171 protein-coding genes, 2 tRNA genes, 3 rRNA genes and 1 pseudogene (2 of these 177 only partly in view) are annotated in these 230,686 nt (G+C 69.8%); 87 read left to right on the top strand and 90 right to left on the bottom strand.

Translation table 11 applies throughout. The features are described from left to right. The 3 genes from KGD87_RS03965 to KGD87_RS03955 form a co-directional block, all read left to right on the top strand. Positions 1-648, top strand: partial view of an efflux RND transporter permease subunit gene (locus tag KGD87_RS03965; protein WP_284666217.1) — the end only. The gene continues 2,493 nt to the left of window position 1, outside the view; the window shows 648 of its 3,141 coding nt (coding positions 2,494-3,141); its start codon lies off the left edge, out of view; it ends in the stop codon at positions 646-648. Continuing rightward, positions 648-1,247 carry a MarR family winged helix-turn-helix transcriptional regulator gene (locus KGD87_RS03960; protein ID WP_284666216.1) on the top strand — a complete coding sequence of 200 codons (600 nt, stop codon included), beginning with the start codon at positions 648-650 and terminating at the stop codon, positions 1,245-1,247. The genes KGD87_RS03965 and KGD87_RS03960 overlap by 1 nt, the downstream gene beginning before the upstream one ends. Positions 1,248-1,353: 106 nt before the next feature. Next, positions 1,354-2,511: a hypothetical protein gene (locus tag KGD87_RS03955; protein WP_284666215.1), complete on the top strand. Its 1,158-nt coding sequence runs from the start codon at positions 1,354-1,356 to the stop codon at positions 2,509-2,511. Here KGD87_RS03955 and KGD87_RS03950 read toward each other — a convergent pair. The 3 genes from KGD87_RS03950 to KGD87_RS03940 form a co-directional block, all read right to left on the bottom strand. Beyond that, positions 2,477-3,649, bottom strand: coding sequence for a CaiB/BaiF CoA transferase family protein (locus KGD87_RS03950; protein ID WP_284666214.1), 1,173 nt, complete (start codon positions 3,647-3,649; stop codon positions 2,477-2,479). The two genes, KGD87_RS03955 and KGD87_RS03950, sit on opposite strands and share 35 nt — an antisense overlap. Before the next feature lie 105 nt (positions 3,650-3,754). Then, a complete protein-coding gene (locus KGD87_RS03945; RefSeq protein ID WP_176419016.1) occupies positions 3,755-4,078 on the bottom strand; it encodes an SCP2 sterol-binding domain-containing protein in 324 nt (107 codons plus the stop codon). Positions 4,079-4,175: 97 nt separating this feature from the next. Continuing rightward, entirely contained in the window at positions 4,176-4,553 is a 378-nt protein-coding gene (locus KGD87_RS03940) for a response regulator (protein WP_176419015.1), read from the bottom strand. A gap of 183 nt (positions 4,554-4,736) precedes the next feature. On the opposite strand from KGD87_RS03940, the gene KGD87_RS03935 reads away from it, so the two are divergent. Then, positions 4,737-5,765, top strand: coding sequence for a sensor histidine kinase (locus tag KGD87_RS03935; protein WP_284666213.1), 1,029 nt, complete (start codon positions 4,737-4,739; stop codon positions 5,763-5,765). A gap of 42 nt (positions 5,766-5,807) precedes the next feature. Continuing rightward, the gene (gene tatA / locus KGD87_RS03930; RefSeq protein WP_350101412.1) at positions 5,808-6,089 is read left to right on the top strand and encodes a twin-arginine translocase TatA/TatE family subunit; all 282 of its coding nucleotides are present in this window, start codon (positions 5,808-5,810) and stop codon (positions 6,087-6,089) included. A gap of 130 nt (positions 6,090-6,219) precedes the next feature. On the opposite strand, the gene KGD87_RS03925 is transcribed toward tatA, so the two are convergent. The 6 genes from KGD87_RS03925 to KGD87_RS03900 all read right to left on the bottom strand — a co-directional run bounded on the left by KGD87_RS03925 (position 6,220) and on the right by KGD87_RS03900 (position 12,313). Further along, complete coding sequence (locus tag KGD87_RS03925; protein WP_284666212.1) at positions 6,220-8,082, bottom strand: AMP-dependent synthetase/ligase; 1,863 nt, start codon at positions 8,080-8,082, stop codon at positions 6,220-6,222. Beyond that, positions 8,079-8,876 carry a tetratricopeptide repeat protein gene (locus KGD87_RS03920; RefSeq protein WP_284666211.1) on the bottom strand — a complete coding sequence of 266 codons (798 nt, stop codon included), beginning with the start codon at positions 8,874-8,876 and terminating at the stop codon, positions 8,079-8,081. Before KGD87_RS03920 ends, KGD87_RS03925 begins: the two co-directional genes overlap by 4 nt. A gap of 97 nt (positions 8,877-8,973) precedes the next feature. Beyond that, entirely contained in the window at positions 8,974-9,723 is a 750-nt protein-coding gene (locus KGD87_RS03915) for a sigma-70 family RNA polymerase sigma factor (RefSeq protein WP_163785022.1), read from the bottom strand. A gap of 200 nt (positions 9,724-9,923) precedes the next feature. Then, positions 9,924-11,348 (bottom strand): FAD-binding oxidoreductase, encoded by a 1,425-nt coding sequence (locus KGD87_RS03910; protein ID WP_284666210.1) that lies wholly within the window; start codon positions 11,346-11,348, stop codon positions 9,924-9,926. Further along, positions 11,345-11,902, bottom strand: a complete 558-nt coding sequence (folE, locus tag KGD87_RS03905) for a GTP cyclohydrolase I (RefSeq protein WP_284666209.1) — start codon at positions 11,900-11,902, stop codon at positions 11,345-11,347. The genes KGD87_RS03910 and folE overlap by 4 nt, the downstream gene beginning before the upstream one ends. Before the next feature lie 102 nt (positions 11,903-12,004). Further along, the gene (locus KGD87_RS03900) at positions 12,005-12,313 is read right to left on the bottom strand and encodes a Rieske (2Fe-2S) protein (protein ID WP_284666208.1); all 309 of its coding nucleotides are present in this window, start codon (positions 12,311-12,313) and stop codon (positions 12,005-12,007) included. Between the two features lie 157 nt (positions 12,314-12,470). On the opposite strand from KGD87_RS03900, the gene KGD87_RS03895 reads away from it, so the two are divergent. The 6 genes from KGD87_RS03895 to KGD87_RS03870 all read left to right on the top strand — a co-directional run bounded on the left by KGD87_RS03895 (position 12,471) and on the right by KGD87_RS03870 (position 17,783). Next, positions 12,471-12,896 (top strand): hypothetical protein, encoded by a 426-nt coding sequence (locus KGD87_RS03895; protein WP_284666207.1) that lies wholly within the window; start codon positions 12,471-12,473, stop codon positions 12,894-12,896. Between the two features lie 77 nt (positions 12,897-12,973). Continuing rightward, a complete protein-coding gene (locus tag KGD87_RS03890) occupies positions 12,974-14,332 on the top strand; it encodes a zinc-regulated TonB-dependent outer membrane receptor (protein ID WP_284666206.1) in 1,359 nt (452 codons plus the stop codon). Positions 14,333-14,349: 17 nt separating this feature from the next. Then, positions 14,350-15,279: a metal ABC transporter substrate-binding protein gene (locus KGD87_RS03885; RefSeq protein WP_284666205.1), complete on the top strand. Its 930-nt coding sequence runs from the start codon at positions 14,350-14,352 to the stop codon at positions 15,277-15,279. A gap of 3 nt (positions 15,280-15,282) precedes the next feature. Beyond that, positions 15,283-16,131: a hypothetical protein gene (locus KGD87_RS03880; protein WP_284666204.1), complete on the top strand. Its 849-nt coding sequence runs from the start codon at positions 15,283-15,285 to the stop codon at positions 16,129-16,131. Next, entirely contained in the window at positions 16,118-16,930 is an 813-nt protein-coding gene (locus tag KGD87_RS03875; protein ID WP_284666203.1) for a metal ABC transporter ATP-binding protein, read from the top strand. Before KGD87_RS03880 ends, KGD87_RS03875 begins: the two co-directional genes overlap by 14 nt. After that, on the top strand, positions 16,911-17,783 hold the full coding sequence (locus tag KGD87_RS03870) for a metal ABC transporter permease (RefSeq protein ID WP_284666202.1): 873 nt from the start codon (positions 16,911-16,913) through the stop codon (positions 17,781-17,783). Before KGD87_RS03875 ends, KGD87_RS03870 begins: the two co-directional genes overlap by 20 nt. Positions 17,784-17,786: 3 nt before the next feature. On the opposite strand, the gene KGD87_RS03865 is transcribed toward KGD87_RS03870, so the two are convergent. Both KGD87_RS03865 and KGD87_RS03860 read right to left on the bottom strand, forming a co-directional pair. Continuing rightward, the gene (locus KGD87_RS03865) at positions 17,787-18,338 is read right to left on the bottom strand and encodes an isochorismatase family protein (RefSeq protein ID WP_284666201.1); all 552 of its coding nucleotides are present in this window, start codon (positions 18,336-18,338) and stop codon (positions 17,787-17,789) included. Between the two features lie 99 nt (positions 18,339-18,437). Continuing rightward, positions 18,438-19,196 (bottom strand): NAD(P)-dependent oxidoreductase, encoded by a 759-nt coding sequence (locus tag KGD87_RS03860; protein ID WP_284666200.1) that lies wholly within the window; start codon positions 19,194-19,196, stop codon positions 18,438-18,440. Positions 19,197-19,293: 97 nt separating this feature from the next. Between KGD87_RS03860 and KGD87_RS03855 the strand changes: the two genes are divergently transcribed. After that, positions 19,294-19,968: a TetR/AcrR family transcriptional regulator gene (locus tag KGD87_RS03855; protein ID WP_284666199.1), complete on the top strand. Its 675-nt coding sequence runs from the start codon at positions 19,294-19,296 to the stop codon at positions 19,966-19,968. Positions 19,969-20,000: 32 nt separating this feature from the next. Here KGD87_RS03855 and KGD87_RS03850 read toward each other — a convergent pair whose 3' ends face one another. From KGD87_RS03850 to KGD87_RS03830, 5 genes are all read right to left on the bottom strand, one after another. Next, positions 20,001-21,734, bottom strand: a complete 1,734-nt coding sequence (locus KGD87_RS03850) for a UDP-N-acetylglucosamine--peptide N-acetylglucosaminyltransferase SPINDLY family protein (protein WP_284666198.1) — start codon at positions 21,732-21,734, stop codon at positions 20,001-20,003. Between the two features lie 10 nt (positions 21,735-21,744). Further along, positions 21,745-22,347: a hypothetical protein gene (locus KGD87_RS03845; RefSeq protein ID WP_284666197.1), complete on the bottom strand. Its 603-nt coding sequence runs from the start codon at positions 22,345-22,347 to the stop codon at positions 21,745-21,747. Positions 22,348-22,362: 15 nt separating this feature from the next. Continuing rightward, positions 22,363-22,746, bottom strand: coding sequence for a hypothetical protein (locus KGD87_RS03840; protein ID WP_163781550.1), 384 nt, complete (start codon positions 22,744-22,746; stop codon positions 22,363-22,365). A gap of 85 nt (positions 22,747-22,831) precedes the next feature. After that, on the bottom strand, positions 22,832-23,329 hold the full coding sequence (locus KGD87_RS03835) for a hypothetical protein (protein ID WP_284666196.1): 498 nt from the start codon (positions 23,327-23,329) through the stop codon (positions 22,832-22,834). 275 nt (positions 23,330-23,604) lie between these two features. Further along, positions 23,605-24,039 carry a hypothetical protein gene (locus tag KGD87_RS03830; RefSeq protein ID WP_284666195.1) on the bottom strand — a complete coding sequence of 145 codons (435 nt, stop codon included), beginning with the start codon at positions 24,037-24,039 and terminating at the stop codon, positions 23,605-23,607. A 337-nt stretch (positions 24,040-24,376) separates the two neighbouring features. Between KGD87_RS03830 and KGD87_RS03825 the strand changes: the two genes are divergently transcribed. The 3 genes from KGD87_RS03825 (at position 24,377) to KGD87_RS03815 (ending at position 28,691) form a co-directional block, all read left to right on the top strand. Beyond that, positions 24,377-25,849: a hypothetical protein gene (locus KGD87_RS03825; protein WP_284666194.1), complete on the top strand. Its 1,473-nt coding sequence runs from the start codon at positions 24,377-24,379 to the stop codon at positions 25,847-25,849. Positions 25,850-25,906: 57 nt separating this feature from the next. Then, the gene (locus tag KGD87_RS03820) at positions 25,907-27,061 is read left to right on the top strand and encodes a lytic polysaccharide monooxygenase auxiliary activity family 9 protein (protein ID WP_284666193.1); all 1,155 of its coding nucleotides are present in this window, start codon (positions 25,907-25,909) and stop codon (positions 27,059-27,061) included. A gap of 139 nt (positions 27,062-27,200) precedes the next feature. Beyond that, positions 27,201-28,691 (top strand): hypothetical protein, encoded by a 1,491-nt coding sequence (locus KGD87_RS03815; RefSeq protein WP_284666192.1) that lies wholly within the window; start codon positions 27,201-27,203, stop codon positions 28,689-28,691. A 119-nt stretch (positions 28,692-28,810) separates the two neighbouring features. On the opposite strand, the gene KGD87_RS03810 is transcribed toward KGD87_RS03815, so the two are convergent. From KGD87_RS03810 to KGD87_RS03780, 7 genes are all read right to left on the bottom strand, one after another. Beyond that, entirely contained in the window at positions 28,811-30,082 is a 1,272-nt protein-coding gene (locus KGD87_RS03810) for a hypothetical protein (protein ID WP_284666191.1), read from the bottom strand. 207 nt (positions 30,083-30,289) lie between these two features. Beyond that, entirely contained in the window at positions 30,290-31,507 is a 1,218-nt protein-coding gene (locus KGD87_RS03805; protein ID WP_284666190.1) for a DUF7305 domain-containing protein, read from the bottom strand. Beyond that, positions 31,504-32,376 carry a tetratricopeptide repeat protein gene (locus tag KGD87_RS03800; protein ID WP_284666189.1) on the bottom strand — a complete coding sequence of 291 codons (873 nt, stop codon included), beginning with the start codon at positions 32,374-32,376 and terminating at the stop codon, positions 31,504-31,506. Before KGD87_RS03800 ends, KGD87_RS03805 begins: the two co-directional genes overlap by 4 nt. Continuing rightward, positions 32,373-32,861 carry an RNA polymerase sigma factor gene (locus KGD87_RS03795; protein ID WP_350101398.1) on the bottom strand — a complete coding sequence of 163 codons (489 nt, stop codon included), beginning with the start codon at positions 32,859-32,861 and terminating at the stop codon, positions 32,373-32,375. Before KGD87_RS03795 ends, KGD87_RS03800 begins: the two co-directional genes overlap by 4 nt. A 149-nt stretch (positions 32,862-33,010) precedes the next feature. Continuing rightward, positions 33,011-34,210, bottom strand: coding sequence for a hypothetical protein (locus KGD87_RS03790; protein WP_284666188.1), 1,200 nt, complete (start codon positions 34,208-34,210; stop codon positions 33,011-33,013). 86 nt (positions 34,211-34,296) lie between these two features. Beyond that, a complete protein-coding gene (locus KGD87_RS03785; protein WP_284666187.1) occupies positions 34,297-36,096 on the bottom strand; it encodes a glycosyl hydrolase family 18 protein in 1,800 nt (599 codons plus the stop codon). 155 nt (positions 36,097-36,251) lie between these two features. Further along, entirely contained in the window at positions 36,252-36,593 is a 342-nt protein-coding gene (locus tag KGD87_RS03780) for a (2Fe-2S) ferredoxin domain-containing protein (protein WP_284666186.1), read from the bottom strand. A 605-nt stretch (positions 36,594-37,198) separates the two neighbouring features. Here KGD87_RS03780 and KGD87_RS03775 point away from each other — a divergent pair. Next, positions 37,199-39,979: a vitamin B12-dependent ribonucleotide reductase gene (locus KGD87_RS03775; RefSeq protein WP_284666185.1), complete on the top strand. Its 2,781-nt coding sequence runs from the start codon at positions 37,199-37,201 to the stop codon at positions 39,977-39,979. Positions 39,980-40,066: 87 nt separating this feature from the next. Here KGD87_RS03775 and KGD87_RS03770 read toward each other — a convergent pair whose 3' ends face one another. Beyond that, entirely contained in the window at positions 40,067-41,236 is a 1,170-nt protein-coding gene (locus KGD87_RS03770; protein WP_284666184.1) for a general secretion pathway protein GspE, read from the bottom strand. A gap of 735 nt (positions 41,237-41,971) precedes the next feature. On the opposite strand from KGD87_RS03770, the gene KGD87_RS03765 reads away from it, so the two are divergent. Then, positions 41,972-42,097 (top strand): hypothetical protein, encoded by a 126-nt coding sequence (locus tag KGD87_RS03765; protein WP_284666183.1) that lies wholly within the window; start codon positions 41,972-41,974, stop codon positions 42,095-42,097. 2,443 nt (positions 42,098-44,540) lie between these two features. Then, positions 44,541-45,158, top strand: a complete 618-nt coding sequence (locus tag KGD87_RS03760; protein ID WP_284666182.1) for a hypothetical protein — start codon at positions 44,541-44,543, stop codon at positions 45,156-45,158. 50 nt (positions 45,159-45,208) lie between these two features. Here the strand turns inward: KGD87_RS03760 and KGD87_RS37025 are convergent. After that, positions 45,209-45,574: pseudogene (locus KGD87_RS37025) on the bottom strand (GspE/PulE/PilB domain-containing protein); the annotation flags it as partial. Positions 45,575-45,885: 311 nt separating this feature from the next. Here KGD87_RS37025 and KGD87_RS03755 point away from each other — a divergent pair. Next, on the top strand, positions 45,886-47,814 hold the full coding sequence (locus KGD87_RS03755; RefSeq protein ID WP_284666181.1) for a serine protease: 1,929 nt from the start codon (positions 45,886-45,888) through the stop codon (positions 47,812-47,814). Positions 47,815-47,882: 68 nt separating this feature from the next. On the opposite strand, the gene wbaP is transcribed toward KGD87_RS03755, so the two are convergent. Together wbaP and KGD87_RS03745 are read right to left on the bottom strand one after the other, a co-directional pair. Continuing rightward, complete coding sequence (gene wbaP / locus KGD87_RS03750) at positions 47,883-49,277, bottom strand: undecaprenyl-phosphate galactose phosphotransferase WbaP (protein ID WP_163787169.1); 1,395 nt, start codon at positions 49,275-49,277, stop codon at positions 47,883-47,885. Between the two features lie 218 nt (positions 49,278-49,495). After that, the gene (locus KGD87_RS03745) at positions 49,496-50,641 is read right to left on the bottom strand and encodes a glycosyltransferase (protein ID WP_284666180.1); all 1,146 of its coding nucleotides are present in this window, start codon (positions 50,639-50,641) and stop codon (positions 49,496-49,498) included. Positions 50,642-50,762: 121 nt separating this feature from the next. Between KGD87_RS03745 and KGD87_RS03740 the strand changes: the two genes are divergently transcribed. Then, positions 50,763-51,851 (top strand): glycosyltransferase family 4 protein, encoded by a 1,089-nt coding sequence (locus tag KGD87_RS03740; protein ID WP_502888031.1) that lies wholly within the window; start codon positions 50,763-50,765, stop codon positions 51,849-51,851. Here KGD87_RS03740 and waaL read toward each other — a convergent pair. The 13 genes from waaL to KGD87_RS03675 all read right to left on the bottom strand — a co-directional run bounded on the left by waaL (position 51,791) and on the right by KGD87_RS03675 (position 71,663). Continuing rightward, a complete protein-coding gene (gene waaL, locus KGD87_RS03735) occupies positions 51,791-53,167 on the bottom strand; it encodes an O-antigen ligase WaaL (RefSeq protein WP_284666178.1) in 1,377 nt (458 codons plus the stop codon). The two genes, KGD87_RS03740 and waaL, sit on opposite strands and share 61 nt — an antisense overlap. Position 53,168: 1 nt before the next feature. Beyond that, entirely contained in the window at positions 53,169-54,284 is a 1,116-nt protein-coding gene (locus KGD87_RS03730) for an LptF/LptG family permease (protein WP_284666177.1), read from the bottom strand. Then, a complete protein-coding gene (locus KGD87_RS03725; RefSeq protein WP_284666176.1) occupies positions 54,281-55,393 on the bottom strand; it encodes an LptF/LptG family permease in 1,113 nt (370 codons plus the stop codon). Before KGD87_RS03725 ends, KGD87_RS03730 begins: the two co-directional genes overlap by 4 nt. Further along, complete coding sequence (gene purD / locus KGD87_RS03720) at positions 55,390-56,655, bottom strand: phosphoribosylamine--glycine ligase (RefSeq protein WP_284666175.1); 1,266 nt, start codon at positions 56,653-56,655, stop codon at positions 55,390-55,392. Before purD ends, KGD87_RS03725 begins: the two co-directional genes overlap by 4 nt. A 1-nt stretch (position 56,656) precedes the next feature. Then, positions 56,657-59,515: a tetratricopeptide repeat protein gene (locus tag KGD87_RS03715; RefSeq protein ID WP_284666174.1), complete on the bottom strand. Its 2,859-nt coding sequence runs from the start codon at positions 59,513-59,515 to the stop codon at positions 56,657-56,659. A 3-nt stretch (positions 59,516-59,518) separates the two neighbouring features. After that, complete coding sequence (purH, locus tag KGD87_RS03710; RefSeq protein ID WP_284666173.1) at positions 59,519-61,063, bottom strand: bifunctional phosphoribosylaminoimidazolecarboxamide formyltransferase/IMP cyclohydrolase; 1,545 nt, start codon at positions 61,061-61,063, stop codon at positions 59,519-59,521. Positions 61,064-61,168: 105 nt separating this feature from the next. Then, the gene (locus KGD87_RS03705; RefSeq protein ID WP_002635080.1) at positions 61,169-61,660 is read right to left on the bottom strand and encodes a sigma factor-like helix-turn-helix DNA-binding protein; all 492 of its coding nucleotides are present in this window, start codon (positions 61,658-61,660) and stop codon (positions 61,169-61,171) included. A gap of 42 nt (positions 61,661-61,702) precedes the next feature. After that, positions 61,703-62,227 carry a MerR family transcriptional regulator gene (locus KGD87_RS03700; RefSeq protein WP_163787056.1) on the bottom strand — a complete coding sequence of 175 codons (525 nt, stop codon included), beginning with the start codon at positions 62,225-62,227 and terminating at the stop codon, positions 61,703-61,705. Between the two features lie 301 nt (positions 62,228-62,528). Next, the gene (locus tag KGD87_RS03695) at positions 62,529-64,904 is read right to left on the bottom strand and encodes a serine/threonine-protein kinase (RefSeq protein WP_284666172.1); all 2,376 of its coding nucleotides are present in this window, start codon (positions 64,902-64,904) and stop codon (positions 62,529-62,531) included. Positions 64,905-64,924: 20 nt separating this feature from the next. Then, positions 64,925-67,270 carry a serine/threonine protein kinase gene (locus KGD87_RS03690; protein WP_284666171.1) on the bottom strand — a complete coding sequence of 782 codons (2,346 nt, stop codon included), beginning with the start codon at positions 67,268-67,270 and terminating at the stop codon, positions 64,925-64,927. A 130-nt stretch (positions 67,271-67,400) separates the two neighbouring features. Next, on the bottom strand, positions 67,401-67,787 hold the full coding sequence (locus KGD87_RS03685; protein ID WP_350101385.1) for a hypothetical protein: 387 nt from the start codon (positions 67,785-67,787) through the stop codon (positions 67,401-67,403). Between the two features lie 108 nt (positions 67,788-67,895). Next, the gene (locus tag KGD87_RS03680) at positions 67,896-70,862 is read right to left on the bottom strand and encodes a choice-of-anchor D domain-containing protein (RefSeq protein WP_284666169.1); all 2,967 of its coding nucleotides are present in this window, start codon (positions 70,860-70,862) and stop codon (positions 67,896-67,898) included. Between the two features lie 156 nt (positions 70,863-71,018). Next, a complete protein-coding gene (locus tag KGD87_RS03675; RefSeq protein WP_284666168.1) occupies positions 71,019-71,663 on the bottom strand; it encodes a CDP-alcohol phosphatidyltransferase family protein in 645 nt (214 codons plus the stop codon). A 146-nt stretch (positions 71,664-71,809) separates the two neighbouring features. Here KGD87_RS03675 and KGD87_RS03670 point away from each other — a divergent pair, with 146 nt between their 5' ends. Both KGD87_RS03670 and KGD87_RS03665 read left to right on the top strand, forming a co-directional pair. Then, positions 71,810-74,320 (top strand): penicillin acylase family protein, encoded by a 2,511-nt coding sequence (locus KGD87_RS03670; RefSeq protein WP_502888002.1) that lies wholly within the window; start codon positions 71,810-71,812, stop codon positions 74,318-74,320. A 215-nt stretch (positions 74,321-74,535) separates the two neighbouring features. Beyond that, positions 74,536-74,982 (top strand): DofA protein, encoded by a 447-nt coding sequence (locus KGD87_RS03665; RefSeq protein WP_284666166.1) that lies wholly within the window; start codon positions 74,536-74,538, stop codon positions 74,980-74,982. Here the strand turns inward: KGD87_RS03665 and KGD87_RS03660 are convergent. Then, the gene (locus tag KGD87_RS03660) at positions 74,910-75,770 is read right to left on the bottom strand and encodes a ThiF family adenylyltransferase (RefSeq protein WP_284666165.1); all 861 of its coding nucleotides are present in this window, start codon (positions 75,768-75,770) and stop codon (positions 74,910-74,912) included. The two genes, KGD87_RS03665 and KGD87_RS03660, sit on opposite strands and share 73 nt — an antisense overlap. 270 nt (positions 75,771-76,040) lie before the next feature. On the opposite strand from KGD87_RS03660, the gene KGD87_RS03655 reads away from it, so the two are divergent. Beyond that, on the top strand, positions 76,041-77,654 hold the full coding sequence (locus KGD87_RS03655; RefSeq protein ID WP_350101381.1) for an alpha/beta fold hydrolase: 1,614 nt from the start codon (positions 76,041-76,043) through the stop codon (positions 77,652-77,654). A gap of 10 nt (positions 77,655-77,664) precedes the next feature. Here KGD87_RS03655 and KGD87_RS03650 read toward each other — a convergent pair whose 3' ends face one another. Beyond that, positions 77,665-79,455: a sigma 54-interacting transcriptional regulator gene (locus KGD87_RS03650; RefSeq protein WP_284666163.1), complete on the bottom strand. Its 1,791-nt coding sequence runs from the start codon at positions 79,453-79,455 to the stop codon at positions 77,665-77,667. 211 nt (positions 79,456-79,666) lie between these two features. Here KGD87_RS03650 and KGD87_RS03645 point away from each other — a divergent pair, with 211 nt between their 5' ends. The 11 genes from KGD87_RS03645 to KGD87_RS03595 are packed head-to-tail and all read left to right on the top strand — an operon-like array spanning position 79,667 to position 93,992. Then, positions 79,667-80,275, top strand: a complete 609-nt coding sequence (locus KGD87_RS03645) for a 4Fe-4S single cluster domain-containing protein (protein WP_284666162.1) — start codon at positions 79,667-79,669, stop codon at positions 80,273-80,275. Further along, positions 80,272-81,348, top strand: a complete 1,077-nt coding sequence (locus tag KGD87_RS03640) for a hypothetical protein (RefSeq protein WP_284666161.1) — start codon at positions 80,272-80,274, stop codon at positions 81,346-81,348. The genes KGD87_RS03645 and KGD87_RS03640 overlap by 4 nt, the downstream gene beginning before the upstream one ends. Further along, positions 81,345-81,911, top strand: a complete 567-nt coding sequence (locus KGD87_RS03635; RefSeq protein ID WP_284666160.1) for a hypothetical protein — start codon at positions 81,345-81,347, stop codon at positions 81,909-81,911. Before KGD87_RS03640 ends, KGD87_RS03635 begins: the two co-directional genes overlap by 4 nt. Further along, positions 81,908-84,028 (top strand): AAA family ATPase, encoded by a 2,121-nt coding sequence (locus KGD87_RS03630; protein ID WP_284666159.1) that lies wholly within the window; start codon positions 81,908-81,910, stop codon positions 84,026-84,028. The genes KGD87_RS03635 and KGD87_RS03630 overlap by 4 nt, the downstream gene beginning before the upstream one ends. Further along, the gene (locus KGD87_RS03625) at positions 84,021-84,287 is read left to right on the top strand and encodes a hypothetical protein (RefSeq protein WP_176411811.1); all 267 of its coding nucleotides are present in this window, start codon (positions 84,021-84,023) and stop codon (positions 84,285-84,287) included. The genes KGD87_RS03630 and KGD87_RS03625 overlap by 8 nt, the downstream gene beginning before the upstream one ends. Further along, positions 84,287-87,559, top strand: coding sequence for a DUF8586 domain-containing protein (locus tag KGD87_RS03620; RefSeq protein ID WP_284666158.1), 3,273 nt, complete (start codon positions 84,287-84,289; stop codon positions 87,557-87,559). Before KGD87_RS03625 ends, KGD87_RS03620 begins: the two co-directional genes overlap by 1 nt. Next, the gene (locus tag KGD87_RS03615; RefSeq protein ID WP_284666157.1) at positions 87,556-88,578 is read left to right on the top strand and encodes an AAA family ATPase; all 1,023 of its coding nucleotides are present in this window, start codon (positions 87,556-87,558) and stop codon (positions 88,576-88,578) included. The genes KGD87_RS03620 and KGD87_RS03615 overlap by 4 nt, the downstream gene beginning before the upstream one ends. 7 nt (positions 88,579-88,585) lie before the next feature. Continuing rightward, positions 88,586-90,058, top strand: coding sequence for a hypothetical protein (locus tag KGD87_RS03610; RefSeq protein ID WP_284666156.1), 1,473 nt, complete (start codon positions 88,586-88,588; stop codon positions 90,056-90,058). 50 nt (positions 90,059-90,108) lie between these two features. Then, positions 90,109-91,461: a WGR domain-containing protein gene (locus KGD87_RS03605; RefSeq protein WP_284666155.1), complete on the top strand. Its 1,353-nt coding sequence runs from the start codon at positions 90,109-90,111 to the stop codon at positions 91,459-91,461. Positions 91,462-91,499: 38 nt separating this feature from the next. Then, the gene (locus KGD87_RS03600) at positions 91,500-92,849 is read left to right on the top strand and encodes a TIGR02996 domain-containing protein (RefSeq protein WP_284666154.1); all 1,350 of its coding nucleotides are present in this window, start codon (positions 91,500-91,502) and stop codon (positions 92,847-92,849) included. 6 nt (positions 92,850-92,855) lie between these two features. Beyond that, on the top strand, positions 92,856-93,992 hold the full coding sequence (locus tag KGD87_RS03595) for an STM4014 family protein (protein WP_284666153.1): 1,137 nt from the start codon (positions 92,856-92,858) through the stop codon (positions 93,990-93,992). Here KGD87_RS03595 and KGD87_RS03590 read toward each other — a convergent pair. The 6 genes from KGD87_RS03590 to KGD87_RS03565 form a co-directional block, all read right to left on the bottom strand. Continuing rightward, a complete protein-coding gene (locus tag KGD87_RS03590) occupies positions 93,980-94,909 on the bottom strand; it encodes an STM4011 family radical SAM protein (protein ID WP_284668576.1) in 930 nt (309 codons plus the stop codon). The genes KGD87_RS03595 and KGD87_RS03590 overlap by 13 nt on opposite strands. Next, a complete protein-coding gene (locus KGD87_RS03585) occupies positions 94,906-96,222 on the bottom strand; it encodes an STM4012 family radical SAM protein (RefSeq protein ID WP_284666152.1) in 1,317 nt (438 codons plus the stop codon). Before KGD87_RS03585 ends, KGD87_RS03590 begins: the two co-directional genes overlap by 4 nt. Continuing rightward, entirely contained in the window at positions 96,219-97,028 is an 810-nt protein-coding gene (locus KGD87_RS03580) for an STM4013/SEN3800 family hydrolase (RefSeq protein ID WP_284666151.1), read from the bottom strand. The genes KGD87_RS03585 and KGD87_RS03580 overlap by 4 nt, the downstream gene beginning before the upstream one ends. After that, the gene (locus KGD87_RS03575; protein ID WP_284666150.1) at positions 97,019-97,702 is read right to left on the bottom strand and encodes an HAD family hydrolase; all 684 of its coding nucleotides are present in this window, start codon (positions 97,700-97,702) and stop codon (positions 97,019-97,021) included. The genes KGD87_RS03580 and KGD87_RS03575 overlap by 10 nt, the downstream gene beginning before the upstream one ends. 165 nt (positions 97,703-97,867) lie before the next feature. Further along, complete coding sequence (locus tag KGD87_RS03570; protein ID WP_284666149.1) at positions 97,868-99,013, bottom strand: LOG family protein; 1,146 nt, start codon at positions 99,011-99,013, stop codon at positions 97,868-97,870. Positions 99,014-99,107: 94 nt separating this feature from the next. Further along, complete coding sequence (locus KGD87_RS03565) at positions 99,108-101,294, bottom strand: AAA family ATPase (protein WP_284666148.1); 2,187 nt, start codon at positions 101,292-101,294, stop codon at positions 99,108-99,110. Between the two features lie 577 nt (positions 101,295-101,871). Here KGD87_RS03565 and KGD87_RS03560 point away from each other — a divergent pair. From KGD87_RS03560 to KGD87_RS03550, 3 genes are all read left to right on the top strand, one after another. Continuing rightward, positions 101,872-103,182 (top strand): heparin lyase I family protein, encoded by a 1,311-nt coding sequence (locus KGD87_RS03560; RefSeq protein ID WP_284666147.1) that lies wholly within the window; start codon positions 101,872-101,874, stop codon positions 103,180-103,182. 87 nt (positions 103,183-103,269) lie between these two features. Then, complete coding sequence (locus tag KGD87_RS03555) at positions 103,270-103,587, top strand: antibiotic biosynthesis monooxygenase (protein ID WP_013939462.1); 318 nt, start codon at positions 103,270-103,272, stop codon at positions 103,585-103,587. Beyond that, a complete protein-coding gene (locus KGD87_RS03550; protein ID WP_284668575.1) occupies positions 103,581-104,762 on the top strand; it encodes an iron-containing alcohol dehydrogenase in 1,182 nt (393 codons plus the stop codon). Before KGD87_RS03555 ends, KGD87_RS03550 begins: the two co-directional genes overlap by 7 nt. 153 nt (positions 104,763-104,915) lie before the next feature. On the opposite strand, the gene KGD87_RS03545 is transcribed toward KGD87_RS03550, so the two are convergent. Then, positions 104,916-105,845: a LysR family transcriptional regulator gene (locus KGD87_RS03545; protein WP_284666146.1), complete on the bottom strand. Its 930-nt coding sequence runs from the start codon at positions 105,843-105,845 to the stop codon at positions 104,916-104,918. Positions 105,846-105,893: 48 nt separating this feature from the next. On the opposite strand from KGD87_RS03545, the gene KGD87_RS03540 reads away from it, so the two are divergent. Next, on the top strand, positions 105,894-106,763 hold the full coding sequence (locus KGD87_RS03540) for an aldo/keto reductase family oxidoreductase (RefSeq protein ID WP_284666145.1): 870 nt from the start codon (positions 105,894-105,896) through the stop codon (positions 106,761-106,763). 55 nt (positions 106,764-106,818) lie between these two features. On the opposite strand, the gene KGD87_RS03535 is transcribed toward KGD87_RS03540, so the two are convergent. After that, the gene (locus KGD87_RS03535) at positions 106,819-108,348 is read right to left on the bottom strand and encodes a pyridoxal phosphate-dependent decarboxylase family protein (RefSeq protein WP_284666144.1); all 1,530 of its coding nucleotides are present in this window, start codon (positions 108,346-108,348) and stop codon (positions 106,819-106,821) included. A gap of 18 nt (positions 108,349-108,366) precedes the next feature. After that, entirely contained in the window at positions 108,367-109,974 is a 1,608-nt protein-coding gene (locus KGD87_RS03530) for a xylulokinase (protein WP_284666143.1), read from the bottom strand. Positions 109,975-110,324: 350 nt separating this feature from the next. Here KGD87_RS03530 and KGD87_RS03525 point away from each other — a divergent pair, with 350 nt between their 5' ends. The 3 genes from KGD87_RS03525 to KGD87_RS03515 all read left to right on the top strand — a co-directional run bounded on the left by KGD87_RS03525 (position 110,325) and on the right by KGD87_RS03515 (position 116,119). Continuing rightward, positions 110,325-110,729: a ferritin-like domain-containing protein gene (locus KGD87_RS03525; protein WP_284666142.1), complete on the top strand. Its 405-nt coding sequence runs from the start codon at positions 110,325-110,327 to the stop codon at positions 110,727-110,729. A 63-nt stretch (positions 110,730-110,792) separates the two neighbouring features. Beyond that, positions 110,793-112,295 (top strand): ArnT family glycosyltransferase, encoded by a 1,503-nt coding sequence (locus KGD87_RS03520; protein WP_284666141.1) that lies wholly within the window; start codon positions 110,793-110,795, stop codon positions 112,293-112,295. A gap of 254 nt (positions 112,296-112,549) precedes the next feature. Next, positions 112,550-116,119: a PepSY domain-containing protein gene (locus tag KGD87_RS03515; RefSeq protein ID WP_284666140.1), complete on the top strand. Its 3,570-nt coding sequence runs from the start codon at positions 112,550-112,552 to the stop codon at positions 116,117-116,119. A gap of 86 nt (positions 116,120-116,205) precedes the next feature. Here the strand turns inward: KGD87_RS03515 and KGD87_RS03510 are convergent, their stop codons facing one another. Continuing rightward, on the bottom strand, positions 116,206-117,405 hold the full coding sequence (locus KGD87_RS03510) for an AI-2E family transporter (protein WP_284666139.1): 1,200 nt from the start codon (positions 117,403-117,405) through the stop codon (positions 116,206-116,208). 304 nt (positions 117,406-117,709) lie between these two features. Between KGD87_RS03510 and KGD87_RS03505 the strand changes: the two genes are divergently transcribed. Beyond that, on the top strand, positions 117,710-118,033 hold the full coding sequence (locus tag KGD87_RS03505; protein WP_284666138.1) for a hypothetical protein: 324 nt from the start codon (positions 117,710-117,712) through the stop codon (positions 118,031-118,033). Positions 118,034-118,106: 73 nt separating this feature from the next. Here KGD87_RS03505 and rrf read toward each other — a convergent pair. The 5 genes from rrf to KGD87_RS03480 all read right to left on the bottom strand — a co-directional run bounded on the left by rrf (position 118,107) and on the right by KGD87_RS03480 (position 125,100). Continuing rightward, positions 118,107-118,223, bottom strand: a 5S ribosomal RNA gene (gene rrf / locus KGD87_RS03500). Between the two features lie 159 nt (positions 118,224-118,382). Then, positions 118,383-121,345: ribosomal RNA gene (locus KGD87_RS03495) — 23S ribosomal RNA — on the bottom strand. Positions 121,346-121,673: 328 nt separating this feature from the next. Beyond that, a tRNA-Ile gene (locus KGD87_RS03490) sits at positions 121,674-121,750 on the bottom strand. Positions 121,751-121,967: 217 nt separating this feature from the next. Then, positions 121,968-123,504: ribosomal RNA gene (locus tag KGD87_RS03485) — 16S ribosomal RNA — on the bottom strand. Together the 16S, 23S and 5S rRNA genes with 1 tRNA gene alongside form the textbook arrangement of a ribosomal RNA operon. A gap of 996 nt (positions 123,505-124,500) precedes the next feature. After that, positions 124,501-125,100, bottom strand: coding sequence for a TetR/AcrR family transcriptional regulator (locus tag KGD87_RS03480; RefSeq protein WP_284666137.1), 600 nt, complete (start codon positions 125,098-125,100; stop codon positions 124,501-124,503). A 158-nt stretch (positions 125,101-125,258) separates the two neighbouring features. Between KGD87_RS03480 and KGD87_RS03475 the strand changes: the two genes are divergently transcribed. From KGD87_RS03475 to KGD87_RS03465, 3 genes are all read left to right on the top strand, one after another. Continuing rightward, a complete protein-coding gene (locus KGD87_RS03475; RefSeq protein WP_284666136.1) occupies positions 125,259-126,569 on the top strand; it encodes an alpha/beta hydrolase family protein in 1,311 nt (436 codons plus the stop codon). 9 nt (positions 126,570-126,578) lie between these two features. Next, positions 126,579-127,640, top strand: coding sequence for a BamA/TamA family outer membrane protein (locus KGD87_RS03470; RefSeq protein WP_284666135.1), 1,062 nt, complete (start codon positions 126,579-126,581; stop codon positions 127,638-127,640). A gap of 124 nt (positions 127,641-127,764) precedes the next feature. Further along, positions 127,765-128,898: a hypothetical protein gene (locus tag KGD87_RS03465; protein WP_284666134.1), complete on the top strand. Its 1,134-nt coding sequence runs from the start codon at positions 127,765-127,767 to the stop codon at positions 128,896-128,898. Positions 128,899-128,915: 17 nt separating this feature from the next. Here the strand turns inward: KGD87_RS03465 and KGD87_RS03460 are convergent, their stop codons facing one another. Further along, the gene (locus tag KGD87_RS03460) at positions 128,916-129,872 is read right to left on the bottom strand and encodes a hypothetical protein (RefSeq protein WP_284666133.1); all 957 of its coding nucleotides are present in this window, start codon (positions 129,870-129,872) and stop codon (positions 128,916-128,918) included. A gap of 378 nt (positions 129,873-130,250) precedes the next feature. On the opposite strand from KGD87_RS03460, the gene KGD87_RS03455 reads away from it, so the two are divergent. Continuing rightward, positions 130,251-131,516 (top strand): DmpA family aminopeptidase, encoded by a 1,266-nt coding sequence (locus tag KGD87_RS03455; protein WP_284666132.1) that lies wholly within the window; start codon positions 130,251-130,253, stop codon positions 131,514-131,516. 13 nt (positions 131,517-131,529) lie between these two features. On the opposite strand, the gene KGD87_RS03450 is transcribed toward KGD87_RS03455, so the two are convergent. Both KGD87_RS03450 and KGD87_RS03445 read right to left on the bottom strand, forming a co-directional pair. Next, a complete protein-coding gene (locus tag KGD87_RS03450; protein WP_284666131.1) occupies positions 131,530-133,308 on the bottom strand; it encodes a DUF885 domain-containing protein in 1,779 nt (592 codons plus the stop codon). Positions 133,309-133,346: 38 nt separating this feature from the next. Further along, complete coding sequence (locus KGD87_RS03445; protein WP_284666130.1) at positions 133,347-136,298, bottom strand: DEAD/DEAH box helicase; 2,952 nt, start codon at positions 136,296-136,298, stop codon at positions 133,347-133,349. A gap of 303 nt (positions 136,299-136,601) precedes the next feature. On the opposite strand from KGD87_RS03445, the gene KGD87_RS03440 reads away from it, so the two are divergent. From KGD87_RS03440 to KGD87_RS03415, 6 genes are all read left to right on the top strand, one after another. Next, the gene (locus KGD87_RS03440) at positions 136,602-139,925 is read left to right on the top strand and encodes a type 2 lanthipeptide synthetase LanM family protein (protein ID WP_502888001.1); all 3,324 of its coding nucleotides are present in this window, start codon (positions 136,602-136,604) and stop codon (positions 139,923-139,925) included. Further along, positions 139,922-140,137, top strand: coding sequence for a mersacidin/lichenicidin family type 2 lantibiotic (locus KGD87_RS03435; RefSeq protein ID WP_284666128.1), 216 nt, complete (start codon positions 139,922-139,924; stop codon positions 140,135-140,137). Before KGD87_RS03440 ends, KGD87_RS03435 begins: the two co-directional genes overlap by 4 nt. 29 nt (positions 140,138-140,166) lie before the next feature. Then, positions 140,167-140,376 carry a mersacidin/lichenicidin family type 2 lantibiotic gene (locus KGD87_RS03430; RefSeq protein ID WP_284666127.1) on the top strand — a complete coding sequence of 70 codons (210 nt, stop codon included), beginning with the start codon at positions 140,167-140,169 and terminating at the stop codon, positions 140,374-140,376. Between the two features lie 68 nt (positions 140,377-140,444). Further along, positions 140,445-140,660, top strand: a complete 216-nt coding sequence (locus KGD87_RS03425) for a hypothetical protein (protein WP_284666126.1) — start codon at positions 140,445-140,447, stop codon at positions 140,658-140,660. Continuing rightward, on the top strand, positions 140,657-142,858 hold the full coding sequence (locus KGD87_RS03420; RefSeq protein WP_284666125.1) for a peptidase domain-containing ABC transporter: 2,202 nt from the start codon (positions 140,657-140,659) through the stop codon (positions 142,856-142,858). Before KGD87_RS03425 ends, KGD87_RS03420 begins: the two co-directional genes overlap by 4 nt. 87 nt (positions 142,859-142,945) lie before the next feature. Then, positions 142,946-144,391 (top strand): amidase, encoded by a 1,446-nt coding sequence (locus KGD87_RS03415; RefSeq protein ID WP_284666124.1) that lies wholly within the window; start codon positions 142,946-142,948, stop codon positions 144,389-144,391. Between the two features lie 59 nt (positions 144,392-144,450). On the opposite strand, the gene KGD87_RS03410 is transcribed toward KGD87_RS03415, so the two are convergent. Beyond that, entirely contained in the window at positions 144,451-145,596 is a 1,146-nt protein-coding gene (locus KGD87_RS03410) for a proprotein convertase P-domain-containing protein (RefSeq protein ID WP_284666123.1), read from the bottom strand. Between the two features lie 189 nt (positions 145,597-145,785). On the opposite strand from KGD87_RS03410, the gene KGD87_RS03405 reads away from it, so the two are divergent. Continuing rightward, positions 145,786-147,600: an NUDIX hydrolase gene (locus KGD87_RS03405; RefSeq protein WP_284666122.1), complete on the top strand. Its 1,815-nt coding sequence runs from the start codon at positions 145,786-145,788 to the stop codon at positions 147,598-147,600. A gap of 34 nt (positions 147,601-147,634) precedes the next feature. On the opposite strand, the gene KGD87_RS03400 is transcribed toward KGD87_RS03405, so the two are convergent. Continuing rightward, on the bottom strand, positions 147,635-148,690 hold the full coding sequence (locus KGD87_RS03400; RefSeq protein WP_284666121.1) for a hypothetical protein: 1,056 nt from the start codon (positions 148,688-148,690) through the stop codon (positions 147,635-147,637). 315 nt (positions 148,691-149,005) lie between these two features. Between KGD87_RS03400 and KGD87_RS03395 the strand changes: the two genes are divergently transcribed. Both KGD87_RS03395 and KGD87_RS03390 read left to right on the top strand, forming a co-directional pair. Continuing rightward, complete coding sequence (locus KGD87_RS03395; protein ID WP_284666120.1) at positions 149,006-149,893, top strand: ATP-grasp domain-containing protein; 888 nt, start codon at positions 149,006-149,008, stop codon at positions 149,891-149,893. Between the two features lie 141 nt (positions 149,894-150,034). Next, positions 150,035-150,730: a hypothetical protein gene (locus KGD87_RS03390; protein WP_284666119.1), complete on the top strand. Its 696-nt coding sequence runs from the start codon at positions 150,035-150,037 to the stop codon at positions 150,728-150,730. 87 nt (positions 150,731-150,817) lie between these two features. Here KGD87_RS03390 and KGD87_RS03385 read toward each other — a convergent pair whose 3' ends face one another. From KGD87_RS03385 to KGD87_RS03365, 5 genes are all read right to left on the bottom strand, one after another. Further along, a complete protein-coding gene (locus tag KGD87_RS03385) occupies positions 150,818-151,978 on the bottom strand; it encodes a TIGR03118 family protein (protein ID WP_284666118.1) in 1,161 nt (386 codons plus the stop codon). A 145-nt stretch (positions 151,979-152,123) separates the two neighbouring features. Next, entirely contained in the window at positions 152,124-153,458 is a 1,335-nt protein-coding gene (locus KGD87_RS03380; RefSeq protein WP_284666117.1) for a replication-associated recombination protein A, read from the bottom strand. A gap of 33 nt (positions 153,459-153,491) precedes the next feature. After that, positions 153,492-154,118 (bottom strand): YigZ family protein, encoded by a 627-nt coding sequence (locus KGD87_RS03375; protein ID WP_284666116.1) that lies wholly within the window; start codon positions 154,116-154,118, stop codon positions 153,492-153,494. 368 nt (positions 154,119-154,486) lie between these two features. Continuing rightward, the gene (locus tag KGD87_RS03370; RefSeq protein WP_284666115.1) at positions 154,487-155,920 is read right to left on the bottom strand and encodes an aldehyde dehydrogenase family protein; all 1,434 of its coding nucleotides are present in this window, start codon (positions 155,918-155,920) and stop codon (positions 154,487-154,489) included. Between the two features lie 35 nt (positions 155,921-155,955). Further along, positions 155,956-157,593: an acetolactate synthase large subunit gene (locus KGD87_RS03365; protein WP_284666114.1), complete on the bottom strand. Its 1,638-nt coding sequence runs from the start codon at positions 157,591-157,593 to the stop codon at positions 155,956-155,958. Positions 157,594-157,701: 108 nt separating this feature from the next. Between KGD87_RS03365 and KGD87_RS03360 the strand changes: the two genes are divergently transcribed. Continuing rightward, positions 157,702-158,586 carry a LysR substrate-binding domain-containing protein gene (locus KGD87_RS03360; protein ID WP_163783402.1) on the top strand — a complete coding sequence of 295 codons (885 nt, stop codon included), beginning with the start codon at positions 157,702-157,704 and terminating at the stop codon, positions 158,584-158,586. Between the two features lie 7 nt (positions 158,587-158,593). On the opposite strand, the gene KGD87_RS03355 is transcribed toward KGD87_RS03360, so the two are convergent. Next, positions 158,594-160,138, bottom strand: a complete 1,545-nt coding sequence (locus KGD87_RS03355) for an aldehyde dehydrogenase family protein (RefSeq protein ID WP_284666113.1) — start codon at positions 160,136-160,138, stop codon at positions 158,594-158,596. A 287-nt stretch (positions 160,139-160,425) separates the two neighbouring features. Between KGD87_RS03355 and KGD87_RS03350 the strand changes: the two genes are divergently transcribed. Continuing rightward, a complete protein-coding gene (locus tag KGD87_RS03350) occupies positions 160,426-161,778 on the top strand; it encodes a serine/threonine-protein kinase (protein WP_284666112.1) in 1,353 nt (450 codons plus the stop codon). A 181-nt stretch (positions 161,779-161,959) separates the two neighbouring features. On the opposite strand, the gene istB is transcribed toward KGD87_RS03350, so the two are convergent. Genes istB through istA form a run of 3 tightly spaced genes read right to left on the bottom strand, consistent with a single transcriptional unit; the run spans position 161,960 to position 164,222 of the window. Then, positions 161,960-162,721, bottom strand: a complete 762-nt coding sequence (istB, locus tag KGD87_RS03345) for an IS21-like element helper ATPase IstB (RefSeq protein ID WP_284665360.1) — start codon at positions 162,719-162,721, stop codon at positions 161,960-161,962. Further along, positions 162,718-163,527, bottom strand: coding sequence for a Mu transposase domain-containing protein (locus KGD87_RS03340; protein ID WP_284666111.1), 810 nt, complete (start codon positions 163,525-163,527; stop codon positions 162,718-162,720). Before KGD87_RS03340 ends, istB begins: the two co-directional genes overlap by 4 nt. Beyond that, entirely contained in the window at positions 163,422-164,222 is an 801-nt protein-coding gene (gene istA / locus KGD87_RS03335; protein WP_284666110.1) for an IS21 family transposase, read from the bottom strand. Before istA ends, KGD87_RS03340 begins: the two co-directional genes overlap by 106 nt. Positions 164,223-165,158: 936 nt before the next feature. Here istA and KGD87_RS03330 point away from each other — a divergent pair. Then, positions 165,159-165,764, top strand: a complete 606-nt coding sequence (locus KGD87_RS03330) for a GNAT family N-acetyltransferase (RefSeq protein WP_284666109.1) — start codon at positions 165,159-165,161, stop codon at positions 165,762-165,764. Positions 165,765-166,162: 398 nt separating this feature from the next. After that, positions 166,163-167,182 (top strand): hypothetical protein, encoded by a 1,020-nt coding sequence (locus tag KGD87_RS03325; protein ID WP_284666108.1) that lies wholly within the window; start codon positions 166,163-166,165, stop codon positions 167,180-167,182. Positions 167,183-167,435: 253 nt separating this feature from the next. On the opposite strand, the gene KGD87_RS03320 is transcribed toward KGD87_RS03325, so the two are convergent. The 10 genes from KGD87_RS03320 to KGD87_RS03275 form a co-directional block, all read right to left on the bottom strand. Continuing rightward, entirely contained in the window at positions 167,436-168,188 is a 753-nt protein-coding gene (locus KGD87_RS03320; protein WP_284666107.1) for a hypothetical protein, read from the bottom strand. Positions 168,189-168,567: 379 nt separating this feature from the next. Beyond that, the gene (locus KGD87_RS03315; protein ID WP_284666106.1) at positions 168,568-169,488 is read right to left on the bottom strand and encodes a type VI immunity family protein; all 921 of its coding nucleotides are present in this window, start codon (positions 169,486-169,488) and stop codon (positions 168,568-168,570) included. Next, positions 169,485-170,045, bottom strand: coding sequence for a hypothetical protein (locus KGD87_RS03310; RefSeq protein ID WP_284666105.1), 561 nt, complete (start codon positions 170,043-170,045; stop codon positions 169,485-169,487). Before KGD87_RS03310 ends, KGD87_RS03315 begins: the two co-directional genes overlap by 4 nt. After that, on the bottom strand, positions 170,032-170,490 hold the full coding sequence (locus tag KGD87_RS03305; RefSeq protein ID WP_284666104.1) for a DUF3969 family protein: 459 nt from the start codon (positions 170,488-170,490) through the stop codon (positions 170,032-170,034). The genes KGD87_RS03310 and KGD87_RS03305 overlap by 14 nt, the downstream gene beginning before the upstream one ends. A gap of 71 nt (positions 170,491-170,561) precedes the next feature. Further along, positions 170,562-170,643, bottom strand: a tRNA-Leu gene (locus KGD87_RS03300). A 102-nt stretch (positions 170,644-170,745) separates the two neighbouring features. Continuing rightward, positions 170,746-171,165 carry a preprotein translocase subunit SecG gene (gene secG, locus KGD87_RS03295; protein WP_284666103.1) on the bottom strand — a complete coding sequence of 140 codons (420 nt, stop codon included), beginning with the start codon at positions 171,163-171,165 and terminating at the stop codon, positions 170,746-170,748. Positions 171,166-171,254: 89 nt separating this feature from the next. After that, positions 171,255-172,031 (bottom strand): triose-phosphate isomerase, encoded by a 777-nt coding sequence (gene tpiA, locus KGD87_RS03290; RefSeq protein WP_284666102.1) that lies wholly within the window; start codon positions 172,029-172,031, stop codon positions 171,255-171,257. Between the two features lie 38 nt (positions 172,032-172,069). Then, on the bottom strand, positions 172,070-173,257 hold the full coding sequence (locus tag KGD87_RS03285; protein WP_284666101.1) for a phosphoglycerate kinase: 1,188 nt from the start codon (positions 173,255-173,257) through the stop codon (positions 172,070-172,072). Between the two features lie 40 nt (positions 173,258-173,297). Further along, positions 173,298-174,308 carry a type I glyceraldehyde-3-phosphate dehydrogenase gene (gap, locus tag KGD87_RS03280; RefSeq protein WP_176413046.1) on the bottom strand — a complete coding sequence of 337 codons (1,011 nt, stop codon included), beginning with the start codon at positions 174,306-174,308 and terminating at the stop codon, positions 173,298-173,300. Between the two features lie 94 nt (positions 174,309-174,402). After that, positions 174,403-177,258 (bottom strand): golvesin C-terminal-like domain-containing protein, encoded by a 2,856-nt coding sequence (locus KGD87_RS03275; protein WP_502888000.1) that lies wholly within the window; start codon positions 177,256-177,258, stop codon positions 174,403-174,405. A 78-nt stretch (positions 177,259-177,336) separates the two neighbouring features. Here KGD87_RS03275 and KGD87_RS03270 point away from each other — a divergent pair, with 78 nt between their 5' ends. Continuing rightward, positions 177,337-177,990 carry a diacylglycerol kinase family protein gene (locus KGD87_RS03270; RefSeq protein WP_284666100.1) on the top strand — a complete coding sequence of 218 codons (654 nt, stop codon included), beginning with the start codon at positions 177,337-177,339 and terminating at the stop codon, positions 177,988-177,990. Between the two features lie 10 nt (positions 177,991-178,000). Here KGD87_RS03270 and KGD87_RS03265 read toward each other — a convergent pair whose 3' ends face one another. Further along, on the bottom strand, positions 178,001-178,204 hold the full coding sequence (locus KGD87_RS03265) for a hypothetical protein (RefSeq protein ID WP_284666099.1): 204 nt from the start codon (positions 178,202-178,204) through the stop codon (positions 178,001-178,003). A 299-nt stretch (positions 178,205-178,503) separates the two neighbouring features. On the opposite strand from KGD87_RS03265, the gene KGD87_RS03260 reads away from it, so the two are divergent. From KGD87_RS03260 to KGD87_RS03240, 5 genes are all read left to right on the top strand, one after another. Further along, complete coding sequence (locus KGD87_RS03260; RefSeq protein WP_284666098.1) at positions 178,504-180,099, top strand: NAD(P)/FAD-dependent oxidoreductase; 1,596 nt, start codon at positions 178,504-178,506, stop codon at positions 180,097-180,099. Positions 180,100-180,121: 22 nt separating this feature from the next. Beyond that, positions 180,122-180,490 carry a hypothetical protein gene (locus KGD87_RS03255; RefSeq protein WP_284666097.1) on the top strand — a complete coding sequence of 123 codons (369 nt, stop codon included), beginning with the start codon at positions 180,122-180,124 and terminating at the stop codon, positions 180,488-180,490. A gap of 159 nt (positions 180,491-180,649) precedes the next feature. Beyond that, a complete protein-coding gene (locus KGD87_RS03250; protein WP_284666096.1) occupies positions 180,650-181,789 on the top strand; it encodes a class I SAM-dependent rRNA methyltransferase in 1,140 nt (379 codons plus the stop codon). A gap of 46 nt (positions 181,790-181,835) precedes the next feature. Further along, a complete protein-coding gene (locus KGD87_RS03245) occupies positions 181,836-183,287 on the top strand; it encodes an OB-fold nucleic acid binding domain-containing protein (RefSeq protein WP_284666095.1) in 1,452 nt (483 codons plus the stop codon). 8 nt (positions 183,288-183,295) lie between these two features. Then, on the top strand, positions 183,296-185,278 hold the full coding sequence (locus KGD87_RS03240) for an HD domain-containing phosphohydrolase (RefSeq protein ID WP_284666094.1): 1,983 nt from the start codon (positions 183,296-183,298) through the stop codon (positions 185,276-185,278). On the opposite strand, the gene KGD87_RS03235 is transcribed toward KGD87_RS03240, so the two are convergent. The 3 genes from KGD87_RS03235 to metG are packed head-to-tail and all read right to left on the bottom strand — an operon-like array spanning position 185,265 to position 189,119. Continuing rightward, entirely contained in the window at positions 185,265-186,041 is a 777-nt protein-coding gene (locus KGD87_RS03235) for a TatD family hydrolase (RefSeq protein WP_163779529.1), read from the bottom strand. The two genes, KGD87_RS03240 and KGD87_RS03235, sit on opposite strands and share 14 nt — an antisense overlap. Beyond that, positions 186,038-187,015, bottom strand: a complete 978-nt coding sequence (locus KGD87_RS03230; RefSeq protein WP_284666093.1) for a HEAT repeat domain-containing protein — start codon at positions 187,013-187,015, stop codon at positions 186,038-186,040. The genes KGD87_RS03235 and KGD87_RS03230 overlap by 4 nt, the downstream gene beginning before the upstream one ends. A gap of 1 nt (position 187,016) precedes the next feature. Next, the gene (metG, locus tag KGD87_RS03225) at positions 187,017-189,119 is read right to left on the bottom strand and encodes a methionine--tRNA ligase (protein ID WP_284666092.1); all 2,103 of its coding nucleotides are present in this window, start codon (positions 189,117-189,119) and stop codon (positions 187,017-187,019) included. Between the two features lie 115 nt (positions 189,120-189,234). On the opposite strand from metG, the gene KGD87_RS03220 reads away from it, so the two are divergent. Then, the gene (locus KGD87_RS03220) at positions 189,235-190,026 is read left to right on the top strand and encodes an NRDE family protein (RefSeq protein WP_284666091.1); all 792 of its coding nucleotides are present in this window, start codon (positions 189,235-189,237) and stop codon (positions 190,024-190,026) included. Here KGD87_RS03220 and KGD87_RS03215 read toward each other — a convergent pair. The 3 genes from KGD87_RS03215 to holB are packed head-to-tail and all read right to left on the bottom strand — an operon-like array spanning position 190,004 to position 192,848. After that, complete coding sequence (locus tag KGD87_RS03215; RefSeq protein ID WP_284666090.1) at positions 190,004-190,474, bottom strand: hypothetical protein; 471 nt, start codon at positions 190,472-190,474, stop codon at positions 190,004-190,006. The genes KGD87_RS03220 and KGD87_RS03215 overlap by 23 nt on opposite strands. An 11-nt stretch (positions 190,475-190,485) precedes the next feature. Next, entirely contained in the window at positions 190,486-191,817 is a 1,332-nt protein-coding gene (holA, locus tag KGD87_RS03210) for a DNA polymerase III subunit delta (protein WP_284666089.1), read from the bottom strand. Further along, the gene (holB, locus tag KGD87_RS03205) at positions 191,814-192,848 is read right to left on the bottom strand and encodes a DNA polymerase III subunit delta' (protein ID WP_284666088.1); all 1,035 of its coding nucleotides are present in this window, start codon (positions 192,846-192,848) and stop codon (positions 191,814-191,816) included. The genes holA and holB overlap by 4 nt, the downstream gene beginning before the upstream one ends. Between holB and KGD87_RS03200 the strand changes: the two genes are divergently transcribed. From KGD87_RS03200 to KGD87_RS03180, 5 genes are all read left to right on the top strand, one after another. Beyond that, positions 192,847-194,424: a mechanosensitive ion channel family protein gene (locus tag KGD87_RS03200; RefSeq protein ID WP_284666087.1), complete on the top strand. Its 1,578-nt coding sequence runs from the start codon at positions 192,847-192,849 to the stop codon at positions 194,422-194,424. The two genes, holB and KGD87_RS03200, sit on opposite strands and share 2 nt — an antisense overlap. Positions 194,425-194,551: 127 nt before the next feature. Next, complete coding sequence (locus KGD87_RS03195) at positions 194,552-200,815, top strand: type I polyketide synthase (RefSeq protein WP_284666086.1); 6,264 nt, start codon at positions 194,552-194,554, stop codon at positions 200,813-200,815. Further along, positions 200,797-201,666 (top strand): alpha/beta hydrolase family protein, encoded by an 870-nt coding sequence (locus KGD87_RS03190; protein ID WP_284666085.1) that lies wholly within the window; start codon positions 200,797-200,799, stop codon positions 201,664-201,666. Before KGD87_RS03195 ends, KGD87_RS03190 begins: the two co-directional genes overlap by 19 nt. A 40-nt stretch (positions 201,667-201,706) precedes the next feature. Next, positions 201,707-206,374 carry a MupA/Atu3671 family FMN-dependent luciferase-like monooxygenase gene (locus KGD87_RS03185; protein WP_284666084.1) on the top strand — a complete coding sequence of 1,556 codons (4,668 nt, stop codon included), beginning with the start codon at positions 201,707-201,709 and terminating at the stop codon, positions 206,372-206,374. A gap of 81 nt (positions 206,375-206,455) precedes the next feature. Continuing rightward, the gene (locus KGD87_RS03180; protein WP_284666083.1) at positions 206,456-208,309 is read left to right on the top strand and encodes an RICIN domain-containing protein; all 1,854 of its coding nucleotides are present in this window, start codon (positions 206,456-206,458) and stop codon (positions 208,307-208,309) included. A gap of 69 nt (positions 208,310-208,378) precedes the next feature. On the opposite strand, the gene KGD87_RS03175 is transcribed toward KGD87_RS03180, so the two are convergent. Next, entirely contained in the window at positions 208,379-209,251 is an 873-nt protein-coding gene (locus KGD87_RS03175) for a LysR family transcriptional regulator (RefSeq protein ID WP_284666082.1), read from the bottom strand. 122 nt (positions 209,252-209,373) lie between these two features. Between KGD87_RS03175 and KGD87_RS03170 the strand changes: the two genes are divergently transcribed. Then, positions 209,374-209,997, top strand: coding sequence for a hypothetical protein (locus KGD87_RS03170; protein ID WP_284666081.1), 624 nt, complete (start codon positions 209,374-209,376; stop codon positions 209,995-209,997). A 180-nt stretch (positions 209,998-210,177) separates the two neighbouring features. Further along, on the top strand, positions 210,178-211,653 hold the full coding sequence (locus KGD87_RS03165) for an MAC/perforin domain-containing protein (protein WP_284666080.1): 1,476 nt from the start codon (positions 210,178-210,180) through the stop codon (positions 211,651-211,653). A 59-nt stretch (positions 211,654-211,712) separates the two neighbouring features. Here the strand turns inward: KGD87_RS03165 and KGD87_RS03160 are convergent, their stop codons facing one another. Further along, positions 211,713-213,962: an ATP-binding cassette domain-containing protein gene (locus KGD87_RS03160; RefSeq protein WP_284666079.1), complete on the bottom strand. Its 2,250-nt coding sequence runs from the start codon at positions 213,960-213,962 to the stop codon at positions 211,713-211,715. A gap of 134 nt (positions 213,963-214,096) precedes the next feature. Between KGD87_RS03160 and KGD87_RS03155 the strand changes: the two genes are divergently transcribed. The 14 genes from KGD87_RS03155 to KGD87_RS03090 form a co-directional block, all read left to right on the top strand. Beyond that, complete coding sequence (locus KGD87_RS03155) at positions 214,097-214,876, top strand: TetR/AcrR family transcriptional regulator (RefSeq protein WP_284666078.1); 780 nt, start codon at positions 214,097-214,099, stop codon at positions 214,874-214,876. Between the two features lie 248 nt (positions 214,877-215,124). Then, positions 215,125-215,970 (top strand): HpcH/HpaI aldolase/citrate lyase family protein, encoded by an 846-nt coding sequence (locus KGD87_RS03150; RefSeq protein WP_284666077.1) that lies wholly within the window; start codon positions 215,125-215,127, stop codon positions 215,968-215,970. Between the two features lie 53 nt (positions 215,971-216,023). Further along, the gene (locus tag KGD87_RS03145) at positions 216,024-217,256 is read left to right on the top strand and encodes an aminotransferase class I/II-fold pyridoxal phosphate-dependent enzyme (RefSeq protein WP_284666076.1); all 1,233 of its coding nucleotides are present in this window, start codon (positions 216,024-216,026) and stop codon (positions 217,254-217,256) included. Positions 217,257-217,290: 34 nt separating this feature from the next. After that, positions 217,291-217,821: a MaoC family dehydratase gene (locus KGD87_RS03140; protein WP_284666075.1), complete on the top strand. Its 531-nt coding sequence runs from the start codon at positions 217,291-217,293 to the stop codon at positions 217,819-217,821. A 4-nt stretch (positions 217,822-217,825) separates the two neighbouring features. Next, a complete protein-coding gene (locus KGD87_RS03135; protein WP_284666074.1) occupies positions 217,826-218,824 on the top strand; it encodes an NAD(P)H-quinone oxidoreductase in 999 nt (332 codons plus the stop codon). Beyond that, the gene (gene amcB / locus KGD87_RS03130; RefSeq protein ID WP_284666073.1) at positions 218,817-219,089 is read left to right on the top strand and encodes a cispentacin biosynthesis acyl carrier protein AmcB; all 273 of its coding nucleotides are present in this window, start codon (positions 218,817-218,819) and stop codon (positions 219,087-219,089) included. The genes KGD87_RS03135 and amcB overlap by 8 nt, the downstream gene beginning before the upstream one ends. After that, positions 219,086-220,480 carry an amipurimycin biosynthesis protein AmcC gene (amcC, locus tag KGD87_RS03125; protein ID WP_284666072.1) on the top strand — a complete coding sequence of 465 codons (1,395 nt, stop codon included), beginning with the start codon at positions 219,086-219,088 and terminating at the stop codon, positions 220,478-220,480. The genes amcB and amcC overlap by 4 nt, the downstream gene beginning before the upstream one ends. Further along, a complete protein-coding gene (locus KGD87_RS03120) occupies positions 220,477-220,911 on the top strand; it encodes an acyl-CoA thioesterase (RefSeq protein WP_284666071.1) in 435 nt (144 codons plus the stop codon). Before amcC ends, KGD87_RS03120 begins: the two co-directional genes overlap by 4 nt. Next, the gene (gene amcE / locus KGD87_RS03115; RefSeq protein WP_284666070.1) at positions 220,860-221,390 is read left to right on the top strand and encodes a cispentacin biosynthesis cyclizing decarboxylase AmcE; all 531 of its coding nucleotides are present in this window, start codon (positions 220,860-220,862) and stop codon (positions 221,388-221,390) included. The genes KGD87_RS03120 and amcE overlap by 52 nt, the downstream gene beginning before the upstream one ends. Then, positions 221,384-222,505 (top strand): cispentacin biosynthesis acyltransferase subunit AmcF, encoded by a 1,122-nt coding sequence (amcF, locus tag KGD87_RS03110; protein WP_284666069.1) that lies wholly within the window; start codon positions 221,384-221,386, stop codon positions 222,503-222,505. Before amcE ends, amcF begins: the two co-directional genes overlap by 7 nt. Then, a complete protein-coding gene (gene amcG, locus KGD87_RS03105; RefSeq protein WP_284666068.1) occupies positions 222,502-223,089 on the top strand; it encodes a cispentacin moiety biosynthesis protein AmcG in 588 nt (195 codons plus the stop codon). The genes amcF and amcG overlap by 4 nt, the downstream gene beginning before the upstream one ends. Further along, the gene (gene amcH / locus KGD87_RS03100) at positions 223,082-224,485 is read left to right on the top strand and encodes an adenylate-forming 2-oxoglutaryl-ACP ligase AmcH (protein ID WP_284666067.1); all 1,404 of its coding nucleotides are present in this window, start codon (positions 223,082-223,084) and stop codon (positions 224,483-224,485) included. The genes amcG and amcH overlap by 8 nt, the downstream gene beginning before the upstream one ends. A 37-nt stretch (positions 224,486-224,522) precedes the next feature. Continuing rightward, entirely contained in the window at positions 224,523-229,346 is a 4,824-nt protein-coding gene (locus KGD87_RS03095) for a non-ribosomal peptide synthetase (RefSeq protein WP_284666066.1), read from the top strand. Positions 229,347-229,587: 241 nt separating this feature from the next. Further along, a protein-coding gene (locus KGD87_RS03090; RefSeq protein ID WP_284666065.1) for an AHH domain-containing protein crosses the window boundary here: on the top strand, positions 229,588-230,686 show its 5' portion. 257 nt of this gene lie beyond the right edge of the window; only the first 1,099 of its 1,356 coding nucleotides appear in the window; it begins with the start codon at positions 229,588-229,590; the stop codon falls past the right edge of the window.

Here is a 230,686-nt window from a genome sequence, read left to right as displayed (position 1 = left end):
TACGACTTCGAGGGTAACGCGAAGGAGATGGGCAAGGCCGTGGCGGCCTTCGGCTCCGCCCTGCTGCTGGGCATCATCCTCATCTACATGATTCTCGCGGCGCAGTTCGAGAGCTTCATCCACCCCTTCACCATCATGATGTCGCTGCCCTTCGCCCTCATCGGCGCCATTGGCGGGTTGCTCATCACCGGTCAGTCCATGTCGATGTTCGCCCTCATCGGCATCATCATGCTCATGGGGCTGGTGGTGAAGAACGGCATCCTCCTGGTGGACTTCACGCTGCAGCTGCGTGAGGAAGGAAAGACGGCGACGGAGGCCTTGCTCCAGGCGGCTCCCGTGCGACTGCGTCCCATCCTGATGACGACCATCGCGATGATCGCCGGCATGATTCCGGTGGCGGTCGCCAAGGGTGACGGCGCGGAGACGCGCGCGCCCATGGCCATCACCATCATCGGCGGGCTGGTGACGTCCACGTTCCTCACCCTGGGCGTGGTGCCGGTGGTGTACTCGCTGATGGATCAGCTCACTGAGAAGCTCAAGCGGCGCAAGGGTCCGGACGCGGCCTCTGGCACGCCGCACGCGGTGGGTCCGAAGCACGGCGCCGAATCGCCTTCCGTGGCCGCCGCGGCCCGGGTGGAGACCGCCTGATGCGGCGACCGGAGGACAGGCCGGCCGCGCTCGCGAACCGGCGAGGCGACCCGAGCGCGGAGGGACAGGACCTTCCCGAGGACGGTGGCTCCGAGGAGAGCCACGGTCTGCTGGAGGAAGACGTCGGAGCCTCCACGCCCGAGTCCCGGCGCCTCCACGAGCTGCTGATTGAGTTCAGCCGCTACCGCTCCCTGAAGAACCCGCTGGCGGGCATCTGCGAGGACCTCCAGCTCACGCCCACGCAGATGCATGCGTTGTCGTGGCTGGGCAACGACGGTCCGGTGCAGGTGGGTGTCCTGGCCCTGCGGGTGGGCATCACCCGGAAGACCATCACCGGCGTGGTGGACCGCCTGGAGAGCATGGGCCTGGTGGAGCGGACCCGCGACGTGGAGGACCGGCGCGCTGTCGTCGTGCGCCTCACCGAGCAGGGCGGCAGAGTCTTTTCCCGCATCGACCGGGGCCTGGACGCCAGCCTGCGGCGCGTGCTGAGCCTGATGAGCTCCGATGACCGCGACGCCGTGTTCGGCATCCTGGAGCGGATGCTGGCGCGGCTGACGGCCGAGGCGGAATCGGCCAACCGCGACGCCCAGACGAGCTGAGCGTTTTCCGCTCGCGCGCCGGCCCCTGGTTCGGGCCGGCGCGCGCAAGACGCCGCGGGCGTCGCTGGCGCGACCGTGCGCATGCACTTCCCCGGATGCACACCGCATGACGATGACCGCCATCCTCCTCGTGAGCCTCACCGTGGGACTGGGCGCAGCCGCCCCCGCGCGCGCGGCCTCCCCACCCGACGTGTCCTCGCTGCTGGCCTCCCGGTGCAGGCTGTGGGCGTCCACGCCCGACAACCCCTGGGCGCTGGCCCATGGCCTGGCGCTGGACGGCCGGGACTTCCGCACCCGCGACGGCCAGCCCGCGGCGGACGCCATCATCGCGCGCTACCTGCGCCGGACGCCGCCCCCGTCCACCTCCCCCGCCGCCGCGCAGCGGCTCTACTTCGACACCCGAACCGCCAACGGCACGCCGGTGGAGCCCCACCCCGCCCTGCAGCTCAAGAGCCTGCTGCACGCGGGCTACCCGGTGCGCCACCGCTTCAACGCGTCCTGGGGCCCCGTCATGGTGCAGGCGCTGGTGAAGCAGCTGCAGCTCGACTTCCGCCCATCGCTCGGGGCCAGTCCCGAGGGCGCCTGGGCGCTGGACGCCCTGTCCCTGGCGCTGGAGCCCGGCGCCACGTTCCGCAACAGCGAGGGCAGGACGCTCCACATCGACGCGGTGATGCGGGACGCGCTCGCCACGCTCGAAGCCGCCCAGGCCGAGCTGTCCGTGGCGATGCGCGAGGGGAGACCGCAGGTCCCCAAGCGCAAGCAGGGCATCTACGCCCACCCGTGCGGCGGGCTTCACTACTTCCAGGCCGTGGCGGGCTGGGCCCGGCACGCCGCCGTGCGCAAGGCATGGCGCAAGCGGCTGGACGCGCAGGTGGACGTGCTGCTGTACCGGCTGGACTCGGAAGGAAGGCAGTACGAGGCGGCCCTGGTCAACGCGCCGTTCGCGCACCGGCTGCCCTTGCTGGTGCAGATGTTGAAGTTCCAGGGCCACCTGCTGGAGACGCTCGGGCGCTACCGCGACGACACCGGGTGGCGCCCCACGAAGGCCCAGCAGCAGATGGTGGAGCGGGCGCGCACGGCGCTGGAGCACACCGTGCGCCGGCTGGACGCCGGCGGCGCCTTCGACGGGTGGCAGGCGCTGGCCGAGCGGCAGCCGCAGCTCGCGCTGGATTTGCTGGGCGACACCTGCCACGCCGCGCACGGCGAGGCCCTGTGGCGCACGCCCGCCGTCAGTGCCCCAGCCGCGCGAGGTCCTGCGCGGTGAAGCCCGCCTCCTCCAGAATCTCCCGCGAGTGCTGCCCCAACGCGGGCGGCGTGCGCAGCGGCGTCTCGCCCATGCGCAGCGGCGTCAGCAGGTGCGTCACCTTGCGGCCCAGCACCGCGTCCTCCGCCTCCACGAAGAGGCCTCGCGACTGGAGCTGCGCGTCCTTCAGCACGTCGTCCCCCTCCGCCACCGGCTCGATGCAGAGGTCGGAGCCCGCGAAGCGCGCCTGCCAGTACGCCAGCGGGTGCTCGGCGAACAGGCGCGTCAGCTCCGCCTTCACGCGCGCGCCGGGCTCGCCCGGGGCGTAGACGTCCTCCAGCAGCTCCGGGCGCCCCAGCCGCTCACACACGCCCGAGAAGAACTTGGGCTCCAGCGCGCCCACCGCGAGCCACCGGTCATCCGCCGTGCGGTACAGGCCGTAGCACGCGTAGCCGCCGTTGAGCGCCTCCGTGCCTCGCTGAAGGGCGGCACCCTCCGTCCCCATGTAGAGACGCGACGCCAGGTGCATGTGCAGGAAGGCCAGCGCGCCATCCGTCATGGACACGTCCACGAAGCGCCCCTGCCCCGTGCGCTCGCGCTCGTGCAGCGCCGCCAGGATGCCCACCAGCGCGAAGAGGCTGCCTCCGCCAATGTCGCCCATCTGCACGCCGGGAAAGGCGGGCGCGCCGCCGGACTCACCGCCGTAGCCCAGCAAGCCGGCGCGGGCCGCGTAGTTCAAGTCGTGCCCCGCCTTCAGCCGGTCCGGCCCCGTCTGCCCGTAGCCGGAGATGGCGCAGTAGATGAGCCGGGGGTTCTCCGCGCGCAGCACGGACTCGCCCACGCCCAGCTTGTCCATGACACCGGGCCGGAAGCTCTCCACCAGCACGTCGTAGTGGCGCGCCAGCCGCTTCAGCGCCTCGCGGCCCTCGGGCTGCTTCAGGTTCAGCGTCAGGGAGCGCTTGTTCCGGTTGAGGCCGTAGAACAGGCCGCTGACGTCGTCCCGCAGGGGCGGCATCTGGCGGACAGCGTCCCCGCCCTCCGGCTCCTCCACCTTGTCCACGGTGGCCCCCAGGTCGGCCAGCACCAGGGTGGCGTAGGGGCCGGGCAGCAGGCGCGACAGGTCCAGCACTCTCAGGCCAGTGAGCGGGAGCGACGACATGGGGCATTCCTCGGAAGCTGCGCGTCAGGGGAGTGGAAACGACCGCGGCGCGCCCCTGTGAAGGAGACGCGCCGCGTGCGACGGAAGTCAGCGGGCGGAGTCTGCTCAGAGCAGCTTCGCGAGCTTCATCGCGAGGCCCATGTCCATGGGCTTGAACTTCAGCTTGCCCTGCATGGCCGCCATCTGCGCGTTGAGCTTCTTCTCGCGAATCTTCACGAAGTCGTCGTTGCTCACGGAGATGGTCATCTTCGCGTTGTCGGCCGCACCTTCCGTCACCCAGCCCTCGGACTTGGTGGCGTCCAGCGTCCACTTCCCGCCGCCCTCACCCGACACGTCAAAGACGATGACGGCGTTGAGTTCCTTCGCCAGCTCCGGCTTCGCCTTGAGGGTCTCCGGAATCTGGTTCTCGATGATGTCCTTCGCGCTCACGACACACTCCTTGGCCTGACCGTTGATTTGAAAATCAAAGACAGGGGGACCGTAATGGTGCCCCCCCTGGCAGGTCAAGACACGGATGCGGCATCTGTCACGCGCTGGTGGACGCGGCGGTGGGATTCAGTGAGCGGCGAACCATGTCCAACAAGTCGTTGAGTTCGAACGGCTTCGCCAGATGGCCCACCGCGCCGATGTCGGAGGCCTTGCTGCCGACATTGCGGTCCGCGCTCAGGACGATGAGGGGGATGCGCGCCACCTCGGGCGGCTTCTGCCGCATCCGCTGGGCGAACTCCCAACCGTCCATCACCGGCATCATCAGGTCCAACAGGATGAGGTTGGGCGGTTCGGGTTCGAGCCGGTCCAACGCCTCCTTCCCGTTCCGCGCCCGGCGGATTTCGAAGCCTTCGGCTTCCAGAATCTCTGAAAGGGCTTCCAGGATGTCCGGGTCGTCATCAACGACCAGGACCACCGGGGCCCTCGCATGCTGCGCATTGTGCAAGGTCAGAGCCGTCTCCCGAGGTGCGTCGCTGGGATTCTTCAACCATCCTCCCACACGGCCGCGCAAGAAAATGCGCCCATGCCGCCGGACATGGGCCCACGTTGCAAAACCGACAGTCACTGCCCACCCTTTCCGTGACCTGATGGACTGGGGGTGTGGAACGTGGCGAGCGTGGGGGAGCTGAAGGCAGGCGACATGGCGGCGCCAGGGCTGCTGCTGCTGCTGCCTCGTGGAGGCAGCCCGCGCCTGCTCGGCCGCTCCCTGCTGGAGCAGCTGGGGCTGGAGGCGCTCCCCAGCCGCGTGGGTTCCCTGCCGGAGCTCATGGCGGTGGCGGGCTTCCAGCGGCGCTCCGGAAGCGGGAGCCTCTGGGAGCGGGCCGGCCAGGTGCTGATGGCGGGCGAGGAGACGCTGGAGGACGGCGCGGTGCTGCTATGGACCTCGCCCCTGGCGTGGGACGAGGCCGGGGTGCGCCGGCGGGTGCGCTACCTGTCCATGGCGTCGCACGATTTGCGCGGCTCGCTGGCCAACGTGCGCTCGTACGCGGCCCTGCTGCTCAACGGCCGCGTGCCCCTGGAGGCCAAGGTGCAGCGGGGCCTGGAGACCATCCTCCGCAACGCGGACCGCTCGCTGGCCTTCTCGCAGGACTTCTTCGATGCCAGCCGGGCGGACCTGGGCTCCCTGCCCTGCGAGCAGGAGCGCCAGTCCCTGCTGCCCCTGCTGGACGCGGCGGTGGAGCGGCAGCGCGCCGCGGCCACGGCGGCCCAGGTGGCGCTCGTGTTGGACCTGAATCCGGCGGAGGCGGTGCCCGAGGTCATCGTGGACGGGGCCCGCATCCAGCACGCCGTGGAGTCCTTCATCCAGTACCAGCTGGCCCGCGCCCAGCAGGGTGAGGTCATCCGCCTGGGCCTCCGCGACTTCGCGCCCAGGGTGCGCGTGGAGGTCCGCCGGGACGGGGCGCCCTTGACGGATGAGGACGCCGCCGCCGTCTTCCAGCGCGAGGAGCGCGCCTTCCGGGAGAAGCGGCTGGAGGACCCCTTGCGCGTCTATCTGGCCCGGCAGGAGGTGGAGGCGCACGGTGGCAGCGTGGGCGTCGAGTCGGACCGAGGCGGCAGCACCCTCTTCCTCACCCTGGCCCAGGCCCCCGTCGCGGCGCTCGGTTCTCCAGCAACCATGCAGGCTTGAATCGTCCGCCGGTCTTGCTAGCGGTCGGCGGCGGCCATCGGTATGCTCCTGGCGTCTTCGCGAAGGAGCCAAATGATGGGTTTGAAGGGAATGGAAATCCTGCTGATCATGGGGGTGCTGCTGCTCCTGTTCGGAGCGTCGCGCCTGCCACAGCTGGGCTCTTCGCTGGGAAGTGCGATCCGCAACTTCAAGCGCGGCTTCGGCGGTGAGGGCGAGGACGCGGCGGCGGCCCCTGGGGACAAGAAGGCCTCGGGTTCGCTCTCCAGCGCCTCCGGCGTACAGAACGACGTCGCCAAGAGCCAGACGCCCAGCAGCCACGTCTGAGCCGCCGCCGGGTGGCCGCAGTGCCTCCCGGCAGGACGTGCGCCGTGCCTTGAAACGCGCAACGCCCGAGCCGCCCCCTGGAACAAGGGGTGGGCCGGGCGTTCGCTTTTGGCCGTGTGTGGCGTGAGCCTCAGCCGACCACGGCGGTGCCTTCGTACATCCGGTCGAGCTGCGCCTTGTACTTCTGGGTGCAGACCTTCCGCTTCACGCTGAGCTTGGGCGTCAGCTCCTCCGTCTCCTGGCTGAAGTCGTTCTCCAGCACGGTGAAGCGCTTGAGGGTGGCGTATGGCGGCTGCTGCGTGTTGAGCTGATCCACCGCGGCCTTCACCGCCGCATGGACCTCCGGACGCCGGGCGTTCTCCGCGTAGGTGCCCACCGGGGCGCCCTGGTCCTGCAGGAGCTTGCGCGCGCCCTCCTCCGACACGGTGACGAGCACCACCAGGTACGGCCGCTTGTCGCCGTACACCATGGCCTGGCTGATGATGGCGTGCGTCTTGAGGGCGTTCTCCAGGTTCTGCGGCGCCACGTTCTTCCCGCCCGCGGTGACGATGAGGTCCTTCTTGCGGTCGGTGATGCGCAGGTAGTTGTCCGCGTCCAGCTCGCCAATGTCCCCGGTGTGGAACCAGTTCTCCGCGTCGATGGCCTCCGCCGTGGCGTCGGGGTTCTTGTAGTACCCCTTCATGACGGACGGGCCGCGGATGAGGATTTCACCGTCGGAGGCAATCATCACCTCCATGCCCGGTAGGGGCGAGCCCACGCTGCCAATCTTGATTTTGTGCTCGCGGTTGATGGTGGTGCCGGCGGACGTCTCCGTCAGGCCGTAGCCCTCCAGCACCTTGAGGCCCAGCAGGTCGAAGAAGTAGCCAATCTTCGGGGCCAGGGGCGCGCCGCCGGAGATGAACACGCGCATGTTGCCGCCCAGCTTCTCGCTGATGGCCGCGTGCACCTTGGAGAACACCAGCTTCTTCGCCAGCGCGAAGCCCAGGGTGGCGTACTCGCGGCCCTGGCCGCGCGCCTCGACGTACTCGTCGAACAGCTTGAAGGCCCAGCGGAAGAGCCGGCCCTTGAGGCCCGGGGCCGCCGAGCCGTTGGCCACCACGTTGTTGTAGACCTTCTCGAAGACGCGCGGCACCGACGGCAGCACCGTGGGGCGCGTCTCCACCAGGTTGGCCAGCAGCTTGTCCACCGACTCCGCGACGATGAGCCGGTAGCCCATGCTCAGCCAGCCCGCCTTCACCACCTGCGCGAAGACGTGCGCCAGCGGCAGGAACAACATCACCGAGTCGCTGGGCGTCATCATCCCCACCGACTGGGCGGCCTTGGCCTCGAAGGCCCAGTTCCGGTGCGTGAGGATGACGCCCTTGGGGTCACCCGTGGTGCCGGACGTGTAGATGATGGAGGCGGTGTCCTCCACGCTCACGCCCGCCACCCGCGCGTCGAAGTCGTCGGGACGGGCCGCGTGCTCCGTACGGCCCTGGGCGACGACGTCGGCGAGCGACAGCTCGGTGCCGCCAGCGACGGGGCCCTCGAAGACGACGACGCGGCGGAGCGCCGGACACTCCGCCAGCTTCTGGCGAAGGCGCGTGAGCCGGCCTGCCTGCCGGGCGTCCTTCTCGTCGTTGTCCACGAAGACGAGCGTCGTCTCGGAGTGGTTGAGGATGTACCGGCACTCATCCGGCGTGTTGGACGCGTAGATGGGGACGGTGATGGCCTGCGCGGCGCTGATGGCCACGTCGCAGATGAGCCACTGCAGGCTGGTGTTCGCGAAGATGGCCACCCGGTCCCCGGGTTTCACCCCCTGGGCCACCAGGCCCGCGGAGAGCGCCTTCACCTCGTCCAGGAACTGGGCGAAGGTGACGTCCTGCCAGCGGCCGTCCTTCTTGTGGCATGCGCCCACCGCCGACGCGTTCTTCGCGCGCTGGATGAGCAGTTGGACCAGCGTCGCATCACCCCCCGCGGCAGCGGGAACCGCCACCTGATTCTCTGCCCTCATCTGAGCTCCTTCTCGATATCGGCTTCGACCTTCTTGGACCACTCCTGCACGCGCCGCCCCTCCGCCGGGTCGTACGCGATGCTGCCTTGCTTCACCTTCTGGATGGCCTCGCGCGCCTTCTCCGCCTTGCCGTCCTTGAGGAGCGTCTCCGCCAGGAAGTAGTAGGCGCGCAGCATCCGCGGGTGCTTCGCGATGGCCTTCTCGTAGAGGCTGGCGGACTTCGCCAGGTCGCGCTTGGGCCAGGGCAGCTCGTAGTAGTAGCGGCCCTTGGCCAGCAGCGGCGCGCCCCGGTCATAGTCCGCGTCAAGCTGGATGGCCTTGTCGAGCCGCTCGTTGAACTTGCCCTCGAGCCCCTCGCCCAGCGCCTTCATGATGCCCACGGCCTGCGAGTAGGCGCCGATACCTGTGGCCGCGTAGTAGTGGCCCTCCACCCGGGCGGGGTTGAGCTTCACCGCCTTCTCACCCCAGTCCCACGTCTGGCGACCCAGCACCTTCTTCAGCTTCTCGCTTGCCGCCCCGTCCGCCTGCCACTGGAGGATGCGCGCCTTGCGCCAGACCAGCTCGTAGTCCTCCGGCGCCGCGTCCAGCGCCGTCTTCAACGCCCCCTCATAGGCCTTCTCCCCGCCGGGCTCGCCGCGCTTCGCGTACAGCCCGTCAAGCTCGGACAGCAGGGAGGCCTCAGCCCCCCAGGCAGGCAGGCTCAGGAGGAGGCTCAAAGCAAATGAAATCAGGCGCATAAGCGCCGGGCTTAGCACGCGCTTTTGCCCGCTAGCAAACCATGGCGGGTCAAACATCCGCCAAACGACAAGAGGCGGGAGCGGCCCGGAGTGACCCGGTCCGTCCCGCCCCGATGACGCGCCTTCCCAGGTGGGAAGCGCCCTGGAGGGCCGCTCATGCCGCCGCGTCGGCGGCCAGCTCGCCCAGGTGCTCTTCGTTCTCGTTGAACGCTTGCAGGTAGCGCTCGAGGAAGTTCTTCGTCTTCAGCTCCACCTGACGCACGCGCTCACGCGACACGCCCCACCGCTGGCCCAGCTCCTCCAGCGTCAGCGGCTTGTCCTGCGTCAGCCGCTCCGTGAGGATGTCCCAGCCCAGGTCACCGATGCGCTTGCGCACCTTGGCGAGCGCCTCCTGAATCTCCGTGTCCTGCTCGTGCGACAGGAACACCTGCTGAGGCGACGGGCCGTTGTCCTCCAGCCGGTCGAGGAAGGTCGTCTCGCCGTCCTCGTCGATGGTGGCGTCCAGCGAGAAGTCCACCATGCTGCCGCGCTCGGCCTCACCGCCGCGTACCTGGCTGCGGTTGTCCTTCAGGTACCGGGTGATGTAGGCGCGAATCCACCACACGGCGTAGGTGGCGAAGCGCACGTTCTTCTTTGGATCGAAGTGCTCGATCGACTTCATGAGACCGACGTTGCCCTCCTGGATGAGGTCATCCAGGCGCGCGCCGCGATTGGCGAACTTCTTCGCCACGGCGACAACGAAGGCCAGATTGGAGCTGGCGAGCGTCTGCCGCGCGGACTCGTCACCCTGGCGGGCGCGGCGCGCGAGCTCGTACTCCTGCTCACGCGTCAGCTGCTGGTGCCCGCCCAGGTTCCGAAGGTAGTGCGACAGGCCCTCGGCTGCGTACTTCGTCGAATTGGCCATGATTTCCCGTCCTCCGTTCGATGCCGGACGCGCGCTCCTCCGCCGCCTCGCGTCCACCTGGAACTGAGACGCGCAACGAGCGAAAGGGTTTCTCATTCCAGGTCCGATTCGGCATTTCGAGCGACATTCCCAGCCCTTCCCATGACTTGGACGGTAAGCCGCTCGACGCCGGGACGAAAACGAGCCGCGCCGGTCACGAATCAACAACGCTTGGGCGCGGGGAAGATTTTCGAGGGATTGAGCAACCCTGATGGATCGAAGAAGGCCTTGAGCCTGCGCTGCAAATCGATGAGCGCGGGGGACTGCTCCAGCGAAAGATATTCCCGCTTCGCGTGGCCCACACCGTGCTCGCCTGTGATCGTACCGCCCAGTTCCACGGTCATCACCAGCATGCGCCGCAGGGCTTCCTCCACCAGCGGCCGTTGGTGGGCGCCCTCGTAGAGGATGTTGGCGTGCAGGTTCCCATCTCCCGCGTGGCCATAGGTGGCCACGGTGAGGCCCAGCTCGGCGCCCAGGGCCTTCAGGCGCTCGATGACCTCGGGAATCTTGGAGCGGGGCACGACGATGTCCTCGGAAATCTTGTGAGGCTTGAGGGCCCGGAGGGCTGGGGAAATCGCCCTGCGCGCGGCCCAGAGCTTCTCGCGCTGGGAGGCATCCTGGGCCACCAGCGTCTCGGTGGCCCCCTGAGCGGTACAGAGGTCACCCAATTGAGACAGCTCAGCGAGCAAGCCCTCGCGGCCGTTGCCATCCACCTCCACGATGACGGCGGAGCCCGCGCCCGGGGGGAACTGGAAGCCGCGGCCGTTCACCGCCCGCAGGGCCACGTCATCGATGAGCTCCAGGCAACGCGGGAGGATGCCCGCGGCCAGCACGGCGGACACGGCGCGCGCCGCGTGCAGCACGGACGGAAACACCACCAGGGCCGTCAGCACCTCGCGCGGCAGCGGGATGAGCTGGACGGTGATTTCCGTGGCGACCCCCAGCGTGCCCTCCGAGCCGACGAAGAGGCCCACCAGGTCATACCCCGCCACGCCCTTGATGGTGCGCCGGCCCACCCGCACCACCTCCCCGTCCGGGAGGACCCACTCCAGTCCAATGACGTAGTCCCGGGTGACACCGTATTTGAGCGCGCGAGGCCCGCCGGCGTTCTCCGCCACGTTGCCGCCCAGCGTGCACAGCTCCCAGGAGTTCGGGTCCGGTGGATAGAAGAGCCCCACCGCCTCCACGGCCTTCATCAAGTCACCCGTGATGACGCCGGGCTGCACCACCGCGGTGAGGTCTTCCGGGGAGATGGAGAGGATGCGGTTCATCCGCTCCAGGCTCACCGCCACCCCACCGTGCAAGGGCAGCGAGCCACCACTCTTGCCGCTCCGCGCGCCGCAAGGGGTGAAGGGCACGCCGTGCGCCGCGCACACCTTGAAGACCTCCGACACCTGCCGCGTGTCGGCAGGGAAGACGACGAGGTCGGGCGCATGGACGCCGCTGTCGGACTCATCCCGGGCATAGGCGGCCAGCGAGGCGTCATCTTCGCGCAGCTGCTCTGGGGCCAGGACAGCGGACAGCGCCTCGCGCACGCGGGCCACGCGCTCGGGCGCCACGCGAGGCCCGGGCACGGGCGTGCTCATCGCCGGGCCCCCAACCGGGCCCACAGCTCACGGCGCAGGGGGCCGTCACGCCGCAGGGTGCCTTCATAGGCCTCCGAGTGGGTGACGGCGTCGCGCTGCTTGTCACCGCGCAAGCGCAGGCACGCCTGCTCCGCTTCAATGATGCACGCGGTGGCGGGGCTGCCCAGCACCAGGGCCAGGGAACGCGCCACTTCCCGCGCCAGGTCTTCCTGGAGGATGAGCCGGTGCGCGAAGCAGTCCACCAGTGATGACAGGCGGCCAAAGCCCACCACCCGCTTGCCCGGCACGTAGGCCACGTGGGCCCGTCCGGTGAGCGGCAGCAGGTGGTGCGGACACATGGAGTGGAAGCGCAGGTCCGTCACCACCACCAGCTCGCCGGAGGAGCCCGGCGGCGCGGGGAACGTCTCACCCAGCGCCTGCTCCGGGGTGCGGCTGTAGCCGTCGAGGAACTCGGCCGTCCAGGCCTCGGCCACGCGCTCGGGGGTGTCCGCCAGGTGGATGTCCTGGAGGTCCAGGCCGGCGGCGCGCAGGAAGTCCGCCACGGCACGCGCCATGGCCGAGGTATCCGGGACACCCGCGGGGGCGGCAGCGGAGGGGGCTTTGCGGCGGGCTCGGGACGAAGTCACAGCGGAGTCGCTCCTGGAAGGGACCGGCATTCAGGGGGCCTGGACCCTACCCGATGCGGACACGAGGATGTGCTGCCCCTGCACACGCACCGCATAGGTGCGGACCTGCACTCCGGGGTGCCGCGGGCACAGCCCCGTCCGGACGTCGAACGGCCAGGTGTGCAACGGACAGTGCACCACGTATCCCACCAGGTCACCCTCGGACAGGGGCCCGGCCCGGTGGGGACACGCGTCCGCCACCGCGTGCAGCTCCCCCTCCACGCGAAAGAGGGCCACCGCGACCCCGTCCACCTGGACCACCGCGCGACCCCGCGCGTCGAGCGCGTCCAGCGTCGCCACTGGAATGAATCCTCCGTCCGGCTGTCCGTTCATCCCATTGGTCCCCAACGCCCGACCGGGGCCGACACATCCCCACCCGGACGAATCAGAGCGTGATACCGTCCCTTGACACCCGCCGTGCCGCCTCATTAGAGCACCCGGGCAACCGCCCCTTCCGATGAATCAGCGAGCCCACACCTTCGCCCGCTGCACCGCGACGCTGCTCGTCGCGCTGTGGGTGTGTCAGCCGCTGGGCGCGCTGATACACGCGAGGGACGAGCACGCGCACCGGTTCTGTCCGCAGCATCAGACGTTCGAGGAGACGGCGCTCGGCACGGGCGCGCGGCTGTCCCGGCTCGCGATTGAACAGAGCCCGCAGCTGTCCGCCCTGCCCGAGGCCGTCACCGACTCAACCGCCCTCACCCATGAGGAATGTCCGCTGGTGACGTCCAGCTCCCGCGCGGAGCTCCTGACGCCCCACCGCACGGCCCTGGTGCTGACGCTGCTCGCAGTGAGCCGTCCGGCCACCGCGCCGCCCCGCGTCCAGCCCCCCCTCTCCATCCTCGATACCGCCCCCAAGGCCTCGCCGCCCGCGCGCGCGTGACGTGCGTCGTCTGAGGACTGGCAGGTCATTGGTGGGCGTGGCCGCTTCGCGGGCGCCCCGTTCGAGGAGCATTCCAGGTGGCAACCCGTTCGCGCCGTGCTCACGGCGCTCTCATCGTCGTTTCACTCACGCCCTTCCTCTTCGCCAGCGGCGCCAGCGCCCAGGACGCCTCCGCGCCTCCGGCGGACGCCCCCGTGCAGGAGTCACAGGAAGACGCCGCGCCCGCGCTCACGCCCGAGGAGCTGGAGGAAATCGAGAAGGCGCTTGGCAGCGACGCCGCGGCCGCGCAGCAGAACGCGCCCACCGGCACCGCGGCGCCGCCCGCCTCCAGCCCCGGCGGTGGCTCCGCGCTCTCCATCCCCGGGGTGAACAACCCCAACACGGGCGCGAACTTCCTGGACCTGAGCTTCATCCTGGACGTGGCCGCCGCGGCCTTCACGGACAAGGAGCCCCTGCAGAGCGGCGCGCATGACCCCACGCACAACGGCTTCAACCTGCAGCAGTTGGAGCTGTCCATCGGCTCGGTGGTGGACCCCTACTTCCGCTTCGACGCCAACATCGTCTTCAGCCAGTTCGGCGTGGAAATCGAAGAGGCCTACGGCACCACGCTGACGCTGCCCTACAACCTCCAGGTGCGCGCCGGTCAGTTCCTCACGCGCTTCGGCCGCATCAACCCCACGCACCCGCATTCGTGGGACTTCGTGGACCAGCCCTTCGCCGTGGGCCGCATCTTCGGAGGCGAAGGCAACCGCGGCCTGGGCGCCGAGGTGTCCTGGCTGGCGCCCCTGCCCTGGTACGTGGAGGTGATTGGCAGCACCACCGACGCCACCGGCGAGGCCACCGCGCGCAGCTTCCTGGGCGCCACCAACGAGCGGGTGCAGTCCCCGTTCGATTTGCAGCTCACCGGCGCGGTGAAGCAGTTCTTCCCCCTGTCGGACGACGTGTCCCTCATGTGGGGCCTGTCCACCGCCACCGGGCCCAACCCCACCGGCTACCGCAACCGCACGGACGTGTTCGGCACGGACCTGTACCTGCGCTACCGGCCCATCACCCAGGCCTACAACACCACGCTCATCACGCTCCAGGCGGAGGCCTACTACCGCCGCCGCCAGGTGCCCGGAGACGTGCTGACGGACTTCAACACCTACGCCCAGGCCGCCTGGCGCTTCTCGCCGCGGTGGGCCACCGCGCTGCGCTACGAACTGGGAACCGCGGCGCGCGGCGAAGACGGCGCGCGCGTCATCGACCCGCTGGACCCGGAGTGGACGGAGTCACGCAACCGCGTGTCCGCCAACGTCACCTTCTGGCCCACCGAGTTCTCCCGGCTGCGCCTCCAGGGCGCCCGTGACAGGGCCGGGTGGCGGGATGAACCCGGCTACTCCTTGATGCTCGCGCTCGAGCTGGTGACCGGCGCCCACGGCGCCCACGCCTTCTAACCCCTTTCTCAGGAGCCATGACCATGCGTCTCTCCCGTCTGCTCGCGGCCGTGTGCGCCGCCTTCACCCTCTCCGTCGCCTCCCCCGCCCGGGCGGACCTCAACGTCGTCACCACCCTGCCGGACCTGGCCGCGCTGACGAAGGCCGTGGGCGGCGACCACGTCAAGGTGCAGGCCCTGGCGCTGTCCAGCCAGGATCCGCACTTCGTGGACGCCAAGCCGAACCTCGCCCTGGCGCTCAACCGCGCGGACCTGCTCATCGCCGTGGGTCTGGACCTGGAGATTGGATGGCTGCCCACGCTCCAGGTGGGCGCGCGCAACTCGAAGATCCTCGTGGGCAACCCGGGCTACCTGGTGGCCTCGCAGTTCGTGAAGCTGCTGGAGGTCCCCACGGTGCAGGTGGACCGGGGCCAGGGCGACGTCCACCCGGGCGGCAACCCGCACTTCCTCTATGACCCGCGTCAGGCGCTGTCCGTCGCGCGTGGCATCACCGACCGGCTGGCGCAGTTGGATCCGAAGAACGCGCGGGCCTACCGCGACAACCTGGCCACCTTCACCACCGAGCTGGAGAAGTCGCGCGCGGACTGGGAGAAGCGGCTGGTGTCGCTGCGTGGCCAGCCCGTCATCGCCTACCACCGGACCATGGCGTACCTGGCGGACTGGCTGGGCTTCGACACCATCATCTACCTGGAGCCCAAGCCCGGCATCCCGCCCAACCCGTCCCACGTGGCGAGCGTCCTGGCCCAGGGCCGTCAGCGCAAGGCGCGCATGGTGCTGATGGAGAGCTACTACCCGGACACCACCGCGCGGCTGGTGGCCTCGAAGATTCCCGCGCCGCTGGTCACCCTGCACGGCGGCACGGACTTCAAGGCGAACGAGACGTACCTCCAGCACATCAACGAAATGGTCGAGCGCCTGGAGAAGGGGCTCGCCGGCAAGGGGACCTGAGCCATGCGGACCCGCCTCCTCCTTCCCCTACTCCTCCTGTCCGGCTGCGCGCTGGACTCCGGTGAGAGCTTCGCCGTGCTGGAACCCACCGTCCGCGCGGACTACACGCCGGTGGCCGGGCGCGACGTGGGCAACGGCTTCCAGCGGCTCGCCTCCGACTTCGAGCTCCGCCTGGACGGCGCGGCGCTGGGCGTGGACCACATCGACCTGGTGGCCAGCGGCGGCACCCGCGGCCCCGCGACTTTCGACCCGGCCAACCCGCCGCCGGGCTACGGCAACTGCCACAACGGCCACTGCCACCGCGACGACGGCGCGCTGGTGGACTACGAGGACATCCAGGCGGAGCTGGATGGCGGCGGTGGCGGCGCGGAGGCCACGGTGGCCAGCCTGCATGTGGACGCGGACCTGGACCTGCTGGCGGACCAGACGCTGTCGCCCGGCTGCGAGCCGTCCTGCGAGCTGGACCGCACCCAGGTCAGCCGCTACCAGTGGGACGTGTCGTCGGTGCACCTGGAAGGCGTCGTGCGCGACAGCCGCGCCACGCCGCGCTTCAACGACGAGCGCCGCTTCCGGCTCGCGTTGGCGGCGGCGGCGGAGGCCACGCCGCTGCTGGTGCTGCGTGGCACGGTGGACATCCCCGCGGACCGGGAGAACAAGCCGCGCGTGAAGCTGGCCCTGCGGCTGGCGCTGGCGCCCACGCTGTTCGACTCGCTGGACTGGGCGTCCACCACGCCCGGCCCCGACGGCGTGGTGGACCTGAACGCTCCCGAGAACGTCGCCCTCCGGACCGCGATGGTGGAGGCAATGGCCACCCTGGAGCCACAGGCGGAGGTGCGGCGTGAAGACCGTTGAGCCCTCGGACGGCGCGCACGCGGTACCCACCCCCTTCACCCCGGGTGACGCGCTGCTCACCTGCGAGAAGCTGGTCATCGGTTACGACGGCAAGGCCATCCTGCCGCCCATCGACCTGACCATCCGCCGCGGCCAGTTCGTGGCGGTGGTGGGCCGCAACGGCTCCGGCAAGAGCACCTGGTTCCGGACGCTGCTGGGCATGCAGCCGCCGGTGTCCGGCACCATCTCCCGCGCCTCCGCGCAGGTGCGCAGCGCCTATGTGCCGCAGACGTCCGCCATCGACTCGCTGTTGCCGCTGCGCGCGGGCGAGCTGACGGCGTGGGGACGCCTGCGCGGCTGGAGCTTCCTGTGGCCCTTCGCCCGGAAGGCGGACCGGCAGGCCGTGCAGAGCGCGCTGGAGACGGCCGGCGCCAAGGCCTTCGCGGCGCGGCCCTACCGCGAGCTGTCGGAGGGTCAGAAGCAGCGCACGCTGCTGGCCCGGCTGGTGGCCACCGAGGCGGACCTGGTGCTGCTGGACGAGCCCACCGCCGCCATGGACGCGGTGGCCGAGCGCGAGACGATGCAGCGGCTGTGCACGCTGTCGCGTGAGCGGGGCCTGGGCGTGGTGGTGGTGTGCCACGACCTGGAGGTCGCCGCCGAGCACGCGGACGTGCTCGTCTTCGTGGACCGCGAGACGTCCGCCTTCGTCATGGGCGATGCCCGCACCGTCTTCTGTCACCCCGCCTTCCGCCGCCAGTACGGCGACGAGTACTGCCACCGCGCGCCCCTGGGACCTCACCGTGGAAACGACGCTCGCTGAACCGTCCAAGTGGGAGCAGTTCCACCTGGCGTTCGATTTGTTCAGGGACCCGCTGCTGTGCGCGCTCATCGCCGGCGGCGTGCTGGGCTTCCTGAGCGTGTACGTGGTGCTGCGGCGCATGGTGTTCGTCAGCGCCGCGGTGGCCCAATCCGCGGGCCTGGGCGTAGCGCTGGCCTTCTACGCCGCCATCCACCTGGGCACGCACGTGGAGCCCGTGCTGGGCGCCACCACCCTGGCCCTGCTGGCCACGCTGCTGCTGATGACGGAGCCGGCGAAGCTGCGCCTCACGCGGGAGAGCCTGCTGGGCCTGGCCTACGCGCTGGCGGGCGGCGCGGCGGTGCTCGTGGGAGACCGCATCGCGCAGGAGGCGCACGACATCCAGGGCATCCTCTTCGGCACGGCGGTGCTGGTGACGCCCGAACAGCTCTACACGGTGGCCATCGCGGGCGGGGCCGTCATGTTCATCCAGCTGTGGTGGTACCGGGGCATCACCTTCGCCAGCTTCGACCGGACGGGCGCGCTGGTGCAGGGGCTGCCGGTGCGCCTGCTGGACGGCGTGCTGATGGTCAGCATTGGCGTCATGGTGGGCGTGTGCGCCCGGGCGCTGGGCGCGCTGCCGGTGTTCGCCTTCTCCACGCTGTCCGCCATCGCCGCGCTGATGTTGGAGCTGCGGCTGCCGTGGACCTTCTTCGTCGCCACGCTCTTCGGTGCCATCGCGGGCGTGGGCGGCTATCTCTTCGCCTTCTTCTACGACTTCCCCGTGGGGGGCTCGCAGACGGTGTTCGCCGCGGCCCTGGTGGCCGTGGCGACCGTCCTCCGGATGCTCGTCCACGCGGTGCAGAAGGCGCGCTGAGGGTCAGCGGACCGCGGCGGAGACCTGCTTGAACTCGGGCGTGCCGGCGCGCCCGAGCAGGTCGAACAGCGCGGCCTCCACCGTGACGACGTGCGCGCCCGCGTCACGGCACAGCTGGAGGCCCACCTGCCGGTCCTCCTGCGCGCGGGACAGCACCGCGTCCGCCAGCAGGAACGGGGACAGCCCGCGCTCGGCCAGGTCACGCACCGTCTGGAAGACGCAGATGTGCGCCTCCATGCCCGCCACCAGCACCTGCGTGCGCCCGCCGAGCGAGGCCAGCACGTCCGGAACGGCGGCGCTGAACTCCAGCTTCTCCACCGCCTTGACGTCCTTGAGCGCGCGCATGCGGAGCAGCGAGTGCGTGGGGCCCAGCCCCTTGGGGTACTGCTCGGTCAGGAGAATGGGGAGGCCCAGCGCGCGCGCACCGTCGATGGCGGCGGAGGTGCGGCTGAGCATCCGGTCCAGCGCGTCCCGGTCCATGGCGGCGCACAGGCGCTCCTGGATGTCCACGACGAGCAACGCGGCCTGGTCCTGCTTGAGGCGGAAGGTGGGCATGCCCCCTCCTCGCGCGAACGGCGCGGGCCCGTCAAGCGGCGGGAGCCGCCAGCGCTGATGGTGGACGCCCGCACGGCGAGGACTTCCAGCGGGTGACAGTCAACGGGGCGTGTCTCCCACGGGTGAGGTCGTGTTCCCGGCGGGCTCGGTGAATCGACCACCGCCGGCGTGGGCCAGCGCGCTGGGTGAGCGGCACCCGACAATCGCTGGCGCCTCATGGATGAGCGTGTCGTCGGTGAGCGCCTCCACCATGAACAGCGCGAAGTCCACGCGCCGCGTCAGGTTGCTCGCGAGCACGGGATCGCCGACGTGGCGGCTCCACACGGGCAGGCCCTGGCTCTCGCCCTCCTCGAGGTCGCTGCCACGGACGACGGTCCACCGCCGATCGCTGGCGAAGATTCGGCGGCAGGCCTCCACCTGGTCGTCGATCTCGGCAAGGCGGATGGCGCGGGCCAGCCACGTGAAGATCCGGACGAACGCCTTGAACTTCCCGGAGTACTGGTCCTGTCCGTCCCGGGTGATGTGCCAGCCACAGGAGAAGACCAGACGCGCGTCGGGGACGGCGAAGTCGAGCACCGCCTGCGCCGTGCCCGACGAGTACTGCTGCACGCCCCAGGGAGCCAGCACCGTCAGCACGCCGTCGCATCCGGCGACCGCTTTGCGGATCACCTCCCGGTCGTTCGTCGGCCCGGGGACAATCGTGATCCGGTCCGAGAACGCGGCGAGCTTCGGGACGCTGCGTTCGCGACACACGCCGACGACCTCGTAGCCTCGCTCCAGGGCGTGCCGCACCATGTACTGCCCGAGCTTCCCCGAGGCGCCGATGATGCAGACCTTCCGCTGCTGGTGCGTGCTCATGTTTTTCTCCTGCCTCTCATCCCGGCCTGAACTTACGTTGTAAGCAACACTATACTTACGTCGTAAGCCCGTCAAACGTCAGCGAGAGGGAGCATCCATGCGCAAGCGCAGCACCGGCCAGCACGCGAGCCCGAAGCGGGCGCCGCTCAGTCGGGAGCGGGTGGTCACCGCGGCAATGGCGCTGGCCGACGAGAAGGGTGCGGCCGGGGTCACCATGCGGGCGATCGCCGCCCGGCTGGGCGTCGAGGCGATGTCGCTCTACAACCACGTGGCCAGCAGGGAGGACATCCTCGACGGGATGGTCGACGCGGTGTTCGGAGAGATCGACCTTCCGATAGCGACCATGGGCTGGAAGGAGGCCATGCGCGACCGTGCCGCCTCGTCGCGCACAGTGCTTCGACGCCATCCCTGGGCCGTCGGACTGATGGACTCCCGCAGCCAGCCCGGCCCGTCCACCTTGCGCCACCATGACGCCGTCCTGGGCGCCCTGCGAGCGGGAGGGTTCTCCGTCGCGATGGCCGCGCACGCCTTCTCAGTCATCGACAGCTATCTCTACGGGTTCGTCCTCCAGGAGCTGAGCCTGCCGTTCACGAGCCCCGCCGAACTCGACGAGGTCGCAACCGACATCCTGCGCGACCTGCCAGCCGACGCCTACCCGCACCTCAAGGAGCTCATCACCGAGCACGCGCTCCAGCCGGGCTACCACTACGCCGACGAGTTCGATTTCGGCCTCTCCCTGATCCTCGACGCACTGCACCCCGACGAGGTCTAGCGCGTGTCTCGAGTCGAGCACCGCGACACGGCTCAGCAGGACACCGTCGCCTGCGCGGCCAGCGCCGGCGCTCCAGCCTCCCGCAGGGCGAGGAGCTCCGGCGGGTGCACGAGCCGCAGCAGGCGCCCCCGCCCGGCGATGAAGGCCCGAGCGCGGCGAAGCTCCGGCTGATGCGGGTCCGCGTCCCGCCAGCAGTCGAGGAACGCGGTGAAGTCCTCCACCGCGTTGCTCCAAGCGCCGAGCGCCACCTGAGACTCCGCGGACAGCAGGCGGAGGTGTCCACAGCCGGGTCGCTCCGCCACCAGCGTCTTCGCCAGCTCCACCGCCTTGTCCTCGCGGTGGGTCCGCAGACGCAGCCGGACCAGGGCCTCGCGCGCGGGCCGGGAGAAGGCCGCGGGCCCCGCTGCCCGGAGCCGCCGCTCCAACCGCCACGCACGCGTCAGCGTGGCCTCGGCGCGGCCCACGTCGCCCTTGCGAGCCTCGAGCGCGCCGCGCAGCTCCTGAGCGGCCACCTCCACCACGCGCGCCACATCCCGAGGGCACAGGGACAGGTCCTCCGAGCGGCGAGCCTCCGCCAGCAGCGCATGTCGTGCGTCCAGCGCGTTGCACACCCGCTCCACCTCGCCCAGCCGCGCGGCCTCCAACAGGCTCAGGCCTCGCGTGTACTGGCGCATCCCGTCCCGCAGCGCCCGCTCCGCCGGGCTGGCCGTGTCGGACAGCTCCATGGGCACGTCCGCCGCCGCGCGCCAGAAGCCGAAGCGCAGGTGCGCGGACATCATCGTGGCGGCGGCGAACAGCAGCGCCTGGTCGTCGCCTCCCGCGCCCTCCACCCGCTGCCGCAGGCGACGGGCCCACGCCTGGGCCTCACCGTACTGCCCCACTTCGGCGCAGCCCAGACTGAGCAGCCGCATGGCGGGCTCGGCGCTCGGCGCGTCGGAGGTGGGCAATCCTTCCTCGGCCAGGTACGCATCATCCGCGGCCACCGTGGCCTCCAGCACGCGCTGCGCCTCCGCCATCAGCCCGACCCGCTGAAGCAGGCGCCCCGCGGAGAGCAGCGCGGGACTGGCGCCAGGCGCCAACGTCACCAACCGGCGAGCACTGTCGCGAGCAGCCTCCGGCCGGCCGCTGTTCAACATGGCCTGCACCCACGCATGGTGGACGCCCGCGTGGTCCGGGTGGGAGCGCAGCAGCTCGCGCAGCAGGGCCTGCGCATACGGCTGCCCCTGTCCGGGCCGGCCATCCGGCTCGTAGCCGTCCAGGAGGAAGCCCGCGAGCAGCAGCCGCGCGTCGCCGTCCTCGGGATAGCGGTCGATGAGGCACTCCATGTCGCGCACGAAGGCGTGGCGCCCATTGGCCGGGCCCTTCTCCGCCAGCAGGCTGGCCGCGACGATGTAGCGCTGCTCGCGGTCCGACGTGCCCTCGCTCAGCGCCAGCGCGCGGCCCATGGCCTCCGCGCGGGCGGTGGCGAAGCGGGCGCCAGAGCCTCGCGTGAGGGCGAGCCCCCACCAGGCCATGGCCAGCGACGAATCCTCCCGCGTGGCCTGCGCGAAGGCGCGGCGGGCCTCACCGCCCCAGCCCAGGTGCAACAGCCGCAGGCCCTGGTCGAACCAGGCCTGAGCCTGGGGCCGGGCGGTGGTGACCTCCAGGTGGGCGTTGCCCAGGCCCTCGCGCATGCGCGGCGTGGGGAGCGCGTCATCCGCGACGTCCTCCCACGGCGCGCGGGCATGGACGGAAGGTTCATCGGCTCGGAGCAGTCGCGCCAACATGATGTCCTCCTCAGACCCCGGTGACCGGGGCGGTGCAGACGTTGAATCCAGAATCCAGGGAACGAAGGCGGGAGGCGAAGCGCCGCCACGCCGAGGCCAGTCCGTCCGCGGCGACAGGGGGCGCCTTGCGCCGTGCCTCGAAGCACTCGCGCCGCCAGGACGGCCCCACCTCGGAGGACACCCAATCCTCATGCTCGGCCAGCCACTCCGCCAGCGAGGCCAGCCCCGCGCGCAGCGCCCGCCGCTCGTGCCCCGCGGTCGGCAGGCGCGCCGGGCCCAGCTCCTCCGCGCGAAACGGCAGGCGGCCCGGCACCCCATCCAGCAGGACGGGCGCGAAGCCCGCCCGCGGGACGAAGATGGCTTCGCCGCACTCGCACAGCGCGCCGAAGCCCCACAGCGTCAGGCGCCCGCTGCCCGGAAGGTCCACCGTGTAGGGACTCTGTCCCTCCGCGCCTTCGGGGCGCGCGTGACGCACGAGTCCTCGTCGAACGAGGAGGTTCCCCTCCGGGCAGAGGACATCCCGCCCGAGGCACCACATGGAGACGTCGAACAGCCGGTCTCCATCGCGTCGCAGCTCACAGGGAAGCACGGTGGACATGGCATTGCCGGACATGGGCGCTGTCTCCTCTCAGCTCGCGGACTTCTTCGCCGTGGCGCCACGGCGCACGGGGCTGGCACCAAAGAGCGCGGGCGCATCCACCGGGCTTCCGCCCTGCTTGCCCAGCACCGCGTTGACGGCGCGCACCAGCTTTCCGCGCACGCTGGCCGTCAGCGGCAGGTCTCCCAGCGCGGCCTGGAGCTGCTGCGTGCTGATGCCCCGGCCGCTCTTCGGCTTGCCGATGGACAGCGACTCGTAGCTCTTGCCCTGCGTGTCCTTGTCACGGCGACGGGCGCTCCGCTGCTTCAGCAGGGTGCGTCCCTCGGAGCCGTAGGACTCGAGCTGACGCGACAGGCGGAGGAGCTTCTCGGAGGGGATGTTCTTGTCCGTCAGGAACTGCTGGAAGGAACCCATGGTCATCTCTCTCTTCGGGGAACGAGGGGCCGGCACTGACAGCGCCGGCCCCCGGGTGAACGGGCCAGGGAGCCCGGGGACAGCGTCAGTGCTCGTGGCCGTGGTCGTGCGACTCCTCGACGATGACGGAGACGGTCGCCGTGGACGTGGGGCCGAAGGTCAGGATGTGCGTGCCCACCGCGAGGGGCACCACGTGGCGGCCCTTGATGTCGGTGCAGCCCTCGGAGCTGCTGGTGCTCTCCTCGATTTCCACCGCCTCACCGCTGGCGGTGGTGATGGAGAGGGGCACGTCCGCGTTGGTGTAGATGACGTAGTCGGCGGCCTCGCTCGCGGCGAAGGACACGGCGCCCTGCTTCCCATCCGGGCCGTCCGCCAGGGTGATGTCGTAGCGGCGGTGGTCAGCGCGAATCGCGGGGGCCGCGTCCGTGCCCAGGGTGGCGGTGACGGTGGTGGCGGGCCCTTCCTGGAGGTGCTCGCACGCCTCGGCGTCGACCCCCTCTTCTTCGGGATGGTCGTCGTCGCCGCAGCCGGCGGAGACGAGGGCGGTGGACAGCAGGAACGCGGCAAGGAGCTTCTTCGTCATGGTGCTACTCCACGGGATTGGACTGCGGGTGTGCCACGCCCGCGCGCCAGCGACGGACACCGCCAGGACATGGAGGGGCCGCCACGGGTGCGTGGGAATGGAAGGGGTGTGCGCGAGGCACGAAACACGGGCGCCGTGAGACAGCTCAGCCGGCGTGGACGCAAAGCCGCAATGACTCACAGCCCGCGCGGAGCGGACGAAAGTCTGTCTGGCCTTAGCGGACGGGCAGCCTCACACGGCGCGACAGGCCACATGAGTGAGCAGACTCCCGGGCCTCACGCGCGCGGCGGAGACGCCTTGGGAGCCAGGTGCAGCCGGGCGACGGGCTCCGCGTGGAAGCGGAACACCGCCAGCGCGGGCTCGGAGCGAGCGGGCGCGACCAGGCGGGACGGCGTGTCCTGCTGCGGAGGCGGAGCCTCCCGCCGGAAGAAGGCGTGGACACAGTGGGCGTCGGCGCCGTGGGAGTCCGCCTCCGTGCGCTTGGAGGTGACCCGCACGTCGTCGAAGGAAGCCTCGACGTGACCGGCGCCGTGGGCGTCACCGACCTCCACGTGCATCACCTCGCCATGCTCCAGGCACGTGGCGTGCTGGACCAGGGCGAAGTGCATCACGCTCCCCATGTACGCCAGCACGCACACGAGCGCGAACGGCAGCGCCAGGCGGCGCGACCGGACGGAACTCACGGGCTGGTGATGGGTGGAGCGGCTCACGTCAGGGCTTTCCCGGTCAAACGGCGTCTACGCTTGTAAGCCAGACAGACCGTTCGCGCAAGTCAGACTGTCTCACGTGACCTTCGCCAGTGGACATCCCCCCTGATGAAGCGACAACAGCAACTCAGAAACAAACGCAACACAAGAACCCTTTCCAGCGCCACTGTCCGGGGGGGCCGGGGCGGCCGGCCCTGGCCCGGCGGGCGGCCCCTGGCCCCCGGGGGGGGGCGTCCCGCTCCGACGGGAGCCTCCGGGCCCGTGGACCGGTGGACCCGTCCGGGCGTAGGGTGCGCGCCGCCCGGGGAGAACCCGGGCGCACCACCGAGGTCACGACTTCGTGCAAGAGTTCATCGACGTGCTCCGGAGCCAGGCACGCCACATCGCGCCCGACCTGGCGCGAATCGCCTACCAGCGGGGCCTCGCCGTCACGCGACCGGACGGGACCACCCGCCCCATCCCCATCACCGCCACGCCCGTGGTGCTGGACGCCGCGGAGATTCGCCGCCGCTCGGAGCTGTCCGCCCGCCTGTCCTCCGCCACGGTGAAGATGGCGCAGGCGCAGCTCCAGGGCGCGGACGCGGAGACCCTGCTGGGCGCCCTCTCCCCCGTCGAGCGCGTGCTCGCCGAGCGCACCTGGCGCCAGTCCACCCGCCTGGCCACGACCCGCGTGGATTACTTCGTCGCCGGCGGCACGCCGTGGGCCTTGGAGGTCAACGCCACCATCCCCGCCATGCAGGGGTACTCCGACATCGCGGCCCGCACCTTCATCGAGGTGGTGGGCCGCTACTTCCGCTATCCGGAGAAGGCCCTGCCCGCCCTGCTGGCGCTCAACGGCAGCAACGCGCTGGCGCTGTACCGCGCGCTGCTGGACGGCTACGCGGCCGAGCGCAACGGCAGGATGCCGGACACGGTGGCCCTGCTGTGCCGCCGCAACGACGCCCAAATCACGGAGCTGCGCTGGCTGTGCGAGCGCTTCCGCGACTTCGGCGCGGACGCGGACCTGGTCCATCCGGACGAGGTGTCCGGTGACAACGCCTTCGTGGCCCACGGCAAGAAGTACGACCTGGTGTACCGGCACCTCTTCGTCCGGCGCCTGGAGGAGTCCCCCTCCCCCTGGGTGGAGGACTTCCTGGGCACGGTGCCCGGCAAGAAGGCGGTGTTCCTCAATCCCCCCGCCTCGCAGGTGGAGGTGAAGCTGACGTTCGCGCGCCTGTCGCAGGCCCTGGCCGAGCCCGCCCTGGCGGAGGCCGCGCGGCTCACGGGCGAAGAGCTGGAGGCGGTGCGCGCGTCCGTGCCGTGGACGCGGATGTTCCAGCCCGGACCGACGCAGGGCCCCGACGGAGAGCGCGTGGAGGACCTGGTGGCCCTGGTCGCCGCGACGCCGGCGCGCTTCGTCCTCAAGCGGTCCTGGGACTACGGCGGCCGAGCCGTCTTCCTGGGCCGCTCCACGGGCACCGTCCCCTACACGGAGCGGGTGCAGGCGGCCTATGGCGCGCCGATGACGTGGGCGGAGCTGTGCGCGCGCACGGCGGCGGACACGGCCGGCGGAGGCTTCGTGGTGCAGGAGGCGGTGGACTCGCCGCCCGAGGAGCACCTGCTCTGCGAGCCCAACGGCACCGTGCTGCCCACGTCCTTCTTCGTGGACTACTCCGCCTATGCCTCCGTGGGCCTGGCGCGGCAGCCCGCGTGGGGCGGTGTGTGCCGCGGGTCGATGTCGGAAATCGTCAACATCGTCGGCGGTGGCGGCGTGTTGCCGCTCATCACCTCCGAAGTGGCCTCGAAGCTCCTGATGGCGTGGAAGGCCATCTAGGCCGTTGACCCGATTTCGGCGGCCGCGCCCTCTCTCCTCGCACCACAGGAGGAAGGGATGACCTCAGCAGTGCAGCGGTGTCTCGGCGCGTCGCTCGCCGTCGTCTTCATGTCGTGCGCCAGCGTGGCCCTGGCGCATGGCTCCATGGAAGTACCCCTCAGCCGCGTCTACACCTGCTTCAAGGAAGGGCCGGAGACGCCGAAGTCAGACGCCTGCAAGGCGCTCATCCAGGCCGGCGGCACGCAGGCGCTCTACGACTGGAATGGCGTGCGTCAGGGCAACGCCAATGACAGGCACCGCGAAATCATCCCGGACGGGAAGCTGTGTAGCGCCGCGAATGAAAGCCACCGGGGCCTGGACCTCGCGCGCACGGACTGGCCCTCCACGCTCATCACTCCGGACCCCCAGGGCCGCTTCGAGTTCGTCTTTCACGCGACCGCCGTGCACGCCACCGGCTACTTCCGCCTCTACGTCACGCGCGAGGGCTACAACCCGGCGCTGCCGCTGAAGTGGTCGGACCTGGAAGCAAACCCCTTCTGCTCCATCACCCACGTCTCCGCCCAGAACAACCGATACCGGCTCAACTGCCCCTTCCCTCAAGGGAAGACGGGTGCGCATGTCATCTATGGCATCTGGCAGCGCTCGGACAGCCCGGAGGCCTTCTACGCCTGCACCGACGTGAAGTTCACCAACACCCCGCCGCCGCCCACGGCGTGGAAGGAGTTGGGCCAGGTGCAGGCGCGTGAAGACCTGCCCGCGGGGAGCTCGGTGACGCTGCGCGTGTTCGACGCGCAGGGCGCTGACGCCGAATCCCATGTGCATCCCCTGGCCACGGCCACGCCCGCGGCCCAGTGGATTCACGCGCTGGCGCAGCGGGTGAACGGCGCGTCCAGCCTCGTGCAGGTGGGCGTGCTCCAAACCACGGGGCACGTGAACCCCGTGCAGGACGCGCTGGGCAACCGCGTCTACGCGCGTGAGACGGGCTACACCTTCCAGGTCGACATCGTGAAGCCGCCTCCGGATGGCGGTGGCGAGCCTGTCTACCCGTCTGGGATTGAAGGCTATGCCGCGGGCACCGTGGTGCGGGGCACTGACGGCCTGCGTTATCGCTGCAAGCCCTTCCCCTACTCCGGCTGGTGCAAGGGCGCCGCGCTGCACTACGCGCCGGGCACGGGATTGAACTGGCAGGACGCCTGGGAGCGCATTCCCTGAAGCCTGCCGGTTGACGAAACACATCCCGCTTCGGAGTGAAGGCACCGGGATGCCACAACGCCAGACGCAACATGTTCGCGTCACGGCAGACAATCCCGGTGCCCCCGACATTCAAGCCCTCTCCAAGAAAGGTGTGTGTATGTCCCCCCGAATCGACCGGCGCGCGCTCTCGAAGCTCGGCTCGAAACTCCAGAAGGACGCGGGGCCGGCCCAGGCCCGGACGCCCACGGCGACGGCCTCCGCTGTCAGATACCAGACGCAGCGCAACGCGGATGTCTTCCAAGGTGCTGCTCCGCTTGGACTCGCGCGGGGTGTGCTCGGGGACACCATGGCGGCCCTCAACACGAGCCAGGTGGAGGCCCCGGCGCTGACGCCCGAGCAGCAGGCCTCGGCGGAGGAGGCGCAGGTTGAAGCCACCAACCGGCAGGACCCGTCCTACCTCACGGACTGGCTGAAGGCCCACCCCGACCCGGCGCAGCAGGCGGCCTTCATGGATCGCTTCTTCCAGTACGGCACCGAGGCGGGCCAGCTTCTCGACCAGGTGAGCGAGGAGGATTTGCCGCTGTTCTCCGCCGCCCTCGACGCGGCCTACCGTTCGGGTGCCGTCACGCTCGATGAACTGACGGCGGCCGTCGGCTCGCACCACTCGGGTGCCGTGAACGGCGAGACGCATGAGACGCTGGCGAAGATCATCGCCGGGACGGGCAACCCGGAGCTCATCACCGCCTACGCCCAGCGCGAGCTGGAAGTCATGATGGACAGCTACGCTCCGGACCCGGCGCGCTCGGTGGCCATCGCCACGGCGCTGGCGGGCCTGCCGCCGGACCAGCTCCAGGCGTTCCTGAAGGACAACCCAGACGCCCTGGGCCACGTCTTCAAGAACCTCAACGCCCCCGACGCCGCCGGCACTGAGGCGCTTGGAAGGCTGCTGGACGCGGCCAGCGCCATCCAGCCCGCCACGCCGGAGTCCATCAAGCTGTTCATGGACAGCATCGGTCACCTGGGAGACAACGCCGAGTCCCGCGCGGCGGCGGCGCGCTTCTTCATGCAGCACGCGGACGCGATCCTCGCCGCGGCGAGCGACGCCTCGGGCTCCATTGGCAGCGAAGGCGCGGGCAGGCTGTCCGAGTTCTTCACCCGGACGCTCTTCACCGAGCCCTCCTTCGAGGGCCAGGAGGAGTTCCACGCGTTCATCACCTCGAAGCTGAGTGACATGCAGGCGCAACTGGAGGCGGAGAAGGACGAAAAATCACCGTCACAGGAAACGCAGCGCCTGGCGCGGTCCATGGGCAGCCTGGTGGGAGCCATCGAGGGTGGCTTCCTCCTCTCCGTCGAGGAGCTGAACAAGCGCAACGAGGCCGTCAAGGGAGTGACGGGGCTGCTCTTCAAGCTCAAGGACCTGCTCCCCTCCTCGAGCATCCCGGGGCTGGGGACGCTGCAGGACCTCACCATCGACCAGATCCAGGACTGGGTGACGGACGCGCTCAAGGAGAATCCGGATGATCCGCAGGATGCCATTCCGTTCCACGTGATCTTCGGAGAGAGCATCTCCAACCCCACCCTCCGGGGCCTGTACGACTCCGCTCGGCTGACGTCCCTGGAGAACCGCGAGCTCGGCCTGAGCCCGTGAGCCCGCGCGGCCCGGGCCGGCGGGGATGCGCCGGCCTGGGTCCCCGAGGCGCGCCGCGCAAGCACGCGGCCTGACGGCAGTGGTCCGCGTAGTGGCCAGCCCTGGCGTGCCCGCCCTCGCTACCGCGTGAGCGTCAGGGGGGGAACGTCCTTCACCTGCGCCTGGTGCGTCACCCGCGTGCCCAGGATGTAGTGCGGCTCAGCGGGGTCATAGATGAATTGGGCGGCGTAGGCAGTGAAGAACCTGTCAGCCCCGTAGGCGACGTCCGGCAGGTACTGCTCTGGCAGCTCATCGTAGGAGATGGGGAAGCCCGAGCCGTCCCACACGTCACCTTCCTCGTCCCAACGCGCCCCCCACACGCTGTGAGGACCGTCGCGCGTGTCGTCCCAGACGACCAGGGACTTGTCATTGTGGTGGGCGATGCGCGGCACTGTCTGCGCCCCTGCCGCGGTGGAGATGGGGATGCCGGCGGGGTCCTTCACGGTGCCCTTCGAATTCACGCGCGCGCCGTAGATGTCCGGGTTCCCATTCCGGTCATCGGACCAGACCACCTGGTAGCTCTTGCCCGTCCACTCCACGTCGGGCGTCGACTGGGCGCCCTCCGCCGTGGAGATGGGGAAGCCGTTGCCGTCCAGGATGGTGCCGTCCTCCTTCACCCTGTTGCCGTAGATGTCCGCGTCCTCCGGGCCCTCGCCGTGCTCGTCGGACCAGACAACCAGGAACGTCTTCTTGCTGTTGTTCCAGGTCGACGACGCGTCATACGCGGAGTTGGAGGAGGCGCTGAGCGTCCGGTCGGCCGTTGCGAGGACGACGCCATCCTTCGTCACCCGCGTGAAGTAGATAACCGGAAAGTCACCGAAGATGGTGTACGTCACCAGGCAGATTTTCGGAGAGCAGGCGACGCGCACCGGGCCGAAGGACTCGCCCGTCTGGATGGCGCGGAACACCGGGCCCACCACGGTGCCATCCGGCTTCACGCGCACGCCGTCGACACCGTCCCGGGACTCCCAGACGACGAAGAAGTGCTTTCCGTTGAAGGCGATGGCCGGTCGGACTCCAGGCTCGTCGCTGATGTTGATGCGGAGACCCTCCGTGTCGAGCACAGTGCCGTCTTGCTTCACCCGGGTGCCGTAGATGCCGCCGGTCCGCACGTCGGTCCAGACGGCGAAGTACTTGCCACCACCGTACGCGACCGCCGGGCCGAAGCGCGCCACCGCGGCTGGCGCGGGGTAGCCACGAGGAGCCTCGAGCCCAGCCTCGGTGCTCGCGGACGCCTCCGCCGTCATGTCCTCCACTCCGACCTGCGCTTCCTGTTCCGGCGCCACCCCGCAGCCAGCCACCACGGCCCCGAACAGCAGCCCGGCGATGCCGGCCTTCACTTCCCGCCTCATGTGCAGCCTCCCCTTCGCGAACAGCGGCGCAAAGCTGGGGACCTGCACGCACGTCACCAGCCCCCCGTGGGGTGCAGTCCGGATAAGGCGGTGGACAGGAGCATCAAGCCGCCGCCCCTGCGCGCGCGATGCCGGACTCCGGGGCTCAAGGCCTTTGAACAACCGACGACTGCCTGGCACGGAGACGCAGGGCCAGTGGCGTGTGTCTCAGTCGTCCGAGCACTCGGCGCCCACATCGCGGATGTCTGCGTCATAGTGCAGGCGGAGCGGCCCGGAGGCCTCGACGGAACGGACGAACACGGAACCGAACACCTCCGCGCCCCCGCTCAGGCTGAGTGCGGCACGGGGCGCATAGAGATTGCCCGCGAGCGTGCTGCCCGCGGACAGCGCCAGCACGTTCGAGCCCGCGACGTACACGCGCACGCGTGAAGGCGTGGCGGTGGACCCCAGCGTGAGCGGTCCCGCCACCGCGACGGAGCCCCCCAGGAACAGGTCCAGCGCTCCGGGCGCCTGGACGTCCACCGACAGGCCTCCCCCCAGGTCGACGATGTCCTCCACGAAGAGCGCCGTGCGCGCGCGAATCGTGAGCGTGGCGCGGCCCGTCCCGGTGATGCGCGTCAGGTGGAAGCGGCCACATGGCAACTCCAGCGCACGTTCACCTTCGATGTCCTCCAGCGCCGTGGCGTCAAGGCCGATGGCCGCGTTGTCATTGTCGAACACGTGCCGTGCGATGAGCCCGGAGACATCCACCTGAAACGCCGCATCACACGCACAGGGGATGACTGGGTCCACGGGCTCGCGGCGGACCTCGGCCGCGTCCACCGGCCCCAGGACGTGGCCCGCTGGAACCGTGAGCACGCCACCGACGCTGAAGGCGGGCAACGCGACGTCACCGCGTACGCGGGCGTCCCCCACCACGGTGGCCGAGACGGGGTTGCCGGTAAGCGGCCCCCCGCAGTGCAGCGCCTCGCCCACGCGGAACGTCTGCCCGAGCCGGGCTCCTCCCGCGCCGCCAATACTCAGCGCACCTCCCACCGACACCGCGTCATTGGCCGTCAGCGCGCCATTCACCCCGACGTCGCCCCCCGCGCCTCCTGGCTGATACGTCCCCGCGGTGCCGCGAAAGGCATCCGTTTCGAAGGACGCGCCCAGGGCGAGCCCCTCGCAGGTGCACAGCGCGTGACGGAAGGTTCGTTCCGCCAGACGTCCACTGCACACCTGCGAATCGGTATCGGAATCCCCCACGACGACAGGAGGTCCGCGCCCCGCGCAGTACGTCTCCCAGTCCTCGGGCGGCCCGCCGGCATCCGCCGAGGAGCCCACCTGGCCTGCGTCCGGCGACTGGACCGTGGCCACCAGGTCTCCCCGCGTGCAGCCTCCCATCGAGGCCGCCAACAGCACAGCCAACGTCCATCGCCTGTTCATGGCGCGGTGAGCTCCCGAACGCGCGCACGGGCCGAGGGCACGAGCGGCGAATCCGGATGGATGGAGAGAAAGGACTCCAGCGCGCCGCGCTCCGCGTCCCGGTCGCCGAGTACACGGTACGCTTCGGCGATGCCATGCTGCGCTTCCTGGTCGAGCACACCACGCGGCTGGATGCGAAGCGCCGCCTTGAACTGACGCAGGGCGCCTCGCGCGTCCCCCAGGTGCTCCAGTCGAAGCGAGCCCGAGGCGACGCGCGCGACATAGGACGCGAGCGACGCGGGCTCGGCGCGGATGACGCGCAAGTAGAGCGCCTCGGCCTCCTTCCACCGCCCCTCCGAGCGGAGCCCATTGGCCTTGAGCAAGAGGTCTTCCGGTGCAGCCGACTTCACGGTGGCCGCTGGCGCTCGCGGACGCACCGGCTGGGATGCGACCTTGGCGACAGCGATGGGCGCGGCAGGCACCATTGGCGCTTCGGGCGGAGCCACTTCCGGGACGGCGTCCAACCGCGAGGGTGCCGCGTCCACCACCGCGCTGCCGCTCCGTCGTGACTCCGTGTTCAACCGCGGGGGCCCTGTCAGCGCAGGCGCTTCAGGCCGCGACGTCGACGACTGGCCCGGGCGTGTGAAGCTCCAGACCGCGGCGGCCGCGGCGCCCGCCACGAGGAGCGCGCCGGTCATCAACCACACGGGAGGCCGCTTGCCGCGTGGCCGGGGCGCGGGCCGTGACACCAACGCGCCTGCCTCCAGCGCGGACAGCACCATCTGCGCCGACCGCTCCCGGGAGATGCGAAGGGCCGGCCCCGCGCCTTCGTCCAACGGCAGGACCCGCGCGTTCAGGGCGTCATCTGCCTCTTCCCTGAAGTCACTCATCCGCGCTCCTCCCCTCCGTCACCCTCCGCGGACGCCAGCAAGCGCAGCGCCGTCCGCCCCAAGCGGAGCCGGCTGCGCACCGTCTCGAAGGGAATGCCCAGCTCCGTCGAAATCTCCGGCACGCTCAACTCCAGCACGTGATGCAACACCAGTGCATGCCGCTGCTCATTTGAAAGCCGATCCAGGAGTGTCACCATGTGCCGACGATGAACATACTCGTCCGGTAGGGCCTCCTCGGAGGGAACCGCGACCAGCTCCACCGGCGCGTCCGCGTGCTGGGCCTCCCGGCCTCGGGAGCGCTTCAGCCACGCGAACGTCGTCCGCGCGACCACCCGGTCCGCCCAGGACTGGAAGCGGCCCTCGGCGCGGTAGGAGGGCAGCCCTCGCACCAGGGCGATGAGCGCCTCCTGGGCGATGTCCTCCACGTCCCCATCTCCGCGCACCAGGTAGCGCACCAGGTTGCGAACCCGGGGGAGCAGCTCCATCAACAACGCCCCGGTTGCCTCGCGCTCGCCCTGAATGGCCGCCTGGATGCGAGGGTCTACCGCCGCACGACGTGGGTCTGCTGCGTGTGAGCCCGAGCTCCTCATTGCCGCCATGGAGGACGGCACCGGGCCATTCGGGTCATCCGCGCTCACAGAAAAACCACCATCGCCAACCCCAGCCGTGGGCGGACGGGCCAGCCCGCGCCGCGAGACACGAAGTTTCCGTCGATGGCGTAGCGAAGCTCGGGCCGGCCCAGGAGGACCTCCGCGGCCAGACTCGCCTCCAGGCCAACACGCGCCCCCATCCGCCACCGCGCGCGAAGCTCGGGGCCCATGAGCAGGGCCAGCATCGTGCCCGGTGGCGCCGCCTCCACCTCCTCCGTCAGCGCCTGCGTCCGGCGAGTGAAGACGACCGCCCCCACGCCGAGCCCGGCCTCCACGTCCAGTCGCTCCGACGCCGCCCAGGGAAGCCCCGCCCACACCGACGCCGCGTGCTGCCCCAACGTCAGCTCCGTGCGGGCATCGAGAAGCCGGGCCGGCACGCTGGCCAGGACTTGCGCGCGCAGCCGCCACCGGCCCGGCTGCACGCCAACGCCCAACACCAACCCCTGGTGCCCCATGCGCGTGTACCCATCCAGCGCGGCATGGGCCCCCAACGTGAGCCACAGCGGGCGCGCGGGGTGTGCCTCGACCGAAGCCAACGCCCGTCCCTCGCGAGGTGACGCCACGCCTTCCCGCGCGGAAGCCGAGCTCCCTTCCTCCGCGAGTGCAGCGGCCGCTCCCGGGGACGGGGACGTGGGCGGCCTCAACGTGGCCCCATCACGGGAGGCGGCCTCCCCGCTGCGACGCCCCACCGCGGTGTCGGTCTCCTCGCCGTTCAGGGCCAGTCGCGGCGGCGGCACCTCCACCACGTCACCGAGCGGCGCTCCGGCCTCCACCGCGCGCAGCGCGGAGCGCGCGGCCAGCGCCAGCGCCTCTGCCCCCGTGGACCACTCCAGCGAGCCTGGCGACTGCCCCAGCCGCGCGGCCCGGGTGAACAGACGCCGGCTGTCGAACTCGGCCACCTGGACGCGAACGTCGCTGCCCTCTCGCACGAACCAGAGGACGGCGCGGGCCTGGTGGCGCCCGGCCAGCCGCTCCGCCGCCAGCCATGGGCCCTCGCGAAATCCCCCGAGCGGCGCTCCGGAAGAGACCTCGAGCCGCACGGGCAGGTCGCTGCTCTGCCCCCGCACCCGCCCGAGCAAGGCGGTGTCCTCGTCGGACGCCACCCGGACGACGGCGGTCCACGGCTCGGCGGCCACGGAAGAGCTGGAGAGCGCCACCAGCAGGACGGCTGCCGCGAAGGACATGCGGCAAACCCTAACGCCATCACGCCGGGGAACAGAAGTCCCCCGGCGTATGGCTTCACGACACGCTCACAATGTCTGTCAGGTGCTCAGCGCAGCTTCCGTGCCAGCGCATCGAGCAGCGAGCCGTCATCACCGCTCAACTCCCAGAACATCGCTCCGCCCAGGTTCTTGTCCAGGATGTAGTCCGCCTTGGCGTTCATGCTCTGCACGTCGTCATACCCAATCCAGATGCCCGTGGACGGACTGTAGACGTAGGCCTGCTTCGCCTCCGGATGGAAGAACTTCGTGTAACCGGAACCGGCGCGCTCGTAGTTGGCCTTGATGTCCTTGAAGTCGAACACGCCCGTCAGGCCCGACGAGCCGTCATCCCAGGTGCCGCGCGTGGGCACGCCGCTCTGGAACAGGCCGTTGTTCACGTTGGGCACACCACCCCAGCCCCGGCCGTAGAAGGGCACGCCGACGACAATCTTCGCGGGCGGCACGCCCAACGCCAGCATCTTCCCCACCGAGCCATCCGTATAGAAGCCCGTGGCCGCGCCCGGGTCACCCGTGACGCGATTGAGCGCCGAGTGGAAGTTCACCGTGCTCTCGAAGGCGCCGTGGTAGTCGTAGGACATCACGTTGATCCAATCGAGCACGTCGGACAGCTTCTTCGTCTCCTGCTTGTTCTCCAGCAGGTCCGGCGAGGCGCCCGTGGCGATGGTGAGCAGGTACGGCTTGCCTGTCTGCGTGGTGACGGCGTTGAGCTGGCCGCGGAACTCCTGCATCAGCAGCGTGTAGTTCTGCTTGTCCGCGGGGCTGTTGCTGTTGCCCGGCAGGCCACCGCCCACGGGGTACTCCCAGTCGATGTCGATGCCGTCGAACACGCCCTCGCCGTTGACGGGGTCCACGCCGGGGTACTGGCCGCGGATGTAGAGGTCCACGCAGGACTTCACGAAGGCCGCGCGCGAGGCCGGCGAGGACGCCACGGTGGAGAAGTGCGTGGACCAGGACCAGCCGCCCACGGAGATGAGCAGCTTCAGGTGCGGGTGCTGCCGCTTCAGCTCCTTGAACGCGCGGAAGTTGCCGCGCAGCTGGCCCGGGTCCCACTCCCCCTGCCAGCCGCCGCCCTTGTCGATGTCCGCGTACGGGTCGCCGAGGACGCAGCGCCCGTCCCCGGAGATGTTGGAGAACGCGTAGTTGATGTGCGTGAGCTTGGACGGCTGCACGTTGGACACGTGGTAGTTGCGCGCGTAGATGCCCCACGCGGTGAAGTAGCCGACGATGCGCTTTCCTCCCGGCGGCGGCCCGCCCGGAATCTCCACGACGACGGTGAGCGTGGTTGTCCCCACGTTGCCCGCGGCGTCGTAGGCGCGCACCGCGTAGACATACGTGCCGTTCTGCTCCCAGCCGATGAAGGCCCGGCTGAACTGCGAGCCGGTGGCGACGACGGCGCCGTTCTCCAGAATCTCCACCCGCGTCACGCCCACGTCGTCCGTCGCCGTGGCCGTCAGGCTCAACGGCCCCGCGGCGATGATGCGCGAGGCGCTGGCGCTCAAGCCCACGGTGGGCGCGGTGACGTCCCCGCCCGTGCCCGCGTCCGTCCCCCCGCTGCCCGCATCCGGCTCACCACCGCCCGCGGGCCCCAGGTCCAACCACAGCGCGGCCACCGCCACCGGCGTCCAGTCCGCCTGGGACGTGTGCGCCTGCCGGCACTCATAGAGGCGCCCCTGATAGGTGACGCGCGTCCCCACGGAGTACGCGACGCCCACGGCCCACTCCGCGGCCAGCGCCGCCTCCTGGAACACCGTCATGTCCGGGACGTGGGACGACGGGACTTCGGAATCACAGCCAGCCACGGACAAGGCGGTGGCGATCAGGCCAGAGGCCCACCAACTGCGACGCATGCATGTGCTCCTCGCCGCGCTGGACATACGCCGGGCCCAAGTCCGGAGCAGGCCTGCCCCAGGCGTCCCAACGTCGGTTCCGCGCGGCTCCTCTGCGGGTTCACGCAGTCAGAGGCAGGCGTCGATTATTTCGGGTTAATGCCGATAAGCGCGCTTCAGGCCGGAGGCGGAGCCTTGCGGGAGAAGGGCATCAGCAGCCGCTCCACGGGGCGGCCTTCCAGGAGGTGCTGCTCGACGATGTCCTTCACGTCCTCCACCTTCACGCCGCCGTACCAGGTGCCTTCCGGGTAGACGACGACGGCGACACCGAAGCTGCACATGTCCAGGCACCCCGCCGCGTTGGCGCGCATGCGCCCCTTGAGGCCGCGCTTGTCGAGCTCCTCCTTGAAGGCGGCGCGGACCTCTTCCGCCCCCTTGGTGGCGCAACACCCCTTGGGATTTCCGTCCGGACGACGGTTGGTACAGACGAAGACGTGGCGCTGGTAGGGAGGAGCCATGTCCGCCTCCTAACGCGCGTCCAGGCCAAAATCGACGGCCTCGTTCACCAGCGGACCGCGCCCAGGGCGGATCCACCGCCCGTCGCGGATCAGCCCGGTTGCACCCACCCGAGTCGTGCACAGACTCACAGCAAACGTCTCCCAGTGATCACGCTTGCTTGGCTTGAAGTGACGCTACATGGCTCGCCATCTGGATTCAGGCACTGCAAAGCATGTGTTGCCAGGGCGGGCGCGGCCCTCTAGATCGGGCTCCCTCGCTGAACGCAGTAGCAGCAGGGCAGGCAGGCAGACACCGGACGCCCACTTCGCGGCCACACACAATTCGTGGTGGGTATGACTTTGACGGCTACCATTTGTTGTATCGATAGATTCATTGACGGAGGTGCTACAGGGGTCTATCCATGGCCTCGTCCGGCAGTCCGGCGGGCATCCCCCAAGCACAGCCGAGGGGCCGGGCGCGCCCCTGCTCCGTCGTCGCGAGTCCACTCCGAGATCACCCGCGCTTCGCGCCGGGCTGATCCATCGGATCCATCGGGATCTCGCGACGTTGGCGTTTCGCAAAATTTTGCATCAGAACTCATAGTGAATTCGTGGAGGGTGGCGACATGGATAAAGAGCTGAGCTCGAAGTCCACGGTGAATGGGAAGGAGCGGCGCGGCGGGCGCAAGGCGCGCGTGGCGGCGACGGGCTTGACGGTGGAGCGCTTCTTCACGACGCCGGGCGTGGACCCCGCGGATGAGCTGGCGTGGGAATACCGCAGCGCCAGCATCACCGGCGAGGATGGCAAGGCCGTCTTCGAGCAGAAGGACATCGAGGTGCCGAAGTCCTGGTCGATGCTGGCGACGAACGTCGTGGCGTCGAAGTACTTCCGCGGCACGCCGGGCACGCCGGAGCGTGAGACGAGCGTGCGCAAGCTGGTGGCGCGGGTGGTGGACACCCTCACCCGCTGGGGTGTGGAAGGTGGCTACTTCACGCGGGACGCGGACCGCGAGGCCTTCCACGCGGAGCTGACACACCTGCTGCTGCGCCAGAAGGCGTCCTTCAACTCGCCCGTGTGGTTCAACGTGGGCGTGGAGGCGCAGCCACAGTGCTCCGCGTGTTTCATCAACAGCGTGGAGGACAACATGGACTCCATCCTCACGCTGGCGCGCACGGAGGGCATGCTCTTCAAGTACGGCAGCGGCACGGGCAGCAACCTGTCCACCCTTCGCGGCAGCAAGGAGCTGCTGGCGGGCGGCGGCACCGCGTCCGGCCCGGTGTCCTTCATGCGCGGCTTTGACGCCTTCGCCGGCGTCATCAAGAGCGGCGGCAAGACGCGCCGCGCGGCGAAGATGGTCATCCTCAACGCCGAGCACCCGGACATCCTCGAGTTCATCCGCTGCAAGTTGGCCGAGGAGAAGAAGGCCTGGGCGCTCATCGAGGCCGGCTACGACGCGTCCTTCAACGGCGAGGCGTACGCGTCGGTGTTCTTCCAGAACTCGAACAACTCGGTGCGCGTCACCGACGCGTTCATGAAGGCGGTGGTGGATGACGCCACCTGGACGACGCGGTCGGTCCGAGACGGCCAGCCGCTGGACACCTACCGGGCGCGCGAGCTGTTCCGGGAGCTCTCCGAGGCCGCGCACCTGTGCGGTGACCCGGGCATGCAGTTCGACACCACGGTGAACAGCTGGCACACGTGTTCGGCGACGGCGCGCATCAACGCGTCCAATCCGTGCTCGGAGTACATGTTCCTGGACGACTCGGCCTGCAACCTGGCGTCCCTGAACCTGATGCACTTCCGCACCATCGACGGCGACTTCGACGTGACGGCGTTCCGCCACGCGGTCGACATCCTGCTGATGGCGCAGGAGATCATCGTCGGCAACTCGCGCTACCCCACCGAGCGCATCGAGAAGAACAGCCACGACTACCGGCCGCTGGGCCTGGGCTACGCCAACCTGGGCGCGCTGTTGATGGCGTCGGGCCTGCCGTATGACTCGCCCGCGGGCCGCAACTACGCGGGCGCCATCACCTCGCTGATGTGCGGCGAGGCCTACGCGATGAGCGCCCGCCTGGCGGAGAAGCAGGGCCCCTTCGCGGGCTACGCGAAGAACGCGGAGCCGATGCTGGGCGTCATCCGCAAGCACCGCAAGGCCGCGTACCACATCGCGCCAGAGGGCGTGAGCCAGGGCCTGTTCGCCGCGCAGAAGGACGCGTGGGACCGCGCGCTCGCGCTGGGGGAGGCGCACGGCTTCCGCAACAGCCAGGTGACGGTGCTGGCCCCCACGGGGACCATTGGCTTCATGATGGACTGCGACACCACCGGCATCGAGCCGGACATCGCGCTCATCAAGTACAAGAAGCTGGTGGGCGGCGGCATGCTGAAGATCGTCAACCAGACGGTGCCGCTGGCGCTGGAGAAGCTGGGCTACCCGCAGACGCAGTCCCAGGACATCATCAGCTACCTGGACAAGCAGGACACCATCGAGGGCGCGCCGCACCTGAAGCCCGAGCACCTGCCGGTGTTCGACTGCGCCTTCAAGCCGGCCCAGGGCGAGCGCAGCATCCACTGGATGGGCCACATCCAGATGATGGAGGCCTGCCAGCCGTTCCTCTCCGGCGCCATCTCCAAGACGGTGAACATGCCGTCGAACGCGACGGTGGAGGACATCGAGAAGGCCTACCTGGAGGCGTGGAAGCGCGGCCTCAAGGCCATCGCCGTGTACCGCGACGGGTGCAAGCGGACGCAGCCGTTGAACACGTCGAAGGACACGCGCGCCGCCAAGGCCACCGTGGCCCCCGAGCCCGCCCCCGCCGTCCAGCCGGAGCCCCGCGCGGTCCGCCGGCGTCTGCCGGACGAGCGCCGCTCCATCACGCACAAGTTCTCCATCGGCGGCCACGAGGGCTACCTGACGGTGGGCATGTACGAGGATGGCCTGCCGGGTGAGCTGTTCATCGTCATGGCGAAGGAAGGCTCGGTGGTGAGCGGGCTGATGGACAGCTTCGCCACCAGCGTGTCACTGGCGCTCCAGTACGGCGTGCCGCTGAAGGTGCTGGTCGACAAGCTCAGCCACACCCGCTTCGAGCCCAGCGGCTTCACCGGCAACCCGGCCATCCCCATCGCCAAGTCCATCACCGACTACATCTTCCGCTGGCTGGAGTTGAAGTTCCTGCCCAGCGAGGAAGAGCACGCGGTGCTGGGCCGGGTGGACGTGCAGCCGAAGCGGGAGGCCCTGCCCGCGCAGACGGCTCCGGTGCAGCGGTCCGGCTCCAGCTCATCAAAGGGGTCCACGTGGCTGAATCAGGCGGATGCTCCGCCGTGCCACACCTGCGGCGCCATCATGGTGCGCAGCGGTGCCTGCTACAAATGCGGCAACTGCGGTGCGACCAGCGGCTGTAGCTGAGCGCGCCGCGCCGTCCTTGAAGTGAAGAGGGCTCCGGAGCACCTGGCTCAGGAGCCCTTTTTTCGTCTCCCCGCCTCCGGCTCGGGCTCAGGCGCTCCGGGTGGGGAGACGGGAGAAGGCCTCGGAGGCCTTCTGCGCGATGCGCGTGAGTTCATCGAGCGCGGGCGCGGCGATGGGCTCCGCGCCAGGGTCCGCGACGATGAAGGCCACCGTCTGGCCCCGATTCCGGATGGCGATGACGGCCAGGTGCGAAGTGCCCTCCCCTCCCAGCGCGGCGAAGATGGCTTCGTCCTGGGGACATGCCGGTGCGTCGAAGACGCTGGCGCTCGGGGACGTCATCGCGGTGTGCAGCAGGGACGGCGCTTCAAGGTCGACCTTGAGCCCGGCGACCGCCGCGCTGTCACTGCCCGGGCCCCAGGCATGCCCCACCCGCGCGAGCCCGAGGCTCTCACCCAGGAGGAAGGCGCGCTGGAAGCGGCCCGCGCAGTACGCCAGCACCACCCTGCCGAGCGTGCCCTGGGTGTTCACGACGTCGAGCGCCGACAACACGTGCTCCGCCGTCACGGAAGGGCCCCCCACGGGCACCTCCGTGGACGCGCTGGCCGCCGCGGCCAGGAGCGTGGCGATGACCTCCGAAGGCTCCGCCGCCGTGGGCTGCCATGGCTGCTGGATGAAGTCCCACGCCGAGGCCAGGGGCACTTCCGTCGCGGCGGGGGCCGCGGCCGGGCCGTCGAGGTCCACCACGCGGTCCGCCCAGGTCGTCTCCGGGACGTGGCCGATGGAACCCGCGTCATCGCCGCCCTGCCAGCCCACGAACTCCCACGTCGACGCGAGCTGCATCGGCTCGTCGGACGCGCCGGACAGGTCGTCCAGTTCAATGGGCGCCCGGGGCGTGGGGGCGGCGGGTGGGGCCGCGAGTTCGGGTGACTCGGCGAAGGACGCGGGAGCGCCGTCATTCGAGGCGGGCTCCGTGGCGTCGAGGCTGGCCGCCGGGGCAACGGGTGTGGTGAGCAGGTCACCATGCTCCGCGACGACGAAGCCTCGTGCCTTGCGCGGCGCCAGGCTGTCCTGCGTTGGCGGCTCCTCATGCGTGCCTGTCGCAACATCCTCCGCCGTCGGGCCGGAGTCGCTGGCGCTGGCCGCCAGGTCCAGCTTGAGGCCGAAGGGCTGCGTCACCTCACCGAAGGGCAGCGCGGCCCGCTCGCCCGGGGATGGAACGGACTCGATGGACAGTGTTGGCTCGGTTGCCGCAGCCAACTCCGCGACTCCGTGAGACGACGCATCGCTCGGTGTCGCGGTGGCGTGGGAGTCCGTGGCAACTGCTTGAGCCGTGACCGGCATCGAATCCGCGGACTGTGCCGCTTCCGGAGCGCTGACGCCTCGTTCTCCACTTTCCACCGTTGCAGTGGCCTCCGTGCCACCCGGCGTTGCCACCTCCTCCGAAGCCGTCAGCACGACTTCGTTGGAGCTGGCATTCGTGAGGCTGCCGACCGGAGCGACATCATCGGACGACGCCGATACCACCGCGCTCACAGCTGGGGTCGAGGGCGCGTCTGCGGCTGGACGTGCATCAACGTCCGGCAAAGGAACCGCGGTGCCCTCCACATTCGTGGACGACGCAACGTGCGCACCCTCGAGTGCCACCACTGCCGCATCCACGGTTGCCTGGGGAGCCAGTGCCGTCGACGACTCGCCGTCGGCGGACGCTTCGGGTGCCGCATCAATCACACCGGCAGCAGGCGGCTCGGTGCCAACCGGACGCGTGTCACTCGAACCATCGGCGACATCCGGCGCGCCAGCAGCGACAGCATGTGCATCCGAGGTCGAAGTGTCCGCGGTGATCGCAGCAGGCGGCTCAACGCTCTCACTTGCCACGCCGGAGTCATTCGGCTGGGCAGTCACGAAGCTCGCGGCCGAGGCCTCGACGTTCGCACCTGGACCAACGGAGTCGTCCGGCTGTGCCGAGACGGCATCGGCCGCCGAGGTGGCCACGTGCGCATTCGCATCACCGGCAACTTCCTGCGCGGAGGAAGCTGCACCCGCCGCCGAGTCATCGACGCTCGATGTGGCGACAATGGCTGCTTCCGCGTCAGCGGCAACCGCGCCTGCTACCGCTGACTCGACAGCGACATTCGGTTCGTCGTGAATGGGACTGGCCGCCGGTTCCTCGGCCCGAGCTCCTGTTACATCCGCGGCCTCCAGCACAATGGGAGTGGCGCCGATTGCCTGAGCCTCGGAAGTCGCAGTTGCCTCAACGGTGACAACTGGCACGGACTCAGCGGCATCGACTGCAGTGACATCAACGACCGCGGCAACCGCAGTGTCCGACGAAACCGCGGCGGCTTCGGTTGCGACACCACCCGATTCCACACCGACGTCTGCGGCCGTCACTCCAGCGGCTTCGCTCGCGACGCCACCCGATGCCGTACCGACGCCCTCTGCCGTCACCTCAGTGGCTTCGTCAACCGCCTGCGGCCCACCTGCCGCGTCGGTGGCGATGACTGGCTCAACCACGTTCGTGGCATCCGTCCGGTTTGCCGTCTCGGGGGCCACCTCCACGTCCACCGACGACGCACCTTCGACCGCGACAGGGGTCGCCAACACCACGTCGGAAGCCGCGACGGCAACGGCATCCACGTCCAACACCCCTTCAGCGTCCGAGGGCAACGCCTGCGCAGGAGTTCCACTCGCGTCGACGGCAGACAGCACGTGCTCTTGAACCGATGCCTCAGCAGGGATGCCCCCCCGTTGTGGCACCACGCCGAGTTCGTTGGAGTCTTCTCGCGCTTCAGACGCGAAGGGCGCGGGTGCGACACCGTGCCCGCGAGGAACCGCAGGCGACATTCCGGGAGGAACCGGCACTCGGCTTGAATCAAGGTCTTGCGCCGGGACGTCACCGCTCGGCGCCGACGTCCCCAGGGCTTGCTCGAGGTGGAACGGACGTTCCGTTCCATCCGCGGCGGCCGAGGACGGGGCAGTGTGTGCTTCCGCTGGAGGAGTCTCGGCTGGCTCGTCGGTCCGCGGAGCTTCCGCAACGGCATTGCCAGGGACTGGCATTTCCGCTTCCACGGGCCGTGCATCCCCCGGTGACGCGGGAGGCGGCATCGCTCCGGGAGGCGTCATTTCCGTTGAGAGCTGCGACGGCATGCCCGCTGGATGCGCAGCGACCACGCCTGAAGGCGGCGTCGGGAACGCATGCGCGGGCGGTCCACTCATGGGGCCCAGCGCCATGCTCGGCGTGGGTGCGCCCTGCAGGGGCACAGGCGGGCCACCGACGGACGAAGGTACGGGCAGCGTGCCCGGAGGCGTCTGTTCGTGAGGCAAGTGCGCATGAGGCTGCACTGGCCCGGCGACAGACCGAGCCCCAGCAGTCATCTCCGGAGGCAATGCTCCGTGAGGCACGGGCGCTTGGGGCATCCCGTGCGCAGGCGGAGGCTGTGCGCCCGCCATTCCTGGTGGCATCGACCCCCGAGGCACGGGCGCCTGGGGCCTCCCGTGCGAGGACGGAGGCGGAGCGCCCACCATTCCTGGTGGCATCGCCCCACGAGGCACCGGAGCTTGTGGAGCCCCGTGCGCAGGCGGAGGCGGAGCGCCCACCATTCCTGGTGGCATCGCCCCGTGAGCCCCCGGCACCGCAGGCAGTCCCGGAGACGACGGCGGACGCGCTCCCATCATCCCCGGAGGCACCGGCCCGTGAGGCCCAGGCAGGCCAGGTGCAGGAGGCCGGGCTCCCATCATCCCCGCAGGCACCGGTCCATGCGGCCCTGGCAATCCGGGCGGGGGCGGAGGCCGTGCGCCCATCATCCCCGGAGGCACCGGTCCCCCATGAGGTCCGGGCATCGTAGGCAGCCCCGGCGACGACGGGGGTCGTGCGCCCACCATCCCCGGACGCACCGGCCCATGAGGCCCCGGGACCGCGGGCAGCCCCGTCATGGATGGCGGGCGATGTCCCATCCCCCCGGGAGGAACGGGCCCGTGTGGCCCGGGCGCGGCGGGCAGCCCCGACGCGGACGGAGGCCGCTGCCCCATCATCCCGGGAGGCACCGGCCCATGAGGCCCCGGCACTGCCGGGCCCCCCGTCATGGATGGAGGCCGAGCGCCCACCATGCCTGGCGGCACCTGACCGTGTGACCCAGGAACCGCGGGCAGGCCCGGCGCGGACGGCGGGCGATGTCCCATCATCCCTGGAGGTGCGGACATCCCTCCGGGCGCGGACGGCGGGCGATGTCCCATCACCCCTGGAGGTGCGGACATCCCTCCGGACGCGGACGACGGCACTGCGCCCACCATGCCCGGAGGTCCCGCCACCGCCTGAAGCCCAGGAGACGACGGAGGCCGAGCCCCCATCGTCCCCGGAGGCACTGGAGCCCCCGAGGGCCGCGCGAGCATCCCAGGCGGAACCCCCATTCCCTCGCCCGCCCCCGAAGCCCCCCGAGCCGGCAGCACGGGCTCCGAAGAAGCGACGCCCATCGATGGAACCGGAGGCCGCGTCGCCACACCCTGCCGCGACGCCAATCCAGGCGGCTGCGTCCCCCCACCGGCGCCCGGCGGAGCCACCGGCATGGCCGAGGCCGCGGCGACTCCCGGCGCGGGAGCACCCTCGAAGCCCTCGGGCACAGCGGCCACGTCCTCGACGACGTCGCCCTCCTCCAGCACCTCCCCATCCTCCAGGAGGTCAATCTCCTCCGCGGGCTCCGGCTCCATCGCGAACGGAGGCGGCGCGACGGCACGCGGCGTCTCCGTCGGCGTGAGTCGCGGCGGCGAGGCAGGCCGCGCGCTGCCACCCACGGGCGTCAGCGTCGGAGGCACGGGCACCTCGGGCGTCACCACCCGCATCCCGCCGTCCTCGCCGAAATCAATCATCGCCACCGGTGGCGCGGGCGGCGGCAGCTGGTCCGACGGATGCGCGCTCCCCGACACGGCCGGCGCCCACCGGACCGAGCCGGAATCCTCGGGCTCCGTGTCCGGGTCATCGCCGCTCAAGTACTGCCCGGGCGCGAGCCCACCGAACATTCCTTCCGCCTCGGACTCCGCTCGCACGGGCGCGGGAGGCGGCGGCGTCATGCTCAGCGCGGCGGGCGTCGAAGAGACCTCCACGGGCAGCGCCGCGGCCCCGGTCCGCTTCGGGCGCTTCGTCGAGCTCATCTGGATGAAGCGCATCTCGCGCTTGATGCCGTAACGAAGCTCCTGGAACTGGAACAGCCGCAGCTCCGGCGCGACGTACGGAACGATGCGCAGGCCGGTGATGAACCCCAGCGCATCCGCGTGCTCGATTTCCAGCGGGCTGGCCATGGCCACCTTGAGCCGCCGGCCCTCTTGCGCCAACGGGAAGGCCTGGTGCTTCTCCGCCATCGCCGCGGGGAGCAGTTGCAGCACCGCTTCCGGCGCCGCCTCGAAGTCCGCTTCCTGCGCCACCGGGTAGCGGAACAGCTCCCCCAGCACCATGGCCAGGGTGTCGATGTCGAGGATGTCCAGCTCGACAAGGTTGGAGCCCAACCTTCCGCCGTAGATGAGCTGGGCCCGAAGGGCTTCGTCGAGCTGCGCCTGCGTGATGAGGCCCTTGCGGACCAGGATCGCTCCGAGCTTTTCGGCCATGTCCGCCCGATTCTAGACGCCTTCTCAGCGGCTGAGACGCCCCTCCCGTCGCCTGGCCCCTGCATGCCAGCCAGGCCGCACGAGCGGCGCCACACGCACCTGCTCCGAGTGAAACCAGGCCCCCGGCTCGAGGCCCACGCCCCCACACACCCCGCCGCGCCAGCCGGAGCGTCACTTGCCGTGAAAAGAGAAATCTCCAGCCACGCTGCGCCTGCCCCGGAACCCATGGCCGTTACAGAGAATTGTCAGTTTTACCGGGTATAAATGGGAGTGCAGTCAGCTCCGCAAGAGCTTCACTCCCAGGAGAATCGATGAAACGCATCCCACTCGCATGTCTCGTCACTGCGCTGGCCACGGGGGCGCCGTCGGCGCTGGCCTCCGATGAGGTCTGCCAGCAGGAAGAGGTCTCCTCTTCGTCACAGCGGCTCACGAAGGTGGGCGAGGACGTCTTCCGCCGCTTCGAGACGACCCACCCCTACGCCACCACGCAGCTTCGCGCCTCCGACGGCCCCATCCACACGGACGTCATCACCCACCCCGGCGCGGCGTACATCGCGCCCCACTTCGAGCGGCTCGACCTGGAGGAAGGCGACTTCGTCGTGGTGCGCGCGCCAGACAACTCCCGGTCGTGGCGCTACGACAACTCGCACCCGGGCGCGCGCAGTGGCTTCTGGGGCATCCACATCGCCGGTGACACGGCCATCATCGAGCTGCACAGCCACGACAGCGTCAACCGCCGCGGCATCCTCAACAAGCACGGTTACTCCATCGACCGGTTCGCGCGGGGCTACTCCAACGAGGAGATGGGCCTGTCGGGCGACAAGGCCCTGTGCGGCGCGGACGACACGCAGTGGGCCCCCTGCTACGCCTCCAGCGACCCCACCATTTACGGCCGCGCCCGTCCGGTGGCGCGCCTGCTCATCAACGGCTCCGGCGCCTGCACGGGCTGGCTCGTGGGCAGCCAGGGCCACCTGATGACCAACCAGCACTGCGTCGGCACGGCGAGCGAGGCGCAGAACACCCACTACGAGTTCATGGCGGAGGGCGCGAGCTGTTCGACGAGCTGCGCGAGCTGGTTCGGCTGCCCGGGCACCGTCATCCCGGGCGGCACGCTGGTGAAGGTGGACGCGCCGCGTGACTACGCGCTCATCCAGCTGTCCCAGAACCCGGTGAACACCTACGGCTACCTCCAGCTGCGCTCCTCCGGCGCCGTGGTGGACGAGCGCATCTACCTGCCGCAGCACCCGGCCGGCCACGGCAAGAAGATCGCCGTGCGCTCCACGCATGCCCGGGACGAGTCCGGCTTCGCGGAAATCTACAGCCGCAACGAGGCCTCCTGCCAGTCCGGTGGCCCCAACGACATCGGCTACTACGCGGACACGCAGGGCGGCTCCTCCGGCTCGCCCGTCATCGGCCACTCGGACAACCTGGTGGTGGCCCTGCACCACTGCGCCAACTGCCCCAACCGCGGCGTGCCCATTGAAGCGGTCATCAGCCACCTGGGCACCAGCCTGCCCCAGTGCGCGCTGCCCGCCGCCGGCTGCCCCGACACCGGCGGCAACGGCGAGCCGCCGCCCCCGCCGCCCCCGCCCCCGGAGAACTCGTACGACTACAGCGCCAGCAACACCAACAGCGCACAGCAGAACACCACCAACCGCACCATCGCGCTGACGGCCGGCCAGACGCTCACCGTCGCGACGTGTGGCCTCACGGGGACGCAGTTGACCGGTGATACGTGGCTGCGCCTGCGCAACCCCGCGGGCACCGAGGTGGCCTCCAACGACGACGCCTGCGGTGGCCGCGGCTCCAGCATCACCTTCACCGCCACCACCGCCGGCAACCACGAGGTCCGCGCCGGCTGCTACTCCAGCGGGAGCTGCACGGGCCGCGTCGTCTGGGAAATCACCGGCGGCTCCGGCGGCCCCACCAGCGGCAGCTTCAGCTACAGCGGCACCAACACCAACAGCGCGCAGCAGAACACCACCAACCGCGACGTCACCATCGCCGCGGGCAAGAGCATCACCGTGGCCACCTGCGGCGTGACGGGCGCGGCCTTCACGGGCGACACCTACCTGCGCCTCTTCAACGGCGCCACGCAGGCGGCCGCCAACGACGACGCCTGCGGTGGCCGGGGCTCCAGCCTGACGTACACCTCACCCACGGCCACCACCCTGCAGCTTCGCGCGGGCTGCTACTCCAGCGGGAGCTGCACCGGCACCGTGGTGTGGAACATCCAGTAGTCACCCCGAGGCGGCGTTGAACCCCCGGGCCCGGGCCGTGGCAAGCGCCACCGCCCGGGCTCGCGGCGTCAGTAGGCGTTCTTCGACAGGAAGCCGCCCAGCGCCGTGCGCACGAGAATCTTCAGGTCCATCAGCAGCGACCAGTTCTCGATGTAGTACAGGTCGTACTCGATGCGCTTCTCGATGCACGTCTGGCCGCGCAGGCCATTGATTTGCGCCCAGCCGGTGATGCCCGCCTTCACCTTGTGCCGCAGGTGGTAGCGCGGAATCTGCCGCTTGAACTCCTCGATGAAGACGGGGCGCTCCGGGCGCGGGCCCACCAGGCTCATGTCACCGCGCAGGACGTTGAAAAACTGAGGGAGCTCGTCCAGCGAGTACTTCCGCAGGAACGTGCCAATCACCGTGCGCCGCGGGTCATCCGGGCGGGCCATCATCGCGCCGCTGTGCTCGGCGTCGATGCGCATGGTGCGGAACTTGAGGATGGGGAAGGTGCGCCCATCCATGCCCATGCGCTCCTGGCGGTACAGCATGGGCCCGCGGCTGGTGAGCCGCACCGCCAGCGCGGTGGCCGCCATGAGCGGCGAGGTGATGAGGATGGCCAGCAGGGAGAAGAGGATGTCGAAGGCCCGCTTGGCCACCCGACTCCAGCCCTCCATCGGGTCGCCCTGGAGGCGGATGATGGGCAGCCCGCCGAACTCCTCCAGGCCGCCATAGAGCGTGATGTACTGGTACAGGTCCGGCACCACGCGCACGTCCACGGTGCGCAGGGTCAGCTTGTCCATCAGCCCCTTGACCTGGGCGTGCCCCTCCAGCGGCAGCGCGAGGATGACCTGGTCCACCGGCTCGGCGTCCAGCACCTCGTTCACCTGGTCCACGTGCCCGATGATGCGCACGCCACCCACGTACTGGCCCACCTTCTCCTGGCGCAGCGTGAGCACGCCCGTCACCCGGAAGCCCAGCTCGCGGTGGTGCTCCACCGTCTCGATGACCCGCTGCCCCAGGTCCCCCGCGCCGATGACGAGGATGGACTTGAGGTTGTGGCCCCGGCGCCGGATTTCACTCACCAGATAGCGAGTCACCAGCCGGCTGCACGTCACCAGCGCGAAGGCATAGACGATGAAGATGACCAGCGTGAGCCGCGAGTAGCGCTCGCGCACGAAGTACGTCACCGCCACCAGGATGAGCGCCGCGGTGATGGTGGACTTGAAGACCTCGAAGACCTCGCCCGTGTTCGTCCGGGAGCGGTTGGTGCCGTACAGGCGTGACTGGTGGAACGTCACCGGGAAGATGACGAGCACCATCAGCAGCGAGAAGAACGAGTCCGTCCAGGGAGGTATCCCCTCCGTGACGGGCACGATGCCGGAGAAACGTGTGGCGTACGCGAGGACGAAGGCCAGCGCGAGCATCACCATGTCGGCGACGACTTTGATGGACGTGTAGAAACGCTGGAGACGACTGAACACCGCAGTACTCCTGTGGCGTAATCAACGGGTGGCCACCCCTGTGCAAGACTCGCGCCCTCTTCAGACGGACACGCGTTTTGCCCATCACCGTTTGATAGCCGCGCTTGCTAGCACGAAAAAATTCGTGAAAACAATGGGTTGCGGCGACCCCTCCCCCACCGCCGGGAGCGGCCTCCACCTGCTGCTCACAAAAGACCAAGCCAGGAGCGACAGCGAAGTCACAGTCCCGCGACGGGACCTGGGGAATCTGGCGACACCTCCCCCAGCACCGAGTGGATCTCTCGAAGAATGGCACTCTGGAACTGCGCGCGGCCAAAGCGCTCGGCCTGGGCGCGAGCGGCTTCAGGCCGAAAGCCTGTCTCCCATTCGTCGAAGTGGCGCACGGCCGCCGCGAGCGAGGCTGGCGTCTGTTCCGAGAAGAAGATTCCGGTCTGCTCCGTCACCGTCTCGAGCGCGCCACCCTTCCCGTAGGCGATGACGGGCCGGCCCGTCGCCTGGGATTCCAGCGGAGTGAGGCCGAAGTCCTCCTCGGGAGTGAAGATGAGCGCGCGGGCGTCTCGGTACAGCGCCGGAAGTGACGCATCCAGGACATTGCCAAGGAAGCGGATGTTCTCAGGCAGGGTTCCGGCACCCAGGCGAGCGGCCTCCTGGCCTGTTCCCACCACCCAGAGCTGGGCCTCCAGGTTCCGGAACGCTTCCAGCGCCACGTCCAAGCGCTTGTACGGCGCGAAGGCCCCCAGCCAGAGGAAGTAGCCGCCCTGGCCCCCGCCCTCCAGGGGCACCTGGGCGAAGCGCTCCAAGGAGACGGGCGGGTGGATGACGGACGCCTCACGGCCCCAGAAGCGCTGCACCTTGGTGGCGATGTGCCGACTGTTGGCGATGAAACGATGGACCCCCGCCGCCGTGCGACGGTCCCACCGGCGCAGCCAGGGCCGGACGGCATGGGCCGCCGCGCGCACCGGGAGGCCGGTGCGTCCCGGGCCGAAGTAGTCGTCGAACAAGTCCCACATGTACCGCATGGGCGCGTGCACGTAGCTCAGGTGCGGCGTGCCCCGCGGCGTGCGCAGGCCCTTGGCCACGCAGTGACTGGAGGAGAGGACCAGGTCGTACTTCCCCTGGAGCTGGAGGGACTCGATGGCCTTCGGCATCAGCGGCAGGAAGTGCCGGTAGCGCGTGTGGATGCCGGGGATGTGCTGAAGGAAGGACGTGAAGATGCGACGGGATTCAATGGCCGGCGACTGGGAGCCCGGCTTGTGGATGAGCGTGTAGATGTCCGCGTCTGGCAGGACTTCGCAGAGGGCATCAAGGACGCGCTCACCACCTCGGTGGGTGACGAGCCAATCGTGGACCAGGGCAACCTTCACGGCACGGCTTCTAACACCGGGCGCGCGCGGCGCGGCAAGCGTCGAGGGTGCCCGCCCGCCCCCATGGAGGCCGCGCGTGTGATACGCGGAGGCCGTGGCTCACGTCCTCCTCGACCTGCGCATGGTGCGCGGACGGCTGCATGGGATTGCCCGTTACGCCCTGGAGCTGGCGCGGCGGATGCCCGTGCTCGCGCCCGACCTGCGCTTCTCCGCGTTGGTGCCCCCCGAAGGGCTCGCTCCCGGCCTGGGTGAGCTGACGCCGCGCATGCCGCTGCACCGCGCGCTGGCCGGGTTTCTTTCGCCCATTGAGCAGCCAGCGCTCGCGGCGGACCTGGTGAGGCTGGCGCCAGCCGCGTTCCACGCCACGTCCTTCTCGCTGCCCCTCTTCTGGAACGGGCGGCTGGTGGCCACGCTCCACGACGCCAACCACCTGGCGCTGGCGGACCAGTACTCGCCGGCCCAGTCCCTCTACTACCGCGTCGTCGTGGGACCTCGCGCGAAGCGGGCCACCGCCCTGGTGACGGTGTCCGGGTTCTCACGAGACGAGCTCGCGAAGCACCTCAAGCTGTCGCCCTACCGCCTCCAGGTGATTCACAACGGAGTGGACGCCCGCTTCCAGCCGCCGACCCAGGCCGAGGCCGCCGCGTTCCGCGAACGGTACGAGCTGCCAGCGCGCTACGTGGCGGCGGTGGGCAACGCCAAGCGCTTCAAGAACCTGGCGCTGCTGAAGGACTTCGCTGGGGAATTGCCCGTGCCCGTGGTGCTGCTGGCGGGCAAGGGCGCGGTGGCGCACGAGCTGGGGCTGCATGAGAACGTGCTCGACCTGGAGGAGCTGCCCGAGGACCAGATGTCGCTGTTCTACGGCGCGGCGTCGGCGCTGCTGCTGCCCTCGCGCTACGAAGGCTTCGGGCTGCCGGCCCTGGAGGCCATGGGTGCGGGCTGTCCGGTGCTGGCGGCGGATGCGACCGCCCTGCCCGAGGTCGTGGGCAACGCGGCGTTGAGGCTCCCCCCGGACGACGCGGCGGCGTGGCGTGAAGCGACGCTGCGCGTGCTCCGCGACGACGTGCTGCGCCGGGAGCTGGTGGAGCTGGGCCGGGAGCGCGTCGCGCGCTTCACCTGGGACGACTGTGCCCGGCGCACCCTGGTCGTCTACCGCCGCGTGCTGGAGACCCCGGCGCCCGGAGGCTCGCGCGGGACGTCTGGCCGATAGGGCGTGGGCGCGCCTTCCAGCGGCAACAGCCCCTGACCGGCCCCCCGGCCGCGCAGGCGCTCACTGCCCTCGCACAGCCCCAGTCCCCAGACGAGCGAGAAGGACAGGTACACGCTGGAGTGGAATGGGAGGTAGTGCACCAGCGCGAGGATGTGGAAGCCCACCCAGGACAGCAGCGCGCCCGTGGCCGCGAGCGAGCCCTCGCGGTAGCGCCGGATGAGCGCGCGCGCCAGGAAGCCGTGCATCGCCAGCATCAGCAACAGCCCCACCAGGCCCGTCTCCGCCCACACCGTCAGCCACAGGTTGTGCGAATCGGTGGCCAGCAAGTCCGTGATGCCCGTCTCGTCTTGCGTGGCCAGGGCCGCCGGCTTGTGGTTGCCGAAGCCCACGCCCGTCAGCGGGTATTCACGCACCAGGCTCCAGCCCACGGCCATGGCGTGCTCGCGCTCGCCGCCGTAGATGTTGCCCAGCGCCTTCTCCAGGCGCGTGCGCCAGGCCGGGCTCATGGAGACGACGGCCACCAGCGCGAACATGAGCGCCAGCCCCAGCTTCCGCGCGGAACCTTGAACCAACAGCAGCAACGCCACCACGCTGACGAGCAGCGCCGCGCCCAGCGCCGCGCGCGCGAAGGCGTTGTAGATGGAGATGAGCATCCCCATCACCACCGCGCCCGCCAGGACGCGCCGCCGCGCCTGGTCCGCGCTGCCCAGCACCGACAGCGCGGGCCCGAGCGCCGCGATGGCGCCATGCGCGAAGCGAAGCCGGTGGGAGAAGAAGCCACCCGCCGCGTAGCGCGGAGACTCCTCCGTGCCGAAGTTCTCGTGCAGCCGCCCCAGGTTGAGCTTGAGGAACGCGGGCAGCTCCATGGACCAGCGCACCCGGTTCTGGAACACCCCCAGCAGCGCGGCCAGCAGCCACCCTCCCGCCAGGACGCCCGCCAGCAGCAGCCACGGCACGCCCACGGCGCCAATGCACGCGGCCGCGGCGCCCGCCACCGAGTCCAGCACCTGGCCGTACCGCGCGCCGCGCGGCCACGTCTGCGCCGCGCCCGTCAGCAGCGCCACCGCGGGAGACACCGCCTGCCACAGGCACAGCGCCCCACTGGCCCCGGCATAGGCGCGCACGTCCGGCGTCAGGCGGAGCCGCCCCCGCACCAGCAGAATCGCCGCCAGCAGCACCGCCGCCCCCGTCGCCACCTGGAGGACGACCTCCGCCAGCACCAGGCCCACGGTCCACGTCACGAGCACGGCGTTGATGGCGCGGCGCCAGCGCAGGTCCACCGGAAGCTCGGACGCGGTTCCCATGAGCGCGGACACGCTACCTCACCGGCAGCCAGCGCCGCGGCAGGGACAGCCGGCCCTCGCGCCGCAACCACACCGCCCCCGCGATGAGGCCCAGCAGTACGGTGGGCGCCCACGCGGCGACGCCAGGCGACAGCCGCTCCGTGAGCACCAGCGTCCGGCACACCATCATCAAGCCCCACATCGCCACCGCCGTCAGCAGGCCCTCGATGATGGCGGCCGTGAGGTGCCCCCGCCGGTTGGCGCGCAGGGCCAGCCCCACCCCCAGCAGCGCGGCGGGGAAGGCCGCCATCGGGTAGGCGAAGCGGTTGTGCAGGGCCAGCTCGAACTGCTTCGTCGCCAGGCCCACGTCGCGGCGCGCGACAATCTGCTCGCGCAGCTCGGACGCCCGCATCTGCTCCGGACGCCCTGGCCGGATGCGGAACGCGGTGACGGCCACGCCCAGTTCGTACTCCGCCTCCGGGAGCTGCCGCACGGACGTCTTCCCCTCGCCGTCGAAGGTGCGCTCCACCACGTCCGTCAGGCGCCAGCGCATGCCCTCCACCGGGAACATGCCGGAGGCGTCCAGGCGCCGCTGGAGGTTGAAGGACTCCGTCACCGTGAAGACGGACACGTCCTGGAACCCCTCCTGCGCGCTGCCGCCCCGGAGGAAGAAGATGTTGTCCCCACGCCGGAACCACTGCTTCGGCGTGTAGTAGAAGCGCCAGTCGCCCCACTTGTTGAAGCGCTGGGTGGAGATTTCGTCCACGCGCCGGCCGGAGTACGTCGCCACCCGCTCGTCGAAGGCCACCAGCCCCACGCAGGCCACGAACGACGCCACCAGGATGGGCAGGTACAGCGCGGACGGGCCGAAGGTCAGCGCCCGGATGGCGGTGACTTCGCCCTGCTTGCGCAGCGCGGACACCGTGGTGCCCGCCGCCAGCAGCAGCGCCGCCGGCCCCAGCTGCTGCACCGACATCATCGCCTTGTAGAAGTAGAGCTCCGCCGCGTCCCGCACCCAGCCCGGCCCCGTGTAGAGCTTCGCGCGGTCCACGAAGTCCACCACCACGAACACCAGCACCAGCCCCCCGAGGATGCCCAGGGCGAAGCGCAGGTACGTGCGCAGCACGTAGATGAAGAGCGTTCCCCTCACTTGACCGTCCCCGACCGACTCACCCGGTACAGGGCCCAAAGCCCCACCGCGACGAACACCAGGTTGGCCATCTGCCCCGCCAGGCTCACGGGCAGCTGGCCCTTCTGCCCCATCTGCTCGAAGACGCGGCTCAGCAGGTAGTAGAGGACGTAGCCGCCCAGCGTCAGCAGGTAGCCCCACGCCCGGCCCGACTGGCGCCGGCCCATGGCCAGCGGCGTGCCCAGCAGCGCGAAGGCGATGGGCGCCAGCGCGTTCCCCAACCGGCTGTGCAGCGCCATCCGGAACATGCGCGCATCCTCGCCCCGCGCTTCCGCCTCGCGCGCCGCCTCCATCAGCTCGACGGGCGTCAGCTCCTCACGGGAGAACGAGAAGCGGCTGCGCTTGCCCATGGAGGCGCCCATGCCCACGCTGATTTCGGCCTGGTCGAACCGGATGATGCTGTACTCCTCCGTCTCCACGCCCGCGGAGCGGTGCACCTCCCCCGCCTCCAGCGCGAAGCGCAGCACCTCGCCGCTGGTGGACGTGCCCACCTGCCCCCGCTGCGCCAGCACCAGCAGCGGCGAGTTCGCCTCCCGGTCGTCATGCAGGAGCACGTGGGTCCACTTCCCGTCCGTCGACACCTGCTCCGCGTACAGCGTCAGGTTGCTGAGGTCCTCGTAGAAGACGCCGGACTTCACGTCGCCCACGGCGTTCTTCCGGATGACCTCGCTCACCAGCACCTTCAGGCCCGCCAGGCCCCAGGGCTGCGCCGTGGAGGTGATGACCAGCATCAGCACGCTGAGCGCCACCGCGATGCCCATCGGCGCGGCCAGCAGGCGCACCGGCCCGATGCCCAGCGCCTGGAGCGCGACCAGCTCCCGGTCCTCGCCCAGCCGCCCCAGCCCCAGGAGGATGGCCAGCAGGAAGGCGATGGGCAGCGCCATCATCAGGAAGTGCGGCGCCAGGTACGCCAGCAGCCGCGCCAGGTCCACCAGCGTCACCGACGAGCCCAGCAGCACGTCGGTGCCCCGCAGGAACTGCATGACGAAGAGCAGCAGGAACATGAACGCCACCCACACCCCGAGCGGGACCAACAGCTCCCGGAGCAGGTAGCGCGAAAGGCTGTTCACGGGGCGGCCTTCATCCCTCGCGCGCCGATGTCCCGGCGCAAGTGCATGCCCTCGAAGCGCACGGCCGCCGCCGCCGCGTAGGCCCGCTCGCACGCCTGCGCCAGGTCCTGGCCCCGCGCGCACACTGTCAGCACCCGGCCTCCGGCCGTCACGACGCCGCCATCACGCGCCTCCACGCCCGCCAGGAACACCGTGGCGTCGGGCGGCACCGCGTCCAGCCCTTCAATCCGCTGGCCCTTCTGCGGCGCGTCCGGATAGCCCCGCGCCGCCAGCACCACGCCCACCGAGGCGCCGGGCGCGGACACCAGCGTCCGCGGCGTGAGCGCGCCCCGGGCGCACGCGTCCAGCAGCGGCAGCAGGTCCTCGCCCAGTTGCATCATCAGCACCTGCGTCTCCGGGTCACCGAAGCGCGCGTTGAACTCCAGCACCTTCGGGCCGCCACGCGTGAGCATCAGCCCCGCGTACAGCACGCCCCGGAAGGGAATTCCCCGCTGGCGCAGCACTGCCAGCGTCGGGGCGACCACGCGCTCGCCCACCTCGGCGAGCTGCGCGGCGGACAGGAAGGGCGCGGGGCTGTACGCGCCCATGCCGCCGGTGTTGGGCCCCGTGTCACCTTCGCCCACGCGCTTGTGGTCCTGGGACAAGGGCAGCATGGCGTAGCGCTCGCCATCACACAGCGCCATCGCCGACACCTCTTCGCCCTCCAGCAGCTCCTCCAGGACCATCGTCTGGCCCGCCACGCCCATGGCGCCCACGGCCCGCACCGCCGCGCGCGCGGCCTCCACGTCGTGGGCGACGATGACGCCCTTGCCCGCCGCCAGGCCATCCGCCTTGACGACGATGCGCCCCTGCGCCACCGCGTAGGCCTCCGCCGCCGCCACGTCGGTGAACGTCCGGAACGCGGCGGTGGGCACGCCGGCCTCGGCCATGATCTCCTTCGCGAAGGCCTTGGAGCCCTCGATGCGCGCGCCCGCCGCCACGGGCCCGAAGCAGGCGATGCCCGCGTCGGCCAGCGCGTCCGCGACGCCCGCGACCAGCGGCGCTTCCGGGCCCACCACCACCAGGTCCACCGCCTCGCGCTTCGCGAACGCGGCGACCTCCGCGGGTGCGTCCGCGCGCAGGGCCACGTTGGTGCCCAGCTTCGCCGTGCCCGGGTTGCCAGGGCCGCACCAGAGCTGGGTCAACAAGGGACTCTGCGACAGCTTCCACGCGAGCGCGTGCTCACGGCCACCGGAACCGAGCAGCAGGACCTTCACATCCACCTCACCGTTCCAACAGGTAGAGCATCCGCTTCGCGGGGAGGTAGGCTGGATCCAACCCCACCACCTTCACCAGGGTGTCTCGCGCCGCGTCCTTGCCCCGGGCCGACTCCAGCTGCGCCAGCCGCGCCTGCGCCGACAGCAGCGTGGGCGCCAGGGCCAGCGCGTCCCGAAGCGCGCGCTTGGCCGGCTCCACCTGCCGGGCCTCCGCCAGCGCCAGGCCGCGCGCCAGGTGCGACACCGGCAGCTGCCGCCCCGCCGCCGCGGAGCGCTCGCCCAGGCGCCGGGCCTCCGCCGTGGCCCCTCGCTGCAGCGCGATGAGCGAGCGGTAGGCCAGCGCCCCCGCGTTGTTCGCGTCCACCTCCAACACGCTGCGCAGGTGGCGCTCGGCCGCGTCGAACTGGTGCTGGTGGAAGCGCAGCAGGCCCTCGTACAGCAGCGGAGACGGATCCTCCGGCCCCTCGGACAGCGCGAGGATGGCCCCCTCCACGCCCTCCACCGTCTCGCGTGGGCGCAGCCAGTAGGCGGACGTCGCGGGCCGCGGCTCCAGCCGGAGCGGGTCCGACTGCAATGCCTGGTGCAGCGCGCGGAAGGCATCGTCCCGCCGCTTCGCGCTCGCCGCGGCGACGCCCGCCAGCAGCTGCGCGTCCAGCCGCCGCGCGTCCAGCCTCACCGCGTCCTGGAAGGCCTCCAGCGCCTCCAGCGGCTTCTTCTCCAGGAGCAGCAGCCGGCCTTCGAGCACCTTCTCCAGCGCGCCGTCCTCCAACTGCCCGCGGAAGCCCGGCAGATGGGCTCGCGCCTTCTCCGCGTCGCGGCGGCCCAGGGCCACCAGGAAGAGCTGGAGATGCGCCTCGGGCAGGTCCTTCACGAGCCGCAGGGCCTCTTCCGCCGACTTCACCGCCGCGTCCTGACTGCCCGCGGTGCGCTCCGCCGCCGCCAGGTGAACCAGCACCTCGGCCACCTCGGGCGCGTCGTAGCGCTCCCGGTTCTTCATCAGCGCGCGCAAGTCCCTCACCGCGCCCGCGGCGTTGCCCTCCGCCTGGTAGCGCAGCATCGCCAGCGGCAGCAGCGCGCGCAGCTCGCCGGGCTCCGCCTTCACCCGGGCCTCGTACAGCTTGCGCGCCTCCGAGGGCTCACCCACCTCCTGGTAGATGCGGGCGGTGAGCGCCAGGCTCTCCCAGTCCTTCGGGCTCGCCTCCAGCCGCTTGCGCAGCGTGTCCAGCGCGGCGGAGTACTCACCGCCCGACGCATGCGCGAGCGCGCGGTAGTAGTGCAGCCGCTTGATGTCCGGCGACAGCTTCTGCGCGGAGTCGAAGTGGCTGCGCGCCAGCTCGCGGGACGACGACAGCCACGTGCGGCCCAGCACCAGGTGCGCTTCGGCCCTCTGCGCGTCGGGGAGCTCCGCGCGGGCCAGCAGCTCCTCCGCGAGCGGACGGGCCTGCTCGGGCTGCCCGGAGCGGGCCAGCAGGAGGTTCGCGTGCGCCAGCAGCAGCGGCGCCGTGCGGCCGGACCGGGACTCCGCCGCCGACAGCAGCGCGCGGGCCTCCTGGAACGTCGCGTCGTCCATGCGCGCGCCGCGTCCCAGGGCCAGCGCCTGGACGTAACCCGCGATGGCGGCGTCGCTGGCCGGGTCCAGCACCAGCGCCTGCTGGAAGGACTCCTCCGCCTCCGCGTACGCGAAGCGCTCGTCACGGGCGAGCTGCTGCTGCCCATACGCGAACCGCTCCGCGCTGGTGCCCTGAATCTCCAGGTACTTCAGCTTCCAGCGAGGGAGCACCGCCTGCACCGCGTCCGGGATGGGGGCCGCGGGTGGTGGGCCCGCCTGGCGGCGCGACGCCTCCTGCTGCTGCTGGTACAGGAAGTAACCGCCTACGCCTCCGCCCACGACGACGAGCCCCACGAGGCCCGCCACCAGCCCGCCCTTGCCTCCACGGGAGCGCCCACCACCACTGATGCGCACCGGCGCGGAGCGCGAGCCGCTGCGAGGCTCCGCGCCCAACTGCGGCGTGGAGGCGCGGAGGCCACTGCGAGGCTCCGGCCCCATGTCCGGAATGATGTCGGTGCTGATGGGCACGCGCGCGCCCCCGCGGGGCTCGGCACCGCGCCCTGGCTCGGAACCCTGCGCCTCCGATTCGGAGCCTCCACCCAGGTCCGCCATGGGCGGCAGGAAGTCGGAGCTCCCCGCCGGAGCGGCCGGACGGCTCGCGGCGGCGGGCGGCACCTGCGCGGAGCCAGGCTGGCGGCAGTCGTCACAGATGCCGAGCGCCTGGTCGAAGGAGTCCGTCAGCGGCTTCTGGCAGACGCGGCAGCCGAACGTCGCGGCCGGCGCGGCGGCGGGCTTCGCCGGACGCGAAGGCTGGGACTCCAGGCCCTGCGGCGCGGAGGGCGCCGGTCCCAGGAAGTCGAGCAGCGGGTCCTCCGCACCCGCCCCACCACCTCCCGACGCCGGCGTCCCCAGGTCCGCGAAGGGGTCCACGGGCGGCGCGGACGCGGGAGCCGGCGACGGCATCGCCCCGAAGTCGCCGAACAGGTCCGAGCCGGACGCGCGCTCGCCCTGGGCCGACTTGGGCGCCGGAGCCGCGCCAGGTGCCGGCGCGGCGGGCGGCGGCGGCGCACCGAAGTCGCCGAAGAGGTCGTCCGCGGGACTCGACGCGGGCGCGGCGCCAGAGACAGGCGTCAGCGTGACGGGCGCCGCGGGCTGCGACGCCGGAGCCGGCGCGCCAGCAGCGAGCACAGCCGAGGGATCGCGCCGGACCAACTGAAGGTTCCGGCAGCGAGGACACTGCGCGCGAACGCCCTTGGCGGTGATGAGCTTGTCATCAATCGCGTAGGCGGCCGCGCATTTCTGACAGACGATGCGCATGGCTCAGTGCCGGAAGTGTCGCACTCCCGTCAGCACCATGGCCATCCCATGTTCATCCGCGGCGGCAATCAACTCCGCGTCACGGACCGAACCGCCGGGCTGTACGACACAGGTGGCACCCGCCCGGGCGGCCTCGTCCAGGCCGTCCCGGAACGGGAAGAAGGCGTCCGAGGCCACCGCGCTCCCCCGGAGGGCCGCTCCGCCGCGCTGCATCGCGATGCGGACCGAGTCCACCCGGTTCGTCTGCCCCCCGCCCTGCGCCAGCAGCTGCTCACCCGAGGCGAAGACGATGGCGTTGCTCTTGACGTGTTTGCACACCTTCCAGGCGAAGCGCATGGCCCGCTCCTCCTCCGGCGAGGGGGCCCGCTTGGAGACCACCTTCCACGACAGCGGCGGCTCCACCGAGTCCCGGTCCATCAGCAGCATGCCGCCGGACACGCTGCGAGCGTCCAGCTGGGCACGCGGCCGGGCCTGGGGACTGGCGAGCGCGGGGCCCGCCTCCAGGAGCCGCAGGTTCTTCTTCGCCGCCAGCACCCGCAGCGCCTCCGGCGAGTAGGACGGCGCGATGACCGCCTCCAGGAACGTCTCCGCCATGGCCTGGGCCGTGTCCGCGTCCACCTCGCGGTTGAGCGCGACGATGCCACCGAAGGCGGAGACCTCGTCCACCGCACGGGCGGTGCGGTAGGCCTTCACCAGGGCGTCATCCACCGCCACCCCGCACGGCGTGTTGTGCTTGATGATGACGGCCGCGGGGGCCTCCGGGAACTCCAGCAGCAGGCCCAGCGCCGCGTCCAGGTCCAGGATGTTGTTGTACGAAAGCTCCTTGCCCTGCAGCACCTTGGCGAAGGCGACCGTCGGCTCCTGGGGCGTGGCGTGCTCGCGGTAGAAGGCGCCGCGCTGGTGCGGGTTCTCCCCGTAGCGCAGGTCCTGCGACTTCTGGAACGCCAGCGACAGCTCCCCCGGGAACGGCTCGCCCGCCTGCGCGGACAGCCACGCGGAGATGGAGGCGTCGTAGGCCGCCGTGTGCGCGAAAGCCTTGCGCATCAGCCGGCGCCGCGTGTCCTCACTCACCGTCTGCTGCTGCTCCAGCTCCGCCAGCACCGCCGGATAGTCGTCCGGGTCCACCACCACCGAGACGTGCCGGAAGTTCTTCGCGGAGGCGCGAACCATCGCCGGCCCGCCGATGTCAATCTGCTCGATGACCTCCGGCTCCGCGGCGCCCGAGGCCACCGTCTGCCGGAACGGATACAGGTTCACCGCGACCAGGGAGATGGGCTCGATGCCGTGCGCCTTCATCTCCTCCCGGTCGGCCTCCAGCTCCAGCCGTCCCAGGATGCCGCCGTGGATACGGGGGTGGAGCGTCTTCACGCGGCCCCCCAGAATCTCGGGGCTCTGCGTGTGCTCGGACACCTTGGTGACGGGCACCCCCGCGCCCTTGAGCGCCTCCAGCGTGCCCCCAGTGGACAACAACCGGAAGCCCAGGCGGACGAGCCCCTGGGCGAAGGAAACCAGACCTCGCTTGTCGGAAACGCTCAGGAGAGCCAGCACGTGTGGGCCTCGGTGTGCGGGAAGCGGCGGTAGTAGCAACCACCCCCTGGGGTGTCAACGCAACACGTCGGCCCTCCGTTTGCGGGTGGAAACCACCCGCGGACATCAGGGCTTGCGAGCCGAAACCGGCGGCTCGGCTTCGGTGGCCTCGCGCAGCTTCATCAGCCCGCGCGTCTCCACCTGGCGGATGCGCTCACGGGTGAGGTTCATGATCTCCCCCACCTCCTCGAGCGTGATGCCGCCCTTCTCCGCCACGTCCAGGGCGCAGGTGTGCTCCAGCTCCCAGATCTCCTTGTCCGGGAAGTTGAGCTTGATGGACCCCGTCTCCGGATTCACGTCCAGGTAGAGGTTGTGCTTGCAGGAGACGAAGTTGCACGGCCGGGGACCGTTGATGCAGTCCGCGCGCGTGCGCGGCCGCGTGTCGTCCATCTGCTTCAGCAGGTCGGCCTCTTCGGGGTCCACCTGACCCGTGAGGCGCCTCCTCCGCAGGTCGCGCGCCATCTCCTTGCGCGACATGGTCTTGGAACGGCGGCGCTCCTGCGCCTGGTCCGATTCCTGGTCCCCCCCCTCCTCCTGTAGCTGCTTCACTTCCGACATGTCCCCTCCACGTGAGGCCAGTCTACCCGGTTCCCGGGTATTCTATTGCGAACGGATGGTTTCGTCTGCGCGTGCGGTCACGGCACTACCCAGCCGGGCGACATCCCGGACCAGATCCTGCGCTCTTTGCCGCAAGGTTGCTAGCTGCGCCTCGAGCGTACGCCGATGCTCCCCCCCAAAGGCACGGTCCCCCAGCTCCTCCTGGAACCCATTCAGGAGGCCCGCCAGGTCCCGCTCCAACTGATCGATGTAGTTGCTGTGGAAGACATAGGACCGCTTGATGTCCTCCAGGGTGTGCCCCTCCGCCATCATCCTCTTGATGACATTGATGCGGCGCACCGCCTCCACCGGGTAGAGCCCGACGCTCCCCTGGTGCTTCCCCTTCCGCCCCACCCGGCGGCTCCTGGGTAGCAAGCCCGCCTGCACGTACTTCCGGAACGTCGCCTCCGAGAGGCGCACGCCCCGTGGCCGGAAGATTTCCAGGATGGCGCTCGCGGGCAGACCGCTCGCGTTCTCGCGCTCGATCCGAGCAATCTCCTCAGGAGCCAGCAGGTCCATGGATTCCATTGAATATAATCCACTGAGTGGAGGCCACTGAGTGCCAGAACGGACGGTTGGGTGTCAAGGCAGACCACCAGGCAGGCAGGCGGCGACGGACGAATCGCGCGCCTTTGAACAGGCGGGACGGCAGGTGGGACGAGGTAGGCGTGACAGCCCGAAGGCAGCTCGCCTGGTGCGCGGCGGCAGCGTTCAGGACTGGACGTTGAGGGTGCTCAAGCGGAAGCGAGCACGGGCGGGTGACTTCGGACCTGCGGTCAGGTTCCGGCGCGGCTGCCGGTGAGGCCGCCGCACCGGGAGCCGGCCTGGCTCAGCGCCCCTTGGGGGCGCGGAACTCGCGGCTCACGGTGCCGCCCGCGGTGACGGCGACGTCGTAGCGGCGCTCGCCGGACGGGTGCTGGAAGACGAGCTTGTGGTTGCCGGCGGGCAACCGGTACGACGCCCGCCCCGTCACCTCGCCCATGCGCTTGCCGTTGATGAACACGGTGGCGTAGGGCGCGGCCTGGACCTGGAGCGTTCCGCTGGCCGGCGCCGCGCGCACGCGCGTCGTCTCCTGGGGCTCGGGAGTCCCCGGCGTGGGGTCGGCAGGCGGGTGGGTGGTGGCGGCGGCGAGCACTTCCTCGCGCATCAGCCCGTCCACCTCGGCTTCGGCGTCGGCGGCTCCGGCGGGCGCCTTCTCCCCGCTCCCGGCGTTCCCAGGCACCGCTGAAGGCGCGGGCTGTTCCTCCGGCACGGCCTCATCCACAACGGGTGCGGCCACCACGGGTTCCGCCGGCGTCACCGGAGGAGTTGCACCGGTCCCCCGCATCACAGCGAGGCCGCCCCCGACGACAGCCAGCCCCAACGCCACGGACAGTCCCAGCGCCCACGGACGGCGCGCCGTCGGCACGGACACAGGGGCCACGGGGCCGGACGCACGGGCACCCGCCGCGGGCAGCTCGGCTCTGGAGCCATGGGCACTCACCGCGAGCGTCTCGGGTCCGGACGCACGGGCTCCCGTCGCGGGCACCTCGGCCCCGGGGCCACGGGCACTCGCCGCGAGCGTCTCGGGGCCAGACACACGAACACTCGCCGCGCGAGCCGCTGGGCCGGACGCACGGGCACCCGCCGCGGGCACCTCGGAAGCATCAGGCTCTGCGGCCCACTCCCCGGGATGTGACTCCGGCTCTGTATTCGACGGGGTCCCTTCCTCGTCGTCGTCCTCATCGTCCCAGGCGCTGGCCAGCCTCAGGCTCCCGGAGGGCCCTGACGGTGACGCGACGGCGGCGCTCCCGTCCGGACGACTCGGGGTTCGCGCGCTCCCGGCCACCGCCGGGACACCCGAGCTCCTGCCCGGCGGCTGCTCGGCTCGTGAGTCCTCGCTGGAGGCGGCACCGCGAGCCTCCTCGGCCCCACCGGAGCGCGGCCCCGACACCGCGGCCATGCCCTCCGGACGGCTCTGCCGCCCCGGCGTGGAAGGCGTGCCCTCGAAAGCAGCGCCGCGAGGCACCGGCGACGACGCCACCGCCGGCAGCGGCATCATCGGCGTGGCCATGGGCGGCAGCGGCGCCGCGTCCAGCGCGGCCTCCTCGCCCCTGCGAGGCAACACGAAGGTCGGCGCGTTGACGTCCTCGTCCGGAGAGGTCGGCAACGCCAGGCCGCTGCGGCCAGGAGGCGCCAGCACCGCGGTGGGCTCACGCGGCACGGCCCCCACCCCTGCCCCAGGCGCCGGCGCCCCCTCCACGACGTGCGTGCGCTCCTGCACGGTGGGAATCGCCTGGGTGAGGCTGGTGGGGAACAAGCGGCGCATGAAGGCGCTCAGGTCCGTGTCGTCCACGGACCTCGCATGCGTCAGCACGCACTGGGCCAGGGCGCGCTCGAACTCCGCGGCCGTCTGGAAGCGAAGCGCGGGATCTCTGTCCAGCGCGCGCACCACGGCGGCGTCCAGGTCCGCCGGCACGTCCGGATTCAGCCGGGCCGGAGGCGGGATGGTGCTCAGCTGCACCGCGCGCAGCACCGCCACCTCGGAGTCCCCGTCGAACAGGCGGCCGCCGGTGAGCATCTCCCACAGCACCACGCCCAGCGCGAAGATGTCCGTGCGCGCATCCACGGCCTCGCCCCGGGCCTGCTCGGGCGACATGTACGCGAACTTGCCCTTCAGCACGCCCGGCTGCGTCAGCTTGTTGCCCGCCTTGGCGATGCCGAAGTCCGTCAGCTTCACCGCGCCGTCGAAGGACAGCAGCACGTTGTGCGGCGTGACGTCCCGGTGCACCAGGTCCAGCGGCTGGCCATTGACGCGGACGCGGTGCGCGTAGTGCAGCCCCCGGGCGACCTCCGCGCCGATGTGCGCCACCAGCATGGGCGGCACCGGCTCCATCAGCTCCTTGCCGCGCTTGCGAAGCTCCCACAACGAGCAGCCGCGCACGTACTCCATGGCCAGGTAGTACGTGTCCTCGTGCTTGTCGAAGTCGAAAATCTGCACCACGTTCGCGTGGTTCAGCCGCGAGGCCAGCCGCGCCTCGGCGATGAACATCCCCACGAACTCCGGGTCGCTGGCGAGGAAGGCGCGCACCCGCTTGATGACGACTTCCTTCTCGAAGCCCTCCGCGCCGCGCGCCGTGCACAGGTAGATTTCCGCCATGCCGCCCTCGGCGAGCTTGCGGCGGACGACGTACTTGCCGATGTGGGTGCCGGCTTCGAGCGTCACGGGAGCATCCAAGGCATGTGCTATTCGAACTTCACGCTCACGACGTTGAGGTCGATGGGCTTCACCTCGATACGTCGACTGAGCGTCTTCTTGAGGTCGGGGTTGACGAAGCGGCAGTCATAGCTGCCCACGCGCAGCTCCACGGCCTCGAAGGGCGTTTCGCCCATCCGCTTGCCACCGCACGTCACCTCCGCCCAGGGATGCACGACGAAGCGCACCCGGGCCAGCCGCCCCTCCTGCCGGGGCTCCGGCCGCGCCGGACGCTCGCGAACCACCGCCGCCACGGGCGCGGCGGGCACCGCACCCGGCTCAGGCTCCAGCGTGAAGCGCGCCACCTGCGCCGCTGCCTCCCCCACCGTCACCGTGCGCGTCTGCGCCTGGTGCCGGTCGGCCTCCACTCGCACGGCGACCTGCTGGCCCACCGCCGCTTCGAGCACGACCGGCCGCTCGCCGTGGCGCTGGCCATCCACCAGCACCACCGCGTCCGCGGGCTGCGTCTCGATGTGCAGCCGCACCGGAGCGGGCGCGGACTCCCCGGGAGGATGGGGCACCACGGGCGGGGGCCTCAGCTCCGTCGGAGCCTGGACCAGCGCCTCGGCCTGCATGGGCACGGGCGCGGGCACCGCTGCCTCCGGGTCCAAGGTCACCGGCGTTGGCTCCGTCGAGCGCATCGACCAGAACACCACGACCACCGCCAGGACCAGCAACCCCAGCCCCACCACGTACAGCCACGTATTGCCGCCCGTCGCCGCCGCGCGGGCCACGGGGCGCTTCGCCGCGCGCGACATGCCCAGCGACAGCGTGGGGGCGTCCTCCTCGAGCTGCTCCCCGTCCCGCAGCGGAATCACCACGCGCGCGGGCCGGCCCGTGTCCATCATGGCGATGGTGGGCGCGTCCTCCTCCACCACGTACCCCCCTCGTGCCTGCGAGCGCGCGCCAGCGCGGGCATCCACCGTGGGCGCATCCTCGTCATCCACGGGGAGGGCCGGCGCGCCCAGGTCGAAGCGGCCCGTGTTGCCGAAAGGCCGCGGAGCGCCTCGAGGGTCCGTCGGCGCGGCGGCGGCCCCGCCCAGCTTCACGTCCGTCCGGGTCACCGACGCGGGTGCGCGCGCATCCACCGTGGGCGCGTCCTCCTCCACGGGCGGAGGAGGCGGCGGCGGAGGCGCCACGTTCATGCCGGAGCGCGAGGGCCGCTCGGGCTCCACCGCCCGGCGCTGTCCCGTCTGCCGCGGCGCGGGCTTGTCCGGCTCCAGCTCGAAGCGGCCCGTCCGGGACGCCGGTCGCGGGCGCAGCGCCGCCGTCGCGTCATCCTCCGGCGACATGGGCGGTGGACGGGGCGGCAACGCGGGCCGCAGGCCGGTGCGGCGCGGCGGAGCCTCCTGCCGCGACGCACCTGAATCCGAGTCCTCGCCCAGCACGTCGCCCGCCCGGGCCTCCTCGGCCAGCCGCTCCGCGAAGACCTCCTTCATGAAGGCGGACAGGTGCGCGGACGATGAGGGCGCCTGGTGCGCGCGCAGCCACTCCTCCAGCGCGTGCTGGAGGTGCGCCGCTTCCTGGTACCGGTCCGGCAGCTCCTTCGCGAGCGCCTTGAGGACGATGGCGTCCAGGTCCGCCGGCACATGTGCCGTCACGTGCGAGGGCGGCACCACCCGGCACTCCGACACCGCCGTCAGCGTCTGGATGTCGTTGGGGCGCTTGAACAGGCGCGTGCCGGTGAGCAGCTCGTACAGGACGATGCCCAGCGCGAAGATGTCCGCGCGGCAGTCCACCCGCATGCCCGCCGCCTGCTCCGGCGACATGTACGAATACTTCCCCTTCAGCACGCCAGAGCGAGTCACGGTGGCCTGGTCCGCCGCCTTGGCGATACCGAAGTCCACCACCTTCACCCCGCCCTCGAACGTCACCAGGATGTTCTGGGGGGACACGTCGCGGTGGACGATGCCCAGCGGCCGGCCCGTCGTCGGGTCCGTGCGCTTGTGCGCGTAGTCCAGGCCGGCGCAGGCCTCGATGAGGATGCGGCACACCAGCGGCACCGGCAGCGGCTGGCCCATCAGCTCCGACTGCTTCCACAGCCGGCGCAGGTCGTCGCCGTGGATGTACTCCATGGCGATGAAGAAGGAGTCGTCCTGGGCGCCCAGGTCGAAAATCTGCACCACGTTGGGGTGGTTCAGCCGGGCGGCGATGCGCGCCTCGTCCAGGAACATCTTGACGAAGTCGTCGTTCTCCGCGAGGTGCGGGAGGATCCGCTTGACCACCACCCGCTTGTCAGGCTCCGCCCCCTGAGGCCGCGCAAGATAGATCTGCGCCATCCCGCCCGTGGCGAGACGCTTCAGGAGCTGATACCTGCCATAGGTTTCGATGGACACGGCGACCTGACCGGCCCCTGGACAACCACCCTTGGAGTGGCCCCGAGTTCCGGGCGCGGGATGGACCCGAGCGTAAGCGCACCGGGAAGGAGGGTCAAACCCCCAACTGCTCCGGAAACGGCCTTTGTCGCTATCTCCGGGCGGCCCGCACCTCGCGGGTCTCCCGCATCAGGGTCTCCAGCTCGTCCAGGTGACGCTTCAGCACCGGCATCAGCACCGGCGCCGCGTCCACCCGGTCGAACAGGTCCAGGACCCGGTCCACCTTCCGCTCAATCTCCCCCGCCCGCGCCGGGCTGATTCGCCGCAGCAGCAGGTCCGCACCGGCCTCCATCAGCACCCGGGCCACGGCGTCCCGGGAAGCGAGCGGCTCCTCCCTCCGCTGCCCTTCTCCCTTGATGACGCGCAGTCCGGGGGCCCTTCCAAAGGGGCGGGCCGCGCTCGTCATCGTTCCTTCAAGGTCCTGGGAGTTCACCGGGTGCCTCCTCGGCAGCTGCAGGTACGACCTCAGGGTACACACCGCGAGGTGACCTCCAATTTTCTGGTCATCCGCACAGGCGGAAGCAGACCTGTAGCACCGGGGACTGACACCACCGTGGAGGGCCGGATGTCCGGCCTTCCCGGTGCGTTACATCGCGTCGCACGAGCGGCGGTAGTTGATGGCGATGCGGGTGCCCGCTGGCGGCACGACGTCGAACACCACGCTGTTGGTGGCCGCGTCGTAGGTCCAGCCGGTCGTGGCCGGCGTGCCATTCACCGTCACCGCCACGCTGCCGGGCTCCGGCAGGTCGCTGAGCGGAAAGCGCTGCTGCGCGGAGAAGGCCTTGTCGCCCACCGCCTGCAGCAGCGGCCGGTAGTCTTCCGCGCAGACGCTCACCACCTCGCCTCCCGTGCGGGAGGTGGCCTGCGAGTAGCGGGTACCGGCGCCGCCCGCCGTCGCGCAGCCCTCGGCCGGCGGAGCGATGGCGTAGAAGGTCGCGCGCTGCGGCTGGTTCTGTCCCTTGAGCTGCTGGGCCCAGTCCACGTAGGTGTCCACCGCGTCGGGCGAGTGGTCGTCCTCGTCGCTGACGAACAGCACCACCAGCGCGGCCTCCTCGCGCAGGAAGCCCGCGTTGCCGTCGTTGGGCGGCGGCGTGCGCGGGTCATCCGCGCTGTTCACCAGCGGCCGGGACAGCGCGCGGCGCATCGCCTCGAAGCCCTGCTCCACCTCCGCGCACCGGCCCACCTGCACGTTCTGCTGGAGCTGCTGGGCCAGGTTCGGCGTCGCGTTCGTGAGGATGCGCGGCAGCGACTGGTCCACCGGGAAGAAGCGGCCCGCCTCGCCGCCCTCCGCGCCGCCCGGGCACGCGTTGGCCGGGTCCGACGGCGTCACCGGGTGGATGCCCGTCGTCGTCACCGCCACGTTGAGACTCACCCGCCGGTCCAGCGCCGTCTGCACGAAGGTCGGAATGGCCTCCACCAGCCGCGGGTGCTCCACCGCCATGGAGGCGGTGTTGTCCACCACCAGCAGCACGTCCACCTTGCTGACGTCCTGCTGGACGAAGTTGTCCGTCTTCTCCACCCGCATCGACGACTCGCCCACCAGCGGAACCATCAGCGGCGCCGGCAAGTCGCTGGAGCCCACGTACAGCGGCGACAGGTTCATGCCCGACACCAGGCCGAAGTACTCCACGCCCACTGTGAAGGCCTCGTTGGGCGGCAGCATGAAGGGAATGGGGTCTGGCAACGCCGACAACCCGAACTCCGAATCCGTGGTGCCCGGCCCGATCCACACGTCGCTCACCGTCACCGGCGCGGCGCAGGCATTGAGGAAGTTCACCTCCATGGGCTCGGCGGGGCAGTCCGGCCGGGCCACGCCCCAGTCCATGTAGCGGCGCGAGGCCACCAGGCACACCGCCTGGGTGTTGGCCACCAGCGGCACCAGCATCACCGGGTTGGCCGGCTGCATTTGCTCAATCTGCACGGTGCCGGTGAAGTGGCCGCCCGCCACGGGCGCCATGAAGGCCACCTGGAAGCTGAACCAGTCGCCGGGGTACATGATGCCGCCGTAGAGGTCGCCGCCCGGCAGCGTGAAGACGCCGCCGCCGTCATCCCGCAGGCGGATGTTCTTCACCGGGCACAAGTCGGTGCCGCGGTTCTCCAGCTTGAGCCCCAGCACCGCGCCCTGCGTGGGCGGAATGGTGCCGAAGTCCAGGGCCTGCGGCGTGAGCGCGAGCTCACAGGGCGCGTGCGCCTCCGTGTTGCCGCGGAAGTCCATCTGCACCGTGGCCGCTGAGAAGGCGTTGGTCGTCATCACCAGCGAGCCCTCCGCCGCGCGCAGCTCGGTGGGCTCGTAGAAGACCTCCAGGTTCACCTCGCCACCGGGCGGCAACGTCACCGGCAGCGCCAGCGGCGTGTGGTTGAACTGGGGCGCCCCACCCTGCTGCGGCAGCCAGTCCAGCGTGTTGATGGTGAGCCCGCCCTCGTTGGACGCGCCGCAGTTCTTCACGTTGATGATGACGCGCACCTTCGCGCCGAGCGGCTGCGTGCCGAAGTCGTGGAACGACGGGGACACACACAGCTCCGGCGCGCCGCCGTAGCCGCGCAGCTGCACGGGCGTCGTCGGATGGCGGCGGCTCTCCACGTGGTACAGCGCGGTGTCCTGCGCCGCGCCCTGGTGGTCCGGGGTGTAGCGGAACGTGAAGGTCCGCGCCTCGCCCGGCTGGAGCACCAGGGGGAAGCCGATGTTGTTCTGGGTGAAGGACGCGTCGCGGCCCTCCAGCGTCAGCCGCGTCACCGTCACCGGCTCGGTGCTGATGTTGCGGATGCTCGACTCGCGCACCGCGTCCCGGTCCACGGGCACCGCGCCGAAGTCCAGGACCTCCGGCTCGGCCACCACCGCGCGCTCCAGCGCCTCCGCGGCCACCTGCACCGTCACGTCCGTGCAGCCGCGGCAGGGCGACACCGCCAGCGCTACCTGCTTGCGGCCCACCCGCACCGGGTGGAACGTCACCAGGAGCTCGCGACGCTCACCGGGCGAAAGCGTCACCGGCGCCACGCTGAACTCGTCGCGGTCCGCGCCCACCAGCCGCGGCGTCACCTCCACGGGCAGCGCCGTGGGGTTCTCCAGGCGCAGCGGCAGCACCTTCGTGGCGTCCGCTTCGATGCGGCCGAAGTCCAGCCGCCGCGGCGACACGCGGGCCCGGGCGTCCACGCCGCTCCCCGTCAGGGGAATGCGCAGCAGCGGTTCAATGCGCGTGTCCGAGCGCACCACCAGCACCGCCGGCTGAGAACCCTCGGCGGGCGGCGCGAACCGCACGCGCAGCGAGCACGCGCTCCCGGGCTGCAAGCTGTGCGGACCCTCATGGGTGAACTCGGCGCGGTAGGCTCCCTCCGGGCCCTCCACCCAGACCTCGTTCACGTCAACCGGTGCGCGGCCCACGTTGCGCAGCGAAATCTCCGCTTCGCGCGCATCGAAGATGGCCACCCGCTCGAAGTCGACGCCACCCGGCGTCGCCGTCAGCCGCCCGTCCGCCAGCGCCGAGCGCTCGCGATCCGCACAACCGACCAGCATTCCCACCACCGCGAGGGCGACCCAGCCCAAGCGCCCTGTCATGGCCCACCCCTTCCCCACTACCGTCAACCCCGGCCGCCGCGCGCCCCACATGGAGGACGGCGGAAGGAACGGTGGCGAAGCTAGGCACCCACTTCAGGGTGGGCAACCAGCCACACATGGGTAACCCCGCGCCCAGGGGTGGGTGGGTGTCCGGTATCAAATCTTCGGAATGCGCAATGTCTTGCTGATCATCGCGCTTCCGCTGGCCACGAACATCAGCGCCAACGGGTGCAACACCAACGGCCCCAGGTGCCACACACCGCCCCACAGGTCTGGACCGATGCGCCCCGCCCACAGCGCCGCGGCCATCACCATCACCAGCGCCAGGCTGGTGGGAATGGGGGTGCCCTCGAAGTACTTCACCTTCCCCGTCTCGTCCGCCAGGTCCGTCGACGTGACGTTGAAGCGCGCCAGCCGGCTGATGCCACACGCCACGAAGTAGAGGAGCGCCGCCACGTCCAGTGAGCCGCGCATCCCCACCGCGAAGGCCAGCGCCGCTGGCGCCATGCCGAAGGAGATGACGTCTGCCAGCGAGTCCAGGTCCGCGCCCAGCGGCGACTTCTTGAAGCGCCAGCGCGCGATGCGCCCGTCCATGACGTCCATCACCAGCGCCACCGGCATCAGGCCGAAGGCCCCCCACAGCCAGCCCACGTCCCCAGACGCCAGGTACTGCATGGAGGAGAGGATGGCGCCCGCGCCCGCGAAGCCGTTGCCCAGCGTCACGAAGTCAGCGAGCACGAACGTGCGAATCATCGAGAAGTGACGGCGCGGGCGGCGGGCACGGGACGGCTCGGTCGGCATATGCGCGATTTCCTACCACACCCCTCCCGCTCGGCCGGAAGCTCGTTCTTGCCACACTGCGTTGTGCCCGGCGGTGAAAGAAATCAATTCAGTTTCAGAAACATTTTGACGGTGTGATCAGCCGCTCCCTACGCTCGACGACTGTCATGCACCCCAAACTTCCCTCGCCCCTCCGGCGCGGTGTGCTCCGCCGTACGCGGAGCACCCGCTGGCAGTTCTCCCTTCTCGCAGGCATGAGCCTGCTGTTCAGCACCGCGTGTGGTGACGACGACGGCGAAGGGACGCCTCCGGCCCAGACGCCCACCTACGAAGCCACCATCCGCCGCACCGCCCATGGCGTCCCCCACATCACCGGCAAGGACCTGGGCAGCGTGGCGTACGGCAACGGCTATGCCTTCGCCCAGGACCACGTCTGCATCCTCGCGGATCAGATCCTCAAGGTGCGCGGTGAGCGCGCCCGCTTCCTGGGCCAGGGCCCCGGCAGCACCTACGCGGGCAGCGACTTCGCCTACCGCTCACTGGGCCTCCACGCGCGCGCCACGGAGCGCTTCAGCGCGCAGCCCGCCAACGTCCAGGCCATGCTCAAGGGCTACGCGGCCGGCTTCAACCGCTACCTCGAGGAGACGCCCAAGGAGCAGCTCCCCGCGCCCTGCACCGGCGCCAGGTGGGTGCGGCCCATCTCCGAGGTGGACCTGCTGGCCTACGCCTTCAGCGCGGCGCTGACGGGCAGCAGCTACCAGGTCGCCCTCGCCCTCGCCGCGGCCACGCCGCCCAACGTGACGGCGACCGCCATTGGCACGCCGGACCGCGACCACGTCAAAATCCAGCGGCCTGAACTGCACCAGGTGGGCAGCAACGGCTGGGCCATTGGCCGCGACCGCTCCGCCACCGGCCACGGCATGGTGGTGGCCAACCCGCACTTCCCCTGGGAAGGCGAGCTCAAGCTGTGGGAGAGCCACCTCACCGTCCCCGGGGAGCTGGACATCTACGGCGTGGGCCTGCTGGGCGTGCCCGCGGTCCTCATCGGCTTCAACAACGACGTGGCCTGGACGCACACCTTCTCCTCCGGCCAGCGCATGACCCTGTACGGGCTGCGCCTGGTGCCGGGCAAGCCGACCTCGTACTACTACGACAACGAAGAGCGGGAGATGACCTGGAAGGACATCACCATCCTGGTCCTGCTCGACAACGGCACGCTCGTCAACGTCACCCGCCGCATGTACAGCAGCCACTACGGCCCCATCATCTCCATCCCCGGCGTCGCGGAGTGGACCGAGGCGTCCGCGCTCACCTACCGGGACGCCAACCTGGAGAACGACACCCTGCTGGCGCAGTTCATGGGCATGAACCAGGCCGGCAGCCTGGCTGAGTTCAAGGCCGTCTACGCGCGCGAGCAGGGCATCCCCTGGGTCAACACCATGGCGGCCGACCGCGCGGGCAACACCTGGTACACGGATGCCACCCCCACGCCGAACCTGTCGCCCGTGGCCCTGGCCACCTGGAACGCCGCCCGCCAGGGCGCGGACCTGGCCACCACCGCCATCTGGCAGCAGATGGGCCTGGTGCTGCTCGACGGCAGCAACAGCCAGAACGAGTGGCAGGACGAGGCCGGCGCCCGCAGCCCGGGCCTGGTGCCCTTCAGCAAGGTGCCCCAGCTGGACCGCACCGACTTCGTCTTCAACGCCAATGACAGCTACTGGCTGGCCAACCCCGCCGCGCCGCTCAAGGGCTTCTCGCCCCTGCACGGCCTGGAGGACGTGCCCCAGACGCCGCGCACGCGCCTCAACGCCGTCATGCTCACCGAACAGGTCGAAGGGGGCGCGTCCGGCGCGGACGGCCTCTTCACCCGCACCGAGCTGCAGGACGCCATCCTCAACAACCGCGGCATGATCGCCGAGCTGCTCATCGACGACGTGGTGGCCCGCTGCACCGGCCAGACGACGGTGCCCTATGGCGCTGGCACCGTGGACATCAGCCAGGCGTGCGCGCTGATTGCCCAGTGGGACCGTCGCTATGACGTGGACAGCGTGGGCGCCATCGTCTGGCGCGAGTTCGCGGGCGCGTTCACCATGAGCGAGCTGCAGGCGAGCCCGGCGCTGTACGCCACGCCCTTCGACCCGGCCAACCCCATCGCCACGCCCCACACGCTGGCGCCCGCGCCGGCCCAGGGCACCGACCCCGTCCTGACGAAGCTGGCCCAGGCCGTGGACACGCTGACGCGCGCGGGCCTGGCGCTGGACCTCCCGCTGGGTCAGGCGCAGTTCACCCCCCGCGTGAGCGGCGAGCGCATCCCCATCCACGGCGGCGGCAACTACGACGGCGCGGCCAACATCGTCAGCTTCGGCACGCTGAAGTCCACCACGCCCAACGCCGAGTCGGGCACCGCCACGCGCACCGTGGTCAACAGCCGCACGGCCCTGGCCAACGGCGGCTACGTCATCAACAACGGCAGCAGCTTCATCATGGCCATGGAGTTCACGCCCACCGGCGTGCAGGCCAGCGCCCTGCTGACCTACAGCGAGTCCAGCAACCCGGCCTCGCCGTACTACGCGGACCAGACGCGGCTGTTCTCCCAGAAGCAGTGGCGGCCCATCCTCTTCACCGCCGAGGAAGTCGCCGCCGCGCCGGGTGAGCAGATCACCCTCACCGGCAACTGACGCACCCCGCCGGCCCCCGCTTCGTCGGGGGCCGGACACCTCGCGGCCCGGCGGGGCAATGTCGGGCCGCGGATGTCCGCCCTCCAGTCTGATTCCGTCTGCTGCCCGGACGCGCGCCAATGGGTGCGCAGACCGCCAGGCGCCGCCGTTCGTTCCTGGCGAAGGGGCACCGGGATTTCCCGGTGGAATCACCGAAGCAGCAGCAGGGGGACATCATGGCCACATCCGTCTACAAGACCGCCATCATCGGCAGAGTGTTCTTCCTCCGATGGGAGGCGCCACCCAGTCAGGAAGAAATCCACACCGTCTTCCAGCAGATGAAGGGCGCGCACGAGCAGCTCCGGCACCCGCTGGTCCTCGTCGCCAGCCTTTCACCGAAGTCGTCCGTGCCCAACTCGGAGCAGCGGCGCAACCTGTCCACCTTCCATTCGGACGCGCGCCCCCTCTTCACGGAGATTCACGCCATCGTCGAAGGCAATGACCTGCAGTACAACCTGCAGCGGGTCATCATCTCCGGCATCAACCTGGTGACGCGCACCTTCGACGAGGCCTTCCACCGCGTGCACAAGCACGCCGACCTCGTCGCCCCCTACCTGGGCAAGAGCCTGGGCGTGGACGGCGTGAAGCTCATCGAGGAGGCCCGCTCACGCGGCGTGGTGTGAGCCTGGGCGGCGGTGCCCCGGACGAAGCGGTGGTCGAAGAAGTCCACGTAGAGGTACTCCGGCCACGACACCATGGACCGGGGTCCCCGCATCACCGCGCGCGTCAACTCCGTCACCATCATCCCCGCCGCGCTCGTCGCGCCCACCACGCAGGTGGGCGCGTGGCCCCGGCCCTGGTAGCACGCGTCCATGTACTCGCCGAGCATGTAGCTGCCCAGGTGGGGGATGATGGCCGGCAGGTCGATGCGCCCATCCGGCAGGAGGTAGAGCGCTTCGTACAGCGGCGCGTCCGGCTGGAAGACGTGCAGCGCCGCGCCAAAGCCCAACATCAGCCCCGTCATCACCGGCACCCCACGCCGACGGCAGGCGCGGTGGAGCACCTGCTTCTCACACGCTCCCGCGATGTCGATGACCTCCACCACGTAGTCCACCGGGCCCAGCCCCCCGCCTCCGCCGAGCACGTCCTCCACGTTGGCCGCGGTGATGCCCTCCAGCACCTCCCGCAGCCGCAGGGCCGGGTGGATGTCCCGGCACATCCGCCCCACCACCTCCACCTTGGCGCGGCCCAGCGTGCTCTCGAAGCAGCCCACCTGCCGGTTCATGTTGTGGCGCTCGTAGACGTCGAAGTCCGCCAGCGTCACGCCGCCGAACCCCAGCCGCGCCAGGTCCACCGCGCACTGGCCTCCCGCGCCGCCCACGCCCGCCACCAACACATGCGTGCGTGACAGTTTGTCCAGCGTCTCCGCATCCACCACGCCCAGATTGCGCTGGAACCGCTGCTCGACCATGGGCCGCCTCGCGTTGAAGTCTGGCTTTCATGTGCCCCCCCACCCAGGAGGGTGGCGAGAGCCCCATGGGCGCGTGTGTTCAGCACCCCTCCCACGTCACCTGGTGCCGTTCGGACCCCGTCAGTCCTCCCGTACTGGAGCGCTAATCCGCTCTTGCCCGTTCTGGTCGCCTGTGGTCATTTGCGCGCGCTCGTCACCCAAGCCTCGCAATCCCTGCCGGGTTCCTCGTGACGCCCCGGAAGCCGCACCGGTGATGCGCGGGCTTCAGTGATGAAGCACGCGCCGAAGTACCCCACCTGGCAGGGGATGTCAGAGGTTCGATCCACAGTGGCATTCACCCATGAAGTCCCTGCCTGGAGAACACTCCAGGAGTTACAGGGGTTTGATGATTGGCGTGAATTCTGCTCGGGGGGCGACACGTCATTCGACTCCCCGAACATCTTCAGCCGATCCGAGGTCTGTATGCGTCCCGTGCTCTTCCTCTGTGTCTCGTTGGCATGTCTGTCGTTGGCTCGAACCGCCGAAGCAGCCCCTTCTGATGACATGCGACAGGCTGTCTCACGGGCCGCGGCGCTCCAGGGCGTGGCGCTGGCGGAGGGCGCGCCGGACAGCGCCGCGTTCCTGGGTTCCAGCAATCTGGGAGGCGGTGAGCGGGTGGCGCTGTTCGGCGACGTGGCCCACTACCGCTACCGCCTGCGGGTGGGGCCGTCGGGGCATGACGTCGTCACCCTGCACCGGGTGGTGCGGGAGGACGGGGCGTGGCGGCCGGCGCGTGCGACGCGCGCGGTGTTCATGGTGCACGGCGACGGGTGGGGCTTCGAGGCCGCGTTCCTCTCCAGCGTCGGCTCCGCGTACGTGCCGCCGGAGCAGTCCCTCGCCGCGTACCTGGCGAAGGAGGGCGTGGACGTGTGGGGCCTCGACCTGCGGTGGGCGGGCGTGCCGCGGGACACGCAGGATTTTCGCTTCATGAAGCACTGGACGCTGGAAACGCACGCGGCCGACGTGGGCGTGGGGCTGGGCGTGGCGAAGCTGCTGCGGCTCGCGGGCGGCAACTTCCTGGGCACCATGCACCTGCTGGGCTGGAGCCGGGGCGCGGTGGTCGGCTACGCGTACCTCAACCGCGAGGCCCGGCTGCCGCGCGGGCTGCGCCAGGTGGACGGCTTCATCCCCATGGACATGGCGGTGCGCTTTTCGCCGCGGGACGCGCAGCAGCAGGCGTGGGCGTGTGAGCGCTACGAGGTGCTGAGCAATGCCCGCCGTGAGGGCCAACTGGAGGGCGGCCTGCTCGGGCCGGCGCCGGGCATCATGCTGCAGGCCATTGGCCAGCTCGCCGCGGCGCAGCCGGCCGCGCCGTCCCCCTTGGTGATGGAAGACATCTTCGGACCGGGCACGGGCGTGCCCACCAACCGCAAGCTGGCCGTGGTCGCGGCGGGCGCGACGAGCGTGCTCTTCGCGCCGCTGCAGCCCATCGTCCCGGCCTACCACCTGATGGGCAGCACGCCGGACGCCCTGGGCCTGCCGGAGCAGCTCTCCTTCACCCGGGAGGGCTACCTCTTCGAGTTCGGCCAGCGCACCGCCCCGTATCAGAGCATCAACGAGGTGGTGGAGACGGAGGCGTGGGCCTGCGGCAAGAGCGTGCCCTACGACGACCGCCTGCGCGACGTGAAGGTGCCGGTGCTGTACGTGGGCGCCGCGGGCGGCGTGGGCCGCTACGGCGAGCACAGCCTCACGCTGCTGGGCAGCCGGGACGTCACCCGGCTCAACGTCAGCACGCTGCCGGAGGCCGCGCGCGCCCTGGACTTCGGGCACGCGGACCTGTTCCTCGCGGATGACGCGCGCGTGCGCGTCTGGAAGCCCATGCTCCAGTGGATTCGCACCCACTGAGGCGGAGGGCCTAGCTGTCCGCCTTCCACAAGCCGTGGCGCCGGGCCCGCCGGCCCAGCGTCACCGGGTCCATCCCCAGCGCCACGGCCGCGCGCCGCAGCACCCCGCCGTGGCGCTCCAGGGCCTCGCGGATGAACTCCCGCTCCACCCGCTCCAGCCGGGCGCGCAGTGAGCCATCCCCACCCGGCTCGCCGCGCAAGGCCAGGGTGGAGCCCAGCACCGGCGGCAGCAGCCGCCGCGACACCACCTCGCCCGGGCGGGAGAGCAACACCGAGCGCTCCATGACGTTGCGCAGCTCGCGCACGTTGCCCGGCCAGCCGTAGGCCCGCAGCGCGTCCACCGTGTCCGGCGCGATGCCACTGGCCGAGCGGCGCAAGGTGCGGTTGAACAACTCCAGGAAGTAGAGCGCCAGCTCCGGCACGTCCTCTGGCCTGTCCCTCAGCGGCGGGATGTCCACCGTGAAGCTGTTGAGCCGGTAGAAGAGGTCCGCGCGGAAGCGGCCGGCGCGCACTTCCTCGCCCAGGTCCTTGTTGCTGGCGGCCACCACGCGCACGTCCACGTGACGCACCTGGGTGCCGCCCACCGGACGCACGTCCCCCGTCTCCAGCACGCGGAGCAGCTTCGCCTGGAGGTTGGCGGTGGTGTTCTCGATTTCGTCCAGGAAGATGGTGCCGCCGTTGGCGAGCACGAAGAGCCCGGGGTGGTCCGCCACCGCGCCCGTGAAGGCCCCCTTCACGTGGCCGAACAGCTCGCTCTCCAGCAGCGTCTCCGACAGCGCGCCGCAGTCCTGGACCACGAGCGGCACGTCCCCCCGGCCACTGAGCCGGTGGAGGATGCGCGCCAGCACCTCCTTGCCCGTCCCCGTCTCGCCCTGGAGCAGCACGGCCACGCGGTGGGGCGCCACCAGGCGCACCAGCTCCATCACCCGCTGCATGGCGGCGCTGCGGAAGCCCACCTCGTCCCCGCCGCGTCCACCGGGGGCGGGCGGCAGCTCCTGCGACAGCGCGCGCTCACGCAGCAGGCTGCGCTCCAGCTCCAGCGCCATGCGCCACTGTTCGGTGCGCACGCCGTGCTCGCGCCCCGCTTGAAGCACCGCCTGGTGCACGGCCTCCCGCGTGGGTGAAGGCCCGAGCGCGCGGAAGATGCGCCCGGCGTTGAAGAGGGCCACCAGCCGCTCCGACGCGGCCGGCGCGCAATAGACGATTCGCGACGCCAAATCACTGGGCGGCCCCGCGCCGGAAGGGTCCGCCTCCGCGCGGCCGGCGGCCAGGGACTCCACCAGGGACAGGGCCTGCTCCTCGTCCTGGCCGCACACCACCAGGCATGCCGCGTCCCCGCGCGTCACCAGCGCGTGGGCGTCCGACGGGCTGGCCGCGAAGTGGAGCTTGGCCACCCCTTCCAGCGCGGCCGTCACCGCGCGCGCCTCCGGCTCGGTGGCGAAGGCCACCACCACCTGGAGGTGCGACGAGGCGAGGTAGCGCGCCAGCTTCACGCCGTCCGCCTCCTCGAAGGCGCGGAAGCTCACGCCCATGGCCGCCACCGCGCCGGACGCGTCGTGACGCCAGCGCACCACGCCGCGCACGCGGATGTGCTCACCGGAGTCCGGAAGGGAGAACGACAGCTCCACGTCCTCGCCCTCACGCGGCCCTTCGGACGGCGTGTGCGGCGTGGCGATGAGCCCGATGCCCGTCTCACTGATGTTGACGGCCCAGCACCCATGGAGCGCGGGCTGCGTCACCACCTTCACGTACAACGGCTTGCGTTCGCTTCGAGGGGCGTGGGCGGACACAGGCCGCGTCATGAGCACCACAGTCTACTTGAGGGATGAAGCGACGCTGACAATTTGTGACGCGGGAAGATTCACCAGCCATCACTCGACCTGGATGTAGGTACAGGTCATGAACGATGGGGCGGCAGAAGGTATCAACAAGCAAACGAGCCCGTCTCGCGGCATGTGACACGTCCTGGCGCTCCCCCTGCCCCGCCGCTGCTGGCATGCTGGGGCCGTCTTCATGGCCATCGCAGCAGGCACCTCCCGCTCCGGCCCCACGCTCCGGATTGCCCAGCGAGTCCCCCGCACGGAAGCGGAGGGCCCCGGTGTGCGCTACGCCCTCTGGGTCCAGGGCTGCCCCCTGCGCTGCCCGGGGTGCTGCAACCCGGAGATGTTCGCGACCGAGCGCGGCACGGTGGAGACGGTGGAGGCCCTGGCCCGGCAGATTCTGTCCACGCCCGGCATCGAGGGCCTCACCCTGCTGGGCGGCGAGCCCTTCTCCCAGCCCGGCCCCGCTGCGGCGCTGTGCGAGCGCGTCCGCGCCGCCGGGCTGAGCATCATGGTCTTCACCGGCCACACGCTCGCGGAGCTGCGGGCCCAGGCGCGCGGCGACGTGGACCGGCTGCTCGCGACGGTGGACCTGCTGGTGGACGGCCGCTTCGAGGCGGACCAGCCGGAGACGGCGCGGCGGTGGATTGGCTCTCGCAACCAGGTGATGCACTTCCTCACCGGCCGCTACTCGCCGCACGACGCGTGCTTCACCGCGCCGAACACGGCGGAGGTGCACTTCGTCGGCGGCAAGCTCGTCATCAACGGCTGGCCCGCGCTCGCCGACCGGTTCCGTCCATGATTCGCGTCGCTCCGTCGGAGCTTGAGCTGCTCACGCTCGCCCGCGCCATCGCCAGCCTGGGACAATTCGCCCCCGTGGAGGACCTGCTCCGCAACCGCCACGCCGTCCCCGCGAAGTTCAGCCCCGGCGCGATGCACGTCCTACGGGACACGCTCGCCAAGGGCGGTGTGCTCGCGCTCGCCCGGTGCGGCGGCTGGCGCCAGCAGCTCACGGTGCGTGACGGGCAGGCTCGCACCGGCCGGCTCTGGGAGCGGCATGCGCCGCCCGCCCTGCGCTTCTCCGCCCTCACCTTCCACGTCCTGAGGTGGCTGCTGGAACAGCCCCTCACGAAGCACGGGGCCATGCCGCTGGAAGTGGACGGAGCGCCCACGCTCGCCGACGAGCTCTTCCTCTACCTCTGCTGCCGCCTGGTCGCGGGCACCCCCTGCGCGCCGGCCCTGGGCGCACAGCAGCTCTTCCGCCGCTCCGCCCTCTGCTGGCTGGGCTTCCCGGAGCAGTTCGGGACGCAGCGCCCGGAGCTCGACGCCGCCGCCTTCGCGCCACTGCTGGCGGACGGCGCGTGGCTGCTGGAGGCGCTGCGGCTGGAGCTCGTGCGGCGATGGCGTGGGTTGGAGGAGTCCAAGCGTCACATCGCGTCCCCCGGGGAGGCGCTGGCCCTGGGCGCGGCGCAGGAGGCCGTGCTCGCCGCGTTCCTCGACGCGGTGGATGGCGCGGGCCGAAGGGACCTCGCGGGCTTCCTCCTCGAAGCGGCGCGTCCGTTGCTGGAGCAGCCCGCCACGCGCTGGGTGGAGGGGCTGTCTTCCTCGGCGACGTTGTCCTCGCGGGCCGAGGCGGCCCGTGCCGCCGCGGCCTTCCTGCGCGCCCTGGGCCGCCTGTCACGCTGGGACGCGGAGCACCGCGCCGTGCGCTTCTTCGACGACGGCTACGACGCCGCCCAGCACCTGCTGTCTGAATGGAACGCCTTCGGTGAGGCAGGCTTCCGTCGCGCCGAGGACCATGCCCGGCAACTGACGACCGCCCTCACCAGCGCCTCCGCCGCACCTCCACCTTCCTCCACCGGGAGCGCTTCATGAGCCGCGCCTACCGAGTCTCCGTCTCCGAGTCCCTCAACCGCGTCGTCCAGGCCGAGGACGGCCTGTGCTCCAAGCTGGAGCTGCTCCCGCTCCTCTCGCGCGAGGAGCTGGCCGGGCTGCTCGCGGCCGAGCTGGCGAATCGCGGCTTCGCGCAAGAGGGCGACGTGGCGCTGCGCACGGAGGCGGATGGCGTCCGGGTCGCCATCGACGTCACCACCGGAGACGTCAGCGTCACCCTCAGCGGCGAGCAGGAGGTGGAGCTGCAGGCGCGCGGCGAGCTGGCCGTGGAGCGGCCCGACGAGGTGGAGCAGGCGAAGCTGCGCGCCCAGGACCTGGCGCGCGCGCGGCTGGAGGACGCGGCGGACGTCGCCACCGACAAGCTGCGGCAGCAGGTCACCCAGCGGCTCGAAGGCCGGCTGCGCGACCTCAAGTCGGAGCTGGATGCCATCTCCAACAAGGTGACGGCGGAGGCGCTCAAGGTGCGCGCCGGGCAGCTCGGCACCATCGAGGAGGTCCACGAGGACGCGGCGACGGGTTCGCTCACCATCAAGGTGCGCGTATGAGTCAGCGCATCCCCGAGGAGTCGCTGCCCACGGAGCTGTCGCCCTTCGCCGCCGTCGAGGCCGCCTACCCCGCCGAGCTGAACCGCGTCTGCGAGGCGCTGCTGCGCGGGCTGCCCGTCATGGTGGAGGCGGACAAGGAGCTGACGCCCTACTTCTACAAGTGCCTGCGCGACAGGCTGAAGCAGGACGGCAAGCAGTTCCTCTACCTGGACGGCCGCACCGCGCAGGAGCCCCCACCGGGAATGCCCGCGCCTGGCATGATGGCCACGCTCATCGCGCAGCTCCGGGACGCGGTGCGCGGCGCGGTGCGCGAGCGCATCGTCGTGTTGCCCCACCTGGACCTGCTCACCACCAGCACCGGCGGGCTCACCAGCGAGGCGCGCGAGGTCATCCCCCTGCTGTACGAAAACCCGGAGATGCTCTGGGTCGGCTTCAAGGACCCGTCCTTCGCCGTGCCGCGCGTCATCGAGAACCTCTTCCCCCACAAGGAGAGCATCCTCGGTGTGGGCAGGGACAGGCTGCGCTACCTCATCACCCAGCGCGAGTGCCGCAAGTTCGGCAGGGGCCTGCAGCCCTACGCGCTCTACAAGCACGTCTCCGGCGTCAACGCCGTGCGGCTGCGCCGGCTGCTGGGCGCCATCACCGGAGAGGACTACCCCGCCAACCCGAAGCCCGCGTATGCGCAGCTGCGCTCTGCCACGCTCACCGGTTCGCTCAGCGTTCCGGAGCTGGAGCTGCACACGGACATCGGCGGCTACGCCAAGGTGAAGCAGCGGCTCCAGCAGGAGATTCTGGACGTCCTGGCGCACAAGGACACGCTAACCGACGCGGAGGCGGTGAAGCGCGTGGAGGCGCTGCTGCCGCGCGGGATGATCTTCTGGGGCCCTCCCGGCACCGGCAAGACGCTGTTCGCCAAGGCCATGGCCTCGGCGCTGGGCGCGGCCGTCCAGGTGGTGAGCGGCCCCGAGCTCAAGAGCCGCTGGGTGGGCGAGAGCGAGGAGAACCTCCGTCAGATTTTCGTCCGCGCCCGGCAGGCGGCGCCCAGCATCATCGTCTTCGACGAACTGGACTCCTTCGCGTCGGCGCGTGGCACGTACACGGGCTCGGGCGTGGAGCACTCCATGGTGAACCAGCTCCTCACGGAGATGGACGGCTTCCGCAAGGAGGAGCTGGTCTTCGTCGTGGGCACCACCAACTTCGTGGAGTCCCTGGACCCCGCGCTGCTGCGCCCCGGCCGCTTCGAGTTCCAGCTCTGCATCCCCTACCCCAACAGCGCGGACCGGCGCGCCATCCTGTCCATCTACCACCAGAAGCTGGGACTGGAGCTGACCGAGCGCGCCCTGGACTACGCGGTGAAGCGCACGGGCGACCGCGTGGAGGGCACCGGGACGCGCTTCTCCGGCGACCACATCCAGGCGCTGTGCCGGGCGCTCGCGCGGCGACGGCTGCGCGAGGGCGTCCAAGGCCCCACCGAGGCGGTGGACGTGGAGCGCGCCCTCACGGAGTTCCTGGACCGGCCGGAGCTCACGCCCACGGAGGAGCGCGTGGTGGCCACGCACGAGGCGGGGCACGCGGTGTGCGCGCTCTTCTGCAAGCACGCGCCCGCCATCGACCGCATCAGCATCCGGGGCGACCTGGCGGGCTCGCTGGGCCACGTGCAGTACGCGGACCCGGCGCACCGGTACGTCGTCACGCGAGGCCAGTTGCTGGACAGCATCTGCATGCTCTTCGGCGGCCGGGAGGCGGAGGACCTGCTGCTGGACGACCTCTCCCTGGGCAGCGCGCATGATTTGGAGCGCGCCACGGAGATCGCGCGCGAGCTGGTGGAAGACCTGGGCATGGGCGGAGACGGCGTGCCCGTGCGCCGCTTTGATGCTCCGGGACGGCAGGCGGACCGGCATGCCCTGTCCGACGCGACGCGAAGCACGCTGGAGGCCGCGATACAGGAAGTCCTGGCCGTCCAACGGGCCCGGGCCCGGGATATCCTCCAGCGGGAGAAGGAGCGGGTCGTGGCCCTGAGGGATTTGCTCATTGAACGCAAGGTGTTGGACCGCGAGGCCTTCACCCACCTGGTGCCCGCGCTCGTGGCACCGAAGAAGGAGCCCGCGCTTGGCTAGCCTCATCCTCCGCCTCCAGGTGGACCCGGCGACGGGCCGCAAGGACGTCATCATCCAATACGAGAGCGACGCGGACGCGCTGCCCATGGAGCACGAGGACGAGCACCGCCGGCTGGTGGACTCGCTCATTCAGGGCGGCACGCTGAAGGCCTCCGAGCTGGGCCGCGTCATCGTCCGGCGCGACACGCCGTCGGGCAAGACGGCCGAGCCCACCTCCACCGCCGAGGACGCCTCCGAGAAGGTCAGCCAGAAGGCCTGATGTCCATGCTCGTCTTCACCAGTGAGGAAGCGCTCCACCTGGCGCTGACCTCCGGACTTGTCCCCGCCGAAGTCCAGGCCGCCCCCGCCCGCTACCACCGGACGCCCGACGGCGCGCTTCACGTCCTGCCGGAGGTGATGCCCGCCAAGGAGGTGCTCGCGCAGCTCGCGTCCCTGGGCGTGCAGGTGACGCGGAGCCGCGCGAAGGAGGCCACGCCGGTCCTCTGCTGGGCGGAGCTGGTGACGTCGCGGCGCGCGCCGCTAGAGACCGCACCGACGGGCCCGGTGCTGTTCCTGCCCCCGAGCGCCGATGCGCTCCTTCCACTCGCGGGCGAGATGCTGCGCCTGGGGTGCGACCGGCAGGAGGTGTGCTTCGCCCAAGCCGCGGGGGGAAGCGGACGGCGCGCCTTGCTGCGCGCGATGTCACCGCCCTACTTCACCCTCACCCGCGCGCTGGACGCCACGGGCCCGCTGCGCGCCTTCGCTCCCGCGGTCCCGGGGCAACTCTCCGTCTGGGTCGAGGTGGGCTACACGCATCCGCTCGCGCGCACGCTCCAGGCGCCCGTTGGGACGTTGCTGCTCATCCGCGGCGAAGGCCCCTGGTTGACCGCGCCGGACGGCCCGTGGACGGACCTGTACCAACACACCGACCTGCGGCTCCCAGCCCCGGGCGATGACTGGACGCCCGCGCCCACGCCGGGCCGGCTGACGGTGCCGCTGCGCCTCACGCGAGCCGCGCGCACGGAGCCCGCGAGCCTGTGGGTGCTGCGTGAGAATGCGCTCGCCCAGGTGGAGTCCCTGGCCCACACGCTGCCGGAGCCGCTGCTCGCGCAGCTTCGCTTCGCCGTCACGGGACCAGCGGAGGCGCCGTGCATCGTGCTGCGTGCCCGAGCCGGCCGGGAGCGGCCCCCGGAGCTGGGCCTGTCGGGCATGGCCTACGCGCCGCTGCCGCAGCTCGCGGACCTCTTCCTCCCGTGTGACGGACTGCTGGAGCCGCCCGTGCGCAGGGACCGCCTGCGCGCGCTGCTCGTGCCCCAGGCCGACACCGTGACGTGGCTGCATCCCACCGGGGGCGGTGGGTTCCGCGCGGAGCGGCTGCCGGAGTCCGCGTTCCAGCCGCTCGACACCTGGGTGGACTACGTCGTGGACACCCACGCCGACGCGCTCATGCCGTGGGTCCGGAGCGCGAGCTTCGACTTCGCCGCCTTCGAGGCCGCGGAGGGGGAGTGGCAGAGCGCGGCCCGCGCGGTGCAATCGGACGAAGAGGAGGGCCGGAGCTCGCGAGGCGCGCGCCGTGGCCGCCGTGAGGAGTCAGGCCCTCCGGTGGCGCCCGCGAGTCCTCCCCCCATTGTCGCGGTCCGCGTCGCGCAGCCCGTACCCACCGGCGCCCGCCTGGCGCCGCTCACGCCCGCGCAATCCAACGCGGTGGAAGAGGAGCTGAGTGCGCTGGAGAAGTCGTTCCTGGCTCTGGAGGTGCCCGCCGATTCGCCCCATCGGCAGGAGCTCTGGACGCGCATGGCGGAGCTGAACGGACGGCTGGGCCGCAAGCGTGACGCGAGCCTGTGCTGGACGTGCGCGCTGTGGTCCGCGTCCGACACCGAGGCCACCGAGCTGGTACGGCGCTGGGCCGACGCAGAGAATGAAGGAGGCGCATCCCCCGCCGAGCGGATGGCGTCACCCGCGCCCACGAGCGAGGACGTGCGCGGCGTCGCCAGCAGCCTGGTGCGCGCGGTGCGCGTCCCGGATGCGCCCGCGCCTGTCGACGTGGCGGCACTCCAGCGATGGCTGGACCGGCATGACGCGGAGCTCGACGTCCGGACGCTCTGGCTGACGCGGACGGCGCTCGACACGCTGGCGGGGGGCGATGCGCTCGGCCTTGCACGCGCGAGCGACCGGGTGCTGGAGCTGCTCCAGCGGGGCCTGTCGCTCGCCAGAGACGTGCCCCGCTTCCTGCGCGGTGGCACGGATTCTGCGCAGGTGCCCCGGGTGGTGGCGCAGCTCGAAGCCCTGCTGGAGCGCTTCGAGCACACGTCCCGCCGCCGCTCGTCCATCGAAGCGGCGCCCGCGCTCACGCTGGCCTATGTCCGCTACGTCTTCGCGGTGGGACTCGCGCGGCTCGGGCAGGCGGACCCTGCGCGGACCCTGGCGTCCGCGGCTGCGGAGGCGGTCGACACGAAGGAGGCCATCCACGGCTTCCTCTCCCGTGCCTACGGCGCGCGCGTGGCCCAGGCCCTGGAAGGCCAGCCGCCCGAGACACCGCTGCCCTCCGACATCGCCGCCGAATTGAACGCCCTGAGCACCTTCCAGCGGTACAAGGTGGACCGGCTGCGGCAGGCCTCGGTGCTGCTGGAGCCCAGCGAGCGGCTCGACCCCGCGAGGGCCTTCGGGCGCGGCGCCAGGGACTTGCGCGGCGAGGAGTTCGCCACCCTTCGTGACTTGAAGGACCCGGCGCAGGTGGCCGCGCAGGTGGAGACCCTGACGGCCCAGGCCACCGAAGCGACGCTGCCCGCCGAGGAACGGCGGCGGCTCATCGGAGGACTGCTGGACACGCTGCCCCGCGTCGCTCCGGCGCGAGCGCTTCCACTCCTGAACCGGCTCGTCTCATCGATGGAGTCTCTCCCCGGTGAAGCCCAGGCCGTGATGCTGGGAGATGCGCTGACACTGGCGGCCCTCTTCGGCCGAGCGGACCACGCGATGACGCTGGCGGCACGGCTGCGCAAGGTGCTCACGGCGCTGGCCCCCACGTCACCCGCCTGGAGTCACGGCATCCTGGGCGTGAGCCTGCGCGGTCTGCGCCGGGTGGGCCTGTCCCGCGAAGCCGCCGAGTTGGTGGACGCGGCGCAAGAGCGCCTGGCGGGCCCCAAGACACCGCTGACGGCGCGGCTCGGCGTGGCGGCGGGCCTGTCCATGCAGGGGCGCACGGCCGAGGCCGTCGACGTGTTCGACGCCGCCTTCGAGTCACTGGGCGCGGCGAAGGGCGGACTCCCGGAGCGGCTGGCGCTGATGCGCAGCCTCGCGAGCGCGCTGGCACATGCCCCCGTGGAGCTGGCGCTTCCGGGGCTGGCGCGCATCTCGGAGGGGCTGCCCGTTGTCACGGACAGCTACAACACCAACAGCCACTTCTGCCTCTCCGTGGTGGAGCTGGCGGACGCGCTGGTGCAGGGCCACGTGGAGGTGGCGCAAGGCACCGGAGCGCGCGCGCGAAGCTGGCTGGACGAAGACGAATTCCTGGTGCGACGGCGCATCCATCGGGAGCTGGAGGAGCGCACATGAGCAGCCAACCCGCCATCTCCGAGCTGACGTTCGACGCGCTCTCCCAGGAAGCCCACGGCCTGCGCGAGCGCCTCAACCGCTTCCGCCTGGCGCTGGGCCGTCACTTCGTGGGCAAACAGACGCTGGTGGACCTGATGACGGTGGCGGCGGTGGCGCAGGAGCCGCTGCTGCTGGTGGGCCCACCGGGCACGGCCAAGTCGGACCTCGTCCTCAAGTTCCGGGACGCGCTGCGCATCCCCAACGAGGATTACTTCGAGTACCTCCTGACGCGCTTCACCGAGCCGTCGGAGGTGCTGGGCCCCATCGACATCAACCTGCTGCGCCAGGGCCGCTACATCCGGCGCGAGGGCGGCAAGCTGCCCACGGCGCGGCTGGTGTTCCTCGATGAGGTCTTCAAGGCCAGCTCCGCCATCCTCAACGCGCTGCTCACCGTCATCAACGAGCGCAAGTTCTACCAGGACGGCGCGCCGCAGCCGGTGAAGCTGAAGGTGCTCTTCGCCGCCACCAACGAGCTGCCCGAGCACGCCGAGCTGGGCGCGCTGAAGGACCGCTTCTGCCTCAAGGCCGCGTGCCGTCCGGTGCAGGACCGCTACTTCCTGGAGCTGCTGGACTCCGGCCTGGATTCGCAGACGCACCGGGAGATGAACCAGAAGCCCTGGGCGGAGGGGCACGCCACGCTGGACGACCTGCTCAAGGCCCACCGCTACCTGACGCTGATGATGGGCAAGCGCGAGACGGGCCCGGACGGCCGCGAGCTGCGCGACCGCGACCTGTTCTTCCGCGATGAGTTGCTGCGTGAGTTCCGCCGCGTGGTGCAGACGCTGACGCGCGAGGACGGCGTGTTCATCAGCGACCGCAAGCTGGTGAAGCTCTACCGCCTGCTGCGCACGCGAGCGTGGATATTCCACGGCGGCGCGGTGGAGCGGCAGGACCTCCAGCTCCTCTCGTACCTGGGTGAGACGCGGGAGGAAATCGACCTGCTGGAGGAGAAGGTGCCCCGGCTGCTGGGTCTCTCGTGAGTCGCGGATGAGCACGGAGCTGAGAAGCCCCCAGGACACGGAGCGCTGGCTGTGCGCGGGGCTGTGCCTGATACGGCACGAGGACCTCACGGCCGACGCGTTGACCCCGGCCGTGCCGTGGCTCCTCGCCACGCTCGCGGAGTCACCCGCCCTGCCCCCACCCGCCTTCATCGCGGACCTCGGCCGACTCGTCGCGGGGATTCCGCTCGCGCCCTCCGCGCCCGTCCCCGACACCCAGCCCCGGCTGCGCGCGGCGGTGCGCGCGTATGACGACCACGTGCTGGCACGCCTGGCCGCGGAGCCCCACCTGGAGACGGTCTCCGCCGCCCTCGCGCGGCTGCCCGAGGCGCTCCGGCCGCGAGGTGTCGCCTTCCTCGTCGCACGTATCCTGACCCGCATGGGCTTCACCACGGTGAGCCCGGTGAGCCCGGCGCTTGTCCGGCGCGTTTTGGAGCGCCCACCCGCGGAGCTGCTCCAGGCGGGCTACGCGGCCCTGCGCGAATCAGGAGCCAGCACCGCGATGGACCGGCTCACGGAAGGCTACGAAGCCCTGGCGAGCGCGGCTCGGCGCGCCCATGCGCTGCTCGGCGACGCGGAGTCCTTCACGCTGGAGAACCTGGAGCACCTTCAGGGCAAGGCGCAGCGGCTGGCCCTGGAGCAGGCAGTAGAGGCCGCGGAGGCCCTGTCGCGAACCCTGCCGCCCAAGCTGCGCGCCCGCCCGGTGAGCACCGCGCCGCTCCCCATGGCGATGGAGGACGAGGCCGCCTTCCCACAAGGTGGCTTCTCCTCCGTGTCCAACGTGGGCAGCCTGGAGAACCTCGTCACCTCCGAGCTGGTCTACATGGAGGACGAGCCCGACCTCGACCTCTTCGACGTGCGCTACGTGGAGGGCGAGCTCCTCTACTACACGCGCGACGAGAGCATCTCCGTCCGCCGCCGGCGCGTCATCACCTTCGTCCTGCCGCCGAGCCTCGTGGATGCGCGCGTGAAGGACGCGGGGGTCCGCTGGCAGCGCGTCGTGATTTCCATGGGCCTGCTGCTCTGCCTCGTGCGGCGGCTCTCCCTCTGGTTGGGCAGCGAGGAGCTCCTCTTCCGCGCCGTCTTCCTGCGCGCCCCTGATGGTTCGGCGCCCCTGGAGGCCGAGCGCGGCCTCTGCGAGCTGCTGCTGCGCGAGTGGCGGGCCCGTGGCACGGCGGAGGTCCTCACCGCCGCCACGCTGGACGAGGTCCTGACGGATGCGGAGGCGCGTGCGAAGCGCGCGCGGGTGGACCTGGTGCTCCTCGACGCAAGCAGTCAAGTCGAGGCGGCGTTGCACCCCAGCGCTCCCCGCGTCGAACGGCATGTGCTCGACCTCAGCGCCCCCTCCCCGCGCGTGCTGGATTCTCGAAATCCGGATTCACCGATGAGCGCCGACCTCCCCCGCGCGCATTGGGAGGCCTGGACGGGGGTAACGCTTGAGCTTGCGCAAGGGCTTCTCTAGCGTCCGTCCCACAACGCGCCCCACCTGGCGCAACGGACGAAGGACGAGCCATGGCGCGGTACGAGTTCAAGGAAGGCAGCTCCAGCAAGTTCTGGGAAATCAACCTCTCCGGCAACAGCTTCACCGCGCGGTGGGGCCGCATCGGCACCGACGGCCAGGAGAAGACCCAGACCTTCGGTTCTCCCGAAGAGGCCCAGAAGGAGCACGACAAGCTCGTCCGCGAGAAGGAGAAGAAGGGCTACGTTCTCGCGGGCAAGGACGAGGACGACGACTCCGACGGCGGTGGCGGTGAAGCGCCCGCCTCCAACCCGGAGCTGGAGGCCGCCATCCTCAAGGCCCCGGACAACGTGGACGCGTACCTCGTCTACAGCGACTGGCTCCAGGGCCAGGGCGACCCGCGTGGTGAGCTCATCGCCATCCAGCACGCGGCCTCCCAGGCCAGCGGCACGGAGGCCAGCGACCTGAAGCGCAAGGCCACCGCGCACATCAAGAAGTACCAGACGCTGCTGCTCGGCGAGCTGGCTGCCGGGGTGAAGACAGAGGAGCTGTCCCTGGAGTGGCACCTGGGCTTCATCCGCTCCGCGCGCGTGAGCAAGAAGGATTACGACTCTGAGTTCGACGTCGCCGAGGCAGTCGGGACGCTGCTCAAGCATCCCTCCGCGCGCTTCATCCGCGGCCTCACGCTGGGCATGACGGACTTCGAGGAGAACGACTACGGCGCGGCCGCCGAAGCCATCGTCCAGGCGGGCGGCTCGAAGACGGTTGAGGAGCTGTTCATCGGCGACTTCCAGTACCCGGACGAGACCGAGATCTCCTGGACGCACCTGCACGACATCTCCGGCCTCCTCAAGGTGCTGCCCGGCCTGCGCAAGCTGCGGCTGCGCGGCGGCGACCTGGCGCTGGGCGACGTGGACCTGCCCGAGCTGCGTGAGTTCACCGTGGAGACGGGCGGCTTGCCCCTGGCGGCCATCAAGTCCATCGCCAGCGCGAAGTGGCCGAAGCTGGAGCGGCTGGAGATGTGGTTCGGCCGCGAAGACTACGGCGCGGAGGGCGGCGTGGAGGACCTCCAGCCCATCCTCGACGGCAAGGACCTGCCGAACCTCAAGCAACTGGGTCTGCGCAACTCCGAGTTCACGGACGAGCTCGCCAAGGTGCTGCCCACCGCGAAGGTGCTGAAGCAGTTGGAGAAGCTGGACCTGTCCATGGGCATCCTGTCGCACGAGGGCGCGCAAGCCCTGGCGGACAACGCGGCGGCCTTCGCCCACCTCAAGCAGCTCGACGTCACGGAGAACACGCTGACGGAAGAGGCGCAAGCCCTGCTGTCCAAGGCGCTTCCCAACGCCGCCGTGGGCAACCAGCGCGACTACGAAGAGGACTACCGCTACTCCGCGGTGGGCGAGTAGCCCCCGTCCGTCGAGCTGCCACTCCAGGGGGACACACCATGCCGCGCTTCGAATACACGGAAGGCACTTCGAGCAAGTTCTGGGAAATCGAACGGAAGGACGCCGTCATCACCACCCGCTGGGGACGCCTCGGCACGGAGGGACAGGTGAAGGCCCAGACGCTCAAGACGCACTACACGGCGATGACGGCGTACCAGAAGCAGGTCCTGGAGAAGCAGAAGAAGGGCTACACGCGCGTCAAGCCGAAGGACACGGCGCCCGCGCCCAAGACGAACCCGGAGCTGGAGGCCGCCATCCTCCAGGCTCCGGACGCTGACGACGGCTACCTCGTCTACGCCGACTGGCTCCAGGGCCAGGGCGACCCGCGCGGGGAGCTGATTGCCTTGCAGCACGCGCAGCAACAGGCCCAGGGCGCGGAGGCCACCCGCCTCAAGCGCAAGGCGGCGGCCCTGTACAAGGAGCACCAGGGAACGCTCCTGGGCGCGGGCCTCATGTCGATGCTCGGCGAGAAGTCCCTGACCCTGGCATGGCACCTGGGCTTCATCCGCGGCGCGCGGGTGGCGGCCTCCGACTTCGACGCGGACCCGGACTTCGACATCGTCGAGGTGCTGACGATGCTGCTCCGTCACCCCTCGGGCAGGTTCCTCCAGGAGCTGACGCTCGGCTTGCCGGACCGCGATGGCGACGCCGGGTACAACGACGTCGTCAAGGTCCTCACGAAGTGGGCGCCGTCGACGCTGAAGACGCTGTTCATCGGTGACTTCGTCTTCCCGGACGAGTCGGAGATTTCCTGGGTCACCCTGGGGAACCTCGCGCCCATGCTCAAGGCCTTGCCCCAGCTCACGTCCCTGCGCCTGCGCGGCGGAGACGCACGGCTGGGGGCGCTGGACCTCCCCGAGCTGCGGCGCTTCACCCTGGAGTCGGGCGGACTCCCGCGGCCGGCGGTGCAGGCCATCGCCAGCGCGAAGTGGCCGAAGCTGGAGCACCTGGAGGTCTGGTTCGGCAGCGAGGAGCACGGCGGCCGGGGCTGCGCCAGCGACGTACAGCCCCTCCTGGACGCCGCCAGCCTGCCAAGGCTGAAGCACCTGGGGTTGTGCAACGCGGGGTTCTCCGAGGACCTCGCGCCCCTGCTGACGAAGTCGAAGGTGCTGCGGCAGTTGGAGTCGCTGGACCTGTCGAAGGGCACGCTGAGGGACTCCGACGCGGCGGTCCTGGCGGCGAGCGCGGCGGCGTTCAAGCACCTCAAGAAGCTGGACGTGTCGCGGAACCTGCTCACGCGCAAGGGCGTAAAGCTGCTGTCCAACCTGTGTCCCGACGTGGCGACGGGGAGCCAGCGCGATGACTTCGACGACGAGGAAGGCCTCCGCTACGTGGCGGTGGGCGAGTAGTCCGGCATGAAACGCGCGCCGCCGTTCATCCTCATCGGCAACGCGGAGAACCGGCGCGTCACGCTGTTCCAGGAGGCCCTGTCCCACCAGGGGCTCCCGTCCGCGCACGTCGTGCCCTGGCGCGAGCTGCTGACGACGCCGGGCCTGCTGGCGGACCTGCCAGACTCGGAGGCGCTGGTCCGCATTGATTCCACGGGGGAGAGCTGGGACGTGGAGAAGGCCCTGCTCAAGCGGGGCTACGCGGACGCGGTGGGCCACGGCTGTTCCATCCTGACGCCGGAGCAGGTGGACCGCCTGCCCGTGGACCACGGCCGGATTCTCAGCCCCCGGCAGCACCACCTGGGCTTCCTGCGCGTCCTGTCGGAGCTGGAGGCCGTCTTCACGGCGCATCCGCGCTGGCGCGTCCTCCAGAAGCCCGCAGCCATCGCGGACCTCTTCGACAAGCGCATCACCTCTCGGCGCTACGCCGCCCTGGGCGTGCCGGTTCCGGAGCCGCTGGACGGCGTCACGGACGTGGAATCGCTCCGGGAGCGGATGGAGGCAGAGGACTGCCGCGAGGTATACGTGAAGGTGTCGTGCGGCTCCTCCGCGTCATGCCTCGCCATCTACCGGCGGGGGCGCTCGGCGGACGCGTTGACCACCACCATCGAGGTGACGAAGACGGGTTGGTACAACTCGCTGAAGGTCCGCCGCGTCGAGGCTCCAGCGCAGGTGGATGAACTCCTCACGTATCTGCTGGGCGAAGGCGCACAGGTGGAGCGCTCGATTCCCAAGGCGCGGCTGGGCGGCGACTACTTCGACTGCCGGGTGCTGATGGTCCGGGGCGAGCCGGCGTTCACGGTGGTGCGGCAGAGCATGCGGCCCATCACCAACCTGCACCTGGGTGGCTGGCGGGGAGACCTGGACGACTTTCACGCAGCGGTGCCTGGAAACGAGCTCGCGGACGCCATGGAGAGCTGCCGCACGGTGGCGCGCGCGCATGACTGCCTGCACGTGGGCATCGACCTCATGTACGAGGAGCACTTCACCGGGCACCGGGTGCTGGAGGCCAACGCCTTCGGAGACCTGCTCCCCAACCTCCGCCGTGACGGGCTCACCGTCTACGAGTGGGAGATTCGCGAAGCCCTGCGTCAGTTTCCGTGACGTTCGCCCCTCACGCTGCCGGGAACCGCTCCAGATACTCCTTTGCCCAGCGCGCCCTTCCACAAGGGAGTCGCCGGGACGCGCTCCAGGATGCCAGAGCCAAACACGCGGTCCAGCTCCAGGTACTCCAGGTGCACGTACCCGATATGACAACCGCAGGTCTGCTTCGCGCACGGCCGGGGCCTCAACGCGGCGTCGAAGTCCGGCGCGTAGATGTTCCCAATCGGCTCGTCGATAAAGTGGCACCGCCGCGCCGTGCCCTCGCCATCCACGGAGATGACGGACTCCCCGCCCTGGCACGCGCGGCCCAGGCTCGGGTGGCGCGTGTTGTTCACCGGGAAGAGCGGGTCCAGACGCGTAAACCGCGCCACGTCCTCCGCCGTGTACGGCTCCTCCTGCCCGTCCTTCACCGCGTTGATCCACAAGTAGGTGTCCGCGGGCAGCTCGGCGCGCAGGGTCTCCGCCTCCACCGTGAAGCGCAGGAACCCCACCACGCCCACGCTGTGCCGCACGCCCAGCTCCGTCAGCTTCGCGCACTGGGCCACGAAGCGGTGCCGCTTCGTCCACTCCGGGTGGTACGTGGCCCAGATGCCCAGCTTGTCCGCGCGCGCCTGGGCCACCCAGTCCAGCTTGCAGGACAGGTTCGTCTGGATGGCCAACCGCTCCACATGAGGCAGGTGTGACAATCGCGCCAGCGCCTCCTGGTACCAGGGCCAGATGAGCGCCTCGCCCCACGGCGTGAAGAACACCGACACCGTGTCCTGCGTGCGCGCCTCGACCCACGCGACGAAGCGCTCCAGGTCCGCGCGGTCCTTGGCCAGCTCCTCGTCGGTGTGCTTCCACTTGCCGAAGGGGCAGTACTCGCAGCCGTAGTTGCAGCTCGAAAGCGGGCCCCGATAGAGCACGGTGAGCTTCATCGCCAAGCGTACTCCTTCATCATCGCCTGCACCTGCTCGGAGTGCAGCCAGGGACCAATCAGGTCGGAGCGCTCCACGCCCGCGGCGGTGAGCTGCACCACCCCACCGTTCTTCCGCGCCAGCCCGTGCGCCTCCAACTCCTCCAGCTCCGGAAAGTCCTCCAGCGCGTCGGTGCAGAAACGCTGCCGGTAGACGGCCAGGTCCACGCCGTCCGCCAGCAGGGACAACAGCATGTAGCGCCGCCGCCGCTCCTCCGAGTCCAGGCGGAAGCCGTAACCCACCTCACCGAACGAAGCCTCGGTCCGCTCGCTGTACGACGAGATGATGGAGCGCACCTCGCGCGAGCCCACCGCGTACTCAGACGAGTAATGCACCTGTCCCGTGTACGAGCGCGCCCCGCAGCCCAGCCCCACCATGCCGTCTTCCTGGCAGCGATACACCGGACCGCCCGCGTCCGGCGCATGGCGCGCGCGGAACATCCGCATGGAGACCTGCGTGTAGCCCTCCGACAGGAGGAAGTCGCGGCCCACGCGGTACAACGACAGGCGCAGGTCGTCCCACGCCCGCGCCTTCTTGCCCAGGAAGGTCAGCGGCCGGACGTAGAGCGGGTAGAGATAAATCTCCTCCGGCGAGTAACGGAGCGCCGTGCGCAGCGAGTAGAGGAAGCTCTCCTCCGTCTGCCCCTCCATGCCGTAGATGAGGTCCAGGTTCAGCGTGGGGAAGCCCGTGGAGCGGATGAGGTCCAGCGCGGCCTCCACCTGCGCCGTCTTCTGGGGCCGCTTCACCGCGGCCACCTCCGCCTCGATGAAGCTCTGGATGCCCATGCTCACCCGGTCCGTGCCGCGCGAGCGCAGCACCTGGAGCTTCTTCGCGTCCACCGTCTCCGGCGACACCTCCACGGACACGGGGATGTTCTTCATGTCCGCGCCCATCACGCCCTCGGCCAGGTCGAACACGGTGTTCAACCCCGCCACGTCCAGCAGCGTCGGCGTGCCACCGCCAATGGCGGCCCGGGCGAAGCTCGCCGTCCCCAGCGCCGCCTTCACCCGCTTCGTCTCGCGCACCAGGGCGCCCAGGAACCCGTCCACCACGTCCTGCTTCGGCCCGGCGGCGGTGAAGAGGTTGCAGAAGCCGCAGCGCATCTCACAGAAGGGCACGTGGATGTAGAGGAACAGCGCGTCGCGCCGCTCCTCCGCCCAGACGGACTCCAGCGGGAGCGCGGGGGTGAAGGGCCGGTAGGCCGTCTTGTGTGGGTAGCCGTAGAGGTACGCCACATAGGGCGACCCTTCGAGCATCTGCTCCAGACGCGTCATGGTGCGGTTTCTCGAGGTAGCAGGAATTCAGCGTAGGGCACCGTCCACACCACGGGGTGGGCCAGGCGATGGCCGGTGAAGCCGTCCTCGCCGTAGGTGGTGCCATGGTCCGAGCAGACGATGCAGAAGGCGGGCCCCCTGCGCCGCAGGGCCGCGAACAACGGAGGGAGCCGCGAGTCCACGTACTCCAAGGCCGCGGCGTGGGACTCGCGTGAGTCCTGGGTGGCGCCGGGCACATAGTGCCGGTTCGGCTGGTGCAACGCCGACACGTTGATGAAGAGGAAGACGCGCTGCTCACGCGGCAGCGCCTCCAGCCGTTGGACGGCCAGCGTCACCTGGTGCTCGGTGGAGCGCGAGTCCGTCACGCCCAGCTCGGAGCGCCAGTGGCTCTCCGCGAAGAGCCCGGGGAGCACGTTGCCCAGCGGATTGCGCTTGTTGAAGAAGCCCACGCCGCCAATGCAGACGGTGTGATACCCGCGGCCCGCCAGCCCGGTGACGAGGTCCGGCGCGTCCAGCACACAGGTGTTGGCGGCCGTCGTCTCGCTGCCCTCGAAGCGCATCGAGAACAACCGGGGATGCGGCCCCGGCGTGGCAGGCGTGGGCAGGAAGCCCGCGAAGAATGCGTGGTGCGCCGCGTACGTGAAGCTCGCGGGAGAGTGCCGCGGCTCCCACCGGCCTCCGGGCAGCAGCGCGGAGAGGTTCGGCGTGCGCCCCTGGGCCGCGAGCGCCTCGGCGACGTCGAAGCGCAGCGTGTCCAGGGTGATGAAGAGCAGGTCGTGCGAGCCGACCACGGCGTTCATGTCCATCGCGTGAGCACTCCGGCGATGTCGTCGATGCGCGAAGGGATGCGCTCCACCGTGAACATGGGCGGCGGCAGCGCGGAGGGCCACGGCCGGCCGTGAGACACCCAGCAGGTGGCCAGCCCCAGCCGCGCGGCGCCCACGACGTCCCGCTCCGGGTCGTCGCCCACGTGCAGCACCTCTTCCGGCGAACGTCCGACGTGGGCCAGCGCGGCCTCGAAGATGCGGGCATCCGGCTTCGCCGCGCCCACCTCGCCGGAGAGGAAGACCTCCGGCAGCACCTCCGCGAGCCCCGCGCGGGCCAGCTTCGTACGCTGCACCCGCGCCGAGCCATTGGACACCACCACCACCGGCCGGCAGCGGGCCACGGAGGCCACCCAATCACAGACGCCCGCGTCCGCCTGGACGAGCTGAGGCAGGCGCGTCGCCATGTCCTCCCAGAGCGCGTCGGGCGTGAGGCCCAGGCAGGGGAACGCCTCCGTCACCTGCTGACAGAACGCGCTCCGGGACGCGCCGCCACGCCCATCCACCGCGTGCATCCAGGTCACGGCTTCGGCACGCCGAGCCGCGGGGAGCAACGACAGGTAGCGGGAGACGAGCGAGTCCACGTAGCGCGTGAAGGCGCCCGCGCGGTCAATCAGCGTGTCATCCAAGTCAAAGAAGACGGCCCGGGGCCGCATCCGAGCGCTCCTTCCCGAAACCACGAGAATACGCCGCCCCGGCTGCGTCGAACAGCGACAACGCAGCCGGGGCGACCACGTCCAGGCGGATTCGCCGGGCCCCTGCCCCCGTGCCTGCCAGATGGAGGCGGGCGACTCGGAGAATCCCAGCGAGGCAGCGGGCGTTCAGCGAGACGGATGCGCCTCGCGGTCATACGCCTCCAGCGCCCGGACGACCTCCTCCTGCGAATCCGTGAGCATGAGGTAGCGCGCGTAGTCGTAGCCCTGCGCGAGCTGATGCAGCAGCGGGTACACGGGCCGGGTGCGCGTCCAGAACTCGGTGCCCAGGAAGATCATGGGGCTGATGACGCCCACTGAGTTGTAGTGATTCTGGCACGCATCCTGGAACACCTCCTGGATGGTGCCCGCGCTGCCGGGGGAGTAGACGATGCCGCCCTTGGCGATGGTCAGCAGACCGTCTTCCCGCACGCTGTTGGCGAAGTACTTCGCGATGTGCGTGGCGAAGGGGTTGGGCGGCTCGTGCCCGTAGTGCCACGTGGGGATGCCCAGGCTGGCGCAGTACGGCAGGTCATCCTCGCCCAGGGGAAAGGCGCGGCGAACATCGAAGGCACGCGCGAGCCACTCCCGGTCGGTGTAGCTGGGCGCCTGCGCGAGCATCGCCAGCCCCGCGTCCAGCTCCGCCTCCGTGCGCCGCGCGAACCACGCGCCCACGTGCGTGGCCTCCATGGCCCCCGGGCCACCGCCGCTGACCATGAAGAAGCCACGGCGTGCCAGCTCGCGCGACAGGGAGGCCACCGCGCGGTAGTCTGGCTGGCCGCGCTTCATGGAATGGCCCCCCATGATGGCCACCACCTTGCGCACGCCACCCGACCCGGACAGCAGCGCCTCCATGGCCTCCGTCACCGAGTGGTCATGGAGCCGCTGCGCCAGCGTCTCCAGCAGCGTGGGAGGATTGCCGCGCCCGTTCGCCGCCCAGTGCGCGTAGATGCGCGCATCCGGCGTGTCCGCGTAGGACTCCGGCCGCGCGGGGTCAAAGCCCGCGTACAGCTCCTCCGGCGAGTACAGCGCGCCCCGGTAGGGCTGATAGGGCACGCCGGAGATGGGCGGGAACACCATGGCCCCATGCTCCACGGTGGCCTTCAGCGCGTCCTTCTCCAGCTCACAGCCCAGGAAGACGGCGCCCAAGAGCTCGGCGGAGGCCAGCGCCTGGGTGTACCGCCGCAGGTCCAGCCCCTGGATGATGACGTTGGCGAACCCGGCGCCCGCCGCGAGGTGCCGCTCGAAGGCTTCGATGGTCTCGATTTCAATCACGCATGAACAATTTCACGCCTCGCGGCCCTGTGGGTAGCAAGGAGTGCGGCGCAGGCCGAATGCGCGGCGTCGCGGGCCCGCCGGCCCCTGACGCTCAGCGCCGCGCCTCCAGCACCCGCAGGCACGCCTCCGCCTGAAGCAGCTCCAAGCGAGCCCCCACGGCGGAGGCATCTCTCGCCGCGAGCTGGAGCTGACGTCCGGCGTCCTCCCATTCGCCCAGCTGCAACTGGGCCCGCCCCAGCACGCACCGGAGCAGCGATTGGAGGCGCCGGTCCTCCAGCATGGACGCCAGTTGGAGCCCTCGCAGCGCGTCTTCCTTCGCCAGCTCCGGCGCACCCGCGCGCGCGTGCAGCAGCGCCAGTCCATGGTGCGTGTAGGCCATGCCCCGGCGGTCGCCCGTGCGTGAATCCAGCTCCAGCGACAGTTGGAAGAAGTGCGCCGCGCGCTCCCTGTCTCCCGCCCGCGAATACGCATCGCCCAGGCTCAGCAGCGCGGTGGAGTGCTCCCACGTGTCCCCCGAGCGCTCGCTCCACCGCAGGACCTGGGCGTACTCGGACGCCGCGGCCTCCGGGAACCCCAGCCCGAGCTGCACGCTGCCCATGGCCCGGTGGAGCAGCGCCTCCACGCCCGCCCTCGCGGGGCCGTCTTCCTTGGCCGCCTGCAACAACTGCTCGCGGGCCAGGACAACCCGCGCGCGCGCGTCCTCGAACCGGCCCAGCGCGGACAGCGCCAGCGCGGACAGCGCATGCAGCGACACGGACATCAGCGGCGCCGCGGACAGACAGTCCCGGCGCCCCTCCCTGTCAAGCCCCAGCACCTCCTCATACCTGCCGAGCGCGAGCACCACCGACGCCCGCTTGAACAGACGCCGGGCCCGGTCTCCCGCGGGAGACGCCAATCCCTCATCATCCAGCTGCCGCGCCGTGTACAACGCGGCCTCCGCTTCCACGGGCTCACCCGCCAGCCGGTGCGCGTCGCCCATGTACTCCCAGAGCCGCCGCTGCCACTCCCGCGCGGCGTCTGGCTTGAGCGCATTCGCCAGGCCCAACGCGAAGCGATACACAGCCATGGCGGGCCCCGGCTCCAATGCCGCCAGATGCCAGCCTGCCAGTGACACCAGACAGGGCAGCGCCCGGGAGGACTCCTCCGCTGACAGCCATTGCCGCGTCAACTCCATGCAGGCGCGTTGACGCAGCGGCTCCGGAAGGGCCTCATAGGCCTCCGCGGCCCGCCGGTGCGCCGCGGGAAGCTCCGCCTCAAAGAGCTCATCGACGCCCGGGGCGGGCTCCACCGCCCACGTGTACCGGCCTCCCGCGACGGAGCGCAGCCAGCCCCCCGTCTCCAGCAGCGCCAGCGGCCCCACCCCACCCGCCAACGCCACCAGCACCGCCCGGGGAAACGACGGACCCAGCACCGACGCGGCCCGCAGCACGTCCCGTTGTACCGGGGGCAACAAGGCCTGCCGCGCGGCCAGTGCCGCCTCGCCCATGAGTGGCACCTCCCGCTCCGGTTGCTCCTCATGCAGCGTCACCGCGTGCAGCAGGTGCAGCGGGTGTCCGGCGCTACCGCGCAGCACCGCCTCCCGGGCCTCGGGCGTCAGCGCCCCCCGGTTCCGCAGCCGGCCCTCCAGCAGCGCCGCGGACTCCGCGGGCCCCAGCCGCCCCACCGTCAGGACCTCCGCCGAGAGGGGCGCCGGCGCCGTGCCACTGGGGCGCTGGAGCGCCAACAACAGCAGCGGCGTGTGCGACAGCCGCGACACCAACTCCTCCACCAGCGCATGGCTGAGCGCGTCCCCATGCTGCCAGTCCTCCAGCACCAGCAGGCGCGGACGGCGGTGGGGCATCAGCGCGTGGCACAGGGAGTCGAGCAGGGCGGTGCGCTCGGAGGCGAGGCTCGCCGGAATGCCCTGGCGCTCACGGCCTTCCAGGAAGCGCTGGATTCGCTCCGCGTCCGCGCTGGACACGCGGCCCGTCCCGGAGGGCGGGCTGAGGTCCCGCGTGGCGTCCAGCAGCTCCCGGAAGATGCCCGCCGGCGCGCCCGGCAACGCCAGGCCACTGCCTTCCCAGATTTCGAAGCCCTCCGAGGCCAGGCGCTCCACGAAGGCGTCCTTGACGCGCGTCTTGCCCATCCCCGCCTCCCCCGTCAACCACACCGCACGTCCCAGCCCGCGCCGCACGTCCTCCGCCAGCCCCACCAGTCGCTTCAGCACCGCGACGCGGCCCACCAGCGGCGGGTGGCACAACCCAGGCGCCCACCGGCGGACCGGCGCCTCCCGGGACACCCCCGCCGCGCTCCGTGGACACGCCAGTACGCCTCCCAGGAAACGCGCCCCACACGCAACGCACGAGCCCGAAGCCGGGTTCATGGCCACCTCCCTGAAGGATGACGCTGTGTGAGTCGAGCGCCGGTCCTTCGCGTCGCCAGTACGACCCGGGGTGTTGTAGCGCCTGCACGCACCTCGCGCCTCCGGTCGCCAGGGGTGTGGGAGTGTTCGCTCCCCACCGCACACCCTCGACTCGCGTCGCAGTGCACCCCGGCGCCCACCCAGGCCCGCAGTGCATGGAAAGCCTCACGCCCAGCGCGCCTCCAGTGCCCGCGTCGCACAATGACAAACAATTCCAACCAGACCAGATGAAACAGCAACAAGGTACGCCCCGGGCGGCACCTGGCGAGCAGGCGAGCTCGAAATCACGTGTTGAATACGAAATACTTTTGGCGGATGCTCGTTGAGAGCACGACACGGCAATCACCCGCCGTGACCTTGGAGAAGCCCACCTAGCAAAGCCAAACACCACCCGCCCGTCCCCCCACGGCGCGGAGTCACCACCTGTCTGTCTTTAGTTCCCAGAGAGCCCCCCATGAAGAAGACCCTCCTGCTGGTTGGAACGCTGCTCGGTATGAGCGGCACGGGCTGTGGCGCCCCGGAAGATGTCTCCCCCGAATCCGACGCGTCCCCCATTGAATTCGAGGCCCCCGACAACCAGACAGTCAGTGCCGCGGCGCTGACCACGACGGGCTGCACCCAGCTGACGGCCCGGTCGGTGATTTCCAATGGCCATGACGGCAACGTTCCGGCCAATACCATGGACTCCAATCTGGGCACCCGGTGGAGCCGCCTCGGCAAGGGCTCCTGGATTGACTACGACTTGGGCTCCATCCAAAAGGTCGCCGGCGTCTCCGTCGCGTGGCATCAGGGCAACCTGCGCGCGAATGACTTCTTCGTCTCGGTCTCACCGGATGGCTATACCTATACACAGGTCTATTCGGGCAAGAGCAGCGGCAAGACGGCCGCCGCGGAGACGTACAGCTTCCCCACCATCAATACGCGGCGCGTCCGCGTCACGTTCCAGGGCAACAGCCTGAATGAGTGGGCCAGCATCGCCGAGGCGCGTGCCTGCTCGTCCACGTCGTCGACGGTGCCTCCCACCGAGCCGACCCCCACCCCGGAGCCGACTCCCAACCCCACCCCGGAGCAGCCCCAGCCGGGCAATGGCGCCAGCGTGGTGTGGGTCGGTGACTTCGAGACCAACAGCCGCTCCCAGTGGAGTCACACGCAGATGGTGAGCGCGGACCGGCTGGCGCTGGTGAGCTCGCCCTTGCGGCAGGGCCGCTACGCCCTCAAGGCCACCGTACGCAAGGGTGACGACCCCATCAACTCCAGCGGCAACCGCAACGAGCTGGTGCGGATGACGCGCGAGCCCGTGAACTCTGAGTACTACTACCGCTTCAGCACCATGTTCGACTCGAGCTTCCCCAGCGCGAAGACGTGGCAGCTCTTCACCCAGTGGCACCACGAGGGCAACTCGGGTTCGCCCCCGGTGGAGTTCTATGTCTACGGCGAGGAGATTCGCCTCAACATCGGCGGCAACCCGGGCACCATCGTCTGGCGCACGCCGCTGGTTCGCGGCCGCTGGCTGGACTTCATCTTCCACGTGAAGTGGTCGCCTGACTCGAAGGTGGGCTTCGTGGAGCTGTACCTGGACGGCAAGGTGGTGCTGCCCAAGCGCTTCATCGCCACCCAGTACAAGGGGCAGCTCAACTACTTGAAGGTCGGCCTGTACCGGAATGACACCATCAGCCCCGTGGGCATCGTCTACCACGACGGGTGGACCATGGCCCGCAAGCTGGAAGACGTCATCAGCCCGACGACGGTCCTCAAGGCCCCGTAGTCACTGACGGGCAGCCAACACCCCTGCCCCCTCCTGGGCCGGAGGCCGCGTCCCCACGCGGCCCCGGCCCGGAGTAGTTTCCGGGGCATGTCCCACAGCCTCCTCGTCGTTCACGTCCAGGTCCACGTCAAGCCGGAGCACGTGGACGCCTTCCACCAGGCCACGCTCGCCAACGCGCGCGAAAGCGTGAAGGAGCCTGGCATTGCGCGCTTCGACGTCATGCAGGACGCCGAGGACCCCACGCGCTTCGTGCTGGTGGAGGCGTACCGGACGCCGCAAGCCCCCGCAGCGCACAAGGAGACAGCGCACTACCTCACCTGGCGCGACACCGTGGCTCCGATGATGGCGGAGCCCCGCACCAGCCGGAAGTTCGTCAACCGCTTCCCCGAAGACGCCGGCTGGTGACGAACGTGAGCGCGTCTTCCTCGTTCGAGTTCGCCACCGCCACCCGCGTCCTCTTCGGCCCGGGCCGACTGGCCGAAGCGCCCGAGGCCCTCCGCGGCCTCGGGGGCTCCCGGGTGCTGCTCGTCACCGGCGCCAATCCCACACGCGCACGGCCTCTCCAGGAAGCCTTGGAGCGCCTGGGTTTGGGGGTGACTGTCTTTTCCGTGGACGGCGAGCCCACGGTGGAGCGTGCTCGCGAAGGCACCGCGCGCATCAAGGAAGCGGGCTGTGACGCGGTGGTGGCCCTGGGCGGAGGCAGCGCGCTGGACGCGGGCAAGGCCATTGCCGCGCTCGCCGCCAATGGAGGCGACCCGCTGGACTACCTGGAAGTCATTGGCCGGGGCCAGCCGCTCACCCGCCCGTCCCTGCCCTTCATGGCCATCCCCACCACGGCTGGCACCGGCTCCGAGGTGACGCGCAACGCGGTGCTCGGCTCGAAGGACGCGAAGGTGAAGGCCAGCCTGCGCGGTCCGCACATGCTTCCGCGCGTGGCGCTGGTGGACCCGGACCTGCTCACGGGGGCGCCCGCCGCCGTGCTGGCGTCCAGTGGCATGGATGCGCTGTCGCAGCTCATCGAGCCCCTGCTCTCCGCGCGCGCCAACCCGCTGACGGACGCGCTGGCACGCGAGGGTCTGCGAAGGTCGGCCCGCTCACTGCGGCGCGCGGTGCTGGACGGCGCGGATGCGCCCACGCGCGAGGACCTGGCCCTGGCCAGTCTCTTCGGCGGCCTGTGTCTGGCCAACGCCGGCCTGGGCGCGGTGCACGGCTTCGCCGCGCCCGTGGGCGGCATGTTCGACGCGCCCCACGGGGCGGTGTGCGCGGCGCTGCTGCCCGCGGTGCTGGACGTCAACCTGCGCGCGCTGCGAGCCCGGGCGCCGGAGCATCCGTCCCTGCCCCGGGCGCGGGAGCTGGCGGTGCTGCTCACGGGGCGGGAGGATGCAAGGGGCGAGGACGCCGTGGCGTGGGTGGACGAACTGCGCGTGGCGCTGGGCGTGCCGGGGCTGGGACGCTACGGGCTGACGGAGGCCCAGGTGCCCGCGCTGGTCGCGAAGGCCAAGGGGGCCAGCAGCATGAAGGCCAACCCCCTGGTGCTGACGGACGCGGAGCTGGCGGAGATCGCCAGCCGGTCGCTCTAATCAGGTGGAAGGAATCTCGACGGACGGCGCCGAGCAACTCGCTCGGCACCCACGCGGTCAGGGGTCGGCGCGGAGGTTGCCCGAGGCCGCATCACCCCACTCCTGGACTCCCAGCAACCCTGCCAGTGGTGTTGGAGAACGACTGCGAGCGCGTCAGGAAGTGGCGGGCACCTGCTTGGCGATATCGATGATCGCGGCGCGGACGAAGGCGCACGCGTCGTCGTCATCCAGCGCGGCGGGCCAGAGCAGGTCCATGCCGCCGGCGCGGTGCGCGAAGGGGAAGGGCGCGCTGCGCAGGTGCGGACGCTGCCGCAGGAGCTGCGCCGCGAAGACGTCGGGCAAGGTCGCCACCAATTGGCTGCCGTCGACGATGGCGCCGATCGCGCTGAAGCTCGCGACCGAGCAGCGGACGCGTCGCTCGACGCCGTACGCGTCCTCGACCGTGCCGCGGAGGTCGCCGTTGTAGGAGACGATGACGTGCTCCTGCGCGAGATACGTGCGCTTGCTGGGTCGCGCGCCGAGGCGCACGTGGCGCGGATCGAACAGGCAGACGAAGTGGCCCCGGATGAGCGGCGTGCGCAGGATGGCCTGCGGCAGCTTGTCGATGACTGTCGCCGCGAGGTCGACGCGACGGGTCGCCAGCGCCTCGACCACCGTTCGGAACTGGACCGGAATGCAGACGAGCCGCATCTTGGGTGCGTCGCGTCCGAGCCGGCGCAGCAGCGGTGGCAGCAGCCACTCGTCTCCGAAGTCGGAGAGCCCCAGGCGGATGGTCCGCTCGCTCGTGCGCGGGTCGAAGCGCGCCGGTGCGAGCGAGGCCTGGAGCATCGCCTCGAGCAGCGGACGGACCTCGCTCACGAGGCGTGCTGCCCGGCTCGTCAAGATCACGCCGCGTCCGTGGCGCGCGAGCATCGGCGTGTCCAGCGACTCGCTGAGCCGGGCGAGCGCCGCGCTCACCGCCGACTGCGTGAGGTAGAGCCGCGCGGCCGCCTTCGTGACCGATCCCGTGTCAGCGACGGCGACGAGCACGCGCAGCAGGTTGAGGTCGAGATTCCTGGCACGAACAGCGTTCATGATTGCCATGCATCCTATTTGCTGGTGTGAATTGTGACCATCGTTAGATTCAAGCACATGACCCATACAGACAAACTCGGCGGTCGGTTCACGTTCCCCGGTACCACGCTCACGGTGCACCGCATGGGCTATGGCGCCATGCAGCTCGCGGGCCCGCACGTCTGGGGACCGCCGCGTGATCCCGAAGCGGCCGCAGCGGTGCTGCGCGAGGCGCTCGCTATCGGCATCGACCACTTCGACACGAGCGACGCCTACGGGCCACACGTCACGAACCAGCTCATTCGCGACACGCTGCATCCGTATCCCAAGAATGTCGTCATCGTGTCGAAGTTGGGTGGGCGGCGTGGCGCGGACAAGTCGTGGCTCCCGGCGCTGTCGCCCGCCGAAATCCGCTCGGACCTCCAGGACAACCTGCGCCACCTCGGGCTCGACGCCATCGACATCGTGAACCTGCGCATGATGAGCATGACGCCGACGGAAGGCCCGCTCGACCAAGAGCTCGCCGTCCTCGTCGAGCTCAAGCGCGAGGGGCTCGTTCGCCACATCGGCCTCAGCAACGTGACGGCGCGTCAGGTCGAGCAGGCGCAAGCGCTCACCGAGATCGTCTGCGTGCAGAACCACTACAACCTGGCGCATCGCGGTGACGACGCGCTCATCGACGCGCTGGCGAAGCAGGGCATCGCCTACGTGCCGTTCTTCCCGCTCGGCGGCTTCACGCCGCTCCAGTCGTCGACGCTGTCGGACGTCGCGAACGAGCTGGGCGCGACGCCGATGCAGGTCGCGCTCGCGTGGCTGCTGCACCGCGCGCCGAACATCCTGCTCATCCCAGGCACGTCGTCGGTCGCGCACCTGCGCGAGAACGTGGCCGCGGCGTCACTCGTGCTGCCGGCAAAGAGCATCACCGCGCTCGACGGAATCGCGCGGTGAGGGAACCCGGCGGGTTGAGTCGCCAACGTCGGCCCTTCGAGGGTGAGCGACGCCGTCAGACCTTGTAGAGCAGGTCCATGTACTTCTTGAGCAAGTCACTCACCAGCCCGCGGAAGGGCACGGAGGCGGCCATGCCGTACACGGGCGCCATCGTCCCCTTCGCGCTGGGGTGGGACTTCACGTAGTCCACGGCGTCGCGCAGGTCGACCAGGAACTGCTCCGCGACGCCGGGCTGCGTGTGGCGCAGCGTGACGCACAGGTGGACGGCGGACGGTTTGTGCAAGCCGTTGAGGTTCCACCCGTGCTCGCTCATCCGCTCCATCACCTGGAAGATGTCCAGGGACTCCGAGCCGAAGGCGATGACGAACAGCGGGTCCCCCAGCACGTGCAGCTCCGGGATGTCGCGGATGCCCTGCTTGATGGCCGCCGCCGTCTCCAGGATGTTCCGGGTGGCGTCCAGGTAGCCCTGCTCCCCCGTGCTCACCAGCGCGGCCCACGCCGAGGCGATGAGCGCCCCCGGCCGGCTGCCGGAGAAGGTGGGCGAGAAGTAGATGCCGCCGGGCCAGTCCGTCGCCGTGAAGTACTGGTGCGAGCGCAGCTCCGTGCCCCGGTACAACACCACCGAGGACCCCTTGGCCGCGTAGCCGAACTTGTGCGTGTCCACGGACATGGACGTCACGCCTGGCAGCCGGAAGTCGAAGGGCGGCACGTCGTAGCCCAGCTTCATGGCGAAGGGCAGCACGAAGCCGCCCAGGCACGCGTCGGTGTGGAAGCCGATGCGCTTGTTGCGCGCGAGCTCGGACAGCGCCTCGATGGGGTCGATGACACCGTGCGGAAAGCCGGGCGCCGAGCCGATGAGGACGATGGTGTTGCGGTTGATGGCCTTGCGCATGGCGGCCACGTCGGCGCGGTAGTCCGGGCCCACCGGCACCCGCACCATCTTGATGCCGAAGTAGTGCGCCGCCTTGTCGAAGGCCGGGTGCGCGCTGGCGGGCGCCACCATCTCCGGCCGGGTGATGCGCTTGGTGTCCCGGGCCCAGTCCCGGTACGTCTTCATCGCCAGCATGATGCTCTCGGTGCCGCCGGACGACATGGCCCCGCAGATGCGCGCCTCCTCCGGCTGACCCGCGTTCGCCACGTCCGCGCCGAGCATGCTGGCCGTCATCGCCACCACCTCCGCCTCGAACTTGGTGGCGCTGGGCCACAGGTCGGCGTGCAGCGGGTTGCTCTGTGAATGCAGCGCATAGACGCGGTTGAGGAACGCGATGTGCTCCGCGTCACCATTGTACACTCCGCCGGACACGCGGCCCTCGCGCCAGCGGTACTCCTCCTGCGACTCCAGGGCCTGGAGTTCGCGCAGCACGTCCTCGCGCGCGCGGCCCGTCGGCGGCAGGTGGTCGAACGACTGCATCTTCCCGCGGTAGGGCTTGAGGCCGCTCTCCAGTTCAGACAGCAGCGTGCCCGTCTCCCGGTTGAGCAGGCCCTTCACGCCCGGAACGGCCTTGAGGTAGCGCTCGGCCGCGGACAGCAACCGCGGCGGGACGTGGTTGAGCAGGCTCAGCGCCTTCAGGTCTGGAAGTGCCATGACGGACTCCTCGGGGGTTCAGGCGCTTCGCGCGCGGTTGAGCCGCGCGAAGATGGCCTTGTTGTGTTTGTAGATGTTGACGAACTCGCGGAACAGCTCGTCGTAGAGCGCCGCGTTCTTTGAATCCGGATGAAAGGTGCGGGCGACCGGCACGAGCGAGGGAATCTCCTCCACCGTCAACTGCCCCAGCGCCACCGCGGCCTGGAACGCGGCGCCTCGTGCATTGGCGAGCACGGGCTCGTCCACCTGCTGCACCGAACGGCCCAGCACGTCCGCGTGAATCTGGCACCACAGCGCGGAGCGGGCCCCGCCGCCGATGATGCGCAGCGAGTCCAGCCGCCGGCCCACGAACTTCTCCACATAGGTGAAGAGCCAGCGCGAGTTGTAGGCCACGCCCTCCATCACTGCCCGGACCATGTGCGCCCGCGTCGTCTTCAGGGACTGGTTGAAGAAGCCGCCGCGCAGCGACTTGTCGTCCACGGGGCTGCGCTCGCCGTTGAGCCAGGGAAGGAAGATGAGCTGGTCGCTGCCCGCGGGGACGTTGCCCGCCTGCGCCTCCATCACCCGGTAGAGGTCCGGCGCATCACCGTCCGGCCCCGCCTCCGCGTCCCGGCCGTAGAGGATGTTGTCCTTGAGGAAGGTGAGGCAGATGCCGGCGGACTCCTGCTCGTTGGCCAGCAGGTAGCGCCCGGGCAGCGCGGACGGCAGCGACGCCATCTGGTGGAAGAGGTCCGTCTTCTTGTAGGGCACGTGGCAGCACAGCCACGACGAGGTCCCCACGCACAGGTGGGGCTCGAAGTCCCCCACCGCGCCAGAGCCCACGGCGGCGGCGAGAATGTCCGGCGCGCCCGTCACCACCTGCACGTCCTCTCGCAAGCCCAGCTCGCTCGCGGCCTGCGCATGGAGGGGCCCCAGCACCGTGGAGGCAGGGACCAGGTCCGGGAGCTTCTCCCGCTCGAGCCCCGCGAGCTTCAGCAACCGTTCGTCATAGGCGATGCGGCCCAGCGCGCGGTTGTCCGTCACCCAGTGCAGGGTGATGGAGTCATACGAAGCGGCGCAGCGGCCACTCAGCTTCAGGTTGAGCCAGTCCTTCGGCTCCAGGAACTTGTACGTCCGGCGGTACACCTCCGGATGCTCGCGCCGCAGGTAGAGGATGTGGCCCACCGGGTCCTTGCCCGAAAGGCTGGGCACGCCGCCCGAAAGGCGAATCCACGTCATCAGGTGGCGAACGTCATAGCCCTCCACGGAGGGGAAGCCGCCCACCGCGCGCTTCACGTCCGGCGCACCGCGCGAGTCCATCCAGATGAGCGCGGGGCACACGGGCGTGCCGGACGCGTCCACCGCGACGGTGCCAGACCACTGTGAGCTGCAGTTGACGCCGATGACGTCCTCCGCGCGCACGGCCCCGGAGGACAGCAGCCGTCGCGTCGCCAGGACGATGGCGCGCCACCATGCCTCTGGCTGCTGCTCGGCGCCCCCATCCGGTAGCAGGGACAGCTCCAGCGGCTCCACGTCTCCGCCCAGAATCCGTCCCCTCAGCGTGACAGCCGCCACCTTGACGGCGGACGTCCCGAGGTCGATGGCCAGGATGGACTGCTCACCTGCGTGGGACACACTTCCCTCCATGCCGGGCATCAAGGCAGACGGAGCGGACGACCGCCGCTTCGGCCGAGTCTAGGAAACGAACGCGTGCAGCCTGCCACCGACGTGTGGAAGTTCGTCGTTTTTCTGAAAGCCCGGCAGGAGTCCCCGCGCCCTCGTCCGCCCCCGGGCCGTGGTGGCGGACTGTTCCTCCCGTGGGTGGCTTCCTCGCGCCTCGCCCTTCCTACCTTTGCGCGAAGCCCAGAACAGGGGGACCACCATGGCCGAAGTCCAGCAGCCCTTCCTCACGGACATCACCGAGAACTACGAGGGCGACGTCAACGCCACCATCAAACTGCTCAACGACGCGCTCGCTGGCGACGGAAATCGTCTGCGTGCTGCGCTACACCTACCACTACATCGCCGCGGTGGGCATCCAGAGCGAGTCCGTGAAGGACGAGTTTGGAGAGCACGCCCGAGAGGAGCAGGAGCACGCGCTCCGCATCGCCGAGCGCATCAACCAGCTCGGTGGCAAGGCGGACTTCAACCCCGAAGGCCTGCTGTCCCGCAGCGCCAGCCAGTATGCCGAAGGGCAGAACCTGGTGGACATGATCAAGGAGAACCTCATCGCCGAGCGAATCGCCATCCAGACGTACCAGGAGCTGGTTCGCTACTTCGCCAACCATGACCCGACGACGCGCAGGATGATGGAGGACATCCTCGCCAAGGAGGAGGAGCACGCCAACGACATGCATGACCTGCTGGTGGCGCACCAGGGCAAGCCGCCCCTGCGAAGCTGAGCGCCGCCTGGCCGCCGCGCTCGCGCCTGGCTAAGGTGGCGGGCAACGCGTCCGGGGGGTGGCATGCGCAGGCGCTTCACCGCTGTGAGCGAGCTGTGTCGGCGGCACCCGGTGGCCCTGGGCGCCGCCACGACCTTCAGCCTCAGCCTGCTGTTGCGCTGGCTCTACCTGCAGGCGTCGCCCGACCGGACCTGGCCCTTCTCCATCTTCTTCTACGGTGACGCGCGCTTCTTCCACGCCTACGCCGCCGACCTCGCACGCGGGCACACCGGGCCCGTCACCCTGCCCTACCACCCGCCCCTGTTTCCCTGGCTCCTGGGGCTGCTCTACCGCGTGCTGGGCCCGCCGCAGGGCAGCGCCTATCCGTACAAGCTCGCGCTGGCGCTGCTGAACGCGGGCACCGTCGCCTTCACGGGGTGGTGGTGGCGCAAGGTGCTGGGCACCGGCTGGAGCCTGCTGGGCGCCGCCCTGTTCGCGTGCAGCTTCGGCTGGCTGGTGCTGTCCACCACGTACAGCAATGAAGTGCTCTACGTCCTCTTCCTCTCGGCCACCTGCGCGCTGATGCTCCAGCACCGCGCGGGCCCCACGTGGACGGGCGCCGTGCTGCTGGGCGCCGTCATGGGCCTGGGCTCGCTCACCCGCGCCGAACACCTGTACCTCTGGCCCTTCCTCCTCGCCTGGGCCTGGCTCTACCGAGGCGCCACGCCCCCGTGGACCCTGGCCCTGCGCTGGGGCGCGGCCCTGCTCGTCACCGCCGTCGTGCTGGCCCCCTGGGCAATCCACAACGCGCGCGTGCTGCGCGAGCTCAACGCCCGGACGCCGCACCTGGAGCCGCTGCCCGTGCTGGCCCCCGTCACCGTGTACGGCCCCATCAACTTCGCCATGGCGAACCACGCCGCGGCCACGGGAGGCTTCACCCCTGACAGCGTCAACCAGATGGGCCAGGAGGGCTTCCTGGACGTGGCCAACGCCGCACAGCGACACCTGCTGCTGCACGGATACGCGGAGGGCCTCGCGTGGATGAGGGATTACCCGGCGGACGCGGCGCGCCTGTGGGTGGCCAAGCTGGACCGCTGGCTGGATGGCTTCCGGCTGGGTTTGGGGGCCTCCAACCTGCCCGCGGGCTTGAGGGGCGACCGGGCCCCCGTGGACGTCTTCGTGCCGGAGCGCGCGTGGGTGAAGTGGCCACTCACGCTGCTGCTGCTCGCGGGCGCCGCGCTGTCCTTGCTTCCCGCATGGCGCGGCTTCGCGCTCTTCACCGCGGTGCTGCTGCACCGGGCCCTCATCACCGTCGCCTTCTTCGGCTACACGCGCGGCCTGCTCGCCGTCTTTCCCGCGCTCATCCCACTGCTGCTACTCCCGCTCGTGGTGCTCGCCACTCGCGTCTCCGCACGGAAATGGGCCACGCGGCTGCCCGCCGTCGCCGCCGCCGCGCTGCTCTTCTTCTGGGTGGAGGCCGGCATGCTCGCGCTGGCCGCTCCCCGGCGCTTCATGGCCAGCGGGAGCACCGACCGCGCCAGCGGCAAGCTCATCCAGGATGACTGGGTGCGCATCTGGCCAGATTGAAGTCGCCTCGCGCCCTCATGGAAAACTCCAATCCGACAGGATGCGGGCCCTTCCCGCGCACGGTGCCTCGAACGTCAGACACACCAACAGTGAACACTGCTAAGGCCCGTTATTCCTTCAAAACTTTCCTCGGGAATAGCGAACGGAATCCCACGTATTCAGATTTGTTTTCGCACCCGATATGGGCGTTGACGAGCTCCGTGCAGGAGCCACCGCGAGGACATGTGCCTCGTGGTTCCGCAGAGGAGAAACGCATGCGCCACACACGGGTGTCAGCAGCATGTCTTGTCCTGCTCCTATCCACCTCCGCCTGGGCATTCAAGCCACCTGACAAGGGACAGAGCGCCGTCGCCGACAAGGCCTTCTTCAAGCCAGAGCTGTACCTGCCCATCCAGAACCTGCCGTTGCAGCAGGCCCGCCAGCGGATGAACTCGCTCGGCGCCGACGCGTGGGATGACTTCTTCAAGCGCAACGGACGTGAGTTCAACGTCTACATCGACCCGCGCACGGGAACCCCCACCGCGGTGCAAGGCACCCTTCCCCTCATCCCCGGCGACGGCTTCAACAACAAAGTCACCATGGACGAGGTCCGTGAGTCCATCGGCCGCTCCATCGCGGACGTGGACGAGGCCGCCGTCGGTGACCTCATCTTCAAGTTCATCGCGGACAACCAGGCCGCGTTCAACGTCGACCTGATGCAGATGGGCAGCCCCCGGGTGACGCGCATCAACGACGACCTCATCCAGGTCCACATCTCCCAGCAGGTCAACGGCGTCCCCGTGCGCCATGGACGCATCGCGGCCACCATCAGCCACGGCAACCTCATCCTCATCGGCACCGAGGCCTGGGCCAACGTGCGCATCGACACCCGCCCCCGGCTGGCGCCGCAGGATGCGCTGGTGTCCGGCAACGGCTTCGTGGGGCTGAACACCAGTCCCCAGATGCTGTGGCAGCAACCCACGCTGGAGATTGCCCCCGTGGCGCTCCAGGGCGAGTCCTTCAACGGCGCCGTCGGCACCGGCTACGAGCACCGGCTGGTGTACACCTACGGCTTCTCCGAGGCGGGCGGGGACCAGCGCTGGAAGTCGACGGTGGACGCCCACACCGGAGAGGTGCTCGCCGTCGAGGACGACAACCACTACTTCGACGCGCAGATGAAGGGCGGCATCTATCCGTCCACCAACATCGGCACCTGCACCTCCAACGAGACGTGCGGCACCATGCAGCCCGACTCGCCCATGCCCTGGGCGAACACCGGGCTGGCGGCACCCAACAACTTCACGGATGGCGCGGGCATCGTCAACTACAGCTCCGGCACCGTCACCACCACGCTGGCGGGCAAGTACGTGCGCATCAACGACTCGTGCGGCGCCATCAACGTCAGCTCCACCACGGGCAACCTCAACCTGGGCGGGGTGAACAACAACCACGACTGCACCGTGCCTCCGGGCACGTCGCCGGGCAACACCGCCGCGTCCCGCTCCAGCTTCTACGAGCTGAACAAGCTGGCCGAGCAGGCCCGCGGGTGGCTGCCCACCAACACCTGGCTCCAGGGCCAGCTGCTCTCCAACGTCAACATCAACAGCACCTGCAACGCCTTCTGGAACGGCTCCTCGGTGAACTTCTACCGGAGCGGCGGCGGCTGCCGGAACACCGGTGAGATTGGCGCCGTGTTCGACCACGAGTGGGGCCACGGCATCGACGACTTCGACGCCAACGGCTCGCTCAGCAACTCGTCGGAGGGCTACGCGGACATCGCGGCCATCTACCGCCTGCAGACGTCCTGCGTGGGCTACGGCTTCTTCCAGACGGTCAACACCGGCTGCGGCCTGACGCCGGACGGCACGGGCTACAACCAGCAGGAGGCGCAGGTCTCCGGCACGTCGTGGTGCAACACCAAGTGCTCCGGCGTGCGTGACGCGGACTGGGCGGCCAGCGTGCCCAACATCCCCGCCACGCCGCAGAACTTCGTGTGCCCCATGTGCAGCTCCGGCTCCGGCCCGTGCAGCCGCCAGGTCCACTGCGCGGCCTCGCCCGTGCGGCAGGCGGCCTGGGACTTCGTCACGCGGGACTTGACGGCGCCGCCGTTCAACTACGACTCCAACACCGCCTTCATCGTGGGCAACAAGACGTTCTACCAGGGCAGCGGCAACGTGGGCACGTGGCACGCCTGCAACTGCTCGGCGGGCACGTCAGATGGCTGTGGCGCCACCAACGGCTACATGCAGTGGCTGGCGGCGGACGACGACGACGGCAACCTGGCCAACGGCACGCCGCATATGTCCGCCATCTACGCGGCGTACAACCGGCACCGCATCGCCTGCTCCACGCCGACCGTGACGAACAGCGGCTGCGCCGCCGGCCCCTCCGCGGCGCCCGCCAACACCACCGCCACCCCGGGTGACGGCCAGGTGAGCCTGAGCTGGGACGCGTCCGCGGGCGCCAGCCAGTACTGGGTGATGAAGACGGAGGGCTTCGCGGGTTGCGACTTCGGCAAGGCGAAGGTCGCCACCGTCACCGGCACCACCTACACCGACGGCGAGGTCGCCAACGGCAGACAGTACTGCTACTCCATCGTCCCAGCGTCCTCCAACGCGTGCTACGGCGCCGCCAGCGCGTGCACCTGCGCCACGCCCGTCTGCGCCGCGCCCGGCACAGCCGTGCTGGCCGCGCCCTCCGGAGGCGCCTCCGGCGTGGAGCTGTCCGCGGTGCTGGACTGGAACGACGTGACGGGCGCCTCCACGTACGAGGTGCAGGTGGCCACCGACGCGGCCTTCACCAACGTGGTGGCCAGCGCCAGCGCCCTGTCGGCCAGCACCTGGACGGTGTCGCCAGCCCTGGCCACCAGCACCCAGTTCTACTGGCGCGTGCGCGCGAGCAACTCGTGCGGCGGCGTGGGCACCTGGTCCGCGGTGTCCACCTTCACCACGCGCGGCTGCGTCGCCCTGGCGGCGCCCACGCTGAGCAGCCCCGCCAACGGCGCCACCGGCGTCGCCACATCCGCGGCGCTCGACTGGAGCGACGTCCCCAGCGCCGCCACCTACCAGGTGCAGGTAGCCACCGACGCGGCCTTCACCAACGTGGTGGCCAGCGCCAACGCGCTGACTTCCAGCGCGTGGACTGTGACGCCGGCGCTGGGCAGCAGCACCCCGTACTACTGGCGCGCGCGGGCGGCCGACTCCTGCGGCACCAGCGCCTACAGCGCCGTGAGCAGCTTCACGACCACCAACATCTGCACGCCGGTGGCCGCCACCTTCAACGCCACGCTGCGGGCGCCGTCCTGCGGCAACGTTTGCGGATGCGACACCGGGCCGACGCTCGTCGCCGGCCGCGGCACCATGCCCAGCGGCACCGAACCCAACCAGCCCAACACCATCAACGCCTCCTGCGCGGACGGAAACTCCGGCACCTACCGCAGCGATGAGAGCGTTGAACGGGTGAGCATCCGGACGGTGGACCATGGCGCCTTCACCGTCGGCAAGCAGGTGACGGCAGAGGTGACCGTGTGGTGCTGGGGGAGTTCGGACCGCTTCGACCTGTACTACACCACCAACGCCTCGGCGCCTTCGTGGACGGCGCTGACCACGAACCTGACCTGCACGAGCGGCTCACGGACGTTCACGCACACGTTCAACCTGGGCTCCACCCCGGGCACCCACGCCATCCGCGCGCAGTTCCGGTATGGCGGCACCGTGAGCGCGTGCACCTCCGGCAGCTACAATGACCGCGACGACCTCGTCTTCGGCGTGGCGGCCGCAGTGGCCTCCTCGGCGCCGGAGAAGACGCGCAGCGTGCAGGGGCGCTCGACGCAGGTGGCCCGTTGATGAACGCCCCCCGTCACCCGGCGTGACGGCGGAATGAACGCGAAGGGCCTCCGGCGCCATGTCCGGAGGCCCTTCTGCTTTCGCGCTCAGTGCGCCGGGGGCGCTGGGCTCGGCGGCGCCGGGGACGCTGGGCTCGGCGGCGCCGGCGGACGGGGCCCCGCCATGGGGCCCGCGAAGAGCAACCCTTCCTCCACCGCGCCTCGACCCGGCTCCCGCTTCGTGGCCTCCAGCCGATGGCCGCGCTGCCACGCTTCCTGGCGAAGCCCCAGCACCTCTTGCACCAGCACCTGCGCCGCGGCGGCCAGCGGCACCGCCAGGACCACGCCCGTCAGCCCCGCCAGTGCGCCGCCACAGAGCACCACGATGGAGATGAGCAGCGGGTTCATCTTGATGGCCCGCCGCTGAATCATGGGGCTCAGCACGTTGGCCTCAACCTGCTGGTACACGATGAAGACGGCCACCGCGATGAGCGCGTTCTTGAGGCCCACGGTGGCCAGGGTGATGAGGCCCACCAGCACCGCGCTGATGATGCTTCCCAGGTAGGGGATGACGCCCATCAGCATCACCATCAATCCCAGCGGCAGGAAGTACGGCACGCCCTGGATGAGCGCCATGGTCCCGGCGACCGTGCCGCCAATGGTCATCACCAGCAGGGTCCCCGCCAGGTAGTTGGCGACGGCCTTGCGCATCCGGGACACGAGCAGCCGCACACGAGGCTGGCGGCGCGGCGACACCCACTGCAGGGCGCTCTCGTAGAGGTCTTCACCGAACAGCAAGCTGAACACCGTGAGGACCACCACGGTGATGCCACCCGCCACCAGGCCCAGCGTCGACGACAGGACGTTGATGATGCGGCCCGCGACGTCCGTCGGCTCGAAGCGGATGAGGTCCTCCGCCTGGACCTGCACGCCATACCGCGTGCCCAGTTCCTCCACCCAACGGGACTGCGCGAGCCGTTCAATCGTGGCGGGCATCGACTGGGCCAGGCCCTGGAGCTGGTGGATGAGCATGGGCACCAACGAGCTCACCAGGACGCCCATCATCCCCAGCAGCGCCAGCGCCACGATGGCCACACCCGCGCCGCGGGGAAGCCCCCACTGCGTCAGCCGGCGCACCAGGGGGCTCAGCGCGATGGACAGCAGCAGCACGACCGCCAGGAGCGTGAGCACGGGGTACAGCGCCCGGAGCACGGCCCAGAACAAGATGAGCAGCAGGACCTGCGTTCCGACGACCCAGACCGTCCGCGGCGGCACATAGACGGGGAGCTGCCGACGAGATGCCTTCATGCCTCACAAGGTAGGATGTGGATGCACGGACGGCAGGCGGCCCACGGCCCTCCGCCGCGTTGTCTGACGTGCGCTCTTGGAACTTCAGGCGGTTGGCGTAGCGCACACCCAGCAAGCAAGCAGACGTGCGCTCACTGGCACGCCTGAAGTGCGAGCGAGCCGTGAGGCCCGAGGCAGGCAACGCATGCCATGGGGGCGAGCGGGCCCCACCCTTGAGTGCGAGCTGAAGGGGGCGCAACCTGCACGCGCCATGTCCGATAATCCCCAGACCCACCCGAGGACCGGGAGTGTGGAGGGTGACGCGATGTGGATTGAAGCCATCGTCATGCCCCGGCAGAGCGCCGCGCCGTACCGGCCCTTGCCGCGCAAGAAGCGTGGAGCCGAAGCCATCCCGGCATCGGACCGCCGGCCCGCCTACCAGACCGCGCTCGACGAGGGACGCCGCTTCTGGGATGCCGTGCTCTCGTTCCTGAAAGCCCACCACCTGATGGACGCGGTCCGGTGGATCAGCGAACCGGGGACGATTCCCCTCGTCACGCTCCACTGCACCCGCATCGTCCTGGAGCGGCTCCGGCAAGTGCCCGAGTTCGAAGCGGGCCTGTCGATGAACCTCGAAGTCCCTGTGTGACGCGCGAAAGCAAACGGCCCAAAACAGAAAACCCCCGGTGTCCACGAGGGACACCGGGGGTTTCTCAAAAAGAATCCGGCAGCGACCTACTCTCCCGCGCGGTTTCCCGCGAAGTACCATCGGCTCTGGAGGGCTTAACTTCCGTGTTCGGGATGGGAACGGGTGGAACCCCTCCGACATAGCCACCGGAAAACAAGCGACAGTGCATACAAAGGGTAAGTTTCAATTTCGTTTGAGCGAAGTCTCGCTGTGCGTATTTCAGTCTTCCAGGCGAGCGCGTGAAGCGCTCGAGCCTCGGCCTTGGCCCCGAGTCCCTTACTCCCCTTGAGGGGGCATGCAAGAGAATGGGGAAAGTAAGCCTCACGACCAATTAGTACCGGTTAGCTGAACGTGTTACCACGCTTACACACCCGGCCTATCAACGTCGTAGTCTTCGACGGGTCTTCAGGGGCTTGCGCCCGGGATACCTGGTCTTGAGGTCGGTTTCCCGCTTAGATGCTTTCAGCGGTTATCCAATCGGCACATGGCTACCCAGCGATGCCTCTGGCGAGACAACTGGTACACCAGCGGTGCCTCCAACCCGGTCCTCTCGTACTAAGGTCAGAGCCTCTCAAGTATCCTACGCCCACAGCAGATAGGGACCAAACTGTCTCACGACGTTTTGAACCCAGCTCGCGTACCGCTTTAATTGGCGAACAGCCAAACCCTTGGGACCTGCTCCAGCCCCAGGATGCGATGAGCCGACATCGAGGTGCCAAACCTCCCCGTCGATGTGAACTCTTGGGGGAGATAAGCCTGTTATCCCCGGAGTACCTTTTATCCGTTGAGCGATGGCCCTTCCATTCAGGACCACCGGATCACTATGACCTGCTTTCGCACCTGCTCGACGTGTCCGTCTCGCAGTCAAGCTCCCTTATGCCATTGCACTCGACGCCCGGTTTCCAATCGGGCTGAGGGAACCATCGCGCGCCTCCGTTACTTTTTGGGAGGCGACCGCCCCAGTCAAACTACCCACCAGACAGTGTCCCAATCCCGGCTGACGGGACATGGTTAGACACCAGAAATCAACAGGGTGGTATTTCACCGTTGCCTCCACCGAACCTAGCGGCCCGGCTTCAAAGGCTCCCACCTATCCTACACAGTCAATCCCTAGTGTCACTGTCAAGTTATAGTAAAGGTTCACGGGGTCTTTCCGTCTTGCTGCGGGTAAACTGCATCGGCACAGCTATTTCAATTTCGCTGAGTCCCTCTCCGAGACAGCGCGGAAGTCGTTACTCCATTCGTGCAGGTCGGAACTTACCCGACAAGGAATTTCGCTACCTTAGGACCGTTATAGTTACGGCCGCCGTTTACTGGGGCTTCGGATCATCGCTTCACCTTGCGGCTGACGAATCCCCTTAACCTTCCAGCACCGGGCAGGAGTCAGACCCTATACGTCGGCTTGTCGCCTTCGCAGAGTCCTGTGTTTTTGGTAAACAGTCGCTACCGCCATTTCTCTGCAACCTCTCTCGGCTTCGGCTGTACGCCTACACCTACCAGAGGCCCACCTTCTTCCGAAGTTACGGTGGAAATTTGCCTAGTTCCTTGGAGGAGAGTTCTCTCAAGCGCCTTAGGATTTTCTCCTCGCCCACCTGTGTCGGTTTACGGTACGGACACCCTGTAAGCTCCCTACGGGACTTTTCTTGGAAGCAGAGCATCAGCGACTTACCCCTTACGGGGCGCCATGGAGTCTCGGGGATGGCTGCCGCGCCTTTATTCGTACGCGACACCCCTACACCTTTAGACTGACACAACCACCGGTCAGCTCGCCTAGCTTTCTCCGTCCTCCCTTAGTTCAACGCTCACAAGATGGTGCAGGAATATTAACCCGCTTTCCATCACCTACGCCTTTCGGCCTCGGCTTAGGTTCCGACTAACCCTGGGAAGATTAACTTGACCCAGGAAACCTTGGGCTTACGGCGAGGGGGTTTCTCACCCCCTTTATCGCTACTCATTTCGGCATCAGCACTCCCAGTCGCTCCAGCCGCCTTTTCAGTCGACCTTCGCTGCAACTGGGACGCTCCCCTACCGCCATACGCTTTACGTATGACCCGAAGCTTCGGCACTAGTCTTGAGCCCCGTTACATTTTCGGCGCGGCCTGTCTTGACCAGTGAGCTATTACGCTTTCTTTAAAGGATGGCTGCTTCTAAGCCAACCTCCTGGTTGTCAATGACCTGCCACATCCTTTCTAGTGTTCACTTAGACTAGATTTGGGGGCCTTAGCTGTCGGTCTGGGTTATTCCCCTCTTGCCAATGGACGTTATCACCCACTGACTGCGTCCCGGGATAACAATTGCCGGCATTCGGAGTTTGGTACGGTTTGGTAATCTGGTGAGACCCCTAGCCGTTCCAGTGCTCTACCTCCGGCATTGAATTGCCCGAGCCGATACCTAAATATCTTTCGGGGAGAACCAGCTATCACGGAGTTTGATTGGCCTTTCACCCCTACACACAGCTCATCCCAGAAATTTTCAACTTTCACGGGTTCGGTCCTCCATGCGGTGTTACCCGCACTTCAACCTGGCCATGTGTAGATCACCCCGCTTCGGGTTATAATACACGCAACTAAACGCCCTGTTCGGACTCGCTTTCGCTCCGGCTCCACCTAACGGCTTAGCCTCGCTACGTATATTAAGTCGCCGAATCATGATGCAAAAGGTACGCTCTCGCACTGGGTTGCCCCGTAGTGCTCGAACTGCTTGTAGACATGCGGTTTCAGGTTCTTTTGACTCCCCTTACCGGGGTTCTTTTCACCTTTCCCTCGCGGTACTTGTTCACTATCGGTCGCCAAGGAGTATTTAGCCTTACCGGATGGTCCCGGCTGATTCAGGCAGGATTGCACGTGTCCCGCCCTACTTGGGTAACCCACTCAGCTCCAACTCGCTTTCGCGTACGCGACTATCACGCTCTTTGGTGCCTCTTTCCAGAGGCTTCCGCTAGCAAGTCAAAGTCCTACCGTGGACCCTCTACCCCGACGCCACTTTCGTGGTTTCGGTTTGGGCTGCTCCCATTTCGCTCGCCACTACTTTGGGAATCACTCATTGTTTTCTCTTCCTCAGGGTACTGAGATGTTTCACTTCCCCTGGTTAGCTCCATTCCACCTATGTATTCAGTGGAAGGTAACGCCGCTATTCGCAGCGCTGGGTTTCCCCATTCGGACATCTCCGGATCAACGCTCGGTTGACAGCTCCCCGGAGCTTTTCGCAGCCACCCGCGTCCTTCATCGCCTCTTGGCACCTAGGCATCCACCGCACGCCCTTAGTAGCTTACTTGCCCTAATCTCTTGTTTTTCACGCCCGCCTCCCGGCGGTTTATCGAAACTCGAAACCAAGGCCCAGACTCCTGCTCTTCGCAGCAAGCCTGGAAGACTTCTTCTTTACCTACGCTTGATTAAAAGCACCTGACTCTTTCCCTCACCTTCGCCTCACGGCGTCGGCGGGTACTTTCGTCAGGGCTTCTGCGAGAACTTCTCTCAGCAGAAATTGAACTTACCCTTCGTATGCACTTGTCAAAGAACGCTTCCCTCATTGCTTCAGGGAAAACTTGTGGAGCTGATGGATTCGCGCGCGTCACCACTTTCCTCCTCGCTTGAGGAGGAAATGGTGGGCCTAGGTGGACTTGAACCACCGACCTCGCGCTTATCAGGCGCGCGCTCTAGCCAGCTGAGCTATAGGCCCAGGGGGCTACCGCGTCGGCAAACCCTACAGCATCCTTCATTCTCAAAGAGCTGAAGTCCTCTTGCGGACTCAGTCCTTCAAAACCAAACAGCAAGCCCAAACTAGTCGCTAGATTGTTATCCGGAAACGTTGACCTGGTCGACCTGACGCGACTCCGAAGAGTCGCTGGCATCGCCTACTGCACTCGAAAGTGCTGTCCGATGCCCGGTCTCCTTAGAAAGGAGGTGATCCAGCCGCAGGTTCCCCTACGGCTACCTTGTTACGACTTCACCCCAGTTACCGACCACTCCTTGGGCACCTCTTGGTGAGATGACTTCTGGAGCAATCGACTCCCATGGTGTGACGGGCGGTGTGTACAAGGCCCGGGAACGTATTCACCGCAGCGTGCTGATCTGCGATTACTAGCGATTCCTCCTTCATGGAGTCGAGTTGCAGACTCCAATCTGAACTGAGACCGGTTTTATGCGATTAGCTCCCCCTCGCGGGTTGGCAACGCTCTGTACCGGCCATTGTAGCACGTGTGTAGCCCTGGTCATAAAGGCCATGAGGACTTGACGTCATCCCCACCTTCCTCCGGTTTAACACCGGCAGTCCCTCTAGAGATCCACTTGCGTGGCAACTAAAGGCGAGGGTTGCGCTCGTTGCGGGACTTAACCCAACATCTCACGACACGAGCTGACGACAGCCATGCAGCACCTGTCTCTCAGTTCCCTTGCGGGCACTCCCTCATCTCTGAAGGATTCTGAGGATGTCAAGACCAGGTAAGGTTCTGCGCGTTGCGTCGAATTAAACCACATGCTCCACCGCTTGTGCGGGCCCCCGTCAATTCCTTTGAGTTTTAGTCTTGCGACCGTACTTCCCAGGCGGAGAACTTAATGCGTTAGCTTCGGCACCGCGGGGGTCAACTCCCACGACACCTAGTTCTCATCGTTTACGGCGTGGACTACCAGGGTATCTAATCCTGTTTGCTCCCCACGCTTTCGCGTCTCAGCGTCAGTTACCGTCCAGGTGGCCGCCTTCGCCACCGGTGTTCCTCCCCATATCTACGAATTTCACCTCTACTTGGGAATTCCGCCACCCTCTCCGGCACTCAAGCACGACAGTTTCGGGCGCACTTCCTCAGTTGAGCTGAGGGCTTTCACACCCGACTTGTCACGCCGCCTACACGCGCTTTACGCCCAATAATTCCGAACAACGCTTGCACCCTCTGTATTACCGCGGCTGCTGGCACAGAGTTAGCCGGTGCTTCTTCTCCCGGTACCGTCAAGCCGTTGGATGTTAGCCAACGGGTTTTCTTCCCGGTCGAAAGTGCTTTACAATCCAAAGACCTTCATCACACACGCGGCGTTGCTGCGTCAGGCTTTCGCCCATTGCGCAAAATTCCCCACTGCTGCCTCCCGTAGGAGTCTGGACCGTGTCTCAGTTCCAGTGTGGCTGATCGTCCTCTCAGACCAGCTACCCGTCGTTGCCTTGGTGGGCCATTACCCCGCCAACTAGCTGATGGGCCGCGGACTCATCTGAATGTGATAGCTTGTATACAGAGGCCACCTTTTCCCTCAGTCTCCGAAGAGACCGTGGGCTTATCCGGTATTAGCCAATCTTTCGACTGGTTATCCCGAGCACTCAGGCAGATTATCCACGTGTTACGCACCCGTGCGCCGCTCTACTAAGGGTTGCCCCTATTCGCGCTCGACTTGCATGTGTTAGGCACGCCGCCAGCGTTCGTTCTGAGCCAGGATCAAACTCTCCAATTGAATTTTTGAAGAACTGAACCGGCGTCAGTCTCAGGTCCGGCTAAGGAACCTGAAACTCGCTGATTCGTTTCCAGTGCTGCCGGCTGCGCTTCTCAGCGCGACCTGGCTGGCACCGTCTTATGAAATTGACTGCGGTTTCCGCAATCTAGCTTCTTCTTGGGCTTGCTATTTGGTTTTCAAAGACCGAGTCGCTTGTGATTCCCGCGACTTCTTGTTACCGTCTTCTTCGTTGCTGCCTCGCCGTCTTTTCGTCCGGCGGGGCGTCAGCTTCTATTTCAGTCCGGCGTCTACTGTCAAGCTGCTGTTTCGCCGTCCTGCTGGCTTCCGGAGTCTTCAGCGCCGCCCAGTGGCTTCCGCTGTTTTCTTCCGGAGGGGCGCGGTTTCTACCGCTTCGCCGCCCTCCCTGTCAACTGCTACTTTTCGTTGCCCCCTCGACGCTTCCGCCCTTTCCGCCGGGCTTCTTCGTCGAGGGCGCGGCTTCTACCACCACCGCGTCTCCTGTCAACCTGCTGCGTTGACCACCGTCTTCCGTATTTTCGCGATCGAAGGAGGTTCACTGGGACACGGCGTACAGACCAGGCGCCCGCTCCGCTGTTGCAGTGCAGGTCGGCGTGGACTGGCGGCCAAAGGGTCGGCGCAGGATGAGCACCTGCGGGTGCTGGTCACCGTCGCGGCCCTGCTGGCGGTGGGCGGCCAGCGCCGGCTGAGCCGGGACAGTCGCGGTGGAGACGTGCCTTATGGCCCTCCCCTCGCACAGCGCCCAGGTCGCGGGAGCTGGAGCGGCTCCTGGGCAAGAAGACGACGGCGAACGAGCTTCCGAAGGCGGCGTTGGAGCTGGCCCCGCCCAGCTTGCCTTTCAGGGGCAGTTCCCGTTGATCGCCGTAGCCGGGGCGCTGGACGTCGCGCGTAGCAATCTGGTTCTTTGGGTGCAGGACGCCGCCTCGGAGGCGCTCAAGCGGCGCGGCCCTGCTCATGCGCCTCCACTGGGCACGGACCTCAAGGAGCGAAGAGGAGCCGTGACGCCTGCTGCACCCAGTCTCTCCGTGTGTCGAGCGTGCCGAAGTCGAGCAGGATGAACTGGTCGAACAGCCGGGGCATCATCGACAGCAGGCTCAGGGAGGCCCAGACCTGGGTCAGCGCCATCCGCAGCCGGTTCTCCGGCAGGTGCGGCGCCGCCGGAGCCAGCCGCCCAGCCAGCTCGGCCAGGAACGCATTGAGGCGCTGGATGGCGGAGCCGTCGTAGCGCTGATGGGCCAGCGCGTCGTGGAAGTGCGCGTGCGCGATGTACGGGTAGCGCAGCGAGTTGCTCATCAAATCCTCGAGCAGCGTCTCAAACGCCTCGCGAATGCCCTGGCCCTCCAGCCGGAGCCGATCGAAGTCCTCCAGGACGTTCCCGAAGGCCTGGTCCAGCGTCTGCTCCAGCGCCAGGGCAACCAGCTTCTCCTTGCTCCGGAAGTAGTAGCTGATGGCCGCGCTGTTCACCTGCGCCTCGCGGGCAATCTCCCGGATGCCTGTCGCATCGAGCCCATCCCGGCCGATGCACACGATGGTCGCCCGGAGAATGCGCTCCCGGGCCTCCTGCTCCTTGGTTCCCATCCCTGCAAACCCCTGAAACGACGTGAGTCCGCGCTGGCGCTTGACAGACGCGCACAATTTTAAATCTATTGATTCAATCAATCGATTAACCCAGGAGATTGAATCCCATGGTCAAACCCGAAGGCGAACCTACCGCAGGAAGACCCTCCCGACGAGGCGTGCTGCTGGGAGCGGGGCTGTTTGCTGGAGGCGCGGCGGCGGCGCTGGGACTGCGGAGCGCGCTGGCACCGGTGTCCAAGGACGTGCAGGGCATCAACCCCCGGAGCGACGCCTGGTACGACATCCGCCTCACGGGGGACGGGCTGATGGACAACCAGGTCCTCTGGTTCCTCAGCCACGCCACCCATGGCCAGAGCGACGTGGGAGACGTGCTGGAGACGGCCAGCCGCATCCAGCCCGGGGACGAACTGAGCTGGTTCGAGGCGTGGACGAAGACGGCACGGCGGGTCCACGGTCATGCCCGGGACGCCGAGGCCAAGGGCCACCTGCTGAGCGCCGGCCAGGCCTACGCGCGCGCTGCGAACTACTACCGCGCCGCGACGATGCACTACACGGACCTCGAGGACCCACGGACACTCGAGGTGACGCGTCAGGCGGCCACCACCTTCGAGCAGTCGAACGGACTGCTCGGCTACGACGTGCAGCCGCTGGCCATCCCCTACGAGGGCACCACGCTGGCGGCGTACTTCGTGCGCTCGCCGCACGCGAAGCCCAGCGCGCCCGTCATCATCCTCCACCAGGGACTGCATGCCTGGCCGGAGGAGACGAAGTGGGTCTGGGAGGGCGCGTCCCGGCGCGGCTATCACGTGCTCATGTTCCACGGCCCGGGCCAGGGCCGCTCGCTGCGGGAACACCGGCTGAGCTTCCGGCCGGACTGGGAGAAGGCCGTCAGCCCCGTGGTGGACGCGGCCGAGCGCATCAGTGGAGTGGACCCTCGCCGCATCCTCCTCATGGGCCTGTCGTTCGGCGGCGCGCTGGCGCCTCGGGCGGCGGCGTTCGAGCCGCGCATTGCCCTGTGCATCGCCAACCCCGGCGTCCTCAATTGGTGGGAGGCCACGAGTTCGCACTTCAATCGCTTCCTGCCGGGCTCGCTGGCGCTGTTGAAATCGCATCCGGAGAAGTTCGACCAGGCGATTGCCGCGCTCGCGGACCGCTGGCCCACCGCCCAGTACTGGCTGCGTGACGTGTACTGGAAGCATGGCGCCCGGTCGCCGTCGGAGCTCTTCCGCAAGCTGGAGGAGTTCACCAACGAGGCCATCATCAACCGCATCCGCTGCCCCGTGCTCATCATGGAGGGCGAGGCGGAGGACGCCTCACCGGGCCAATCCAAGAAGCTCTACGACGCGCTGCGCGGCCCCAAGCACCTGATGATGTTCACTCACGAAGAGGCCGCGCCCCTGCACTGCCAGGCGGCGTCCACGGCACTGGCGGAAGCGCGCATGTTCGACTGGCTCGACGAGAACGTCTGAGGCGCCGCCATGACACCGCTCCTCACGGCCGTCCTCGGCGTCCTGCTCGTGGCCACTCCCGAGGAAGCACCGGCGGGGCGCTTCAGCATCGTCCCCTTCGTGCTGCCCGCCTACCAGCCGGAGACGAGCTTCCTCCTGGGCGGCGCGGCATCGCTCGTCTACCAACCCCCGGCGTCGCGAGGTGGCCGGGAGTCCCAGGTGATGCTGGCCGCCGCCGCGAGCACCCGAAGCCAGTTCACCCTCCTCCTCCAGCCGGACGTGAATCTGCTCGACGACCGGTTGAACCTGACGGCCACCGCCAGCGCGGCGCGCTTCCCGGACCGCTTCTTCGGAATGGGCGCACGCACGCGGGCGGAGGACGTGGAGGACTTCACGCCCATCTTCTTCGAGTTCGAGTTGAGCCCGAAGTGGCGCGTCGCGCCTCGCTTCTATGTCGGTCCCACCATGCGCTATCAGCACGCGCGCTTTGCCCATGTCGCGGAGGACGGGGCGGTGCGGCGCATGACGGGCGCCGCGGGCGGCTCGACGGTTCAATTCGGACTCGCCGCGCTCTATGACTCACGGGACAACACGCTCAATCCGGTGACGGGAGCGCTGGCGCGGCTCAACCTGCGCCGGGCCCGGGGCGACTGGGGCTCCGACTACGTCTTCGATGTGCTCCGGCTGGACGTCCGGCGCTACATCACGCTCCCCTGGGGACAGCGGCACGTCCTCGCGATGCAGGGACTCGTCGACCTGCGCGACGGAGAGCCGCCCTTCCATGACACGGGAAGGTTGGGCGGCATGGAGTTGAGCCGGGGGTACCTGGAGGGACGCTTCCGCGAGCGCCAGCACCTGGGCGCGCAGGTCGAGTACCGTGCGCCCCTCTTCTGGCGCCTGGGCGGCGCGGCCTTTGTCTCCGCGGCGACGGTGGCACGCAGCCCACGCGACTTCGACGCTCGCGACATCAAACCCGCGGCCGGCGTGGGCCTGCGCTTCGCACCAATGTCAGACGTCCCCGTCAATATCCGGCTCGATATCGCCTACGGGAACGAACCAAGCTTTTATCTGAACGTGGGCGAAGCCTTCTGATTCAAGCGAGATACGAACGGAACCGCCAGCAAGGCCGTGTAACGTCCCCCGTCAAGCTCGGCCTGGGCCCAGGGGGCGCGTCCAGGGCGTGCCGATGCACCTCCCTCCGCCCTCGGAGCACACCATGGTCCGCACCAAACGCGTCGCTCGTCATGTCTTCTCCAGGTTGAATCTGGCGCTGCTGCTCACAGGTGCCCTCGCAAGCTGCGGGGGCCCCATGGAGCCGGACCTGTCCGCGCCCGAGCCCGCCGGCGCGCTGGAAGCCCATGCCCAGGCGCTGACGTATCCCAGCGGCAGCAGCCAGACGGTGGTGTCCCGCCGCGTCGTCTACAGGAACGGCTCGGGCGCCTATCAAGCGGCGGCGGGCTTCGAGCACTTCCGCGCGGCCGGCGCTTCCGACGGCGCGCTCCACAACATCCGCATCGCGGAGGTCGACGCGCCAGGCGCGCGCGAGGCCCTGGTCATCATGTCCGCGGGCCAGAAGATTTCGAGCAGCGGCCACTCGAGCGGTGTCACCGGGCAGTCTTCCAACTGGGATGCGTCCTGTGACAGCATCTCCTGTCCCAACGTGAGCCTGGACGGCCGTTCGCTGGCCATGAAGCTGCGCGCCCTGGGGTGGTTTCCCAGCGGGAAGACGTACCTGTCCGTCGTCAACGACGCCAACTTCGACCACCTGTTCGACAGCGACACGAAGCAGCGCATCGTGAATGGCTTCTCGAACTGGCTCCAGGCGCAGGTCCGTCCGGAGACGCGTGCCATCTACCTGGCGGGCAGCTCTCGCGGTGGCTGCTTGATGATGCGCATGGCGCAAGCGCTCCGCGCGAACACGGCGCTGGACAGCATTGACATCTACGTGTCGTCGTTCGACGGCGTGTGCCGAAACAGCCAGGGTGAGCTGGGGACCTTCGACAGCAAGATCAACAACCCCGTGCGCCCCTGGGGCACCTTCTATGGCGCCTGGGCCACGAATCTGACGGCCCAGTTCCCTCGTCGAAACAGGCTCCACATCTTCCACGTCGTGGGCGGCCAGGAAGTGGCTCCCGCCACGGGCATCCGCGCCTTCTCCGGCTACGCGGGCAGCACCCCGCCTTCGAAGGGCACGAACCTCGACTGGGGTTGGTACAAGCAGACCTGGGTGAAGTGGAAGCACAAGGAGATTGGCAATCCCTACTCGGACCCCAGCACGTCGGACCAGGCGCAGGCGGTGGCGGAGACTGTCGACGCGCACCTGACGTGGCTCGACGCGCGCCTGCCTTGATGGGGCGCCCTCCCGACTCATGGGAATCCGGGCGGCCGGCCTCTTTCGGCCGCCCGCAGTCGCGCGCCGGGGTTGAGTTCAAAGGCGAGCCCGAACTGCCACAGCGCCACGGGCTCCAGGAACAAGATGTTGTAATAGTCCTGCCCCTTCACGTACCGCGCGAAGACGCCGAAGCCCGCGCCCCACCAGGGATAGGCGCCGAATTCAGCCTTCCACGTAGCCCGCTGCGCGGGCATCTCTCCGAAAGGCTGTGACACGGACACTTCCAACGGAAAGCGGTGGCTGCTCCACGTGCGCTGGCCCATGACACCCGCCGCCCAGTGCCCATCGCCATACACGACGCGCTGGGAGCGGGTGATGCGGCCAGGGCCAATGGACGTATTCAGCTCCAAGGCAGCGAATCCGCCTACCAGCCATGCGTTGCGCAGGTCCGGCTCCACGTCGAACGCCAGACGCGCGTGAAGCTCCGTTCGGAAGAGGTTCGTGGTGAAGCTGCCGGACACCTCGTTCAGAGGCAGTTGTCCTTCCGACGGCGTGCACCCGGATTCGCCGCGCGTCTGGTTGCTGTAGAAGCACCCGGACTCCCCATTCGAATAGTGCGCCGCGATGACGTTGAGCGCGAGCGCCAGGCCCCGCACCGCAGCGCCCTCCGCCCGAGGCTTCGCCAGCGGCCGCAGGTGCGCCACCTGGAGCGTCACCTTCGCGATGAAGGACGGCGGGATGACCGGGTCGCTTGCCGTGTCCATGATGCGAAGCTGCACGCCCGGGGTGATGATGAGCGAAAGGAAGTACTCGCCGCCAGGCTGGGTGAAGTCACCTTGATGGAGCTGCGGCAGGAAGAGGTTGGGCGCCACCTGTGCTTCGAAGATGAGCGTCTCGGGCGAGTCGGGCGACCCCTGACGACGGATGCGGCTGGGCGAGTCGAGGATGTAGCTGCGGTCCAGGAAGAGCGGCACCGGCGCGTCGTATTCCACGCGCCACCCGTCCGCGCGGGCGACACCCGCCAGCAACACAGACGTTGCCCACAGCAACGCGGCCCACCCTCTCAGTCCTCCGCCCCCTGCCCTCCACGCCATGGCCCCCCCAAGATTCGCGGGGCCGGACCTCAGGCATGTGGCCCATGGGTTGTCACCTGTCCTCGCGCCCCATCCGCGCGCCCTGCGTCGTCCGCGCGCGTCAGCGGCAGCTCCGTGCACACTTCCCGGCCCGGTGGTGCCAGCGCCACTGCACGCTCGCGGACAGCCAGTCGGATGGAACTCAGGTTGACGGGGGCACACGCCAACCGTCCGCGCGCAGGGCCATGCACAGCCGTGGTTGGGGGGCCTGACGCGGTCGCGATATGACGCCACGCCATGAACCCGCTCCGTCTCTCCCTGCGCCTGGGGCTCGTGTCCTGTCTGTCGCTGTGGTCCCCGCCAGCGGAAGCGCAGTCCACCCAGGCGAGGCCCCGCGCCCGCGACCTGGGCATCACCTTCGGCGGACAGTCGGGCCCGAACAACGCCATCACCGACGTGGCCGGCGTGACGGTGGGCCATACGACGTTGATTTCGGGCGACACTCGAGGCCCGCCGGGCAAGGGGGCGGTGCGCACCGGGGTCACCGCCGTGCTGCCCCGAGGCAAGGACGGCGTGTCCGAGGAGGTCTTCGCCGCCATCTACTCCCTCAACGGCAACGGCGAGATGACGGGCTCCCACTGGCTCACCGAGTCCGGCCAGCTCGCGGGCCCCGTCATGCTCACCAACACCAATGACGTGGGCACCGTCCGCGACTCCGTCATCTCCTGGGCGATGAAGCGAGGGCTGGAGTGGGAGCTGGGGCTGCCCGTCGTCGCGGAGACGTGGGATGGACTGCTGAATGACGTCTATGGCTTTCACGTGAAGGCGGCGCACGCCCACCGCGCGCTCGACACCGCCAAGGGAGGTCCCGTCGCGGAGGGCTCGGTGGGCGGCGGCACGGGGATGGTGTGCCACAGCTTCAAGGCTGGCATCGGCACGGCGTCGCGCAAGCTGCCCGCATCGGAGGGTGGCTACACCGTGGGCGTGCTGTTGCAGTGCAACTACGGCGCGCGCCACCTCTTCACCGTGGAGGGCGTGCCCGTGGGCGAGGAGATCAGCGACCTGCGCCCCTGCTACACCGGACCCAAGAAGCCAAGCCCCGGAATGTTCAAGGCATTGCCGGCCTGCTCAACGTCGCGCGGCGACCCCCAGCCCCGCACGCCCGAGGGCGCCGGCTCCATCATCGTGGTGGTGGCGACAGATGCGCCGCTGCTGCCGCATCAACTGGAGCGGCTGGCGAAGCGGGTGCCGCTGGGCATCGGGAAGATGGGGGGCCTGGGCGCGAACTCCTCCGGCGACATCTTCCTGGCCTTCTCCACGCAGCGGCTGAAGCCTCCCGCGGGGACGGCCGTGTCCAGCGTCTCGGCGCTCGACAACGAGCGGTTGACGCCGCTCTTCGAGGCCACCATCCAGGCCACGCAGGAGGCCATCCTCAACTCGATGCTGGCTTCCGACACGATGACGGGCGCGGAGGGCAGCCGCGCCTTCGGCCTGCCTCAGGACCGGCTCATCCAGGCGATGAAGAAGTATGGCCGGCTGCCGACACCCGCGCCCGCGCCGTGACGCCGAGCGCGCTTCAAGGCGCGCGCTGAGGCTCGGGCGCGGCGGCCCCACGCTGCCGCGCCGCCACCCACGCCTGGACCCGCGCCTCCAGGATGTCCAGCGGCAGGGCGCCGTCGAGAAGCACGACGTCGTGGAACTCTCGCACGTCGAAGCGCGGGCCCAGCACCTGCTCCGCGCGTGTGCGCAGGTCGCGAATCTTGAGCTGCCCCACCTTGTACGCCAGCGCCTGCCCTGGCCAGGCGATGTAGCGGTCAACCTCGTTGGTGGTGTCGAGCTCCTGGCGCGGCGAGTTCTCCATGAAGAAGTCGAGCGCCTGCTGCCGCGTCCACTGCTTCACGTGCATGCCGGTGTCGACGACGAGCCGCACCGCGCGCCACATGTCGTAGGCCAGCTGGCCGAACGTGTCGTACGGATTGGCGTACAGGCCCAGCTCGTCACCCAGCGTCTCGCAGTAGAGCGCCCAGCCTTCGCCATAGGCCACGTAGTAGCCGTAGCGACGGAACTCGGGCAGGCCGGGCTGCTCGGCGGCCAGGGCCAATTGGAGGTGATGGCCAGGCACCGCCTCGTGCAACGTGAGCGGCACCATCTCCCACAGAGGGCGCGTCTCCGGCCGATACAAATTCACCAGGTACGTGCCCGGCCGCGAGCCGTCCGGCGCGCCAGCGCAATAGAAGCCGGTGGTCGCGTCCGGGGCCGTGGCCTCCGGCGTCGGCTCCACGCCATAGGGCAGCCGGGGCAGCGTCTTGAACAGCCGCACCAGCAGCGGGTCGATGCGCTTGGACAAGGCCCGGTAGCGCATCAGCAGCTCATCCCCGTCCCGCGCATAGAAGCGCGCATCCGTCCGCAGGAAGTGGAAGAACTCCGCCAGCGTGCCCTCGAAGCCCGTCTGGGCCTTCACCGCCTCCATCTCCGCGCGCAGGCGCTGGACCTCGGCCAGGCCGAGCGCGTGAATCTCCTCCGCGCCCAGGCCCGTGGTGGTGAACTTGCGCACGAGGAAGTCATACAGCTCCTCGCCGTCGGGGAGCTGCCAGATGCCCACCGCCTCCGTGCCCTTCGGAACGTACTCCTCCGTGAGGAACTGGTGGAAGCGCTTCAGCGCGGGGAGCACGCCCTGCGCAATCGCCGCGCGGCCCGCCGTGGACAGGCGTTGCTGCTCCGCGGAGTCGAGGCCCTTGGGGAAGCGGCGGAACGGCGCGAAGAAGCCGCTGGCCGCCGGGTCCGCCACGAGCTGCTTCGCCACCTGCGGCGGAATCCGTTGGAGGACGACCTGGGGGTGGATGCGCTTCTCACGCAGCCCCTCGCGCAGCAGCGCCAGCACCTGGTCCACATAGGCGCCGAAGCCCTGGAGCCGCGCCACCCAGTCCTCGTAGTCCCTCACCGTCTCGAAGCGCAGGCTGTCCGCGAGCTGGTAGGCCGTCTGCACACCCGGCGGCTGCTTGATGCCCTCCGGGATGCCACCCATGTGGTTCACCGGCATCAGGTACGTCTTGAAGCGGTGCTCCTCCACCCACGTCTCGTAGTCGCGGCGGAACAAGTCATAGTTGAGCTGGTCCGCGGCGGAGAGCGCCTCGCGGTCCAGCTTCTTCAGCTTCGCGAGCACCTGGAGGTTGTGCTGGTGGTCCGCCTCGATGGCCTGGAGGCTCAGGTCATCCCAGCGGTCGTTCCAGCGCCGGTCACCCTGCACGGACGCGTAGGTCGGGCTGTGCTCCAACTGGTACTGCCACTCCCGCTGGATGAGCGTCTGCAGCGCGGCGGGGGCCTTGGGCCGGGCGTCGGCGGATTCGGGAAGCATGGTGAGGAACCCCACTGCGAAGAGATGGACCGCGCGCGTCACGAGAAGAGTTCGAGCAGGTCCTCTCGGGTGATGGCCGTCGCGGCGGAGGCCTCGCTCAGGGCCGCCTCGAAGATGGCCCGCTTCTTCTCCTGGAGCCCCAGGATGCGCTCCTCCACGGTGCCCTGGGACACCAGCCGGTACACCATCACCGTGCGCTCCTGGCCAATGCGGTGGGCGCGGTCCGCGGCCTGCGCCTCCGCCGCCGGGTTCCACCACGGGTCCACGAGGAAGACATGGTCCGCCGCCGTGAGGTTGAGGCCCGTGCCGCCCGCCTTGAGGGACATGAGCAGCACCGGCTCACCCTCCGTGGACTGGAAGCGCTCGGTGACTTCTCCGCGGTTGGCCGTGGCGCCGTCCAGCCGGCCGAAGCCGATGCCCGCCGCCTTCAGGCGCGGCTCGATGAGGTCCAGCAGCGACGTCCACTGCGAGAAGACGAGCGCCTTGTGGCCTTCCGAGACGGCCGTCTCCAGCGCGTCCACCAGCGTCTCCACCTTGGACGACGTGCTGGCCCGCTGGCCCGGGACGAGCGCGGGGTGACACGCGGCCTGACGCAGCCGCAGCAGGGCCTCCAACGCCTTGAGCACGCTGCCGCCCTCATTCAACAGGGCCACCACTTCCTTGCGCGTGGCCGCCATCACCGCGTCGTAGACGGAGCGCTCGCGCTCATCCAGCTGCACGTGCATCACGGACTCGATGCGCGGCGGCAGCTCGGGCGCCACGTCCCGCTTCAAGCGCCGGAGCACGAAGGGACGGATGCGGCGCCGCAGCCCCTCGGCCGCTCCCTGTCGGCCCTCGGAGATGGGCCGGGCAATCGTGTCCTCGAAGTGCTTGCGCCCCCCGAGCAGGCCCGGGTTGGTGAAGTGCATGAGGCTCCACAGCTCCTCCAGCCGGTTCTCCAACGGCGTGCCGCTCAGCGCGAGCCGGAAGTTCGCCTTGAGCCCGAAGGCCGCGCGCGCCACCTGGCTGTCCGGATTCTTGATGGCCTGCGCCTCGTCCAGCACCAGCGAGTCCCACGTCTTCGCGCCGAGCACCGCCGCGTCCAGCCGCATGATGGCGTAGGTGGTGAGCGTCACGTCGGCGGACGGCTCCAGCGCGCGGCCGGGCCCGTGGTACACGCACACCTTCAGCGACGGGCGGAAGCGCTTCAGCTCCGCGGCCCAGTTGGGCAGCACGCTGGTGGGGCACACCACGAGCGACCCGGGCCCCAGGGCGCAAATCGTCTGGAGCGTCTTACCCAGGCCCATGTCGTCCGCCAGGACGCCGCCCAGCCCCGCGCCGCGCAGGAAGCCCAGCCAACTGACGCCCTGGAGCTGGTACTGGCGCAGCGTGGCGTTGAGCTCTGCGGGCAGCTCGGGCGGGGGCAGCTTCTCGAAGCCGGAGATGAGCGGCGCCAGCCGGTCCAGGCCCGGCGGAGGCGGCTGCTCCAGTGTCTCGCACAGCGCGGTGAGCTCCGGCAGCGCGTGGTTGGCGACCTTCCCATCCTCCTGCCGCGCGTTGAGCAGGTCCGCCACGCGCTGACCGTGCTTGTCCAGCCAGGCCCGGGGCAGCGGCGCCCAGCCGCCACCCTCCAGCGGCACCAACCCCAGCCCCTCCGTCCACGCCCGGATGACAGCGGCGGCGTCCACCGCCTTGACCTCGCCCCGGGCTCCCTCCACCTGGAAGGAGAGCTGGAAGCGCACGTCGGGGACGCCCTGCCCCGTGACGCTGGACTCCAGGTGGAGCGACGGGCGCAGCTTGACGTCGGGGCTCACCAGCCCCGCCGCGTCACCGGCGAGGTCGCCGCGCCAGCGCCGCAGCTTGTCCGCCCAGCGCACCATCTCCGAGCCCTGTACCGTCAGCCGGCGGCCGGGCACCAGGTTCAGCTCGTCGCGAAGCTGGTGGATGAGGCGCTGCTCGGCGGCCTCGTCGCGCAGCGGCACCGCGCCGCGCAGGTACACCATGCGCCCGTTGTCGATGCGCACCACCGGCGGCGCGCCGTAGACGAGCGTGGGCAGCACGGACAAGCCGGCGTCGAGCTGGTTCAGCTCCAGCAGGATGCGCGGCTTCAGCTCGCGGTCCAGGCGCGGCAGCCGCTTGCTGCGGACCTCCACCGGCAGGCGGCGCCCCAGCTCGGGCATGATCTTGGAGGTCAGGTCCCCCAAGTGGTCCGCCGAGTACGTGCGGACGATGGGCAGGTGCTGCAGCCAGGGGCCGGACATGGACGTCTCGCCCAGGCGGACCAGCGCGTCAGTCGCGAGCGCCACCCCGGGGCTGACCACCTCCTGGATGCGCGAATCGCGGGTCACCGTCACCACGATCTGGCCGCCGCGGTCCTCCACCACCGCGCGCGGCAGCACCTGCTCGTCGGACACCGCCACCGGGCGCCCGTCGAGCAGCACGTTGCGCGCCGACTCCAGCACCTTGAGCACCGCGTCCAGCGTCTCCGGCGCCAGGGTGCCGCGCGTGCGCCGCTGCTCCAGGATGCGGTCGGCCAGCAGGTCCGCGTTCTCCACCTGGAGCTTCGCGGCCTCCGCGGGCCGGGCCATCAGCGACGTCAGGCTGCCCTCCAGCGGCGTCTCCGTGCCGTCCACATGGACGATGGAGCGGCGAAGCGCCAGGCCGCCGTCCTCGCGGGTGAAGTGGTAGACGACGCGGGCCCAGCGGGTGGCCGCCGTCTCCATGGGCGCGTCCTGCCGCTCCGCCTGCTGGATGGAGATGGCCGCCGCCACCACGTGCTCGCAGGGGTCCACCAGGCTGGGGCAGTCACACTCCCAGGCATCGTCGTTCGGATACAGGACCACCGTGAGGGCGACCGGGCGCCCCTTGGCGCGCACCCTCAGCTCCAGCTCGCCCCCTTTCTGGGACTGGAGCACCACGGCTCCGGAGCGGGCGAGGTTCACCCCGTTGGACCAGATTCCCGGCTTGGCTTCCTTCCGGACGGTTTCGAGCAGTTGGGCGGTAGCGGACATGGGGCGCTGTTTCCCTACGCCCCGAACATGCGGCGCGCAACGGCCTTGAGCGCGCTCCGTCGCGTGGCAGGCGGGTCTGGACGTGGGGTCCTGCCTGGGAAAACTTCAACATCAGCGGCCCGTGCCGATGCTGATGGTGTCGCGTCAATCACTCCCACCTTCCCATATGCATTGCATTTCACGCACACATGGGCGCCCAGCATTGACACGCAAATATGAAATGACTTATCTGCATTACAGTCGTCTCCCTGATACGCCAACGAAGCCAGCTCACCGGGCCATGCCCAGGAAACGAGAGGACGCGTGGAAATCACGCAGAGGCAGGACGAGGCGACACCGGGAGCCAACACCCCGTCGCGGTTCGCACGCTGGGCACGGGCCACCACACTCACCGAGCGAGCTGAACTCACTCTCAAAACCAACACGACGCAACACGACACATCCGCTGCGGCGCGCAAGCGATTGGATGCATGGCGTCAGCAGGAGCCCTTCGGACAGGCGGACTGGTGGCAGCGCAGATTACAATCCTCGGGGCTGAGCGAGGCGGAGCTGCTCACGCTGCTGGAGGTGCCCACCGAGGCACCTTGGGCAACGCCTGCTGAAGCTCCCGGCTGGGTGCAGGTGCTGGAGCGCGCCTACGCGGAGCCCTCGCACGCGCCCGTCCGCTGGCCCGAGCACTCGGGGGGCCCGGACCGCTCGGCCTTCCTTCCCGTGGTGGAGCCGCTGGTGTCGCGCGCCGTGACGCAGCTCACCGCCGCGCTGACGCCCCTGAGGCACGCCGCGCCTGGGCTCGACCTGGAGCCGGGCGTCGTCGTCTCCACGATGCTGGGCCACCTGCCCCAGGTGCTGGCACCGGTGCTGGGCCGCGCCATGGTGGTGGAGCTGCATGCCGCGCAGTGGGAGGAGCTGCTCGCCGGAGACACCCCGGAGGCGCGCTTCCAGGACTTCACGAAGCGGCTGCGCCAGCCGCAGGTCGCCCTGGACATCCTGGAGCGTTACCCGGTGCTGGCCCGCTGCGTCGTCCTGCGCATCGCGGAGTGGGAGTCCAACTGCCTGGGGCTGATGAAGCGGCTGACGCGGGACGCGTCCCTGCTCTGGCAGTGGTTCAACGCGGGCCAGCCTCCCGGCGCGCTGGTGGAGGCACGCGGCGGCTTCTCCGACCCGCACCGGGGCGGTCAGGGCGTCTTCATCCTCCGCTTCGAGTCCGGGCTGCGGCTCGTCTACAAGCCGCGCTCGCTGGGAGCAGAGGCCGGGCTCCAGCAGCTCCTCACGTGGCTCAACGCGCGCGGCGCCACGCCCGTCATGAAGGGCGCGGAGGCGCTGGACCGAGGCGAATACGGGTGGATGGAGTACGTGGACCCCGCGCCGTGCGCGTCCACGGAGGAGGTCCGACGCTTCTACGAACGCCAGGGCGCCTACGTCGCGTTGATGCACGCGCTGGACGGCACGGACCTGCACTTCGAGAACCTCATCGCCGCGGGTGAGCACCCGGTGCTGGTGGACGTGGAGACGCTCTTCCACCCGCTGTCGGGCGCGCGCACGCTCCGAGACTCCGAGCACGCGGTGGAGGCGCCGCCGGTGTCGGTGCTCCGCAGTGGACTGCTGCCACAGCAGTTCTGGGGCACGCGCACGAAGGCTGGGGTGGACCTGAGCGGCTTGGGCGCTCAGGCAGGTCAGCTCACGCCGCAGGCGTACTTGATGACGGCGGAGCGCGGAACGGACCGGATGCGCTTCGAGCGACGGCCGGTGGCGATGCCCGGCGCCAACAACCTGCCACGCCTGGAGGGTGAGGCCGCGCCCGTGCTGGCCTACCGCGACGCGCTGGCCGACGGGTTCACCCGCATGTACGGCCTGCTGCTGGAGCACCGCGAGGCGCTGCTCGCCGAGGATGGGCCGCTGGCCGCCTTCGCGCGAGTGCCCATGCGCGTCCTCTTCCGCAACACGGCGGTGTATGGCGCGCTCCTTCACGAGAGCTACCACCCGCACGCGCTGGCGGACGGACTCGAGCGCCAGCGCTTCTTCGACCACCTGTGGCGCGCCGTGGTGCCTGTCCCGGACTTCGCGGCGCTCGTGCCCCTGGAGACGGAGCAGTTGGAGCGGGGAGACCTGCCGTACTTCACCGCGCGCGCCGATTCGAAGGACCTGGAGGCGGGCTCGGGCCAGCGCCTGCCGGACTTCTTCCAGGAGACGGGCATGGCGCGCGTGCGCCGCCGACTGGAGGGCCTGTCGCCAGAGGACCAGACGCGGCAGCGCTGGGTGCTGGAGCGCTCGCTGGATGTCCTGCTGCTGAGCTCGCGGACGGTGGCGCGGCCGAGCTATCCCTTCCGGGAGCACACCCCGCCGGGCCTCCGCGACGCGCTGCTCGCGGAAGCACGGCGCGCGGGCGAGCGGCTGCTGCCGTTGGCCTTCGCGCGCCGTGACGAAGCGCACTGGCTCGGCCTGGATGCGGGAGACGGCGGCTGGAGGCTCGGGTCACCAGGGCCGGATGTGTTCCAGGGCCGCGCGGGCATCGCGCTCGCGCTGGGCTACCTGGGGGACGTCACGCGAGACGCGCGCTTCACGCGGCTGGCGCGGGCCACGCTGCGCACCCAGGCGCGCCTCCTGGCGGAGGAGCCCGCCAGCGTGGTGGGGCTGGGCATCCTCAACGGCTGGGGCGGCATCCTCTACGCGCTGACGCACCTGGGCGTGCTGTGGAAGGACGACGCGCTCCTGGACGAGGCCGTTGGGTACGTGCGGCGGCTGCGGCCCCTGGTGGAGAAGGACACGGTGCTGGACGTGGGCGCGGGCGCCGCGGGCTGCCTCCTGGCGCTGCTGGTGCTCGGGGAGCACCGTCCGTCGGACACGCTGTGGGCCACGGTGGACGCCTGCGGCCAACGGCTGCTGGAGACGTCCACGCCCCAGGACCGAGGCGCGGCCTGGATTTGCGAGGCCGCGGGGGACCGCTACCTCGCGGGCATGGCGCACGGCGCCGCGGGCGTCAGCCTGGCGCTGCTGCGGCTGTTCGCGCGGACGGGCGATACGCGCCTGCGTGATGCGGCGCTCGCGGGCATGGAGTACGAGCGCGGGCTCTATACGCCCGAGGAGCGCAACTGGCCCGACCTGCGCGTGGGCGCGAAGGAGCTGGCGGCGGCCTCGGACGGGGCCGAGCACTTCCTCTGGGCATGGTGCACCGGCGCCCCCGGCATCGGCCTGGCGCGGCTGTCCGGCCTCCCCTTCGTGGACGACGCCGCGGTGCGCGAGGAGATTGCCATCGCGCTGGACTCCACGCTGGCGCGAGGCTTCGGCCGCAACCACGGCTTGTGTCACGGTGACCTGGGCAACGCGGACTTCCTGCTGGAAGCGGCGGCCACGCTCGGGGACTCGAAGCTCCAGGAGCGCACGAACGCGGTGGCGGGCGGCATCCTGCGCGGCATCTCCGAGCACGGCTACCTCTTCGGCCTGCAGGGCAGCACGGAGACGCCGGGCATGATGGTGGGCCTGGCGGGCATCGCCTACGGACTGGCGCGGCTGGCCATGCCGGAGCGCTTGCCCTCGCTGCTGGCTGTCGCGCCTCCACGAATCGTCCGAGGTGAAGGGCTGGGCACCTCGGATGGCCGTCCCTCCAGCCGTGTCCAGGAGCAGTCATGAGCCAGAAGAAGGAACACATCCTCCGCGCTTGGCGTGACCCCGAGTACTTCAACAGCCTGACGTCGGAGGAGCGCGCGTCCCTGCCCGCCAATCCCGCCGCCGAGTTGGAGCTGGGGGATGACCTCCTGGAGGTCATCACCGGCGGCGACTTCTGTCTGCCCGGCCAGTCCAGCCCCTACTGCACGCCGTGCCCGCCGTTCCACTGCTTCTGAGCCACCCCCTTTCACATTCAGGAGCAGTCATGAGCAAGAAAGAACACATCCTCCGTGCGTGGCGTGACCCCGAGTACTTCAACAGCCTGACGTCGGAGGAGCGCGCGTCCCTGCCCGCCAACCCCGCCGCCGAGCTGGAGCTGGGGGACGACCTCCTGGAGAGCATCTCGGGTGCGGACAGCTGCGAGCAGTTCGGCAGCTACCACTGCACGCCGTGCCCGCCCTTCGTTTGCATGTAGCGAAGGCACAGGGGGCCTGGCTCAGTCCCGGGCCAGTCCCCCACCCCATGCGCTAACGTCCCGCCACGATGCAGCCACCCACCGACGGCCGCCCCTCCATCTTCCGCAAGGAAGCCCTGGCGCACTACCAGCGCGTCGTGCAGGACGAAGGCGATTTGCTGCGCATCGGTGGCCGGTGGACGCGGTGGACCTTCGCGCTCCTGTTCTTCTTCGGCCTCGCGCTGGCGCTCGGTGTCCTGGCGTGGCCGGCGCTCATTGCCCCGGAAGGGAACATGCCGCCATGACGGCCGAGGCGCCGCGGCAACCCCTGCGCCGATGGAGGCTCGGCCTGCGCAAGCGCGTGCCCGAAGTGCGGCAGATGACGATGACGGACTGTGGCGCCGCCTGTCTGGCCATGGTGCTGGCCTACCATGGCCGCCACATGGGCCTGGACGCGGTGCGCGAGGTGACAGGCCCCGGACGTGACGGCGCCAGCGCGAAGGCGCTGAAGGCCGCCGCCCAGAAGCTGGGCCTGCGCGTGCGCGCCATCTCCGTGGACCTGGACCGCCTGCCCTTCCTGCCTCCGGCCACCATCCTCCACTGGCGCTTCACGCACTACGTTGTCTTCGAGCGGCTGGGCCGCGGCTGGGTCGAGGTGGTGGACCCCGACCAGGGCCGCCGCCGCGTCTCCCTGGAGCAGTTCAGCCAGTGCTTCACCGGCGTGGCGCTGCTGCTGGAGCCATCCGAGAGCTTCCAGCCGGGTCACACGCGGCGCGGGCCCTACCGCTACCTGGTGCCCCTGGTGAAGCGGCAGGCCGGCACGCTGGGGAAGGTGCTCGCGCTGTCCGCCGTGCTCCAGGTGCTGACGCTGGCGGTGCCGCTGCTCACCGGCATGGTGGTGGACCGCGTGGTGCCCCGGCAGGACTACTCGCTGATGGGCGTGCTGTCCGCGGCGCTCGCTGGCGTGCTGCTCTTCGAGCTGCTCTCGTCGGTGGTGCGCGGCCAGCTCCTGGTGGAGCTGCGCACGCGGCTGGACTCGCAAATGACGCAGGGGCTCCTGGACCACCTGGTGAGCCTGGCCTACCCCTTCTTCCAGCTTCGGCCCGCGGGCGACTTGCTGACGCGGCTGGGCTCGCAGCAGGCCATCCGCGAGCTGCTCTCCACCGGCCTCTTGTCCAGCGCGCTCGACGGTGCGCTGGTGCTGCTCTACCTGGGCCTGCTGCTGGCGGCGGACGCGTCGCTGGGGCTGCTGGTGGTGGGCCTGGGCCTGTTGCAGGTGCTGGTGTTCGCGCTGCCCCGGGCCCGCCAGCGCAGCCACCTTTCGCGCAGCCTGGACATGGGCGTGCGCAGCCAGAGCTACCTGATGGCCATGCTGTCCGGCATGCAGACGCTCAAGGCCTTCGGCGTGGAGGGCCGCATGGTGGGCAGCTACGCCAACCTCTACGTGGACCTGCTCAACGTGGAGCTGGAGCGCGGCCGGCTCTCCGCCTGGCTGGACGCGCTGACGGGCACGCTGCGCCGCGTGTCCCCGCTGGTGCTGCTGTCCGTGGGTGCGTGGCGCGTGCTGGACGGCGCGATGTCGCTGGGACAGATGCTGAGCCTCAACGCGCTGGCCACCGCGTTGCTGGTGCCCCTGTCCAACCTGCTGGGCACCGGCGGGCAGCTCCAGTTCCTGAGCACCTACCTGGAGCGCATCAACGACGTGCTGGACACACCTCCCGAGCGCGACGCGGCGCACCAGGGCCGCGCGCCCACGCTGCGCGGCGCCATCACCCTGGAGGACGTGCGCTTCCGCTACAACCCCCACTCCGCCTGGGTGGTGCAGGGCGTGTCGGTCAGCGTGGAGCCGGGGCAGATGGTGGCGCTCGTCGGCCGCTCGGGCGCGGGCAAGAGCACCCTGGCGCACCTGCTACTGGGGCTCTACCTGCCCACCTCCGGACACGTCCGGTATGACGGCGCGGAGCTGGGCGAGCTGGACTTGCGCGCGGTGCGCAGTCAGTTGGGCGTGGTGCTGCAGGACGCCTCGTTCTTCAACGCGTCGCTGAGGGAGAACATCACCCTGAGCGACCCGGACATGGACATGGACCGTGTCGTGGAGGCCGCGAAGCGGGCCCACATCCACGACGACATCATGGCCATGCCCATGCAGTACGACACGCCGCTGACGGACCGGGGCCTCTCCATGTCCGGCGGCCAGCGGCAGCGGCTGGCCCTGGCCCGCGCCCTGGTGCGCAGGCCCGCCATCCTCCTGCTGGATGAAGCCACCAGCGCCCTGGACGCCACCACCGAGGCGAACGTGCAGCAGGCACTGGCGTCCTTGAAGTGCACGCGCGTCGTCATCGCCCACCGGCTCAGCACGGTGCGCAACGCCGACACCATCCTCGTCATGGAGGCCGGCCAGGTGGTGGAGGTGGGCCGGCACCAGGAGCTGCTGGAGCGCCAAGGCACCTACGCGTCCCTGGTGAATGCACAAAGGGAGGAGCGCACCCAGGCGACGGGCTGAGGCGCCTGGAGTACGACCTGGGATTCATGAATATCCTGCTTCCCGCGCCCGGTCCGCCGCATGTCCACCGGCGCCCGCGAGGGATTCATGAACCTGGATGACTACAGCCGCTTTGACGCAGTGGGATTGGCGGAGCTGGTACGTCGGAAGGAAGTCACGCCCGAAGAGCTGCTCCGGGTGGCGGTGGAGGCCATCCACCGCGTCAACCCGGCGCTGAACGCCGTCATCGACCTGCGAGAGGGCGAGGCGCGCGACGCGCTGAAGCAAGACATCCCCGACGGCCCCTTCCGGGGTGTGCCCTTCCTCATCAAGGACATTGGCGTGCACGCCGCGGGGGTACCCACCGACATGGGCAGCCGGATGGCCCAGGGGACGGTGTTCCCCCATGACAGCGCGTTGATGGCGCGCTACCGGCGCGCGGGACTGGTGCTCCTGGGTCGGACGAACGCGCCGGAGTTCGGCAACAACGCCACCACGGAGCCGGTGCTGCACGGGCCCACGCGCAATCCGTGGGACGTGAAGCGCAGTCCGGGCGGCTCCAGCGGCGGCTCTGCGGCGGCGGTGGCGGCGGGCATCGTCCCGGTGGCCCACGGCAACGACGGCGGCGGCTCGCTGCGCATCCCCGCGTCGCTGTGCGGCGTCTTCGGGCTGAAGCCCACGCGTGGCCGCAACTCGCTGGGGCCGGACGCGGGTGACTTCATCTTCGGCATGGGCATCGAGCACGTACTGTCCCGCAGCGTTCGCGACAGCGCGGCCATGCTGGACGCCACCCAGGGCCCGGAGGCAGGCGACCCGTACTTCGCGCCGCCGCCTCGGAGGCCCTACCTGGAGGAAGTGGGCCGCGCGCCGGGCCGGCTGCGCATCGCGCTGATGACGGAGGCCCCCATGGGCGCTCCGGTGAGCGCCGAATGTGTGGAGGCCGCGCGAGCGGCGGCGAAGCTGTGTACGGAGCTGGGCCACGAAGTCGTCGAAGCCGCGCCCGAGCACGACGGCCAGTTGCTGCACGAGGCCGTCTCCACCGTCTGGTCAGCGACCATGGCCTCCCTGGTGGGCATGCTGAGCCAGTTCTCCGGGCGCGACCCGGGGCCGGAGCTGCTCGAGGCCACCACCTGGGCGGTGGTGCGCCATGGCCGCGAGCTGAAGGCCACGGACCTGCAACGGGCGCTCGGCGTGTTCAACTTCGTGTCACGGCAGGTGGGCGCCTTCTTCCAACAGTACGACGTGCTGCTGTCGCCCACGGTGGCGGCGCCGCCCTTCCCGCTGGGCCTGCTGGACGCCAACGCGCCCCGGACGGCCCGCGAGTGGTACGACCACGCGTTCGGCCACTGCCCCTTCACCGCGCTGTTCAACGTCACCGGGCAGCCCGCCATGTCCGTGCCGTTGCATTGGAGCGCGGAGGGCCTGCCCATCGGCGTTCAGTTCGCCGGACGGTACGCCGACGAGGCCACGCTGTTCCAACTGGCGGGGCAGCTCGAGCAGGCGCGGCCCTGGGCCCAGCGGCTGCCACCGGTGCACGTCACCCGGCCCGCGTAGCCGCCGTGAGACGCGCGGTGGGCCCTCGAAGCGAGAAGGCCCACCGCGAAGCAGCCGGCTCAGTCGTAGCGGCTGGTGAGCTTCAGCGTCCACGAGCGCAGCGTGCCGCTGCCCACGCCGGACGGGTTGGCGACGTGCAGCTTCCAGCGGCCGTTGATGCTGCCGTCGCGCGGAATGCCCCGCGTCACGACGATGCGCGAGGGCGGCGTGCCCTCGTTCGGGCCGTCCCACAGCAGGGCCGTCTCGCCACCCGGGTCCTCCAGCGTCAGCACCAGCCGGTGCGGCGCGGTGTGGACGATGTCCAGCTCCACGTTGATGTCCATGGGCACCGTGGCCAGCCCCACCACGACGAGCGGCGCCGTCACCAGCGGGTTCGTCGACTGGAGCTTCAGGTCGGAGTACTCGATGAAGGAGGCGCCCATCCACGCCGGGGCGCAGTAGCCCTCCACCCAGCCCGACGCCAGGCCGATGCAGATGAGCTGCTCCGACGGGCACGCCACGAAGCGGGAGCACATGTCCCCGTTGCCCGCGACATACGAGGCGTCCACGCAGCGGCCATAGGGGCTGGAGCCGTCACCGGGGCGGCCCTCGCAGACGAGCCCCGGCTGACAGATGCCAGGGCCCGTGCACGGGTCACCTTCGGCCGCCTGCTGCGTGTGGGCCTTGAGCTGCCCCATCGCGACGGCGTTCACGTTCGCCAGCCGCGACAGTTGCACCATGTGGGCGATGGGGCGCGCCGCGACGAGGCTCTGCACCGCCGCCGCGGGGATGCCAAAGACGGTCTGCAGATTCGACGCGCTCTGCGTGTTCGCCGCGTGGATGGCGCGGCGGGCCTCCGCCAGGTTGAAGGCCACGCCGTGGAAGGTCCCCACGTGCCCGTCCACCGGCAACGCCACGCGGCCCGTGCCCTTGGCGTACGCCTCCAGCGCCGCGAGCGCCGCGGGGCCCACCTGCGGCACCGCGTCCACCTGTTCGATGCTCACGAACCGGCGGTCATCGCCCGTGTGGAGCACGCCGTCCGGCCCCTCGCGGTAGTCAATCAGCGCCTGCGCCGCCAGGGCGTTCAGCGGCACCTCCAGGTCCAGCACGGTGAAGGAGATGGAGTAGTCGTTGAGGAAGGACAGCACGCCCTCCGCCGCGGGCGTCCCCGTGGCCAGCGCCTGCGCCTGCGTTCCGAGCACAACCGCCTCGTGCTCGGCGTCCATGGACGTCGGGGCGCCACAGCTGATCAGCGCCGGAAGAACCGTGGATAGCGAAATAAACAAGGGAAGTTTGAGTTTCATGCGCACCGTGTAGCGCAAGACTTGTCCGGCGCACAGGACGTCACCCGTGCGTGACGCAATCCAACCGAACCCGTGGGGAATAGGCCCACCTCCGTGGCAGTCTTGCGCGCCATGCGAATCCCCCACGCGCTGTCCCTGGGCGCCGCCGCCGTCCTGGCGCTGTCGGCACAGGCCGCCGCCCCCAGCCGTCCTTCCCCCACCCTGCCGTCGGGCTACTGGCCGGAGGAGAAGGTGGCCGAGGTCCTCGCCAAGACGCAGGAGGTCCGCCTGTCGCCGGACCTCTCCCGCCTCACGCCCGACGAGCAGGCGGCGGTGAAGGACCTGCTGGAGGTGGGCGCCATCTTCCAGGGCCTGTACGAGTCCTCGCGCCACCACCAGGCGCTCCCGGCGCTCGCGAAGCTGGAGGCGCTGGACAAGAAGCTGGGCGGCCCCCAGCGCACGCGGGATTTGCTCACGCTGTACCGCCTGTACCAGGGCCCCATCGCCAGCACCCTGAGCAACGCGCGGGAGGCGTTCCTCCCGGTGGACGCGCAGGTGGCCTCGCGCAACGTGTATCCGGTGGACGTGACGCGGGCGGAGGTGGACGCCTTCCTGGCCGCGAACCCCGGCGAGCGCCAGGCCCTGCTGAGCGAGAAGACGGTGGTCCGCCGCGCCACGGCCGCCAACCTGCGCCAGGACGTGAAGGTCCTCCAGGCGCACCCGGTGCTGGACACGCTGCACCCGGGCCTGCGCCAGGCGCTGCAAGCGAAGGCGAAGCGGCCCGACGCCAAGGCGCTCTACGCGGTGCCGTACGCGGTGGCCTATGGGCCGGAGCTGGTGAAGGCCTACGGGCTGGTGATGCGCGCGGCGCAGCGGCTGGAGGCCAGCGACGCGGAGCTGGCGCGCTACCTGCGCAACCGCGCGCGGGACTTGCTCAGCAACGACTACGAGAGCGGCGACGCGGCGTGGGTGACGGGCCGCTTCCAGAAGCTCAACGTGCAGTTGGGCGCGTATGAGACGTATGACGACGCGCTCTTCGGCGTGAAGGCGTTCCACAGCCTGTCGGTGCTGCTGAGCAACGAGGCGGCCACGCAGGCGCTGCGCAAGCGTCTGGGCGGGCTCCAGGCGGTGGAGGACGCGCTGCCCTACACCGCGAAGAAGCGCGTGCGCGAGGACATCCCCGTGGGCGTCTACGAAGTCATCGCCGACTTCGGCCAGTCGCGCGGCACCAACACCGCGAGCATCCTCCCCAACGACGCGCTCGCCGCGCGCCGCTACGGCCGCACCATCCTCCTGAGGGAGAACATCATGCGCAACCCGGAGCTGTTCGCGTCCGACGAGCGCATCTGGCGCGCCGCGGTGGTGGACGCCCACGCCCGGGAGCTGGTCTCCGAAGGCAACTTCCAGCGCACCCTCTGGCACGAGGTGGGCCACTACCTGGGGCCGGACCGCGACCGGGCGGGGCGCACGCTGGACGACGCGCTGGAGGACTACGCGGGCGCCGTGGAGGAGATGAAGGCGGACCTGGTGAGCCTCTTCTCGCTGCAGGCCTTCCACAAGAAGGGCACGCTGGACGCCGCCGGGCTGCGCGCGGTGCAGGCCTCCGGCATCCGCCGCACGCTCCAGAACGTGCGCCCGCGCGAGGACCAGCCCTACCAGCGCATGCAGTTGGTGCAGTTCAACTGGTTCCTGGAGCACGGCCTCATCCAGGCGGACCCGCGGACGGCGCGCCTGAGCATCCAGTACGACAAGTACCCGGCCGTCGTGACGGCGCTGCTGGAGCAGGTGCTCGCGCTCCAGCACGGGGGCGACAAGGCGGCCACCGCGGCCTTCTTCCAGCGGTGGAGCGCCTGGACGCCGGAGCTGCACGAGAAGCTGGCGGCGCGCATCCGCGAGGCGCAGGGCGCCCGCTTCCGGCTGGTCCGTTACGACGCGCTGGGGGACTGAGCCGGAAGCGGGCGGCTCCCGCCAAGGCCCGGACTCAGGCGTCCGGCGGGAGCACGGGCCGCAGGACGGCGACCGCGTACATACCGGCGCTCGCGTTTGGCGTCCCCTGGGCCGCGGAGTACTGGGCCTCCGCGTGGATGTACGTGCTCACGTCCTCGAGCGCGGAGTCGCCGGTGAACTCGTGCACGTACACGCCCCCCTGCGCGGAATCATTGGAGGTGCCGCCGAGCAGCGCCCAGTCCTCCGGCGCGGACTGCGTCAGGCGATAGCCCTCCTCGGTCCGCTCGACGACCACCCAGTGACCGGTGACGTTGTTGGCCGCGGCGCCGCCATAGTTGAGCGGGCGCATGATGACCGCGCTCATCTCACCAACCTCCATGTCCTCCAAGGATTCGAGGGTGGAGACGGCGCCTCCTGAGCTCAGCTGATTGGGCACCAAGGCGAACTCCACCTCCGTCGCCTCGAAGCGCAGCGGCGGCCCGCCCCCGGAGTCCAACTCGACGGGGATGGGCTGGCCGCCCGGCAGTTCCGCCTCGGAGATGCCGCCCGAGCTCGGGTCGAGCCCCTCCCTGTAACCACTGCCCAGATGCTCACCGAAGGCGCCCGATTCCACCAACTGATCCCAGATGGCTCCGGAGGAGCGCACGCGGTGTTCCATCAGCACCGCGTCGATGGACTCGGCGGTGGTCCACTGAGGGAGGGCTTCCAGCAGCTCGTCGAACGCGGTGGCCGCGCAGTAGCTCGCACCCGGCACCGTCCCGGCGACCACCTCGGCGACACGCTGGCTGTAGGACGTCCCGTCCTGGTGACTCAACTCGCCCAGCGATAGGCCCCCGAACGCCGGGCTGTCGACCTGCGGCGTCACGGGCGTGAACCCAGGCGCCGTGGGCGTGGGCGGTTGATACTGCACGAGCACCGGGGCCCCCGGCGACTCCCCCGTGAGGTTGGGCCCCCTGGCGCGTGTGCTCCCCGTCAGCTCGAAGGAGGAGCGCCCGGAGTCAAACCGGGCTGCCGCGGGGGCCTGCCCTCGCGCGGTGTTGACGGTGCTGGCGGTGTTGGAAGCGGCCTTGGGCTGAAGCTGGCGGCGCATGAGCTCCAAGGCCTGGAGCTGCGCTGTGGACGACGACGCAATACGAGATGAACTGGACACGACGGACTCCCCCTCTGTTGTGACAGCTACCGGGTCCCCCAGGACCCGATGAAACATTCTACGCTGAACAGAAGATTCAACAACACCCCAAGTGAATCAATGCGGACTCAGGGAGCCACTCCACCCAGGGCGTAGGGGGCTGTATTCGCTCCCGTCACTTGCGGCGGCGTCACGGAAGCGGCCGTCAGGGTTCGCGCGCGCACGCGTCGGAGGTGCCCCCCCCACACACCGCCACCTTTGATGCGAGGCTTCTGGATGCCAAGCTCCCGACGTCCGTCTCACGCGCGCGCCATCCTCTTCGGCCGGAATCCCACCCAGGACGACCCCTTCGACGTGGAGGCCGACGCGGTTGAAGCGCTCGGGGTCGACACCTACCAGGCCGACCTGGGGGCACTCCTCTCCGGCAATGCCGAACAGGCACTGTCCACCCTCCCGGAGCGCGGCAGGCTCCGGCTCCTCTACCGCGGCTGGATGTTGACGGAGGAGGAGTACACCGCGCTGGACGAAGCCGTGTCCGCCCTGGGCCACCGGCTGACGACGACGCCCGAGCAGTACGCGGCGGCGCTCTACCTGCCCAACTGGTACCCCCAGCTCTCCCGCTACACCGCCCGCAGCGTCTGGACGGAGGGCACGGACGCGGCGGAGGCCTGGCACGCGGCCCAGGATCTCGGCCCGCGGCCCTGGCTGGTGAAGGACCATGTGAAGTCGGCCAAGGAGCGCTGGGACGACGCCTGCTTCATCCCCGAGGGCACGACGCAGGCACGCTTTGAGCAGATTTGCGCCAACCTCGTCGACGAGCGCGGAGACCGCTTCGAACGCGGGCTCGTTGTCCGCAAGTTCCTCCCCTTCAAGGAATACGGCCGCACGCCAGCGGGCCCGGCCCACGTCGAGTTCCGGCTCTTCTTCGGAGGCGGCCGGCTCCTCGCGGCTGAGCCGTACCACGAGTTCGACGTCGACGTGCCGGACTTCACCGGCTTCGAGCCCCTGGCCCGGCGCATCGACTCGCCCTTCCTCACCCTGGACGTGGCCATGCTCCAGGACGGGGGCTGGGCGGTGGTCGAGGTGAACGACGGCGGCGTCTCCGGACTGCCACCTGGGCTGGACCCGCGCGCGCTCTTCGAGGCGCTGCTCGCCCCTCGCTGACAGCGCGGCGACCGCCACTTCCCGGGACTGCCCCACCCCACGCGGCGGGGGCGTGTGGCGCGCCGAGCGGTGCGCCGCCGCTTTCACCCTCCCCCCGGATGCGCACAGTTTCGGACAGGACCCTATGACCGGGAGGAAGGCATGGCGCAGCCAGGCAGGCGTCGCATGTACCTGGGGGTGGCCGGCACGGCCGTGATGCTGCTGGGAGGCTGTGCCACCCAGCGCTCCAGCGCGAAGGTGGAGAAGGAGTGGGTGGCGCGCGTCCCGCCCGGCGACCTGGGAGACGTGCGCCAGGCGCAGCTCACGGAGGAGCAGGCCCAGGAGCAAATCACCCGCGCCCAGGTGGCCAGCCAGGACGCCGAGGCCGCGCGAGAGGTCGCCCAGCGCAACGAGGACGCCGCGAAGGCCCGCCACGAAGCAGGTGAGGCAGCGCTCGAGGTCGCGCAGGCGACGGGTGACGTCGCGGCCATCGAGCGGGCCCAGCACGCCGCCTGCACGGCCCAGCACGCCCTCACCCTGGCCGAGGCGGAGACCGCCTGGCGCGACGACGCGGTGACGACGTCGAAGTCCCTGGAGGTCATGCGCCAGCGGGAGCTGGACGTGGCCGACGCCCAGCTCGAACAGGCGGAGTACGAAGCCGTCAACGCCAACGCGGACGTCCGTGCGAAGGAGCTGTCCCCTGGCGACTTCTCCAGCGCCGTCGCCGACGCCCGGCGAAAGGCGGCGGAGCAGCAACGGCAGGTGGACGCCAACCTCCAGCGCGAACAGCAGGCCAAGGCGCGCTGGCAGCAACTGCAGGACCAGGGCTACGGAGGCAGCGGCTCGCAGCAGCCCTGAGCCGCGCCTTCACGGCGTAGCGCCCCACGTGACAGCGCGGGCCGGAGCAACGTGCTCCGGCCCGCGCCGCCCATGTCTTCATCCGGCTCACTGCACCTCGGGCCCCCGAGGCGCCTTCCACGGGGGCAGGCCCTGCGGACACGCGGGCATCATGTCGAGCCGGCCATAGAGGCCCTGCGTCTCATCCGCGGGCCCCGCGGTGAAGAAGAGCGCCTGGGCAGGCCCATTGCCGAAGCTCAGGGCCCAGAGCCCGTCGACCACGACAGGCTGCCCGTCCGGCCGAGTGAGCGCACCCGCCCAGGCGCCCGAGGCCAGGTCATACGCGTGGATGGTGCCATCCCCGAAGTTGCCCACCAGCAGGTGGTTGCTGAACTGCCCGAAGCCCGCCGGCGCCAGGGCCATGCCCCACGGCGCGTTGAGCGCCCCCTGAGACGCGAACCGACGCAGCAACTGTCCGTTCAGGTCGAAGGCGTTGATGTAGCCCGCGCCCATGCCGGGGACGTCATCCGTGAGTCCCGCGTCCTGCTGCGCATACGAGACGTAGAGGGTGCCCTCGACGTTCTGGATGTTGAAGGGCGCATACCCGGCGGGCAGGGACGGGTCCTCGAAGGCACCGGGCATCGGCATGCGCGTGAAGCGGGAGTTGAAGACGTCGATTCGCCCGTTCCGGAAGTCCGCCGCGTACAGCATGGCGTCCGCCCCGCTGCCCGCCAGCGCGAGCCCCTTGTACACGGCGCCCGCGGTGGAGCTGTCCGCGACAACCATCGCCCAGGATTCGTCCACCATGGGTGCCCAGGCGGCCAGGAGGCCCTGCTCCGTGGCGAAGATGAAGCGGGCAGGCCCCGAGACGCCCGTCCCCGACACGACGAACGCTTCCGAACCATTGAACACCACGCCGGTGGGCGTCCCCAACTCGGCCACGCCCGGCGGCGCGGGGATGCCCACGATGAGGGGCTGCTGGCCCCCGCTGCCGTCATAGAGCGACGACGTGCCCGTGCCGTTGTTCGCCACCCACGAGACACCCGTCGGGTTGAAGGCCAGGCCCCACGGGTTGATGAGGTGCGGGTCGACGTTCTCCGCGCCCAGCGCGGGACTGTTGGCGACGAGGTTGCGCTGCGTGTATCCGCCCGCCACCGAGCAGGCAGCCGGCGGCGCGGGTGGCATCGCCGCCCTGGCGACCGGCACGGTGAAGACGGCGACGGACGCGGACAGCACCCCTTGCATCAACGTGGGCCTGCGAGTGTTCATCACGATTCCCCCCTCTGAGGCGGCGAACCGCCGCGTGCTCATTGAGCAACAAGCTGGGAGGGCGTCTTCGGATGAACAACCCGAACTGCTGCCCAGTCGCATTGCGCACCGGACGGCAATCACTGGCCCGTGAGGGCGACCCGGACTACTCGCCGCGGGACGCCTTGTCCTCGCGCCACCAGTGGCTCATGCGCTCGTGAAGCTCCGCCTCGTAGCCTTCCTTGCTCGGGCGGTAGAAGACGGAACGCTCCAGCGGGGCGGGCAGGTACGTCTGCCCGGGCACGTAGTGGTCCTTGAAGTTCCAGGGCGTCTGGTAGCCCTTGCCGTGCCCCAGCTCCTTCATCAGCTCGGTGGGCGCGTTGCGGAGGTGGAGCGGAGGCTCCGCGTTGGGATGCTCCTGGAGCGCCGCCAGCGCCGCGTCCAACGCCGCATAGGCACGGTTGCTCTTCTTCGCCGTGGCCAGCAGGACGACGGCGTGCGCCACACAGATGCGCCCCTCTGGCATGCCCATGGCGTGGAAGGACTCCTCGCAGTCACGCACGATGCTGATGGCCTCCGGCATCGCCATGCCCACGTCCTCCACGGCAATCACCTTGAGCCGTCGCCACAGGGACGCCACGTCGCCTGTCTGGAGCAGCTTCGCCGCCCAGAAGACGGCGCCCTGGACGTTGGAGCCTCTGCACGACTTCTGCAGCGCGCTCAGCAAGTCGTAGTGCTGGTCCCCATCCTTGTCGTGACGGGACAGACTGGTGCCCACCGCCTCGCGCGCCGTCTCGGGCGCAATCTCCGCGCCGTCCGCGGTGAGGCTGGCGGCCAGCTCCAGCGCCCCCAGCGCCTTGCGCACGTCGCCCACGCCGCCCTTCGCCAGCAGCGTCAGCGCCTCTTCTCCCACCGTCAGGTTGCGCGCCCCCAGGCCCCGCTTCGAGTCACCGAGCGCCCGCGTCAGCGCCGACTGGATGTCCGCGACGGTGAGCTCCTTGAGCTGGAACACACGACACCGGCTGACGAGCGCGGGGCGGACCTCGAAGCTGACGTTCTCCGTGGTGGCGCCCAGGAGGACGAAGAGGCCGCTCTCCACGTGGGGCAGCGCCTGCTCCTGCACGTTCTTCGCCCAGCGGTGAATCTCGTCGACGAAGAGGACGGTGCGGCGGCTGTACTGGTTGCGCAGGCGCTCGGCCTCGGCCACCACCTCGCGGATGCGGGGGATGCCATCCGACACGGCGGAGAGGATGACGAACTCCGCGTCCACGCCGGTGGCCATCATCCGCGCGAGCGTCGTCTTGCCCACGCCCGGAGGCCCCCAGAAGAGGGAGGAGACGATGGCCTTGCGCTCGATGAGCTGGCGCAGCGGACGTCCCGGCCCCAGCAGGTGGGACTGACCGATGAACTCGTCAGGCGTGCGAGGCCGCATCCGCTCCGCCAGGGGCGCGAAGCGATTCACGTCGACGGAGGCGGAGAAGAGGTCGGGACCGGCGCTCATCGGGCCGCAGGCTCTCCCCTCCGTGGCCCAGGGTCAATCGTCCGAATCGAGCGGCTCGACGAGCACCTGTCCCAGTGTCAGGTCGTTCAACGCGGTCCGCAGGGCCGCCACCTGAGTGACGGGCAGTTCCAGACGGTAACCCACGGTGGCCGAATACTCCTCCGCCAGCACCTGCGCTTCGTAGGACGGCAGCAGGCGGCGCAGCCCGTCGACGTGCGTGTACTCCACCTCGACGGCCAGTCGCGTCTTGCGCACACGCTCCGTGGTGGGGAGGCTCTCGAGCGCCTGCTGGACGCCGGCGGTGTAGGCGCGCACCAGCCCGCCCTTTCCGAGCAGCGTCCCGCCGAAATAGCGGGTCACGACCATGGCCACGTCGCCCACGCTCCCGTGGAGCAACGCGGTGAGCATGGGCCGACCGGCCGTCCCATGGGGTTCGCCGTCGTCGCTCATGCCCACCTGGGCGGTGGAGCCCGGAGGCCCGACGACGAAGGCCCAGCAATTGTGGGTGGCGTCGGCGAACTCCTCGCGGACGCGGGCGATGAAGGCCTTCGCCTCCTCCACGGTGGGCGTGTGGGCGGCCGTGGTGATGAAGCGGCTCTTCTGGATGTCCTGCTCCACCCGGTGGAGCCCGGCCGGGATGGGGTAGCGCTTCTCGTCCATGGGTGCGGTGGCTGGCGCAGTGTCTCATATCGCCAGCAGCCGTCCCGCCGCCACCTGTCGACGCGGAGGAAAAGTCCGGAGGCGGCGCCGCGTTCCGGGCCCATGGCCGAGGTACGACCGCGACGCCCAGGGGCAGCCGACGCACTCCTTCGACTGGAAGCACCTTCCGAACCTCGCCCAGCAGGTCCTTCAGCGCAGCATGGCTGGACAGGCTTGCGTACGCCTTGGGAAGGGACAGCCGCAGCGTCCTGGCGGGCCTGAAGTGAAGTGGGTGCACGCCCCTTCGCACGCGACTGCTTCGTCCCGTTTCCAGGGGAGCGTCCCACAAGGACGCTCCCCTTTTCTTCGCTCCAAGCGTCTCCGGGTGCTCACGCCTGACGAAGCACCAGCAGCCGGAGCTCCGTCATGTCCTCGATGGCGTACTTCACGCCCTCGCGGCCGATGCCCGAGCCCTTCACGCCTCCGTAGGGCATGGTGTCGACGCGGAAGCTCGGCACGTCGCCGACGACGACGCCCCCCACCTCCAGTTCGTCCCAGGCCTTCATCGCCCGCGACAGGTCCTGCGTGAAGAGGCCCGCCTGGAGTCCGAAGCGCCCGCTGTTCACCTGCGCCAAGGCTTCGTCGAAGGTGTCAAAGGGCTGGAGCAGGACGACCGGGCCGAAGGCCTCCTCGCTGCTCAGCGACGCATCCTTGGGGACCCCCTCCAGCACCGTGGCGTCCAGCACCGAGCCGCGCCGGCCGCCACCAGCGAGGACCCGCGCCCCGCGCTGCACGGCCTGCTGAATCCAGCCCTCCAGGCGCCGCGCCGCGGGCTCGTCAATCATGGGTCCCAGCGTCGTGGCCTCATCGAACGGATTGCCCGGCCGCAGCGCCTTCGCCCGTTCGACGAGCCGCTCCCGGAGCGCGTCGTACAGCGACGCATGGACCAGCACGCGCTGCACCGAGATGCAGCTCTGCCCGGCCTGGAAGAAGGCGCCCTGCGCCACCCGGTCCGCGATGAAGTCCAGCGGCGCGCCCGGCGCCTCGTCCACCACGCAGGCCGCGTTGCCGCCCAGCTCCAGCACCACCTTCTTCCGGCCCGCTCGCGCCTTCAGCTCCCACCCCACCTTCTCCGAGCCCGTGAAGGAGAGCAGCTTCAGCCGGTCGTCCTCGATGAGCGGCGCGATGTCCTCCAGCCGCACGGGCAGCACGGAGAATGCCCCCTCGGGAAGCTCCGTCTCCGCCAGCACCTCCGCCATGATGAGTGCGCTCACCGGCGTTCGGTCCGAAGGCTTGAGGATGAACGGGCAGCCCGCGGCGATGGCCGGCGCCACCTTGTGCGCCACCAGGTTGAGCGGGAAGTTGAACGGGGTGATGAACGAGCACGGCCCCACCGGCACGCGCTGGGTGAAGCCCCGGTATCCCGCGGCGCGCTTCGACACCTCCAGGTTCAGCACCTCGCCCCCGCCGCGCACCGCCTCCTCGGCGGCGGCCTTGAAGGTCTCAATGAGCCGGTCCACTTCCCCTCGCGCGTCGCGCAGCGGCTTGCCCGCTTCGATGCAGAGCGCCAGCGCCAGCTCCTCCGCGCGCTCGCGGAAGCGGCGCACGCAGTGTTCGAGCACCGCCTGCCGCGCGTAGGGCGCCAGCTTCCGCATGGGCTCGGCCGCGCGCACCGCGGCGGTGATGGCCTCCTCCACGGCCGCGGCATCCGCGACCGCGACGTGCGTCACGACCTCGCCCGAGTACTTGTGGGTGACGGCCAGCTCCGCGTTGGGTTGCCGGGGACGGTTGGCCAGGTAGTACGGGTAACGTTCAGCCAGCATGGTGTTCCTCCAGTGTTCGCGAACCGCCGCGCCCTTCAGAGCGCGGCGAGTTCCTCCGCACCCGCGCCAAGCGCCCGTGCGTTGTCCGAGTAGTCGATGGGCACATCGATGACGTGGACGCCGCTCGACGCCAGGCAGCGAGCCAGCGTGGCGCCGAACTCCGTCGCGCTGGCCGGCCGGTGGCCATGGGCCCCATACGCCTCCGCGTAACGGACGAAGTCCGGGTTCCCCAGCGCCATGCCGAAGTCCGGCAGGCCCATCTCCCCCTGCTTCCAGCGAATCATCCCGTAGCCGTCGTCGCGCACGACGACCACCGTCAAATCCAGCCCCAGCCGAACGGCCGTCTCCAGCTCCTGCGAGTTCATCATGAACCCGCCGTCTCCGCAGACCGCCACCACCTTGCGGCGGGGATGCACCAGCTTCGCCGCGATGGCCGAAGGCAGCCCGGCCCCCATCGTCGCCAGCGCGTTGTCGAGCAGCAGCGTGTTGGGCCGGCGCGTGCGGTAGTAGCGAGCGAACCACAGCTTGTACATGCCGTTATCCAGGCACACGATGCCGTCGTCCGGCACCGCGCGCCGCAGCTCGGCGACGAGCCGCGCGGGGTAGATGGGGAAGCGGTCGTCATCCCCACCGTGCGCGAGCTGCGCCTCGAGCCCCGCGCGGAACTTCTCGAAGGGCGCGAAGTCCCAGTGCGCACGAGCCCCCAGCCCTTCACCGATGCGCCACACCGCGTTCGCGATGTCGCCCGTCACCTCCAGCTGCGGGAAGTACACGGGGTCCACCGCCGCCGACGAGAAGTTGAGATGCACCACCGTGCGGCGACTGTCGCGCATGAAGAACGGCGGCTTCTCGATGACGTCATGGCCCACGTTGATGATGCAGTCCGAGGCCTCGATGGCGCGGTGGACGAAGTCCCCTTCCGACAGCGCCGCCGTGCCCATCCACAGGGGATGCGACTCATCCACGACGCCCTTGCCCATCTGCGTGCTGAAGAAGGGGATGCCCGTCTTGTCCACGAAGACGCGGAGCATCTCCGACGTGAGCTTGCGGTTGGCGCCCGCGCCAATCATCAGCAAGGGCCGGTGAGCGGAGGCAATCGCCTCGACGGCCAGCGCGATGGAGGCCTCGTCCGCCACGGGCCGGCGCTGGGCGCTGGGCGCCAGCAGCGCGGCGTCCGTCTGCTCCCGGGCCACGTCCTCCGGCAGCTCCAGGTGCGTCGCGCCGGGGCGCTCCTCCTCGGCGCGGCGGAACGCCTCACGCACGGCCGAAGGGACATGCTCCGCCGACACGAGCGTGCGCGTCAGCTTCGTCAGCGGGCGCATCATCCCCACCACGTCGACAATCTGGAAGTGGCCCTGCTTGCCGGCCCGGATGGGCTTCTGCCCGGTGACCATCACCATGGGCATGGCGCCGAGCTGCGCGTAGGCGGCGGCCGTGACGAGGTTGGTCGCCCCGGGCCCCAGCGTCGACAGGACGACGCCCGCGCGGCCGGTGAGCCGCCCATAGGTGGCCGCCATGAAGCCCGCGGCCTGCTCATGACGGGTGAGCACCAACCGCATTCCCGCGGCCCGCATGGCCTCGATGACGTCCAGGTTCTCCTCCCCGGGAAGCCCGAAGACGCTGCGCACGCCCTCCGCTTCCAACGCTTTGACGAACAGCTCTGCCGCCTTCATCGAGTGCCTCCTTCGCGACCTCGCGATGGGAGAACACTTACGCGCGGGCCATGATTGGTACATTCGTTTGTTCCCATGGCTTTGATAGGCAATGCCTATGATGCGGCCATGGAACTGCGCCACCTCCGGTACTTCTCCGCCGTCGCGGACACCCTGCACTTCGGGCGAGCCGCCAGGCGCGTCCACGTCTCGCAGCCCACGCTGTCGCAGCAGGTTCGCCAGCTCGAGGAGGAGCTCGGCGCGCCCCTCTTCGAGCGCGCCCGGAGCGGCGTGCGGCTGACGCAAGCGGGCGAGCTGTTCCGCACCTACGCCTCGCGGGCGCTGGAGGACGTGGACGCGGGGAGAGTCGCCGTGGGCGCGCTGCGGGGCCTCACCACCGGCGCCCTGCGCGTGGGCTACCCGCCCAGCATGCGCGGCGTCGTGTTGCCCGCGCTCTCCGCCGTGCTGCGCAAGCACCCGGGGCTGGTGCTGAGCGCGGAGGAGGCCGTGGTGCGGAGGGTGGAGCGGCGGCTGGCGGATGGCCGGCTCGACGTGGGGCTGGGCTACGCCCCCGCGCGCTCGCCGGACCTGGAGGCGGAGCCCGTCTTCGATAGCAAGCTGGCGCTGGTGGTCGCCAAGGGCCATGCCCTGGCGAAGCTGGAGGCCGTGGGCGCCAAGCCCCTGGCCCAGGAGCCCTTCGCGCTGCTGTCCCAAGGGCTGCGCGTGCGAGCGCGCGTGGATGCCTGGTTCGCCGCCATCCGGATTGCGCCGCACGTCGCGCTGGAGTCGAACGCCGTGGCCACGGTGCTGGCCACCGTTCGCGCGGGGCTCGCGGTGACGGTGCTCCCGGAGCCTCAACTCGCGGAGGCCGCGGGGCTGGTGGTGAAGCGGCTCTCCCCCGCGCCCCGGGCCGAGCTGGCGGCGCTCCTGTGGCGAAGAGGCGCGCCGCGCACGCCCGCCGCGGAGCTGTTCGCGAACGAGGTGCGCGGCGCCAGGCGCCCGAGCAGGCGCTGAGCCCGCTTCAGCGCGTGTCGGGGAGCTGCGTGTACTCGTGGAAGTTGCCGTGCAGCCGCTCGCCGGGTTCGCCTTCGGTGACGGCCTGGACCAGGTACCTGCCGCCGACGAAGCACCCCTTCCACGAGCCACCGATGCCACCGAAGACCTCTTCCCGGTCTCCGCGCGAGCGCGGGGCATTGTGGCCCACCTTGAAGGCGCGCAGCTCGGTGGAGACGCGCTTGCACGTGTCGGGCTCGTCGCAGGCGATGGAGGCCACCAGAGCGCCGTTGGACACGTTCATCTCCGCGATGAGCTCCTCCTCGCTGTCCACGACGACCAGCGTGTCCACGGGGCCGAAGGGCTCGCCGTGGTAGAGCTTGCAGTTGCGCGGCACGTGCAGCAGCGCGTGCGGGGCCAGGTACGCGGAGACGTCCTGGTCCGGCAGGAAGCGCTCCGAGTCCAGCCGCCCGGCGAAGAGGGGCACGGCGCCGCGGCCCTCCGCCTCGCTCATCAGGCCGTGCAGCTCCTCCACCTTCTGACTGTTGATGAGCGGGCCGAAGTCGAGCGCGGGAGGCTCGCCCTCCGGCGTCTCCGCCAGCAGCGGGTGCCCCACCTTCAGGGCGGAGACGACGGGCAGGTACGTCTCCAGGAAGCGCGGCATGAGGCTCCGCTCCACGACGAAGCGCGGGTACGCGGTGCAGCGCTGCTTGCCGTACTCGAAGCCCTTCTTGAGCTGCTTCGCCAGCCCGTCCCAGTCGCTGAAGTGCCAGATGCCGTAGGCGTTCACGCCTTCCATCTCCAGCATGTAGCGCTTGTTGCGGTCATAGAGGCTGGCCGCGATGTCCCGTCCGTTCGCCTTGCCGCCCACGAAGGACAGACAGGCAATCTCCGGGTTGCGCACCAGCGCGTCGCTGAGCTGTCCACCCGAGCCGCTGATGAGCGACACGGGCAGCCCGCAGCGGCGCGCGAGCGCCATGCAGAGCGTCAGCGAGTAGAGCCCCCCATCCGTGGGCGTCTTGGCGATGGCGCTGTTGCCCGCGAGCACCTGGACCAGCACCGCGTGGACCAGCACCGACAGCGGGTAGTTCCACGAGGCGATGTTGGAGATGAGCCCCAGCGGACGGCGGCCCTCCACCATGGGCTCGATTTGGGAGATGTACCACTCCACGCCGGTGATACAGCGGTCCACGCTGACGCGGGCCTGTGGCACGGGCTTGCCAATCTCCCAGGCCAGGATGAGGGCCAGCAGCTCGCGCTGCTCATGAAGCATGGCCAGGCACTGGGTGACGCGCTCCTTGCGCGCATCGAGGTCCTGGCGGGCCCAGGTCCGCGCCTCCTTGGCGGCGGCGCTCGCGGCCACGCGCGCCGTGTTCGCATCAATCATGGGCAGACGGCCCAGGACGGTGCCGTCTACCGGGGACAGGTAGGGCTTCCCCTTTCCGGGCTGCCCCCATTCACCCGCGATGAGGTTGAGCACTCGGCCAGACGGGTCGAAAGCCTCGGGAACAAGCGCCCGGATTCGACGCTCCAGATTCGACCACTCCGCGTAAGCAGGAACCACACTCGCCATGGGCACGCCCTCCCCCGGAAGGAGACCAGGCCGACACTCCACCCGGCATCGGCTCATTGCGTCAAGGTGATGGCCGGTGAGGCGCACGGCAACCGCCGCCCCGAGGCCGCCGGTTGCGTCGCCTTTAGCGCGCTGCGCCTTCTGAGGTTCTTCCCAGCGAGCCGCCTTGACCTGACAGATTCCGGTGCAAACTGACTACTCAGCAAGTAGCCTCTGCCTGCATGGGGCTCCCTCTCCTGAATCCGGCCCGCCTCCCGCCAGGGACTCGGGTGGGCCCGTGGCGCCTCATGGACCTGCGAGGTAAAGGCACCTATGGCGCCGTCTACCAGGCCCGGGACCTCACGGGCACGCACACCGTTGCCCTGAAGCTGGCCCTGCACCCCCGGGACGAACGCTTCGCGCGCGAGGCCGAGCTGCTGTCGCGCATCCGCCACCCCGCCGTTCCCCGGTTGCGAGCGAGCGGACAGTGGCAACCCGCCAAGGGACCGCCCCACCCCTACCTCGCGATGGACTGGGTGGAGGGCACGCCGCTTTACGACTGGGCCAGCGAGCACCGCCCCACGTCACGTCAGGTGATGGCCCTGCTCGCGAGGCTGGCGCGGGCGCTGGAAGCCACTCACAGGGTCGGGGGGCTGCACCGGGACGTCAAAGGGCACAACGTGGTGGTGCGCGAGGCCGACGGGCAGGCGTTCCTCATGGACTTCGGCTCCAGTCACTTCGTGGGCGCGGCGACGCAGACGTGCTCACCCTTTCCACCGGGGACGCCTGCCTACCGTTCCCCTGAGGCGTGGCGCTTCGCGGCGGGTGCCTCCGCGTCTCCGTATGCGCCGGGACAGGCGGATGACGTCTTCGCGCTGGGGGTCACCGCGTTCCGGATGATCACGGGGCGGTATCCACCGTCGACCCATCCCGACGTGGCCGAGTCGCGGTGCTGGCATACCGAAGGAGCACGGGCCCCGTCCCCGCGAGGCGTCAACGGGCGCTGCTGTCCGGAGTTGAGCGCGCTGGTCTCGCGGATGCTCTCCCCAGGCTTTCACGCCCGAGGCAGCGCCCGCGAGTTGGCGGAGGCGCTGGAGTCCGCGGCGGCACGGGCGGGCTCGGGGTCGGAGGTGCCACTCCTGGTGGGAGGTGCCCCGCGCTCCCGTGCGTCGGCGCAGTGGAATGAACGGTCCTTCCGCTATCGAGCTCGACGGCTCCGGTGGCCGTGGGTCGCCATCATCGGACTGGGAGGGCCCCTGGTGCTGAGCCTCGGCTGGCGGCCCCGCGCGGGCGCCTCGGTCGAAGTCGGTCCCCTGCCGACGGCGATGTCCGTGGAGGCAACCGACGGCGGCACGGTGGCGGTGGGAGACAGCGTGTTCGCGGCGCCCGTTGCGACGGCCCAGACGCCATCCGCATGGTCCACCATCTCGCTGGACCTGCCACCACGGCCCTTTCCCGGCCAGACGCGCCCCGACGCATCTGGCCGATGTCCACGCAAGGTCCACGTCCCCATCCAAGGTGGATGTTGGGTGAAACTCGCTGTGGACCCCAAGGACTGTGCCGAAGATGGCTATGTGTACAAAGGCGACTGCTACCTACCCGCCTTCCCATCGGCACGGCCCTCCACTTCGAGCCCAGCGCACTGCCCTACGCGCCATTGAGGTGTTGGCGGTCATCGCGGAGCGCGGGAATCTGGTCATCGATGCGGTCATCGCGGAGCGCGGAATTCGGGTCATCGGCAGGCGCGGGTACCGAGTCGAGTCAATGCAAGACGGCCTCGCTCCCGCCCCGGTTGCGGGGCGCAGAGCGAGGCCGGTGGGCAGCGGTGAGTAGCGGGGACGCTCAGCTCTTCTTGGCCTTGCGCTGCGCGCGTGACTCCTCGGCCATGCGCCTTCGGTAGCTGTCGCCCTCGATGCTGATGATGCTCGCGTGGTGGATGACGCGGTCAATGAGGGCGATGGCGCACGCGGCGTTGGGGAAGATGGTGGTCCACTCCGAAAACGGGAGGTTGGTCGTCAGGACAATCGGCTTCTTCTCATACCTGCGCGACACCACCTGGAAGAGGAGGTCGGCGTTCCTGGCGTCGTAGGAGAGGTAGCCAATCTCGTCGATGACGAGCAGCCCCGCCTGGGTGCAGTAGTGCTTCAAGCGCCTGTCGAGAGCCCGGGCGGAGTCCTGGCTTCCGAGGTCGAGCAGCAGCTGGGCGGCGGTGGTGAAGAGGACGGAGTGGCCAGCCTGCACCGCGTTGTAGGCGATATTCTGGGCAATCATCGTCTTGCCCAGGCCCTGGGGCGCGACGAGGACGACGTTGGCGGGGCGGGCCATGAAGTCCAGCGCCAGGGCACTCTCGACGGCCGTCCTGTCAATGTGCTTGGGCCAGCCCCAGTCGAAGTCGGCCATCGTCCTGAGGGCGCCCAGCTTGCTGCGCGACAGCCGCCGCTCGACGCTGCGACGGGCCCTGTCCTTCGTCTCCTCCTCGGCGATGGCCTCCAGCAACTCCATGGGCCCCCACCTGCGCTTGCTGGCCAGGGCGATGAAGTCCTCGAGGGTGTCACTGGTGTGGTGCAGGCCCAGGGTGGTGAGGCGCTCTTTCAAGGGGCTCATGGCGCTTGCTCCGAGTCCCGCCCGAGGAGGACGTCGTAGGCGTTGAGGGAGTGCTGGGGGACGCGCTGCTCGCGCACGCGCGGGTCATCCGGCAGCACGTGGGGCAATGGCGGAGGAGCGCCCTTTTTCCGGCTGCGCTGGTCGAGAATGTGGGCGACGGAGGCGGGGCCGAGTGCGCCGCGCGCGAGTGTCTCGGCGATGGCGGTGTCGGTTTCCGCGGAGCCGTACCTGTCGGCCAGCGCCAGCAGCTTCACGGTGTGGTTTCCGAGGTTGTCGCCGCGGTTTGCGAGGGCCTGGAGGAGTTGCTCGGCGCGGGGGCAACGGGCGAGCAGCAAGTCCCTGCCGCGCAACTCGTGGGCGTGGGCCTTGCGTCTGGCCAGGGCGGCCAGGTGGCTTGAGTCCTCGACGACGGCGCCCTTGTCCCAGCTGCGCACGTGCGAGGCGACTTCCTCGGCGCCGTCGAGGAGGCGCACCCTGGTGGGGGAGGCCACCAGCGTGAGGGGCCGGCGCACCAGGCCGTCGGGAATGGAGTAGTCGTTGCCGTCGAAGCGCACGTAGGGCGTCTTGCCGGAGGAGACGGGGCGCAGCACGTCGGTGGGCAGCGGGTGCGCGGGCAAGGGCAGCAGCAGGGGGCGCTCGGCTTCCAACGCCTGCGCCACCGTGCGGCCCGAGGCGTCGCCGGGCACCCGGCGCTGGTGGGCTACCTCCTCCACCCAGCGCTGAAGCTGGCGGTTGACGTCGTCGAGGCCGTGGAAGGTGCGCGCGGCGAAGAAGGAGTCGCGCAGGTAGCGGATGGTGCGCTCCACCTTGCCCTTCTCATTGCCGCGGTAGGGGCGCAGGGCTTGGGCGCGAAGTGGTAGTGGCCGGCGGCCTCCAGCACGCGTGGGTGGAAGCGGATGGCGTCTCCGGCCCGCTCCAGCACGACGGACTTCAGGTTGTCGTAGAGGAGGCTGCGCGGCACGCCGCCCAGCGCTTCAGAGGCCTGGACGTGCCCCTGGAGGAAGCACTCCATGGTTTGGCCCAGGAAGAAGCGCGCGTACATGGCGCGCGAGTGGCCCAGCACCAGGACGAAGCAGGAGAGTGTCCGGGTGGCCCGCCCCACCTGCACCTTGCCGAAGCTGCCCCAGTCCACCTGGGCTTCTTCGCCCGGCAGCGTGGTGCGGCGCAGGAAGGCCTCGGCTTGAGGCCCCGGACGCACCCGCCGCACGTAGCGCTTCACCTGCTCGTAGCCGCCCGGGTAGCCACGGGCCTTTACCATGTGGAAGAGGCGCGTGGCCCTCAGCCGCGGGTGGGCCTTGAGGGTGCCGTCAATGAAGGCCGTGTAGGGGCCCAGCACCGTGGGCTTCGCCGTGCTGCTGTCGGCGCTGGCTACTGGCGCGTCCTCCAGGGCCGCCTCCACCGTGTCGTGGTGCAGCCCCAACTGCGTGGCGATGGTGCCCACCGGCCAGCCCTCCGCGTGGTGCAGTTGGCGAATCCGGGCGCGTACCTCGAGGCCAATCATCCTCGCACCTCCTCACCCGGCGCAGCGCCGCCAGCGCGGGCCCAGTCGGGTGCGCGCCAGGGTGGTGTGACGGAGGAAGGGGGTGGCGCGTCCGCAGGACGTGCAGGCAGGAAGGGACGGTGGTGCATACCCAGGGGGCCTCGCTGCGCTCGGCTCCGCGGCCACCTGCGTGGTGGCCTGGGCCGGCGCGGGCGACACCGTCACCTCCAGGGCCCCTGGCGGGGGAGACTGATGCGTCACTTTCTGTCGCCGCCCCCGGTACGCGGCCTGGCGCTCCGCATGCGCATGCCGGCCGTCTCGGGTGCGCTGGTAGCGCCGCCCGGCCGCACGCACCGACTCCGCGCGCGCCACCCTCCCGCACCGACGCCCGCAGTAGCGCTGCCCCCTGTCGCACCGGCTGCACAGCTGAAACAGCCGCCGGCACTCCGGCCGCCCGCACACCACCAGACGCAACGACTCCACGCGCACCTTCCCGTGCGCGCGCCGGCTTCTGGCGCCCCGCCCCGAAAGTGCGCTAACCCTCCCTTACCGGCTCGCCCCTCTCGCACACCAGGGCGCGCCCCCAGGAAGGCCCTCCAGGTGTCGCTGGTGGGCCTTCTGTCTTTCTGGACACGCGCTGCCCTGGACTCCACCGGCGCGCCTCCCACTCCTCAACTTTTCGGCCGCTCCCTGCGCTGCCTCTGGCCACAAAGCTCGTGAACGCCTGGCCGTTCATGACCAGAAATCCGCGCTTCCTGGTGACCATCAACAATTGAGGAGCGGACCGCGGTGAACCCTGGGCAACAGCCACGCACTGACAGCGCGCGCGGCGAATCGCGCAGCGGAGGAGGCTCCCCGAGCAGACAAGCGCCTGGGCCAAGGCGCGACGAGGAGAGGCCGATTGCCCGCCCCCACGCCGCTTCGGCAAGGTGCACGGCCGCGGCATATCCTGCGGAGATGGAACCCACCTACACAGTCACCGCCGTGCGGAACCGGGACGAACTGGAGCACATCCTGGCGCTGCAACAGAAGAACCTGAAGCAGGCGCTGTCCGAGGACGAACTGCGCGCACAGGGGTTCGTCACGGTCCAGCACGACCTGCCGGCGCTGGAGCAGATGCACGCCATGGCGCCCAGCATCGTCGCCCACCATGACGGAGCGCTGGTGGCCTACGCCCTGACGATGCCGCGCGAGGCCCGCGCGCTGGCGCCCGTCCTGGAGCCCATGTTCGCGCTCCTCGAGTCGCTCGACTTTCGAGGCAAGCCCCTGAGCGACCACCGCTTCTACGTGATGGGGCAGATCTGCATCGACAGGGCGCACCGGGGCCAGGGCTTGTTCGACCGGCTCTACCACCAGCACCGGGACCACTTCCGGGACGCGTTCGACCTCATCGTCACCGAGGTGTCCGCGCGAAACCTTCGCTCCCTGCGCGCGCACGAGCGGGTCGGCTTCAAGACACTCCACACCTACCGGGACGCGGCGGACGAATGGGCCGTGATCGCCTGGGACTGGGCCGCGCCTCGAAAGGACGAGGCGCAACTCCGCGACGCCTCGGGGCGATAATCGCCCTGTCACGGAGGCAACCACCGGAATCCGTCCAGCCTCGAACGCTCCACGCCCCGGAACACCCGGCGCGTGCACGCGTGGGCTGAGCCGTGAGCCGTGGCCCGAGACGACGTATCAGGTCGAATCCACACGTCAGAAAAGACAATCATTCATCACCTGTCCGCATACCAACAAACGTCCGGACCTCCGGCGTCGGACAGGGACGCTCCAGGTTGTCTCCCAGGGGAAAACCACCCTATCGCGACGCACAGAGGGCCTTGGCCACACTTGAAGTGCGCAGGCCCGGAAACGATTTTGTGACACGGCAATAATCTGTTTCTGGATTGCCAGAAACAGGAGCATTTGGTGTATTAAGCCGTCGCACTTCGTTGTCCCCCCTATCAGGAGTTCCCCCAATGCGTCGTTATGTTGGATCTGCCTTCCTCGCCGCCGGTCTGCTCGTTGGCTGTGGCCCGAGCGAAACCGAAACGTCCACGCAGCAGCCCCAGGCGGAGCAGCAGCACGGCCTGTTCACGGAGACGGACGTGGACGTCGCCGTCGAGTGCCAGGGCATCCTCGCGTTCGTCAATCAGGCCTCGTTCAACACGCTGGACGCGTACCTGCCCAGCAACGTGGTCCACAACCTGGTCAACCGGCGCGCGGCGTCGCCGTTCGTGTCCCTGGCGGACATCTCCTCCGTGCCGCTGGTCGGTCCTGCGCGGCTGCAGCAGATCGAGCACGGCGCCCGGGACCGGGACTACATCGACGTGGAGTGCTACGGCATCGCGGATGGGCTGGCCCTGTCGCACGATGACGCGGCCGCCCTCGTGTCGCTGGTGAACAGCGTCAGCTCCACCGAGCTGCACGACATCCTCCCCTACGCCTGGAACGGCGCGCTGAACCTGCGCAACCAGCGCCCGTTCACGAGCGCGGACGCCATCGCGAACACGACGGGCATCGCCGAGGTGAGCTTCCGCAACCTCCGCAACGCGGCCACGCTGAGCCGTCCGTTCGAGGCGCTCATCGCCGCGGTGAACAACCAGCCGGTTCCGCACGGCGGCGTGTTCATGGCGCGCCACTTCGACTGGTGGACGAACCTGCACGGCGGCCAGTTCTACAATTTCCAGATTGACTCGTGCTTCGGCATCGAGCCGGAGCGGGTGTTCGGCGAGCAGCCCCGTCCGTACCTGGCCGACGCCGCCGAGGTCCGCGCCGAAGTCGAGGCCACCATCGCCGCGTCCGAGCGCCGTGTCGCGCTGGATCCGAACGTGAAGGCCGCCGGCCTGGCGAACCTGTACGCCCTGACCGAGGGCCGCTCGTTCTTCGGCTGCTACTACGGCTACTCGCGCGACCCCTGGAGCGGCCACAGCGCGGCGTTCTTCGTCGACACCGTGTCCGGCTTCAGCGTGTACACGGACAGCTACTGGGCGGAGTGATTCACCCGTGCGCCGGACGGGGCTGAACGGCCCGTCCGGGGCACGGCAGATTTGAAGCAAGCCCCGGGCTCATTCGAGCCTGGGGTTGGCGCCGCCCCGCGCTGCATCAAAGCGGCGCCCCGGGCGAACGGCCCACCCGATTCACGCCTCGACTGATTGAGCCGGGTTCCAGGCGGTGGCCGGGGCTTTCGACGCCGCGCAACTCCGCGGACGATGCTCCCGTATCGCGCACCCCAACGAGGCGCGCAAAGTCCTAGGCCACGGCACGAGTCGCAAGCAGGTGGACACCACTTGAGAGAGCCAGGAGGGCTCCGGCAAACCACGGAGTCATGCGTCCAGCCTTCGAGGTGGTAGACGCACGTCGCATCAGAGCGCCTGCGACCAGGCCCAAGAGCGCCGCGAAGGCGGCAACCCACTGAGCCGCCTGCAGCGCTGCCCACCGGATGGCAGACGCGTCTTGACCCGCCGGCCATTCGACCAGGCCGGTCCTCGCCATCTCCCACAAAAAGCTCGTCCCTGCATGAGATGCGAGCCCCGCGCACGCGATGCTCACGATGGCGAAGACACACGCAAGGGTTGTCGCCAACAGTGCGCCTCGGGTCCAGGACGCGTCGCGTTTCCGCTCCTGCCCCTGGAGCCCAACACCCCTGACATCCAGCGCCAGGACTGCCCCCAAAGAAGCCAGGAGAAGCGCAGCGCCGCCCGCGGCGATGGCCTGCATTCCCAGGAGGTTTGCGAATCCCGCAGCCACCGTCGATGCGCTACGCGCGCCAGCTCCGTACACCCTTCGCAGGTCGTCGCAACGCCACAGCCACACCATGTGCGCGGACCCGAGGAGCCACGGGAGCGCGACAAGCACCAGGGAGCGTTTGACAACAGGCCGCTGGTACGCGCCCCAACGGTAGAAGAGCACCGCGAGCGCCAGCGCGGTGATGAATGGCATCAGCCTGACAACGTAGGTGGCGATGGGAACGGGCGGGTAGACGCTCGTGAGAATGAACTGCATCCCCGATTCACGAAGCCGGACGGCTTCCTGGTGGGCCTGCCACAACCCGTGAATCCCCAGAGGGCCATATAGGAACAACAAGGGGACGCTCGCGAAGAGCCACCCACGCCATGCACGTGTCTGCGTTACGGCCTGCATGGCGCTGGAGGTTAACACTACTGCGTCAGGAGGAGGCCCAAGGGGGGGTGCCACGGAGGACTGGGTAAACAGACCATCATTGCATTGGCCGCCATCCACCCCACTCATGACGCAGGTATGGACTCCTTCATGAAGGCCGCCGCAGTGCAGCGGCTGGAGAGGTAATTGGGGCTTGTCCCACGAAATCGGGACAAGCCTGGACGTCGAGAATCCTCTCCAGCGCACTCCCGGAATGATGCATTCACAGGCAGTACCGACGGAGCCAGCGCGTCAGCGCGGCGGTGTCCAGCGGCGGCCAGGTGGAGCGCTCTTCAAGGAAGAAGGGTTCGAGCCGTCGCGCCAGGGCACGGTACTGTGGAGGCACGCCCTGTCTCTCCATGTCCATGGCCTCGGGTCCGTCGCCCATTGTGAGCAGCAGGCGCTCGTCGTCCAGCGGATGGAACGTTACGGATGGGAAGTCGATTGAGCTGCGCAAGGCCTCACTGCCCCCCAACTGCTCCAGCAGCGGCTGCCCCAGGAACGTAAGCCAATAGGCGCCCCGCGCCCGGGGGCCGATGCGCCGACTGGTGTCTCCGAAGCGAGGGAGGTCCAAGCCTGGAAAGCGGCTGAGCAGGTCAAGGAACTGCGTCCGGACGGAGAACCCGCCCCCTGCCTGGGACATGAGGGCGAGGCTGGCGTAGCCGAAGCTGAATGGCAGCTCGCGCGCGATCTCCAAGGCCAGGGCGCGCAGATGCCCGGGGCCGCGCGCCGCGAGGTACTCGGTGGGGAAGGAAAAGCAGGCAGCGCTCGTGGCTCCATCGTCGTGAGCAAATAGGGGCGCGTCGAGCTGTCTCCCGTCGTACTCGAATCGATAGCCGCTTGCTTCACATGGAGCCTGAAGCAACTCGACGAGCCATTCGAGGCCCCAGGAGCGCTCGACCATCTGCGCGCGGATGTGCTCCCAACCCCGCGCGTCCAGGGGGAGCGTGTCCCCATCATCCGCTCCATACCAACCCAGCGCTCCGGCCGGAATGTCGCGCCGGTAGGTCTCCAGTGCACGCCACACCGCCGGTGCCGCGTCCGGATGCGAGCGTCGCATGAAGAAGCACAGGACGATGCCATCGCGGACCACGAGGTCCCCGCTGTCGTTCCTCAAACGAATCGTCGGAATCGCATCCTTCATGGAATGAAGCCCAGACGCGGGGAGACCATGAACGCCTCACCCTGCAACGCTTCATTGTAGACCCTGCCCTGGCTGGAGCCCGCATAGGCGCTCTTCTCCCCGTAGCTCGTCCAGCGAGGGACATTGGTGTCAGGGCAGGGAAACTTGAAGTCCAGCGTGAGCACGGACGTCAACAGGTTGGAATCACCATGAAGGACGATGTCCGGCTTGATGGTGCGCCACAGTTCACGGGTGCAGCCCTGTGCAACCAGGCGCGCCTCCTCTTCTCTGCTGACGGTCTCCAGCAACCGGGCATGCGGATAAAATCGATAGCGCTGCTCGATACTGAATGGCGCGGGCCACAGGTGCTCCAGCACCTCGCGCGCGCATTGAAGGGCGAGCATGTGCTTGCGCTGCCCCAAGCGCATGGCACGGGTGACGACCACGCCACAGCCGTCCACCTCCACCTCCTGTCCACACTCCTGCCGTGTCGGTGCACGGCCCCCGAAGAACGCCGCATTCACCTGCTGCTCGGCGCGCCGGGCGCACTCCCAGAGCCGGTCCTCAAGGTCCGCCACTGCGTTGTCGCTCTCCAGCAGCGTGACCAAAACTGGGACGGAGCCAGCAAGCGCGGCGGAAGCCGCGTGAGAAGTGGAAGCCAGCGCTCTCGTGCCCTGCCCCAGAGACGAGGCATGGCGGATGCGCGCGGCGGACTCCGTGTCGAGGCGCAAGTCCTTGCGCGGTCCGTGAGCTGCCCGCGCAGGTTAGAAGGTCGTCAAGCTCGGTGACCAAGTGAATGGCACGGACAAGCTCGGGATGCGAGTTCAGCCCCTCCATGCGCGAGAGCAATGCCGAGCCGAACAGGCGCCCACACGCGTATGAGGGAGTCACGGCGCCAGCCGTCAGCGCCCGGCACATCCCCAACGCGGCAATGGCCACCATTCGTTGAAGCTCGACCTCACCAGCGGCGAGAAGCGGCAGTTCCACCGAAGAGTCCCCACGGTCGGGCCGAGACAAGCTCATGGGTTGCGCCACCCTGCCCCCGGAAACGAAAAAGGCCCCCGAGTCTTTCGACTCGGAGGCCTGATTCGGAGTGCCCAGGGCGGGATTCGAACCCGCACACCTTTCGGCGCCACCCCCTCAAGATGGTGTGTCTACCAGTTCCACCACCTGGGCGTTTGCTGCGGCGTCCATCTACCGGAGCTTGCTGATTCACGCAACGACAATCTCAACCGCTGCGTGAATCAGATTCTTCCTACAAACCACGTACCGCGAAGCCTACTGCGCCGGAGCCGGCTCCTGCGCCGCGGGAGCGGCCTCATCCGTCGCCGGGTTGCCACCCCCCTCGACAGGCGGGGTCGACTGCTCGCCGCGCGGCTGCTCCATGCTGCCCGGCGCCGCGTCACCCGGGGTCGCCGGGGCCGTCTGCGCCGGAGGCGTGGCCACCGAGCCACCCGCCGCCACCGAGGAGCGCAGCCCCACGAAGGACAGGCCGAGCGAGCTGAAGAAGAAGAGCGCGGCGAAGACGCCGGTCAGCTTGCTGAGGAACGTCACCGCACCCCGGCCGCCGAAGGCGCTCGTGGCGGCACCACCGCCCAGCGCGGAGCCCATACCGGCGTCCTTACCCGGCTGGAGCAGAATGACGAAGATCATGAACACGCACACCAGGACGTGCACGATCGTGACGAAGGTCAGCATGTGGACTCTTTCAGACGTTCCGTGAAAAGGAGGCGCACCCTACACCAAAGTAGTGAACGGGTGACAACATCTTCCGCCCGCCCCCAGGATCAACTCGAAGTGGCCGCCTTGACGATGGCCGCGAAGTCGCCCGCCTTCAGGCTCGCGCCCCCGACAAGCGCCCCATCCACGTCCGGCTGGCCCAGCAATTCCGCGGCGTTGTCCGGCTTCACGCTGCCGCCGTACTGGATGCGCACCCGCCCGGCCGTCTCCCCGTCGTACAGCCGCTCAATCAGGCCCCGGATCGCCGCGTGGACCTCCTGCGCCTGCGCTGCCGTGGCGTTGCGCCCCGTCCCAATGGCCCACACCGGCTCGTAGGCCAGCACGAAGCCCGCCACGTCCTTGGCGCCGAAGCCCTCCAGCGCCCCGCGCACCTGACGCTCCACCACCGCCAGCGTCTGGTTCGCCTCGCGCTCGGCCAGCGTCTCACCGACGCAGAGGATGGGCGTCATCCCCGCCGCACGGACCGCCTTCGCCCGCTTGTTCACCTGCTCGTCCGTGTCCCCGAAGAGCTGCCGGCGCTCGGAGTGACCCACGATGACGTAGGCACACCCCAGCTCCGCCAGCATCGGCGCGGAGATCTCCCCGGTGAAGGCGCCCGAGGACTCCCAGTGGCAGTTCTGCCCCGCCAGCGCCAGCGGCGCGCCTTCCAGCGCGACATGCAGCGGCTGCAGCGCCACGAACGGCGGCGCCACCACCACCTCCACCGTATCCCCAAAGGAGGCCACCTGGCCCCGCAGGTCCCGCACCAGGGCCAGCGCCTCAGGTACCGACTTGTTCATCTTCCAGTTGCCAGCAACGATCTTCCGGCGACGCGCGGTGGCCATGGTGCCCCCCAGGGGTTGTGGTGTGTCGGACGCGGAGCCTACCGCGTCTCCAGCGCCTTGATGCCCGGCAAGTCGCGCCCTTCCAGGAATTCCAGGGACGCACCTCCACCAGTGGACACATGGCTCATCTTGTCGGCGAAGCCCATCTGCTCCACGGCCGCCGCGCTGTCCCCGCCGCCGATGACGGTGGTGGCCTGCGTGTTGATGGACATGGCCGCGGCGACGGAGCGGGTGCCCTCGGCGAACTTGGGCACCTCGAACAGGCCCATGGGCCCGTTCCACACCACCGTCCTCGCGTCGCGGATGTGCTGCGAGTAGATGGCGCGCGTCTTGGGACCGATGTCCAGGCCCATCATGTCCGGCGGAATCGCGTTGTCCGGCGTCTCCTGCGCGGGGCTGTTCTCCGTGGGCTCGGTGCCCACGATGTGGTCCACCGGCAGCACCAGCTGCGTCTTGAACCGGCCCGCCGCCTCCAGCAGGCGCGTGGCCAGCGACAGCTTGTCGCCTTCGACGCGGGACTTGCCCACCTCGACGCCCTGCGCCTTCAGGAAGGTGTACGCCATGGCGCCGCCGATGAGCAGCGCGTCCACCTTGGGCAGCAGGCTCTCGATGACCTTGATTTTGTCGCTCACCTTCGAGCCACCCAGGATGGCCACGAAGGGCTTGTCCGGGTTCTTGAGCACCTTGCCCAGGTACTCAATCTCCTTGCGCATCAGGAAGCCGGCCGCCTTCTCCTTCACGAAGGGCACCATGCCCGCGGTGGACGCGTGGGCGCGGTGGGCGGTGCCGAAGGCATCGTTGATATAGACGTCCGCCAGCGCCGCCAGCTCGCGCGCGAACGCCTCGTCGTTGGCCTCCTCTTCCTTGTGGAAGCGGAGGTTCTCCAGGACGACCACCTGGCCTTCCTTGAGCTCCTTCACCTGCTTCTTCACCCCGTCACCGACGCAGTCGTCGGTGAGGATGACCTCGTGCTTGCCGCCGAGCAGCTCGGCGAGCCGCGCGGCGACAGGCTCCAGCGACAGCTTCGGGTCCGGCCCCTTGGGACGGCCGAGGTGGGAGGCCAGGATGACCTTCCCGCCCATGTCGAGCGCGCGCCGGATGGTGGGCATCGCCTCGCGGATGCGGGTGTCGTCGGTCACGCGCCGGCCTTCCATGGGGACGTTGAAGTCCACGCGGATGAAGACGCGCTTCCCGGTCAGCTGCAGATCATCGATGTAACGGATCATCTCGGTCCTTCCCTCTCGGTGCCCTGAACGCCCTTGGGACTCAGACGCCCTTGGAGACGAGGAACTTCGCCGTGTCCACCATGCGGTTGGAGAAGCCCCACTCGTTGTCGTACCAGGCCATGACCTTGAGGAGGTTGTCGCCCATCACGAAGCAGTTGGTGGAGTCGAAGATGGCCGAGTGCGGGTTGCCGTTGTAGTCCACCGACACCGTCTGCGCGTCGCTGAACTCCAGCACGCCCTTGAGCGGGCCTTCGGCGGCCTTGCGGTAGGCCTCGATGACGGCCTCGGCGGTGACCTTCTTCTCGGTGTTCACCGTCAGGTCCACCAGGGACACGTTCGGGGTGGGCACGCGGACGGCCAGGCCGTGCATCTTGCCCTTGAGCTGCGGAATCACCTCACCGATGGCCTTCGCGGCGCCGGTGCTGGTGGGAATCATGGAGAGCGCGGCGGCGCGGGCGCGGCGCATGTCCTCGTGGGTGAGGTCCAGGATGCGCTGGTCGTTGGTGTAGCTGTGGACCGTGGTCATCAGGCCCTTCTCGATGCCGAAGTTGTCCACCAGCACCTTGGCGATGGGCGCCAGGCAGTTGGTGGTGCACGAGGCGTTCGAGATGACGTGGTGCTTCGCCGGGTCGTACTCGTTGTGGTTGATGCCGTAGGCGATGGTGATGTCCGGGCCCTTGGCCGGGGCGGAGATGATGACCTTCTTCGCGCCCGCCTTCAGGTGCTTCTCCGCCCCGTCGCGCGCGGTGAAGCGGCCGGTGCACTCCAGCACCACGTCCACGTTCAGGCTCTTCCAGGGGAGCGCCGTCGGGTCCTTCTCCGCGGTGACGACAATCTCCTTGCCGTCCACCACGATGCCCTTCTCCGTCGCCTTCACCGTGCCCGGCCAGGTGCGGTGCACGGAGTCGTACTTGAACAGGTGCGCCAGCGCCGCGGGCTTGTCGAGGTCGTTGATGGCGACAATCTCGAGGTCTTCCTTGCGGCTGAGCACCGCGCGGAGGATGCAGCGACCGATGCGGCCAAAGCCATTGATGGCAATCCGGGTAGCCATGTTCGTCGTCTCCTTGAGCAGTGGGTGCCAGGCACCCACGGGTCGTCACGTCAAAATCGAGGGCGGCCGACCGTAGGCATCGCGACCCGCCGAGTCAACGCCCGGCGACATCCCCGCGGCGACGCGCACGCCGAAGCTGAACAGTCACCCCGAGCAACAGCCAGACAGCGGTGCCCGTTCCCCCACCCGCCCCGCAGCCACAGCCAGCATCGCCCAGCGGATAGAACTGCGGCAGCACCCCCACGACATGGGGCTCGGGCTCCGGCTCCGGCTCTGGCTCGGGTTCCGGGTGCGGGTCCACGCCACGCGCCACCACGCAGGCGGTGAGCAGGCTCGCGGCGCCGGATTCCTCGGCCGGCGGCGGAGGCGCTTCCGTGAGCAGGCCCGCATGCACCAGGAACGAGGACATGAGCCCGGCGCGCTGCACCGGACTGACGATGGCCTCGAAGGGCATCCCCAGCAGCAGCACCCGCCCGTTGGGCGCCGACGCCACGCCCGCCGCCCACTCGGTTCCCACGTAGCGCAGCACGGACGTGCCACCCGACGCGGGCGTCAGCACGTCCGTCACGCCCACCGCGTAGCCGCCCCGCGTGCCGTCATCCAGCGCCACCCCGGTGAGTTGGGCCAGCCAGTCGCCCGGCACCCCCTCCACGGAGAACAGCGGCTTCCCGCTGCCCGGCGCCGCGCGCAGGATGTCCGCCAGGAAGGCCTGGTCCTCCGCCGAGCCCACGGCCAGCGCCGACGTCACGTGGCTGCCCGACAGGAGGAGGTGCCCCCCCTGCATCACGAAGCCGCGCAGGGCATCCTGCTCCTCACGCGAAGGCCGGGCCCCTCCCGCCCCGCCCCGGCCGGTGAACCAGTCCACCAGCCGGTACGGCGCGCCCACCGTCACCAGGTTCGCCGCCACCGCCGCGCGCGTCGCGCTGTCGAAGGCCGTGCCCGCATGCGCCAGCGCGGCGCCGTGGCGGCGCACGTAGGTGCCGTCGTTCATCGTCTCCACCAGCAGGCGGACCGGCGCCTGGAGGTCATAGGCGTCCAGCGGCTCGGCGCACGCCTGGGAGGCGTCCAGCCGCTCGAAGCCGTTGACCACCAGCACCGGCGACTCCTCGCCGCCCGGCGTCCGCACGCCCACGGTGGCGGACGGGAAGCCCTCGCCGCCCGCGCTCACCGCGGCCACGCGGAAGTAGCGCGTGGTGCCCGGCGCCAGCGTGGCGCGGAACGACAGGCCCGCCTCGTCCGTGCCGTCGTCCCAGCCCAGCCCGTCCGCGCTCTGGTAGACGCGGTAGCCGGTGGGCGCGTCGCGGCCCTCCTCGTCCGGGTTGGCCGGCGGCGCCGCCCAGCGCAGCTCCACCGTGCCGCCGCTGCCGTTGAGCGCGGCCACCGCCTCGGGCGGCTCGGGCGGGAGGACGACGGGCACGCTGTCCCGGGCCGCGTAGTACTTGATGAGGCCCTGGAGGATGGCGCGCGCGGCCACCCTGCGGAACGCGGGCTCCTTCAGCCGGTTCGAATCGGTGACGTTGTCGTGGTAGGCGATCTCCAGCAGCACCGACGGCATCTCGTTGTTGTGCGTGGGGTTCACCTCGCCCAGGTTCGCCGAGCGCAGGTTGCGCACCCGCCAGTTCGGGTCCACCTCGCGGCGCATGTCCCGCGCCAGTTCGTCCAGCAGCGCCCGCGCCAGCACGTCACTGCCCGGAAACCCGGTGAAGTTGAGCGTTCCGTCCACCGGGTTGGGCCCGTACACGTAGGCCTCCGAGCCCGACACGTTGCCCGACGTGGACGCGTTGGTGTGCCACGCCACGTACACCGCGTCCTCGCCCTCCTCGTGCAGCCACGCGGCGAAGCGCGGGCGCGCGGTGACGTCCGCGTTGCGCTCGTTGGACAGCGCGTTGGCCCCCGTGGGCGCGTACACCGTGAAGGGCGCGCCGCTGAACTGCACGTGGTAGCGCGCGGACTCCTCGTAGCGGGGCCGCGCCAGGGGCGCCATCGCATCGTCACCGATGACGCCGCTGCCACCGCCAAAGCGCACCGCGTCCAGCGACAGCGTGCCGCCCTCCGCCGTGTCGTTCAGCGCCACCACCGCGCCGGAGTCCGGGTGCTGCCCCGCCTTGAAATAGAAGCGCCCCAGCAGCACCCACGTCCCGCCGTGACGGCGCTGGTTGACGCGGAAGTGGCTCTCACCGCCCGCGTGCTTCACCACGTAGTGCGCGTCCGGCGCGCGCGTGGGGTCGGCCGCGTAGGAGACGTAGACGTGGTAGCTGCCCTCCGCGGGAAGCTCCGGCGCCCACGTCGCGCTCGCGGTGGCGCTGCGCGCGGAGGCCATCACCCGCGTCGTGCCCAGCGAGAAGGGCTCCACCCCGTTGCCCATGGGCGTGGGCGGCGTGCCCCAGCCGGGCTGCGCGGAGGACTCGAACACGTCGCCGTCCTCTGAGTAGCCGGCCTGCCCGTCGTCGACGATGGCCATGTGCCCGTTGAGGTCCGGCTCACGCAGGGGCACCACGGTGGCGCCGGCGCCCGTCAGCATGGGCAGCAGGTACTGGTTGAGCACCTCGGCGGAGATGAGGTCTTCCACCACGGCCCAGGTGTTCGGCCGCTGCGTGGCCCAGCGGTTCAGCGGCGCGCTGCGCGTGAAGCCGTGGCCCGGGCTCAGGTACACCACCTTGCCGGAGAGCGCGCCCGTGCGCTGGCGCGTCTGCGGCACGCCCGACTTCGTCCCGGAGGCGCCCGGCCGGAGCTCACGCCGGACCACGGGCGGCTCCTCGGCGGACAGGCGGCGCGTCTCATGCGGCCGGGGCCCGGGCATCGGCGTGTACCGCGCGCCCGGCGGCTCCAGGCCACACGCCCCTTCGTCCAGCGCGGCGTGGGATTCGGCGCGGGCCAGGGAGGAAGTCAACACCAGCGCGAGAAGTGCGCCACCCAGACGGACACGAAGCGGGTAGGAAGGGGCATTCACAGGGTCGGACCATACCCCTTCACGACGAAGGGGCAATCCGTCCCACGGGTGTTAGCCTCCCCCGCGCTTTCGCCATCGATGAACGCACCTCCCCGGCCACCCGCGTCCTTCCCTCCCCGTCACGGCTCGGGGCTGCTCGCCTCCTTCGGCCATGCGTGGGCGGGGCTCATCCACACCGTCATCTACCAGCGCAACATGCGCGTCCACCTCATCGCCGCCGTGCTGGTGGGGCTGGTGGGCAGCGGCATCGCGCTGGGGCTCGCGGAGAAGGTGACGCTCATCTTCTGCGTCCTGCTCATCTTCTTCGCCGAAATCCTCAACAGCGCGCTGGAGCACCTGGTGGACCTGGCCGTCCAGCAGTTCGACGAGAAGGCCCGGCTGGCCAAGGACGCGGCCGCCGCGGGCGTGCTGGTGCTCGCGCTGGGCACGGTGGTCATCTTCGCCGCCATCCTGGTGCACAACTGGGACACCGTGCGCACCAGCACCGACGCCATCGTCCGCCAGGTGGTGCTGGGTCTGCCGCTGACGGCCTGCATCCTGGTACTGGTGCTGCCGCGGCGCCGTCCCGCGTGGGTGGATGTGGCCGCCTTCACCGCGGGCGGCGTGCTGATGGCGCTCCAGGCCACGCAGACGGCCAGCAGCGTCTTCAGCGCTCTCACCGCGGGTCTGCTCTTTGTTGCCGGCGCGGCTGCGTACCAGCGGAGGCGGGAGCAAGGGGCGCCCCGCGCCTGACGCTCCAAACTCAGGCTTGCGGGCGAAGCTCCGGGGCCTGCTCCTGCGCCGCCTGGACGGCCGTCGCCTTGTCGCCTTCCTTGATGTCCGTCGTCACCAGCTCGAGCAGCTCCGTGGCGATGCCAATCACCTGGTGCGGGGTGTAGCCGCTCGCGCGCAGCTGGTTGAAGAACGTGCGCGCCAGGATCCGGGTGCCCTTTTGATCGGTGCTCAAGGTCAGTGCCTCCATGAAGCGGCCGGGAAGGAGCGACGCCGCCTAATCACGATACGGCCCTGCTTCAACCCCCGTGCCAGCCGATCTCTTCCAAACGGATTCCTCAACATTTCCCAAGGGTTGAAGTAGACCAAGGCCCCGTAAGGCCCTGGAGGGCAGTGCGAACGCGGTTGCGCAGTCCTCGGCGGTACGGGGGATTGGCGTGGGGGGGTGCATCAGCGGGTTCGCACCCGGATTTCAGGGACTTGCAATCTTTCAACGGGGCGGCGAGATACGCGCCCCACCAGGAGCGGATGGTCATGGCGTATCGGGTGAACAACATCGGGCTGTGGCTGGACGAGCCGGAGGAGCTGCTCGGTCAGCGCGCCGCGGAGAAGCTGGGCGTCACCCGCTCCGACCTCGCGTCCGTGCGTGTGGTGCGCTCCGTGCTGGACGCGCGGAAGAAGGGCAGCCCGCGCTACATCTACACGCTGGAGGTGGAGCTGGCCCGGGGCAAGCAGCCCGCGAAGCTGCCACCGGACGTGGGTGAAGCGCCGCCGCCTCCCGAGCCGCTGGCCCCGGTGAAGGCGCCGGAGCAGTGGCCCATCATCATCGGCACGGGCCCCGCGGGGCTCTTCGCCGCGCTGGGCCTGCTGGAGCGCGGCGTTCGCAGCATCCTGCTGGAGCGGGGCCGCGAGGTGGTGTCGCGCCGCAAGGACGTGGCGAAGCTCATGCGCGACGGGACGCTGGACCTCGAAAGCAACATGAACTTCGGCGAGGGCGGCGCGGGCGCGTACACGGACGGCAAGCTGTCCACGCGCATCAACCACCCCATGGTGCGCAAGGTCATCGAGGCCTTCGCCCGCTACGGCGCGCCGGACCACATCCTCATCGAGGGCAAGCCGCACATCGGCTCGGACCTGCTGCCCGGCGCGGTGGCGAAGCTGCGCGAGGAGCTCATCGCCGGTGGCTGCGAGGTCCACTTCAGCACGCGCGTGGACGACCTGCTCTACAAGGACGGCCACATCGCGGGCGTGAAGCTGTCCGACGGCCGCACGCTGGAGAGCAACCGCGTCATCCTGGCCCCCGGCAACTCCGCGCGCGAGCTGTACGAGCGCTTCGCCGCCGACGGACAGGTGATGGTGGAGGCCAAGCCCTTCGCCCTGGGCTTCCGCGCCGAGCACCCGCAGGCGCTCATCAACGGCATCCAGTACGGCAACGCGGCGAAGAATCCGCGCCTGCCCCCGGCGGACTACAAGCTGGCGGAGAACCTGGAGGTGGACGGCGAGGTGCGCGGCGTCTACTCGTTCTGCATGTGCCCCGGCGGAATCGTCGTGCCCACGCCCACGCAGGACGGGCTCCAGTGCACCAACGGCATGAGCAACTCGCGGCGCAACGCGCGCTACGCCAACGCGGGCATCGTTGTGTCCGTGTCCGTGGCGGACTTCGGGCGCGAGGGCTTCCGCGGGCCGCTGGCGGGCCTGGAGTTCCAGCGCCACTGGGAGGGCAAGGCGTATGAGCTGGGCGGAGGCCGCTTCTACGCCCCGGCCCAGACGATTCCGGACTACCTGGCCGGGCGCGTGAAGAAGGACCCGGGCGGCACCAGCTACCGCCCCGGCCTGGCGCACACGGACCTCAACCAGCTCTTCCCCGAGCGGCTCACCGAGTCGCTGAAGCAGGCCCTGCGCACCTTCGAGCGGAAGATGCGCGGCTTCATCAGCGAGGAGGGAAAGCTCATCGGCATCGAGAGCCGCACGTCGTCGCCGGTGCGCATCACCCGCGGCGAGGACCTGCAGTCAGTGTCCATGAAAGGCCTCTACCCGGCGGGCGAGGGCTGCGGCTACGCGGGCGGCATCGTGTCGTCCGCCATTGATGGACTGCGCGTCGCTGAGCAGATTGCCACCGAACTGTCCTGACGGACGGCCAGGAGGAGGGCGCATGGGATACGTCGTGCGGACGCCGGAGGGCGAGCTGGTCTACCCCAGCCTGCTGGACGTGGAGCGGGCCTACGTCCAGGGGCTGGTGGACGCGGAGGACGAGGTCCGGGAGGAGACCGCCACCACCTGGCGCAAGGCGGCGAGCATCCCCGTCCTGGCCCAGGCGAAGCCCGCGCGCTCGGGGGCCCTGCAGCGGGGACAGGTGCTTCGCGTGGCGGCCGTGGTGCTGCTGAGCGCGCTGGCCCTGTCTCTGGTGTTCCGTGACGAACTGCGGCTGCGCGGCATCGGCATCGTGCTGGCGCTGGTGGCCAGCACCCTGCTCTTCCAGGTCACCACCCAGGCCTTCAAGCGCGCGCCTGGAGGAGGCTGAAGCAACGGGGCGGCGGCGCACGGGCCCGCCCGCCCGGCTGCCCCCCGACGTGGCGCTCTGGGACGGGCAGCCATCCACGGGCCAGCACCCCATGTTCTCCCCTGGCAGCACGCCCCGGGGCGCCGGTGCCCTCGGGTCGCCGCGAGAGGAGAACCCATCGTGCTCAGCACCTTTTTGTCCCGCGACGCCGCCCGCCGACTCCGCCATGGCGCGCCGTGGTTGCGCCGGGAAGACATCGTCTCCATGGAAGGCACGCCGCAGCCCGGCGAGCCCGTGCAGCTCCGGGACGAGGACGGCTCGGTGCTGGGCCTGGGTGACGTGGATTTGGACGCGTCCTACGCGGTGCGCCGGCTCGGCCAGCCGGACGAGGTGGTGGAGGGACTCATCCCGCGCCATCTCCGGCACGCCTTCGAGCGGCGGGGCCGGCTGGTGGACGACCCGCGCTTCTGCCGCGTCGTCAACGATGACGGAGACGGCCTGCCCGGCCTCATCGTGGACCGCTATGACACCCACTACGTGGTGCAGACGCTCACCCGCGCCATGGACGCGCGCCATGAGGAGCTGACGCGCGCGCTGGTGGAGGTGGCGGGCGCGGGCTCGGTGCTGCTGCGCAACGACACCCTTCGCCGGAAGGCGCTGGGGCTGCCCACGCAGCGCCCCCATGTCCTCTACGGCACCCCACCCCGCTGGTGCCGGCTGCTGGAGCTGGGGGCCCGCTTCACCGTGGACCTCACGTACGGCCAGGGCACGGGCTACGCGTATGACCAGCGCGAGGTCCGCCGCTTCGTGGCGCGCATGGCCCAGGGCTCGCGCGTGCTGGACGCGTGCTGCGACGTGGGTGGGCTCTTCGTCCACGCCGGCGTGCACGGCGCCCGGCACATCCTCGCCTTCGACGCCAACGCGGACGCCGCGGACCTGGCGCGGGAGAACGCGGAGGCCAACGGCCTGCTGGGCCGGGTGACGGTGGAGACGGGCAAGCCCCTCCAGGTCCTGCGTGCGGTGCGCGACACCTTCGACCTGGTCCTCCTGGACACACCGGCCGTGGCGACGGACGAGGAATTCGTGGAGTTGCTGCGTCACGCGCTTCGCAGGACGCGCCACGGTGGCTGGCTGATGGTCACCGGGTACCATCCACCCCTCCCCCAGGACGGCTTCGACGAGCTGGTGGCCACCGCCTGCGAGGGCGAGGCCCGCATCGCCACCCGCCTGGCCCGCCCAGGGCTGCCGCCGGACCACCCGATCCTGGCCGGCTCCCATGGGGCGGAGCACCTCCACGCGGTGGCGTTGGAAGTCAGCTGAAGCCGTCCCCCGCGCGGCCGCCGGGGTGCTAGTGTCCGCCGCCGCAATGACCAACGAAAACGTGCCCGAGTCCGCGCCCCCCACCCAGGAAGGTTCCGTGGAGACCGTCCGCAAGGTGTATGCGGCCGACCTGCGGGAGAAGGACCGCGTCCATACCGTCTTCCGCGTCACCAAGAAGGAGAAGGTGACCGCCCGCAGTGGCAAGGTGTTCGTCGCCGCCACGCTCGTCGACAAGAGTGGCGAGGTGGACGCGCGCATCTTCGACAACGTCGACGCGCTCGAGCCCGTCTTCCAGCCGGGTGACTTCGTGCTCGTCCAGGGCAACGTCATCCAGTTCCACGGCCGCTCCCAGATTGTCGTCGAGGCCGTGGAGCGCCTGGACCCCGAGCCCCTGGACCCCAAGGAGTTCGAGCCGCCCCCGCCCCCGCCCGCCGCCGAGGCGAAGCCCGCGCCGGAGGCCAAGGCCGCCCCGGAAGCCAAGCCTGAGAAGCCCGAGAAGGCCGACAAGGGCGAGGCCCGTGGCAACGAGGGCCCGGGTGGCGCGCGCGCCGCCGGCCTCATCCGGGAGATGGTCACCGAGCGCATCGGCGACACGTTCGTGAAGCAGCTGCTGCTGGCCTTCCTGGACGACCCGAAGATTGCGACCGGCCTGCCGGTGGCCCAGGGCGCCCGGGGCACGCACCACGCGTGGCGCGGCGGACTGGCGGAGCACCTCCTGTCGGTGATGCGGCTGACGCTCCGCGTGGCGGACCAGTACCCCATGGCGGACCGCGACCTGCTGCTGGCCGGCGCGCTGCTGCAGCAGGTGATGAAGGCGGCGGACGCCGCCGAGTCCTCCGACGAGGGCCGGCTGGTGGGCAACCTGGTCCTGACGGCGCAGAAGCTGCGCGAGAAGGCGCTGGCCATCCCCGGCTTCCCGCCGCTGCTGGAGCAGCACCTCACGCACCTGGTCATCTCCCAGCACGGCGACGCGCAGCACGGCAGCCCGAAGTCGCCGGTGACGCTGGAGGCGCAGATCGTCCACTCGCTGGAGTCGCTCGACGCGCGCATCGCCTCGTGGCTGGAGGCCATGCAGCGCGACTCGCACGACAAGTGGACGGACGTGGTGCGCCCCTATGAGCGTCAGCTGTGGAAGGGCCCCTCGCCCACCTCGCGGGGCCGCGCCCCGGTGGAGGGTGGTGGCCGCCGCAAGGGCCGCGAGGAGAAGCGCAAGGCCCGGGCGGAGAAGCCGCAGCAGCCGGGCACCCCGGCCGAGGGCGCCCCGCCGCAGGAGCAGGCCCCGCGCCCGCCGCGCAAGGAGCGTCCGCCCCGTGAGGAGCGCTCGCGGGAGGAGCGTCCGCCGCGCGAGGACCGCCCGCCCCGTCCGCCCCGCGAGGAGCGTCCGCCGCGTGACGCGAACTCGCTGCCCAAGGAGCTGACGTTCAAGCCGTTCAGCGCGCTGACGTCGGCACCGCCCGAGTCCGGCAACAAGGGCGGCGAGGGTTCTTCGGAGAGCTGAGGCAGCACATGGCGAAGAGGTTGGGAGAGCGCCTCATCGAGGCGGGACTCGTCAACGCCGGGGCCGTGGAACAGGCCCTGGAGCACCAGAAAATCACCGGCCACAAGGTCGGTGATTGTCTGGTGGAGCTGGGGCTGCTCCAGGAGGCGGCGCTGCTGCGCTTCCTGGCGGCGGAGTTCCAGACGCGCTTCGTCAGCGCGGACAAGCTGGCGAAGGCGCGCATCGCCACCGAGGTGCTGGACCGACTCCCGGTGCGCCTCGCCGAGGCGCAGAACGTGCTGCCGCTGGCGGTGGACCCGGAGCGCAAGCTGCTCTCCGTGGTCGCCGCCGAGCCGCAGAACAAGTCGCTGATGGACGAGATTGCCCTCGTCACGGGCATGTCGGAGGTCTACGCGTACGTGGGCCTGCGCAGCGCCATCTCCGCCGCCATCCGCAAGCACTACTACGGCGACCCCACCGCCTTCGCCGCGCTGCTGGAGGGCGCCAACGCGCAGGGACAGGCCCCGGCCGCGCCGTCCCGCACGGGCGCGCCGGAGCACGGGCGCACCAACGCGGGCAGCGGCACCGGGACGGGCGCGGGCCAGCGGGGCGGGCTCAGCCTCAGCTTCCGCGTGGAGACGGACGCGCGGATGCGGCTGCAGCGCGGCAGCAGCACCGGCACCCCCGCCGTCCGCCCGTCCACCCAGCGGCGCGAGCCCGGCGGCCCGCGCGGGCTGGTCAGTGACAGCGACTACGTGGAGACGCTGGGCATCATGGTCGGCCTGCTGGAGCAGGACCGGCAGCGCCACCGGGGACACTCCGCGCAACTGGCGCGGCAGGCCGGCATCGTGGGCCAGCGCATGGGCATGCCCCACAAGGAGCTGGCCGCGCTGTCCATCGCCGCGTACCTGCATGATTTGGGCAAGCCGGCGGAGCGGCACTTCTCGCTGGCGAGCAACGCCGTCAACCCGGAGTGGAAGGCGCAGGCGAAGCAGGCCTGCCGCGTCCCCACCCGCATGTTCGAGACGGTGCACCTGCCGGCGCAGACGAACACCATCCTCGCGCAGCTGTACGAAGCGTGGGACGGCTCCGGTACGCCCCAGGGCGCCAAGGGCGAGGACATCACCCTGGGCGCGCGCATCCTCGCCGCGGTGGACAGCTTCCTGGAGCTGACGAAGAACCCGGGCAACGCCCTGGGCCGCGTGCTGCCGAAGGAGCAGGCCCTGGAGCACCTGCGCAAGTACGCGGGCGAGCTCTATGACCCGGTGGTGGCGGACATCGTCATCCAGCTCCAGAGCGGTGAGCTGCTGCGCCACCGGCTGGCGAGCGAAGGCCGCCAGGTGCTCGTGGTGGAGCCGGACGAGACGGCGCGCGGCGAGCTGCTGGAGGCGGTGCTGAAGCAGGGGCTGGTGGCGCACGCGCTGTCCACCGTCGAGGGCGCGCGGGACGGGCTGGCGCGGCAGGACTGCGACGTGCTGGTGGTGAGCCTGCGGCTGGGCCAGCAGGATGTCATGGACCTGCTGGAGCAGGCCCGCTCGGCGCCGGAGACGGCGGGGCTGCCCATCGCGGTGGTGGGCGAGCCCGACAACGGCACGCGGGAGCGCCTGCTCATGGCGGGCGCCACGGACGTGCTGTCGCCCGCGGACAAGCCCGCCGTCGCGAAGACGGTGCAGGCCCTCTTCGACGACCGGGTGCAGCACAACGGCCCGGGGCGCGTGGTGCGTGGCAGCTTCGACGAGCTTCCCCCGCGCGAGCTGCTGCGCACGCTGGGAGGTGGCCACAAGAGCGGCCGGCTCAACCTGCGCCAGCACACGCTGGAGGGCTACCTGCACCTGGAGCGAGGCCGCGTCGTCTTCGCGTCCTTCGGTGGCCACTCCGGAGAGCCCGCCCTGCAGGCCCTGCTGAAGCTGAAGCAGGCGGACTTCCAGTACGACCCGGACGCGTTGCTGCTGGACGTGCCGCAGATGGACCAGGACCTCGCGGCCCTGGCCGGCGGCATCAACGCAGGTTGAGGTTGAAGAGGGCGGCGGCGTTGGCGGTGGTGACAGCGGCCACCTCCTCCAGCGTCACGCCCTTGAGCTCGGCGACCTTCTTCGCCGTCTCCACCACGTGCGAGGGCTGGTTCTTCCGCCCTCGGTGCGGCACCGGCGCCAGGTACGGGCTGTCCGTCTCCACCATCAGCCTGTCCAACGGCGCGAAGCGCACCGCGTCCTGGAGCGCCTCCGTCTTCTTGTAGGTGATGACGCCTGACAGCGACAGCAGGAAGCCCCGATCCAGGTAGCGCCGCGCCGCGTCCGTGTCGCCGGTGAAGCAGTGGATGACGCCCTTCGCCACGCCCGTCTCGCCCAGAATCGCGTCGCAGTCGTCATGCGCGTCGCGCACGTGCACCACCAGCGGCTTGCCCAGCCGGAGCGCCAGCGCGCACTGCCGCCGGAAGACCTCCGCCTGCGCCTCGCGCGGTGAGTGCTCGTAGTAATAGTCCAGGCCCGCCTCCCCCACCGCCCGGACCTCGGGACGCGCGCAGGTGCGCTCCAGCGTGGCCAGGTCCTCCTCGGTGGCCCGCGCCGCCTCGTGCGGGTGGATGCCCAGCGTGGGCGACAGGAACTCCGGGTGCGCCGCCGCCACCTCCAGCGCGTTGCCCCAGTTGCCCGGGCCGTGGAACTGGCCCACCACGACGGCGTGGACCAGCCCCGCCGCGCGCGCCGCGTCCAGCACGGCCATGACGTCCGGGTAGTCCTTCACCTCGAGGTGACAGTGGGCGTCGACGAATCTCATGGCTCCTCCTGCAGCAGCTCTTCCAGCTCGGCGCGGGCTTCTGGTGAGGGAAAGCTACTCACCGCGTCGCGAACGGCCTTGCGCGCCTCCGGCCCGCCCAGGCGCCACAGGCCATCCGCGGCATCCAGACGGCTGTCCTCGGAGGCCTGCGTGTCCTGCAGCAACCCGACCAGCCAGGGCAGCGCCCGCGCATCCCCCAGCCGGCCCAGGCCCCGCGCGGCCGCGCCCCGGCAGGGGTCCTTCACGTCGTCCAGGACTTCCTTCAACCGCTCCAGCGCGCCGGGCACCTTCACCTCGCCGCACAGCTCCACGGCCAGGGCCCGGTCCGGGCTCCACCGCTTCTTCGCCATCCGCTGGAGGAGGTACGTCGCGCCGTCCGTGTCCCCCAGCTTCGCCAGCACCCCGGCGGCCTGCGTCTTGTCGAAGGCGGGCAGGAGCCAACGGCCGAACAGCTTCTTCACCCGGGGCAGCGCGCGCGCGTCCCCCAGCTCCGCCAGCGCGCCCAGGGCCCGGAAGCGCAGCAGGTCCGCGTCCAGCGCCTCCAGCAACACCTCCAAGCCCGCGGCGTGCTGGAGGCTGGCGATGCCGCGCGCCGCCTCGAAGCGGACCTCGAACGTGCCGTCCTCCAGCATGGAGGCCAGCGCGCCGCGCAGCTCCGGCCGGGCCAGGTCCGCCATCCGGCCGGTGGCCTCCAGCCGAATCTGCCACTCCTCGTCCCGGAGCCGGGCGATGAGCAGGTCCGGCAGCTCCTCCGGAGGCACCACCACGGAAGCCAGGCTCACCCCCGCGCGGCGCACCTCCACCTGCTTGTCCGCCAGCAACCGGGGGAGCGCCTCGAGGAACTCGGCGGCGTGCTCGGGGACCTCCGACGCGAGGTGATAGAGCTGAAGCGCGGCCTCCGTCCTGAACGCCGGGCGCTTCTCGCGCTCCAGCGTCAGGAGGGCGCGGTCCCGGTCGGCACGCCAGTCCGTCACCTCACTTCACCTCGCTGCCAGGGGCCACATCGCCCGGGTCGAGCAGCGACAGCTCCTTGCCGCCCGGCCCCGCCGTCAGGAGCATGCCGCGCGACTCGATGCCCTTGAGCTTGCGCGGCTTGAGGTTGGCCACCACCACCACGTTGCGCCCGGTGAGCGCCTCGGGAGCGAAGGCCTCCGCGATGCCGGAGACGATGGTGCGCGGGCTCCCCTCGCCCACGTCCACCGTGAGCTTGAGCAGCTTGTCCGCCTTCTGCACCTTCTCCGCGGCCAGCACCTTGCCGGCCTTCAGCACCACCTTGGCGAAGTCGTCGTACTCGATTTCACCCGAGGGCTCGCCCGCCCCCGGAGAAGCCGGCGTCGCGGCGGGGGCCTCGGCGGGCTTCTTCTCCGCCTTGGCGGCCTTGGCCGGCTTGGACTCCGCGGCCTGCGGCGCGGCGGCGCCTTCCGGCAGCTTGATGATGGCGTTGACGCGCTCCTCCTCCAGCCGCGGCAGCAGCGGCTCGGGCGTGCCGATGGGACTGCTGCGCTCCAGCAGCGGGTACTTCGCGCCCTCCAGGGCCTGGAACGTCAGCGGCTCCGCGCCGAGCTGGGCGAAGAGCTTCTCCGACAGGCGCGGCGTCACCGGGGCGAGCAGCGCGCCCAGGAGGTAGGCCACGTCCGCGGCGTCGGACAGGTCCGCGCGAGCGACCTCCGCGTCCTTCTTCACCTGGGCCCACGGCGCGGCCGTCTGGAGGAAGCCGTTCGCGGCCGAGGCAATCTCGGTGATGACGCGGATGGCGGACCGGTACTCCAGCTTCTCGAACGCGTCGCGCACCTCCGGCACGCGGGCGAGCGCGGCCTCCACCAGGGCGCGGCCCGGGCCCTCGGCGCGGCCGGGCGCCAAGCGCTTCTCCAGCGGACCGGCCAGCAGCGACAGGGCGCGGTTGGCCAGGTTGCCCACGTTGTTGACCAGCTCGCCATTCACGCGCTGGCGGAAGTCCTTGAGGTTGAGGTCCAGGTCCTCCACGCCCGGGCCCAGGTTGGCCGCGTAGAAGTAGCGCAGGTAGCTGGGGTCCAACTGGTCCAGGTAGTCGCGCACCGGCACCATGGTGCCGCGGCTCTTCGACATCTTCTCGCCGTTCACCGTGAGGTGGCCGTGGACCTTGATTTCGCTGGGGCCGTGGAAGCCCGCGACGTTGAGCACGGCCGGCCAGAACAGCGCGTGGAAGTAGACGATGTCCTTGCCGATGAAGTGGATGATGCGGGTGTCGGCGTCCGCGCTCCAGTAGTCCAGCGCGCTCTTCGCCTTGCCCGTCTCCTTCGCCCACTTCTCCGTCGTGGCGATGTAGCCGATGGGCGCATCCAGCCAGACGTAGAAGTACTTGTCCGTCTCCCCCGGAATCGCGAAGCCGAAGTACGGCCCGTCGCGGCTGATGTCCCAGTCCGCCAGGCCCTTCTCGAAGAAGCCCTGGAGCTGGGTCGCCAGGCCCGGGTGGAGGAAGCCCGGCTTGCGCAGCACGTCCTGGAGGAAGTCCGCGTGCCGCGACAGCTTGAAGAACAGGTGTTCGGAGTGCTTGCGGACCGGGGGCGTGCCACACAGGGCACAGCGCGCGTCGATGAGGTCCGTGGGGGCGTAGGCCTTGCCGCACTTCTCACAGGCGTCGCCGTACTGGTCGGCCGCCTTGCAGTTGGGGCAGGTGCCCTTGATGAAGCGGTCCGGCAGGAAGCGGCGGTCCTTCTCGCAGTAGGTCTGCTCGATGTTCCGGCGCTCGATGTCGCCCTGCTCCTTCAGCCGCCCGTAGATGAGCTCCGCGTAGTGGCGGTTCTCCGGCGAGTTCGTGGAGTGGAAGCAGTCGAAGCGGATGTCGAGGTCGCGGAAGTCCCGCTGGTGCTCCTCGTGGAAGCGGGCGATGAACTCCTCGGGCTTGAGGCCCTGCTTCGCCGCGTTCAGCTCAATGGGCGTGCCGTGGGTGTCATCGGCACAGAAGTAGACGACGTCCCTGCCGCACGAGCGGAGGAAACGCACGTAGATGTCGGTCTGCACGTACTCGACGGCGTGGCCGATGTGGACCGGGCCGTTCGCGTAGGGCAGCGCGCTGGTGACGAGGATTCTCTCCGCCATGGACTCTCCTGAGGGCGGCGGACCTTAGCCGCTCGGATGGCCGAGGTCATCGACGGCGTGAGGGCCGCGGGCTCGAATGCGCCGCGGAGCCGGGGATGTTATCGACCGGATACGCATGTGCACCATCATCATCCTGCGCCACGTCCACCCCGAATGGCCGCTGGTGCTCGCAGCCAACCGGGACGAGTTCTACGGCCGCCCCGCGACCGGCCCCCAGGTGCTCCTGGAGTCCCCGCTCGCCGTGGGCGGCCGGGACGAGGAGCGCGGTGGGACGTGGATGGGTGTAACCCACGCCGGGCTCTTCGTCGGCCTGACGAACCAGCGAGGCGAGCGAGGCCAGGGGCCGGCCCCCCGCTCGAGGGGCGAGGTGGTGCTGCGCGCCCTCCAGGCGGGCAGCGTGGACGCCGTGGAACGCTACCTGGAGACCCTGCCCGGCGACGAATTCATGCCCTTCAACCTCCTCTATGGGGACGCCCAGCGGCTGCGCGTGGCGTACGCCCGGAGGACGGACCGGCAGTTGCGGCGGGAGGACGTCCCCCCGGGGGTGCATGTCCTGCCCAATGACGTGCTGAACGCCCCGGAGCTACCCAAGGTGGAGCGGGCCCGGCTGCTGACGACCGAGGTGGCGAAGAAGCCCTGGCCGGAGCTGGAGGCGGGCTTGAAGGCGGTGCTGGCAGACTCGACCCTTCCCGCCGAGGAGCTGATTCCGCCCCCGAGCGCGGGCGAGGACCTGCCCCGCGACTTCCTGCAACGGCTCCAGGCGCTCTGCATCCACACCCCGCTGTACGGTACGCGCTCGTCGGCCGTGGTGGCGCTGGCGCCGGGGCGCGTCGGGCACTACCTCGCCTCGGACACAGCGCCGTGTCAGGGGCCGTGGAAGGACGTCACGGGGCTGCTATCGGCGTAGCCGGGCCGTGCTCGCCCACGATGACGCGGGCCCGCCCGTCCATGGAGAGCTTCACCTCCTCCACGGTGGTGAAGCCGGACTCGCGAGCCAGCTCGGCCAGGTGCCGCATCCACGGGTTGTAGGGCATGCCGTTGTCCGAGCAGCACGGCACCACGGCGAAGGGCAGCCGATGCGCCGCCGCGTACTGGATGATGATGCGGGTGGCGCCGTCCGGGTGCATGCCCACCACCAGCTCCGCCTCGCACGGCTCCTCCAGTGTGAAGATGCGCTGGGCGTAGGTGACGGGCAGGTGCTTGTGCCGCAGGTCGAAGGTGGTGACGGCGCGGCCCCGCTTCGTCAGCGCCTCGTTGAGCTTCCCCTGCCCGCCCGCCACGTCGAAGACGCGCGGCGCGTGGAAGCGCGCCACCAGGAAGTCCGCGAAGAGGTCGAAACGACGCTTGTCCGCCATGTGCGCCTCCTCTAACCCGCGCCGTGCTGGCGCACACACACCGTGGCCAGCAGCCGCTCGATGACCAGCCGACCGTTCGCCGAGGACTTCAGCGCCAGGTCCGCCTCGGCGCAGGCCACCAGCGCGCCCAGGAGCTCCCGCCGCTCGTACCCCGCCGCGGCCTTCATGCTGAACGTGAGCGCCCACGCGTTGGGCATCTTCCGCTTGCTGCCCTTCAGCTCCGCTTCCAGCCGGGGGAAGACGCGCGCCTCCACGTCCTTCGCGGTGCGAGGCGGATTGCCTCCCGCGTAGCGCCACAGCCACTCATGGCTCTCCAGCAGGCCCCGGACGATGGAGGCCACCGCGCCCAGGAGCTGCAACGCGTGCGTCCCCTGCCCCATGGCGTCATTCGCGTAGGACAGCGCCCCGCTGAAGTCGCGCTTCTGGAGCGCCTCGGAAAGCTCGAAGAACTCCTCCTCGCGCGCGTGGTGGACCAGCGCGGCCACGTCCGCCCGCTCAATCGCGGGCCCCTCCGAGTACGTGGCCAGCTTCTCCAGCTCCGACTGGAGCAGCCGGATGTTCCCGCCGATGCGCTCCTTGAGCTCCTCCAGCGCGCCGGGCCCCAGCTTCTTCTTGAAGGGCGCCAGGAACTCCTTGGCGATGCCGGTCAGGTCGAGGTCCTTGTGCCGCGCCGCCACCTTCCGCTCGACGACGTAGCCCTTGTCGTGGGCCAGCTTCACCAGCGGATTCTTGGCGTCCACGTCAGACGCGGCCAGCACCAGCGCATGGCCCGCCGGCACGCCCTTCTGGATGAGGTCCAGCAGCACCGACGCGTCCCCCTCCGGCGCGGAGATGCGCTCCTCGCGGCAGAAGGCGGCGGCCTCCTTGAGGAAGGCCACGTCCGCGTCGGCCAGCTCCACGTTGAGCTCGTCCTTCCACTGCTCCACGGAGGGCGCCCCGGGAGTGCCCGGGTCCAATTGCTCCACGCCCCAGCCCGCGCGGGCCGCCAGCGCCAGCAGCCGCCGCGCGCCTTCCTTCCGCTTGCCCGCCTTCCACGCCTCGCGCGCCTTGCCCAGCGCGTCCCCTCGCCCCTTCTTGGGCGCCAGGAACTCCGGGTCTCTGACGAGCACCACCTTGCGTCCGGGGAACAGCGGCAGCGTGGCCAGCTCCTGCGCCACCTCCCGCGGACTGCCCGCGTCCAGCACGGCCAGGTTGAGGCCCATGGCCGCGTCGGGGACCAGCAGCTTCACCAGCTCGTCGGCGCCCTTGCGGACCAGGAACTCCTCGCCCACCAACAGGTACACCGGGGCGACCTTGCCCCCCTTCACGCTGGCCAGCACGTCATCCAAATCACTGGCGCTCATCGCGACGTCTCCGTGAACAGGTCGATGAGCATCCGCTCCATCTGAAGCCGGGGCGCGCCGTTCCGGGCAATGCCCGCGCGCGCCGCCTCCATCAACGAATGCCGGCGGTGCAGGAGGATGTCGGACGTGCGGCCGGCGACCTGCCGGGCCAGGTCCACCAAATCGCGGTTGGCCAGTCCCGACTCCAGGCCCGCCTTCACCAGCGCCACGTCGCGCGTCCATAACGCCAGCAGCTCCAGGGTGCTCTCCGCCTCCTCGCGCGAGCCGCCATGGGCCTCCGCGAAGCGCAGCAGGCCGACGGCGTCCTCACCGCGCAGGGCCTCGAAGGCGGTGACGATGTCCTTGCGCCGCGACAGTGCCGCCACGTCCAGCGCCAGGGCCCGGCCCAGGCTGCCGCCCGCCATGACGGCGGCGAGCTTGGCCGTCTCCGCGTCCAGCTTCCGCGCCTCGGCCACGCGCTGGGCCACCAGGTCCACCGGCAGCGGACCGAAGTGCACCTTGCCGCACCGGCTGCGGATGGTGGGCAGCAGCCGGTCGATGGCGCTGGCCACCAGGATGAGGGTGGTGTCGGAGGGCGGCTCCTCCAGCGTCTTGAGGAACGCGTTCTGCGCCTGCACGTTCATCGTCTGGGCGGAGACGATGAGCGCCACCTTGCGGCGCGACTCCAGGCCGCGCAGGGCGAGGCGCTCCTGGAGCTGGCGCACCTGCTCCACGCGCAGCTCCCGGCTGGGCGTCCCGGTGAAGTCGGACCGGCCCGCCAGTCCTCGGGACACCCGCTCATCGTCCGGCATCACCCAGGTGACGTCCGGGTGGAGGCCCCGTGCCACCCGCTGGCAGCTCTCACAAGCGCCGCAGCCCACCTCTGGCTGCTCGGGGCACGTGAGGGCCTGGGCCAGCCCGACGGCCGCCAGCTCCTTGCCCACCCCCTCCGGCCCGGCGAAGAGGTACGCGTGGTGGACCGCGCCGCTGCGCAAGGCCGCCTGGAGGGCGTCCACCGCGCGAGGCTGTCCCAGTACCGTTGCGAGCGTCATGGCGCGTGTATCCCCGCTCACGCGGCACGCGTCAACGGCCGCCTTGACCCCCGTGGAGATGGCGGGAGACATTCCCCCCGCCTTGCTGCCCTTCCTTCAGAGCAACCTGTCCCTGGCCGTGGGTGCGCTGCTCGTCGTCGTGCTGATGGGGGTGCGCGCCGCCTCCCATGACACCGACCTGCGACAGGACTTGAAGAGCGCCGTCCGGCTCCTCATCGCGTTCATCGTGCTCCGGCTGGCCACGTGGGCCCTGCCCGCGACGGCGCCAGAGGGGATGAAGAAGGCGCTCCAGGTCGGATGGATGCTGATGTTCACCTTTGGTGGCATCCGCGCCAGCGTGGCCCTGGCGCTGAAGCTGATCCGGCTGCGCGCGCCGGCGGTGGGCACGCCGAAAATCCTGCGCAACGTCATCGACTTCACGCTGTACCCACTGGCGGTGCTGCCGCTGCTGCGCACCCAGTTCAACGTGGACCTGGCGGGCCTGGTGGCCACGTCCGCGGTGCTGTCGGTGGTCATCGGTCTGGCGCTCCAGGAGACGCTGGGCAACCTCTTCGCGGGCCTGTCCCTCCAGTTGGACCGCCCTTTCGAGGTCGGCCACTTCATCCGCATTGGCACGCACTCCGGGCGCGTGGTCTTCATTGGCTGGCGCTCCATCCGCCTGTCCAACTTCCGCCGCGAGGTCATCACGCTGCCCAACAGCATGGTGGCCAAGGAGCTGGTCCTCAACTTCACCCAGGACCTGGACCCTGTCGGCATCGACGTGGAGTTCCGCCTGTCGCGAGACGCCCCGCCCAACCAGGTCAAGCACGCGCTGCTGGAGACGATGCGGGAGACGCCCCTCATCCTCCCGGAGCCGGCCCCCATCGCGCGGACGCTGGGCTACGAGGACTCCGCCATCCGCTACATGGTGCGCTTCTTCATCGCCGAGTACGGCCAGTCCGACGCGGTGAAGGAGGACCTCCACTCCCGCCTGTGGTACCGGCTGCGCCGGGAGAACATCGAGATTCCCTACGCCCAGCGCACCGTCCACGTGCGGCAGGAGTCGACGCGCGCGGAGCTGTCCGAGGACACCATCCGCGGTCTCCTGGGCGCGGTGGACCTCTTCCAGACGCTGGACACGGCGGAGCTGGACCGGCTGCGCCAGGAGTCGCTGGTGCGCCGCTTCGGCGCCGGCGAGCGCATCATCCAGGAGGGCGACGAGGGCCGGACCTTCTACGTGCTCGCCTCCGGCGAGGTGAGCGTGCGCACGGGGAAGTCCCAGTCGGAAGTCACGCGCCTGGGCCGCGGCAGCTACTTCGGAGAGATGTGCCTGCTGACGGGAGAGCGGCGGTCAGCCACGGTGGTGGCGGTGGAGGACTCGTTGCTCCTCGAAATAGACCGGCCCACCTTCGCCCGCCTCTTCGAGGAGTCCCCCGGACTGGCCCGACAGCTCTCCTCCATGCTCGCCCAGCGGCGGACCCAGCTTCGGGCGGTGGCCGAAGCGAGAGGAACGAGCCACGACGCCATTCCCGCCGAGGTCGGCCGTATACTCGGGCGGCTGCGCCAGATATTCGGGCTCAACGCCACACACGAGTAGGCTGAACGCAGCGGGGGGATGCCGTGACAGAGCTCGACACTCCGGTTCCAAAGCTGGGGCAGGTTCGACCCGCCTCATCCTGTGATGAATTGAACTGCTGGAAGCGGTACTTTGCAGGGCTACTGTCATGACGGAAGACGTTGAAGGGCTGTCGGATTCGCCAGACATCGCGGTGGTGGGGATGGCCGCGCGACTGCCTGGGGCGCGCGATGTGGACACGTTCTGGCGCCGCGTGCGCGACGGCGTCGAGTCCGTCACGCAGTTCAGTGACGCGCAGCTCCTGAGCGCGGGCGTGGACCCGGTGCTGCTCCAGGACCCGAACTACGTGAAGTCGGGCATGGTGTACGAGGGCCTGGAGGACTTCGACGCGGGCTTCTTCGGCTTCAGCGCGCGCGAGGCGTCCCTCATGGACCCGCAGCACCGCCACTTCCTGGAGGTGTGCTGGGAAGCGCTGGAGCACAGCGGCCACCCGCCGGAGCGCTTCAAGGGGCCCGTGGGCGTGTTCGGCGGCTCGGGCATGAACGCGTACATGCCCTACAACCTCTTCACCAACCCGCAGTTGATGGAGCAGGTGGGCCTGTTCCTGGTGCGGCACACGGGCAACGACAAGGACTTCCTCACCACACGCGTGTCGTACTGCCTGGACCTGCGCGGGCCCAGCCTCAACGTGCAGACGGCGTGCTCCACGTCGCTCGTCGCCATCCACTCCGCCTGCCAGAGCCTGCTGGCGCGCGAGTGCGACCTGGCGCTGGCGGGCGGCGTCACGCTGGAGCTGCCGCACTACCGCGGCTACCTGTACCAGGAGGGAGAAATCCTCTCACCGGACGGGCACTGCCGCGCGTTCGACCACCGCTCGCAGGGCACGCTCTTCGGCAGCGGCGCGGGCGTCGTCGTGCTGCGGCGCCTGGAGGACGCGCTGGCGGATGGCGCCACCATCTACGCGGTGGTGAAGGGCAGCGCGGTGAACAACGACGGCGCGCGCAAGGTGGGCTACCTGGCGCCGTCCGTGGACGGGCAGGCGGACGCCGTCGTGGAGGCGCTCAACGTCTCCGGCATCAGCGCCGACTCCATCGACTACATCGAGTGCCACGGCACCGGCACGCCGGTGGGCGACCCGATTGAAATCACCGCCCTCACCCAGGCCTTCCGCACGCAGACGCAGAAGAGCGGGTTCTGCCGCATCGGCTCGGTGAAGACGAACATCGGCCACCTGGACACGGCCGCGGGCGTGGCGAGCTTCGTCAAGGTCGTCCAGATGCTGCGCCACAAGCAGATGGCGCCCACGCTGCACTTCGAGAAGCCCAACCCTCAAATCGACTTCGCGCGCTCGCCCTTCAGCGTGAACGCCACGCTGCGCGACTGGGCCGCCGCCAAGGGCCGTCCGCGCCGGGCGGCGGTGAACTCGCTGGGCGTGGGCGGCACCAACGCGCACGTCATCCTGGAGGAGCCGCCCGCGCAGCCGCGGACGTCCGCCGCGCGCCCCTTCGAGACGCTGTGGCTGTCCGCGCGCACCCCCGCCGCCCTGGAGCGCGCCGCCCAGCGGCTGGCCACCCGGCTGGGTGAAGCCGACGCGCCGAACCTGGGTGACACCTCCTACACGCTGCTCGCGGGCCGCCGCCGCTTCGCGCACCGGCGCGCCGTGGTGGCGTCGTCGCGCGAGGAGGCCGTGCGCCTGCTGTCTCAGCCGGAGGCCGCGCGGACGGCCCAGGCCCAGACGGAGGCGGAGGGCCGCTCCGTCGTCTTCCTCTTCCCGGGCGGCGGCGCGCAGTACCCGGGCATGGCGAAGGGCCTCTACGAGCAGGAGCCCGTGTTCCGCCGCGCGCTGGATGAGTGCCTGTCGCTGCTCGAACAGCACCAGTCACTGAAGCTGCGTCCCCTGCTCTTCCCGGAGGCCGGCGCCGAAAAGGAGGCCCGCGCCCAACTGGAGCAGGCCACGTACGCGCTGCCGGCGCTGCTGTCCGTGGAGCTGTCGCTCGCCGCGCTGTGGAAGGCGCGGGGGCTGACGCCGCAGGCCTGCATGGGCCACAGCATGGGCGAGTACGCCTGCGCCCAGCTCAACGGCGTGTTCTCGGTGAAGGACGCGCTGGGCATCGTCGCCTGCCGTGGCCGCCTCTTCGACCAGCTCCCCGCGGGCGCGATGCTCAGCGTGGAGCTGCCCGAGGCGGAGCTGAAGCCGCTGCTGGGCGAGGGCCTGGACCTGGGCGCGCATAACGCGCCGGGGCTGTGCCTGGTCTCCGGTGAAGTGGCCGCCATTGAAGCGCTGGAGGCCCAGCTCAAGGCGCGCGAGGTGGAGGCGCGGCGGCTGCACATCCGCGTGGCCGCGCACTCGCGAATGCTGGAGCCCATCCTCGCGCCCTTCCGTGAGTTCCTGGGCACGGTGCGCTTCTCCAAGCCCACCGGCCCGTGGATCTCCAACGTCACCGGGGCATGGGTGACGCCCGAGGAGGCCACCTCGCCCGACTACTGGGTGCGGCACCTGCGCCAGCCGGTGCGCTTCGCCGAGGGCGCGGGCGTGCTCCTGGCGGACAAGGCGCGCGTCTACCTGGAGGTCGGCCCCGGCCAGACGCTGACGCAGCTGTTGCGCGCCCAGGTGGAGAAGCCGCAGGCCGAGCAGTTGGTGCCGTCGCTGCGGCACCCGAACGACACCGTGGCCGACCTGGCGTTCTTCCAGCTCGCGCTCGGCCGCCTCTGGGCCGCGGGCGTGGACCTGGACGCCGCGGCGCTCTTCGACGGCCAGCAGCGGCGCCGCGTGGCGCTGCCCACGTATGCCTTCGAGCGCGAGCGCCACTGGGTGGAGCCGGGCAGCGGCACCTTCATGGCGCGGCGCGAGGGTGAGCGCCCGCTGGTGCGCGAAGAGAACGTGTCGCGCTGGGGCTACGCGCCGCGCTTCCGCGAGCAGGCCGGCGCGGCGCCCGAGGCACCGGCGGAGAACGAGCGCTGGCTCCTCGTGGGCGAGCAGCACCTGCTCATCAGCGAGTTGGCGCGTGAGCTGGCGGCGCGCGGCGCCCAGGTGCTGCGCGCGCTGCCGGGCGAGGCCTTCCGCCGCGCGGACGAGGGGCACTTCACCCTGCGGTTCGATGCGCGCGAGGACTGGGAAGCGCTCTGGGATGCGCTGGGCGCCGAGGGGCGCGTGCCACCTCGCATCGTGGACGTCACCGCCCGGGACCTGGCCCCGCTCGACTGGGAACGCGCGGTGTCGCGCAACTTCCTGACGCCGCTGGCGCTGATGCAGTCCCTGACCGCTGAATCGCTGCCCCCGGGCCTGCGCTACATGCGGGTGACCCAGGAGGCCCTGCCCGCCGAGGGGCACGTCATGTGCCCCGAGCAGGCGCTCAGCTTCGGTCCGCTGCTCGTGGGGCCCAAGGAGCTCCCCGAGCTCAAGGCCCGCGTGGTGGACCTGCAGCTGGTGGTCAACGTGATGGGCCAGGCGCGGGAGCTCGCGGACGAGCTGCTGCGCCCGGACGTCGAGGCGCCCGTCGCGCTGCGCGGTCGACGCCGCCTGGTGCAGGTGTTGGAGCGGACGGCGCTGGACGAGGGCCCGACGCCGCTGAGAGACCAGGGCGTCTACCTCATCACCGGCGGCCTGGGCGGCATCGGCCGCACGCTGGCCGAGCTCTTCGCGCGCAAGGTGAAGGCCCGGCTCGCGCTGGTGTCTCGGTCGGCGGCCAGTGCGTCGCACGCGGAGCTTCAGCGCACGCTGGAAGGACTCGGCGCGCAGGTGCTGCTGCTCAAGGCGGACACCACCGACGCCGGCCAGCTTCGCGCGGCCATCGCCCAGGTGCGGGAGCGCTTCGGCGCCTTGCATGGCGTGGTGCACGCGGCGGGCACGATCGAGGACGGGCCGCTGGAGGCGAAGACGCGCGACTCGGCCCTGCGGGTGCTCGCGCCCAAGGCGCTGGGGGCGCTCGCGCTGGAAGAGGCGCTGCAAGGCGCGGCCCTGGACTTCTTCGTCAGCTTCGCGTCGACGAGCGCGTGGCTCGGGCCGCCGGGACAGGTGGACTACGTCGCCGCCAACGCGTACCTGATTGCCCAGGCCTCGCGGCTGAAGGCCCTGGGCGTCGCGAAGCGCGCGCTCGCGCTAGGCTGGGGCGTCTGGCAGGAGGTCGGCATGGCCGCGGCGCAGCTCGCGCCGCAGCTGCCGCCCGGCGAGTCCGTCAGCCACCCGCTGCTCCAGCGGCGCGTGGAGGCGCCCGAAGGACACCACCTCTTCCGCGCCATCTACGACGCGAAGGCCCACTGGGTGCTGGACGAGCACCGCATGCGCGGCGGAGGCCCCGTCCTCCCCGGCACGGCCTACGTCGAGCTGGCCCGCGCCGCCTGGGCGCTGGCGCGTCCTGGCGAGCCGCTGGAGCTGTCTCAGCTCTCGCTGGTGTCGCCGCTGGACGTCCCGGACGGCGAGGTGCGGGAGGTGGAGATCGGGCTGGCGCCGGAGGGCGACGGCTTCACCTTCCGCGTACGCAGCCGCGCGGCCGGCAACGCATGGACGGAGCACGCCACCGCGCGGCTCCACCCAGCCACGGGCCAGCGTCCCGCCGCGCTGGACGTGTCCGCGGCGAAGGCTCGCTGCGGTGAGCGGCCGTTGACCTTTGGCGAGGGCGAGCAGACGCTTCCACAGGACGCGCTCATCGCGTTCGGTCCGCGCTGGAAGGTGCTGCGCGGCGCGGGCTTCGGCACGGCCGAGGCCCTGGGCCGGCTGGAGCTGCCCGGCGCCTACCGCGAGGACCTGTCGACGTACGGGATTCCGCCCGGGTTGCTGGACATCGCCTCCGGCTTCGCCTTCTCCCTGCTCCCCGACGCGGGACAGCCGGGGAGGCTGCACGTGCCCGTCTCCTACCGACAGCTCCAGGTCTGGAGGCCCTGGCCCGAGGTGGCGCTGAGCCACGTCCGCGTGCGCCAGGAAGAAGGCCGCGGAGCGCTGCTCGACGTCACGCTCACCGACTCGGACGGGAACGTCTTTTGCGCCATCGAGGGCTACCTCGTCGCGTCCGTCGAGGCGCGGCGCTTCGGCCGCTCGCCGCAGAAGAAGGGCTCATTGCTGGAGAGCTGGCTGCCCCTGGGCATCAAGCCGGCGGAAGGTCAGGACGCCTTCCTGCGCGCGCTGGCCCTGGAGGACACGCCCGCGCTCTTCGTCAGCTCCATGGACCTGCACACCCTCGCGGCCCGCATGCGTCCGAAGCAGGAGGCGAAGCCCGCGGCGGCCGTGGCCACGGCCCAGGCAGGCGCGCCGTCCGGTGAGGCGGCCGTGGATGCACCACGCGATGACGTGGAGCGCAAGCTGGCGGAGCTGTGGCAGCAGCTGCTCGGCGCGCCGAAGGTGGGGCTCAAGGACAACTTCTTCGAGCTGGGCGGACACTCGCTCATCGCGGTGCGCCTGTTCGCGCGCATCAAGAAGACGCTGGGCGCGGACCTGACGCTGGCCACCCTGTTCGAGGCCCCCACGCTGGAGCAGTGCGCCGCGCTGGTGCGTGAGGCCGCCGGGATTCCCTTCACGCCGGACGCCGCTCCGGGTGACGCGGCGACGGCCGCGCAGGCTTCGGGCGTCAAGGCTGCACCGAAGAGCTGGTCGCCGCTGGTCACCATCCAGAAGGGCGGCAAGGCCCTGCCCTTCTTCTGCGTGCACGGCGCGGGCGGCAACGTCCTCAACTTCCGCGAGCTGGCGCAGACGCTCGGCAAGGAGCAGCCCTTCTACGGGCTCCAGGCGCGCGGCGTGGACGGCAAGCTGCCTCCGGCCGACAGCATCGAGGAGATGGCGTCCATCTACCTGGAGGGCATCCGCCAGGTGCAGCCCCACGGGCCCTACCTGCTCGGCGGCTACTCCGGCGGCGGCGTGGTCGCCTACGAAATGGCGCAGCGGCTGCGGGCGCTGGGCGAGCCGGTGGCGCTGGTCGCGTTCCTGGACACCTTCCATCCGTCCACCCAGGAGCGGCGCCAGTCCCTCCATGAGCGCCTGCGGGAACTGCGCCGGGAGGGCGCGGCCCGCTACGTCAGCCGCAAGCTGCGCACCAAGGTGGAGCGCGACGGCACCCGGCTGGTGAGCCAGCTCAAGCTGCGCTGGTACGAGCAGCGAGGCGAAGCGCTGCCCATCGAGCTGCGCAACCTCCAGCTCACCGAGCGCTTCCAGTCCCTGGCCAGCCGCTACGTCCCCAGCCCCTATGCCGGTCCCGTGACGCTGTTCCGCGCGCAGGAGATTCACGCCATCTACGCGCACATGGGGACCAGCCTCGGCTGGGAGCCGCTGGTGCCGGCGCTGAACATCCGCGAGGTGCCGGGCGACCATGACAGCCTGGTGCGCGAGCCCAACGTCCACGTCCTGGGGCGGCTGCTCCGCGAGTCCCTGGACGACGCCCAGCGCGGCGCGCGAAGAGAGGCGCGATGGACTGGTTCGAGGTAAAGACCTCAAGCCGTGAGGCCAGGCGGCTGACGGCCCGGAACGCGACGCCTGCGCTCGCCGTCGTGCTGGTGGTGTGGATACTCATGGTGGGATGGCCTCGATTCGACCCTGAATTCCCCGGCCCGTTCCCGTACACCGGCACACCGCTGACAGCGGCGGCGCGGAGCGAGCTGGCCTCCGGCGGATGGACCGTCACGGGTCCGGACGCGCCGCCCTGGAACCTCGCGCTGACGCGGCCTCCCGCCGCCGGTGAGACGCGATGGCTGGTCTACTTCGGCGGCAACACCCCGGGCTACCTCGCCGAGGCGAAGTCCATCCTGCTCTCGCTGGACCAGGGGCGCGGGCTCGGCCTCGCCGCCTTCGCGCCGCCCGGCTTCGACGGTTCACCGGGGGAGCCCTCCCCCGAGGCGCTCCGTGACAGCGCCACGAACGCCATGCGCTGGTTGGTGTCGACACACCCCACCGCGGCCCAGGGCATCCATCTCGTGGGCTTCTCCATGGGCAGCATGGCGGCGCTCACCGCTGCCAACACGCTCCACGAGCGGGAGACCCCCGCCAGGGGGCTGGTGCTATTCGCGCCCTTCCTCCGGATGAAGGTGCGGCCCTCGGGCTTCATGGGCCGTGTCTTCGGACGGCACGAGTACGACAACCGGCCGCTGCTGCGGACCCACCGGCAGCGCCCCACGCTCGTGCTCCATGGCGGGGCGGACAGCGCGCTGCCGCTCCTCCAGGGCGAGCGCGTCAGCCGCGCGCTGGCCGCTCCCCTCAAGGTGTACCCCGACATCGGGCACGCCGACCTTTTGAAGCATCCCCCCGCGCTCGCGGCTGCCCGGCAAGGCCTGGGCTTGTGAACGGGGGACACCCGAATCGCAGCACCCCAGGAGGTACTGAATGAGCGCGGCTCCGGAGTCGCCCAGTTGTTTCATCATCGGCGAGGGCACCCTCGTCGTCCCCTGCGCGCAGGCGCTCACCGAGCGCGGCGTCCGGATTCTCGGGCTCGTCACGCGCGAGCCCGCGCTCCAGCAGTGGGCGGAGGAGCAGGGTGTCCCGCACGTTCCGCCCGGCGAGCAGGTGCTGCCCTTCCTGTCCCAGGCGCCCTTCGACTGGCTCTTCAGCATCGTCAACCTGAGCATGGTGAAGGACGAAGTCCTGCGCCTGCCCCGGCGCATGGCCATCAACTTCCATGACGGCCCGCTGCCCCGCTACGCCGGCCTCAACGTCACCTCGTGGGCCTTGTTGAACCGCGAGCCCCGGCACGGCGTCACGTGGCACGAGATGACGAAGGGCGCGGACGAGGGCCGCATCCTCAAGCAGCGCCTCTTCGACATCGCCCCCGGTGAGACGGCCTTCAGCCTCAATGCCCGCTGCTACACGCTGGGCATGGAGACGTTCGCGGAGCTCGCGGAGGAGCTGGTCGCGGGCACGTCCGAGGCGAAGGAGCAGGACTTCGCGCAGCGCAGCTACTTCGGCCTCGCGCAGCGTCCGGAGGCCGCGGGCGTCCTCGACCTGCACGGTGACGTGGACGTGGCGCACGCGCTGGTGTCGGCGCTCGACTACGGCGGCTACCCCAACCCGCTGTCCTTCGCGAAGGTGTGGCTGGGCAATGGCCCTGTCGCCCTCTCCGAGGCCCGGCGCGCCGAGCCGGCCTCCGAGGCCGCCCCGGGCACGGTGCTCGACATCGAGGGTGACGCGCTGACGGTGGCGCTCCAAGGAGGAGACCTCACGTTGAAGGGCCCCAAGGGCCTGTGCGGCGCGCCGTTGTCGTGGGCCGACGTGCTCGGCGCGCGCATGCTCGCCAGGGGCGACCTCCTGCCCGCGGCCTCGCCGGAGCTGCGCGCCCGGCTGACCGAGGTGGGCGCGCAGGCGGGCAAGGCGGAGTCGTTCTTCCTCCGTCGCCTGGAGACGCTCGCGCCACCGGACCTGTCCTTCCTGGGCGGCAGCTCCAAGGACGTGGGGACGCACACGCTGAAGTTCGAGGCCAGCGACCTTGCCCCGGGCTGGGTCACGGACCTGCCTCCCGAGGAGCGGCTGCTCTTCACCGCCGTGGCCTTCCTGGCGCGCCTGTCACCCGAGCCCCGCTTCGACGTCGGCTACGCGGATGCGTCCACGCGCGCCCGCATCGAAGGCGTGGAGGGCTTCTTCGCCTCGCAGCTCCCGCTGCGCATCGAGCTGCCGATGAAGGACGCGCCGGAGCAGGCCGCGGGCGCCTTCCGCAAGGCGCTGACGCAGCTGCGGGACAAGGGCGTGCTCGCCCGGGACGTCCTGGGCCGCTCCGCCCAGCTCTCCAACCTCCAGCGCCACGGCGGCGAAGTGGCGTATCCCGTCGCGCTGCGCCTCGGCGCGACGAACCCCAGCGTGGGGGGCGCGGCGCTCGTCGTTGACGTGGACGCCCAGGGCCGCCACGCCCACCTGCACTTCGACGCCACGCGCGTGGACCAGGCCCGCGTGGACGACGTGGCGCGGCAGCTCACCGCGTTCCTCGCCTCGCTCCGGGACGCGCCGGGCAAGGCGGTGGGCGAGCATGACCTGCTGGGCGCGGAGGAGCGCCAGCTGCTGGCCCGCTGGAACGACACGCGGCGGGACTTCCCCCGCGACGCCACCCTGGCCTCGCTCTTCCAGGCCCAGGCGCGGCGCACGCCGGACGACACCGCCCTCATCTGCCGGGGCGCGGCGCTGACGTACCGCGAGCTGGACACGCGCGCCGACGTGCTCGCGCGGCACCTGCGCGGCGCGGGCGTGGGCCGCGACGTGCGCGTGGGCATCTTCATGGAGCGCTCGCTGGAGATGATGGTGGGCGTGCTGGCCACGCACAAAGCGGGCGGCTGCTACGTGCCGTTGGACCCGGCCTATCCCGCCGAACGCATCGCCTTCATGGTGGAGGACGCGAGCTGCCACCTGGTGCTCACCCAGGAGCGGCTGCTGTCGCGCGTGCCGTCCGCGGCGAAGGCCGTGCTCGCGGTGGACCAGCAGTGGGAGCGCATCGCCGCAGCGCCGGAGGCCCAGACGCCGCCGGCCACGCCGGACAGCCTGGCCTACGTCATCTACACCTCCGGCAGCACGGGCAAGCCCAAGGGGGTGATGATTGAGCACCGCAACGTCGTGAACTTCGGCGTCGGCATGGACGAGCGCCTGGGCACGGAGCGCGGCACCTGGCTGGCGGTGACGAGCCTCAACTTCGACATCTCCGTGCTGGAGCTGCTCTGGACGCTCACGCGCGGCTTCACGGTGGTGCTGCACGCGGAGCGGCACGACGCGGCGCAGGCCGGCAAGCACGCCTCGCGCGCCATGGCGTTCAGCCTCTTCTACTTCTCCAGCGACGAAGGCGAGCGCCCCGAGGGCCGCTACGACCTGCTCATGGAGAGCGCGCGCTTCGCGGATACGAATGGCTTCTGCGCCGTGTGGACGCCGGAGCGCCACTTCCACGCCTTCGGCGGGCTCTTCCCCAACCCGGCCGTGACGTCGGCCGCGCTGGCGGCGGTGACGCGCAACGTGCAGCTTCGCGCGGGCAGCCTCGTGTCGCCGCTGCACCCCACGCTGCGCATCGCCGAGGACTGGTCCGTGGTGGACAACATCTCCCACGGCCGCGTGGGCATCTCCTTCGCCGCGGGCTGGCAGCCCAACGACTTCGCGCTGCGTCCAGAGTCCTTCCCGGACCGCAAGCGCATCATGTTCCAGCAGATTGAAGACGTGCGCCGGCTGTGGCGCGGCGAGGCGCTGGAGACGAAGAGCGGCACGGGCCACACCGTGAAGCTGCGCACCCTGCCCCGCCCGGTGCAGAAGGCGCTGCCCATCTGGGTCACCACCGCGGGCAACCCGGAGACGTTCGAGGAGGCGGCGCGCGCGGGCTGCCACGTCCTCACCCACCTGCTGGGCCAGTCGGTGGAAGAGGTGGCGCAGAAGATTGCCCTCTACCGGGAGACGTGGGCCAAGGCCGGCCACCCTGGCAAGGGCACCGTGTCGCTGATGCTGCACACCTTCGTCGGTGACTCCGAGGCCTCCGTGAAGGAGGTCGTCCGCGAGCCGATGAAGTCGTACCTCAAGTCGTCGGTGGGCCTCATCAAGGAGGCGGCCTGGAGCTTCCCCGCCTTCAAGGCGCAGACGACGCTGGCCAACGGCAACTTCGGCACCGACCACCTGTCCGCCGAGGAACTGGACGCGCTGCTCGACTTCTCCTTCGAGCGGTACTTCCAGTCGTCGGGCCTGTTCGGCGGCGTGGACGCGTGCGTCGCGCTCGTGGACCGACTCAAGGGCCTGGACGTGGACGAGATTGCCTGCCTCGTGGACTTCGGCGTGCCCACGGAGCTGGTGATGAAGCACCTGCCGCTGCTCGCCGAGGTGCGTCAGCGCGCCAACGCGGGCGTGGGCCAGCCGGGCGCCGAGCCCGAGCTCGACGGCTCCATCCCCGCGCTGTTGGAGCGCCACGCCGTGACGCACCTCCAGTGCACGCCGTCCCAGGCGAGCATGCTGCTGGCCGAGGAGCGCTCGCGCGAGGGCCTCAAGCGCCTGAAGAAGATGATGGTGGGCGGCGAGGCCTTCCCCGTCCCGCTGGCGCGCCAGCTCTCCGAGACGGTGTCCGGCGACGTCATCAACATGTACGGCCCCACCGAGACGACCATCTGGTCCTCCACCCACCCGGTGAAGAACGTGGGCGAAGGCGTCCCCATCGGCACGCCCATCGCGAACACGCAGCTCTACATCCTGGACGCGCAGCAGCGTCCGCTGCCCATTGGCGCGGCCGGTGAGCTGTACATCGGCGGCGCGGGTGTGGTGCGGGGCTACCACCACCGTCCGGAGCTGGACCGCGAGCGCTTCGTGCCGGACCCGTTCTCCTCCCAGCCCGGCGCGCGGATGTACCGCACCGGCGATGCCGCGCGGTGGCGGCAGGACGGCCTGGTGGAGTTCATCGGCCGCCTGGACAACCAGGTGAAGGTGCGCGGCTTCCGCATCGAGCTGGGCGAAATCGAGTCCCGGCTGGGTGAACACCCGGCGGTGCGGGAGACCGTCGTCATCGTCCGTGAGGACATTCCGGGCGACAAGCGGCTGGTGGCCTACCTCATCGCGAAGCCGGGTGAGCCGCCCGCGGCGGACGCGCTGCGCGAGTTCCTGCGCACGCGCCTGCCCGAGTACATGGTGCCGCAGGCCTTCGTGACGCTGAGCACCTTCCCCCAGACGCCGAACAAGAAGGTGGACCGCAAGGCCCTGCCGCCTCCGGAGCAGGCGCAGGCGCGCGGGGAGCTGGTCCGGCCGGAAGGCGAGACGGAGGCGCTGATCGCCGGCATCTGGCAGGACGTGCTCAAGCTCGACAAGGTCGGCGTGGAGGACAAGTTCGTCGACCTGGGCGGCCACTCGCTGCTGATGGTGCAGGTGCTGGAGAAGCTCAAGGCCCAGGTGGAGAAGCCCCTCACGCTGGTGGACCTCTTCCGCTACCCCACCATCCGCACCCTCTCTGGCTTCCTGTCGGGCGACAGCGGCGAGGAAGAGGCGCTCAAGGAAGTCGCCGCGCGCGGTGAGGCCCGGGCCGCGGCCCGCCGGGCGATGCAGCAGCGCCGCCGCCGGTAGGCGCTTATTGCCTCAGGACTTGCACTCCAGGAATAACCTGCAATTAAAGGCAGGCCGTTTCCACGACTCCTGGAGTGCCTCATGCGTTTCAAAGCCTTGCTGTGTACCGCGCTCTGCGCCGCCCCTGCCCTGGCCGCCAACGAGTCCGTCCAGGTCTGGTTGACGACGACGTCGGGGAGCGCACTGGTGAAGCGGCTCAACGCCGAGCCGAACCAGACCTTCGGCCCCGACACCGGGGCGGTGACGGCCATCGACGTCAACCCGGCGCTCACCTACCAGACCATCGACGGGTTTGGCGGCGCGCTCACGGATGCGTCGGCGTGGCTCATCTTCAACTCGCCCCATCGCAACGCCATCATGAATGACTTGTTCAGCGTGAGCGCTGGCACGGGACAGAGCATGTTGCGCCTGCCGATGGGCTCATCGGACTTCGCGCGCAATCACTACAGCTACGACGACACCTGCTGTGACTTGAATGACTTCTCCGTCGCGCACGACGCTCCGTACATCATCCCCCTCCTCCAGCAGGCGCGGCAGCTCAACCCGGAGCTGAAAATCATCGCGGTGCCATGGAGCGCGCCGGCCTGGATGAAGTTCAACAACTCGCTGCTGGGCGGCGGCTATCTCCGCAATGACCATTACGGCCTGTACGCCAGCTACTTCGTGCGCTTCCTGCAGGCGTACAACACGGCGGGCGTGCCCATCCACGCGGTGAGCATCCAGAACGAGCCGCACAACGCGAACCCCAGCTACGCGACGATGCAGATGGAGTCGAACGACCAGTCCAACTTCGCGGCCCACCACCTGCGCCCGGCGATGAACACGGCGGGCTTCGGCGCGGTGAAGATTCTGGCCTGGGACCACAACTGGTACGACCACGGCGGTCCCGCTGGCTATCCGCTCGAAGTCATGAGCTTCAACAACGGCCAGGCCCAGTCCGCCGTCGCGGGCGTCGCCTACCACTGCTACGAGAGCCCCGACGGCAGCTACAGCGTCCAGAGCACCTTCCAGAACGCCTATCCCAACAAAGAGGTCCACTTCACGGAGTGCACTGGCGGCGCCTGGTCAACGAATGCCGCGGGGAACCTGGAGTGGGCGCTCCAGAACAACCTCTTCGGTCCTTTGCGCCACCACGCGCGCAGCTCGCTGTACTGGAACCTCGCGTTGGACCCGAGCCATGGTCCTCGCGTGGGTGGCTGCCCGGACTGCCGGGGCATGCTCACCGTGAACAACGGCGCGGGCACCTATACGCGCAACGAGGAGTTCTACGCCTGGGGGCACCTGGCCAAGGTGGTGCGTGGCGGCGCGGTGCGCATTGGCGCCACGACGCTGGGCAACAACGAGCTCGAAACGGTGGCCTTCCGCAACCCGGACGGCTCGCTGGCACTGATTGCGCTCAACTCCAATGACGGTGCCTCGCGGACCTTCAAGGTGCGGTGGGGCGGCCAGTCCTTCACGTACACCCTGCCCGCGCGCTCGGTCGCGTCGTTCAAGTGGGGCGGCAGCTCCGCCACCGCGTACCGGCTGGTGAACAAGCACACCGGGAAGTGCGTGGACATCGCCGGGCCCGGCACGGCGGACGGCACCGCCATCCACCAGTGGGCCTGCCACGGCGGCGCCAGCCAGCAGTGGACGATGGAGCCCACCGACAATGGCTACGTGCGCTTCGTGTCTCGCTACAGCGGCAAGGTGCTCGACGTGACGGGCGCGAGCACGGCGGACGGCGCCCTCGCGCAGCAGTGGTCGTGGGCCGGTGGCGCCAACCAGCAGTTCCGGCCTGTCTCCACGGGCAGCGGTTGGCAGCGGCTGGAGGCGCGTCATAGCGGCAAGGTGCTCGACGTGGCGGACTGCTGGACCGCTGGCGACGGCGCGCGGCTCCAGCAGTGGGTCTGGGCGAACAACGACTGCCAGCAGTTCCGGCTGGAGCCGATGTAGCGCCAGTCATCCGCTGGCCCCCCCGCGCCGCCAGGACGTCCAGGTCCTGCGCAAGCCCTTGCTGATGACTCACGCCCGTCCAAGCGTCTCCACCAAGTACGCCTTGAGCGCCTGGATACGCGGCGGGACGGGCTTGCCGGGCCGGGAGACGAGGAAGAGCGGCGCGTCGCGGAGGGCCACCTCCGGCAGGACGCGCACCAGCGCCCCCACGGCCACGTCCCGCGCCGCGAGGAAGGTGGGCAGCAGTGCCACGCCCCCTCCCGCCCGCGCCACGTCCAGCAGGAAGCCAAAGTCGGAACACGCCAGGGAGGCCGCGCGAGGCGGCTGCCCTGGCCCCGTCCAGAACGGGCGCTTGCCCCTGGGCGGTGCGGGCCACAGGCCCTCATGGCGCGCAAGCTCCGTCGGTGACGCCGGCTGCCCCCTGCGCTCCAGATAGCGAGGCGCCGCGAAGAAACCCGCCTCCAGGTCCATCAACTTTCGCGCGACGAAGGTCCCCGAGCCGGGCCTGCCCACCCGCAGGGCCAGGTCCATGCCCTCCCCCAGCAGGTCCACCACGTCGTACGTCAGCACCACGCGCACCCGCACCGACGGGAAGCGAAGCCGGAACCCCGCCAGGACGGGCGCCAGCAGCGCGCGCCCCACGTCCGGCGGCGCGGTGAGGGTGACTTCTCCGCTGGGAGCGCCAGGCCCCTGGGGCGTCCGTGCCACCACGTCCCTGAGCCCCGAGAGCAGCGGCGCCACCTGGCTCAACAAGGACTGCCCTTCCGGCGTCAGCCGCACCATGCGCGTCGTCCGTGAAAGCAACGTCGCACCGAAGCTGGCCTCCAGCGCCCGCAGCGCGCGGCTGACCTTCGACTTGTCGAGCCCCAAGCGCACAGCCGCCTTCGTGAAGCTCTGCGTCTCCGCGACAGCCTGGAAGATGGCGAGGTGGTTCAGATCCATTGTTGTGATTCTACAACAGTGTTTTGGAAACCCGCTGGATTGTTGTCCATGCCATTCCCGAGCACTGTGTCTGGCGAGCCTTCCGCTCATAGGCGCGACTGGCGCCATCCTCCCACGAGACGATGATGACGCAACCCGGACTGAAGTGGCTGTGGCTGTTCTCCCTGCTGGTCGCGGGCTGCGGCACCGCGCGCACCAGCGCATTACCCCTGGAGGCCACGCCGGGACCTGCGCCCGTGCTCACCCTCGTCTGGGTCGGCAGGGGCGAAGCGGAGCGCCTGGAAGACGGAGCGTGGAAGCGGGTTCCCCAGTTCGACTACGACTTCACCGTCGAGCAACGCCGCTATGCCCACCACTGGGAATCGGTGAAGAGCCTTCGCCGCCGCCACCCGGACTATGACGGCAGCGCGGGCCCTCGCGAGCAGACGATGTTCTTCCGGCTGGAATTCACCGCGCCGGGAGAAGACGGCCGCGTCGCCAGCACCATCCGCTCGTCCCTGGGAGAAGGCACGGGTCACACCGACCTCGAGTTCCGCCGAGCCGTCATGGAGCTGCGTCCAGACATCAGCCGCTTCGCGCCCTTCGACTGCTATCGCATTACACAGACGTATGCCTACGAGCGTGGCGCGCTGGAAGAGACTGTCATGCTGCTGGATGGTGAGACGCCCTGGGTGCGGAACACGGAGAAGGCGGCCCTCTTCGCCCCCCACACCTTCAGCGCCGCGCCCACCTCCGCCGCGCGTTAGCGGGCCCCAGCGGCAGCAACCACCCTTTGAGGCGAGAGCACTTTCCGCCCCAGGACAATCCCCGCTCAACAACACGGGCGCCCAGACATTCGCGCCCATTTCACCTCGGCCCGTGGTTCCGTCGCGCCCGGCACAACCTCCAGGAATGCCCACCCCCACCTCACCCAGGGAGTTCCGCGCATGGCCGAACCAATGCAAATCGACTTCAACAAGTTCGAGGGAACGGTTCCCTACAAGAACGTCGACTTCCTTGGCAGGTGCTACGACATCATCCGAATCAACCCGCTGGACCTGAGCCAGCGCATCCGGGACGGCGGTGGCGCCACGACGGAGAGCATCATCCAGATTGCCCCGGAGTCCTGCACCCAGCTCACCCCGGACAAGAGCCATTACATCCCCGAAGGGACACGCTACCTCCCGGAGTCCCGTGGCGAGCGGACCTCCCGCACGCAGACCTGGTTCTCCTCCTTCGACTTCTCGCAGTCCTTCGAGCACACCATCAGCGCGGGCCTGGACATTCCGCTGCTGGTGTCGTTCAGCGCCAGCGCCACCTACCGCCAGATGGAGAAGACGAGCGGCTCGAACGAGACCATTGAGACCTTCGTCCAGAGCTTCTTCGAGGACTGCTCGCTTCAGCTCAACGATGACTTCACCCAGAAGCTGCCACTGAGCAGCCGGTTCACCAGCGAGGTGGCGAAGCTCACCTCGGAGGCCGCCTGCGCCGCGTTCATCAAGACCTTCGGGACGCACTACGCCCGGGAGGTCACCTTCGGCGGGAGGATGTACCAGCGCGTCCACATCTCCGCCCAGGAGTACTCCAGGCTCGTGGAGCGGGGCGTCGACATCTCGACCTCCGCGTCGGCCACCTTCAAGGGCGCCACCGCCAACACGGGGAGCAGCACCTCCACATCCTCCAGTTCCGCCTTCAAGCAGTCCAGCGGGCTGACCATCGACAGCGTCCAGTGGGTGGGCGGCACGCCCAGCACGGACTTCAATGAGTGGGTGAAGAGCATCCGGCAGGACCCCAAGCCGCTCCAACTCGAGCTGAAGCCGCTGTACGAGCTCTTCACGTCCGACTACTTCCCCAAGGACGCGGACATCCAGAAGAAGAAGAACTGGATGATGCAAGCCGTCGACAAGCACATCCGGACCGAGGGCTTCACCCGCCCCGACGTCTCCGCGCTCGCGAACAAGGAGTTCTACTTCCGAAGCCGCTGGCGGGCCGACCCCGGCGAGAAGCGCGTCAACAAGCACCTGAGCTTCTACGGGGAGGACGTGAAGCTGTACCCGGAGGACAACACGAACGACCTCGTCCCCTGGAAGCTGATTCCCGTGCCGGGCAAGTCAGACGAGTACTACATCCGCAGCCGCTGGCGCGCGGACCTGGGCGACAAGCGGCTGGACTACCACCTGTCCTTCTACGACGACGCGCTCAAGCTCTACCACCGGGACAATGTGGCGGACCTCGTCCCGTGGAAGTTCATCCCCGTGCCGGGCAAGACGGATGAGTTCTACATCCGCAGCCGCTGGCAAGCCGAGAAGGGTGACCGCCGCACGGACAAATCGCTCGCCTTCTACGGGGACGATGGCCAGCTCTACCCCAAGGACGACTACTACAACCTCGTCCCCTGGAAGCTGGAGCCCGCGACGGCCTGAGCCGCACGCGGTGACAGGAGCGGCGTGAGGCGTCTCGCGCCGCTCCGGCGGGCCCGCCGCTACGCCTTGCCTCGGCGGGCCATGTGCTGCCCAGTCAGGGAACCCTTGTGTGAGGCGAGCTTCCCAGGGAGCCCCTCGAAGACGACCCGGCCGCCCTCATGCCCGGCCCCGGGCCCCAGGTCGATGACCCAGTCCGCGCGCGAGACGACGTCCAGGTTGTGCTCGATGACGATGACGGTCGACCCGGCATCCACCAGCCGGTCAAACAAGCCAATCAACGTGTCCACGTCGTTCATGTGCAGGCCCGTGGTGGGCTCGTCGAGCACGTAGATGTTCCCGGAACGACCCAGCTCGGCGGCGAGCTTCAACCGCTGCCGCTCACCGCCCGACAGCGTCGACAGCGGCTGCCCCAGCGTGAGGTAGCCGAGCCCGACGTCATCCAGCCCCTGGAGAATCCTGGCGATCGCCGGCTCGGTGAAGAATGCCACCGCGTCACTGATGGCCATCTCGTAGACGTCGCTGATGGACTTGCCGCGCAGCCGGTGCGCCAGCACCTCCTCGGTGAAGCGCTTGCCCTCGCATGTCTCGCAGACGGTCACCATCGGGTCCAGGTGCGCCAGGTCCGTGTAGATGACGCCCAGGCCGCTGCAATCCGGGCAGGCTCCCTTGGAGTTGGCGGAGAACAGCGCGGCATCCACCTTGTTCGCCTTGGCGAAGGCCTTGCGGACGTTGTCGAGGATGCCGGTGTACGTGGCGGTGTTGGAGCGGCGCGAGCCCCGGGCCAGGTTCTGGTCGATGATGAGGGTCTCCGGGTACGCCTTGGGCAGACAGCCCTGAATCAGCGACGACTTCCCCGAGCCCGCCACGCCCGTCACCACCGTGAGCACACCCCGCGGAATCGAAACGGACAGGTCCTGGAGGTTGTTGAGCCGGGCGCCGTTGATTTGAAGTTGCCCCGTGGGCTTTCGGGGCGTGGTCTTCAGCGACTGGTGCTTCTTCATGTGGTCGCCCGTGAGGGTGCCCGAGGTCAGCAGCCCCTCATAGGTTCCCTCGAAGACGACCTGTCCACCCTTGTTGCCAGCCCTGGGCCCCATGTCGACCACATGGTCCGCAATGGCAATCATGTCCGGCTTGTGCTCGACGATGAGCACGGTGTTGCCCTTGTCGCGGAGCTGCTGCATCAGGCCCGCGAGCCGGCCCACGTCGTGCGGGTGCAGCCCCACGCTGGGCTCATCAAAGATGTACGTCACATCGGTGAGGCTGGAGCCCAGGTGCCGCACCATCTTCACCCGCTGGCTCTCTCCGCCTGACAGCGTCGAGCTCTCGCGGTCGAGGCTGAGATACCCCAGGCCAATGGTCACCAGGTTGTCGAGCCGGTGGGCCAGGGCCTCCAGCATGGGCCCCACGGAGGGCGCGGCAATCTTCCGGACGAACGCCGCCAGGTCAGACACCTGCATCGCGGAGCACTCCGCGATGTTCTTGCCCTGGATGCGGCTGCCGAGCGCGGCCTGGTTGAGCCGCCCGCCCTTGCAGGAGGGACAGGTGGCCCGGGTGAAGATGCGCTCGTATTCGGCGCGGACGTGCGGCTGGACTGTCTCAGGGTCCTTGGAGCCCAGCGTCCGGCGCAGCTTGGGGACAAGGCCCTCGTAGGTGAGGTTCATCTTGTCGACCTTGATCTTCCGGCCGTCGTCCAGGTGGAGGAGCTTCTCCAGCTCCTCCTTCGTGTACTTGGACAGCTTCTTTTCGACGTCGAAGTAGCCGGAGCGCGCATAGATGGCCCAGTACCAACTGTCGACCGCGTAGTCCCTGGGCAGGATGGCGCCCTCGTTGAGGGACTTGGACTTGTCGATGACGGCGTCCATGTCCATGGACGCGACCTGGCCAATGCCCTCGCACTCGGAACAGAGCCCCCGGGGGTCGTTGTAGGAATAGAGGCCCGGGCTGCCCAGGTGCGGCTCGGCGAGGCGGGAGAAGACCACCCGGAGCATCTGCGCGGCGTCCGTGACGGTGGCGACCGTCGAGCGAGAGTTCCCGCCCAGCCGCTGCTGGTCCACGATGATGGCGGCGGAGATGTTCTCCAGGCTCTCCGCGTCCGGCTGGCCGTAGTGCGGCATGAACTGCTGCACGAAGGCCGGATACGTCTCATTGATGAGCCGCTGGCTCTCCGCCGCGATGGTGCCGAACACGAGGGACGACTTTCCCGAACCCGAGACGCCCGTGAAGACGGTGATCTTCCGCTTGGGGATGTCGAGCGAGACATTCCTCAAGTTGTTCTCGCGCGCCCCGCGAATCTTGATGGAGCCGTACATGGTTGGCTTCTCCTTGGAGTGACGTCCTGCCCGCAAATCGCTCGACAACTTTTCAGTCGCCCTGTAACTTCGTACAGCACACGAGGTTTAGCACAACAACCCCGTACGCTGTAAATAGTTATCCCGAGGTACGGATGAGCGACGAGATTTCCGGACGGGGTGACCCGTTGAAGTCACTGCAGTTGCTGTGGGGACGGACGGAGGCGCCGAAGCGCGGCCCGAAGGCGAAGGCCAGCGTCGCGGAGCTGGTGTCCGTGGCCGTCGCCATCGCGGACGCCGAGGGGCTCGAGGCGGTCAGCACGCGCCGCGTCGCGGAGGCGGTGGGCATCTCCCCCATGTCGTTCTACACGCACATCCCCGGCAAGGCCGAGCTGCTGGACTTGATGATGGATGCCGTGTCCGGCGAAATCCTGAAGGACCGGCCCGTCTTCAAGCCCGCTGACTGGCGCGCCAACCTGACGCGGGTGGCGACGGACTACCGCGACTTCTACCTGGCCCACCCGTGGGTGATTCCGCTTGCGACGCACCGGACCGTGCTGGGTCCGAACACCTTCCGTTCGGCTGACATCGCCTTGAGTGCGATTGAAGGTCTGGGTCTCACGGACCTCGACATGGACCGGACCCTCACCCTGGTCCTCGACTATGTCCACGGCGCGGTCCGCAACGCGGCCCGGGAGAAGCGGGTCAAGGACCTGACCGGCATGACGGACGAGGAGTGGTGGTACCGCGTCGCGCCCTTCCTCGAGACTGTCGACTTCACGCCCTACCCTGTCCTGTCCCGCGTCGGGAAGGCCGCGGGAGAGACCTATGGGGCGCACGACCCCAAGGGTGCGTTTGCCTTCGGCCTGGAGCGCGTGCTCGACGGGCTGGCCGCGTTCATTGACGGCAAGGCACCTGGCAAGAAGCGACGCTGAGCGGCCAGGGGCAGCACGGGCACGCGAAGAGACATAGAAAAACGTCTCTACATAACAAAAGACATATCAAGACATAGCACAACCTCCCAAGCGCTCCGTCGCAATTGATTGCCCATTTCCTTGACGGAGCGGAGCGACAGGAGTACCCAGACAATCACTGACTCATCGTGCCTCGAGCGGGCCGTCCGTGTTTCACGGACGGCGCGGTCACGGGTGCGCGCGGTGCAGGCCCTACCCCCGGAGGCGTGATGAAGTTCACCCGGTATTGCCGCTCCATCCTGTTCACCCCAGCGCTCGCCGTGGACCGCTTCGCGCGGGGGCAGCAAGCCGGCGCGGACATCAGCCTGGTGGACCTGGAGGACTCCGTTGCCACCAGCCACAAGGACGCGGCGCGGCAACATGCGGAGGCGTTCTTCACCGCGCCACGCGGCCCCAGCCGCCGGGCCATCCGCATCAACACCGTCACGCGGCCCGAGGGCCTTCGTGACGTGCTCGCCCTGCGCAACTACGCCGTCAAACCCGACGTCGTCCTGGTGCCGAAGGTCGAATCCCCCAGGGACCTGGAGATCGTCGAGCAGGTGCTCGGCGCGAGCTGCGCGCAGGTGGACCTGCTCGCCCTGGTGGAGACGCCTCGCGGCGTGGAGAACGTCCACGCCATCGCCAGCGCGACCCCGAGGCTGAAGGCGCTCGTGTTCGGCTCGGCGGACTTCTCCTTCAGCATCGGCGCGTCCCTGTCCTGGGAGTCCTTGCACTACGCGCGCTCCCGGCTCGTCACCGCGGCGCGCGCCGCCAACGTGCAGGTCGTCGACTCGCCGCTGTTCGACATGGCGGATGTGGAGGGCCTGCGCCGTGAGTGCCAGTTGGCCCGGAGCATGGGCTTCAGCGGCAAGGCCGCCGTCCACCCACGCCAGGTGGAGATCATCAATCAGGCCTTCTCCCCGGACGAGAACACGCTGCGCAAGGCGCGGAAGATCGTCACGGAGAGCCAGGCCCGCGACTTCAACATCTGCGTGGTCGAGGGAACCATGGTCGGTGCCCCGTTCGTCGAGGCGGCGAAGCGCACGCTCGAGGAGTTCGGCCCCCAGGAGGGCTGAAGCCCCAGCGCCGTCCCCCCATCCCCATCCCAATGCCCCCAGGAGGAGTCCACATGGAAGCAAGCAGCGAGCAGAGCGTCTTGGGTCCCCGGCGCTACCGCAACAACGAGAAGCTCATCGCCGTGGGCGACCGTGGCTGGCAGCACGCCAGGGACAACGGGCTCATCGGGCTCAAGGTGGACTTCGAGTCCAACAACCGGCTCGTCGATACCTGCACGAACCACGCGTTCATGACGCTCTGCTCGTGCTCCTACCTGGGCCTCAACCACCACCCGAAGATTCTGCAGGGCTCCATCGACGCGCTGCGGGAGGCCGGCACCAACAGCCTGGCCATGTCCACGCTGCGCATCCGCCTCAACCTGATGGCGCGCATGGAGGAGGGCCTGCGGGAGCTGTACGGCTGCCCCACCCTGCCCGGCGCCACCTGCAGCGCGTTGACCGCGGGCATCCTCCCGCTGCTCGCCTCCGGCCACGTCACCGAGGACGGCGAGCCGCGCGTCATGGTGTTCGACCGCTTCTGTCACTTCTCCATGGCCTACATCAAGCCCATCTGCGGCGATGAGAGCCTGGTGCTGACGAGCCCGCACAACGACCTCAACTACCTGGAGGACGTCTGCAAGAAGTACCCCCGCGTGGCCTACGTCGCGGACGGGGCCTACTCCATGGGCGGCCTCGTCGCGTTGGAGGGGCTGCTGCAGCTCCAGGAGCGCTACGGGCTCTTCCTCTACATTGATGACTCACACTCGCTGTCCATTACCGGCGAGCACGGTGAGGGGTACGTCCGCTCGCGGCTGAAGATGAACCCGCTGACAATGATTGTCGCCTCGCTGGCCAAGGCGTTCGGCAGCGCGGGCGGCATCGCGATGCTGGGCAGCGAGAAGAGCTTCGACTTCCTCTACCGGAACGCGGGGCCGCTGGCCTGGTCGCAGAATCTCCAGACGCCCTCGGTGGGTGCGTCGCTGGCCAGCATCGAGCTGCACCGCTCGCCGGAGCTGCGCCAGCTCCAGGACCAGTTGCAGCGCAACATCCAGCTCTTCGACAGCCAGTTCCCTTCGCCTCACGCGGGGAACGGCATGCCCATCCGCCTCATCCAGGTGGGCGAGGAGGCGCGCGCCATCCGGCTGTCCTCCGAGCTGTACCAGCGGGGCTACTACTGCTCGGCGGTGTTCTTCCCCGTCGTCGCCCGAGGCGAGGCGGGCGTGCGCGTGATGATGCGCGCGGACATGACGGAGCAGCAGGTCCGCACCTTCTGCGGCGACGTCAAAGACATCCTCTCCCACTTCTGACCGGCCCCACCTTCGGACCACGAGGACACGCACCATGGAGGGCACCGGAATCACTGGCTACAAGCAGCTTGGACCTCAGCGGTACCGGGAGGTCCTCGGCTTCCACTACGAGGACTTCACCGTGGGGGACGTGTTCGAGCACCGTCCCGGCAGGACGGTGACGGAGGCCGACAACGTCCTGATGAACACGCTGAGCATGAACCCGTCCCCGCTGCACCTGGACGCGGCGTACTGCGAGCAGACGGTGTGGGGCCGGCCGCTCATCTCCAGCCTGGTGACGTTCAGCATCGTCTGCGGCATGAGCGTGCGCAGCACCAGCGGCCGGGCCACCGCCAACCTGGGCTGGGACAAGATCCGCCTCACGCATCCCGTCTTCGCGGGCGACACGCTCTACGCGGAGAGCCGCATCCTCGCCAGGCGGCTGTCCGCCCGCCGTCCTGGAGAGGGAATCATCACCTGCGAGACGGTGGGCCTCACGTCGAAGGGCGAGGCCTTCCTCTCCTTCGAGCGCAGCTTCCTGGTGCCCACCCGCGAGCGGGCCGTCGAGGAAAGGGCGAGGTACTGACGCCATGCGCGCCGTCGTCTTCGAAGGCTCCGGGGGACCGGAGGTGGTGAAGCTGCGCGACGTCCCCAGGCCCGTGCCCACGCGGGAGGCGCTGCTGGTGAAGGTGCATGCCACGGCGCTCAACCGCGCGGACCTGATCCAACGTCAGGGCGAGTACCACGTCCCCGAAGGCCAATCCCCCATCCCCGGCGTGGAGGTGGCCGGCACCGTTGAAGCCTGGGGCGAGGCGGTGAGGGGCTTCACCCGGGGACAGCCCGTCTTCGGTGTGGTGGAGGGCGGCGGGCTGGCCGAGTACTGCCTGCTGGACCAGGGCATGGCCCTCCCCGTCCCTGCTGGATTTGACTTCGCGGAGGCGGCGGCCACCGCGGAGTCCTGCCTCACCGCCAACGAGACGCTCTTCACGCTCGGTGACCTGAAGCCAGGCCAGGCGGTCCTCATCCACGCGGCCGCCAGCAGCATCGGCACCACCATGGTGCAGATGGCCCGGCATGTGGGCGCCACCACCTACTGCACGGTGGGCTCACGGAGGAAGGTGGACGCCCTGCGCGCGCTGGGGGCCGACGCGGTCTTCGATTACCGCGAGCAGGACTTCGTCCACGAGGTGCTTCAACTGACGCGCGGCGAGGGCGTGCCGCTGGTGATGGACTTCGTCGGTGGCGCCTACCTGGAGCGCAACCTGGCGGTGTTGGGCCACGAGGGCTGCCTCGTGATGGTGGGGCTGCTGGATGGCATGTCGGCGCAGGTGGACCTGCTGCGCATCGTCCAGCGCCGCTTGCAGCTCAAGGGCTCCTCGCTGCGACTGAGGCCCATGCAGGAGAAGCGCGAGGTGAACGCGCGCTTCCGCCAGCGGTGGATGGAGGTGCTCGCCCAGGGCGGGCTGCGCCCCGTCATCCACGCACGCTACCCGCTGGAGGACGTGGAGACGGCGCTCGGGGAGATGGAAGCCAACCGCAACATCGGAAAGCTCGTGCTCACTTTGGAAAGGAATGCCAGCCATGCATGAAGAGCTGACGGAGAGCCTCAAGAAGATCCTCATCAACAACCTGTTCGTGGAGCTCCCCCCGGAGCAGATTGGCGTGGACGACGGGCTGCAGTCCGTCATCGGCCTGGACTCGGTGGGCTTCCTCGAGCTGCGCGTCATCTGCGAGGACGAGTTCAACGTCCGCATCTCCGACGAGGACTTCAACTCCGACAACTTCCGGACGGTGAATCAAATCGCCGCGCTCATCGTGGGCCTGAAGGCCTCCGCCCAGGGAGGCGCGTGGTGAAGGTGCCCGCGCCCGGAGGAAACCTGGAGGCGGCGGACCTGGACCGGCTGCGCGCCGGCCAGGCCCTGCAGATGGACCACTATGGCGGCGGGCGTCTGCCTTTCGCCTGCGTCCAGGCGCGAGGGCTCGTCCAGCACCTGGTTCCCCTGGAAGGCGAGAGCGCTGGCCGGGTGCTGGAGGTGCTGGACGCGAGCGGTGGCTACGCCAGCGCATGTCTGGGCGCGGGCCATCCTTGTCTCGCTCCGGCGTTCCGGGACGGCCTGGAGCGCGGCTACGTCACCGATGAGCTGGGCTCACTGGAGCGGACCCTGCTCCTGGAGGAACTGTTCGGCCCGGGTGGCCGCTGGGCGGACCGCTTCCCGGGCAGCGCCTACCACGCGAGCGGCCGGAACTCCGGCTCCGAGGGCCTGGAGCTCGCGCTGCGGCTGGTGCTGGAGTCCGGGTTCGACCGGCGGCGGATGACGGTGAAGGCAGGCCATGAGGCACGGCGGACGGTGCTCGCCTTCGAGGGCGCCTGGCATGGCTGGACGGGGGGCCTGGTGCCGCTGCTCAACCGCCGGCACTACCGCCTGGGCTTGCCCCCTCCGGCCTCCGAGCCCCCCTTCGGCCTGGACGTGGCGTTCCTTCCCTTCGGCGAGCGGGAGCCGCTGGAGCGCTTCTTCGCCGAGCAGGGCTCGAAGCTGTCCGCGGTCTTCGTCGAGCCCATTCAAGGCGATGCCGGAATCCTCGTCCCACCCCCGGGCTACCTGCGGCGCCTCGCCAGCCTGTGCCGTGAGCACGACGTGCTCCTGGTGGCGGATGAGGTGCTCACCTTCGCGAAGACGGGCCGCTGCTTCGCCATGACGGACGAGGCGGGGCCCATCCCCACCGACATCACCGTCATCGGCAAGAGCCTGGGCATGGGCGCGGTCTCTACATCCATGGTCATCGCGCGGCGTGAGCTGTCCGTGCGCTCCAGCGGCGCGGTCTCCACGTCGGACCTGCGGCCCCTCACCTGCGCGCTCATGCGCGCGGGGCTCCGGTACGTCTCGGAGGAACACCTCGTCGAACGAGCCGGAGCGCTGGGCGCGGAGTTGCGCGAGCGCCTGCGGCGCGACGTGGTGGAGTCCTTCCCGGAGCTGTTCCGGGAGGTCCGCGGCCTGGGCTACATGAACGGCATCGAGCTGACCGAGCGCGCCGCGGGCAGCCTCTCCCGTCTGCGCCACCGGCTCCTCGAGGCGGGCGTCTTCGTGGAGTTCATGGCCGGCGCGGGCAAGCGCTCCCACGGGCTGCGCTACCTGTTCCCCGCCATGCGCATCGCGCCGCCGCTCATCGCGGGCGAGGACGACCTGCGGCGCATCGTCGAGCGCATCCAAGAGGGCACCCGGAGGTTCGTGGAGGCGGGGCGATGAGCGACGCCCATCCCGCGCCACCGTGGCGCCACCGGGTGGAGCACGTCGACACCGATGCCTCGGGAGTCGTCCACTTCTCTCGCTATGCCTCGCTGCTGGAGACGGCGGCGCTGGAGGAGTTGGAGCGCAGGGGGGCGGGGCTCGGGGCGCTCGAAGAACAGCGGCTCGACCTGCGCGTGCGGGAGCTGCGTCTGAGCTACCGCGCCGCCGCGCGCTTCCAGGACTGGCTGCGGCTGGATGCCCGCCTGGAGCACGTGGGCCCCGCGAGTCTGAAGCTGGGCGTGACAGTCTATCGCGAGGGCTCCGCGCCCGAGCCGGTGCTGCTCGCCGCTGGAAGTCTGGACATGGCTGTCGTCAACCGAGAGAGCGGAGAACCCACATGCATTCCACCGACACTCAGCGCCGCGCTCAAGCGGTCACCCTCCCCCTGAACCCGACGGAGCGTCAGCCCAAGCCCCTGGGCTTCACCGCCCTGCGCCAGTGGCTCCGCCACCGGCACCCGATGATTCTCCTGGACCGCATCGTCGACCACGAGCCCGGGAAGTTCCTCGACGCCCTCATCTCCATCTCGGGGAACCTGGACTGCATCGCGGGGCACTTTCCCGAGCGCGCCATCTATCCCGGCAGCAATCTCATCCAAGCCTTCGCGCAGGCTGGCATCATCCTTTACCAGATGAGCACCTCGCTGCTGGCCGAGGACGAGTTGACATTGATTGGCTCGGTGGAGAGCCGGTTCCTCCAGGTCGTCGTCCCGGGGGACCAGGTGCTGCTGCGCGTTCAGGTGAACCGTCTGGCCGGAGGGCTCTTCGTCTACTCAGGCAAGGCGATGGTGGGCACCCGCCGGGTGGCGGCGTTCCGCGCCAGCCTCATCCGCGCCAAGGTCTCGGAGCTGGGCTCGCCGCTATGGTAGCGCCCGCCGCGGTGACGGGGGCCGCATGGAGCACGGCCCTCGGCCATGGGCTCGACGCCGTGTGGCGGCGGCTGCTGGCTGGCGAGCATGGCTTCGTCGAGGTGGCCTCCCCGCACCGTCTGCGCAACACCCTGGCCGCGGTCATTCCTCCTCACGGTGAAGGTCCCGCGCTCCGGCTGCGGCGCCTGGCGGTGGAGACGCTCGGCCGCGCACTGGCGAGGGCGGGGCTGGTCGCGGACGGCGCAGACACGCGCTTCGTGCTGGGCACGAGCCTGGGTGCGTGGCTCGACGATGCGCGTGAACGGGAGCTGCCCCTCCACACCTGGGCGGACGAGGTGGCCCGTGAAGTGGGCGCGCGCGAGGCGCCGGTCAGCCTCTCCACGGCGTGCTCCTCGGGCTCCGATGCCATCCTGGTGGGCGCGGAGCTCATCCGGTCCGGCGCCGCGGAGGTGTGCGTCTGCGCCGGCGTGGACGTCCTCACGCCGAGCAAGCGGCTGGCGCACTCGGCGCTCTCCACCATGTCACCGACGCGGCCACGGGCCTTCGATGCACGGCATGACGGCATGCTGCTGGGCGAGGGCGCTGGCTGCCTCGTGCTGGAGTCCATGAAGCATGCGCGGGGACGCGAGGCACCGCTGCTCGCCGTCTTCCGGGGCGCAGGCTCGGCCAACGACGCGGCGAGCATGACGTCTCCGGACCCGGCCGCCACGGGAGCGCGGCTGGCGATGGAGCGCGCCCTCGCGGATGCAGGGGTGGCCCCCGTGGACATTGGCGTCGTCAACGCGCACGGCTCGGCCACTCCCGCCAACGACCGCGCGGAGGCCGAAGCCCTCCGGGCCCTCTTCGGCGCGGGGCCGTCCCCGCTCGTCTTCGCGACGAAGGGCGCGTTCGGCCACACCCTGGGCGCCACCGGAACCATGGAGGCGATTGCCCTCATTCTCGCGCTGCGCGAAGGCGTGGTGCCGCCCGTCGCCGGCCTGGAGCAGCCCGAGCGAGACTTCCCCTGTCCGCTCCCCATGGGCCGGCCGGTGCGACATGAGGAGCGGCTCGGCCTGAGCCTCACGCTCGGATTCGGAGGCTTCGACACCGCGCTCGTCTTCGAGGTCCCACGATGACCGTGACGTCTCTCGCAAGCACGTCCATCGTGCTCCGTGGCAGCGCCGCGACGCGGAGCGATGGCGCCAACCCATACGCGGCGCGGGTGAAGACTACCGTGCGCTACGCCGACCCGATGGCCTGGGCGCTGGTGTGTGTCATTGGCGAAGCCACCGAGCCCCTGGGTGAGGGCTTCCGGTCCGCGGTGGACCGGTGTGCGCTCATCCAGGTCGGTCCCGAGGCCCCCCTCGAAGCCATGACGCAAGCCGCGAGCGAGGCGCTGCGCGGGTTCGCCTCGCCCCTCCGGTTCCCCGCCGCCACGCCCAGCGCGCCGGCGGGCCTCGCCTGCATCGTTCATGGGCTCCGCGGTCCGACGCTCGCGTTGACGTGTCCGGTGACGGACGGTGCCGGCATCGCCCTGGCGCTCGCCGAGGCCTGGCTCTCACGATGCGTCGTCGAATACGCGCTCATCGCGAGCACGGCAGCCGTGCCCGGCAGCGCCCCCCGGGCCGCGTGCGTGGTGCTCTCGCGCGGCGAAGGCCCCGCGGTGGACCCGGCGCTCCTGGTGAAAATCCTTCAGTCCGAGCCTCGCCCCCATGACTGACATCGCCACGAACCTCGCGGGCCTGCCCCTGTCGTCCATCCAGGCGTTCCTGGGCCGCGTCCGGGACCTCACCACCCCCCAGCCGGTCCAGCCCCTGGCGCAACTCGCGGCCGCGTGGCGGGCTCGCGGACTGCGCCCGGGAGACGTCGTCCTGCTGGCCCTGCCCAACGGCGCGGAGCTGCTGGCACAGACCTTCGCCATCCTCGCCGCGCGAGGTGTTCCCGCGCTGGTCTCCCCTTCCGCGCCCGCCGCACGGCAGCAAGCGCTCGTGGAGTCCCTCTCGGCCCGTGCGCAGGTCGCCATGCGCCGCCCCGCGCCCCTGGCCCAGGACGTGGACCGCTTCGCCCTGGGCGGGGCCGAAGTGGCCCTGTTCTCAGAGGCGCAGCCGCCCGCCGCGCGGCCCGGGGAGATGGTGCTGCTGACGTCGGGCACCTCGGGCTTCGCCAGCGGCTGCGTGTTCGACCTCGATGCGCTCTTCCGGAACGCGAGCCGTCACGCGGACGCCGTGGGCCTGCGCCCCAACGACACCGTGCTGGTGAACCTGCCGCTCTACTACTCATATTCGCTGGTGGCGCAGGCCTTCGCCTCGCTGCTTCGAGGTGCCGACCTGGTCGTCAGCGGGCCGCCCTTCCAGCCCGCCGCGTACCTGCGCTTGCTGAACGAACAGGGCATCACCGTGTCCGCCCTGACGCCGCTGCTGGTGCGCGCGCTGCTCCAGCAGGGCGGCGGCTTCCCGGGGGGACTGCGGTCGCTGGGTGTCGGAGGAGATGTCCTCTCCCCCGAGCATGTGGCGCAGCTCCTGCGCCAGCGTCCGCGAGGGGAGCTGTACCTCACCTATGGCCTGTCCGAGGCGGGCCCACGGGTCGCGACGCTGGCGGCCCACGCCGAGCCGTCCCACCGCTTCGCCTCGGTGGGCCTGCCGCTCCCGGGGACGCAGGTGTCGCTCGCCCCATGCGGACCCGGCAGCCAGCGGGAGCTGCTGGTGTCCTCGGACACGCTGATGAAGCGGCGCATCGGCCTGGTGGAAGGCGAGAAGCGTCACGCGTGGCGCGGCCCCCATCTGTTGGCCACGGGAGACATCTTCGACATCGACGCGGACGGCTACCTGTACTTCCAGGGACGGCGGTCCGACTTCCTCGTGCGAGGCAGCGAGAAAATCTGCATGGCCTCCGTGCGCCGCCTGGCCACCACGCTCCCCGGCGTGCTCAGCGCGCGCACGCAGGTCGTCACCGGCTCGGAGGGAGACGACTACGAGATGGTCCTCACCCTGGCAGACGAGAGTCGCCCCAGGGAGCACCTGACGGAAGCGCTCTCTCGCCTCCTGCGGCTCGCAGAGCGCCCGCGGCGCATCCACCTCGTCTCCGCCGATGGCGCCACCGCCGCGCTGCACAAGTAAGCCCGTGCCCACCTACCCAGCCGTGAGGGACCTTCCGATGACGCTCGCCACCCCGAATGCCAGCCACCAGCCCCCGCGCACTTCGACGGAGGAGGTCCTCTGCGAGCTCTGGAGCGTGCTGTTGGAAGTCGAGCAAGTGGGCATCCACGACGACTTCTTCCAACTCGGCGGCCACTCCCTCATCGCCACGCAGCTCGTCTCACGGCTCAACGAGGTCTTCCACCTCCGGTTCCCGCTGCCCAGCATCTTCGATGCCCCCACCATCGCGGAGCTGGCGGAGGCCATCGAGGCCGCGCGCGGAGCCACGGCTCCAGAACAGGAGCTCGCCCTCCGCCCCGGCGCTCATGGCGGCGACGTCCCGCTCTCCTTCGCGCAAGAGCGCCTCTGGTTCATGGAGCAGCTCCATCCCGGGACGGCCACCTACAACATCCCCGTCTTCTACCGCATCACCTCGCCGCTCGACGTCGGCGTACTCCAGCGTGCGCTCGATGAAGTGCTCCGCCGTCACGAGCCGCTCCGAGCAACCTTCGCCGCCGGCGAATCGGGGCCTGTCGCGCGCCTCGCACCGTCGCGCGCGTTCCCCCTGTCACTCATCGACCTGCGCCACCTCCCCGCCGAAGCCCGCGACACGGAGGTCTCGCGCATCACCACCCAGCAGGCGCAAAGGCCCATCGACCTCCTCACCGGGCCCCTCATCCACGGCACGCTGCTCCGGGTCGGAGAACAGGACCACCACCTCCTCCTCGCGGTCCATCACATCGTGTCCGATGGCTGGTCCGTGGGCGTCCTCATGCGCGAACTCAGGACGCTCTACGCGGACTTCGCGGCCGGCCGTCCTTCGTCGCTCCCCGAGCTGCCCATCCGCTATGCCGACTTCGCCACCTGGCAGCGGAAGTGGATGCCAGGACAGAGCCAGGAGCGGCTCCTCCCCTACTGGCGCAAGCGGCTCGCCGGAGCCCCGACGCTCCTCGCGCTCCCCACCGACCGTCCACGGCCACAGGTCCAGCGGTTCAAGGGCACCCGGCGGACCTTCCACCTGGCCGGGGAAACGACGCTGGCCATCGACGCGCTCTGCCGCAGGGAGCGCACGACGCTGTTCATGACGCTCCTGGCGGGCTTCAGCGCCCTCCTCCACCGCTACTCCGGACAGGAGGACCTGGTGCTCGGCTCCCCCATCTCCGGGCGCATCCGGCCGGAGGTGGAGGGCCTCGTCGGCTTCTTCGTCAACACGCTCGTCCTGCGCAATGACCTGTCGGGCAACCCACGCTTCGTGGACCTCCTCGCCCGCGTGCGCGAGGTGACGCTCGGCGCGTTCGCCCATCAGGAGCTCCCCTTCGAGAAGCTGGTCGAGGCCCTCCAACCCGAGCGCACCCTCCGCCATGCACAGCTCTTCCAGGTGATGTTCGTCCTGCAGAACGCGCCCACGCTGGAGGCGGCTTCATCCGCCGCGCTCCAGCTCGCCGCCACGGCGGAGTCCTGGGAGGTGAACACCGGGACGGCGAAGTGCGACCTCATCCTCTACATGGCGAGGACACCCGAGGGCCTCCGCGCCAGCTTCGAATACGACACGGACCTCTTCGATGACGCGCGCATCGAGCGCATGGCCGGGCACCTCCAGGTGCTGCTCGCTGCCGCTGCCTCCAATCCGCTCCAGCGCCTCTCCGAGCTTCCCCTGCTCACGCCCGCCGAGCGACACCGGGTGCTGCGCGAGTGGAACGCGCCTTCCGCTGACTTCCCTCGCGACCTCTGCGTCCACGAGCTCTTCACACGTCAGGCCGCTCGGACGCCGGACGCCGTCGCGGTGTCCTACGGCGCGCACGCCCTCACCTACCAGGCGCTGGACGCGCGCTCCAACCAACTCGCCCGCCACCTGCGCTCGCTTGGCGTGGGCCCCGAGGTCCTCGTCGGACTGTGTGTCGAGCGCTCCGTGGACCTCATCGTCAGCATGCTCGGCATCCTCAAGGCAGGGGGCGCCTACCTGCCGCTGGAGGCGTCGTACCCCGCCGAGCGGCTGGCGTTCATGCTCGAGGATTCGCGCGTCGGGCTCCTGCTCGTCCACGACGCCCGGCGCCAACACCTGCCAGCGTTCCAGGGCCCTGTTGTCCGCATCGACGCCGATGGGGACGCCATCGCCCGTCACTCCGCCCTTCCGCTTCCCCCGGTCGCCAGCGCCGACAACACCGCGTACGTCATCTACACGTCGGGCTCCACGGGCAGGCCCAAGGGCAGCGCCATCCTCCATCGGAGCGTCGCGGCCTTGCTGTTGAACTCCGACTTCGTCCACTTCACCCCGGAGGACCGCGTCGCCCAGGCCTCCAATGCGTCCTTCGACCCGAGCACGTTCGAAATCTGGGGCGCGCTGTTCCACGGCGCGCACCTCGTCGGCATCACCGCCGACCCGGCTCGCGAGCCCTACGCGCTCGCCGCCCAGGTCCAGGCCGAAGCCATCACCGTCATGTTCGTCACCACCGCCGTGCTCCACCTGCTGGCGCGCCAGGTGCCGGACGCCTTCCGCCACGTCCACACGCTCGTCTTTGGCGGTGAGGCCGCGGACCCGCTGGCGCTGCGCGAGGTGCTCCGGCACGGCCCACCCCGACGGCTGCTCAACGGCTACGGCCCCACCGAGTGCACGGTCTTCTCCACCTTCGAGCCCATCGACGCGCCACCGCCGCTCGGCCACCCCGTGCCCATCGGCCGCGCCATCACGAACGGCCCCGTCTACCTGCTGGACAAGCACCTGCAGCCGGTCCCCATCGGCGTTCCCGGCGAGCTCTACGTCGGTGGCGAGCGCCTGGGGCGTGGCTACTTCAACCGCCCGGAGCTCACCGCGAGGACCTTCGTCCCTGACTCCTTCAGCACGCAGCCCGGCGCCCGCCTCTACAAGACGGGAGACCTGGGTCGCCATCTGCCCGACGGCCGCATCGAGTATCTGGGCCGCGTTGACCTGCAGGTGAAGATCCGTGGCTTCCGCGTCGAGTTGGGAGAAATCGAGGAGCAACTGCGTCAGCACCCGGCGGTGAAGGACTGCACGGTGGTGGCGCTGCAGGCTGGGGGGGACCGCAAGCTGGCTGCCTATCTCGTCGCCCGCGAGCAGGCCCCCGCGCAGGCCTCGCTGCGCGGCTGGCTGCGAGAGCGGCTGCCGGAGCACATGGTGCCCGCGTCCTTCACCTTGCTGCCCGCGCTGCCGCTGACACACAACGGCAAGGTGGACCGGCGCGCCCTGCCCACGCCCGAGCCGGCCCAGGGGGACGCCTCCAGCTACCAGCCTCCGCGGACCTCCACGGAAGAGGTGCTCTGCCGGCTGTGGGGCGCGCTCCTGGAGATGGAGCGCGTGGGCATCCACGACAACTTCTTCCACCTCGGTGGCCATTCGCTCCTCGCCACCCAGGTCGTCTCAAGGGTCCGCGCCGAGCTCGGGGTGGAGCTGTCTTTGCGGACGCTGTTCGCGGAGCCCACGGTTGCCCAGTTGGCGAAGCACCTCGCCAGCACGGAGCCGGCGGTGGCCCTCGCGCGTCCGGTGCCGCCCCTGCGCAGGGTGGCGCGCGACGGGGCGATGCGGGTGTCCTTCGCCCAGGAGCGCCTCTGGCGCTTCTTCCAGCGGGCGCCCGAGTCCAGCGCCTACAACATCCCCCGCGCGTTCCGGCTGATCGGCCCGCTGGAGCCACGCCATGTCGAGGCGGCGCTCCAGGGACTCATCGCCCGGCACGAGGCGCTGCGCGTCACCTACTCCGAGGAGGACGGTGTGCCGGTGCAGCGCATCCAGCCCCCGCCCCGTTTCCAGCTCCGGGAGGTGGACCTGCGCGGGAGGGAGGACCGCGAGGCGGAGGCCATGCGCGACATGCTGGCGTCCGCGCTGCGCCCGTTCGACCTGACCCGTGGCCCCTTGATGCACGCGTCGCTACTGCGGCTGGAGGACGAAGAACATGTGTTGTTCTTCTGCATGCACCACATCGCGTCGGACGGTTGGTCCCTGGGCGTCCTCGCACGCGAGCTGAGTCGGCTCTACACGGCCAGCGTCACGGGGGGAGATGCAGGGCTGCCGCGGCTGGACATTCAGTACCCCGATTATGCGGCATGGCAGCGCGACTGGCTGTCCGGAGAGGAGCTTCGGGAGCGGATTGGCTTCTGGCGCAACGCGCTCCAGGGAGCGCCCATGCTGCTGAACCTCCCCACGGACCGGCCTCGGCCGGCGACTCGGACGTTCAACGGCCTCCGCCAGCCCATCGACCTGGGAAAAGAGCGCAGCCAGGCGCTGCACGCGCTCTGCCGCCGCGAGCAGGTGACGCCTTTCATGGCGCTGCTGGCGGCCTTCGGCGCCGTGCTGGCCCGACGTTCAGGACAAGAGGAGGTTGTCATTGGCTCGCCCATCGCCAACCGCCTCCAGCCGGAGCTGGAGCCGCTCATCGGGATGTTCGTCAACGGGCTGTGCCTGCGCGTCAACCTGCGCGGGGACCCGAGCTTCCGCGAGTTGCTCCGACGGGTGCGTGAGGAGACGCTGGCGGCGTATGCCCATCAGGAAGTCCCCATCGACCAGGTAGTGGCTTCGCTTGGGATTGAGCCGCCAGCGAACCGAACCCCGGTGTTCCAGGCGATGTTCGTCCTGCAGAACACGCCCACCGCGCCGCTGGAGCTGCCGGGCCTCACCGTGACACCGGTGCCTGTCAACCGTGGCTCCGTCACCTACGAGCTCACCCTGGCGCTGACGGAGACACCGGACGGCTTCTCCGGAACGTTGGAGTTCAACACCGACCTGTTCGAGCCAGCCACCGCGGAGAGACTGCATGCGGACCTGGTGGAGCTGCTGGACGTCGTGCTGGTGAACCCGGACCTGACCATGGCCCCCACGAGTCAGATGAGGTGACCACCGGAGGGGAACGGCTCGCATGCTCCTGGCGGATACCCATCAACCAGTCGGCTCACCCGGCCATCAACAAACGCGCGCGGCAACACCAAGGAGCCTTCCCCGAACCCCATCCGAACCAACTATTCAGGCTCCGGGACTTGACCGCGCTGTCAGCCCAAAGTGTCATCCTTCCTCCTCCTGGCCTGGGTGTGCTCGCTCGTGCTCGGAGCACTCGAAGCGATTGCTTGGGGGATGCCGCATGAGACTGCATCGGACCGTTGCATTGTTGCTCTTACCCCTGTTGACCGGCTGCGCCGCGGCTCGTGTGGTGCGCTTGGAGACGGACCGGGGCGAGGTCATCACCTTCACCCTTCGCACCGACGAAGCCGGACCCGTTGAATTGGGAGAGGATGAATTCAAAGAGGCCCTGTCCGAGTACGCGTGGGCCCGGCGGCCTCCGGCGCACCCGCAGGAGGCCGCCCGGCGGCTATTCGAGATGGACGCGCGTGGGGGAACGTACCTCTTCGATGCGCGCACCCGCCGAGTCACCCCGCTTGGGCCGGGCGAACAACTGGAGGGGGAGTCCTCGGAAGTTGACTTGGAACTGACACGTGCCTACCTGCGTTGGTGCGAGCGTACCGGGAGGAAGGGAGATTGCCTGCGCTTGCTGGCGGAGGGTCCGATGGTGAACGGGGATGGCCGATACGCGCTGGCCATGGCGCTCGCCCATGAGGCGGTGAACGAAGAGATGCTGGAAGCGTTCAGGGACAGGGCCGACCCACACGCCATGCTGGCGGCAGCGTTGTGGACGGGCACACTGTATCTCGTCTTATGGACGGTCCCGGAACCGGTGAGCAAGGGCCTGGCCGCTACGATGACTGCCACGTTGGTTGTCTACCTGGGGGTGGATACGTTCTGGAGCCTCATTACAGGCTTTCGAAAGTTGGTGGACGGGGCGGACCGGGCTCGCACGTTTGACGAACTCCGCGACGCGGGAGTGCGGTATGGCAAAATAATGGGGCGCAACGCGGCGCGCGCATTCGCCATGCTCGCCACGGTGGCCATCGGGAATACGGCGGCGGGGTTCGCGGGCAAGGTGCCAGCGCTGCCGGGGTCGGCGCAAGCATCCATGCAGGCCAGTTCTCAGGCTGGTATTGTGCTATCCGCAGTGAGCGAAGTGCAGATGATGGCGGTGACCGGGGAAGCGGTCACCATGGCGCTCGCCTCGGGCGCGGTCTCCACGACGGCGCGGGGCATGAGCGGCGCAGTTGCCGGCCCGGTGGCCGCGAAGGGACACGATCACCACATTGCTACGGACAAGTGGTGGGACTCCACCAACAGCGGTGGCCCTTGGTCAC

Origin of the sequence: Myxococcus sp. SDU36, assembly GCF_030168875.1 — a bacterium.
GTDB classification, from domain to species: Bacteria; Myxococcota; Myxococcia; order Myxococcales; family Myxococcaceae; genus Myxococcus; species Myxococcus vastator.
This window is presented reverse-complemented; position numbering and strand designations above follow the sequence as displayed.

Excerpts from the sequence above, each read along its gene's own strand:
- KGD87_RS03960 (WP_284666216.1), top strand. The coding sequence starts at position 648 with ATGCGGCGACCGGAGGACAGGCCGGCCGCGCTCGCGAACCGGCGAGGC.
- KGD87_RS03955 (WP_284666215.1), top strand. The coding sequence starts at position 1,354 with ATGACGATGACCGCCATCCTCCTCGTGAGCCTCACCGTGGGACTGGGC.
- KGD87_RS03950 (WP_284666214.1), bottom strand. The coding sequence starts at position 3,649 with ATGTCGTCGCTCCCGCTCACTGGCCTGAGAGTGCTGGACCTGTCGCGC.
- tatA (WP_350101412.1), top strand. The coding sequence starts at position 5,808 with ATGCTCCTGGCGTCTTCGCGAAGGAGCCAAATGATGGGTTTGAAGGGA.
- KGD87_RS03925 (WP_284666212.1), bottom strand. The coding sequence starts at position 8,082 with ATGAGGGCAGAGAATCAGGTGGCGGTTCCCGCTGCCGCGGGGGGTGAT.
- KGD87_RS03920 (WP_284666211.1), bottom strand. The coding sequence starts at position 8,876 with ATGTTTGACCCGCCATGGTTTGCTAGCGGGCAAAAGCGCGTGCTAAGC.
- KGD87_RS03915 (WP_163785022.1), bottom strand. The coding sequence starts at position 9,723 with ATGGCCAATTCGACGAAGTACGCAGCCGAGGGCCTGTCGCACTACCTT.
- KGD87_RS03910 (WP_284666210.1), bottom strand. The coding sequence starts at position 11,348 with ATGAGCACGCCCGTGCCCGGGCCTCGCGTGGCGCCCGAGCGCGTGGCC.
- folE (WP_284666209.1), bottom strand. The coding sequence starts at position 11,902 with ATGGCGCGTGCCGTGGCGGACTTCCTGCGCGCCGCCGGCCTGGACCTC.
- KGD87_RS03895 (WP_284666207.1), top strand. The coding sequence starts at position 12,471 with ATGAATCAGCGAGCCCACACCTTCGCCCGCTGCACCGCGACGCTGCTC.
- KGD87_RS03885 (WP_284666205.1), top strand. The coding sequence starts at position 14,350 with ATGACCATGCGTCTCTCCCGTCTGCTCGCGGCCGTGTGCGCCGCCTTC.
- KGD87_RS03880 (WP_284666204.1), top strand. The coding sequence starts at position 15,283 with ATGCGGACCCGCCTCCTCCTTCCCCTACTCCTCCTGTCCGGCTGCGCG.
- KGD87_RS03865 (WP_284666201.1), bottom strand. The coding sequence starts at position 18,338 with ATGCCCACCTTCCGCCTCAAGCAGGACCAGGCCGCGTTGCTCGTCGTG.
- KGD87_RS03860 (WP_284666200.1), bottom strand. The coding sequence starts at position 19,196 with ATGAGCACGCACCAGCAGCGGAAGGTCTGCATCATCGGCGCCTCGGGG.
- KGD87_RS03855 (WP_284666199.1), top strand. The coding sequence starts at position 19,294 with ATGCGCAAGCGCAGCACCGGCCAGCACGCGAGCCCGAAGCGGGCGCCG.
- KGD87_RS03850 (WP_284666198.1), bottom strand. The coding sequence starts at position 21,734 with ATGTTGGCGCGACTGCTCCGAGCCGATGAACCTTCCGTCCATGCCCGC.
- KGD87_RS03845 (WP_284666197.1), bottom strand. The coding sequence starts at position 22,347 with ATGTCCGGCAATGCCATGTCCACCGTGCTTCCCTGTGAGCTGCGACGC.
- KGD87_RS03840 (WP_163781550.1), bottom strand. The coding sequence starts at position 22,746 with ATGGGTTCCTTCCAGCAGTTCCTGACGGACAAGAACATCCCCTCCGAG.
- KGD87_RS03835 (WP_284666196.1), bottom strand. The coding sequence starts at position 23,329 with ATGACGAAGAAGCTCCTTGCCGCGTTCCTGCTGTCCACCGCCCTCGTC.
- KGD87_RS03820 (WP_284666193.1), top strand. The coding sequence starts at position 25,907 with ATGACCTCAGCAGTGCAGCGGTGTCTCGGCGCGTCGCTCGCCGTCGTC.
- KGD87_RS03815 (WP_284666192.1), top strand. The coding sequence starts at position 27,201 with ATGTCCCCCCGAATCGACCGGCGCGCGCTCTCGAAGCTCGGCTCGAAA.
- KGD87_RS03810 (WP_284666191.1), bottom strand. The coding sequence starts at position 30,082 with ATGAGGCGGGAAGTGAAGGCCGGCATCGCCGGGCTGCTGTTCGGGGCC.
- KGD87_RS03805 (WP_284666190.1), bottom strand. The coding sequence starts at position 31,507 with ATGAACAGGCGATGGACGTTGGCTGTGCTGTTGGCGGCCTCGATGGGA.
- KGD87_RS03800 (WP_284666189.1), bottom strand. The coding sequence starts at position 32,376 with ATGAGTGACTTCAGGGAAGAGGCAGATGACGCCCTGAACGCGCGGGTC.
- KGD87_RS03795 (WP_350101398.1), bottom strand. The coding sequence starts at position 32,861 with ATGGAGCTGCTCCCCCGGGTTCGCAACCTGGTGCGCTACCTGGTGCGC.
- KGD87_RS03790 (WP_284666188.1), bottom strand. The coding sequence starts at position 34,210 with ATGTCCTTCGCGGCAGCCGTCCTGCTGGTGGCGCTCTCCAGCTCTTCC.
- KGD87_RS03785 (WP_284666187.1), bottom strand. The coding sequence starts at position 36,096 with ATGCGTCGCAGTTGGTGGGCCTCTGGCCTGATCGCCACCGCCTTGTCC.
- KGD87_RS03780 (WP_284666186.1), bottom strand. The coding sequence starts at position 36,593 with ATGGCTCCTCCCTACCAGCGCCACGTCTTCGTCTGTACCAACCGTCGT.
- KGD87_RS03775 (WP_284666185.1), top strand. The coding sequence starts at position 37,199 with ATGGATAAAGAGCTGAGCTCGAAGTCCACGGTGAATGGGAAGGAGCGG.
- KGD87_RS03760 (WP_284666182.1), top strand. The coding sequence starts at position 44,541 with ATGGCCGAGGCCGCGGCGACTCCCGGCGCGGGAGCACCCTCGAAGCCC.
- KGD87_RS03755 (WP_284666181.1), top strand. The coding sequence starts at position 45,886 with ATGAAACGCATCCCACTCGCATGTCTCGTCACTGCGCTGGCCACGGGG.
- KGD87_RS03740 (WP_502888031.1), top strand. The coding sequence starts at position 50,763 with ATGGTGCGCGGACGGCTGCATGGGATTGCCCGTTACGCCCTGGAGCTG.
- KGD87_RS03715 (WP_284666174.1), bottom strand. The coding sequence starts at position 59,515 with ATGCGCATCGTCTGTCAGAAATGCGCGGCCGCCTACGCGATTGATGAC.
- KGD87_RS03705 (WP_002635080.1), bottom strand. The coding sequence starts at position 61,660 with ATGTCGGAAGTGAAGCAGCTACAGGAGGAGGGGGGGGACCAGGAATCG.
- KGD87_RS03700 (WP_163787056.1), bottom strand. The coding sequence starts at position 62,227 with ATGGAATCCATGGACCTGCTGGCTCCTGAGGAGATTGCTCGGATCGAG.
- KGD87_RS03680 (WP_284666169.1), bottom strand. The coding sequence starts at position 70,862 with ATGACAGGGCGCTTGGGCTGGGTCGCCCTCGCGGTGGTGGGAATGCTG.
- KGD87_RS03675 (WP_284666168.1), bottom strand. The coding sequence starts at position 71,663 with ATGCCGACCGAGCCGTCCCGTGCCCGCCGCCCGCGCCGTCACTTCTCG.
- KGD87_RS03670 (WP_502888002.1), top strand. The coding sequence starts at position 71,810 with ATGCACCCCAAACTTCCCTCGCCCCTCCGGCGCGGTGTGCTCCGCCGT.
- KGD87_RS03665 (WP_284666166.1), top strand. The coding sequence starts at position 74,536 with ATGGCCACATCCGTCTACAAGACCGCCATCATCGGCAGAGTGTTCTTC.
- KGD87_RS03660 (WP_284666165.1), bottom strand. The coding sequence starts at position 75,770 with ATGGTCGAGCAGCGGTTCCAGCGCAATCTGGGCGTGGTGGATGCGGAG.
- KGD87_RS03655 (WP_350101381.1), top strand. The coding sequence starts at position 76,041 with ATGAAGCACGCGCCGAAGTACCCCACCTGGCAGGGGATGTCAGAGGTT.
- KGD87_RS03650 (WP_284666163.1), bottom strand. The coding sequence starts at position 79,455 with ATGACGCGGCCTGTGTCCGCCCACGCCCCTCGAAGCGAACGCAAGCCG.
- KGD87_RS03645 (WP_284666162.1), top strand. The coding sequence starts at position 79,667 with ATGGCCATCGCAGCAGGCACCTCCCGCTCCGGCCCCACGCTCCGGATT.
- KGD87_RS03640 (WP_284666161.1), top strand. The coding sequence starts at position 80,272 with ATGATTCGCGTCGCTCCGTCGGAGCTTGAGCTGCTCACGCTCGCCCGC.
- KGD87_RS03635 (WP_284666160.1), top strand. The coding sequence starts at position 81,345 with ATGAGCCGCGCCTACCGAGTCTCCGTCTCCGAGTCCCTCAACCGCGTC.
- KGD87_RS03630 (WP_284666159.1), top strand. The coding sequence starts at position 81,908 with ATGAGTCAGCGCATCCCCGAGGAGTCGCTGCCCACGGAGCTGTCGCCC.
- KGD87_RS03620 (WP_284666158.1), top strand. The coding sequence starts at position 84,287 with ATGTCCATGCTCGTCTTCACCAGTGAGGAAGCGCTCCACCTGGCGCTG.
- KGD87_RS03615 (WP_284666157.1), top strand. The coding sequence starts at position 87,556 with ATGAGCAGCCAACCCGCCATCTCCGAGCTGACGTTCGACGCGCTCTCC.
- KGD87_RS03610 (WP_284666156.1), top strand. The coding sequence starts at position 88,586 with ATGAGCACGGAGCTGAGAAGCCCCCAGGACACGGAGCGCTGGCTGTGC.
- KGD87_RS03605 (WP_284666155.1), top strand. The coding sequence starts at position 90,109 with ATGGCGCGGTACGAGTTCAAGGAAGGCAGCTCCAGCAAGTTCTGGGAA.
- KGD87_RS03600 (WP_284666154.1), top strand. The coding sequence starts at position 91,500 with ATGCCGCGCTTCGAATACACGGAAGGCACTTCGAGCAAGTTCTGGGAA.
- KGD87_RS03595 (WP_284666153.1), top strand. The coding sequence starts at position 92,856 with ATGAAACGCGCGCCGCCGTTCATCCTCATCGGCAACGCGGAGAACCGG.
- KGD87_RS03590 (WP_284668576.1), bottom strand. The coding sequence starts at position 94,909 with ATGAAGCTCACCGTGCTCTATCGGGGCCCGCTTTCGAGCTGCAACTAC.
- KGD87_RS03585 (WP_284666152.1), bottom strand. The coding sequence starts at position 96,222 with ATGACGCGTCTGGAGCAGATGCTCGAAGGGTCGCCCTATGTGGCGTAC.
- KGD87_RS03580 (WP_284666151.1), bottom strand. The coding sequence starts at position 97,028 with ATGGACATGAACGCCGTGGTCGGCTCGCACGACCTGCTCTTCATCACC.
- KGD87_RS03575 (WP_284666150.1), bottom strand. The coding sequence starts at position 97,702 with ATGCGGCCCCGGGCCGTCTTCTTTGACTTGGATGACACGCTGATTGAC.
- KGD87_RS03560 (WP_284666147.1), top strand. The coding sequence starts at position 101,872 with ATGAAGAAGACCCTCCTGCTGGTTGGAACGCTGCTCGGTATGAGCGGC.
- KGD87_RS03555 (WP_013939462.1), top strand. The coding sequence starts at position 103,270 with ATGTCCCACAGCCTCCTCGTCGTTCACGTCCAGGTCCACGTCAAGCCG.
- KGD87_RS03545 (WP_284666146.1), bottom strand. The coding sequence starts at position 105,845 with ATGGCAATCATGAACGCTGTTCGTGCCAGGAATCTCGACCTCAACCTG.
- KGD87_RS03540 (WP_284666145.1), top strand. The coding sequence starts at position 105,894 with ATGACCCATACAGACAAACTCGGCGGTCGGTTCACGTTCCCCGGTACC.
- KGD87_RS03535 (WP_284666144.1), bottom strand. The coding sequence starts at position 108,348 with ATGGCACTTCCAGACCTGAAGGCGCTGAGCCTGCTCAACCACGTCCCG.
- KGD87_RS03530 (WP_284666143.1), bottom strand. The coding sequence starts at position 109,974 with ATGGAGGGAAGTGTGTCCCACGCAGGTGAGCAGTCCATCCTGGCCATC.
- KGD87_RS03520 (WP_284666141.1), top strand. The coding sequence starts at position 110,793 with ATGCGCAGGCGCTTCACCGCTGTGAGCGAGCTGTGTCGGCGGCACCCG.
- KGD87_RS03515 (WP_284666140.1), top strand. The coding sequence starts at position 112,550 with ATGCGCCACACACGGGTGTCAGCAGCATGTCTTGTCCTGCTCCTATCC.
- KGD87_RS03510 (WP_284666139.1), bottom strand. The coding sequence starts at position 117,405 with ATGAAGGCATCTCGTCGGCAGCTCCCCGTCTATGTGCCGCCGCGGACG.
- KGD87_RS03505 (WP_284666138.1), top strand. The coding sequence starts at position 117,710 with ATGTGGATTGAAGCCATCGTCATGCCCCGGCAGAGCGCCGCGCCGTAC.
- KGD87_RS03480 (WP_284666137.1), bottom strand. The coding sequence starts at position 125,100 with ATGGGAACCAAGGAGCAGGAGGCCCGGGAGCGCATTCTCCGGGCGACC.
- KGD87_RS03470 (WP_284666135.1), top strand. The coding sequence starts at position 126,579 with ATGACACCGCTCCTCACGGCCGTCCTCGGCGTCCTGCTCGTGGCCACT.
- KGD87_RS03465 (WP_284666134.1), top strand. The coding sequence starts at position 127,765 with ATGGTCCGCACCAAACGCGTCGCTCGTCATGTCTTCTCCAGGTTGAAT.
- KGD87_RS03455 (WP_284666132.1), top strand. The coding sequence starts at position 130,251 with ATGAACCCGCTCCGTCTCTCCCTGCGCCTGGGGCTCGTGTCCTGTCTG.
- KGD87_RS03450 (WP_284666131.1), bottom strand. The coding sequence starts at position 133,308 with ATGCTTCCCGAATCCGCCGACGCCCGGCCCAAGGCCCCCGCCGCGCTG.
- KGD87_RS03445 (WP_284666130.1), bottom strand. The coding sequence starts at position 136,298 with ATGTCCGCTACCGCCCAACTGCTCGAAACCGTCCGGAAGGAAGCCAAG.
- KGD87_RS03435 (WP_284666128.1), top strand. The coding sequence starts at position 139,922 with ATGAGCCAGAAGAAGGAACACATCCTCCGCGCTTGGCGTGACCCCGAG.
- KGD87_RS03430 (WP_284666127.1), top strand. The coding sequence starts at position 140,167 with ATGAGCAAGAAAGAACACATCCTCCGTGCGTGGCGTGACCCCGAGTAC.
- KGD87_RS03425 (WP_284666126.1), top strand. The coding sequence starts at position 140,445 with ATGCAGCCACCCACCGACGGCCGCCCCTCCATCTTCCGCAAGGAAGCC.
- KGD87_RS03420 (WP_284666125.1), top strand. The coding sequence starts at position 140,657 with ATGACGGCCGAGGCGCCGCGGCAACCCCTGCGCCGATGGAGGCTCGGC.
- KGD87_RS03415 (WP_284666124.1), top strand. The coding sequence starts at position 142,946 with ATGAACCTGGATGACTACAGCCGCTTTGACGCAGTGGGATTGGCGGAG.
- KGD87_RS03410 (WP_284666123.1), bottom strand. The coding sequence starts at position 145,596 with ATGGACGCCGAGCACGAGGCGGTTGTGCTCGGAACGCAGGCGCAGGCG.
- KGD87_RS03405 (WP_284666122.1), top strand. The coding sequence starts at position 145,786 with ATGCGAATCCCCCACGCGCTGTCCCTGGGCGCCGCCGCCGTCCTGGCG.
- KGD87_RS03400 (WP_284666121.1), bottom strand. The coding sequence starts at position 148,690 with ATGCGCCGCCAGCTTCAGCCCAAGGCCGCTTCCAACACCGCCAGCACC.
- KGD87_RS03395 (WP_284666120.1), top strand. The coding sequence starts at position 149,006 with ATGCCAAGCTCCCGACGTCCGTCTCACGCGCGCGCCATCCTCTTCGGC.
- KGD87_RS03390 (WP_284666119.1), top strand. The coding sequence starts at position 150,035 with ATGGCGCAGCCAGGCAGGCGTCGCATGTACCTGGGGGTGGCCGGCACG.
- KGD87_RS03385 (WP_284666118.1), bottom strand. The coding sequence starts at position 151,978 with ATGAACACTCGCAGGCCCACGTTGATGCAAGGGGTGCTGTCCGCGTCC.
- KGD87_RS03380 (WP_284666117.1), bottom strand. The coding sequence starts at position 153,458 with ATGAGCGCCGGTCCCGACCTCTTCTCCGCCTCCGTCGACGTGAATCGC.
- KGD87_RS03375 (WP_284666116.1), bottom strand. The coding sequence starts at position 154,118 with ATGGACGAGAAGCGCTACCCCATCCCGGCCGGGCTCCACCGGGTGGAG.
- KGD87_RS03370 (WP_284666115.1), bottom strand. The coding sequence starts at position 155,920 with ATGCTGGCTGAACGTTACCCGTACTACCTGGCCAACCGTCCCCGGCAA.
- KGD87_RS03365 (WP_284666114.1), bottom strand. The coding sequence starts at position 157,593 with ATGAAGGCGGCAGAGCTGTTCGTCAAAGCGTTGGAAGCGGAGGGCGTG.
- KGD87_RS03360 (WP_163783402.1), top strand. The coding sequence starts at position 157,702 with ATGGAACTGCGCCACCTCCGGTACTTCTCCGCCGTCGCGGACACCCTG.
- KGD87_RS03355 (WP_284666113.1), bottom strand. The coding sequence starts at position 160,138 with ATGGCGAGTGTGGTTCCTGCTTACGCGGAGTGGTCGAATCTGGAGCGT.
- KGD87_RS03350 (WP_284666112.1), top strand. The coding sequence starts at position 160,426 with ATGGACCTGCGAGGTAAAGGCACCTATGGCGCCGTCTACCAGGCCCGG.
- istB (WP_284665360.1), bottom strand. The coding sequence starts at position 162,721 with ATGAGCCCCTTGAAAGAGCGCCTCACCACCCTGGGCCTGCACCACACC.
- istA (WP_284666110.1), bottom strand. The coding sequence starts at position 164,222 with ATGATTGGCCTCGAGGTACGCGCCCGGATTCGCCAACTGCACCACGCG.
- KGD87_RS03330 (WP_284666109.1), top strand. The coding sequence starts at position 165,159 with ATGGAACCCACCTACACAGTCACCGCCGTGCGGAACCGGGACGAACTG.
- KGD87_RS03325 (WP_284666108.1), top strand. The coding sequence starts at position 166,163 with ATGCGTCGTTATGTTGGATCTGCCTTCCTCGCCGCCGGTCTGCTCGTT.
- KGD87_RS03320 (WP_284666107.1), bottom strand. The coding sequence starts at position 168,188 with ATGCAGTTCATTCTCACGAGCGTCTACCCGCCCGTTCCCATCGCCACC.
- KGD87_RS03315 (WP_284666106.1), bottom strand. The coding sequence starts at position 169,488 with ATGAAGGATGCGATTCCGACGATTCGTTTGAGGAACGACAGCGGGGAC.
- KGD87_RS03305 (WP_284666104.1), bottom strand. The coding sequence starts at position 170,490 with ATGAGCTTGTCTCGGCCCGACCGTGGGGACTCTTCGGTGGAACTGCCG.
- secG (WP_284666103.1), bottom strand. The coding sequence starts at position 171,165 with ATGCTGACCTTCGTCACGATCGTGCACGTCCTGGTGTGCGTGTTCATG.
- tpiA (WP_284666102.1), bottom strand. The coding sequence starts at position 172,031 with ATGGCCACCGCGCGTCGCCGGAAGATCGTTGCTGGCAACTGGAAGATG.
- KGD87_RS03285 (WP_284666101.1), bottom strand. The coding sequence starts at position 173,257 with ATGATCCGTTACATCGATGATCTGCAGCTGACCGGGAAGCGCGTCTTC.
- gap (WP_176413046.1), bottom strand. The coding sequence starts at position 174,308 with ATGGCTACCCGGATTGCCATCAATGGCTTTGGCCGCATCGGTCGCTGC.
- KGD87_RS03270 (WP_284666100.1), top strand. The coding sequence starts at position 177,337 with ATGAACGCACCTCCCCGGCCACCCGCGTCCTTCCCTCCCCGTCACGGC.
- KGD87_RS03260 (WP_284666098.1), top strand. The coding sequence starts at position 178,504 with ATGGCGTATCGGGTGAACAACATCGGGCTGTGGCTGGACGAGCCGGAG.
- KGD87_RS03255 (WP_284666097.1), top strand. The coding sequence starts at position 180,122 with ATGGGATACGTCGTGCGGACGCCGGAGGGCGAGCTGGTCTACCCCAGC.
- KGD87_RS03245 (WP_284666095.1), top strand. The coding sequence starts at position 181,836 with ATGACCAACGAAAACGTGCCCGAGTCCGCGCCCCCCACCCAGGAAGGT.
- KGD87_RS03240 (WP_284666094.1), top strand. The coding sequence starts at position 183,296 with ATGGCGAAGAGGTTGGGAGAGCGCCTCATCGAGGCGGGACTCGTCAAC.
- KGD87_RS03235 (WP_163779529.1), bottom strand. The coding sequence starts at position 186,041 with ATGAGATTCGTCGACGCCCACTGTCACCTCGAGGTGAAGGACTACCCG.
- metG (WP_284666092.1), bottom strand. The coding sequence starts at position 189,119 with ATGGCGGAGAGAATCCTCGTCACCAGCGCGCTGCCCTACGCGAACGGC.
- KGD87_RS03220 (WP_284666091.1), top strand. The coding sequence starts at position 189,235 with ATGTGCACCATCATCATCCTGCGCCACGTCCACCCCGAATGGCCGCTG.
- KGD87_RS03215 (WP_284666090.1), bottom strand. The coding sequence starts at position 190,474 with ATGGCGGACAAGCGTCGTTTCGACCTCTTCGCGGACTTCCTGGTGGCG.
- holA (WP_284666089.1), bottom strand. The coding sequence starts at position 191,817 with ATGAGCGCCAGTGATTTGGATGACGTGCTGGCCAGCGTGAAGGGGGGC.
- KGD87_RS03200 (WP_284666087.1), top strand. The coding sequence starts at position 192,847 with ATGGCGCGTGTATCCCCGCTCACGCGGCACGCGTCAACGGCCGCCTTG.
- holB (WP_284666088.1), bottom strand. The coding sequence starts at position 192,848 with ATGACGCTCGCAACGGTACTGGGACAGCCTCGCGCGGTGGACGCCCTC.
- KGD87_RS03195 (WP_284666086.1), top strand. The coding sequence starts at position 194,552 with ATGACGGAAGACGTTGAAGGGCTGTCGGATTCGCCAGACATCGCGGTG.
- KGD87_RS03190 (WP_284666085.1), top strand. The coding sequence starts at position 200,797 with ATGGACTGGTTCGAGGTAAAGACCTCAAGCCGTGAGGCCAGGCGGCTG.
- KGD87_RS03185 (WP_284666084.1), top strand. The coding sequence starts at position 201,707 with ATGAGCGCGGCTCCGGAGTCGCCCAGTTGTTTCATCATCGGCGAGGGC.
- KGD87_RS03180 (WP_284666083.1), top strand. The coding sequence starts at position 206,456 with ATGCGTTTCAAAGCCTTGCTGTGTACCGCGCTCTGCGCCGCCCCTGCC.
- KGD87_RS03175 (WP_284666082.1), bottom strand. The coding sequence starts at position 209,251 with ATGGATCTGAACCACCTCGCCATCTTCCAGGCTGTCGCGGAGACGCAG.
- KGD87_RS03170 (WP_284666081.1), top strand. The coding sequence starts at position 209,374 with ATGATGACGCAACCCGGACTGAAGTGGCTGTGGCTGTTCTCCCTGCTG.
- KGD87_RS03165 (WP_284666080.1), top strand. The coding sequence starts at position 210,178 with ATGGCCGAACCAATGCAAATCGACTTCAACAAGTTCGAGGGAACGGTT.
- KGD87_RS03160 (WP_284666079.1), bottom strand. The coding sequence starts at position 213,962 with ATGTACGGCTCCATCAAGATTCGCGGGGCGCGCGAGAACAACTTGAGG.
- KGD87_RS03155 (WP_284666078.1), top strand. The coding sequence starts at position 214,097 with ATGAGCGACGAGATTTCCGGACGGGGTGACCCGTTGAAGTCACTGCAG.
- KGD87_RS03150 (WP_284666077.1), top strand. The coding sequence starts at position 215,125 with ATGAAGTTCACCCGGTATTGCCGCTCCATCCTGTTCACCCCAGCGCTC.
- KGD87_RS03145 (WP_284666076.1), top strand. The coding sequence starts at position 216,024 with ATGGAAGCAAGCAGCGAGCAGAGCGTCTTGGGTCCCCGGCGCTACCGC.
- KGD87_RS03140 (WP_284666075.1), top strand. The coding sequence starts at position 217,291 with ATGGAGGGCACCGGAATCACTGGCTACAAGCAGCTTGGACCTCAGCGG.
- KGD87_RS03135 (WP_284666074.1), top strand. The coding sequence starts at position 217,826 with ATGCGCGCCGTCGTCTTCGAAGGCTCCGGGGGACCGGAGGTGGTGAAG.
- amcB (WP_284666073.1), top strand. The coding sequence starts at position 218,817 with ATGCATGAAGAGCTGACGGAGAGCCTCAAGAAGATCCTCATCAACAAC.
- KGD87_RS03120 (WP_284666071.1), top strand. The coding sequence starts at position 220,477 with ATGAGCGACGCCCATCCCGCGCCACCGTGGCGCCACCGGGTGGAGCAC.
- amcE (WP_284666070.1), top strand. The coding sequence starts at position 220,860 with ATGCATTCCACCGACACTCAGCGCCGCGCTCAAGCGGTCACCCTCCCC.
- amcF (WP_284666069.1), top strand. The coding sequence starts at position 221,384 with ATGGTAGCGCCCGCCGCGGTGACGGGGGCCGCATGGAGCACGGCCCTC.
- amcG (WP_284666068.1), top strand. The coding sequence starts at position 222,502 with ATGACCGTGACGTCTCTCGCAAGCACGTCCATCGTGCTCCGTGGCAGC.
- amcH (WP_284666067.1), top strand. The coding sequence starts at position 223,082 with ATGACTGACATCGCCACGAACCTCGCGGGCCTGCCCCTGTCGTCCATC.
- KGD87_RS03095 (WP_284666066.1), top strand. The coding sequence starts at position 224,523 with ATGACGCTCGCCACCCCGAATGCCAGCCACCAGCCCCCGCGCACTTCG.